Below are 230,686 nucleotides of genomic sequence, written 5' to 3'. Positions count from 1 at the left end.
ACCAGCGCTACTGACTCATCATAATACCGCTGAGGGAGTGTTTGGACAGCTGTGCGTCATGGAAGGGCAAGTGACTTACTACGGCTTTGCTGATGAAAATGCCACAGAAGCAGAAGTAGTGGTGGTGATTAATGCAGGCCAGTTTGCTACAAGCCCACCGCAGTACTGGCACCGTATTGAGATGAGCGATGATGCTCAGTTCAACATCAATTTCTGGTCGAACAAAGATAAGAGTGGGCAAGCGATGTTCCACGCTAAGCAGTAGTAAACCTTTTTAAGTGCTTTGACTGTTATGCTAATCGTCAAGTAAAGGGGTGTAGAAGGCGCAATAAACGAACTGAAATACTGGATCATTGAGACCGTGGAAAGAGAAATCACGAGTAATGATTTCAATTCTTTAGTAGCATGTTACGAAACATTTCAGTCAGGTGAACTAAGGGAAGCGTGCAATGGAAAAACAACGAGTAGCATTTATTGGTCTGGGTGTGATGGGATACCCAATGGCTGGTTACCTAAGTAAAGCGGGCTTTGAAACCAAAGTATACAACCGCACAAAAGCGAAAGCCGACAAATGGGCTGAAGAATACCAAGGCGTGGCTTGTGAAACACCACGTGAAGCGGCAGAAGGCTGTGACATTGTTTTTACCTGTGTGGGTAATGATGATGACGTTCGTAGCGTTGTTTACGGTGAAGAAGGCATTCTGGTTGGCTTGAAAGCGGATGCAGTGTTAGTGGACCACACAACGACTTCTGCAGACCTAGCGGTTGAGTTGGCTGAAGCGTGTGTTAAGTATGGTAATCACTTCATTGATGCGCCAGTTTCTGGTGGTCAAGCGGGCGCAGAAAATGGTGTTCTAACCATCATGTGTGGTGGTGAACAAAGCATTTTTGACCGTGTGTCTCCGGCGATGGATGTGTACGCGAAGCAGATGACGCTACTGGGTGAAAACGGTCAGGGTCAACGCTGTAAGATGGTAAACCAAATCTGTATTGGTGGCGTTTTACAAGGCCTGAGTGAAGCTTTGCTGCTGGCACAAAAATCAGGCTTGGACATTGCTCAAGTTGTAGAAACACTTAAGCATGGCGCTGCAGGTTCTTGGCAGATGGAAAACCGCGCAAATACGATGGCTGAAGACAAGTTCGATTTTGGCTTCGCTATTGATTGGATGCGCAAAGACTTAGGTTTCTGTCTGCAAGAAGCTGAGCGAGTGGGTCTAGAACTTCCACTGACTAAGAAAGTGGATGAGCAATACGCAGACCTTCAACGTGATGGTTTAGGTCGCATGGATACATCAGTACTGATCAAAGCGGTAGCTAAAAATCAGTAGTTGATGAATCAGTAATAGATAAACAGTTCTTTGGTATCAAAGAGCTTAAAGAAATCTAAGTTAATCATAATGAATCACCTTGAGCATGTTTTGTGACTTGTGATTAAGGATTAGTGATTTGAAATCAGGAGGTGCTGTAGAGTACCTCCTTTTTTCGTCTTTAAATCACACAGTGTAATGATTGCAGCGTTCGCTTACTTGTTTAAGCCTAGTGCAATTTCAAGACCTTTGCCGTACGCTTCGTCCGCTTCGTATGCGTGTTGAACGTGGCGCTGTTGGATGAACTCTGGCACACCGTCCATTGCGCGAGCTGTGTTATCGAACAGAGTTTGACGTTGCTCTTCGCTCATCAGACGGAATAGGTCACCCGCTTGGCTGAAGTAGTCTTCGTCTACACGATGATCGTAGTGATCAGCGTTGCCATTGATGCGTAGAGGTGGCTCAGAGTAATCTGGTTGCTCTGCCCATTCTTGTTTGTAGTTTGGCTCGTAACCCAGTGTTGAACCAAAGTTGCCATCAACGCGCATTGCGCCATCACGGTGGTAGCTGTGAACAGGGCAACGAGGTGCGTTCACTGGGATTTGATGATGGTTCACACCTAGACGGTAACGCTGAGCATCGCCGTAAGCGAACAGACGACCTTGTAGCATTTTATCTGGAGAGAAGCCGATACCAGGTACGACTGCAGCTGGGTTGAACGCTGATTGCTCAACTTCTGCGTAGAAGTTTTCTGGGTTACGGTTCAGTTCGAACTCGCCAACTGGGATCAGTGGGTAGTCTTTTTGAGACCATATACGTGTTAGGTCGAATGGGTTGAAGTTGACTTCATCCGCTTCTAGCTCAGGCATGATCTGTACGTACATCTTCCATTTAGGGAAGTCTTGACGCTCAATCGCTTCGTAAAGGTCACGGTGATGGCTTTCGCGGTCTTTACCTACGATTGCTTCTGCTTCTTGGTCAGTTAGGTTTTTGATGCCTTGCTGAGTTTTGAAGTGGAATTTCACCCAGTAACGCTCGTTTTCTGCGTTGATGAAGCTGAATGTGTGGCTACCAAAACCATGCATATGACGGTAAGAAGCGGGGATACCACGGTCACTCATTACGATAGTCACTTGGTGGAATGCTTCTGGTAGTGATGTCCAGAAATCCCAGTTGTTGGTAGAGCTACGCATGTTAGTGCGAGGGTCGCGTTTTACTGCGTGGTTTAGGTCTGGGAATTTTAGTGGGTCACGTAGGAAGAATACTGGTGTGTTGTTACCAACCAAGTCCCAGTTACCTTCTTCAGTGTAGAATTTTAGTGCGAAACCACGGATGTCACGTTCTGCGTCTGCTGCACCGCGCTCACCAGCTACGGTAGTGAAGCGAGCGAATAGTTCTGTTTTTTTGCCGATGTCAGAGAAGATCTTAGCGCGCGTGTACTTTGTGATGTCGTGCGTTACTGTGAACGTACCGTAAGCACCAGAACCTTTTGCGTGCATACGACGCTCAGGGATCACTTCGCGGTCAAAGTGTGCCAATTTTTCAAGGAACCAAACGTCTTGTAATAGTTGAGGGCCACGAGGACCTGCAGTCATAACGTTTTGGTTATGTGCGACAGGGCAACCTGCTGCTGTAGTCAATTTCTTGTTTGTCATTTTTCTTCCCCCTCCAGGGCTCAATACCTTAGAAACTGTAGAGGAGGTTATTACGGAAAAGCTGGGGGAGAAAACTGATATTGCTTATCAATTCAATAGATGGTGACTATGGTCGAAACTATATTAGAATCAGAAATTTACTACATTAGCTTGATTGACATAACAATCGACGTTCTCGAATGCGATTGACTGGGGGGAGCGCTATCCAGTTAGCGTGTCTGCGATGCTAGTAATATCGCCCCTTAAATGAAGTTTTACGTGTCATCAAAGGGGCGAAAGGGGGGAAGTAATTAAGAGTACTCCACTTCAAGTTGTTCAGCTTTTGCAAATGCTGGGTGTGTCGCGAGCTGTTTCCCATAACGTTCAATATTAGGGAAGTGATTAACTAAACCAAACTTTTGAACCAATTCGACAATGAAAGACATCATGATGTCAGCGCCAGTCAGACGCTCTTCTACTAGGTAAGTTTTGCCTTCTAAGGATTGCTCGAAGTAGCCTAGTACATTCATTGCTTCCTTGTCGGCATAGCCTGATAAAAACTGAGTTTCATTTGGCTCTTTGCTTACGAAGATTTTTAGCAGCATAGGTAAAATTGCGGAGCTTTCTGCAAAGTGCATCCATTGCAAATATTCTGTGTGTGCTTTTGTACCGCGCTCAGGAGCAAAGGCTCCGTCACTGTATTTCTCAATCAAATATTCGGTCATTGCACCTGACTCAATGATAATCTCGCCGTTATCTTCAAGAACAGGTGACTTTCCTAATGGGTGAACACTTTTTAGTTCTGGCGGTGCCATGAAGGTCACGGAATCACGGACATAGGGTACAATTTCGTAATTTACATCTAGCTCTTCAAGTAACCAAATGATGCGCTTTGAACGAGACTGATTGAGGTGGTGAAGTTTAATCATTTACATATCCCTTTTTATAATGGGTCGTTAATCTGTACTACAAGTTTGCCGAAATTCTTACCTTCCAACAGACCGATGAATGCTTCTGGCGCATTATCCAGTCCTTGTACTAGATGTTCGCGGTATTGGATCTTTCCTTCTGCCAACCATTGATTAATATCTTGCGCAAATTCACCGTAACGATGTCCGTAATCATCAAAAATGATGAAGCCCTGCACCTTGATTCGTTTGGTCAGGAGCTTACCCATTAGCAATGGAAGGTGGTCGGTACCTTCAGGCAGCTCTGTCGCGTTGTACTGAGAAATCAAACCACAAAGTGGGATACGCGCATTTGTATTCAGAAGTGGCATTACAGCCTCGAATACTTTGCCACCTACGTTTTCGAAGTAAACATCAATACCTTTGTCACAGGCATTTTTCAGTTGTTCTGCAAAGTCTTCAGCTTTGTGATCAATACACTCATCGAAGCCAAGCACCTCTTTAGCGTAACGGCATTTTTCTTCTCCGCCTGCTATACCAACAACTCGGCAACCTTTGATTTTACCAATTTGACCAACTGTTGCGCCTACAGGCCCCGTAGCAGCTGCTACCACGATGGTCTCCCCTGGTTTTGGCTGACCAATGTCGAGTAAACCCATGTACGCGGTAAATCCTGGCATACCTGCAACGCCTAACGCGTAAGAAGGGTTTTGCGGTTCTTTACCAAGTTTAATGACCATCTCACCAGTTGAGATAGCGTAGTCTTGCCAGCCAACAGTGTAGGCAAGAACCCATTCACCTGCTTCGTAATCTGGGTGGTTTGATGTTTCTACCTGACAAACTGTACCACCGACCATTACGTCATCAATTGCAACAGGGTCAGCGTATGATTCGGCATCACTCATGCGACCACGCATGTATGGATCTAGAGATAAATAAACCGTTCTCAATAGCATTTCACCCTCTTTCGGAGTCGGTTTCGTTACCTCTTCTAAACGAAAGTTTTCTTGTGTCGGTGCACCATGGGGACGTGACGCGAGTACGATTCTGCGATTTGTTGCGTTAGTCATATCTATCTCACTTGTTGATTAGACCGGTCGTCTAGTATTTGTTTCAAAATATCCCGCTTATTTAAAGCGGGAAGGTTTACTGTGTTAACACTGACGCTTTTTCTGACAGTGAAACGTGTGTAGGGTGTTCATTCTGCTTCCACGCCGCCCATTATGGGCAAGTGCGCGTATTCTGCAGTAAGTGTTGAGTATAGGTCAGACTTTGCGTCAATGCTGCCTGATCTTGATAAAGTTTGTTCAGCAAGCTAGCGCCATTCCAAAGGTAGTATATCTGCCTTGCTAATAACGCACTGTCACCATTGGGGATTGAGCCATCTTGAATGCCGATGTCAATGCAATCCGCTATCGCTTGAATGGTTTTGTCTGCTCCTTGGCGTAATGCCAAGCGCATTGACTCTGAGAGATCGGAGACTTCTGCACTTAACTTAACCAATAAACATTTGTTCGCATTACACACGTCGTCTTCTACTTTGACCATTTCTTCGAAATAGCTCATTAGGCGTTGGTAGCCACTCAGTTCAGTATTGGTAAAGCGTGCGTTTAAACGCTCAAAATACTTAGTAAAGTAGTCTTGAATCATCGCTTCACCAAATTGTTCTTTGGACTTGAAGTAATGATAAAACGAGCCTTTTGGCACTGCGGCCTTTTTTAATAGCTCTGAAAGACCAACACTCGTGAACCCTCGGTTTACGATCAACTCGTATCCGACGTCGAGAATATGTTGGCGTGTGTCATTCGTCTTTGCGTTCATGAAGTGTACTATAGAATGAATTAGACCAGTCGTCTAGCCTTTGTTGTGGGTTATTTAATCAGCTCATACTCAATAACAAATAGCGTGTCGGTATTTGGGTAGATTTCTCGAATTAACTGCTTGAGTTTTGGTAGTTCGATGGCTTCTTGTTCTGCATGAAACTCATTAATATCTTCAAAGTGAAGTGGTTCTACAGAACGTATCTTGATATCGCAGACTTTACGATTCGTTTCTAAGGTAAAAACTTCGACTTCTGTATTGGGAACGTAATGGCTTTCTGATTCATCTCGAATCGTTATCGTCTTTTTGCCTGACGTGATCAACGGGGTTAAGAATTCAAAAAAAGTTATCTTGGTTGGATGAGATGGCATGATGTACTCGTTAGTCTGGTTGTTTGGCGTAATTATATACCCAAATCCCCCAGAGATTCCTGTATTACTAGAACGATCGAGTGCGGATGAAGCGAATTAACTTGGCACTAAAGTAACCTGAGATTACGCCTATCCAGTTGGTGCTGAGATCATCAAAACTAAATGATCGATTTGGAATAAAAAGTTGGCTCATTTCTTCCATTGAAACGATAGCCAACAGCAGTAGCAAAAGACGAATCCCAAAAACGTCGGTTTTATTCGAGCTCACCAGAGAAGGGAACGTGAAGACCGATAAAAAGCCGATCAATAAACTGAAAGTAAAGTGAAGCGTACTTGATCCGCCTAAGTAGGTTTCCATTTGTAGGTAAGCAGTATGGTGTAGGTCAGAGCTTTTCCACAAAGAGAGTGAAGCGGTTAGCATCAGGACTAAAAAAAAGCTCGTGCGTGCCAGTATTAAAGCCATAATTAACCTATTGGAAAGAAGCCTAAGTAACGTTTTACAAAGTACAGTGCAGCTAAATTCTGGATAGCCATGCCAATTGCCATTGCCCACGCTGCACCAATCACCCCAAACATTTGGCAAAGCGTAACAAGTAGGCAGATGGACACCGTACCGGAGGAAATTGTAATGTATTTCATGGTTCTCTCATGACCGCTCATTAATAATAAAAACCCTACTGAACCAGTCGCAACATTGACTAACTGCCCCAGAGAAAGGACGACTAATAGTGGCGCCGCGGCGAGAAACTCCTCACCAAAAAACTTCATTACAAACTCGGGGAAGAGGGTGCAAATAATTACGGGTACAATCGCTAAACCAACATTGGCTCGGCACGCCAAGCGGCTCAGATTCTGCAGTTTGAGCATTTGACGCTCTTTGTAGAGAGAGGCAAACATCGGGGCGACCACAAAGTTAATGGTAATCAGCACGAAGCCAATCAGTAGTGATGTGCGTTGGGCTGCGGCTAACAAACCGATTTCCGCTGTTGAGATAAAAAAGCCCGCAATAACAAGGCTTCCCCATTGAAGAACATTCGTGAAGATACTGCCAACCCAGACTTGCTTGGCAGAAGAGACCATTTTTTTGTTTAGTACGAAAGCCGATGTTTGATATTGATCTGAGCCAAGCCAATTGGCACTAGATATGACCGCGACACCTATGCTCGCTAAAAGCAGTGCGGTCATTAGATTGTTGATATTTTGCTGACCGATATAGTCTAGGGCAAAGACAAAAATGACCATCAACATGCTTACCCCAAGCTGCAACGCAAACAGAGATGATACGACTTTTCTACATGCTTGAAGCACCCGACTGTTGGTTTGCGCAAGCACCAAGAAAGGTATGCAAAGCAAGCATAAAATAATCGCATACATTGGTGATTGAGTCTGGTTTAGCTGCTCTGGAAACAGATTAAACCCTGCCAACAAAACGCCTATGGCGAGCAAGCAAAATGCCATACTTCGATAAAGTGCGGTTTTATAGTTTTGGCTTTGTTCAAGCTTCTCTTTGTTATTAAAAGCGATCGCATTGTAACGAACTAACGAGACATCAAAACCTAGCTGAGAAACGATAGCGAGTAGCGAGACTAGGTTGAATAAAAAGAAAAATTGACCGGCCGTCGAAGCGTCACTGGTCTTCGATACAATCAGAGTCAGTAAAAAAGCAAATAGCGCACTCAACACACGCGTGATTGCGGTTTTTAATCCAGTAGATAACAAGCTTTTTTTACCGCTGGGCATCAACAGTAATTTTTGTTGAACAGTGTGAAACATAGGGGCATTTAACCGTAAATATTATTGAGTGCGAGGCGCTGTTTTTCTTCACTGAAGGCATCGTTTAATTCTGCTGTATATTGGCGAAAATCGATCTCTTCATAATGATTGACACAATGCGCGATCTGCTTGGCCATTTCTTCAGGTGTGAGCGCTAAAAACGGGTAGTTGAGATCTTTGGTTGCGCCGATGGTCCGAATAACCATAGGAAGATGTAACTTGGATGCTTCTAGAATGGTTAACGGCATCCCTTCCCATGCTGCAGTATGTAGATAAAGGTCTGAACCCTTGAGCTTTTCAACTACCTCATCGCGAGGCAGCATGCCCGTTACATCCACATTTTCAGTGCGTAATTTCTGTTCGAGTACGTGGTCACCGCCACCTATCCATGTGATCTCTATCGGGCGGTTAAGCGCATACCGATTAAGGAACTGCAATGTGCTGATAAGAAACTGAGGATCTTTTTGAGGCGCGACACGACCAAGTACAACGAGCTTCAGCGCTTCTTGCTTGTTTCGCTCTATACGATCTTCACTTTGATAAGACACGTAGTTGTTGAGCAGTTCGGCACGTTTCGCACCAATGCTAATGGCTAGGTCACATTCTCGTTGGCTACAGCCTGCAACCACATCAATTTTGCTCAGTTTTACTTTCTCTAGTGCTTTATAGATCTGGCGTGCAAGCTCTGAGATATCTTCACGTTCGAAGGCATAACAGTGCGGTGTGTAAACCAAGCGTGCCTTGCCAAGCTTTAGAAATCGGCCGAGAAATCCTGCTTTACTCGAGTGCAAATGAACGACGTCGGGACCAAGTGATGCAATCATGTGGTTTGCATCGCGAATAAATTGAAGCAAGCCGCCTTCTACCCACTTTGTCTGTACGAAAATGTGGTGGTTGTTCTCATTGGTCAAGTCGTTTTCTCGGGCTCTGGCTAGCAAGAAATGCTGATAAGGCTCGTCTCTGGATGAGTGAACATAACTATAGAGGGCGGTTTGAACGCCACCTCCAAATGCTTCTGTAACATGGAGCACTTTCTTCATGATGATTTTGTCCCTGGTGTTTGCATCCATTTGTGTTTAAAAGCATCACGCTCTTGCTCTGAATAAACGTGGCGATACAAGGGAAGATCGTACATATAGAACAGTTTTGAGAAGTCGTAGTGATTCTTAAAGTGTTGGTGGATATTGGAGTACCACTTGTTTTTCGCTTCGTTGCTGTTTTTCAGCACGAAGTCTTGCAACTCAAGAAACTCACCGATTTCTTTATCAAGAGAACTGAGCTGTTCGCATTTGATTAGCATGACGTTGGCCTGATCGTTCTGGAATGTGAAGAAAGGTTGAGTGTTGTCCAGCTCTTGGCGCATCACATCGATATTGAAATTACGCTTTAACTCGTTGTCGAACCAGTCCGCAAAATAGTTGAGATTGATATAGTTATCAAAGCAATGCTCGAGGTGCTGATACGTGACTTCCATATCTCGGTGAATTGCATCGTTCTTTTTGCCTTCGATAAATTGCAAATGGAGATCTTGAAAGAAGCGAGAAAAGACAGTTGCGATTGGATCGCGGACCAGCGTAACGATTTTAATCTGCTCGCGTTTTTGTAAGATACGTTTTCGCTGCTTGAGCACTAAGCGATAGAGTGCGCGGTTTCGGAAGTCGAAGAATTTACTCACGTCTTTTTTATTGTGATACATGTGAAATTCTTCGTGATCATCAAAGGTGTGGATGTGATAGCTCGGGATATTTTTCTCCCCTAGCGTGTGCTCAATTGATGAGGAGCCAACTTTGCCCATTTGGTAAACTAAAACAAAATTATCAGCTTGGAGTTCTCGGTTCTTTTCAAATTGTCGAGAGATTGAATACTTCATCTATCCTATCCTTGATTATTCATATTCGTGGTGATGGTTTACCGGAAAAGTATGAGCAATGGCCCTTGAGTCCTTGCTCATGCTGATCATGACGGGTAACAAGAGTATTAAAATTATGGTGGTGTTTACCGCAACGAAAAACACCATGATGAGGGCGTATATCGCAAGTAATAGGCTTTTTCTGTTTTCATTAAGACTACGGAAGCAAAAGCGAATAAAAAGAAAATAACCACCAAACAGCAGACCGATACCAAGCAATCCGTATTCAATTGCTGTATCTAACACAAAGTTGTGGGTGTAGATCGCAAGCTCATCATAATTAAAGTAACTGATCATAAAGTTGGGTAACATTTTCGCGCCGACACCTAACACTGGGTGTTGAAGTAAAATATCTAGCCCATTGGCAAGTAAAAGTTTTCTATGAAGATTCGATACCCAGCGGGCTTCACTTTGGTTGGCAAATAAGACGTCTTCTTGGGTTATTTCCAATGTGTCTGCTAGCGTTTCAAACCCAACGTAGAGTGTGGTTGTGACGGCAGTAAACACAATAAAGCTTAAGGCTAATAAAATCATCCACGTGTACGTTTCGCTGAGCGATTTTCTCATTAAGTTTTTTACGAGCAGTTGGTCAAAGAAGAAAAGCAGACAAAAACCAAGTAGCGCTTTTCTTTCTTGTGACAACATCAGTAATACTAAAGCTACGAGCATCAAAAGGTGGAAAGCGCGAATTTTATCTCGATAAAGGTACAGTAGTGAGCACAGTACACCGAACCCGTATTTACTTACCCCGAGTAACTTAAACCCGCTTTGATAGCCCTGAGCAAAGTGCCATAAGGCAACGAGCGTACAGATGAAAAACAACAGATACGTGAAATATACCATTACCCGTTCGTCATCAAACACGCCATAGGCGTACATTAGGCTCAGAAGGCACAAAATCGCTAACCATTGCACAGTTTCTATAACTAGCGGCATTAAAGGGACGCGATTTAGCAGACCATTTATGAACACATACCCAGTGAACAATACGAGGAACCCCATACAGGGATGCATGAGTTTTTCAGCTTTTCCTTCCAATACCACTAATGCAGTAAAACCAATAGACAAAAGGCTTGCGATGTCAGATGGGGCTAGCGCTATTCCTCCAGCACGAAACTTCATTGGAATAAAGAACAATACTAATAGGCATGCTGCAAGCAATGAGGCGCGATGGCTCGATGGCGCGGAACTATTTGTTGGCGCAAAGCTGCTGGTAGATTCCATAGTAACCTTCACGAAATTTATCGATGGTGTAGAGAGAGGCCCTATTGACTGAGTATTGACTTGCAGCGTCGTACCGCTCAACACTTTCACACAGCTGGAGGACTTTTTGGCTCAGTTCAGTGGCGTTACCAACTTGAAATAAATATTCGGCACGTCCGGTGACGTCATCCAAACCAGGTACGTCCGATGATAATACGGGTAAGCCTGCTGCCATGGCCTCAACCGCCGCCAAGCCAAAGCCTTCGACGTGCGACGATTGCACGTAAATATCCATGTCGTTCAAAAAGGCTGGAATGTCAGAAACTACGCCATGAAAGTGAACACGTTGCGCGACGTTGATTTTTGTTGCCAATTCTTGCAGTGACGATTTTTTTTCTCCATCTCCCGCAAGGTGGAGTTCGTATCGTCTTGGTAAATGGATAAGTGCTTGGATAAGCGTTTCATGATCTTTATGTTGGTGAAGTCGACCCACCATTCCAATCTTGATAACTGGTTTGTCGATTAGGTGGCTGGCGCATCTTGGCGTCATAGAAAACCTTTTTAAGTCAACGCCATTGTGCACCACGTGATATTTGTGTTGGTAACGAGGCATGAACTTCACCAGTTCATCTTGTACTTTTTCACTAATACTGACCGTCAAGTCGTGGCCCCAATATAAGACGTATTCCATGAACTTAAACAGCGGATAGTCACGTCGACGGTTATAAGAACAGTGCTCAGTCTGGATTCGTTTTTTACCTACCGCCAATAGCGCTAGGTAAATGGAAGGGTAGAGGTGCCCGTGAACGACATCCGGCCAACGCAGCAAAGAGAATTTCTCACTCAATGACAATGTGCGCCAGTTAAAACACTCTATACCTTGGGCAGATAGCATTGGTAAGTAATCATTTTCATCACACAAGACCAAAATTTTGATTTCGTATTCAGGCTTATGTTCTAAAACAAGGTCGACTAAGAACTTCTGAGCACCGCCGTTCTGAGAAAGATCATTAATAATATGTAGAATCTTTGTTTTCATGATTAATTGGTCAGATATTGCTGTTTAAGGTCGGTGATTTCTGCATTTGAGAAAAAGTGCTTCGTCAATTTAGAATTCAGCATTTCTTCAACGTACTCGGGTGTAGGTTGAAATTGCGTTTTGAATTCTTTCATTAGTGGCGAGTACCATTTGTTGTCTGATTGATTTTCATAAACAATATCCACGGGGTAACCTAAAAAGTCTTCAACTGCGGAGTTAGCCTTCGTTAGCTTGTCACTTCGAATGACCAACAGTGAGAAGTTATTGTTATGGTATGTTTGATAGCCTACTTCGTGATTAAAAGACTCGTTAAACACATCAATCCCTGTTAGTTGTTTGATCTCGTTGTCAAACCACTGCAGCGCATATTGATGATTCATGTGCTTATCAAATGCTTCTTGGAGTAATTGCGGTCGTTCGGTACGTATTGCGCTGTCATCCTTTAGATATTTGTCCGCCATCCAAAAAGGAAGTGCTTGAAAGAACATTGAGACATTTCGTCCGATCGGTTCACGCACCAGCGAGATAATTCGAACTTTTTTCTTGCGCTTTAACATATGGCTCATCGTTATACGCTTTAGTCGTCGCTTTAACGCATTGATCTGAGGCTTATGCAATTGCGCTCTAACGGGGGATATTTGTTTTTGCGCATCGACGGTCATAAGGTCGTGCAAGTGAATCGAGTCAGGAATGGAATGCTCTAATGCACTCGAACCTACTTTGCCCATTTGATAGATCAATACCGGCTGTTCTTGGCTTTTCAACGTTTGGTACCAAGATAGGTTTACGTTAGTAGGCGTATTTCTGGACATAAAGCGTCTCTCCTTCCTTGGCCTTGGCTTGTGTGATTAAGACGCCAAGAGATGGAACTGAGTGTTGTATTTGTTTAGATAACGCAAGGTTAACCAGTGATGATTTTGTCGATTCTGAGCGAATGACGGTAATCAGACCATTGGCATACTGACCAAGAATAAGTGCGTCACTCACTGACAGTAGTGGAGGTGTATCGATAATGATCCGGTCATACTTATTTTGAAAATGTTCGAGCAACTTTTTAAAGCGATCAGAAGCTAATAATTCCTGTGGGTTTGGCGGAATTAGGCCGGCCGGTAATACATCTAAGTTGGCTTCTTTTATATGTGTAACACAATCTTTGATTGGCGTGTCCATCGTCAGGATATGCGTTAAGCCAGGGCTTGATTCTGCAATACCGAATCGCTTTGCGATGGAAGGTCGACGTAAATCGCAGTCGATGATTAACACCTTTTCCATTTTTGAAAACGACACCGCCATATTGATACTGGTCGATGTTTTTCCTTCTTCTGGAATAGCAGAGGTAAAGGGCAATATCTTTTGCTTCGTGTTGGTTAATCTGAGCAGAAGCGAGGTTCTGACTGAGCGGCAAGCTTCACTAAATAGCTTTTCTTCATCATCTAAATACGCGGTATAACTGACGCCGTTTTTACGCAAATTGTGTTTTTTGACCATAGGAATCACACCTAAACACGTAACACCAAGTTTTTCCTGCACATCGGCTGTGCTTCGGATAACTTCTCGCATCGTTTCTAAGATGATGACCAGAGCGCAAGCAATGGCAAAGCCAAAAAAGGTGGCAATCAGTACCAGTTTGATTCGTTGTGGTGCCACCGGGAACAGAGGAATGATGGCTTTATCAGTAAAGCGAGCCGTGACATTCTTGTAGTCGCTGGTGGCGTTGGTCTCTTTCTCACGATTTAAGAACGCTTCATAGAGTGCCTTATTAGATTCAACCTCGCGTTTTAACTGTTCGTAACGCGCTTTTTGTGACCCTAACGATTGGAAGTCTGACTTTTTGTTATCGAGTTCTGCTCGAAGCATGTCCTCTTGCGCTTTTGCAGCAAGAAGGTCTTGTTGCTTACTGAAGGAAATGTCACGGATGAGTTGCTGGGTTCTTGATTGAATTTCAGCAAGCTGTGCTTTCGCCTGAATCATTCGATCATGTTTAGGTCCGTAGCGCTGTGCCAGTTCAGAGAGATTTTTGGCTGCCTGTGCTTCCGACAATTTTAGATCGCGGATTTGCGCTTGATTAGCGAATTCATCAATTGACAACAAGCTGTCTAAACTTTGCGAAGATTTACGTCGTAACAGTTGGATTAACGTCTGCGCTTCAATACGCTTATTAACAGCGATATTCAGCTTGCGAGTGAGTTCTTCTAGCTCATTTGCGTAAATTTCATCAATACCGTTTATATCGATCAACCCTTCTTTTAACAAGAATTCTTGCAGCGCTTGCTCCGAGTTACGTAATCGCTCCTCCAATTTTTGAGAGTTATTTGTCAACCAAGTAGCCGCATTTTGTGTAACGACCAATTTGGCTTCAAAATTTGCGTCAATATAGGCTTGGCCGACCGCGTTGGCGATTGTCGTAGCAAGCTTAGGATCGGTAGAACGAAAGCGAATTCTGACTAATTGGGTGTTACGTACTGGCTCAATATCGAGTTTACTTCTGAAAGCTTGAAGTGCCTGATAATAGGACTCTGAAAACTGCGCGGTTTCTTTTGGGCTTGGTGCCACATTCAGTAGGTCTTGAACAAAAGGAATCGACTTTATTTGGTCGATTTTTTTATTTAACCCCCCTGAGCTTGTGAATTCAGGTAATTGGGTAAGGTTCAGCTCTCTAATGACCTTATCTGCAATATGATTCGATTTTAAAATGGCGATTTGCGTTTGAAAGTACTCTTTTTTTGTCGTGTCGACGCCATATACTTCCTCGATTGAAAGGGCGCTTTTTTGCTCCTCTTGGATGAGTAGCGTAGCTGTAGCTTGGTATATCGATGCTTTGGAGTAGATATACCAAGTACAAGTTAATGAGAACAGAAGCGTGAATGCTGCGATGCTTAGCCAATTCTTTTTAATCGCTTTGAAGTGATGGCCAAAACGAATCAGTTCTACTTTGTTCATCTGGAGATTATTTGGATGAGTCCCGTTCATTTGATTCCCTGTCACTTAAAAGAAGCTCTGGTCAATAAATACAATGTCACCAGGTTCAACGTTGCGGTGCATACTGACCCCCTCCATCGTTTGACCTGTTTTATGCTTGGTGAGGTTAATGCCTTTGCGTGAGGCTCTGTCGGTCAAGCCACCTGCTAGAGCGATGGCCTTCTCTATGGTTAACCCTGGACGGTACTCGAATCCACCAGGTTTCCTGACTTCTCCATTAACGTAAAACAGACGAAAGTTATTGATGGTGACCATCACTTTTGGATTGATGAGATAATCGCCTTTTAAGCCCGTTTCTATTTCGTACTTGAGTTGTTTTGGTGTTTTTTTGATTGCTTTAATTCGGCCAAGGTAGGGGTAATCAAAGTAGCCATCTGACGTTATTAGAATATTTTTAATCGTAAGATCTTCTTCACCATAGACCTGCACGGAAATGGTATCGCCAGTATCGAGTAAGTAATCTTCCTCGTTTGAGTCAGCGTTGACCAAAGTGCTAAATAGCAACAACGCTACACTCATGAATTTGATGAATGCCTTCATTAATAATCCTTTTTACAGAGAAAACTGTGCGCTTAAAGTCCAAATATTTTGTTCGAAGCTATAACCCGATCGGCTAGAGTTTTTATCTTGGTATTGCCAATCGGCTTGCAGCAGTATCCAACGTTTGATCTGATAATCGATACCAAAAGATAGAGTGTACCGTTCGTCGTTTCTGGAGATTCCCGTGTAATCATCTTGTTGATAAACAGCACCTAAGCGAGTTGCAAGGTAACTATTCCAATCGTGCTTGAGGTTCAGTCGGTAACGAGTTTGTAGGTTGTAATCGCCATCTTGATCGGGGTTAACCGCCGCTTGAGTGGTTTTCACGCTGACTAGAGTTTGTTCTTGAGGCAACCATTCAAAGCCGATATCCCAACTAAAGCCTTTAAATGTCTCTCGTTGAGCGCTGTCAAAATCTTTGATTTGATAACCGAGTCGAGCGATGCCTTTGGTTTTTCCTGTGACTTCCCATTCGGCACCGGTGTAATAGAAACTGGTGTTGTTATCTTTCGATGGCTGCGCAGAATTTCGGTGCTGATACTCGGTTACGATTTGGTTTGTTCCGACTAACCAATAGGTTCTTGGCGTCGCTCTTAAATAGAACTCCAAATGTGCATTGGGAGCTCGAAAATCGTTGTATTTAGTTTTAGCGTTTGGGCGACCAGGCAAGCCGTCACGATAGTTTTGATAGGTTTTATCACTATAGCCTAAACCGAATTCGAGTCTGCCTTTGGCACCGTTAGATCCAAAGACATAATTGGTTTTTACATCGTTACGGTTGAACTCTATTGGTGAGTCGATTGCGCTACCATTACCTTCGGTAATATCTTCTCCTCGAACTTCATGCTGGGCGCGAAAACGGTAATCAACCACTAAACGATGACGATGATTAAATTCGAAAAAGTTGGAAAACTGAAAAGTGTGGTCGTCGAAGTCGTTGCGATCGTCAGATGAAAAGCCAGCTTTTAACTTATATAAAATATCTGCGCGATAGCGATTCCGTTCTATACGTGCTAGTAAGCTTGGTTCTATACCCCAAATATTGACTGACTCTACATTGCCGGATTTTTCCGCTTTATTGATGTTGTCATCTCCCTCGTAGAAAGTTTTTACGAGGGGAATCAACTCTATACCAGACTCGGTTTGGTAAGCCATCGGTTCTGCGAGCAAGTCAGTAGAAAACAGACTCAATGCTATTGCCATTGTCAGTTTCTTCATAATCTCAACCTTAGTAAGCGTTAGCACCAGTGAAGCCTTTGAAAACGGTCATAAAAATGATTTTGATGTCCATCCAAACCGACCAATGGTGGATGTAATCCAAATCAAACTCGACTCTCTTTTCCATTTTTTCTAAGGTGTCGGTTTCGCCGCGATAACCATTAATCTGCGCCCAGCCAGTAATGCCTGGTTTTACTTTGTGACGTAGCATGTAGCGATCCACGATCTGACGGTATTCTTCATTGTGTGCCACGGCATGAGGGCGTGGGCCGACAATAGACATGGTCCCTTGCAGTACATTGATAAATTGAGGTAGTTCGTCCAAAGAGGTGCGACGTAGAAATCCGCCAAAAGGCGTAATACGAGGATCGTTCTTTGTCGCCTGTTTCACGTTGGAACCTTGATCCATGGTTGTCATTGAACGGAACTTCCAGACTTCAATCTTGCGTCCATCAAGACCGTACCGATGTTGTTTAAAGATGATAGGGCCTTTAGACGTTGCCTTAATGCCAATCGCAATGACGAATAGAATAGGGGCGATTAAGACCAAAATAATGCTCGAAAACAAGATGTCTTCAAACCGTTTTACCCAAGAAGAAATTCCAGCAAAAGGTGTATCAAAGACACTTAGTGTTTGAACTTGGCCGATCTGCGCCCAACGAGAATGTAAAAGGTTATAAGTGAAGAAGTCGGGAATCAGATACGTATTTGCGGTGGTATCTGAGAATTGGTTAAGAAGTGACGCAATGCGCTCTTTTGCGTGCATTGGCATCGCGATATAGACGTAATCTACTTCCCCTTTTTTAGCTCGCTCAAGGGCGTGGTCAACAGCTCCTTTAATAGGATAATCAGAATTTGGCAATCTGTCGGAAGATCGTTCGTCGTAAAAGCCATCAAAAAGCACGCCGTGTTCTGTGTGGTTTTGAATTTCGTTAGCTAGGGTAATGCCGTGAGGAGTTTGGCCGATGATGATCGCAGTGCGAGTGTTGAATCCTTTTTTTCTCAAATAGGCTAATCCGGTACGGAATGTTACTCGCCATGCTAAGAGCAGAGCGGGCGTAATCGCAAACCACAGCGCTAAAATTGTGTTATCAAATAAGGTATGGACTTCAGAAAAATACAGCACAATAAAGATAAGTGCAGAAGTCACCGCCCAAGCAATACAGACAATAAACATCTGATCTTTAAACGAACTGGTTCGCCAAGAGCGATACAGATTGCCGCTTTCTGCCATAAATAGAAAGGAGATGCCTCCAACGAAAGCCAATATGACGTAATCTTTCCCCATCGCAGTATTCATGTCTTTGAACACTAAAAGCAGCATAAAAGAGACGATGACAGCAAGATCTGAGATGCGATATAAAAAAGCGAACTCCATCTCATGAGAGCGGATAAGTCCTTTTTGTTTCATGACTCAGTTTCCCTTCTGACACGCTACCGCCCTTGGGTGTCTTCCCCAATTGCCGTGTCGTGAACGTTATTAGTAGTTGGTGCACAGAGCATTCTGTTGAATGCTGCTGAGTTTTTTGTCACGTGTAATTTCGTTGATAAGTGTAAAAATTTGCGTTGTAGAGGTAAGTGGAAATAAGAATGATATTTAGCCCTTTGGCTAAGTTTGGCGGGTTAGGAAAAAGCTGGTACTTACTTATGAGGAATGAGGAAAAGTATTAAAAATGAAGTATCAGTACAAAGACAATGGTTTATGTGAGGGTAGAAGAAACGGGTGATTTGATTCGTTAACGATTAATGATTTAGTATCGAATTGCTGATATTTATTAAGATAAAAAATCCCTCTCAAGTGAGAGGGATTTTTTTGAGTAAGGACGAATGAACTATTCGACTTCTACGCCGTTTTCTTTGTATAGGCGGCGGCATGCGCGACCATCACTGTGGAACAGGTGACAACGATGAGCTGGAATACCGATCTCGATTTTATCGCCAGTGTCGACTGCAAGCGTGTCCGGCTGACGGAAAATAACGTCGGCGTCCGCACCTTCTAGGTTTAGGTATACTTGAGTTTCGTTACCTAGCTTCTCAACAATCATCACTTCACCGTGAATACTTGCATCAGCTTCAGAAGCGGATAATAGGTGCTCAGGGCGAATGCCTAAAGACATTCGGTCGCCGCGGTTAACTGTTGTACCATCCACCGGAATCCAGAAAGATACGCCGTTAGATAGTTGAACTTTGACGCGCTCTGCTTCTACTTCATCAATGAATACGCTCATGAAGTTCATTTTCGGAGAACCGATAAAGCCAGCTACAAAGCGGTTTTGTGGGTAATGGTAAAGCTCAAGCGGCTTACCAACTTGCGATACATAACCGCCGTCTAATACAACGATTTTATCTGCCATTGTCATCGCTTCTACCTGATCGTGCGTTACGTAGATCATGGTACAACCAAGTTGGCGCTGAAGTTTCGTGATTTGTGCACGCATGTTTACACGCAGTGCCGCATCCAAGTTTGATAGTGGCTCGTCTAGAAGGAATACATTTGGCTGCGATACCAATGTTCGGCCAATCGCCACACGTTGACGCTGTCCACCAGAAAGTGCTTTTGGTTGGCGCTCAAGCAAGTGGCCTAGTTGTAGGATTTCTGCTGCTTGTTCAACACGCTTGTCGATTTCTGCTTTGTCTGCTTTTGCTAGTTTCAAGCCAAATGACATGTTGTCATATAAGTTAAGGTGCGGGTAAAGAGCGTAAGACTGGAATACCATACCAACACCACGTTTGGATGGTTCGACGTCATTCATGCGCTGGTCACCAATATACAAATCACCTGAAGTAATGTCTTCAAGACCGGCAATACAACGTAAAAGGGTAGATTTACCACAACCTGATGGACCTACGAAAACAACAAATTCACCTTCGTTGATTGTTAGGTCTACGTTCTTAGAAATCAGTACGTCGCCATACGCTTTACAAACATTTTTTAACGTGACACTCGCCATGTAGCTCGTCCTCGATCAATTTTTTATTATTCACCGCTCATCATTATATGAATTATCTAGCGAGCAGTAACAGTAGGAATCGGTAAGTTCTTGCGGTTGGTAAGAAAAGTAGGGTAGCACTTCAATAAAATGTCCTGAATAGAAGTGCTACCCATCATAGCCAAGTACGAGTTTCTCTCCCCCACATTATTCGTATTGTCTCCCCCGTGAAATAATTACCACAAACAACACTAATAATGACATTCCACTCGTCTGGCAATGCAAAACCAGCAAATCTTTTTCCTAATACGTAGGCACTGCTGGGAAAGGGTTCTTACCATCCACTCTTGGATGACTGCAGTTTCTAAGATTGTGCGTAGTGCGACATCCTCCTAATAGAAATAATTGTAGGGGGAGTAGAAAGGGAGGAGTAAAAAAGGAGGAGGAAGAAAGCAGTTGGTCGGAAATCACATTATTGCACCACCTAAAGTTGAAACCGATCACAGGAACTATCCATTTTGTGATTTGAGTCTCTTACCCTTGGCGATTTAGATCACGAAAATACGTCATAATTGTAAGGGCGTAGGGATTAGGAGGATGAGACATATTGGATTATTTCAGATGATATGTGTCGAAATACGGCTGAACCTCAATGGACTAGCCCTACATCAAAAATATAAAAAGGATACGAACATGAAAAAGTTAAGCGCTGTAGCACTAGGTACTCTTGTTGCTTTGGGTTCTTTTGGTGCTAATGCTGCCATCGAAGAAGGACAACTTACTATCTGGATCAACGGTGATAAAGGCTACAACGGCCTTGCTGAAGTTGGTAAGAAATTTGAAGAAGACACAGGCATTAAAGTGACTGTGGCTCACCCAGATGGCCTTCAAGACAAATTCCCTCAAACTGCAGCGACTGGCGACGGTCCTGATATCGTATTCTGGGCTCACGACCGTTTCGGTGGTTACGCAGAAGCTGGCCTGCTAGCAGAAATTAAACCTTCTAAGAATATTCAAGAAGGTATCGTTGATTTCGCTTGGGATGCAGTACGTTACGACGGCAAATTGATCGGCTATCCAGTTGCGGTTGAGTCTCTATCTCTAATCTACAACAAAGACCTAGTTCCAAACCCACCAAAGTCTTGGGAAGAGGTTGCAGCATTAGATGCAAAACTTAAAAAAGACGGCAAGTCTGCAATCATGTGGAACCTAAAAGAACCGTACTTCACTTGGCCATTAATGGCAGCTGATGGCGGCTACGCGTTCAAATACACTTCTGAAGGTTACGATGTTAAAGACGCTGGTATCGCGAAAGAAGGCGTTAAAGACGCAATGAGCTTCGTAAAAGGCTTAGTTGATAAAGGCGTAATCTCTGCGGATATGGATTACTCAGTGTCTGAGTCTGCGTTCAACCAAGGCAAAACAGCGATGACGATCAACGGTCCATGGTCTTGGGGCAATATTGAGAAGTCTGGCGTTAACTACGGCGTGACTACGCTACCTAAGTTCCAAGGTCAATCTTCTAAGCCATTCGTTGGTGTTCTAACGGCTGGTATCAGCACTGCGTCTCCAAACAAAGATCTAGCAGTTGAGTTCATTGAGAACTACCTACTAACAAACGAAGGCCTACGTATGGTTAACAACGATAAGCCTCTAGGTGCGGTAGCACTTAACTCGTTCCAACGTGAGCTAGATTCAGATACTCGTATCGCAGCAACAATGGACAATGCGATGAACGGCGAAATCATGCCAAATATCCCTCAAATGAACGCATTCTGGGGTGCGGCTAAGAACGCAATCATCAACGTAGTTGACGGTCGTCAAACTGTCGATGCAGCTCTTGCAGATGCAGAAAAACAAATGACTAAATAATTAAGTAAGACCTTTTTAAGGAGGAGGCAACTCCTCCTTACTTTTCTATATTTATTCTATATTCGCTAGCAGGTTCCCTATGCAGTCAGTTCAAGGTACAAATGCTATGACAGCACCAGAAGCCAGCCTTCCGAGCAGCAAAAAAGTGTTCATGAAATGGTCACTTTTAGGCACAGTCGGCATCATCAATGGCTACGCAACAATCCTTATGTATTCTCGCGGTGAGATTGCGTTTGCACTACTTACGCTCATTCTTACCGCTTTAGCGTTGTTCATCTTTGGTAGTAAAAAGACGTACGCACACCGTTACATCTACCCTGGTATAGCAGGGATGATCCTTTTCATTCTTTTTCCTTTGGCGTACACCATAGGTTTGGCGTTTACCAACTATAGCGCGAAGAACCAACTCTCTTTTGATCGCGCTCAGAACGTACTTTTGGACCGAACTTACCAAAGTGGTGATAGCTACCCGTTCACTTTGTATAAAACGGAGCAAGGCCATCAACTTGTGGTTGAAAAAGATGGTGAGCTACTTGCAAGCCCGACTTTTCAGCTTGATAACCTTTCAGCATCGGAGTTTGATCTTTCACCAATTGAAGAAGTAACGGGTGAAAAAGAATCAATCAAGGCGATTGTTAAGAACCGCAGTGCGTTGAGCAGTGTCGATTTACATTTGCCAAGTGGTGATGATATCCGCATGAGTGGGCTGCGCAAATTTGCTGCAGTTGTACCTTTGTACACATTGCAAGAAGATGGTGAAACGCTTTACAACAACCGGACAGAAGAAACGCTACGCCCAAATATGGAAGTAGGTTACTACCAGCCTGTCGATGAAAACGGTCAATTTGTTGGCAGCACAGTGTCACCAGGTTTCGTGGTGAACATTGGTACCCACAACTTTGAGCGTGTTTGGAAAGATGATGGTATCAAAGAGCCGTTTATCAGTATCTTTATCTGGACCATTGTTTTCTCTGCGCTAACCGTATTGTTTACGCTTGTTATTGGTCTTGTCCTTGCCAGTGTGGTTCAGTGGGAAGCACTTAAAGGTCGCTCAGTTTACCGTTTGCTGCTAATCCTGCCTTATGCAGTTCCGGCGTTTATTTCTATCTTGATCTTTAAAGGTTTGTTTAACCAAAGCTTTGGTGAGATCAACATGTTGTTGGAAGGCTTGTTCGGCATTAGCCCGGCTTGGTTCTCTGATCCGTTCATGGCGAAAACCATGATCTTAATTGTTAACACTTGGCTTGGTTTCCCTTACATGATGATTTTGTGTATGGGCTTACTAAAAGCGATTCCAGACGATTTATATGAAGCATCAGCAATTGATGGTGCGAACTTTGTCACGAACTTCACACGTATCACACTACCAATGATGTTGAAACCGTTAACACCATTGTTGATCGCGAGTTTTGCATTTAACTTCAACAACTTCGTACTTATCCAGTTGTTGACTGGCGGTGGTCCAAACATGATTGGTACATCAGAGCCTGCGGGTTACACCGACCTGCTAGTAAGTTACACCTACCGAATCGCATTCGAAGGTGCTGGTGGTCAAGACTTCGGTCTAGCAAGTGCAGTAGCAACGCTTATCTTCCTATTGGTTGGCGCATTGGCACTTATCAACCTACGCGTAACTAAAGTAGCTCAGGACTAAGGAGAAATTACAATGGCAATGGTACAAGGTAAGTCATTAAAGTATCGTGTTTGGGCTACTCATATTGCAATGTGGGCATTCTTGGCACTGATTATTTTCCCTTTACTGATGATCATCGCGATTTCATTCCGTGAAGGTAACTTTGCAACGGGTAGCCTTATCCCAGACAACCCAACACTTGATCACTGGAAATTGGCATTAGGTTTCTCGGTGACTAATCCAGACGGTACAGTTACACCGCCACCATTCCCAGTAATGACATGGTTGTGGAACTCGGTAAAAGTGGGTGGTATTTCTGCAATCCTAATCGTGGCGCTATCAACCACATCGGCTTACGCGTTTGCTCGTATGAAGTTCAAAGGCAAGAACACCATTCTTAAAGCGATGATGATCTTCCAGATGTTCCCTGCGGTGTTGGCACTGGTTGCTCTGTACGCGTTGTTCGACAAACTGGGTCAGTACATTCCTTTCCTTGGTCTGAACACGCATGGCGGTCTGATCTTCGCTTACTTAGGTGGTATCGCACTGCACGTTTGGACCATTAAAGGCTACTTCGAAAGTATTGACTCGTCTCTAGAAGAAGCGGCGGCTCTTGATGGTGCTACACCATGGCAAGCATTCCGTTTGGTATTGCTGCCACTGTCTGTGCCAATCCTAGCGGTAGTCTTCATCTTGTCGTTCATCATGGTAATTGGTGAAGTTCCTGTAGCGTCACTACTGCTTTCTGATGTAGACTCGTACACACTTGCAGTGGGTATGCAGCAATACCTATATCCACAAAACTACTTGTGGGGTGACTTTGCCGCAGCTGCTGTACTTTCAGCAGTGCCAATCACTGCCGTATTCTTACTTGCGCAGCGCTGGTTGGTTGGTGGTCTAACCGCTGGTGGTGTGAAAGGATAATCTCTTGTGGTCTGAGATTGATAAGAATAACTAGAAAAGGGCGACCACATGGTCGCCCTTATACTTAGCACGGATATTACAATTTTGGTTTGGCCGCCGATCAGTAATATCTTGGCTTTTATTGGCGTTACGCATAGCTGGCTGTTAGCTTAGTTCCTTACGATTCAATCACTAACAGTTTTTGTAACCATAACCTGAGTTTAGACTCAGGTTTTTTTATGCCTGTTAAAGGCAATTTTGCAATAAGTAGATAGAGATTAGCGGCTTTGCAATGGATTACACAGGGCTTGAATAATGCCCTGCGTAGCACTTCACATAAATAACTAGAGCTTAGTAAAAAGCTAAATTGAGGTAGGGAAGGAAGAGATTAAAACTCTCGGCTGGAAGGTGCGCATCCAACGTATTGAAGCAGCGTGTACAAGCTTTCTTGCTGCAGTGCGACGCGACGAAATAGATTAGCAAAGGTAACGTCACCGCCAAAGCAAGTTTGAATGTAATGATTAATTTCTGTTTCGTTATACCCCTCGACGTACATGGTTCTCACCCACTGGTACTCGACCGCTTTTAAATTGGTCAACGTCTCTTCACTTAAGGTCGTTTCTTTTAGTCTCAAGATCCAAACTCTATCCAACTCTAAAATAATGGATGGATTTAAGCAAAGCTAGGTGAAGGATTTATGACAGAGAAGGGCGAGCGTGAAACAAATGGCAAAACCATGATGTTGCTCCACACTCTGGGTCTAGGTAACGTTGAGGTACTTAATAGCGTTCTTAACGGATGCCAGTTACTTGAGGTATTTAACGTGTGCTTCCATTTCTTCCCCAATCTCTTTACGCATGTTCATAAGACGGATAGCGGATTGCTCTAAGGCTTTGTCTTCATCTGACTCTGGAATCCATTTCGGTACATCGGTTGGTTTTCCGTTTTCATCTACAGCAACCATGATAACGATACAGTGAGTGGTGAGTCTGTTTTTCATTTGCTTTGGATCACTAGCTTGCACGTCAATCGCAATGTGCATTGAGCTTCGTCCGGTATAAATGACTTTCGCGCTAACTTCGACTAAGTTGCCGACATGAATCGGAGCAACAAACCGAATGCCGCCAGCATATGCGGTAATGCAATATTTACCACTCCACGCTGCAGAACAGGCGTACGCTGCCAAGTCGATCCATTTCATTACGGCGCCGCCGTGCACTTTTCCGCCAAAATTTACGTCGCTGGGTTCTGCTAAAAAGCGAAGGGTAATGTCTCTTTGACCACTGCTCATCTGTCTTTCCTTGATGGGTTATTGTTTTCCCAATTTAGCAGCAAGATGAATTTTCGGGAATAGCGAATGAAACAAAATTTTAACTTTTATTCGAACGCTGGAAGTGACAAGCCACAGCGTAGTTCTGTGGCTTGGGGTGTAGATGTTAATTGGCGGTAGAGGCAATCTCAGAATTGGATAATGGTTTTCTCTGTCTTACTTTTACTTGCGACAGGATAACGCCAGAGATGACTAACAACCCACCAATAATGTGGTAAGCGTAAATTTTCTCACCAATTAGTGTTGAAGCAAGTATGACGGAAACCACAGGCATTAGGTTCATGAACATAGCACTTGAATCAGCACCAATTGAATCAATCGCTTTGACCCACATCAGCGGCGCGAAAATGGAAGCAGCAATACCAGCATAAGCGATTAATGGTAGCGCGTCTTGGCTTGTTAACAGTTGCTCACTAGAGAGCCAAAGTGGTGTGAGCATCAAAACAGAAAAGAAGCCCTGCATGTAAACCAGAGTCAAACTACTGAATGGCATTTTCCAGCGTTTTAGCAGAACACAATAAGCCGCGTATACCATGGCAGCAACGAGCATTAAGCTGTCACCTTGCGTTAAGTCTTGATGTAAAAAGTAAGTGATATCACCGTGACCAAGCATAAATGCCAAGCCGCCGAGCGAAATGACACCACCGACGATACTTAACATTGATATAGATTTACCGAGCAATGGGACACTTAAAAACACACTGATCAAAGGAACTAAAGAGGTGATCAGGGCCATATTAGAGGCCGTTGTTGTTAAACCGGCATAGTATCCAAGTGACTGGTTGAGAACCATACCAAGTAACGCAAGAAACGCCAACTTAGCTAAGTAAGGTCGAATAATGTGTCGTTGTTTGATGATTGCAGGCAGGCAAAATGGCGTTAGGAGTACCATTGCGACAAACCAACGGTAGAAACTCATCGCACTTGGTTCAATGGCGCTCGCAGCCATCTTGTTCACAATTGAGTTACCACCCCAAATCATAACGGTGAAAAACGGAAGTAAATAAATCATGAGAACCCTATAGCACAATTATTGATGGCGCTAGTCTGGCAGGTCTTTATAATAAAAAGTATCTCTTAAAAGACATCGTAAGCGATAGGAAGACAATTTTGAAAAAGAGCGCCAGAAATCTTCACCCCTCCTTATCAATCGATCGTGCGCCATCAGATGTATTTATGAATTTCGAAGCGTTTCTCTCTAATACAGAAACACGAATTCATAGCCACCCTTGGGGGCAAGTGCAACTGATCAGCGGTGGGATTCTGGAGATGGATGCAGAAGACACAAGATTTCTAGCACCTCCACATCTTGCTATTTGGGTTCCCGCCGGAATTCGTCACACTAGCTACAACCGTAAGCCAATCGAATATTGTTCTTTGAATATTGCCCCTGAATTGACGGCGCATTTTCCAACTAAAACGAGCTTGATCAAAGTGACTCCAATCGTGTCATCTATTATTGAGGACTTTCGTCAGCGAGACATTAATGTGGCGCAAACTGATGAAGACAAGCGCTTGGTACAAGTGTTATTGGACCAGCTTGCAAAGCAAGAAGTCGAACATCACTTTTTACCGACTACCGACAATAAGTATCTTGAACCGATTTTAAAAGCAGTAGAAGAATCGCCGACGGATGAGATCAGTTTGGCGGAGTGGGCGGCAAAAGTGCATACCACAGAACGCACGTTAGCGAGACATTGCCAGAGTGAGTTGGGCATGAGCTTTACTGAGTGGCGCTTACGTGTGCGATATTTACATTCTATGGAGTTGCTGCGTAAAGGGCAGACTGTGAAAGAAGTCGCTCTGACGTTAGGTTATAACCAAGCTAGCCCTTTTATCGCGATGTTCAAGAAATACTCCGGCATGACACCGGAGCAATACAAGAATCGATTGTTATAGCTGAGCGATTATGTAATTCAAACCACCAACTACGGCTGCAACCTGTGCATCGTTACATTCTTCGTCGGTCACCATTGGGCTGTCTGGGTACACTTCCGTTGTCGTGCCGTAAACGCAATTTGTTACGCCGCCACATAGGCCCAGCTTTACCATTGGGTAGTTGATAACGCCAAACTGTACGACGGGTGAACCAATGATTTCGCCGTTTTCATCTGCTGGTGCAATGTGAGTCACTTTTGCAACTGACTCAATGACCGCTTTTTGGAAGTCAGGCTGAGGGTTTTCACTATCTCCCACCGTGTAAAAGCCATCTGGGATCATACCTTCAATGTACTCAATACCATCACGAGCAGCTAAGGCTGGACGGAACTCAGTTTCGTCAGAATCTGTCGTTTCATGTAGATCAATGTGCATTAACACATCGCCTAAAGTTGCAACTAGCTTTATGAGGTTAGCGGACTCTTCGGCAGGGCTATCCTTATAGAAAGAGCGGTTTGGATCAATCGCGTTTGGATTCCAGCGGTTGATCACCTCGTAACCCCAAGGGCTTACGCAGGGTGCAACGACAATATTGAAATGCTCTGCATAGCGCTCTGCTTCTGTTTCTACAAACTTTAATGCGCCATGTACACCGCTGGTTTCGTAACCGTGCACGCCGCCTGTGACCAACACAGCAGGTTTAGTTGAATCCCAATTGCGTGTTTTGATACAAAACAGAGGGAAGCGTGCCTCGTTGTATGAGAGCGCACCATATTGTTCAACATCAAAACGCTCGCGTAGGGCATCGATTTTACTGACGACTTCATCTTGGTAGCTACGTTTTACTTCTTGCGTTGCTAACCAAGCTTTACGTTCTTCTTCTTTCCAAGGTTGGCCAGGAGTACCGATCGGGTAAATGTATCCACTTTTCATCTATACTTTTTCTTTTGACTGCTGAAAGGTATCACAAGACTAGACCTGTCTTATCTTTACGGCAATATAAAACACCATTTGGGGTGGTATTCTTTGCAAAATCATCACTTTGATGAGTGATTCATTGGTGTTACATTTTGTTACTTACTCAATTTCATATAAGAGACAAAAAATGGCTGGAGCAAGTTTACTCACACTGTTGGACGATATTGCCACGGTGCTTGATGATGTCGCCTTAATGTCAAAAATGGCGGCAAAGAAAACCGCAGGTGTGTTGGGAGATGATCTAGCGTTAAACGCTCAACAAGTGTCTGGTGTTGCATCTGAGCGAGAGATTCCAGTGGTTTGGGCGGTTGCAAAAGGCTCATTCAAAAATAAATTGATTTTAGTTCCTTCAGCTTTACTTATTAGCGCGATTATTCCATGGCTTATTATGCCATTATTGCTAATTGGCGGCTTATTTCTCTGCTTTGAAGGGGCAGAGAAAGTACTTGAGAAAGTGTTTCCTCACTCGCATCCGCACGAAGAAAAAGAGGAGCTAGTTAATACTGGCGAGTCGATAGAAGAGTATGAAAAGCGTAAAGTTTCTGGTGCGATTCGAACAGACTTTATCCTTTCAGCAGAAATCATCGTGATTGCGTTAGGTACCGTGACAGGAGCCAGTCTTGTTACGCAAATTTTAGTTGTCAGTTTAATTGCAGTGATTATGACGGTTGGAGTTTATGGACTAGTCGCTGGGATTGTGAAGCTAGATGATTTAGGCCTTTACCTTGAAAGTCGCTCAAACGGTAAAGGTTGGGTGGCGAAAGTCGGAGGGGCCTTGGTCGCTTTTGCACCAAAGTTGATGAAGTTGTTAACCATTGTAGGAACTGCTGCGATGTTTTTGGTGGGTGGAGGAATTGTGGTGCACAACGTGCCAGCCATTCATCACTTTGTAGAGCCGATTATTATGAACTTTAGTGGTCATTCGGTTGCTACAGCCATTTTGCCTATTTTACTGAACGGTATTATTGGCTTTGTGGCGGGGTTGGTTGTGGTTGCGGTATGGACGATGGTTGAAAAGCTTCGTGGTCAATAATCACATCTAAAACATGAGACGATAATAACAAGGGTCATGACTTCTTTTTACAAAAAGCATGACCCTGTTTTATGGGTGAAACGTCAGTAAAGTACTTACTTCACTTTCCACTCGATCTGTTCATTTGCTCGAATAGGCACAACGATATCATTGCCAAATGGCATCGTTTCTGGCACATCCCAAGCGGATTTTTCTAACGTTACCGTATCTTTGTTACGTGCAATGCCGTAAAAATCAGGACCGTTGAAGCTTGCGAAAGCTTCCAAGTTTTCCAACTTGCCTTCTTTTTCGAAGACTTCTGCATAAAGCTCTAGCGCTGCGTGTGCAGTGTAAGAACCAGCACAACCGCAAGCCGATTCTTTTGCCCCTTTCGCATGTGGCGCTGAGTCTGTACCTAGGAAAAACTTCTTGCTACCACTAGTTGCTGCTTCGATCAGCGCTTGCTGGTGGGTTCCGCGCTTAAGAATTGGCAAACAGTAGAAATGAGGTTTAATACCACCCACAAGCATGTGGTTACGGTTGAAAAGAAGGTGGTGGGCAGTGATGGTAGCCGCTACGTTGTCTGAGGCGTTGCTAACGAAGTTTGCTGCGTCGGCGGTGGTGATATGTTCTAGTACGATTTTAAGATTAGGGAAGTCATTGACGATAGGAGCGAGGACAGTATCAAGGAATTCTTTCTCTCGGTCGAAGATATCAACATCGTGATGTGTTACTTCCCCATGAACCAAAAGTAACATTCCTACTTCTTCCATCGCTTCGAGAACGTGGTAAATGTTCTTCGCATTGGTCACACCGGAATCTGAGTTTGTGGTAGCGCCTGCAGGATAGAGCTTGGCAGCAACAATGTGTCCGGTTGCTTTAGCCTTACGTATTTCGTCTGGTGTCGTGTTATCTGTAAGGTAAAGCGCCATTAAAGGCTCAAACTGTTCGCCATGTTGCTCTTTGAGAATTCGGTCACGGTAGGCTAGGGCGAGCTCAGTTGTAGTAACAGGTGGGACGGTATTTGGCATAATCAGCGCACGGCCATTGTAGCGGCTGATGTCGCGAACGGTGTCTTTAAGAACTTCCCCATCGCGTAAGTGAACGTGCCAGTCGTCAGGACGAGTGATAGTCAGTGTTGTCATTAATTGCTCCCACCATTGAAAAGTTGTCTGATTGGAGCCTAAGCGCCGTATTTGCTTTTGAGCAAACGCTTGCGCTTAGGCGACAGGATGATAGAGGAATTGCCCTCATATTTCATCTCATTTTTCAATTTTATAAAGAGTGAGAGTGTAAGTGGTTACTTCATTGTTAACCAAAGCGCGTGGATCGTACCTGGTAGAAAGAAGAAACACGTCAATATTAGATTAATCAAAAAGTCTTTATTTAGACCTTTCTCCATAAACACCGCGACAGGCGGAAGAAAGATACATAACAAAATCAGAACCAGTTTTCTTGTATCCATAATTAAGCTCCAAATCGATAAATGGGAGTAGTGATAACTTGGGTGAATTATGTGTGTCGTATCACACTTTATCAAACGGTATTTGGTCAGAACGGTGTTAAAAAACGCGAATATTGAGTGTAGTAAATACTTGTCACTAAAACCAAATTTATAAGAATGTGGTTTCGAGAAAGTTGCAATGGATGAAGAGGCAGCAGACTCTGCAACTTAATGTGATTTGAGTATACAATACCGCAACAAATAAAAAACACCCGTAGGAAGAAGGCCATGTCGCAACCCGTTTTATCCCAAATTAATGTTTTTCCGGTTAAGTCAGTTGGCGGATTATCGCTGTCGTCCGTATGGGTTGAGAAGCAAGGATTGAGCTTCGATCGTCGCTTTATGATTGCGAAAGCTGATGGCTCGATGATCACTGCGCGAAAGTATCCGCAAATGGTAACCATTAAGTCTGCCTTATTGTCCGATGGAGTGGTGTTTAGTAGTTTGGGTATGGAGCCACTTAAAATCCGTTACCAAGATTTCAAAATGCAGGAGACACCTGCAACGGTTTGGAAAGATACATTTACTGCCTATACCACGACAGATGATGCAGATGACTGGTTTAGTCGTGTGTTGGGGCAGCGCGTTGAGTTGTTGTTTAGTGGTGAGCAATCGAATCGTGTCCGTGAAAAGCTAGGTCAAAACGTCAGTTTTGCTGATGGTTATCCGGTTTTAGTGATCAGTCAAGCTTCACTTGATGAGCTGAACCGAAGAAGTTCAGAGCTACACTCAATGGATCAGTTTCGTACTAACTTAGTTGTCTCTGATACTAAACCATTTGAAGAAGATTCATGGAAGCGCATACGAATCGGTGAGGTAGAGTTTGAGTCTCTCAAACCTTGCGAGCGCTGTATCCTGACTACGGTGAATACCCAAAGAGGCACATTCCGTGAGAGCAAAGAGCCGCTCAAAACCTTGCAACAGTTCCGTGCAAACGATCTCGGTGGTGTGTTCTTTGGCCAGAATCTTGTCGCGCGAAATGAAGGCATTATTCGTCAAGGCGATAAAGTTGAAGTATTGGAGTACAAAGAGCCGGAGTTTTACGCAGATAACTCGCCAGTGCGCATGAAGCTTACATGTGTTGAGCGTGAAGAAATTGCCCAAGACTTTGTGACCTTATGGTTAGAGCCAAACAAAGGTTCGTTGCCTAATTACTTGCCGGGACAACACCTGCCAATAGAGGTGAATATTGATGGTAAGAAAGTGGGTCGACGCTATACCTTATCATCCAGTCCTTCTCGCCCGGGTCGTTATGCTATTTCTGTAAAGCGTATCGCGGGTGGAAGAGTCTCTAACTCACTCTTAGACAACTTACAAGTCGGTGATGTTTTAGAGGCAGAACAACCTGACGGTCAGTTCCACCTTAAAACGCATGAAGCGCAGCCTCTGCTGTTACTCTCTGCGGGTAGCGGAGTAACGCCAATGTTATCAATGGTGCGTTACTTAGCGGATCACAATCAGTTGGATAACGTGGTTTTCTACCATCAATGTCGCACCGAGAATGATATTCCTTGTCGCTCAGAGTTGGAGCAGTTAAAGCGTGAGCACCCAGGGCTAGAAGTAAAAGTCTGTTTAACGCAACCTGCTGTTGATTGGTTTGGTTTGAAAGGGCGTTTAAGTTTGTCACACATTAAGCAAATCAAAGATGTTGAACAGCGGCAGGTGTTTGTGTGTGGCCCGGATGGCTTTATGGATAAAGCAAAAAGTCTTCTACTAAGAAAAGGGCTGCCAGAGGAAAACTACCATCAAGAAGCGTTTGGAGTTTCTTCTCTTACGTCAAAGCCAGAGAAGAGTCTCGCTATTGACTTTAATGGAACTAAATTCGTAGGCAACAACCAAAAAACGTTGTTAGATCAGCTCGAAGATGCTGGGAAGGTCATCAGCAATAGCTGTCGTGCAGGCTTATGTGGTGCCTGTAAAGTTCAGCTTACGTCGGGTCAAGTACATCATCCGGACGTGCCCGCGTTGACTGATGAGGAACGTGCAATGGGAACCGTATTGGCGTGTTGTGCTGTGCCAGAGACGGACGTAACAGTAACCAACTAGGCGAGAGCACCTTTTTCCTTCGACAAAAACTGTTCCTAGACAAGAAAACGCTGCTATTTTTAGCAGCGTTTTGAGTTTTAAAGAGCTGAAAATATCGCTTAGTCGTAAATCGTCGGGATTGGCTGGCGTTTGTGCTGCGTTGCTTTGTAAATCGCTACCAAACGGTCACTCACTTGCTGTGGAACGGGTTTGCCCTCTAAGAAATCGTCGATTTGCTCGTAAGTTAAGCTTAGGGCATCTTCATCTGCTTTTTGTGGAGCAAGCTCTTCTAAGTCTGCTGTTGGCACTTTCTTCACTAGTTGCTCAGGTGCACCCAATGTAGCAGCCACTTCACGAACTTGGCGTTTACTTAATCCGAACAATGGTGCCATGTCACAAGCGCCATCACCAAATTTAGTGTAGAAACCAGTGATGTTTTCTGCTGAGTGATCAGTACCAAGAACAAGGCCGCCTACGTAGCCCGCGATCTCGTATTGAGCAACCATGCGAGCACGCGCTTTTACATTGCCTTTTACGAAGTCGACTTTTGCTGCATCAGTTGGTAGAAGATCTGTGCCTTCTAATGCAACGTGAGAAGCCGAATGAAGCCCGTCAACACCTGCTTTGATGTTCACCGATACAGAATGGGTTGGCTGAATAAAAGACAGAGCGAGCTGAGCCTCATCTTCATCTTTTTGCTCCCCATAAGGCAGGCGAACTGCGATAAATTGGTAGCTATTGTTGCCCGCTTCTTCGTTCAGCTGGTCTACAGCCAACTGAGCTAAACGACCACATGTCGTTGAGTCAACGCCACCGCTGATGCCAAGGACAAGAGACTTACAGCCCGCTTCTTGCAATTTACGCTTAATAAAAGCGACACGGCGTTCAATTTCAAAATGCGGATCAATTGAAGGGAGTACGCGCATTTCGTCACGGATGGATTGTTCCATTTAGGGTTCCTTTTCCTGCAAATATTTCAGACTCTAAAGCACATTTGCTCAAATGGTGATAAACCATACAGTTGAGGCTCATTAAACGCGACTTTAGGGTCAAAAGCTGTAAAGATTAGTAGTATCATACCGAAATCATCAGATTAGAAAACTCTCTTCAACCAGGTAATCACCGGATATGAAAAAAATCGCCATTTTTGGTAGTGCATTTAACCCACCTAGTTTAGGGCATAAAAGTGTTATTGAGTCTTTGAGCCACTTTGATCTTGTGCTACTTGAGCCAAGCATTGCACACGCTTGGGGCAAGAACATGCTTGATTACCCAACTCGGTGCAAAATGGTTGACGCGTTCATCAAGGATATGGGGCTTTCTAATGTTCAGCGTTCTGATGCAGAGCAAGCTTTATACCAACCTGGACAAAGTGTGACGACCTATGCGTTGTTAGAAAAAATTCAAGAAATCTACCCAACTGCCGATATAACTTTTGTCATTGGTCCTGATAATTTCTTCAAATTTGCTAAATTTAGTAGAGCTGAAGAGATTACGGAACGTTGGACTGTTATGGCATGTCCTGAAAAAGTAAAAGTCAGAAGCACAGATATTCGCAAAGCACTGGCCGAGGGTGAAGAGATCGGTGCCTATACAACACCTTCCGTACGTGATTTATTACTTAGTAAAGGCTTATACAGAGAAACATTGTCTGGGAACTGAGAGGTCAGATTTTCATGGTCAGAGTCGTTTTATTTAGTGCATGTGCGCTGCTTGTGGTGACACAAGCTCATTCCGCGTGTAACTATTTTTCTGATCGTTCCGTGGTGTTTGAAGATAACACTCTTCCAATCTGTGAAGAAATTTTAGATTCCATCGGCGTGTTAAGTACTGAAGCATTGATTTGGTATGCAGCGGAAGCGAAGCTTGAAGGACCAACAGAAAACTATTGGGAGGAGTGGGCGATTAAGCCGGAAGAGACCCCACTTCTAACTCAAAACTTAGAAAAGAATTACTTTGGTCTTGGTTTTTGGATGCCGGAAGAGCTCCGAGACGAAGAGAGTAAAATGGATACAGAAGAGTGGCTTCGTAGTCACGGGTTGATGTTCAGCGTTGGTTTTGGTGATAAATCAGACGGACAGCCAAGAATGCGATTTGATTATCGTTGGCACGAATATTATGACGCTGACTGGATGATGCAGATAGAAGTACCTTTCTAGACATCTCAAGCAAATGAAAAAAGGGCGTACATTATCAATGTACGCCCTTTTTGTTTTAATCTACTTTCTGTGTCCGTAATGCTGAAGACGTAGCTTGTTGAAGAGCGAGTTATAGCGCTTCTCCAAAGACTAAAAAGCAAAGCTGTTCATATTCTTCGGTGTTACCAGCAAAAAGAGAGTCAACAATTTGCTCTTCCTTCTTCCCCGACAGTTTCATTTTTCTTGCTTCACGTAGTGTTAGTACCAAGCAAAGCTCTTTAGAAATATTCATGTCACAGCCAGGAGTCCATTGATTGATGGTTCTCGTTAACGTTGAGTGCGCTAGTTTAGGAGACAGCGTCAATACTTCATGTCTTACTACTGTCAGTAGATCGGTTTGCAGATCCGAGCGTTCGGCAGTTGTTGCTAGCTTCTCGACGAGCGCTTTTAGTAGCGGTGAAGGCTTCACAAAGCCCGCCTGTTGTGAGAACTCGTCATTTAAACGCACAGAAAAATCACAACGATATACACGAGAATTAGGTAAAAAGGTGAGGGAGCTCAAACATCCTTGAGGAATCCAAAAATATTGGCCTGGTTCAATGGCATACTCCTGCTTACCCAATTTAATGACGGCTAACCCTTCGATGACAGATAGTAGACTGTGCTTCAGTGCTTTTTTACGCGCAGCTACATCAAGAAAGGGGTATTTAGCGTCGTGAAATTCAATTGCGTAGTTCATTATGAGTACCAGTGTTTTTTGGCGCTAAGGGTAACGTTAAACCCATACGATTCCAACCTGCTGAGAGAATTTTTTAGCATGATAAATGGTGGCTTAACTGGTATGACCATGTTAAAAGTATGGGTTGAAATGCTGCTTGTCAGCAAAACTATGCGTAAAATGTGCCAGCTTTTTTTGATATGTAATGAACAATGACAGCCAATACCGATCCTTATATTGAAATTCGTCCTTACAACGACGAAGAAATTCCAGCAGCGCTGGATCGTCTAATCCAAGATGATGAATTTATCACTGCTATCCTAGAACATCGCTTTGCTAATAAAGCAGCGTGGTTCAAAACGCTAATGAGCCCGATCCTGCGCATCTACCTGAAAGCTAAGTGGAGCAAGCTTGATTCTGTCGAAGCAATTCAGATTGAAGTGAAGAAGTATCTGAAAGATACATTGAATAAGACAACGGATGGCGTCACTTTTTCTGGTTTGGATAAGCTGGATAAAAACACGTCATACCTATTCGTTTCTAACCACCGTGATATTGCGATGGACCCTGCGCTCGTAAACTATGGCTTGTACCAAAGTGGGCACCGTACAGTTCGTATAGCGATTGGCGATAACCTGCTGAAGAAGCCATGTGCGACAGAATTGATGCGACTCAATAAGAGCTTCATCGTTAAGCGCTCTGCTAAAGCGCCTAGAGAAATGATGAAAGCATTGGGACAACTGTCAAGCTATATCAAACATTCGCTTGATACTGGCAATTCAATTTGGATTGCCCAAAAGGAAGGCCGTGCTAAAGATGGAAACGACTTTACTGATCCTGCGATTTTAAAAATGTTCCATGTTGAAGGTCGTAAACAAAAGATCAGCTTTGGTGAGTACACGCGTTCTCTGAAAATCGTTCCTGTCTCGATTGCCTATGAAAATGATCCATGTGACATTGCCAAAGCAAAAGAGCTGTACGAAAAAGCAGAAAATGGCCGCTATGAAAAAGGCGAATTTGAAGATATCGAAAGCATCATTCAAGGTATCGTTGGCTATAAAGGCCGTGTACATGTTGCGTTTGGTGATGTGATTGAGCAAGAGTTTGAAACGCCGGAATCTCTTGCTGGTGAAATCGACCGCCAAATTCACAACAACTACAAGTTGTACCCAATCAACTTGTTAGCTGCTGGGCATGAAGATTCGAGCATCATTACGGAAGCGGTTAAGCGTCATCTCGCGGATAAGTTGGATCAGCTACCTGAAGGAGCAAGACCTTATTTGGTGGCGAGCTATGCTAATCCTGTGAATAACCAAGAGTAACTTTCGTCACTGAACTCGTTGATTCAGAATGCCTTAAAGCCTCGGTCTGCCGGGGCTTTTGTTTATCTGCTCTTTAAGGTGCGACGGCGCCACCAAGGGTTAAATTGCTGGGCCATTTTGTGATCCTGTTACCACCTAAATAGATATTCCCTTTCACCGTCATTGTGTCTGGAAATACTTTCAGCGCTGATCCTCCAATATAAAGATTACCATCAACCACCAATCCTTCAGGAAGATCAGAAATGGGAGTGCGAATAACACTTAGATCACCTTTTACTCGAAGTTTAGCTGGAAGCGCTTTTAGCGGTGTATCTGTCAGATTTAGGTAACCGCCTAGTTTGATGCCTTTAGGCCAGTTTTCGATCTTACTACCTAGTAGGTTTGCATAGCCTTTTATCTTTGTTCCTGAGCGAATAACTTTGAGTGCGCTGTTAGTTGCTTCCAGACTGCCTTCAACATCAAGCCCTTTAGGCAAGGTTTTGATAGGGGTTTGTGAGATGTTTAAGTTGCCCTTTACCACTAGGCCAGAGGGTAGTTGGGTGTAAGGCTTGTTTCTAAGATCAAGATTGCCGTAATTATCGATGTGACCAAACTTAGAATAGTAATCTAGCTCATATGCCAAAGGAGACGAGCAGAGCAGGATTGAAGTAAGGCATAGGGAAACAAAACGCATAGTCAAAGAGTTAGTTAAATACCGAGATCAACAGGTGCTTATCTTATACTTAAATAAACCTATTATGCATTTTTTGCTCACAGTTTTTGATTCATAACTTAAATATTCAAATTAGAGATACACGTTAAAAGTGTGCGCTTCTTTACTGCGCTAAGTAACTTCAAGCTTACTAAAATGAGATAAATTAAATGATTGAATGTGAAGCAGATTCAAGCGTAGAGGTGAGAAAAATATCAGTAGATATTTGAATAATATGAGATTCTTCCAAGAACTTCACAAGGGTCCTTGTTAGTATTATTGAGGTTTGAGGGAGATTTTCATGAAGTTAAAAAGTGTATCTATTTTTACCGCTGGTGTTTTTGCAGTACTGCTGTCGGGTTCCGTTTTTGCTAAATCATACAGTACACCAGAAAACAAAGCGCTAATAGTTGCTGACGGTAAGGTAGGTCAGCGTATCTGTTACTACGATGATAAAGCCTACACCGCAGGGGCCGTGATTAATGTTGAAGGCGTATTACTGATGTGTACCGCTGAGAACGATTTTGAAACCAATGGCTCGTTAAAGTGGGTCGTGTTCAAAAAAGACAAATAAACGCGCCGAAGTTGTCTGTTTCATTTAGAGCGGTTTAAGATTAAGAGATTGGAAAAATAAAAAGCGAGCATCATGCTCGCTTTTTTCATTAACGCGCGAGTGAGCGAGTTTTTAATTCAAAGATAAGTTTTTCAGCACTTACTTCAAATTTGAATCGAGCCGTCGCTTGGTTCGATTCTTCGGTTATTTCTGAAACATTGTATTCAACATCAACACATACTGATTTAGCGAGCTCGATGTATTTTTGTAGTTCAGACTCTAGCTCTGTTTTTGTCTGTGCGAAAACCGTTACGTCGGCAACTTCGTCACCTTCTTTGATGATAAAGCCTATCTCGCCAGCACAGCCGCAGGCCTCACATACTTGGTTTTTTTCTAATTCGACACTCATAACGAATCCTCTTGTAAATACTAAGGGTATTCTATCAGGTATTTGATCTGTATCTACAAAAATGACGACTTTTGCGTAAAAAAGGAACAGAATAGGCACTTGTTAAGTAAGGGTTAAAGATTGGATTACTAAATCATCAAGAACGTTAATGTGATATATATCAACATTTAAAATCAATTAACGAACATAGTGACGAGATTTTGCTCAGTCCAGTTGAACTAATGGTTAATTTATAAGACTATTTCTTGATTGATTATTTTTAATAATTATCATTCTTGGTCTTTGAATAGTTTCGATGAATAATTGGCGCAAGGTTTTGATGAGACTAACTTTTCGCCTTATTTTGAGTAGCATGTATTGACAAAAACATAACTGAAAATTACACATTACGCAGTGTAAAGACGTTATGGTTTGGAACTCGACATGATATTAAATAGTCGCAATACATATACCCAAAGCGCTTTCAAGTGCAGCGCTTAGCAACCTGATTTCTAGGTTTTCGCTAATCGAACCGCATCGGCGAGCAGGGTATAATGCTAAGAATGATTTCATTCTGGCCTCATTTAATAGTGAGTTAGATGGATTTACAAAGAGAAGAGCTTAAAATATGCCAAAGCGTAGTAAAGAAGATACCGAAATCACTATCCAAAAGATCATGGATGCCGTCATTGATCAGCTACTCAGATTAGGTTACGACAAAATGTCGTACACGACGCTAAGCCAGCAGACAGGTATATCGCGTACCGGTATTAGCCATCACTTCCCTAAGAAAACGGACTTCACCGCCGCACTGGATGGCCGTATCTTTAAAATGTTTATTGAACACTTAGAGTTTGATAAAGGATTAAATGCATTTTCACAAAGTTGGATTAAAGCGCTGGAAGATGCTGAATTCCTCGCGATTTTACGACTGCTATTCCATCACATTGTCACCGCTGAAAATGCGCAAGAATTTGCTGCTAATGGTATTGACCGCTTATACAAAATGGTTGAAAGCCAGTTTGGTGCGGGTGGTGACAAAGAGCTTGAGTGGTTGATTGGTCGATCATTGATCCAAATGAGCAAGTAATAGCCTTTAAAGCACCAAATTCTGCCACTATCAAAGCAAAGGCCCGCAACTCTCATATTGCGGGCCTTTGTCGTATCGAAGTGTTTTCGAGACGGCTTAGAGGAGATACGCTTTATGCTGCGGCATGCACTTGAGGGAAGTCTAGCGTCGGATGTTTTGTCACAATAGATCGATAGCCATAAACTTGCTCAATGCGCTCTGACGTTAGTGCATTCCATGGCGTGTCATCACAAACTAGTTTCCCGTTATGCAAGAGTACAAGGCGGTCTGCGTACTGAGAGGCTAGATTCAAGTCATGTAACACCACAACCACCGCTGCGTTTTGTGCTTTTGCCGTTTCACGAGCAATTTTTAACGTGTTGTGTTGATGGGCGAGATCCAACGCTGAGGTAGGTTCATCAAGCATTAAGATTCGTTTTTCGCCAGATTGATGTAGTTGTGTCATCACTCGTGCTAGATGCAGTCGTTGCTTTTCTCCACCAGATAAAGACGGGTACAGGCTTTCTGCTAAATGCAATACGTCGGTTTGTTCCATGTAATGTAAAGCCAGTTTAGTGGTTTCTTTATTGGACAGTGATAGCGGTATTGCCCCCAGCTCTACTACTTCTCTGGCTAGAAATGGGAAGGTTAAGGTGCTGTGCTGCGGGAGCATTGCAATATGTTTGGCGCTTTTTTCAGGCTCCCAATCATGCTTTTGTTTACCGAAGTAGGTGATGTGATGATTCGAAGAGATCTCACCGCATAGAAGCTTGAGCAAAGTACTTTTACCTGCGCCATTGGGGCCGAGTAGGGCGGTCACTTCACCAGCTCGGATATCAATGTTGATGTCATCGAGCACCACACGGTTGCCATACGTCATCGAAATGTTTTTCCCCGATAAAACGATCTGGTTCATTACAAAATCTTCCCTTTTTGCTGGAACAATAAGTAGATGAAAAAGGGCGCGCCAATCAATGCGGTCACGATTCCAACTGGTAATTCAGCTGGTGCCACTGCAACACGAGCAAACATATCTGCGGCAGTAAGAAGCAGTGCTCCCATTAAGGCAGATATTGGTAATAGCGTTCGATGGTCAGGCCCAGCGAGCATACGCCCTAAGTGAGGAATCACGAGCCCAATAAAGCCAATTGCACCACTGATGCTCACCGTAATACCAACACCCAGTGCAGAAAGTAAAATAAGCTGACGTTTGAGTTTTTGAACCGGAACTCCTAAGTGTCTTGCTTCTGATTCCCCTAACAACAGAGCATTCAGCGCCATCGACTTCTTCTGAAACCAGAGCAATAGGATGACGAGTGTTACAGCAGATAGAGCAATCCCTGACCAATTTGCACCAGCTAATGAGCCCATCGACCAAAGCGTCAAATCTCGCAGCATCTGATCATCTGCGATAAAGTTCATGTAGCCAATCGCAGCACCCGAGAGCGCACTGATGGCAACGCCGGCTAACAACATAATTGTAACTGAGGTACCAAACTTACTTGTGCCGAGTTTATAAACGAGAATAGTCGTTAGTGCACCGCCAAGGAAAGCAAAAAGAGGCAGAGCCGCTAAGTTCATTAGTTGCGGATAGTTTTGGCTAAATTCAGCAAATACAACAATAGCGAATGCACCACCAAGAGCAGCGCCAGCAGACACACCAATGATACCAGGCTCGGCTAATGGGTTACGGAACAAGCCCTGCATAATCACACCACAAATTGCTAAAATGGCGCCGATGAACATACACAAAATGGTGCGAGGCAATCGGATTTCGTTAATGACCAACTGAATGTGAGGAGCGAGATCAGAACTGCCTCCCGTTAGGCTACGCAAACTGTCAGCAAAGCTAATGTTCATTGGGCCAACGGTAATAGAGGCGATAGCAATAAATGCTAAAAATCCACTAAGCACTGATAACGTCGTTGAAAGGGGGATGCGTCTTAACAACATGTCATGTCTCTATGGGTAAAGCAGTGCATTCAAGCGTTTAGCTTCTGCAAGGCTTTTAAGACCCAAACCACCTACCAGAGCATGGCCATCAATCGTTATGATGTCTTTGTTCTTTCCAGCGGGTGTTGCAGCAAGAAGCGGCATTGCTTTTAAAATTGCATCGGCACCACCCAACGTTTCATAGCTGCGACCACTAACAAGAATCACGTCAGGCTGCATCTCTACCATCGCTTCTGTGGATAGAGGCTTGTAAGACGAGAGTTGTGTAGCGGCTGGGTTTTGTCCGCCGGCGAGTTGAATAATTGCATCGGGTGTCGTTTGTGAGCCCGCAACATTTGCAGGTCGCCCTTCATGGATCAGCAGAAAGAGCACTTTCTTTTTCTTCGCTTGATCAGGTTGGTTTGCATTGAGTGCTTGTACTTGCGCCTGGACATCTTGCTTTAAGCTTTCAGCTTGAGCCTTGCGATCCATAAGGTTCGCAATTTGATCAATACGTTGATAAAGGCCCTCGACATTTGCATCAGTATTAACAATTTCTACCTCTACGCCAGCCGATTTCAATTGGCTCAATGTTGTTTTCGGCCCCATCTCATCAGAACCAATGACTTTTGTCGGACGTAAGGCGAGCAACCCCTCCGCTGAAAGACGACGATGGTAGCCCACTTTAGGCAGTTCCATCCCTTTTGGTAATTGACTGGTGACGTCGATAGCAACCAAGCTATCTTTAGCTTCGAGTTCAAGCAAGAGTTCAGTGACGGCGCTGCCTGCGCTAACAACGCGCTCTGAGGATGGCGTTTCATTGGCAAAAAGTTGACTACTCGCAAGTAGGGAAATGGCTGCCGTGACAACAGCATGAATAGTGATGCGTGTGTTCTTCATTTTGAAAGGATCTCTATCTTACTTATTTTTATGATGGCTCTTCAGTGAGTAACTGAGTTGCTTGAATTCCGTTTTCTTGTAAAAAGCCGAGAAGTTGTACTAGCGACTGAATATTCGCGGTTTTTTCTGCTCCAATTACAATCGGTTTATCGCTTGACTTACTCTCTTCTAACAGCGCGAGGGTAAAGTTGTCCCAATCGATATATGTCTTGCCGTTAATAGCCCAGTAAGGCTCGTCTTTAAGAATATTTACCGTGATGGATTGCTTATCGACATCTGCAACAGCCTGAGATTCTGTGCTCGGTAAATTGACGTCTAATGAATCGAGTTTGACCGCTGCGGTTAACATCAGGAAAACCATGACGATAAAAATAATGTCTAACAGCGGTGTTAAATCGGGGGTTAAACCGTTACGACTATTTTCTTGTGGTGTTTTAATCATTGACTTGCGGCCTCAATCTTCCCAGAAGAGCGCAGTGTTACTTTTGAGTGGTCTGGCGAGACATGCTGTAACGATATACCTTCAAGCCATAAGTTGACGTAGTTTAAAGTGTGCTCAAGCTTGGCGATTACACGATCCGCCCACAAACCAATGATCTGCGCTCCTGAAATAGCAGGAAGTGCGATAATGAGACCCGCGGCAGTGGTGCGCATAGCAAGACCTAGGCCGTCAGCCAAATCATTCGGAGTGATATTCCCCGTTGAAACCGCGATGCCTTTGAACATGTCAATTAGGCCAAGTACCGTACCAAGCAAGCCAATTAAAGGACTGATGACACCAATCAGCGTCAGCAAACGAAGGCCGGAATGCAGCTGATGGCGTTTTTCTTGCAGCCAAATACCTGCGGCATCTTCTCTTAAAGATTTCGAGAAAGAATGATGAGCAAGCAACATCGCAACACCACGGTACAGAAGCGGCCTCTTATTCGACAACTCTTCAGCAAGTGCTTCAAGCTCGCTCCCATTTGTTGGGTCTAATCCTGTGAGCTTTTGGCGAATGGCTCGTTTTCCTACACCAAGGCTAATTAACACATGGAATAATCGCTCGGCGATGATCATCACGGTTAGAGCTGAGCAAATGATCAAAGGCCATGTCATCAGCCCAAATTGAGTTTGTAATTCTTGTAGTTGTTCCATTATCCATCCAACTTAAAACGAACAGGTACTTGTACTCGGTGAGCGACTTTTAGCCCACCTGAAATATGTGGTGTAAATTGCCACTGTTTGATCGCACGAAGTGCTGAGGCATCTAGCGACTCTGTGCCGGAAGACTCAATCAAAACCTGTTTAATCTGGTTACCATTCTCATCTAGCCATATCTCATACAAGGCTACACCTTCAATACCGCGTCTTTGTGCAGACCTTGGGTAACGGGGTTGTGTTGGTTGACTCACAAACGTTGGTTTGTCTACCAAGACAGGCTGAGACGTTGCCCCTTTGGATTGGCTCGCAGGTGCGGATTGTTGAGCTACCGTCTCTTTCTTCACTGGTTCCGTTTTTTTCTTTGGTTTCGCTTCGGGCTGAACCTTTTGCTTTGTTACGGTTTTGGTGGGCTCGACCGCTTTAGGTTTAGATTGTTTAACCGGTTCAGGTTTTTTCTCTACTACCTTCTTCTTAACAGCGTCTTTCTTGACGACCTGTTTTTTTACAATCTTCTTTTCTGGTTCAGGTTGGTCTTGAGGCTGCTGCTCTTTTAGTGGTGCTACATTTTCTGGTGTAGATTTTTCGACAGCTGGAGGAGCAGACACAAGATTTAGACTTACCGAACTTGCTGGGTTTCCAGCCGGCATCGCGAACACCTTTGTCTCTTGAGAAACAAAAAGAAGTGCGGCATGGATGGCAAGGGAAGCACCTCCTGCAATGACATATCTTTGTACGTTCACGGAATATCTCGGGAAACTATGAAAACTTGGGCAGATTATTACTTACAATGGAAATAAGATCAATTATCAATTGCATTATCATTACGCTCAAATTATGATTCTTGCAGAATTTTTAAGATCAGCTTCCATCCCTTACATGATGGGAGTTAAGCGAGTATATATGAGCGTCGATATCGATAAGCTTGATGAATCAGTGTTGGGCAGTGATAGTCCTGATCCATTGCGATTTGCTTTTGTTAAGAAGCATTCTGCACATGCCGGGGGAGCGAGCGTACCTGTGCCCTCGTCTCAACAACAGGCGATTTTTTCGAGTATTACGGCTAACTCAATTAAAGCGACCAATAAACGCTGTCTTTATATTCATGTTCCGTTTTGTCGCGTTCGTTGCACTTTTTGTAACTTCTTTCAAAATGCTGCAAGTCGCACACTGGTTGATGAGTACTTTGAAGCATTAATGCAGGAGCTTAGAGAGAAAGCGGCATTACCTTGGACACAAAATGGTATTTTTCACGCCGTATATATCGGGGGCGGAACGCCAACGGATTTATCTCCAGTACAGGTTCGTGTGTTAGGCCAGGCTATCCGAGACCACTTTCCTTTGGCTGCAGACTGCGAAATCACCTTAGAAGGTCGCATCAATCGTTTTTCTGATGAGTTGTATCAAGGCACTTTAGAGGGTGGGTTTAATCGTTTCTCTTTTGGTGTGCAAAGTTTTAATACACAAGTGCGCCGCAGCGCAAAACGTTTAGATGATAGGGAAGATGTCCTCAAACGAGTGAGCGAGATCGCCAAAGAAGACAAAATTCCGGTCATTATCGATTTACTCTATGGCTTACCTTATCAAACCAAAGAAGTGTTAGAGCAAGATTTAAATGATTTCCTCTCGACTGGCGCACACGGACTGGACTTGTATCAGTTAGTGGTTGGTGGGTCAGCTCCCATGCTCAACCTCGTAGAAAAGGGAAAAATCCCGCCACCTGCGACCACACCAGAAAAAGCGGGAATGTATGAGCTCGGTGTGAACTTTATGGCCAAACACCATATGAAGCAACTGAGTGTGAACCATTGGGCAATCGATAACCGCGAGCGTAGTTTATACAATAGTTTAGCCAAGACTTATGCAGAGGTATTGCCAATTGGCTGTGGTGCTGGAGGTAATATCGGTGGCTACGGGATGATGCAACACCGCACACTAGAGACCTATATTAAAGCGGTCAAAGAAGGTCAAAGCACCATCGCGATGATGATGAAGCAAAGCCCTCTAGAACCACTTTTTTCTGCACTCAAATCTGCGTTTGACCGTGGCATTGTTCAAGCAAATCAACTTCCATCATTTATGGGAGAGGACGCGTTCGGGTTTTTATTGCCTCTATTTAAAGTGTGGCAAGCGAAAGGCTTAGTACAACTACATGAACGTAGCGCAGTCCTTACTCTTGCAGGCAGCTTCTGGGCAGTGTCATTGGCTCAAAGTTGTATTCAGGTACTCACATCAGAGATGAACGAAACCGTACCGAAAGCATCCAATAATTAATGAAAACAAATTGAACAAAAACGGAAGACACAATGGAATCAATCAAGCAACAAGTTGAAGTATTACTAGAGCAAGAACCACAATTATTGCCAGCTGCGATGGCAGAGCGTCTTGGCATTTCCGAGTTTGAGGTTGTTGCGGCTCTACCTCAGGAAATGGTGGCTATTGCACCAGGAGAGCAAGCGCAAAGCATCTTAGAAAGTTTGGTTGGTTTTGGCCCGGTGACGACCATCGTCCACTCTTTTGGTTCTATCTTTGAAGTTAAAGCGCCGTTTCCAAAAGGAAAAGTGGCGCGTGGCTATTACAATTTAATGGGTAGAGAAGGTGAACTGCACGGCCACCTTAAATTAGATAACGTTAAAAATGTCGCATTAGTCAGTAAACCGTTTATGGGTAGAGAGAGTCACTATTTTGGTTTTTTCTCAGAGTGCGGAAGCAATATTTTCAAGGTTTATTTAGGCCGTAACGAAAAGCGCGAGTTGATTGAAGAGCAAGTCACCGCATTTCGTGCCCTACAAGCCGAATTAAAAAAGTAATCACAAACATAATCGAGGCTTAACTCGAATACTAATTAGTAAAGTCAGGTATCAATATGGATCAACAAGTTAAACAAGAGCGTTTGCAAGGTCGTTTAGGGCCAGAGATCAAAGAGTTCCGTCAGGAGCGTCGTACACTTCAGCTTGCAACTGTCGATGCAGAAGGTCGCCCGAATGTAAGCTACGCGCCTTATGTCCAAAACCAGGAAGGTTATTTCGTTCTCATTTCTAAAATCGCTCGTCATGCCCGTAACCTTTTAGAAAATCCAAATGTTTCATTGATGATGATCGAAGATGAAGAGTCTTCAAAGCAGCTGTTTGCTCGTAAGCGCTTAACTTTTGATGCGGTAGCAAATGTAGTTGAGCGAGACACAGAGATGTGGCAACAAGTTGTTGGACAAATGAAAGAGCGTTTTGGTGAGATTATTGATGGTCTAAGCCAGCTAGAGGATTTCGTTTTGTTCAACTTAAAGCCAGAATCGGGGCTATTTGTTAAAGGTTTTGGTCAGGCGTATCAAGTGTCTGGTGATGATTTAGTCGATTTTGTTCACCTTCAAGAAGGTCACAAGAAAGTCGAAAGTGCCTGATTGTAAACCGATCATATGAATGTCGATAATTTGGCATAATGAACGTTTAAAGGGAGTTAGGTTATACTGACTCCCTTTTTTATATTGGAACAAAAGCATGAAACCTGTAAGTAAGGAATTGAGCGAGATTTGCTATCCGTTTATTTACGAGGACAGTCCGGTTTGTGACTTTGAAATTACAGCAGATGAACTTTGTAGTCGTATTGGCCTTGTTCTCGCTATGGAGTTGGACGAGTTTAGCCGCGATATACTGACAAGAATGCAGCCTAATGTTTATCATCTAAATGGTTCGGTTCGCGGAAAATTAGCGATTACAGAGACGGAAGTTGAAGAGTTAAAGGCCGATTATGCTTTGCTCAAGCAACGCATTGATGGTGGCTTCAAAGGCTTTGTTCTACCCGGAGGGCACCCGGCAGCCAGTCAATTGCATTTGTGCCGTTGCCAAGCTAAAAAAACGGTACGAGCATTAGTTGCCGTTGAACATACAGGTAAGAAGCAGCCCGCACCTATTTTGTTTCGTTACGCGAACTTATTAGCGAATGTACTTTACAGCCTAGCTTCTTATATTAATCATACTCATCAAGTCAAAGAGACGGAATTCGTTTCTCGTAGTTACGCGATGCCAAAGAAGTGAGCTGAGAAATTAGCGGATGTGAGCATCAGGGGTAGGACAAGCACTGCATTATATTCTCAAATCAACTCGTCCAATAAGAGTTAAGAAGTCATAGCTTTGGCTTCTAGCTCTTTTGCTCCGCGAAGCATCGCTTCGATTAGTTCTCCTGCATTGAATTTCTCAAGTGCCTCATGCGCGCCAACTTGGTGAGCTCTGTCTACACAGATTTCGCTCGATAACGATGTATGTAAAATGCGGTATGAATGGTTCAGAGAGGAATTATTCTGAACTTCAAATGCTAATTCATAACCGTCTAATCCGGGCATTTCAATATCGCTGACCAGAATATCAATTGGGCGATGAGCCGCAGCGTCACTTTTCATCAGTTCCAATGCATCTAAACCATTTTTACAGATTTGATACCCAATATTGATGCTATCGAGTGCGTCACATAGCTGTTTACGAGCGATGGAAGAGTCATCCACCAATAGAATACTGAGTGCTTTTAGGCGTTCTCGCTCAATATCTGTCAGCATTGGGATCTTTGAATTCTCGTACTGCGGATAAATTTTGGAAAGTAGCAGTTCCACATCCAGCATTTGAACCGTTTTATCCTCGTAGCGAGTAATTCCAGTCACGAAAATATTTTTTCCAGCGCTCGGAGGTGGCGTTTCAATAGCTTTCCAATCGCACTCAATGATCTTCTCTATACTACGAACCATAAAAGCTACCACGGTTCGCAAGCAATCTGTCACGATCAAGTAGCAGCTTTTATATTCTTCTTCACTTATAGGACGAAAGCCAACAGCCGCTGACATATCGATCACTGGTACTGTTAAGTTACGTATCGTAACGGTTCCAATGACGTGATGATGCGAGTAAGGGATCTTCGTCGTTGGCATGTATGGGACGATTTCACGGACTTTTAGCGTACCGATAGCGAAACTCTGTTGCAGGGTGAGCTTAAACATCAACATGCCCTGAGACTGATTCGCTTTGCTAACGACTTTTACCATGAAAATAACCTTATAAATACCACCGAATTGTGTCTAATCTAATCTTATCAGACGAAGGCTTCAACCATCGGAGAGACAAATGTGAGCTTTTTAGACAATCTTTTAGAGACATAGTGATTAACTGAGCAAAACTTGTTTGTATTTTAAACTCATTATGTAGACGATTTTATATTCCTCGTGTATTTGGGCCTTTACCGCTGAGCTATTATTAAGAAATGTTTGGTCTGTTAAAAAGGATTGGGTACACTTGCGCGACCAGAATAGTGAGAGATAGATCAATGGCAAATACAGCAGCCGCATTACATATTCTTGTGAAGCACAAAGAGCAAGCGGAAGACATAATCAAGCAACTGAAAAAAGGCGCAAAGTTTCAGACATTAGCGAAGAAGTATTCAACTTGCCCGTCAGGCAAACGCGGTGGTGACCTTGGTGAATTCCGCCGTGGTCAAATGGTACCTCAATTCGACAAAGTGTGCTTTTCTGGCGAAGTGTTAACGCCGCATCTAGTTAAAACCAAGTTCGGTTGGCATGTTGTAAAGGTGCTTTACAGAACATAAGGCTTGGTATCGACCTAAACATTGTCAGATGAAACCCACAAGCATTAAATATCATCTGTACGGTCTCTTTTCACCAATCACTACCGTTATGACATGGCAGATACATTCTGATCTGCCATGCTCCACCAAACGCCAATCTTTCCAAACTAGAAACTCATTTATATGCAGTTAACTTGGCTTTTCTCATAAGTCGTTATTCTATTTCAAGCTTTGATATGAGGATACGTTTGCCGGTTGTATCAATTATCAATGCTATTCCTTGCTGGCGAACTTTGGTTCATGTTCGGGCGCCATTCGCATATGATAGCGACCTTATAAAAATTAATCCTGTTCATAATTTAAGATGTCCCTGACTCATAAAGACTATTTTAAAATCGCATTTCCTTTCATCGTTTCTACTGTTACCCAACCATTATTGGGGGCGGTGGACACCGCGGTGATCGGTAAACTCGGTGTGGCTGAGATGATTGGTGGTGTAGCGATAGGCACCGTCATCATGAATACCTTGTATTGGCTGTTTGGCTTTTTCCGCGTCAGTACGACTGGGCAAAGTGCAATAGCATTAGGTAAAAATAGCCCAGAGGATCAAGCGAGCAGCTTATTCCGTCCTTTCGTGCTTTCGCTTTGCCTTGGCTTGATTTTCATTGCGTTGCAGTCCGTGATTTGGATGGGGGCAGAGCTGATTATCTCCCCTGATGCAGTTGTGGCAGAAAACGCTAAGATTTACTTCGATATCATGATCTTTGGTGCGCCATTTGTACTGCTGAACTACACCGTGATTGGTTGGTTGATGGGGCAGGCGAAAGCCAAAGAAACCTTGTTCACGCAAGTGTTTGGTAACGTGCTGAACATCGTGCTGGATATCGTCTTTGTGTTGTACTTCGATATGGGGATTGCTGGCGTTGCGGTAGCGACACTTATCGCGCAAATCTCGACGTTTGTTATTGGTGCGGTGCTGGTGTTGAAAACCTGCCGCTTCCCGCTGTTTGATTACATTCAGACCGCAAAAATGACGCGTAAAGATCTCAAAGTTATCGCGTCTTCCAATATGGATCTGCTGCTTCGCACTGTGTGTCTATTGGTGTTCTTCAACATGATGGCGCGTGTAGGCTCTCAGCTTGGTTCTGATGTGCTTGCTGCGAACGCAATCTTGATGCAAGTGACCTTTATCGTCAGCTACATGTTCGATGGTGTGGCGAATGCGTCGAGCGTCTTCGCAGGTAAAGCAGTAGGGCAGAAGAATAAGACATTGCTTGATAACGTGATTAAGCTAAACACGCAATGGACCGCAGCGTTCGTTGTTGTCTTGACCTTGCTGCTAGTGCAGTTCAAACACCAAGTGGTGTCGTTATTTACCACTTTGCCAAATCTTGTTGAGCTGTATTTGGACATGAGCCCTTGGTTATTGGCATTCCCGTTGGTTGCTGGTTTTGGTCTTACGTTTTACGGCATCTTTATCGGTACAGGGACGACGCGACCAGTGCGTAACTCTACCTTTCTAACCATGGTGTTGTTCTTAGTGACTCAATTTATTGCGGTGCAATATTGGGGCAACCACGGTTTATGGCTGGCATTCACGTTGTTCTACGTTGGGCGCTTTGTCTTCTTGTTTCCATACCTCGGTCAAGTTAAACAAAAGTGTCTTTAATACACACTGTCACAAATGACCTAACTTAGATGTTCTTATCACAAGGGGGGGGAGCTATCTGCCCTTGTTGATAAATCTGAAAAAGGTGATGAAATAACCTTTCCGACTGGTTTCCTTGCTTTAACCCGCATGATATTATTTGTGATGTTATATTATTACATTTAGTTTGATGCCGTGATTTCTCGACCAATACTCTCCGTTAATAATCTCAGCCTTACAGACTCAGAACGCACACTCTTCAAAGACATTTCTTTTGAGCTGTTTCAAGGTGAAGTTCTTGCCATTATGGGACCTTCCGGCATTGGTAAATCCATGTTGTCGAAAGCCGTCGCAGGTTTTTTGCCGTCTGATATTTGGGTAGACGGAAGTATCCAGCTTAACAGCAGTGAGGTCGCACAAACTGCCATGCTGCAACGGAGTCAATCTCAGCGTCCTGCGGTCATTTTCCAAGATGCACTTAAAGCACTGAATCCATTGGCCTCTGTCGAGCAACAACTGTGTTTGGCATTGACGGGCAACAAAACACGTTTGTCTTCAGCAAACCGAGAAACGGTGACGACCTTGCTGTCTCAACTCGGATTTACGGATCCAAAAGCAGCATTAGCGCAGCATCCAAGCCAGCTATCTGGTGGTCAACGTCAGCGTATTTGTATTGCCATTGCGTTGCTTGGTAGTGCCAACTTGATCATTGCTGATGAGCCCACCAGTGCGCTCGATCCAATCACCGAAGCGGAGATCCTTGAGTTGTTCCGCAGCAGTGTTCAGCAACGCAACATCAGTGGTTTGTTGATCACGCACGACCTATCTGCGGCTTTGGCGTGTGACAAAGTCTTGGTGATTGCGGACAACACCATGGTGGCTTATGGCGCACCATGGCAAGCCATTCAGCAAAGTTCGCATCCTTTCTGCCAACAACTTGCGCAACTGCTGCCTTAACCTCATCTCTGGAGCCTATTTTGACTAAGCACAACTTGATCGGGCACACGCAGCCTAAATCGGCGGAAGTTCGCTTTGAGCAAGCCAGTGTTCACTATTACTCCAAACCAAGTTGGTTAGGGGGCAAGCCGTTTAAAGCGCTCGAACAATTGGATCTTGCCATTGATACACAGAACATTGCGATTGTTGGTCCTTCTGGTGCGGGTAAATCGACCTTGATTGAGCTTTTGTTCGGTCTTCGTAAACCCACATCTGGTGAAGTGTATGTGTGTGGTTATCCGCTATCGCGTAGCTCGGCTAAGCGGCGCCAAGAGTTATGTCAGCACATTCAGCTGATCCCGCAAGAGCCGCAGTCTAGCTTGAATCCGTACTACACCGTTCGCCAGATCTTACTGGAGCCTTTGAGCAACATTGGTTTAACGCAAGAACTTAACGAGAAGGTGGAAAAGGTCTTGGCGGATGTCGGTTTGGATCTCGCATTGTTAGATCGTAACCCGCAGCAATTATCAGTTGGGCAAGCGCAACGTGTGGCTATCGCCAGAGCTTTAATTGTTGAGCCTTGCGTGTTGGTTGCCGATGAGCCAACCAGCAGCCTAGATCCCGTCAGTCGTAAACAGATTCTCGACTTGTTGGCAGGCATTCAAAAGAGTCGTCAGATGCGCCTGATTTTGGTGACACACGACCTCGATGCGGCACAAACCCTATGCGATGAAATCCTGGTGTTAGACAAAGGACGCGTTGTCGAGCACGGCACAGCACAAAACGTGACAACTAACCCATCGCACTTGATCACGAGAGCCTTGATGAGCGCTCAACACAAAAGTAATGAATTCACAAAAACCATTGGAGAGGTTTCTTATGCACCTTAGTACTCCCAAGTTAGCTTTGTCGCTGGCTTTAAGCGCACTGCTGACGGGTTGTTTTGACTCTGGCGAAAGCAAGCCAGAAGCGGAAAAAGCAGCTGCACCGCAAGCAACGGAAATTCGCGTTGCCATGATGCAACCACCACGCACAGGTTTGTCGCCACTTTCAGATGACGCGTTCAAACTGTCACGTTGGAGCACAGCACAAACGCTAGTGAACCTTAGCGATCAGTCGGTAGCAGAGCCTATGCTGGCAACAGAGTGGGAACAAGTTGACCCGATGACGTGGCAATTTACGGTACGTAAGGGCGTGAAATTCCACGATGGTTCTGACCTTGATGCCAACGCGGTCGTGAACTCTCTACAAAAAGCATTAGATGCCGCACCAAAGCCACGCATTTTGGATGGTATCGAATGGCAAGTTCGCGCATTGGACGACTTCACTGTTGAAATCAAAACGACCTTTAACGATCCATTGTTGCCAAGCCGTCTATCTAGCCCACAGCTAGCGATCCTTTCTGGTGCTGCATATCAAAAAAACGGTCGTGTTGTGCCAATCAATGCGGGTACGGGTCCATTCGTTCTGACAGAAATCAACGGGACAACCAGCGCTAAATTAAAGCGTTTTGATGGTTACTGGGGTGAAAAAGCGAAAGTAGATAGCATTTTTGCGGAATACGTACCAAACGGTTTTGCTCGTGCTGCAGCGCTGCGTACCGGTGAGGCGGATGTCGTTGAAGCGGTTCCTGTATCGCAAATCGCGATGATGGAATCTTCACAGCTGCACGAAGTGGCAATGCCGCGTACCAACACGCTTTACCTAAACAACAAATCAGATGTGTTTAGCCAGTTCGGTTTGCGTAAAGCAGCGGCTCAAGCGGTTAACCGTGAGCAAATCATCAAAACGGTTTACGAGAACCACGCCGATTCAGCGAAAGGTTTGTTAGGTGCTGCATTGGCATGGGCTCAACCAATTCGTGATGCGAACCCTCGTATGGAAACCATGGAAATGCGCCACGCGAACGGTGAGAAGATCACCATTGGTACGTTTACCGACCGTGCTGAGTTGCCAGAAGTAGCGGTGCTATTAAAGCAACAACTTGAAGCGGCTGGCTTTGTGGTTGAACTAGACGTTCGTGAATACGCACAAATCGAAAACGATGCACTAGCAGGTAAGTTCGATGCGTTCTTGTTGTCACGTGCAACGGTGTTGGATTCTGGTGACCCAGTGGCGTACATGCAAAGTGACTTTAGCTGTAAAGGTTCTTACAACCTAGGTCAGTTCTGCTCTGAAGAAGTGGACGCAGCATTGAAACACGCTGATCGTCAGCCGTTGGGTGAGAAACGCCAACAAGCGATCATCGAAGCAGAAAGCAAAATCCTTGAGCAATACGCTGTGATTCCACTGCTTCACGAGCGTGTAATCCAAGGTGAGAGTGATCGCGTGAAGAATGCACAACGTGACCCACGTGAGCGTCGCCTGATCGACCAGTTTACTGAGGTGAACTAACTCGATGTCGTCTGTTGCCAACATGCGTTCTCGTTGGAGCGCTTGTATGCCTGAATGGTTTACGCGTTTTTTGTCGCGCTTCCTGTCACTCGGGGTAGTGGTTGTGCTGGTGGGTTTGATGCCGGATATTGCCGGTATCGACCCAAGCCAATCAATCCTCCGTGCTCGTGCGGGTGCTCAACAATTGCTGACGGCAGAAGCTCTGCAAGCAATTCGAGAAGATCTTCAACTTGACCGCAGCGCTGCTGAGCGATTGTGGGATTGGCTGACGCTTGCCATGCAAGGAGACTTAGGTGTCTCTTGGGTGAGCGGCGCATCCGTTATGGAGAGCGTTCAACAAACCGCAAAAACGTCGCTATTACTGATGCTTACAGCGTTAGGTATGGCATTTGTAATGTGTATGGCGAGCGTCCTTTACACTGTGCGTCGTTGGCAACAGAATCGTTTAGACAAACATCATGACACGCTCAGTTCGGTGTTGGTCTCACTGCCTGAATACGTGATTGCTTCGTTGCTGATCATGGTGTTTTCCATTTGGTTGGGCTGGTTCCCGCCTTATGGTTGGCAAGGCGTGCAAAACCTCTGGCTACCAAGTTTGGCAATGGCATTGCCTGCTGCTGGCTTGTTTGGGCGCTTGCTCAATGACAGCCTCAAGCGTGTACTAGATGAGCCTTGGGTGATCAGTTGGCTATCGGCGAACGTCAGTAAGTTTCAAATATTACGCTTTGCCTTGTGGCGTGCTGTTAGTAACTTGATTCCTCAAATCGCAATGACGGTGATTGGTTTGACCGGCGGCGCGGTTGCTGTGGAACAAGTGTTTTCCATTCCGGGCATCGGACGACTAATCTTAGGTGCAGCGAAGTCACAAGATCTGCCGATGCTGCAAGGTGGCTTGTTGGTGTTACTGGTGTTCTCGATGTTGATCAGCAGTGCGAGTATTTTATTGCAACGCTGGTTACTCGGACACAGTGTCACAAGTGGTAAGTTGATCAGTAGTCACAGCACGTTCCGTTTTACCCAAAGCACCACCAAACGCATCGTCAGCGCCACAATCTTTGCCTTGCTGATTGGTTGTGCGGGATGGGCCTTAATGCGCGATCCTTACACTATCCAATTTACCCGCCTTGAATCGCCAAGCTTAGCAGCACCGTTTGGTGCCGATGCGGTCGGGCGAGATCTGCTTGCTCGTGTTGGCGGCGGTATGATGTCGACAATCAAAATGGGCATCATCGCAACCTTCCTAAGTTTGGTGATTGGTTTGCTGCTCGGCTTTGTGACTCGTTATAGCCAAGGCTTAATTGAGATCACCAAAGGTGTGCCATACATCGTGGCGGGTCTGCTGATTGCTGGTCTAACGGGGATGAACCCAAACAGTGCCTTGATTGCGATTGTTATGGTGTCATGGGCACCATTAGCAGCGCACTGTGCAAGTTTGTTGATGGAAGCCAAAGCGCAGCCTTACACGCATCTTGCGCCCATTTGGGGAACCAGTCAGTGGCGAGTACTCCGTTACTACTTGTTGCCTTATGTGCTGCCGCCATTGATTCGCCACGCGTTTCTGCGTTTGCCTTACATTACGCTTAGCCTGACTTCTCTGAGTTTTATCGGACTTGGCGTTAAGCCGCCAGAACCTGAGTGGGGTTTATTGATTGCAGAGAATCTGCCTTACATTGAGCGCTCACCATTAGGTGTCTTGCTGCCAATCTCAGGCTTAGTTTTGATGGCAATTGCAGTGAATTTGATTTTTGATGACAAGTGACGAGCAGCGATAAAGCGAAGTGAGCGTCCATATCCAGATGTAATCAGTAATTTGGTAATTTAGAAAACAAAAGGATGTGTTTTCTGCCAGAAAGTACACAGCACGGTCTACGTATATTGGAAGCACCTATAAATTAACGAGTATAAAAGTTACGCGAACTCAGATGTTTAGGTAGTATTACTCTTTATACACACGTAATCCTTTATCCGTTAATTCTTGAGTGACCACTTCGGATAGGTTTCGATCGGTAATAATTCCGTCCAATTGCTCGATGTCTAATGCATGAAAGCTCGCTATCTGACCGTATTTAGTTGAGTCTGAGATCAGATAATTGGTTTGTGCCGCCTTGATGATTGCTTTTTTAACGAGAACTTTATTTTCATTAGGTGTTGATAAGCCTTTCAAGCTCCAAGATGAAGTCGAAATAAAGGCGATATCAATATTTAGCCCATTCAAGAACTCTGCGACTTTTCCACCAATGGTGGATTGGTTCTCGCGGTCAATTTTTCCCCCTGTGTGGTAAAGCTCACATTCACTGTGCGTCATAAGGAAAGCAGCAATAGAGAAGTCATTGGTGATCACTAAAAGATCATTACGATTTGCTATTTGATGGGCGATTTCTAGAGAGGTTGTTCCCGCATCCAAGTAAATCGTAGCGTCTTGACCAATTAACGTAGCCGCCAGCTTACCAATTTGAATCTTTTCATCCGCTTGTTGCTCGACCTTCGCATCATGGGAAAGTTCGGAATGTAGAGCTTGAGCGAGTTGCACTCCACCAGAAACAGAAACGACTTTACCTGAGGATTCAAGCTTCACGATATCACGACGAATGGTCATATGTGATACGCCAAGGTGGTCGGTTAAATCTGAAATGCTTAACACTTCTTGATGTGATAACAGGGATAATATGGTTCTTTGACGTTCTGCTGGGATCATAGTTTCACTTCTATATTCTTGTTTTTCAGTATCCTACCAATCTTTTCATTTGTTGTGAATATCTGTGAATTATGTTCTCAACGTTGTAAGAACAGCCTTCGCTTGTGTTAACTGCTCGGAATATCTCTGCCCATAAAGAGGTATATATCACGACATTGTTAATTTGTGTGAAAAAATGTGATTCAAAGCGAGGTCTTAGTATTAATCTTCACATATAATCACATCAACCAAACAAGAATTAACAAAGTTTAATAGACCAGAAGGCATTGTTTTTATGAGTGAAGTTCAATCTGTAGGTGTTATCGGTTTAGGCTCTATGGGAATGGGCGCCGCAAAGTCATGTGTGCGTGCAGGCCTAGATGTCTATGGTTTCGATTTAAATTATCAAGCGCTTGAAGAGTTAGGTTCATTCGGTGCAAAAGCTGTTTCTACAAATGCAGTTGAGTTTGCAGATAAGCTTGATTCGGTTCTAGTTCTTGTTGTGAACGCAGCTCAAGTTAACACGGTCTTGTTCAAAACCGGTCTTGCTACAGCGCTTAAGCCGAATACGCCAGTAATGGTTTCAGCAACCATCTCAGCAGAAGACGCAAAACAAATTGAAGCGAAATTGGCAGAACACAATCTTGTGATGCTTGATGCACCGGTATCTGGTGGTGCTGCAAAAGCAGAATTAGGTGAGATGACTATTATGGCGTCGGGAGCGCAAAGCACATTTGATGCACTTGAACCAGTACTCAACGCAACGGCAGCTAAAGTCTACAACATCGGTGAAGCGATTGGCCTAGGCGCAACTGTGAAGATTATCCACCAATTGCTAGCAGGTGTTCATATCGCAGCTGGTGCTGAAGCAATGGCATTAGCGGCACGTGCAAACATTCCTCTTGACCTGATGTACGACGTGGTGACGAATGCAGCGGGTAACTCTTGGATGTTTGAGAACCGCATGAAGCATGTAGTTGATGGTGACTACTCCCCTAAATCTATGGTCGACATCTTTGTGAAAGATTTAAACCTCGTATCGGACACAGCAAAAGATCTCAAATTTCCACTTCCTCTATCAAGCACAGCACTAAACATGTTTTTGAGTGCAAGCAATGCTGGTTTTGGGCAGGAGGACGACAGTGCCGTTATCAAGATTTTTGATGGTATTGAGCTTCCAGGTGTAGAAAACAAACAGAAATAAGCGCACGTAAAACGGAGAAAAAATGATGTTATTAGGCGTTATCGCAGACGACTTTACTGGCGCAACAGACATCGCAGGTTTTCTTGTAGAAAACGGCATGCGCACAGTTCAGCTTAACGGTATTCCAAAAGAAGAGATTGATGTAAACGCAGATGCGGTCGTGATCAGTCTTAAATCTCGCTCTTGTCCTGTAGATGAGGCAATCGAGGATTCAGTAGCAGCGCTTAAGTGGCTGCAAGCAAATGGCTGTCAGCAGTTTTACTTCAAGTACTGCTCAACGTTTGACAGCACAGCAGAAGGTAACATTGGTCCTGTAACGGATGCACTGCTTGCAGAGCTAGGTGAAGCGTTCACCATTGTATGCCCATCATTACCAGTGAATGGTCGCACAGTTTTCAACGGCCATCTATTTGTATTCCAAGACTTGCTAAGCGACTCAGGTATGCGTAATCACCCTGTGACACCAATGACTGATTCAAGCCTAGTTCGTATGATGGATGCTCAATCTCAAGGCAAATCTGGCCTGGTGAACTTCCAAATAATTGAACAAGGTCCAAAAGCGGTAATTGAGCGCTTTGAAGAGCTAAAAGTACAAGGCAACCGCTACGCAGTGGTTGATGCATTCAATGCAGAGCATCTCGTCACACTTGGCCAAGCAGCGAAGTCTCTAAAACTGGTAACTGGTGGTTCTGGTTTGGCTGCGGGTATTGCTAAGAACTGGATAGAGAACCTTGAAGATCAAAGTGATGCGAAGCAAGAGGGGAACCCTAAAAAGGCACCAACCGTTGTGTTATCTGGATCTTGTTCTGTCATGACCAACCAACAGGTCGCTGTTTACAAAGAAAAAGCGCCACACTTTGCTATTGATGTGAAGGCGTGTCTGACGGAAGAAGATTACTCAAATCAAGTGTTTGATTGGGTCATGACCAACATCGAAAGCGAGTTCGCACCACTGGTTTACGCAACCGCAGATGCAGCGGCGTTAAAAGCGATTCAACAAGAGTTTGGCGCGCATTCTTCAAGTCACGCGGTTGAACAATTCTTTAGCCAACTTGCAATCAAACTTCAGCAGCACGGTGTGAAAAATTTCATCGTTGCGGGTGGGGAAACCTCAGGGGTTGTAACCCAAAGCCTAGCCGTAAAAGGTTTTCATATCGGTCCTCAAATCGCACCAGGTGTACCTTGGGTGAAGTCACTTGAAGGCGAGCTTTCTTTGGCTCTGAAATCGGGCAACTTCGGCGATGAACACTTCTTTGCCAAAGCACAGTCGTTTTTTGAATAGGTGAGGTTGTGATGAATAAAGAATTGATGACAGAACAACAACTGCGAGAGCAAATGGTCACTATGGCGCGCTCTATGTTTGAACGTGGCTATGCGACTGGCGGCGCTGGCAACCTTTCTCTAAAACTGCCTAATGGACACTTTCTGGCAACGCCAACTGGTTCTTCGTTCGGCCGCTTGATTGCTGAAGAGCTTTCGGTTGTGGATATTGATGGCAACCATATCTCTGGTGAAAAGCCATCAAAAGAAGTGGCTTTTCATCTGGCGATTTATCGAAATAACTCAAAGTGTAATGCGATTGTGCATCTACATTCTACTTACTTGACGGCGCTTTCTTGTCTTGAAGGTTTAGATCGCGAGAATGCCATCAAAGCTTTCACACCTTACTTTGTAATGCGCATTGGCGAACTGCCAGTGATTCCGTACCTGCGCCCGGGCGACCCTCAGATTGCTGAAGAACTTGCGCAGCGGGCTAGTGACTACCGAGCTTTCCTCCTGGCGAACCATGGTCCAGTGATCACGGGTACGGACTTTGAAGATGCAGTGGATAACGCAGAAGAGCTAGAAGAGACAGCGAAGCTAGCGTTCATTCTTAAAGATAGCAACATCCGCTACTTAACGGATACTGAGATTCAAGACCTAAAAGGGAGAGGTAAGTAATGGCTAAATTCGCGGCAAATCTGACAATGTTATTCACAGAAGTTCCTTTTCTAGATCGTTTCGAAAAAGCACACCAAGCGGGCTTCAAAGCGGTGGAATACCTTTTCCCATACGCATTCGAAGCGCAAGAACTAGCAAGCAAGATACAGCAGTTTGGTTTTGAGCAAGCGTTATTCAACATGCCTCCAGGTGATTGGGATGCAGGTGAACGAGGTTTTGCAGCTATTCCGGGGCGTGAGGATGAATTTAAAACGAGCGTCGAGACTGCGTTGATGTACGCCAAGGCACTGAACTGTAAAAAGGTTCACGCTATGTCTGGCATTGTTGATTCACGCTTCACTCGTGATCAGCATATTGAAACCTTTATCTCAAACATTCGTTATGCAGCGGATAAGTTTGCCGAACATGGTGTTGAGCTGATGATTGAGCCACTCAACAATCGCGATGTACCGAACTACTTTGTTGCACATCAACGTGAAGCGGTTGAACTCATCAAACAAGTGGCTCGTCCAAACGTGAAATTGCAGCTCGATCTCTATCACGCACAAATTATGGACGGTGATCTGAGTACGTTGATTCGCGATGTGGCGCCATACACAGGCCATATTCAAATTGCTTCTGTGCCTGAAAGGCACGAACCATCGGAAGGCGAACTGAATTACCCACACCTATTCAATGTTTTGGATGACTCTGGTTACCAAGGCTGGATCGGTTGTGAATACAACCCAAGGCATAGCACGCAGCTGGGCCTTAGTTGGGTTAAACCATACCTATAACAATTTTAATTTCTATCCATAAATAACTTGAAACTAATTACAAAAACAAAGGGTCGTGACTATGAATATTATCATAACTGGAGGGGCGGGTTTTCTCGGAACCCTACTTGCCAAATCACTACTAAAAGAAAACAAAGCTGAAAGTATTACTATTGTCGACATTCAAAAGTCGCGCTTAGAGGGCATTGATGACCGAGTCGTTTCTTTAGTCATGGATATGACAAAACGAGAAAATATAGACCAAGTTATTACTGCCGAAACGACACACATTTTTCATTTAGCGGCAATTGTATCGAGCCATGCTGAGCAAGATTTTGATTTAGGCGTAGCTGTAAATCTGACGACCACACAGTTATTGCTTGAGCGTTGCCGTAAAGTAAACCCTAATATTCGTTTTACGTTTGCTTCATCTTTAGCTGTATTTGGTGGTGATCTTCCGGAAACGATTACACCAATAACAGCACTTCATCCTCAGTCATCCTACGGGACGCAAAAAGCTATAGGTGAGTTATTGGTGAACGACTATGCCCGTAAAGGCTTTGTTAAAGCTGTATCCGTACGTTTACCGACTATTTGTATTCGCCCTGGGAAACCAAACCTTGCCGCTAGCTCTTTCGTAAGCGGAATTATTCGTGAGCCTTTGAATGCTCAAGAATCAAATTGTCCTGTAGACCCTACGCTAAAACTTTGGATATCGAGCCCGTCTAGAGTGGTGGACAATATTCAATATGCAGGGCTAATGCCTTATGAGCAGTTAAATAATCTGTCCTATAGAACGCTTAATTTACCTGGTATTCAAACTACACCAGCTGAGATGATTCAAACAATGGACACTCTAATGGGTAAACAACTTTCTAATTATATTACCTATGAGCATGATGCGGGTATTGATCGTATTGTGAGTAGTTGGCCACAAAAAATTGATTGTACTAAAGAACTGGAGCTTGGATTTAAATCAGACAGTAATTTCAAGGATGTATTACAACAATTTATTTCTGTTAACAATATGGAGATTGTCTAATGTTACCAACCTCAGTAATTGGACTAATAGTAGCCGTATCAGTCCTTGTTTTTCTTGTATTACGTACAAAAGTACATGTGTTAATTGCGATGTTAATTGCGGCATGTATCGCAGGTATTATTGGTGGGTTAAGTGTTGACGACACGATTGCGACCGTTAGCAAAGGATTTGGTGGAACATTAGGCGGTATAGGGATTGTCATCGGTCTCGGCGTTATGATGGGGGCTATTTTAGAGGCTTCTGGAGCAGGAGAAAGTATTGCCTATAATTTTATAAAGTGGTTAGGAAAAAAGAAAGAAGAGGCCGCTCTTGCTGTAACTGGCTATATTGTTAGCATCCCAATCTTTGTGGATAGCGCGCTTATCATTCTTTATCCAATTGCGAAGTCTTTGTCAAAAACGTCCAATCGCTCGATTTTAACGCTTACGGTTGCTCTGGCGGGCGGCTTGGTCGTAGCGCATCACGCTATTCCGCCGACTCCAGGACCTTTGGGCGTTGCTGGTATCTTTGGTGTCGATCTTGCCAGCATGTTAGGTTTTGGTTTGATGATCGCAGCGCCTTGTGTCATGGGTATTGTTTGGTATGCAAGATGGTTAGAAAAGCAGTTTCCTGAATTCATTCCAACCGAACATTTCTCGAAGTCTAGTGAGCAACTGATTAATGATCACAAAGAGTACATTGCAAGTAAAGAAGCGAAAGACCTACCATCTTTAAGTAAATCTATCGCTCCAATTATTATCCCTATTTTACTTATACTTGCGAAATCAGTGATGGGTTTATTAGAGGGGACTTTCGGTTTCGAAGGGCTGACTGCAACAACATTTGGTCAATTTATCGCTTTTATCGGCAGCCCTACTATTGCACTATCAATAGCGACGTTACTAGCGGTTTACACATTGGGTAATAACCTTACCAAAGAAGAAGCGAATGAAAAGATGGAACAAGGAATCTCCACTTGTGGCATCATTTTGTTAGTAACAGGAGCTGGTGGCGCGTTAGGTGCCGTATTGCGTGAAACGGGTGCGGGCGCAGAGATTGCCAACCAAGTTGCAGGGCTTCCTATTTCTGCGGTTATGATTCCATTTATTATTGCGACGTTAGTTCGTATTATTCAGGGCTCTGGTACAGTCTCCATGATAACCGCTGCTTCTATATCTGCCCCAGTTTTAGTGAATATTCCTGACGTTAACCTTTTATTCGCAGCGACGGCAGCTACGATGGGATCTCTATTTGCTGGCTACTTTAATGACTCGCTATTCCATATTGTTAATCGATTAATGGGGGTGACTGAGGTTAAGAAACAACTCATTATTTGGACTATTCCAACAACAATTGCTTGGGCTATTGGTGGTTCATTAGTCATGATTCTTAACTTATTCTTCGGATCTCATGGTTCAATCTTTGATCCCGTGTTACCACTTGCTGTACTTTTGGGATGTGTCGCATTTACAAAATCTTACAGCGCTAAGCACGTCGAATTACAAGAGGTATAAAGGTTTATTTGTACTCTTCCATAAAGTAAAAGCCTATCACAACATGTATTTTTATCAGATGGTTTAGAGATTGTTAATAATATGAACGGCCCTATGTTTGGGCCGTTTTAGTTCTTATAAATAAACTATTTAACTCGAACCGATATAGGTTCCATTTTCAACTTAATCAATATGAAATGGAATTGTTATTTCCCGCTTAGTAAGCGATTACCTATAAAGGATCTATTCGAGTTTAACCCTAGTGACTTTACTCTAGCGAAGTAGGGTTACTTTATATAAGAGTCCAGTACTTTTAATACGACTTCCATATCTTTTTCACGTTGAGTTTTGTCTTCCTCAAGTACAACGTGCTCAATTAAGTGACCTTTAATTACTTCTCGCATCAAACCATTTACTGCTCCCCGAATAGCGGCAATCTGCTGCAACACATCTTGGCATTCATGCTCTTCTTCCAGCATTTTTTTAAGTCCATTCACCTGACCCTGTATTTTACTGACTCGAGTGTTGAGCTTCTTTTGATCTCTGGTTGTATGCGACATGTCTTATCTTCTTTAAGTTACGGGCCGAGTTATTCTAACTGATAATGTAGCACTCAATTTATACTGGGGGGTAGTATTTAATACTAGGGGGGAGTATAGTTTGCGATAAATTAGAATCAACAACAGAGAACAACAATGGATTTTGTCGCGTTACTACAACAAGGTAATGGGTGGTTCTTTATTCCCAGTGCCATTTTGCTTGGCGCTTTGCATGGTTTAGAACCTGGGCACTCTAAAACGATGATGGCGGCGTTCATTGTCGCTGTGAAAGGAACGGTCAAACAAGCCGTGATGCTGGGTTTAGCTGCCACACTTTCTCACACTGCAATTGTATGGTTAATCGCTGTTGGCGGGATGTATATTAGCCAGAAATTCACCGCTGAAGCGGCTGAACCATGGATGCAACTTATCTCTGGGGTCATTATCGTGACAACCGGCGTATGGATGTTTTGGCGGACATGGAGCGATGAGCGAGCTTGGAACAAAGCTCAGGATCATGCTCGCGATTGGACGACGCAAGTTGTGGATACAGGACATGGGCATGTTTCGCTTTCGATTACAGAGGAAGGGGAGCATCACCGTTTCCAGTTGCGAACACTCAGCGGTAAACCTTTAACTGCTGAAGGTATCAAGGTTTCGGTATCGAGTGATGGTTATCAACCTTCTGATATCTATCACTTTATAGAGCGTGATGGATACTTGGAATCGGCGTCTTGCATTGAAGTCTCTAATGGACTTTCTGTCACTTTGATCATCGGGCACCATGATCATACCCATGACTTTGATGTGCATTTCCGTCCTGGTTCTCATTTAGAAAGCGAAGATAAGGAATATCAAGATGCTCACGAGCGCGCTCACGCTTTAGACATTCAAAAGCGCTTTGAGAATCGAGACGTGACGAATGGGCAAATTCTGCTGTTTGGATTAACGGGCGGTTTGATTCCATGCCCTGCTGCGGTAACGGTTTTGCTTATCTGTTTGCAGCTTAAGGCAATGACTCTTGGTGCGACTTTAGTTGTGTCATTCAGTATTGGCTTAGCCTTGACTCTGGTTGCTGTTGGCGTTGTGGCAGCAGTGGGCGTGCAAAAAGCGACATCTAAATGGAGCGGTTTGAATGATGTTGCACGTCGAGCTCCCTACTTATCGGGCGTCTTGATCAGTGCAGTTGGTTTATACATGGGTATGCATGGATACATATCGCTGACGAGTTAAACTCTGTGGTAAAGATTCTTTTCCTTTCTTTTTGCATGGGTAATGGCTTCATGCCTTGGTTTGCATATTTTGCTGCCGATTCTTGATTGAGAATCACTCGATCTGACATCGCTGCCATATCTACAAACCAAGTCATTCTCGCTTCACCAAGCATCTCGGATTACAACCGCTGCAATTGTGGCTCTAATATCTGAACCTGAGATACTAAATGATAAAACGGGAGCACTGACCACAGCGCTCCCGACGGCAAAACGCTAATTAGAACTCTTTTCTTTAATGTTCGATACCAATTTGGTCGCATAGTTAAATTTAACTATGCAAACGTTTCCTTTTGCGTACTCGTCCCTTCGCCAAACCTCGTAGAAATGTGACGTTTTGAAGACTTTTTTTCCTTCTGTCTAAAGTAATCGGGAACCAAGCAGATACATAGTTATAAAGTTATGTCTTGCTCTGCCAAACAGACCCAAAATGCAGTTTGGTTGGTTTTGGAGAAGAAAGGCTTAGCGCTCGATTAATGAGCATCAATTGAATTGTATTGAGACAATTATAATGAAAAGAATCATCTTATTAGCAGTCTGCGCCATGTTTGGTATTGCTGTCGTGGCGAGTATGGCATCAACGTACCTAATTTCGAGTCAGAAAATCGATGACATCATCTTAAACAAATCCCAAGTTCAAGCTGAGTTTCTAGCGGGAAATGCGAGTTATATTTTGGAGAACTCAGCCAATCCAATGCAAGATTTACAATCGCTTGTTGAGGGGCTGAAACAACGTTCAGACGTGAGTTATGCCGTTGTAATTGACCGTAACGTAACGGCAGTAGCCCACAGTGATAAGCACAAGCTGAACAAAACCTATAACGATGAATATACTGTTGAAGGCGCGACGAGAGGTGTTCAACAGTACTCAAAGTGGTATGCCGATGTCCAGAAAGTATGGGTGTTTGACATCATGGCACCAATTTATGTGGATGGTCAGTTATACGGTACTTTTGATATTGGTATTCCTATTACCGAAGTGAGCCAAGCGACGAATGGAATTATTACTTACCAGTTGATCTCTATGGTGGCGATCTTCGTTATGTGTGTTTTGATTCTGTCACTTCTGCTAAATAAACTGATGAGACCGCTTTCTGCGCTTAAAGACGCTCTACAAGACATCTCAAAAGGAGACGGAGACTTAACCGTTCGTTTGCCAGCGAAAGGTAATGACGAAGTCGCGCAAATTTCTTCTGCTTTCAACGTTTTTGTTGGGAAAGTACATGAGATTATTACACAAGTTGTAAATACTGGTGTGGAGCTTAATAGTTCAGCTGTCGCTTTGCGTGGGCAATCTCAACAAGCGCTCACAAGAGGGCAAGAGCAGAACGAGCAAACCATGCTGGTTGTCACATCCATGAACGAAATGATTGCGACGGTCAATGAAATTGCCTCCAATGCTGCCGGAGCGGCAAATGCTGCGAGTGCAGCAAGTAATGAAGCGCAAGATGGCTACACGACGCTAGAAAGAACCAAAACGGCGATGACTAATCTTGAAAACGAGATGAACAGCACTTCCAACATTATCGTGAGTCTTGCTGAAAATACTCAGTCGATTGGTAGTATTCTAGAGGTGATTAGAGGTATTTCGGAGCAAACCAATCTATTGGCTCTCAATGCGGCTATCGAAGCGGCACGCGCTGGTGATGCCGGCCGAGGTTTTGCAGTAGTTGCTGATGAAGTTCGCAACCTAGCGACTAAAACGGCTCATTCTACCGATGAAATTGACAATATGATTCACCAGCTACAAACTGAAGCTCAAAGTGCGGTGAATTCAATGAGTAATAGTAAGACTCTTATTGAAGAAGGAACGGCAGAAACTGAGTTAGCTCGACAGGCTTTAGAAGCAATAGCTGCACAAGTGACGACTATTTCAGATATCAATACTCAAGTAGCAACCGCAACAGAACAGCAATCAACGGTAGCAAACGAAATTAATATGAACATGGATACCGTCAGCCACTCAGTGAAAAGTGCGCTAACAGCGAGTGAGCAACTAGAAGAATCAAGTCAACAACTCGCGGAGCTATCGCGAACACTCGATCGTCACGTAGGAGCGTTTAGAATCTAAACGCCAACTGACCCTCTTTAATAAAAGCCAGTAAATGTTAATTGCTGGCTTTTTTATTTGAGAAATCGAGTCTCAAATCGCTTAGCGGTGTTTGTCCTTTCTAGACGATAAAACAGAATACGATAAATTAGTTGAGTAAAGCTTAGCTAGGCGTTAAGTTTTGCGTTTTGCTTTAAATGTTCAACAAACATAGATATTTTCTTAGCTACATGTTTTCTAGACGAGTAAAAGGCGTAAAGCACTAAATCCTCAGGTTCGTACTCTAGAGTGACGATTTCTAGCTCACCATTTTTGATCTCATTTTGGCATGACTCAATTGGCAATATTGCGTATCCAAGCCCTGATAACGCGCCATATCTGGCGAGATGACCGCTGTTTACTTTGAATGAAGATTGCACAGTTTGAGTAATATGGCCCCCAACAGGGTTTCTGAATACCCATGGTGCACCATTTACTGCGGTAAGCGTCGTGATGCAGGGAACATGACTTAGATCCGTAATTTTGTAAGGGGTGGCGTATTTCTCAATTAGTTGAGGCGCGGCTAAAATGGCACTGGGCCAGCGTTTTATCTCTCTCGCCACCCAGTTACTGTCTGACAAAGTCCCTCTATGAAAACTCAAAATGACATCAAAGCTATCAATAACATCATCTTTAGGGTTTAGCGTTGTATCGCAAGACAAAGAGATTGACGGGTATTGCGTGCAAAAGGTGACAACCGCTTTGGCCAGTACAGGTGTGTCTGGCATAAGAATTCGCAGTTCCCCTGTTACCGTGTGTGAGTGGCGCGTTACCGTTTCTAGTGCGGCGTTGAGTTGCTCCAATAACGGACGAGTGCTGCTATAGAGCTCTTCTCCAGCCTCGGTAGGCGTCATTCGCCTTGTTGTTCTATTGAACAACCTAATGTTTAACTTTTCTTCAAGCAGGGCAATGTGTCGGCTGACATTTGATGTTGGTATATTCAAACACTCAGCGGCTCGCTTAAAGCTGTTGTTCTCATAAACACAGTGAAAACTTTTTAACCAGATTTGGTCAACGTTATCAAACATTTCATTATCCCATTTTATTGGATTATCAAGCCAGCATATCGCACTTTATCCCTGTACTAAGTTACATACAATTTTATTTACAAGTTTAAGCGAACAAACAACGAGATATCGCGCTAGAACGTAATCAATAGTGGTGAATTTATGAGCTGGTTAGAACGGTTATTTGAGAATAAAAATATAATAGGTTCGCGCAAAGCGTCTATCCCTGAGGGCGTTTGGACAAAGTGTCCTGAGTGTGAACAAATACTTTATCGTGCCGCGTTAAAAGAAAATTTGGAAGTATGCCCTAAATGCTCATATCACATGAGAATGGCTGCGCGTCAAAGGTTGATCTCTTTTCTGGACCATGGAACACAACAAGAGTTGGCAAGTGAGTTGGAGCCACAAGATATTTTGGGTTTTAAAGACTTAAAGCGATATAAAGAGCGAATTGCTTTAGCGCAGAAAACGACTGGAGAAAAAGATGCGTTGGTGGTGATGCAGGGCAAGTTATTGGGGCTGCCTGTTGTTGCGTGTGCATTCGAATTCTCTTTCATGGCAGGCTCGATGGGCGCAGTGGTTGGCGAGAAGTTTGTCCGAGCAATTGAAAGCGCAATTAATACAAAATCTGGGTTAGTATGTTTTTCCGCTTGCGGAGGGGCGCGCATGCAAGAGTCTTTGGTGGCACTAATGCAAATGTCAAAAACCAGCGCCGCGTTAAACCACTTATCTGAGCACAGATTACCCTATATCTCAGTATTGACGGACCAAACTTATGGTGGCGTCTCGGCGAGTTTAGCCATGTTAGGAGACATCAATATTGGTGAACCTAAAGCAAGTATTGGCTTTGCGGGAAGACGTGTCATTGAGCAAACGGTACGTGAAAAGTTACCAGACGAGTTTCAGCGAAGTGAATTTTTACTAGCGCATGGTGCGCTAGATATGATTGTCGATAGACGTGAAATGCGCGATCGCGTTGGCCGCTTACTGGCTAAGTTAACCAACGCGAGGGTGGTCTCAGAATAGGTTATATTAAAGTTAGACTTAGTACTTGCGTTTATTGAGCCGTAATCATTACAAACCGTTCATTTTGCCCCCATCTTGGTTCCGCATTCATTAGGCTGAGATCCAACGCCGTTTGGTATGGGTCAACAGCAAAATGGTCGCTTACTAACCCCCAGAGCATCCAGTTGATTGCGGTTTCATTCTCGGTAAGCTCTTCGAGTGGCGCTTGGAGGAAAAAGTACTCATCTTCGCCATCGTAACCGAGCCGATCATAGATAATGTTGCGTAGCTCTCGATCCAAATCATGTTGGAGGTTGATTGAGTCGTACAGTTGCTCTTCTGTTGGGCCATTCTCATGGTGATAAACATTGCGTTTTGACTCTTTGTGTAAAGTACCTGCGCCAGTTTCAATGCTTACTTTCTTTTGCGAGTGTTGCTCAAGAACTTGAATGATTTCATCCTCTAGTTGATCGAGTTTACTCAGCAAAACTTGATTGTTTATGTCACCAGCGGGGGAGGCCATCGTTTGGAAGGCTTTCACTCTCTCGTAGACTGCTTTCCCGTGAGGAAGGGCTGCAAAACACTGTTCTTGGAGCGCTTCATTGGCTTGCCAAATGCCCGAGTAGAGCTCGTAATCATGTGTATATGGTTGAAGCTCTTCAGTATCTTCCCCTAATAATTCTCGCCAGCGCTTTTGCCACTGTTCTTCTTTTGCGTGTTTTACACGCGCGTATTGCTTAACCCAGCGGTTACGAAGTTTTACCCCAAAAATGGCAAGTCCCCATGGAGCGAGCAAATAAAAATAATAGTGAGAAGAGTTATCCCAAAAGTAACCGTAAACGTAAACACCAAAAGCAAGCACCCAAGTTCCAATAGTACAAGCAATAACCCCGGACATTATTGATGATTGGCGCTTTGTTTCTCTTAATGTATTACCTTCAGCACATAACCAAAAAATGCCGCCAAAAACAAAGGCAAACGTTGTCATGAAGTAGGCAATCCCCGCTCCCAAAAATCCCCAAAGTGACATGTATTATCCCTAGCCAAATATCTGCTTTATTCACTCATCAATGACTGGAGGAGTAAATGTGTTTGATTTGGCGGAGAATTTACCATTAATGCCAACCTTTTGATATGCACTCTATGACTTATTGGGAATGAGTCACAAATAAAAATAGATGGTATCAAGCATCAAAATTTAATTTAGAACCTTTGATTGTCGTGAACTCTATCTGGAAGAGTTAAGGGGGGCGTTTAAGGGCAATTTTCCTCATAAAGTCGTTATTTAGAAAAAGGTAAATTAATGTTTTTATTGATAATTGTGAGTTTTTTGGGAATGGGATTGCTCCCATTTAATTAGAGTAAAAGACCTATTTTTGGGAGCGGTTTCATAAATTTTATGATACTGATTTCACTGTTTGAGCTGTAAAGAATATAAACCCCCACTCAATGTATGTTAATAATCAATGAGTGTTGTTATGTCTCATATCCGTTTTTTCCCGCGCCATCGTTTGGCGCTTGCTTGTATGCTAGCGAGTGTGTCTGGCTTCTCTTTTGCACAAAATCAGTGTGCTGTTGCTGATTTACAACAATCGCGAGATCTGGCTACTGCCGTTTCTGGTGCTGAGTATGATTGCTACCACGCTTGGTTTTCAGCACCTTCAGAAACGCTGAATGATATCTATAGTGAAGCGAGCCTAAGCCGTATCCAAGTCGCGCTGGATCAAGAAATCGCTCGCTATCGTGGTGAAGCAGATCAAGCTCGTATTCTAGAGAACCTAGGCGAATTTATTCGAGCGGCCTACTACGTTCGCTACAACGCTGGTACTGGTACACCCGAGTTTTCGCAAGCGTTGAGTCAGCGTTTTGCTCAGTCGACGAACCTATTCCTAAACAACCCTCATGCTTTGGATCAAGGTCGTGAACAAGTTGGTGCAATGAAGAGCCTGACTTTGATGGTTGATAACGTTAAGCAGTTGCCGCTGACCATGGATAGCATGATGGCCGCGTTGATGCACTTTAATCGTGAAACCGCGCAGGACACGCAATGGGTCGATGGTTTAAACAACTTGTTCCGCTCTATGGCAGGCCATGCGGCGAACGATGCGTTCTACCGATACATGGCAAACAATACACACCATATTGATACGTTGGTGAAATTCGCATCTGATAATGCTTGGGCATTAGATACGGATGCAAGCTTTATCGTTTTCAATGCATTACGTGAAACTGGTCGTTTGCTCGCGAGCCCAGATCAGGAGACCAAACGCAAAGCATTGGCAGTAATGCAACAGGTGATGCAGCGTTATCCACTGGGTAGTGAGCATGACAAACTATGGCTTGCTGCCGTTGAAATGATGAGCTACTACGCACCAGAAGGCCTAAATGGTCTGAATATTGAGCAAGCCAAGCAAGATTTAGCTGCACGTGTAATGCCAAATCGTTTTGAATGTCAGGGACCTGCCATTATTCGCTCTGAGGATCTGACCGATGCTCAAGCAGCGAAAGCGTGTGAAGTGCTAGCGGCAAAAGAAGCCGACTTCCATCGAGTTGCGAATACGGGTAATCAACCTGTCGCTGATGATTTGAATGATCGTGTTGAAGTGGCGGTATTCGCGAGTAACACTAGTTACGTTGATTACTCTTCATTCCTATTTGGTAATACAACGGACAACGGTGGTCAGTACCTAGAAGGTGACCCTTCAAAAGCGGACAATACTGCGCGTTTCGTCGCTTATCGCTACGCGAATGGTGAAGATCTCTCTATCTTGAACCTAGAACATGAATACACGCACTATTTAGATGCACGATTTAACCAATACGGTTCGTTCAGCGATAACTTGGCTCATGGTCATATTGTTTGGTGGCTAGAAGGTTTTGCTGAATACATGCATTACAAGCAAGGTTACCAAGCTGCGATTGAGCTGATTGCAGATGGTAAACTGAGCCTTTCCACTGTGTTTGATACCACGTACTCTCACGATACCAATCGTATCTATCGTTGGGGTTATCTAGCTGTTCGATTCATGTTAGAAAATCATCCACAAGACGTCGAAAGCTTGTTGGCATTGTCGCGCTCTGGCCAGTTCGAACAATGGGCACAGCAGGTGACGTCTTTAGGTCAACAATACGATGCTGAGTTTGAACGTTGGTTGGACACATTAAAAGTGGAACCTGAGCAACCTGATACAGACCCAGAAGAGCCAACAGAACCAACAAGCCCTGAAGCACAAGTGACTGAATTGACGGCGAACCAAAGCCTTCAGCTCAGTGGCGAAGCATACAGCGAAAAACTGTTCTACGTTGATGTTCCAGCCAACACCGTTAACTTCAATGTATCTATTGAGGGTGCGGGTGATGCGGATCTTTACATGAGCTACAACAAAGTCGCGCATTACTATGATTTCGAAATGAGTCATTATGCTGATGGCAGCAATGAAGAGATTGTGTTTGAACCAGAGCAAGATGGTTACGTTAAAGCGGGTCGTTACTACATCAGCTTAACTGGACGTGATAGCTATGACTCAGTGAATCTTGTGGCTGCGTTAGAAGTGGAAGCGCAAACACCGCCAACCCAAGTGCAAGATGATTTAGCACCTGTGGTATTAGAGTCTGGTGAAGCCAAAATGCTTACCGTTCACAAGCAGCGTTATGCAGCAGTTTATGTGCCTGAAGGTGTTGAAGAGGTTCGTGTATGGCTAACGGCTCACTCTCAAACTGGTAATGTCGATCTATACGCGAGTAGGGAGCATTGGCCTACAGTAGAGCAGCACGAGTATGCGTCCAACTATGCAGGCAGCAATGAATACCTTGCGATTCCTGTTACTGAAGCAGGGTACGTGCACTTCGCTCTTCAGGCTCCAGAGCAAGGCGATGACGTTGAAATGCTAGTGCACTTCAACTAAACAGGTTCGATTAACTAAAGTCGAGATAAAACGTCGCTGATACAGCGACGTTTTTGTTTATATCGGACACGATTATAAACAAACAGCGGCGAATGCTAGTTAATCGGCTGGTTTATCGAGTTATCAGTTGCCCTTTTTCTAAACGGCTTTAGGTTTGTATTGCAATTTACCGCGCACATAAACTTTTTTAGCGACGCGTTCTGTGACCTAGCTTCTGATTTGTGCTTCCCAAATGGATACAATATATATGCACCCCGTGCAATAAAGTGAAAAGGGAAAGACATGAAAACGCTTATTTATGAAACGTTGATTAGCCTTGCTAACCAAGAACCAGAACAACATGCAAGAATCCGACAAAATCTCTATGAACAGTTGGATCTGCCGTTCGATAAGCAGCTGGCTTTGTATTCTTGTGCCCTTGGTCCTGCAAGTTCAGGCAAGTTGGAGAGCAGTCAAGGCATTAACAACGCGGTAGATTGCGCGGTTAAACTGCTTGAAACTCCTGAGCGCTAATTCACTCGTTGTTTTAATCACGGCCCGAACCCCAAGGGCCGTTTTTAATTGCGGTTAAATTGATTTCAACGTCGTTATTACTCTGCTCTTTCCGCTAGCACTTCTTTGAATGCAAACATGCCGTTTAATGCCGCGGGAAAACCTGCGTAGACGGACATCTGCAAAATGATCTCTTTAATCTCATCCTCGCTACAGCCTACATTCAGCGCTGCATTTAAGTGCACTTTTAGTTGCGGCGCGCAATTCCCCATTGCCGTTAGCGCGGCGACGGTTGCGATTTCTCTCGATTTTAGGTCTAAGCCCGGGCGAGCATAAATATCGCCAAACGGATACTCAATGGTGTACTGAGCTAAATCTGGACAAATATCTTGTAAGGTTTCGATGACATTATGACCAGCGTCGCCATCAATTTGAGAGAGTAGTTCTAATCCTTTGTTAAAGCGTGATTGTTCCATCGGTATGTTCCTAGTGAATAAACGTAAACACACCTTAATCGTTAGAGTTAACTCTAAGTCAACGAACTTTTCCGCTTTTATACAAGGCAATTTTTTCTTCTAGAGCCGATAAGTGCTTTTTCTGTTGCTCAATGTGGCGTTTGAGGTTTTCTTGGTGTTGTTCTAACAGGGCTTGACGTTGTGGTACAGATTGAGAGCCGACTTCCCTTAATTTGGCATACTCTAGAATCTCTTCAAGTGGCATTGCAGTTTCTTTTAAACGCTTAACAAAGCTTATCCAGTTTAGATCTTTCGAACTATACATTCGATGTCCACTCGCGTTTCTATGGACATGTTTAAGTAAACCGATTTTTTCATAGTATCGAAGTGTATGAGCAGATAGCCCGACGAGGTCAGAAAATTCTTTGATATTCATTATTATCCTCCAAGGTAGAGCATACCCCATAGAGACAAGCTAAGTTTCGTATTTTGAAGTCATTTCGGGACAGATACAAACAGAAATCTTTAGTCTTTTAACGCTAGGTATGGTGATTTACTGGATTTTTGAAACGCGCCAAACGTGATCCATCTGCCAGTTTCGTTTTATTAACAATTGATTACTCAACGGGTTGGCTTGGCTATTTTTATCCTTTGGGCCTATTTTAGGGCGTACGTAGGTCTTATGTTGCATCTTTTTTGATTGATATTTTTGCTAAATAAAACAATGTCTTAGGTTTGTTCTGGGCTGTTTGGGGTGTATGTTGTGTGCCCGTTATTCACTCAGAACGATTTATCGCTGTGCAATGGATGAGTCGCTACGCCTTCGATTTCAGCCTTGAGTTAGTGCTAAAAGGGTGAGTGCCTCTGATGAATAGCTTTTATAATTTCGATTATTGAATTCACTCACAAAAAAATGCAAACAAGTAATCGTGAGTGGAAACGAGCAGGAGAACAACATGAGTGGCTCACAGGAAACACAATCATTCGGTGCAAACGTTATCTTACATGCGTTTGATTGGAAGTATGCTGACATTGCCCAACGAGCAAAAGAAATCCGCAAGCTTGGTTATGGCTCTGTGTTGGTTTCGCCACCAATGAAAAGCGCACACGATGAGCGCTGGTGGCAGCGTTATCAACCACAAGATTATCGTGTTATCGATAATGCCTTGGGTGATACCAAAGATTTTATTCATATGGTTCGTGAACTGGAGCAAGTTGGTGTGTGGGTTTATGCCGACGTAGTGTTTAACCATATGGCAAATGAGGCCCACCTTCGCAGAGACCTTCAGTACCCAAGACAAGAGGTCTTGGAGGAATACCAGAACAACAAGCAGAAATATCAGTCGCTAGCGTTGTTTGGCGATCTATCTCAACCACTTTTTGATGAAGAGGACTTTGTTGAAGCATTCGGCATTAAAGACTGGAAAGATAAGTGGCAGGTTCAAAATGGACGTATCACAGGTGGGCCAACCGACCCTGGCTTGCCAACTCTTCGTGTTTGTGACCATGTCGTTGAACAGCAGCGAGCGTACCTAACGGCGCTGAAAGCTATTGGTGTGAAAGGTTTTCGTATTGACGCTGCGAAACACATGACGTTAGAGCATCTTAAGCGTGTTTGGACAGACGACATCACGCGGGATGTGCATATATTTGGTGAAATTATTACCGATGGCGGTGCGACGGAAGAAGAGTATCAGCTGTTTCTTGAGCCGTATCTACAGGAAACTCGCCTAGGTGCGTACGATTTCCCTTTGTTCTCAACCATGTTTAAGGCGTTTGCTAAAAAGGGCAGCTTCAAGTCTCTGATTGATCCCTATTGTTTTGGTCAGGCTCTGTCCCCCGGTCGTGCGATTACATTTGCTATCACACATGATATTCCTAACAATGATGTCTTTCTTGATCTCATCATGGACGAGGAAAACGAATGGTTAGCTTATGCCTATATTCTAGGCCGAGATGGTGGTGTGCCGTTGATTTATACCGACTTAAACACCAGCGGTATTAAAGGTAAAAATGGTCAGCCAAGATGGCAAGGTGCATGGAGCGATCCGAGAATGGCAAAAATGATCCAGTTCCATAATATGACGCATGGCGAGCCGATGAGTGTTCTTGAAGGTAACGATGACATGCTCGTACTTAAGCGAGGTGACAAAGGTATTGTGGTGCTTAATAAATCACAGCGTCAACAGTCTTTGACATTAAAAATCGATGGTAATTGGGTTGATTTGATGACAGAACAAATCATTCCAACTGACGGTAAGTTAATCGTACCATCTAAGTCGTCAATGTTACTCGTCGCGAACTAGAAGATGTACACACCGAGGTTAGCAACTTCGGTGTGTATGTTTTTCATCGTCATTCACGTTCTGCTGAAGTTCAATAGAAACTCAAACTCTCTCGTTTTTGCTAGAAATTTATGAGCACTCGTTAACGCAACATTCTGCTTTTAAAAAACCAATTACGTCATCTAAGCACTGATACTCTGCAACACAAAAAAGGGTTCTACCCTCGCGGCGCTGGGTGAGAAGACCAGCTGAAGCAAGGCTCGAGATATGATGAGAGAGAGTGGATGCTGGAATGCCAAGCTTTTCTTGTACGCCGCCTACCGCGATACCTTTGTATCCCGCTTTGACGACTTCTTTGTAAATACTTAAACGAGTCGGATGCCCTAACTCTTTTAGTGCTTTAGCAACGGCTTCAAGCTCCATACTGACCTCTAAAGAATGACCACAGTAATTTTGTTTCGATAATAGGGAAAGTCTCGGTAAATGCCAACTATTACGATCTCAGAACAATTTAAATCAGATGAGATTCATGCTGGCTAATGCCTTCATGACAACAATTGTCTGTTCTAATGAGACAGATCAATCTTCATTATTATTTCACGCCACGTTCAAAATCCCTCGTCTACACTCAATGTTGAGTTGTCAGTTGGCAGACCAAGGAGGCGGCCATGATTGCGGTTCATAGAGATTATTGTTTGTCTAACAGTTCGGAGTTACATGCCCACGTTAAAGTCAATCCTGTCGGTAAATTAGAAGTTGAGATTGTTGAACTTCAAGAGCGCCACACCACAGAATTTGATGATTTGTCTTTTGAGAGTCGTGGGTGTGAAACTCGAATCTGTGGTAAAGAAGACACAACTCCGTGGCAGTTCAATCTTGCAGTTACTGATGCGTTAGAGCTTTCTCATTTAGTGGAAGAAGCAAACGAAGAGTATGAGATTTTAATGAATGATCTTATGTAATATCGAGAAGATCATTTTATCCTGCACGGCGTGTGGCTCTGTACTGAAAAAATAAAAACCTCCCAAGCGGGAGGTTTTTAATATGGAGTGCGTTATCGTTGGATAAGCTCTTCTCTTGGTGGTATTAGCTCTTGGACGTTATCTTCATTAAAGTCATCGGCGTAACCTTTAGGTGGCGGTGTCCAACCTCGTTCTGACCGCGATAGTTTGTCATGACGATCTTTTTGCATCTCTTCCGCCATTTTCTCCTCTAACTGAATAAACAGTTGTCGGAAATTGTTGTCATAGCGTTCACCTTCAGAATCATCTTCCCAAGCTTTGTAGAGTATTTCTGACTTACGTGCTTCAACACGCTTATATGTCGCCTTCTGTTGTTCAACAAAGAAGGGGTGAATGCCAAGTGCTTTCATTGTGTGACCGCCCATCTCCAATGCAGAATGGTAGGTCTCTGATTCAATAATATCAGCTCCCGCTTGACGCAAAAGATAGCCATGTCCACGGTCAAAGGCACGTGCAATCACTGTTACTTTTGGGTGCGTGTGCTTAACGTACTTCACCAGTTCTACACTCGATTCTTGGTTATCAATCGCCACAACCAACGCAGCGGCGTGCTCAATGCCGGCTGTATGTAGCATATCTGGTCGAGTCGCGTCGCCAAAATAGGCGCGAGTGCCAATCTGGCGCATGTTATCGACTTGGTCAGATTGATGGTCAAGTACCACGGTAGTCACGCCGTTTGATACCAATAGGCGATTCACTATTTGTCCAAAGCGGCCGATGCCGGCGATGATCACCGTGCCTGTTTCCTCAATCGTATCGCTTTCGCGTTCATTTGACTGGCTTTCAAAGCGCGGCAGAATCACTCTATCAAAAAGAATAAACAAACCTGGTGTCAGGAACATCGAAATCGCAACCACTAACGCAAGAGTTTGTGAGAGTTCAAATGGGATGACGTGGTTTTGCACTGAAAAGCTTAGAAGCACAAAGCCGAATTCACCTGCTTGAGCCAAGCTTAGGGTAAACAGCCAGCGGTTGCTGCCTTTCACCCTAAATATCAGTGCAAGAATAAACAGCACCAAGGCTTTCAAAACCATCACGCCAATGGTCAATGCCATGACCAACCAGAAATCACCAAAAAGGACCGAGAAGTTGATCCCTGCGCCAACGGTAATAAAGAACAGACCTAACAATAGGCCTTTAAATGGTTCGATATTGGATTCTAACTCGTGGCGGAATTCACTGTTCGCCAATACAACGCCAGCCAAGAAGGTTCCTAAGGCAGGAGATAAGCCCACTAAACTCATCAGTGCAGCGATACCAATGACAAGCATGAGTGCAGTTGCGGTAAAGATTTCTCGCAAACCAGAGCTAGCCACATAATTGAGCAGAGGTCGACTTAAAAAGTGTCCACCAACGACGACGATTGCAATCGATGCTGTGATTACGATGCCGTATGCCCAGCCTGGCAACCCCGCAACGAGGCTTAATTCTTCATGGTGCGCTGCGGCTGTTTGAGCCGCGGACTGTGCCTGTTCAATTAATTCAGGTAAGGCCAATAGAGGAATGAACGCCAACATTGGTATCACTGCAATATCTTGAAAAAGCAACACGGAGAAAGCGTTTTGTCCACCTTCCGTCTTCGTTAATCCTTTTTCGCTAAAAGTTTGCAAAACAATCGCAGTAGAAGAGAGGGCGAAGATCAAACCTATGGCTAAGGCTATGGTCCAAGGCTGGTCAAAGTACAAGGCAATACCCATAATCGCCGCGACGGTACCACCGACTTGCAGACCTCCTAAACCCATTAAGCGATTGCGCATCGCCCACAACATTTTGGGTTCGAGCTCTAAACCAACGAGAAACAGCATCATCACCACGCCAAACTCGGCAAAGTGCTGTATTGTTGTTGTTTCTTCACCGACTAAACCGATAATTGGGCCAATGACCACACCTGCGATGAGATAGCCTAAAACGGACCCAAGTCCCAAACGCTTAGCAAGTGGGACTGCAATTACAGCAGCAATCAAATATACGAAGGCTTGTAAGAATATCCCTGTCATGAAGCCTCCTTAATGAGCTCTGGCAATGCGCTGTTAAGCTTGATTAATGACGCCGCAGCTTCAACATCCAACCTATCTTCGACTAAAGCTGTTAGCAGGCTCTTGTACCGCTCAACATGACGAGGGATTCGCCCTTCTTCATCTGCTGTACGTGCGCCAAACATCGCGAGAGGGGCAATGTAGTTCATGCCTGTCAGTGCGGACATTTGTTCAATAGGCGCAAGCAGTTGACGAATCGTAAAGTGGTTGTAGCCCTCTGCCTTATAAGCTTCTTCTTTACCCCCTGCAGACAGCACACAAAGCATGGTCTTACCTTGCAGTGCTGTGCCACCTGTACCGTAAGCAAAGCCATATTCCAAAACCAGATCTTGCCACTCTTTTAAAATCGCAGGCGTTGAATACCAATATAGTGGGAATTGGAAAATCACCACGTCATGCTCACGTAAGCGTTGCTGCTCACGGTCGATATTAATATCGAAACGAGGGTATTCGCCATAGAGATCAACACATGTCACGCCTTCAATTTTTTGAGCTTCTTTGAAAAGTGGAGTATTCACTTCTGAACGATGCTGGGAAGGATGAGCAAAGAGAATGAGTACTTTTTTATTTGCCATAGGGATCCTTGCTATCTAAATAACCATGCCCAGTAGGAGCGCGGGTTGGTTAGAAAATGTAACTCATAAATGATCGCCAAGCTAGTTTGGTAAACTGTTTAAGCTGTTTCAATATCAATAAAAAACCACCAAATAAATTGGTGGTTTTGGGAAGCGTTACGTTTTACTAATCATGAATAGGGACGACTAGAATATCCACCGGTGACTTGTTAATTAAGTGTCTGGAGTAAGAAATAATCTTGCTCCAGAAATCTTGGTGGTGACCACAAATCAGAAGATCCACTTCTTGCTCTTTAATGGTGACCTCTAATTTATCAGCCAAGTCGCCAGTACCTACGAAGAAATGTTTAAGTGGGTAATCCATGTAATCACTAAATGTTTTTAAACATTCCATTGAATGCTCATTCAACGGCCTTTGATCCGGGTTTTCTTTAATGTCTACAAGCTCACGATAGATTTCTCCGTGTGTACCATCAATATGAATAAAGGAGATATCGGAGTCGAGATAGTTTGCCATTGATACCGCTCTGTCGATAAGCACGGTGCTTTCATCTGACAGTTCGAGTGCAACAAGGATATGTTTGTATTTCATAACCACGCCCTTATGTGGATTATCTTTACCCTAAGCATAGTATGGCTTGGATAAAAATTGTGTTGCTAAGATCTCGAAATTGTTCAAAGCTTTGTTGAAAAGTTAATGTGATATAACAACTTACTGTGAAACTTTCTTTTTGTTCACATTTGGTTAGAAAGCTTGCTTTTTGAACAAAAAAGCCGCTACACTCTGCGCATCATTTCTCTAGGAGATTACGCCAACATGAAGAACTAAACCTGTCATCCATATTTTTACTTATTTTTTGGATCTGCAGGGTTAGTAGGCGTAGCTCACTTTCCGATATTTCTTTGCAACAAGACGACTTTTTGATTTGACGTATATCGTCGAGCTTTACATAGAGCTTAATGCGTTTGTGCACGCGTTTTGTTGCAATTTCAAATCATAGCTACGGCTGTTGTCCCTGTCATACAGGAGGCAAATTATGCCAGTTTTACAAGCTTTTAATGTTAGCCATCAGTTTGATAATGGCGATACGCTATTCCAGTCTATTTCTTGTTCCATGACTAAACGACGTGTTGGTTTGGTTGGGCGTAATGGCATTGGCAAGTCGCTTTTGGCTTCCATTTTAGCGGGAGAAATTCAGCCTGCCAGCGGTGTTGTGACTGCTCCCTCTTCTTTCATGATGTATCGCCAGCAGCCGTCTGATCTGCTTTCAGGTCAGCAATCGATCGCCCAGTTTCTGGGCAAAGATGCGGTCTTGCATGCTTTAAAGCAGATTGAACAAGGTGATGTTTCTGAACATTGGTTCGAACTGGTTGGCGAGCAGTGGGATATTGAATTAAAACTCAAACAGCAGCTCGCTGCGATGGGCTTGCCGCAAGACCCTGATTTCTCTTGTGCTCGGCTCAGTGGTGGTCAGTTGGCGCGTTTGCAGTTATGGCAGTTATTTGAAAGCGAAACGGAGCTTTTGATTCTCGATGAACCATCCAATCACCTCGATACCGAGGCGAAACAATGGTTGATAGAGTCTATGACGCATTTCAGCGGCGCGATTTTACTCATCAGTCACGATCGTGAGCTGTTGCGAGAGATGGAGGAAATTTGGGAACTCTCGGGCCTAGGTTTACAGGCTTTTGGTGGAAATTACGATGTGTACGCCGAGAAAAAACGCACTGAACTGCAAGCGGTCGAGAGGCAGTTAGCGCAAGTCGATAAACAGAAAAAACGGTTAGCCGAGCAAGCCCAGAAAAATCGCGAAAAAGCAGACCAACGCGCCGCGCAAGGGAACAAACTGCGCAAAGACGGCAGTCAGCCCAAAATTTTGCTTGATGGAAAAAAGGATAGCGCGACCGCCAGCGCTTCAAATCGCAATAAGAATGAGCAACTCAGACAAGCGCATTTACAAGCCAAAGAACAGGCGTTGCAATCGCGACATGAGCAACTCAAGGCGCAAAAGCTTTATCTTACAGATAATCCGAACCGTTCGCGAAAAGTGTTGTCGATACAAGAAGGTATATTACCTTTTGGGAATTCTACGCCTATCACGTTGCAGATTTTTGCGAACGACAAAGTCCATCTCAAAGGGAGAAATGGCTGCGGAAAATCAACCTTGTTAAAGACGTTGCTTGGCGAGTTATCGTTGCAGAGTGGTGAGTTGCAAGTGAATACGCCTTTGTATTATCTCGACCAACATTTTGGTGCAGTGAATCCAAATCTTTCGTTACTTGAGAACGTAATGGAGAGCTGCCAAGAGATGACGGAAAGTGAAGCGAGGACCTTATTGGCCGGGATCGGTTTTCGTCGAGATGCTGTGTTTCGATTGGGGCGCCTACTGAGCGGTGGCGAGAAGATGAAGCTCGCGATGCTGATAGTTAGCCACCAAAATTCTCAGCCTTTGCTGCTGCTTGATGAACCAGATAACCATCTCGACCTCGAGTCAAAAATAATGCTTAGTCAGGCGTTAAATACATACAAAGGTGGATTTGTTCTGATCAGTCACGACCAAGATTTCGCTTCTGAGTCTGGGGTTTTGCGCCAAATCGAGCTGACTTAGACGAAAGAGAGTAAACGCCATCGTAGCTCTTCAGTATTGTTCCCAAGTTCTACACCGCCACTTACTAGTTTGTAGAACTGGAAGGAAATGAGGGAGTTAGGATGGCTTTCACAACTCGTTTAATGAAATTAGATTCATTTTGTCGATATATAGTAGAGTTCTGATGTATTGCACAAAAAGACAACAGAAAAATAAAAAGGAATTTCATGAAAAAGAATACCCTAGCACTCACAACGGCTCTCGTACTCGGAAGTGTGTTGTCTGTGGCGTATGCAAATGAAGCGGCGCAATCGTCGGTTGAACAGGTAACCCCGAAAACCATCACGTATCCAACTACACAAAAAGTGGATGTTGTCGATGACAACTTTGGTACAAAAGTGAGTGATCCTTATCGCTGGTTGGAAGACGATCTCAGCCCAGAAACCGCAGAATGGGTTAAGGCACAAAATGCAGTGACGTTTGATTATCTGTCGAAAATCCCTTACCGCGAGCAGATTGAAGAGCGCATTACTAAGCTCATGGATTACGAAAAGCAAAGCCAACCGTTCAAAGAGGGTAAGTTCACTTATTTCTACAAAAATGACGGGCTACAAAACCAAGATGTGCTTTATCGGAAGTTAGGTGATGGCGAAGCAGAAATTTTCCTCGATCCAAATACTTTTAGTGAAGATGGCACCACATCGTTAGCGGGAGTGAGCTTTTCACGTGATGGTTCTTTGGTTGCATACAGCATTTCGGAAGGCGGTAGCGATTGGCGCAAAGTCATTGTGTTAGACACAGAAACCAAAAAGCCCGTCGGCGAAACGCTGGTGGATATTAAGTTCAGTGGCATCAGTTGGCTCGGCAATCAAGGTTTCTATTACTCAAGTTATGACAAGCCAAAAGGGAGTGAACTTTCCGCGAAGACAGACCAACACAAGCTCTACTTTCATAAACTTGGAACGAAACAAAGTGAAGACCAATTAATTTTCGGTGGTGTAAAGGACGAAAAGTATCGCTACGTTGGGGGTCACACGTCGGAAGATGAACGCTACTTGTTTATCTCAGCCAGCGTATCGACGTCGGGTAACAAACTGTTCGTCAAAGACCTGAGTAAGCCAAATAGCCCGCTGAAAACCATTTTAGATAACACCAGTTCTGATACTTGGGTGATAGACAACCAAGGCACGAAACTGTACTTGGTTACGAACCTTAATGCGCCGAACAAACGCGTCGTGACGGTGGATGCGAGTCAGCCGCAGCCCAAAAACTGGAAAGATGTGATTCCTGAAACAAAGAACGTGTTACGTGTTTCTACCGCGGGTGGCAATTTGTTTGCGAGCTATATTGTTGATGCGATCTCGATGGTGAAGCAATACGACATGAACGGCAAACTCATCCGAGAAATCAAATTGCCTGATATTGGCAGCGCATACGGTTTCTCGGGGAAAAAAGAAGAAACCGAAGTCTACTATTCTTTCACCAACTACAAGATGCCAAGCACGACCTATCGTCTGAACATCAAAGACGGTGATAGCGAGGTGTACTACAAATCTAAAGCGCCATTTGATCCTGCTTTGTATGAATCTCGCCAGGTGTTTTACACCTCAAAAGACGGAACAAAAGTGCCGATGATCATCACCTATAAAAAAGGGACACCGATGGACGGCAGTGCACCAACCATCCTATATGGTTATGGCGGTTTCAACATTAGCCTCACGCCATCTTTTAGCCCGACACGTGCGGCTTGGTTAGAGCTTGGTGGTGTTTACGCGGTAGCGAACATTCGTGGTGGTGGGGAGTATGGTAAAGAGTGGCACAACGCTGGCATTCAAATGCAAAAGCAAAATGTGTTTGATGACTTTATTGCTGCGGCTGAATTCCTAATTGATGAAGAGGTAACGTCATCAAACAAGTTAGCCATTAACGGTGGATCGAATGGTGGCTTGTTAGTGGGGGCCGTTATGACGCAACGTCCAGAGCTGTTTAAAGTGGCGCTGCCAGCAGTCGGCGTACTGGATATGCTGCGTTACCATACTTTTACCGCAGGTGCTGGTTGGGCGTATGACTACGGCACGGCAGAGCAAAGTAAAGAGATGTTCCAATATCTGAAAAGTTATTCGCCGGTGCACAATGTAAAAGCAGGGGTGGAATACCCAGCAACATTGATTACAACCGGTGATCATGATGACCGTGTTGTTCCTGCTCACTCATACAAATTTGCTGCTGAGTTGCAATCGAAGCAAGCGGGTTCAAATCCGACCTTAATTCGCATCGAAACCAATGCAGGACATGGTGCAGGCACACCAACGCGTAAAATAATTGAGACAAATGCAGATATTTATAGTTTTGCACTGTTCAATATGGGAATAGAGAAACTGCAATAGTGCGAATTGTTTGCGTTTTAGTTATCGAAACGCATCGGCGCTTTATCGCTCGATAATAAAAGGGAATCACAGAGAGTGATTCCCTTTTTATTTATTATAGGCCTACTATTCTAATCTGATGCTAGGCTAATCAAACTAAGATTTTTTAAATTATTATAATGTTCTAATTAATCTGAAGAGTGTTGTACGATCGAAATGAAACATTGATCGCGATCAACTAAATCCATTGCACTCTCTATTTATATGGTAAAATTAATTAATCATTCGTTCTAATGATAATTGAATTTTCATAAGTTTTAATATTTCCTTCTTCATTGTTATTACCAAATTTCAAGTTATATAAGATATAAGTAGCGGTGATTGAACTTTTACGATGCTTTATTTTATTTTAATTAAAACGTCGAATGTTTCGTCATTATTGAATTTGCTTTGATAATTTATGTTATCCAAAGCGAGTTGTGTTGCTTGCTATTTATGATGACCTCATGACGTGAATAATTTTATAATCATTAAAATGGATACAGTTTTATGAATTTAGTGAAACCGTCTGTTGCCATTGTGGTTGCAACCCTACAACTCGCGTCTTCTGCCTATGCGCAGACAAACAATAACGAAGAACTTCAAGATATGTCTGACCCACTTGCGGTATACACCCAAGCTGGCTTTGGTATTACTGATAAAGGCGCGAACATCAAAATCGGTCAAACTTACCAATCTAGCCAGCCTGGTACCATGGCGATGAACATCATTGAAATGAAAGGCATTGGTGGTGAGCTATTTGGCATTCGCGACAATGACGATCCAATATATGCCAACGTTGATGACAGCATTGACTCTTTCCGACTACGTAATTTCCAAGTAGAAGTCGCAAAAGGTCTAGGCCGTCAATTAGATGTAAACTACGACGTTGATAACGATAAATTAGATGCATCTTATAGCTTTATTCAAGGTCTACCTAAGTTTGGTATGTTGCAGCTATTTCCTTTAGCTGGTGCGGGTGTCACTATTGCTAATGATTTTAGTGGTGATGACAAAGGTTATGAAATTCCAGGTACTTTCACTGTTGTGGGTATGTACTCAAAAATTGAATTAACCGATAAAATCTGGATTAACTACAACCCAATGTATATGCATACGTTGTCAGGGTCTAGTCAATATAAAGATACTTATTATGCGGGTGAAGATAATATCTTGACTCATGAGTTTGCGTTGTCTTATCAAATTAATCCTCGCGCAAATATTCGTTACTTTGCAAACTGGAATGAGCACGTTAATTTCGGTGATGGTGATCACCGCATCGAATTTAACTACCAATTCTAACTCCCTCGTTTATTTCCAGAATGGAAAGTGTGTTTATCCATATATTTAAATATTTAGGCCAAAGCACTTTCTACATAAAGTAGGTTTATCATGAAAGCCAAATATAAATTTGCGTTGGTATCTATTGCTATATCTTCTGCATTACTATCAGGATGCAAAACTGGCGATATCGTAACGAAAACAGCCCAAGCACCCTCTGTTGAAACCGTTACCCTAACCGAAACAAAAATCACTCCTTATCATAATTTTATCGGTCGAACTGAAGCGGTAAATGACGTTGATATTATGCCGCGAGTCGGTGGTGAATTAACCGCGATTCATTTTAAAGATGGCGATATGGTCGAAAAAGGCCAATTGTTGTTTGAAATCGACGACCGTCCTTACAAAGCGGCACTGGCGTATGCAAAAGCGTCGTTGCAAAAAGCAAAAGCGCAACTCGTTCAAACTACGCGTGATGCAGAACGTGTGAAGAAACTCATCAAAGATAAAAGCATCAGTGAGCAGCAATACGATGACGCCATTGCCGCGCAAGCCGCAGCGATTGCTTCGGTAGAAGAGGCGAAGGCGACGCTGGTTTCAGCAAGGCTCGATCTTGAATTTAGCTCTGTGCGTGCTCCTTTCTCTGGTCGCGTGGGTTTCAGCAACTTCCGAGTGGGTGACCGTATTTCGAAAATTCAACTCGTTCCTCTTGTTTCGATCACTCAAGTAGACCCAATTCGCTTTGGCTTTGATGTGGATGAGAAGCTCTACCGCCGCGTAAGAAGTGCGATTGATGTAGCTCATCGTAACGATGACAAACTGGATGTTGATTTAACACTGACGCTTTCAGACGGTTCATTGTATCCGCTTGATGGCAAGATCTACGCCGTTGGCAATAAGATCGATTTAGAAACAGGCTCAATTCGAGCAGAAGCACAATTCGATAATCCAACTTACGCGCTTATGCCGGGTGAATATGGCAACTTGACCATCAAGCTGCGCAACAAAACCATTGATGGTTTGCTTATCCCATCGGCGGCTGTTCAACAAGACCAAGTGGGTGACTACGTCATGGTGGTTGGTGATGATCACGTGGTGTCTCATCGTAACGTTGAACTCGGTCAGACCTACGGTGTGAAACGTGCTGTGCTGACTGGCTTGGCGGCTAACGAAAAAGTCATCGTCAATGGTCTACAAAAAGTGCGTCCGGGTGCAACGGTGAAAGACGTTGAACTACAGAGTGAACAAGGCTGAGTGAGTACTGATGTTAAGTAAATTTTTCATTCACCGGCCGAAGTTTGCTTTGGTGATCTCACTGGCGATGACATTGATGGGTATGATCGCCCTGAAAGTCTTGCCAATTTCTGAGTATCCTCAAATCTCTCCAACGGTAATTACGGTGAGCACCATGTATCCGGGTGCAAACGCGGACGTGGTTAAAAAGACCGTAGCACAACCGATAGAAGCCAAAGTCAACGGCGTTGAAGACATGATTTACATGTCTTCTGTGATTGGTAACGATGGCTCATACACATTGCGTATTTACTTCCGAGTGGGCGCAGATGGCGATATGGCGCAGGTTCGTGTGAACAACTTGGTGGCACAGGCGACGTCGTCTCTACCACAAGAAGTAAACCAAATCGGTGTGACGGTTAAGAAGAAATCTTCCGACATGCTGGGCGTTATCACACTGCGTTCTCCGAAACAGTCTTACGACAGTATCTACCTTTCTAACTACGCGGATCTCAATATCGTTGAGCGTCTAAAACGTATCGAAGGTATGAGTGACATTACGCTGCTGGGTAAGAAAGACTACTCAATGCGTATTTGGTTGAACCCAAATAAACTGGCTACCTTGAAGCTTTCTGCTAGCGATGTTATTGGCGCAATTAAAACGCAAAACATCCAAGTGGCGGCGGGTAAGATCGGTGGTATGCCAGCTCCGGGTGACCAGCAATATCAATATGTTTTGCAAACCAAAGGCCGCCTCACTTCTGCGGAAGAGTTCGAGAACATCATCATTCGTGCGAGCAAGAAAGGTTCTTTGATTCGCTTGAAAGATGTGGCTCGTGTCGAAGTTGGCGCACAAGGTTACGAAGCTGATGGTCGTATGAATAACGAACCAGCCGCCGTTCTGGCCTTGTACCAGTTGCCGACCGCGAACGCGCTAGACGTGATGGAACGCGTGAAAGAGGCCATGAAAGAGTACGAGAAATCGTTCCCAGATGATTTGGTCTATGACATCGCGTATGACTCTACCGAATACGTAGAGACATCGATTGATGAAGTGTATGAGACGCTGGTGATTGCGGTACTTCTTGTCACCTTCGTTGTGTACGTTTTCTTGCAGAACTGGCGAGCGACCATTATTCCAACCTTAGCGATTCCGGTTTCCATCATTGCGACTTTCGCAATCATGGGCGTGATGGGCATGACCATTAACACGATCTCGTTGTTTGGCTTGATCCTCGCCATCGGTATCGTGGTGGACGATGCGATCATCGTGGTAGAGAACGTGGAGCGGGTTATTCATGAAGAGCATTTAGACCCGATTCCGGCCACTATCCAAGCTATGAAAGAAGTGACGGGGCCAGTATTGGCAACAACGCTTATTTTGTTGGCGGTATTCGTACCGGTTGCGCTATTGCCGGGTATTTCTGGTCGAATGTTCAACCAGTTCGCGGTCACCATCTGTGTATCGGTGCTGATCTCTGCGATCAACGCATTGACGTTAACGCCAGCGCTTTGTGCGTTGATGTTGAAATCTACTCACTCGCAACCTATTGCGCCTTTGCGTGCGTTTAACCGAGGTTTTGAAGCAATAACGCGCAAATACCAAGGTTTAGTTGGCTTCTTGAGCCGTCGTATTGTGCTGAGTATCGGTGTTTATGGCGCGCTTATTGCGGTGCTGGCATTTGCGTTCATGACCGTACCTTCTTCTTTCGTACCGAACGAAGATAAAAGCGTGTTCATGGTCGAAATGCGTTTGCCAGACGCAGCAGCATTGCAGCGTACTGCACCATTAATGAAGAAGTACGTTGATGAGCTAAAACAGATGGAAGGTGTGGAGAACGTGGTTTCGGTTGCGGGCTTCTCGGTAATTAACATGGCGTCGATTCCAAACTCGGGCATGTTGATCATCAAACTGGATAACTGGAGCAAACGTAAAGACCCTGAGCTACACCAACGTGCGTTGATGAACAAAGTTAACCAAATGCTGAACTCAACGCCAGATGCCGCTTCGTTCGTTTTCGCGACGCCGGCAATCAAAGGCATGGGTGCGGTGGATGGTTTCAACCTTGTGCTGCAAGACAACTTGGGCCGTTCTCCACAAGAGTTGGCAAAAACAACCGCTGATTTTGTTGCCCAAATCAATCAACTGCCTGAAGTGGCGCGTGCGTTCTCGATTTTCCGTGCGAACATTCCGCAACGTTACATCGATATTGACCGCGATAAAGCGATTTCGATGGGCGTACCGTTGAATGAAATCTTCAGCACACTGCAAGCACAGTTGGGCGGTGCATACATTTCTGACTTCAACTTGTTTGGTCGTTCGTACCAAGTGAAAGTGCAAGCAGAAGAGCAATACCGTGACAACATCGACGACATCAACCATCTGTTTGTTCGTTCAAGCTATGGAAAAATGGTGTCACTGGCAACGCTAGTGAAAGTGAAGCCGATCTTCGGCCCGGATACCTTGTCGAACTACAACATGTTCAGTTCTGCAACCGTGAACGGTGCGCCAGCGCCAGGTTACAGCTCGGGTGATGTTGTAAAAGCCATTGAAAAACTGGCTGCAGAATCTTTGCCAAGTGGTTACTCGTACGAGTGGTCCGGCATGACTTACCAAGAGATGAAAGCAGGCAACATGGCACCAATCGCGTTCGCATTGTCTTTGCTGTTCACCTACTTGTTCTTGGTGGCTCAGTACGAAAGTTGGACCATTCCTGCTGCGGTAATGATGGCGGTTCCAGTCGCGATTCTCGGCGCAATGGGCACGCTACTGCTGGTGGGACAACCGTTCGATTTGTATGTGCAGATTGGTGTGGTCATCTTGATCGGTATGTCCGCCAAAGTGGCGATTCTTATCGTGGAATTTGCCAAAGTTCTGCGAGAAGAAAAGGGCTTATCCATCATTGATTCTGCCAAAGAAGCTGCTCGAATCCGTTTCCGTGCAGTACAGATGACCGCATTCGCCTTCATCTGGGGGGTATTCCCGTTGGTGATTGCATCGGGTGCCGGTGCGGCATCTCGTCACTCACTGGGCTTTGCAGTATTCGGCGGCATGATTCTCTCTACGTTTGTAGGCACGTTACTGACGCCAGTGTTCTTCGTGATGATGCAATCTCTGCGCGAGAAGTTTAAGCGAAAGAAACCCACTGAACTTGAGGTGAGCGAGCAATAACGCTGATTTCAACTGACTGACTCCACAACACCCCCACGCTGTGTGCGATTGGCCAATGCCTTTCATTGATATACAACCACCGTCGCAGCGTGGGTTCCCCTAACAATAATAGGTTTTAGCATGAAAAATCTTTCAAAAATCGTCGTAGCGAGCTCTCTACTGACGTGTGCTGCCGCGCAAGCGGGTGGGTTATACCTTTACGAAACTACAGCATCGGATATTGGTTTGGCATCCGCTGGTATGGCGGCTCGTGCGCAAGATGCCTCAGTAATGGCAGCAAACCCGGCTGGTCTGGCGAATGTTTCTGGTAAATCTTTCTCTGGTAACCTGATTGGCCTTTACGGTGACGCGCAACTAGACACGATGACTGGCGATGCGGGCAACGTGATTGGTTTTGTTCCTATGGCGTCGGCATTTTACAGCCAACAAGTGAACGACAAATGGACGCTGGGTATTGGTCTGTATGGCAATTACGGCCTTGGCCTTGAGTACGAAGGTCTTTTGAATAATCATTTAGATATTCCTACAGCAACGACGCAAGCCTTGACCATTCAACCTTCCGCTTCTTACCGCATCAATGATCACTGGTCTGTGGGTGCGGCGCTTGGCATTCAGTACGGTATGTATGAAGTGGAAACGAAGGGAGCCCTGAACTTCAATGACGAAGACCAAGACACACAGGTTAACGGCCGAGTAGGTGTGCTTTATGAAGCAACAGCAGGCACGCGTCTTGGGTTGTCTTACTCTTCTGAAACCGAATTTGAATTCGACAATAGCAACTCCATTGCTCCACAACAACTGATCTTCAGTGCTTACCATGAAGTGAATGATGACCTAGCGGTGATGTGGAACGTGAACTGGCAAGACTGGAGCGAATACACAACCACGCTGAACGTAGAGACACAAGACACTTACCAAATCGCATTGGGTACTCAGTACAAACTGAATGAAAAAATGATGTGGAATGCAGGTTTTGCATTCGATACCAGCATGTATGAAAGTCAATCAAACGGTGACATTACCGTTCCTACTGGCAAGGCGTACCGCATTGGTACAGGCATTGATTACAAATTGGATTCAGAAAACTCAATTGGTTTCGCGTTTGAAGCGATCTTGATGGAATCGTCAGAAACTCCACGCTTCCAAGCGGGCTTTGATGAGCCTGCGCTGTACTTCATGAGCATGAGCTACAACTGGAAAAACTAATCATTCCTAATCGCTAAAACGCCTTCCTTACAGGCCATTCTACCCTAACTACCTGCACTGGATGCTGTCATGCCATCTAAGGTAGTTAGGGCGCTTCTGTCACATCCAGTGAGTGATGATTCAAAAAGTATCTGCGCAGCTAAGTGCGGGTATTCAACATCTCAAAGGACTAAAAAATGAAAAATAAACTAGCGTTAGTGTGTACGACTTTGTTGGTCAGTACGCTGGCTCATGGTGCCGAGCATCGAGTAAAAGACAATAAAAACAAGTTGGCGGATGACCCAACAAAAGTCATCACGAAATTTGGCGCGTCTTACGCAAACAACTACGATTTTGATGATCAAAACATCTCATTCTCGGGCTCACTTGCGCTTGACCAAGCGCGCAAAATTAACCTGCGTATCAATGATGATGCGAGCGAGTGGCGTATTGGTGGCTCGTGGTTGTTTCCGGTCGGTATCGTGAACTTCAACTTCGGTAAAAATGAATACGTAAACGGCGCGGATCAAACCAACTACAGCGTTGGTACCTTTATGCCGCTAAGTTATTTCGGGATTGAGCCAGCAGGCTTCCAAATTTTCCCAATGGCAGGCTATACGTACAACACTGGTGATGTTCCTGTTTGTGACGGTGCAGAAAGTAGCCACTGTAGCGAGCCTAACTTTACGGGCACTCCAAGTGCAGAGAATGGCTTCAATATGATGAGCTCTTCAGGCAGCAGCGGTTACGTTGGTGCATTTGCGCTGAAATCGTTTACCAAAGAGCTGACGTTAATCAGCTTCGCAGCAGGCACTTACGGCTCAGAAAACAGTGAAGGAGAGAACTACAAAGGCTTCTTTGGTGGTATTGGTCTTGGTTACCTCGTGAGCAAACGCCACTCTTTTAACGTAATGACGTTTGTCATGGACAACAACACCTATTTGGATGAAGCAGACAAGCGCATCGTATTATCATATCAATATCAATTTGAATAAATAAAAACGCAGCCCAAATAGCTGCGTTTTTACTTTGATAGAATGAACTAGTGAATTGAGTTGTTTTCTTCGATCTTTTTCTGGTACTGGTGTTTTAATATATACATGCGCTTAACATCGCTGTAAGCGCCGTTAATAAAGTATTCTTCTACAAGGTGACCTTCTTCGATAAAGCCGCACTTTTTGTATAAGTGAATAGCGACTTCGTTATCCACTGCGACTAATAAGTAGATTTTACGTAGATTAAGAATTGAGAATGAGTAATCTAACGCACGATTAATCATCTCTGTCGCATAACCTCGGCCTTGATGCTCTGGGGCGATGATTATCTGAAATTCCGCGCTGCGGTGAATGTAGTTAATCTCGATCAGCTCAACTAAGCCAATTACGATGCCGTCTTCATCTTCGACGACAAAACGCCTTTCAGCGTCATCATGTATATGTTTTCGATAAAGTTCTTCGAGCTCGTCATAAGATTCGTAAGGCTCTTCGAACCAGTAGGCCATGATATTTCGGTTGTTATTCAGTTCATGAATAAAGCGCAAATCAGAACGCTCTAATGCACGCATTTTTAGGCCTTTCTTCATCATTTTTCTCCAATGAGGGCGGAGAATACCTCCGCACTTGATGCTAGAAAATATTACCGTATTTCACAAGAATCGCGCATCTTTTTTTGGAAAATATCCTGTGATTTTCAATGTGGAAACTTAGAGTTCACGACAAATATAAATTAATCTTTACGATAAAAAACTCGATTAGGTGCTTTGCCTAATATCGTATTAAATACCGCGCAACGACTTAGTGTCTTAATCTAAACAAACAAGGTATTCAATATGTTTTCAATCGGTGACGTAGTAGTAGCGACTAAAGGTATCGATCTTGGCGAAATGGTTGTTACAGGTTTAAGCAGTGGCGGTTTTTACACACATGTAAAAGCAGGCGAAAAAACACTAACTTACCCAGCTAAAGATCTTAAGAAAGCATAATTAAATTTGCTCATTCTTATTTTTAACTGGCTTAAAGTTCGTATTAGTTATTTTAAGCGGGTTAGAATCGATAAAAGGTAGCGCAATGAGTCGCTACCTTTTTTTATTTTTTCTACCTTTCTTCACCAATATGAAACTCAACGCGATTTCTTCCGGTTTCTTTTGCCTTGTAAAGTGCTAAGTCGGCGCGTTTAACTAATGGTTCAAATGAGTCGTCGAGACGACAGACTTGAGTGACCCCAATACTCGCGGTGAAGCTCATATCACAACCTGAATGTTGAACGGTCGTCGTTTCTAGTGCATTACGAATCGTTTCTAATGTTTCTAGAGCTTGCTGCGATGAGCGACTTCTTAATACGATGGCAAACTCTTCACCACCAACTCTGGCAAGTAAGTCACAATCAAGTAGATGACTTTTAATAGTATTAACTGCATGGATCAGTGATTTATCGCCTGCGTCATGACCAAATCGGTCATTGAGGCTTTTAAAATTGTCGAGATCTAAAATAGCAACATGGAAGTCAATGCCCTGGGTTCGGTATTCATTTAGGCGGCTTTCGATTTGTCGCATGAACTCTCTGCGGTTTGGAATACCTGTTAGATCATCCGTCGTGGCGAGGTGCTCCATTTTCATAATCTGTATATGAAGGGCAATGTTTAAAGCAATCCAATTAGCGATGCACTGAAGCTGTGCCGCTTGTTCGTTTGTGTAAATGTGCGTTTGATGATGCGCAACATTAAGCGTTCCTAGGCAGACTTTACCGTGCATTAAAGGCGCGTCCATACACGTACCCATACCATTGGATGCGAGCATCACACAATCGATCTCATCAGATTGCGTAACATCATCGCAGATCATCAGTTGTTGCTTTTTGAACACTCGGCCAACAAACGCTTGATGAATGGGCACTAAAAATTCAGCGGGAATCGCTTTACTACCAGAGAAAGAGTAGACCTTTAAATGATCATTGTTTTCATAAAGTGTGATACTCGCACGGTCAGAGTTAAATATGCGATTTATCCATTCTGCCACCGTATCAAGTACTTGCTGTAGTGTTTCCGATTGAGCTAAAAAGTGAACAAACCCTATCGGCATACATATAGGACTTTCCATGTTTTGCATCGATAAGTCATCAGGGTTAAAAGTTCTTTCAAGTCTCAATAGACATCTCCTTGGCAATGTTGCAAATACCAACAATAAATTACGTGAAGCTATTTTGTAGAAAATGTGCTTCTTGGTAAGAGTATGGTTTAATTATCGCCGTTTGTGTGCGTTTGGTTGCTTAATGTGGGCGTTAACTCACCCTAAATAAGTAAATCTTATACCTATTTATAAGTAAGTCATTACTCAATAAGTGGTGTTTTTAAGATGGAAGTACAGAATGAGCCCTTCTGGAAGAGAAGGGCTAGAAAAGGATACAAATGGGGTCAGGTGAGTAGAGACTTAATTGTCTTTGTACTTTTGTAAAATCAACTGACTTATCTGCGCAACGAGTTGGTCCCTAGCTTGAAGTGAGAGCTCGGTTTCTGTGACATAAATACTAATGTAAACAGGTCGATGATTTTCCTTCCATATAATCGCGTTAATGCCACGCGAACCATGACCTCCCGCACCAGAACGGTCTGCAATAGACCAACCTGTTGGTAATACAGAACGCATTAACGAGTCTGAAACTTTGTTGTCCTGCATCCAGATTTTTAATTGTACACGAGACTCATAAGACAACGTTTCGCCTTCGACCAAAGTTCGAAGAGTGTTTAGTATGGCGTTAGGTGTGGTTGTGTCGCGGCTGTCGCCTGGTGTGGCTTCGTTCAAGCGAGGTTCTATTCTGTCTAGGCGCGTTGCTTTATCTCCAATTGTTCGCAGAAACATTGTTACGGCCTTAGGGCCGCCAATTTCATTTAATACTAAGTTGGCTGCGGTATTATCACTCATTAACATAGCGGCTTCACACGCGTGCTCTATGCGTGTGTTTTGGCCTGCGAGCTTATCCATCACTGGAGACCATACAACGATACTGCGCTCATCGACTTTTGCGGTCGCATTTTTACTTAGCTTACCGCTGTCCATATCACTTAGCATTTTGGCACAAGCTAGGGTTTTGAATGTGCTCATGAGTGGGAAGCGTTCATCGCCACGGTAATCCCAACGCTCGTCTGCTTGGGTATCCCAAACTGACACCCCAATTCTGCTTGAGGTTTGTTGCTCGAGGAGAGAAATGTCCTCATTCAGTTGGGACGCGTAACTTAGGGTTGAGCAAACCATTAGCCCAGCCAACAAAAATAACTTTTTCATGGATCGTGTTCTTCAATTTTAGTTTTAGTTCGCACGGTAGCGATGTCACGTAAACTATAACGAGCCAATACTCTAAACACTGTTAAATCTATGTCTATTTTATGTAGGATTCTTTGCAATACGCTTAAACGGTCTCAATATGGGGAGAAGAGTGTTGCTATCAAGGCCTGTAGTTTGGCTTATATATTACGTCGGTGATTCGGTCACAGAAATATCTTAGCGAGAGACACTGGCTCAGAATTTCTTATCATGAGCTAACGAATAGTTTGATCCAGAGAAATAAAAGGAGCTGAATCATCAGCTCCTTTGTCTATTTGGATAATTACTTACAGTTCAATCTTTTTAACCATGCCCGATTCTGCATGGCCCGGAATGTTGCACGCGAACTCAACCTTGTTGTCACCGTGGAAGTGCCACAGTAATTGCTTCGCTTTACCTGGTTCCACCGTAACTGCGTTGCCTGAGTCATGCATGTGATCGCCGCTCATTGTCTTCATCATTTCACGATGTTCTAGCTGCTCTTTGGCAGAACCGATTGTGAACTCGTGGTTGATCTTACCTGTGTTCATCACAACAAATTGCACCACATCGTTTGGCTCAATTTTAACGTCTTTCTTGAACTTGATGGTCATGTCATCACCCAAGATCACGTGTACCACCTTGTCTGGCTTTGCCCCTTTTGCTGGCATACCAACTGCCGACATGCCCGGCATATCCATCATGTTTGAATGGTCCATTTTACTGTGGTCCATCTTCATGCTGCCGTGGTCCATATTTTCATGCTTCATATTGCTATGATCCATGTTCGTGTGATCCATGTTTGAATGATCCATTTGGGCAAACGCAGTCGTTGTTGTTAGGGCTAGAGCAAGAGTGATTAGTGTCTTTTTCATTTTTATATCCTTGTTTTAATTCATTAATAACTTGGTTGCTTCCCCCCAAACGAATTGATTGAGGGGAAGGTAGGGGTTAAGCCTTGTTGCCAGTGCGATCTGTGCTGTCGGCGTTTTCGATTTGGTTGCCAGTTTGCGTGCTTGTTTGGCTCGGAGTTGAGTTGTTTGGGCGCAACTCACGTTGTTTCCACAGCTTGAAGATGGCTGGAAGTACCAACAGCGTCAGCAGCAGTGCCGATGCCATACCGCCAATCATTGGTGCGGCGATGCGTTGCATTACTTCTGATCCTGTACCTTCGCCGTACATGATCGGAATCAGACCAATAATGACTGTCAGTACCGTCATCATTACTGGGCGAACACGCAGGCCTGCACCTTCACGAATGGCATCGGTTAAGTCTTTTGCCTCAAGCTTCTGTTGGCTCTCTTCCGCATCCAGCTTCTTGTAGTGCCATGCTTGGTTGAGGTAGACGAGCATGATGACCCCAATTTCAACCGCGACACCTGCTAGGGCAATAAAGCCGACCCCAACGGCAATCGAGAAGTTGTAGTTGAGGATATGCATGAGCCATAAACCACCGACCATAGCGAGCGGTAGAGTAAGCATGATGATCATCACTTCGCCAACGCGACGGAAGCTGAAGTAAAGCAGCAGCATAATGATGGCGATAGTGATTGGTACCACGACACTCAAGCGATCTTTCGCACGTTCCATGTATTCGTATTGACCAGACCAAGCCAGCGAGTAACCCGCAGGAAGTTCCAATTGATCAGCCACGACTTGCTGTGCTTCCACGACGTAAGAGCCAAGGTCACGACCATCGATGTCGACAAAGACCCAGCCGTTTGGACGTGCGTTTTCTGTCTTGATCATCGGAGGGCCGTCTTCGTAACGAATGTCCGCTACATCAGCCAGCGCAATACGGGCGCCATTTGGTGTCACCAAAGGTAGGTTTTGCAGTTTAACCACTGAATCACGGTAGTCTTGTGGGTAACGAACGTTGATTGGGTAACGCTCCAAGCCTTCGATGGTTTCACCCACATTCATACCGCCCACCGCAGTGGAGATCACTTGCTGAACGTCTTTGATGCTCAAGCCGTAACGCGCTGCGGCACGACGTTTAATGTCGATCGTGACATAACGACCACCTGCTACACGTTCCGCATAAACCGATGCCGTGCCTTGTACGCCATTAAGAATTGGCTCCAACTGAGAGCCAATCGTCTCAATCACTTTCAGATCGGGTCCGGCGATCTTAATGCCGATAGGGGTTTTGATGCCCGTTGCCAGCATGTCGATACGCGTTTTGATCGGCATTACCCAAGCGTTAGTAAGACCAGGGAACTGAACCAGCTTGTCGAACTCTTTGCGCAGTGACTCGGTTGTTACCCCTTCACGCCATTGGTCCCGTGGCTTCAACTGAATCACGGTTTCAATCATGGTGAGTGGCGCTGGATCGGTTGCGGTCTCAGCTCGGCCAATTTTGCCCCATACGGTTTTCACTTCTGGAACGGTTTTGATCAGCTTGTTGGTTTGTTGTAGAAGCTCGCGCGCTTTACCAATTGAGATACCCGGATAGGTCGTTGGCATGTACATCAAGTCGCCTTCATCCAGCGGCGGGATGAACTCGCTACCCAGTTTACTGGTTGGGTAGTAAGCCGATGCCATTAGACCTAATGCGATAACAATCATGGTCTTAGGGTATTTTAAGCTGGTGTTCAACAGCGGGCGGTACAGCGCGACCAAGCCGCGGTTAACCGGGTTTTTGTGTTCCGGTAACACCTTACCGCGAATGAAGTAGCCCATAAGAACAGGGACGAGTGTGATCGCCAAACCTGCTGCCGCTGCCATGGCGTAAGTCTTAGTGAACGCAAGCGGCGAGAACATCTTGCCTTCCTGACCTTCTAAGGCGAACACCGGTACGAAGCTAAGAGTAATGATCAGCAATGAGAAGAACAGCGGTGCGCCAACTTCTTCTGCGGCTTTGCCAATTACTTGCCAGCGGTTTTTGTCGGTCAGTGGCGTTCGTTCAATGTGCTTATGAACGTTTTCAATCATCACGATTGCACCATCCACCATGGCTCCGATGGCTATCGCAATACCGCCCAAGGACATGATGTTGGCGTTGATGCCTTGCCAATGCATCACGATAAACGCAGTGAGAATGCCAACCGGTAGGCTCAGAGCGATAACCAATGAAGAACGAATGTGGAACAGGAACAACGCACATACAATCGCAACGACGATGAACTCTTCTGCAAGCTTCTTCCATAGGTTTTCTACCGCTGAATCGATAAGGGTAGAGCGGTCGTAGGTTGCGACAATTTCCACGCCTTCTGGCAGGCTGCGTTGTAGGTCTGCTAGTTTGTCTTTGACTTTCGCAATCACTTCACTGGCGTTTTCACCAAAGCGCATCACGATAACGCCACCTACCGCTTCACCTTCGCCATTCAGCTCAGAGATACCACGGCGCATTTGTGGGCCAAGGTTAATGTCTGCGATGTCCCCTAGTAGCAACGGCGTGCCTTTCTCAGTGACTTTGAGAGGCAGTGACTTGATGTCTTCAATGCTGGTTAGGTAACCCGTAGTACGAACCATGTGCTCGGCTTCAGCCACTTCGATAACGGACGCGCCGGTTTCTTGGTTGCCGTTTTGGATTGCCATGTTCACTTGTTGCAAAGTGAGGTTGTACGCACGCAGCTTGGCAGGATCAATCTGCACTTGATACTGCTTCACCATACCGCCGACGGTAGCGACTTCAGAAACGCCATCAACGGTTTGCAATTCGTACTTCAAGAACCAGTCTTGCAGGCTGCGAAGATCCGCCAAATCATGCTTGCCGGTTTTGTCTTGTAATACGTAGCTGTAAACCCAGCCCACACCCGTTGCATCAGGACCTAGCGTTGGTTTTGCGTTCGGTGGCAGCTTTGGTGCTACTTGGCTTAAGTACTCCAACACGCGTGAACGTGCCCAGTACATGTCGGTATCATCGTTGAAAATGATATAAACGTAAGAGTCACCAAAGAAGGAGTAGCCACGAACTGTCTCAGCACCCGGCACGGCAAGCATGGCGGTGGTGAGTGGGTAAGTAACTTGATCCTCGACGACTTGAGGAGCCTGACCCGGATAGCTTGTCTTGATGATCACTTGCACATCAGAAAGATCCGGAATCGCATCAACAGGCGTATTCTTTACACTGTAAAGTCCGCCTAATATAAGGGCTAAGGTCGCGACCAACACTAGGAATCTGTTGCTCAGTGACCAACGAATAATAGCATTGATCATAATTAACCCTCGACGGCTGTTGTTGCAGGAACTAGCTGTTTAAGAACGTAGTCAGATCCTTGTTTTTCAACTAGAAACCGAACTTTCTGTCCTTCTTCAAAACCCGATAGATCAACGTCGTCACCCACAGAGAAGTTCATCTCGCCAGCATCCCAGTTCCATTCTGCAACCGGTAGGTGGTTTAAGGTGATCATGCCAAAATCAGCCATCAGCATGCTAATGTCACCAGTTAGCCAAACTTCTGCGGCAATGACGCTGTTGTCTGCCTTATAGTCGATGATTTGGTACTGACCGGACTCTGTCTTTTGCATTTCAAATTCGATAGCCTGACCTTTTTTCAAGTCACCCATTTCAACGCCATCTGCGAATGTGAAGTTCATTACCATGCCCGGCCAATCCCATTCTGGTACAGGTTGGTGGTTGATGGTCAGCATGCGGTGATCTTTCATCACATCCGTGATCTCACCTTTGGCCCATGCTGTTTCCGCCGCTGCTTCTACACCATTGATGCGAGACAGATCCGCCGACTGGCTTGATTCAGAGTCGAGCATGAAGTGAGATGACGTAACGATTTTGTCGCCTTGTTTAAGTCCTTGTAATACTTCGATTTGTTCGCCAGCTTCACGGCCAACTTCAATTCGAGCTGAGCGATATTTGCCTTCGCCCTCAGCCAGAACAACGCGAGTCATACCGCCAGAGCGAATAACAGATGATTTAGGAATCGTTAACACTGCGTCGTCAGTGACAGGCTGCAAGGCAATATTGGCGAACATGTTTGGCTTCAATGCGCCATCTGGATTAGGGAATTTAAGACGCACACGCAACGTACGTGTTTTCGGATCAAGGATTGGGTACACGTAATCTACGACACCTTGCCATTCATTGCCTGGAATCGCGTCAAGGGTCATCGTGGCTTGAGAGCCCGCTTTCATCCAGTGTGCTTGACGCTCAAAGACTTCTGCATCAACCCAAACATTGTCCAAAGGACCTGCACTGATCACCGCTTGAGCAGGGGACAAATAGCCACCTTCACGCACATTTAAGCTCGCGATAACGCCATCAGCAGGCGCTTTGATTTCAATGGTTTGCGATGCTTTACCTCTACGAGTAATGGATTTGATTTGAGCACGGTCAACCCCAAGCGTTACCAAGCGTTCGGTCGCGCCTTTTACAAGACCTTTGCGGCCAGTGCGGTACGCATTCAGCAATTCTTCTTGTGCTTTAACCAGTTCAGGAGAGTAGAGCGTGAAAAGCACATCGCCTTTCTTAACTTTCTCACCCACGGCATTGATGTAGAGCTTTTCTACCCAACCCGCCACACGAACGTTGGTTTGCCATAACAGACTTTCATCAAAGGCAATATAGCCAACCGTTTCGATGCGTGGTGATAGCTGTTGTAGTGTCGCGTTTGCGGTTTTGACCCCGAGGTTGTTTTCTACTGAAGGGTCAATAGTCACTGTACCCGGTGCGTCTTGTTCACCGGATAGGTCTTCTGCGTAAACCGGAATCAAATCCATGCCCATTGGGGATTTACCCGGCTTGTCGCGTTTGTAGTTCGGATCCATTGGGGCAACCCAGTAAAGCGGATCATTAGAGCTTGCAGCAGATGCGCCACCCATCGCACTCATGTCGTGAGCCGAGCCCGTAAGAAAATGATTAGCACCAAACCCTAAAGCACCACCAACAATCAGCGCGATGGTTGCAATCTTAAATGTTTTCATTGTTTTACCTTATTTTCCCCTTCACATTTGACGCTACAGCGTTGTTGCCTGCTCTCGTTCACCCAAATCACATAGCAGATCTATGCTCATGGGATTCTCTCGTTTGCCGCCTAGCTGTAGCCCCAACTGTCTTGGGGAATCACAAATTAATATGTCGAAATAGAGCGAGCTTCCGGTGAAGCCACTTGGTAGTCGAAACCACCGAGTAGGGTGGCTAAATTGCTGTTTGCGATGTTGAGATCGGTCAGTAGACGTTGTTGCTCTAATTGCAGAGCCAACTCGTCTGTGGTGGCAGAAATCACATCGTTAAACTGCGCTGTGTTGTTTTGATAACCCCGCTCAACGGCTTGAATGCGCGCTTTCGCTTGAGGTAATAAGGTGGATTGATAACGTTCTAAGCGTTGGGTTAAGTTGCCGCGATCAACCAGCAAAGTGTTCACCTTGGCATTCATCTGCGTTAGTAAGGTGTCCTTTTGTGATTGTGCCGCGCCAACTTGGTATTGAGCGGCCGCGAGATTGCGATCTTGGCGGTCACCCGTAAACAACGGAATGTCCATGGTGAGGTAAGCGCTGACCAAATCTGATGCTGGCTCACCCATCATGTTGTCGGCTTGGCGGTAGGCGTACATTACCTCGACGCCAAACTGCGGGTTGTAGGCTTGCTCAGCAATTTCCACCTGCGTTTTATTTGCAGAAATGCTGACGTCGGCCATCTTAACCATCGGGTGTTGGCTGAGTTGCTGATAATGCTTGGTGGAACCCTGACTGGCAGCAAGTTTGCTGTTCAGTGTGTCCCAATTAAGTTGATTGCTCGCGTGCAGAGCCTCTTCGTTTGCCAACCAGTCTGACCCCAACCATTCGGAGAGTTGAGAGATAAGACGACGTTGCATTTGTGCGTTGGCTTGCAGTTTCTCATCCAATTTACTGACTTGAAGTTGGGCGTTGAGCAGATCTTGCGCTTCACTCTTACCAATCGAATAGTTGGTTTGAATAAAGCTTTCCATCTCCTTCATCAACTTGCGATTCTCAAGCATGATTTGCTCAGCGCGTTGCTGGTAACCAAGCTCTAACCAAAGTTGAGTCATGCTGTTGGCTACCTCAAGCTCACGAGCATGCACTTGAAGCCCAAGGCCATCGGCTTGTTGGTTGGCTTTCTTCTGTTGCAAATCAAGCGTAGAGCCACGCTCAAACTGTTGCATTAAACCAACGGAGATGTTGGTCATTGGGTCTTCATCGAATTTGAAGCTGTCGACAGGCAAGCCACCAAAACCCACTTTCAGTTTTGGGTCCATCAAGGTTGCACTTGCGACGCCCGTTTCACGCATGGCAGCAGATTGCGCTGAGTATTGCTTACGATTGCCATCGTTACTCAAAGCGACGTTGATCAGTTGGGCAAGCTTGGTCGTTGAAGCTCGCTCACTTGATGCGGAATTTTGCGCTGCGTGCGTCTCTTTACCTGCGGCGTTAACCAAGGTTGGCGCAGCGACCAGAGCCACCATAAAAATAGGTGCAGCTAAGCGGTATGGTTTGATATCCATAATCTAAATCCAGTGTTCGCCGGATCGATGGAGGTGCTGATTTTATTGCGGGAACAGTAAAGCCTTGTTACCTCATCGTTCAGGCGCATTAAAACAACCTGCGATACACGCGCAGGGTCGAATGCTAGGACGGATTTAGGCTATAGGAGGTCGGTATAGGTCGCGGCTGACGTGTACGACTGGGGAAGCAACTTCAGGAGTAATAGTTGCGCGATAGACGACGGGCATTGGGCTATTGATAGGATTCGGTAGGGGGACGAAAACTATCGTACACGCGGCAGTACAGCAGGTATGAACCATGCCAGAGCCTCCACCACAGTTCATGCTGGTTTCTCTTGCATCGCCATCTTCGGACATAGAAGCGTCTGTCATGGAGACGTCCATCATGCCGGGCATACCGCAGTGTTCGCTGTCACTCATCATAGAAGGATGATGAGCCATGCCAGTAGACATCATTTGAATATTCATCAACGGCTCACTGTTCGCCACACTAGATACCAATAGTACTAGCGTCGTGAAGAGAGTTAACCAGATTGTATGCAGCGATTTTAAGTGCATACCTTTTCCCATGTGTTTGATGAAAATGATGAAAACCCTTCGATTCTAAAGGTTAACCTAAGGGTAAGGTCAATCATTTATTACTCTTATTATCAAAATAGTCCAACCCTTCAGTTTTCGCACTTTCGAGGGAGTAAAACGTTTGTTAAACACCGAGTGTTGAAAGTTAGCGAAAGAAGCCCTCGCTTTTTATGACACGTGAAAAATGTGGTTTATAAGTTTTACATCACACTAACTTGTCTTACAAATGATTATCCTTATAGAATGCATGGTTTTACTTGTGCAGATTTGGATTTGCTTTGCTGCGGGGGTTGCATGATAGAAATTGTCATCGATGGAAAATATAGAATTGTAGAAGAGGGTCTAACCCTTTTAGAAGCAGCAAAAGTGTGTGGGGTCGAGATCCCATCGCTGTGCGGAATGAACAAAAGTAATGAAAAAGTACCGTGTGACTTGTGTGTGGTTGAAGTCGAAAGCGGCGGTACTAAGCGTGCGTGTGAACTTGAAGTTTACCGCGGCCTTAATGTGGTCACGCAATCAGAACAATTAAGCGAGCACCGCAGAAAAGCACTTAACCGCATCATGACGGACCATTACGCCGATTGTGAAGCGCCATGTAAAACCGCGTGTCCTGTGGGCGTGGATATCCAATCGTACCTTTATCACATCGCACAGGACGATCATCAAAAAGCGATTGAAGTGATTAAGCGTACGCTTCCTATGCCGTTTTCGATTGGCCGCGTATGCCCAGCATTTTGTGAGAGCGAATGTCGCCGCTCGTTAGTCGATGAACCTATCGCAATTCGTCAGCTTAAACGTCATGCCGCGGATGCAGATCTGTCTGCGCATGAAGCCTATGTGCCAGAAAAGAAACCAAGCAAAGGTTTGAACATTGCCGTCGTCGGCAGTGGCCCTGGTGGTCTGACAGCTGGCTACTACCTATCGAACGAAGGCTACGACGTTACGGTCTTTGAATCCATGCCAAAAGCGGGTGGTTGGTTGCGTTATGGCATTCCAGAATACCGTTTACCAAAAGACATTCTCGATAAAGAAATCGAACTGATGTGCCGCAATGGCATGCAAGTTCACACCAATCAAAAGCTGGGGGTGGATTTCACGCTTTCTCAATTGAGCGAAGAATACGACGCAGTGTGTTTGGCTGTCGGCGCGTCTCAAGCGGTTGGAATGCACTACACAGGCAGTGACCTTGAAGGTTGCTACTTAGGCGTTGATTACCTCAAAGATTACGTTACCGAGCAAAACTACGTCACGGGTCAGAAAGTCGCGGTGATCGGTGGTGGTAACACGGCAATTGACTGTGCTCGTACTGCGCGTCGTGCTGGTGCAGACACCACGTTGATTTACCGTCGTACACGTGACGAAATGCCGGCAGAAGACTACGAGATTGTCGAAGCGGAACACGAAGGGGTGAAATTCCACTTCTTGACCAACCCTGCAGAAAACCTTGCCGATGAAACTGGACGCGTGAGTGCGATTCGCCTAGAGCGCATGGCATTGGGTGAGCCGGATGCATCTGGTCGTCGCAGCCCTAAACCAACCGGCGAGTTCTTCACCGAAGAGTTCGACACCGTGATTGCAGCAGTATCGCAAAAGCCAGACCTGAGCTTCCTCGAAGGTGAAGATTTGTCGATTCCGCTTACACGCTGGAACACCTCTGATGCAGATGAAAAGACCATGCACACCGGCACGGGCAACATCTTCAGTATTGGTGATTTCCGCCGTGGTCCTGCAACGGCAGTTGAAGCCGTGGGAGATGGCCGCGTTGCGGCAAAAGCCATTGATCTGTTTTTGAATGGCGATATGGCAGATATGCCAAAGGCGGCGTTTAACTCGCGTAAAGAGAAGAAGCTCTCTCAAGTCGACCCGCTTCACTTCGAGAACATCCAGAAAGTCGCTCGCTCTATCATGCCTGAACTGACTCCAGCACAACGCGAGCAAAGCTTCGCTGAAGTCGAGTTGGGCTTTGATAACGAAGAAGCGATGAAGGAAGCTGCACGCTGCCTTGAATGTGGCTGTCAGGCAAATACCGATTGTGCGCTGCGTGATTACTCCACCGAATATGAAGCCGAGCAAAGCTTTGACTTCTCCTTGCAGATTAAATCACACCAAGATTGGTTAGATCTTCGTGCGAAAGACTTGCGTCATAAGTACGAAGTTGACCGCAGTTCTGAGTTTATTGAGTTTGATGCTAACCGCTGTATTAGCTGTGGTCAGTGCATCCAAGCGTGCCGCGACAAAGCCGTACACGGTGTACTGAACTTCGTGTGCGATAAACAAGGTCGTCCGGCATTACGTCCTGATGATCGTCCACACTTTGGAAGTAATAAGAATGGCTTAACCCTAATGGGCGATTCGAACTGCGTACAATGTGGCGCGTGTGTTCAAGTGTGTCCAACGGGCGCGATGGTCGATAGTCGTGACCGTTCACAAGGTCGTACTGAAGATCTGAAAGCGGTCGACACCATTTGTACATACTGTGGTGTGGGCTGTAAGTTGACTATGTTCGTGGACGAGACAACCAACACGATTCGCTACGTGAAAGGCGGTGACTCGCCGGTGAACCAAGGCATGCTGTGTGTGAAAGGGCGCTTTGGTTTTGATTTCATTGGCAGTGAAGAGCGTCTTACCACGCCATTGATCCGTAAAGATGGTTGGTTGCAGCCTGCAAGCTGGGAAGAGGCGATTCAACTGATTGCGAACAAGTTCTCTGGCATCAAGCAAGATTTTGGCAGCAACGCATTAGCGGGTTTCTCTTCAGCAAAAACCACCAATGAAGACAACTACGCGTTCCAAAAATTTGTCCGTCGTGAACTGGGCACCAATAACGTCGATCACTGTGCGCGTTTGTGTCACGCATCGAGTGTAACCGGTCTTGAAGCGTCACTCGGTAGTGGTGCAATGACCAATGACATCCCAAGTATTAAGCACTCGGATGTGATCTTTATTATTGGCTCGGATACTACATCGGCGCACCCGATCATCGCTTCACACATCAAGCAAGCAATTCGTCACCATGGCGCACGTTTGATTGTGGCTGACCCGAAACGTGTCGATATGGCAGAGCATGCTGAGCTGTATATGGCGCACCGTCCGGGTACGGATGTGATGCTCCTTAACGGCGTCATGCAGCAGATCATCAAGAACGGTTGGTACGATCAAGAGTACATCGAAGAACGTGTCGACGGCTTTGATACCTTACTGCAAGAAGTGATGTCGCCAGCTTACAACCTCGATAAAGTGGAGTTGGTGACGGGCGTAAAAGCCGAAGACATTCAAGCAATGGCGCGCATGATCGGTACGGCAGATCGTACCGCTGTTTACTACTCGATGGGTATCACTCAGCATACGACTGGTCATGACAACGTGCGTTCTATCGCTAACCTGCAATTACTGTGTGGCAACATCGGTATTGAAGGTGGTGGTATTAACCCGCTACGTGGTCAATCTAACGTGCAAGGCGCGTGTGATATGGGTGCTTTGCCAAACAGCTTCCCAGGCTACCAAAAGGTATACAACCCAATTGTGCGTCAGAAGTTTGCGATTGAATGGAACGCACCAAATCTGCCTTCTGAGCAAGGTCTAACCCTGACAGAAATCATTGATGCGGCTTGCCATCGTGACGTCCGTGGTATGTACATTATGGGTGAGAACCCAGTGTTGAGTGACCCGAACCAAGCGCATGTGATTGAGGGCTTAGAAGCGCTCGATTTCTTAGTGGTTCAGGACATCTTCCTAACGGAGACTGCACAATACGCGGATGTGGTTCTGCCTTCTTGCTCGTTTGCAGAGAAAGCGGGTCACTTCACCAATACAGAACGTCGTGTACAGCGTGTGAATCCGGTTGTCATGGCGCCGGGTGAAGCGAAAGAAGATTGGTGGATTATCCAAGAGATCGCCAATGCCATGGGTAGTGATTGGGATTACCACTGCGTGTCTGATATCACCAATGAAATAGCACGAGTGACACCTCAATACGCGGGTCTTCGTTGGGATGCCATTACGCCAAACGGTGTGCAATGGCCGAGCAACAAGAACAACCCGGCAGGTACTCGCATCATGCACCAAACCCAGTTTACTCGTGGTAAAGGGCAGATGGTGGGTGTACCGTTCCGTTATGCGGCTGAGTTGCCAGATGAAGAGTACCCACTTGTGTTAACGACGGGTCGCGTACTTGAGCAGTTCCACACTGGCACCATGACGCGTAAGACCAAAGGGTTGGATAACCTTGCTGGCCCTCGCGCGATGGTGAGCGTGGAAGACGCAGAAGCGCTAGGCATCAGTAATGGTCAGCGTCTCACGGTGTCTACACGTCGCGGCAGCATTGAGATTGATGCCTTTGTGACTAAGCGTATTCAAAAAGGTGTGGTGTTCATTCCATTCCACTTTGTTGAATCGCCAGTCAACCGCCTAACGACAACGGCGACGGATCCGCATGCGAAGATCCCTGAGTTCAAGGTCGCTGCGGTTAAAGTGGAAGTGAGCGAAAAAACAACGCAGACAGAGTCTCTCGAAGATAGTTACCAACACGTTTAAATTCGGTGAGTCACATTGTTGTGGTCACTGACAATTTGAGCCTAGTTGATGGGCGGATAATCTAATCTTGATTTCCGCTCTCACTACATTCACTCGGATTGTCTTTTTCTTCCAACTCCTTTTACTTTTCTGTTATCACCGCGCTCCGGTTAGTTTTCCTTTCTTACTTCTTACTTCTTACTTCTTACTTCTTACTTCTTACTGTCTCTGTGGCGTATTTTTGTTCAAGCCCATGATGAGAGTGCAATAAAGTTTGTTGTTGAGCTTGTCATAGAATTGACTGTCTCTGACTGTCCCCTGTTATTTGGGCAAGTTCTATAACCTAAACTTTGCTCGCTTCCTATACTGAATTAACGAAGCAAGATTTTTATAACAACAAGAGGAAGCTTGTATGACAAGAACAACCTCATTTGCACTCGTTTTATTACTTATGTGCGCATACTTTGGTTACAACCGTTATTATGTATACCCCCAGCAGTTGGAAACACAGGCGAAGTCCATGCTAATACAAATGGCAAATCGCGAAGAGTGGGTCGATGTGTTTGAGATGATGAATCGCGTAGACGCGCACAAGGGCCATTTGGAACTTGTTGCTGACGTGACATCCTCTGATGGTCAGCGTGCGTACAGTGAAGGTATTATCACGTACACGGATCGCGAAGGCGTTGTCTGTAAACAGGTAGTGTTCAACTTTAAAATAAACTCTTTGAAAAACTACAATATTTCCGATTTACGAGATTGTTCCTACGGTGAGTACTATTAATATTGTCTGAGAGTTGAGCTCGATAGCGCAGTGTATGAATACAGAAACAAAAAATAGCCCTTCGTTGGGGCTATTTTTGTTTTTAAGGAATGAACGCAATATCGTGGAATTAGTCGAGTGATTTTTTGAAGCGAAATGAAGCGACAATAAGGCCGATAACGGTGAATCCAAGTAACCAAACTGTATCTCGCCATAGCTCCATTAGGTCTGCACCACGCAGCACAACACCACGAATAATGCGCATAAAGTGAGTGGCTGGTAGGGCTTCTGATATCCATTGTGCGGCGACGGGCATTCCTTCATAAGGGAACATAAATCCGGACAGAAGAATCGACGGCAAAAGAATAAACACCGTCATCTGCATGGCCTGAAGCTGTGTCGTCGCAATGGTGGATATCACCAAACCTAAGGTTAAACTCGCGGCGATAAACAGCAGCGTGCCAAACAGTATCTGACTAATGGCGCCGTTTATCGGTACACCAAATATCCAATGACCCAAGCCTAAAATGATAAACACCTGTATCAGACCAACAAAGATGTAGGGAATGATCTTCGCCACCATGAGTTCGATGGAGTGAATTGGCGTAGTAATCAGTAACTCCAAATTGCCGCGTTCCCGTTCTCGAACAATGGCCGCACTGGTGAACAAGATCATCGTCATGGTTAGAATTACGCCCAACAAACCGGGGACAATGTTCACCGCCGAGCGCCGACTCGGGTTGTAATACAGCGCAACTTCAAAGGTTTTGGTTGGGGCAGGGCGTATCTCAAAATCAAAATCCGTTAACGGCATGGTTTGTAGCGAGAGAATCGCAGAGCTGATCATGGTGTCTGAACCATCCACAATCCACTGGCCAAGCTCTCGCCCTTGCACCATACGTTGGGTTAGGTCGCTAGGTAGAATTAAAGCGGCTCGCACTAAACCGTCTTGAATGGCTTGCTCGGCTTCTGAAGCGGTAGCAAAAGTTTCTACCACATCGACCACTTGCGTGACTTTGACGGACTCGGTGATCACACGCCCAGCAGTACTGCCACTTTGATCGACGACGCCAACGGGAATATTGCGAATATCGGTATTAATGGCAAAGCCGAACAGCAAAAGCTGAATCAACGGGATCATCACGACCATGCCAAAGGTAATGCGGTCACGTGAAAGCTGACGGATCTCTTTGATCATTACCGCTTTCATACGGGCAATAGATTTCATCATTGGCGACCTTCTCCCGTAACACTGACAAACACATCTTCCAAGCTAGGACGAGCAATGTTCATCTCGCAGCCATCAAGCTCAGGAAAGGTCTGGGTTAACCATTCGATCGGTTCTTCGATGTGCTGGTGGATTAAAATGCGTAAACGAATGCCGAGCTGTGCGGCCGAGCGCACCTCTTCACGCTGAATGACTTTCTCTTTTAGCTCGCGTAAATTATCCGCTTTGACTTCGACGATGTTAACGCCCATTTGCGCCATGAGTTCTTCTGGCTCACCATCGGCGCGGATTTCGCCCGCTTCCATAATCGCCAGACGATGACAGCGTTCTGCTTCATCCATGTAGTGCGTAGTGACCAAAATCGTCGTGCCTTGGTCAGAGAGGTCAAACAACTGCTCCCAGAAATCGCGTCGGTTCTCTGGGTCAACCGCAGACGTGGGTTCATCAAGAAACAACAATTCTGGTTTGTGCATAGTGGCTGCGGCAAGAGACAAGCGTTGCTTCTGGCCGCCACTCATTCCGCCGACGCGCTGTTTACGCAGTTGGTCGAGACCGTAGGTGGCTAGTTGTTCTTCGATGCGAGCCTTTAGGGCCTTGGTTTCCATTCCAAAGATTTGTCCAATAAACTCAAGATTCTCTTGAACCGTCAGGTCATCATAGAGGGAGAACTTTTGTGTCATGTAGCCAATCTTGAGGCGCAGAAGCTCAGATTGTTTTGGGATCTCTAGCCCGAGTACATCGACATTGCCCTCACTTGGGCTAAGCAAGCCCGTCAACACACGAATGGTTGTCGATTTACCACAGCCGTTTGGGCCAAGAAAACCATAGATACTGCCTTTGGGCACATTAAGCGTGATGTTGTTGATGGCGGTGAAGTCACCAAACTTTTTCACCACATTTTCAGCTTGAATCGCGTATTCGGTCATTGGCTCACTCCACCAAATCCACTTGCGCAGGAATACCCGAAGGCAAAGATTGCGCTGAGTCTTGAAGGTCGACTTCTGCTAGGTACATCAAACGCGAGCGTTCTTCCTCGGTAAGCGCGAAATAAGGAGTGAATGAAGGCTCAGTCGCAACCCAACGAACGGTGCCGCTATATGGTTGCTCAACGCCATCTACATGCACGTTAACCGCTTTACCCGGCACAAAGTCGACTCGATAGTTAGCAGGAACATAAACACGGGCGTATGGGACGCGGCTCGCTTGAATTACGGCAACAATGCCATTCACCGGAACGCGTTCACCAAGGTTAAACGGTAGGTTATCTAACAAGCCATCTCGCGTGGCCGTGATGGTGAGTTCTGCCAGTTTCTGTTCTTGTAGTGCTACATCGGCTTTTGCAGCCATGAGTGCGGCTTTCGCTTGTTCAATATCTTCAGGACGAGAGCCAGCGGTCAGTTTGCTGAACTCTTCTTGTGAGGAGTCTAGCTCTGCACGGGCAGAATCTCTGGCTGCTAAAGCGGTGTCTTTTTCTGATTGGCTGATGAGTTTTTTACGAACTAACTCCGCTTTACGTTGGTAGTTCTTTTGCGCTTCAATCAATTGAGCTTCCGCTCTGGCAACGCGAGCTTGCGCTGCGGCAATGTCTTCTGGTCGCTCACCATTGGTCAATTTCAAAAGATAGGCGTCAGCCTTGGCTTGTTGGGCAACGGCGTGAGCTAAAACGGCTTCTTGGTTCTTTGTATCGAGCTGAACCAGCACTTCTCCTTCGGTGACTTGGCTGCCTTCCTTAATGGGTAGGGCACGAATTATCTCGCTAGAGGTGGCAGTAAAAGTTACGCGGTCACGCTCAAGCGTACCAAGGGCTTGCTGTCCATCATCTTTGGAACAGGCAGTTAAAAGAGTCAGGGCTAGGGTGCCAAGAATGATTCGCTTCATCATGCGACGCTTCCTCTAAGAAGGTGAGCTTGAACTCGTATCAAGCTATAGAAGAGTATGGGACTGCATTCAGTGTAACGTGAGTCAGTTTTGTCCGGCTAGGAAGTTAATTCCTTCAATATTCATCAATTGATTAATTATTGAAGCTGGCTTGATCCTGCGGAAGCCGTGCTTTACTTGGCTCTTTTAAGTTGATTACATGAATATCATTTAAACAAAAATCTTGCCTTTCATGTAGAGCACGCCGTCGCCAGATACTCTTACTTGTTCGCCAGTAACTTCACAGTGCAAAATGCCTCCGCGCTGAGAAGCTTGGTAAGCGACCAGTGATGTTTTGCCTAACGCTTCTGCCCAGAACGGTGCTAACCCAGCGTGAATCGAGCCAGTTACGGGGTCTTCGTCACCACCATTTGCAGGCCAAAAGTAACGAGATACAAAGTCTTGTTGATCGCCTTTTGCGGTAACGACCACATCGTAAGGAGCGAGTGTCTTGAGGTGCTCTGAACGGTATTGAACCTCAAGTACCTCCTGCTGGTTGCCGACCACCACGAAATACGCTTGAGGGCTAAGCAGTACGCGTTCCACATCGCAACTTAGGCCTTCAATCAATGCCGAGGGAATATCAGAAACGGCTTTTGGAGGACGAGCAGGGAACGTCATCTCGATCTTACCTTGCGCATTCTTCTCTACGGTGAGGGGCCCTACTTCCAGAGTATGAAATTCAATCGTGCCATTAATGCCAAACTCATCAAACAGAACTAACGAAGAGGCCAGTGTTGCGTGTCCACAGAAATCGATTTCAGTAATCGGAGAGAACCAACGAATCTCATATTGGTTTGCGCCAATGGACTTTAGGAAAGCCGTCTCTGATAAGTTGTTTTCTGTCGCGATATTTTGCATCAATTCTGGGGCTAGCCATTCCTCTAACGGTATCACCGCTGCTGAGTTGCCTTTGAATTGCGTATCGGTGAAGGCGTCCACCACGTAGATATCCAATTCCATTTTCCTTCCTTATTCCGTGAGCGATTAATTAGCATAAACCAAGTGCAATTAAGAGAGTAAGAAATTTGTGTTAGAATCTTAAAGTGTCAAAATTATAGATTATTTTGTGTTTTTTGATACTTACTGACAAGGATTCGGACTGCTGGGTATTTAGACTAGTGTTGAATTCATTGAAAGGAAGAAAAACATGAAAGCGATCTACAAGTCAGTTTTGGTATTGAGTGTTTTTGCGGTCGGTTCTGCCCATGCATTTGAACTCGTGAGTAGAGATATTCAAGAAGGCCACCCGATGGCGAAGACATTTGAATACTCTGGTTGGGGATGTGATGGCGGGAATCAATCACCACAATTGATGTGGAAAGAAGCTCCAAAGGGCACAAAAAGTTTTGCGATCACCGTGTATGACCCCGATGCACCAACAGGCAGTGGTTTTTGGCATTGGATAGCGTTTAATATTCCATCCACCGTTAGCGAGCTGCCTCGAGGCATTGATATGAACAAGTTAGGAGGCAAAGAATCTCGTATTGACTACGGCACAACGGGGTTCGGCGGCGCGTGTCCTCCAAAGAATGATGGGATGCATCGTTACCAGTTTACGGTGTGGGCATTGCCAACTGAAGAACTGAATTTGGATGAAAACACGCCACCAGCCATTGTAGGGTTTACTTTGAATAGTGTTGCTTTGGGTAAAGCGACATTAACCACGACTTACACGCGATAATTGAATATAAGGGGAGAGAATGGGTCATCAATATCAGGTTACGCTGTTTCGTGCGGAGCAGCAGCAGAAGCTTCGTAATGTCAGGATTCACTCCCCAAGCATTATTCAGATTGTTAAGGGGAGTAAACATCTTTTCTGGAAAGACGAAGTACTCGACATCCATCATCCAAATATCATGCTTTGTGAAGCAAATGCATCCCTAAATTTTGAAAATCTTCCTCTACAAGGGCGATTTCTTTCTCGAATGTTCAGTTTTCACTGTGTGCCTAGCGATGAAATGTTGGAGCTAAGCATGAGCAACGCATTAGGAAACTATGTACCCGTTGTTGAGACAGATAAAGCATTGCAAGCGACGTTAAATGCTTTGTTTTCGTTTGAGCGGGAAAGCTTAAGTGAAGCGACACAACGCTACTGGATTATGGGCCTATATCAGCAGCTAGCTGAGAGAGGGTTATTGCATCGGTTGTTCTCGAGTTCACATATCTCTTTTAGTCAGAAACTTAGTCGTTACTTATCGCGCTCTCCAGGGGAGGAGCATCCATTAGACATGGTCGCGGGGCACTTTGCTATGAGCCGAGCAACATTGATACGCAAACTGAAACAAGAAGGTACCCAGTATCGCGAAGTATTGGCAGAAGTGCGCTTAAATCACGCACTTTACTTGATGCAAAATGGCTCGTATAACGTTGCGCTGCTCGCACAGTTGTGTGGTTATCAGTCAGAGGGGCGTTTTAGCCAACGCTTTAAAAGTAAGTTCGGCCTAACGCCCAGCGAGTATATTAAAACGGTAGTGAGTTAATGTTTTACCGCTTTTGTATTTTTTGTGCTTTTTAGGTTAGCCATAATATTTGGCTTTCATTCGCAATGCTACATTCACCAAAGCAATCAATACAGGCACTTCGATCAGCGGGCCAATGACACCAGCAAAAGCTTGGTCTGAGTTTAGGCCAAACACCGCGATAGAAACCGCAATTGCCAATTCAAAGTTGTTGCCTGTTGCCGTGAAAGCAATTGACGCGTTTTTGTCGTAGTCGATGCCCATTTTCTTACCAACGAAGAAGCTGACAAAGAACATCAACACAAAGTAGATAGCCAGTGGAATTGCTACACGGAATACATCCATTGGCAGTTCAAGAATCATTTCACCTTTCAAGCTGAACATCAGTACGATGGTCGCAAGCAGGGCGATAAGCGTAATTGGTGAAATGCGTGGGATGAATACGTCGTTGTACCATTGTTCACCTTTCGCAGCGACCAGCCATTTGCGGCTTAGGAAGCCCGCTAGGAATGGGATACCAAGGTAAATAAGAACGCTTTCCGCGATGTCCATCATCGAGATATCAACTACGAAACCTTCGTAACCAAAGACTGGTGGCAACACAGTGATAAACAACCATGCCATCACACTGTAAGTCACGATTTGGAAAGCGCTGTTTAATGCAACTAGGGCTGCGCCGTATTCTTTGTTACCACCACCGATATCGTTCCATACCAATACCATCGCAATACAACGAGCAAGACCGATCAGAATGATACCAACCATGTAACCCGGATGATCACCTAGGAAAGTCAATGCAAGGATGAACATCAAAATAGGGCCGACAATCCAGTTCATGACCAAAGACAGCGTGATTGCTTTTTTATCTTTCGTCACTGTGCCTAGCAGGTTGTAGTTCACCTTTGCGAGTGGCGGGTACATCATCAAAATCAAACCAATCGCTAGCGGTACGTTTGTGCTACCAACTGACATTGACTCGTTCCACTCAGCAACTTGAGGGAATGCTGCGCCAATACCTACACCGATTGCCATTGCAACAAAAATCCACACCGTTAAGTAACGGTCCAAGAAGCTCATTTTGTCGCTGGCACTATTTAAAACTTGAGTAGTCATAGTGTTCTCTTATTCGTTTATCGTCGAAAGACGATAGTTAAAGGTATAGTTTATCTCTGCACGCCTGACCAGCGTGCAAAGGGAATTAATCAAATAACTTGGAAAATCCTAGATTGAACTGATCAAACGCGTCGCGTTGAATGCGGTAACACACCTTAGGTGGGTTTGGCTCGGCGCTGATAAAGCCTGCTTGCTTGAGAATACGCAAGTGCTCGGAAACAGTAGATTGCGCAAGACCCAGTTCAGAAACCAAATCACTGTTCAAACAACCGCCCATGGTATCGAGCGTGTGCAGGATATGCAGAATGCGCAAACGTGCTGGATGCGACAAAGCTTTTGCTTGCGCTGCGAGAGTTTGTTCTTTCTCGAGCTGTTGTTGCGTTGTCTGAAAAACAACTTCGCACGTGTCCTTGCACTTATCACTCATTCGCTGGCCTTAATAGTTAATCGTCGAATTGCGATAAAGTGTACGCCTGCTCTGTGGAAGATGCAACAACTCGATGAAAAAATTAATCGTAGAATAACGATGAATAAAAAATTGAAAAAATATATGTTTTAAAAACAGTTATATAATAAAAAATTACGTAGGTTACTAAAAGTTAACTAATTGCACTATATTTCTAGGTTACCATAATAAACCACATCCGACGCACAATGGTTACTGCGTCATCTTGTGAACTTATTTAAAGGTAATCCCATGAGCAACGTACTGATCATCAATGCACACGAACCATCACCATATTCAGAAGGTCGTCTAAATGCTTCTCTTGTCGACAAAGCACAGACGCTTCTGCAAGCAAAAGGCCATGAGGTTCGCGTTGTGACAATGCAAGATGAGATCAACGTAGATGAGCAACTCGCACACTTTGAGTGGGCTGATCGCGTGATCATCCAAAGCCCAATCAACTGGATGTCTGTGCCTTGGTCATTCAAAAAATACATGGACGACGTGTTTACTGCGGGTATGGGCGGCGCACTATGTGCATTCGATGGCCGTAGCGCAGAAGAACCAAAGAAAAACTATGGTACAGGCGGCACTCAAACCAACAGCAAATACATGCTGTCACTGACATTCAACGCGCCAGAAGAATCGTTTGATGATGAGAGCGAATACCTATTCCAAGGTAAAGGCGTGGACGATTTGATGTTCCACATGCACGCTAACTTCCGCTTCTTTGGTATGTCAGCACTGCCTACATTCGCTTGTTACGACGTGATGAAGAACGCAGATATCGAAAACGATTTTGTTCGTTTCGAAGCTCACATTAACGAAAACTTCTAATCCTTTTAGAAAGATAGTGCGAACTGAATGATGAATTGAGATGGACTGCTGCATGCGGTCCATTTTTATTTTCAGCCCTAAACCACCTACTTCAGTAGGTGGTTATCATCCGTTTCGGCTTTGCCTGTAAAACTACTCATGCTAAATGCGTCTTTGATTTTTCCAGAAGTCAAAGAGGACAAATAACATGAGTAGATACAATCAAGCTTCCCACGTATTTTGGCGTTGTCAATACCATATAGTGTGGACGCCAAAGTATCGATTTAGGATCTTGAAGAACAATATAGGTAAAGAAGTTTATCGATGTATTTATGTTTACTGTAATCAACTTGGATGTGAAGTCGTAGAGCTAAACGTACAAGTTGACCACGTACATTTAGTTGTAAAGGTCCCACCAAAGCTTTCGATATCCAAGTTGATGGGGGTATTGAAAGGCAAAATAGCCTTAAAGCTATTTAGCAAGTTTCCTCACCTTAGGAAGAACAGGCTTTGGGGTAATCACTTTTGGCAAAGAGGCTATTTTGTCGATAGTGTTGGAATCAATGAAGAAATAATACGCCGATATGTAAGACATCAAGAGAAGCAAGAGCGAGTAGAGCAGCAGCAATTGGCGCTGGACTAAACAAAGGCCCCCTTTTAGGGGGCTCACACAAAGCCACCTTCTTTAGAAGGTGGTAATTTACTTGTTTGCGGCGAGGTGACGTTTTTATTACTCTAAAGCACTAAATGTATCTAGCTTACTTTTCGTTACCTAGATTAGGTGCGTATCTTGAGGTGTATTGTGGAAAGCAGAATCAGTGTAGATAGCAAAGGTCGTAAGTCAGTGGCGAACGTATGTGCGGAGCCATGTGCTATCGAGAAAGGGATGCGTCTAATTGGTGGTAAATGGAAAGGTTCTCTGATTTATCATTTGAAAGACGGCCCAGTTCGTTTCAATGACTTAGCACGCATGCTAGGCGGTGCAAGTAAAAAGATGATCGACCAACGCCTTAAAGAGCTAGAAGCGGAAGGTATGGTGGTGCGCAAAGTGATCAGCGACCGCCCAATTGCCGTAAGCTATGAACTAACAGAGTTCGGCCGTACCGCACTTAAGATTCTTGATGATTTGCGAATTTGGTCTGAAAAGCATCAAATTGAGCTTCGTTAAGACCAAAGTAGTTAATCGCAAACGTTACTCTCTTTTGAAAGCTGATTAACAATACATCGCCGTTTTTACCCAAGTAACTTAGATGTGCTTCATTCAAATCGTAATTTGTTTCGTAAAACAACGTACTCTTTCGAGTCAGGCATATCGAGGCTACTTGAGCATAATCGTACTTTTTAAGTTTTTGATTTTTAGTTATTATTTATCATACTTAGTAAGTTGTAGAATAAATCACTCACTTCAGTTGAATTTAAAAAAGCACTATTTAATTCCAGCTTCTTTTCAAAATCGGAATATTTATCGAATTCCTCTTTCTCAACTAAACCTATTGGTGAGTTGTCGTTAACGTGGTTTTCATATTTTTTGATGGTATATAATTTAGACTTTTCGTCAAAATATTGAATTATCTTAATGTTAACGTCAGGTCTCTCCGTATTATACGTGATCGTAATTTTTTCATAATCTTTATTAATCGGAGTCGTAAGCCCTGTAGGGTAGATGATTTTAAACCCATTAATGTCATCCTTCTTCGTGCTTTTATAATGTTTTGAGTATGAAAAGTTTTCAATTGTACTTTTAGTGACGATAATTGATTCACCTTTCTTTAAACCGTATTCGGTACATTCATAATCGTCAACAACCGTAGAATTTCTTTTCTTTTCAATCAGGTAGGACATGCTTGCAGATGTCCCTCCGTGTTCCAGTTTTTGTTGGTTTACAGAACAATAGAAATGACCTTTGTCCACCGTCATTGCGTTGATTTGTTCCGGATTTGAAATGGTGGGATGTATATCTTTTGCTGGATCGTTGTCGCTTCCTCCTGAACCGCATCCAACTAATCCGATACAAACGGCCATATAAAGCAAAGAGATTTTATTCATACTGTATTTCTCAATTAAGATGTGTGATTGCAAATAACGATTAATTACATTTTTATAAAGTGAAATGTTTTTTATTTTAATTGAACGGTGTTTTATTGGTAATTTAATCGTTTGCTTTTATTTTGTCTCTTACGGTATCTATGTTTTCATTTATGGTATGAATTATTAGATTTGCACAATTGTGAGTTGCAATAGGATAATAATCGCTAGCCAACTACTTGTGTAGGTACCGTTATGATTTATATATCCGTTAAGTCTAAGTTTTTAGTCTTAATTTCATGTATTTATCGTGAAAGTGACTTAGAAGTAAATAACTAACGTTGTTTGAGGGGAGCCTGGGCTTCACTGATCTTGTTTTTCATCAAGGCGTTGTATAATGAACAAGGACTCTATTTCCAACTTGTTGATACATATCAGATCTCACGGATCTGATATGCATTCCAAGTTATTCTCACTAAGGCAAGAATCCTAGCTTATTTAAGGATAGAAAGTTTACTTGGGTGTAGAAGATATTAGTAATCCAATGTGCCACGGATAGGGTAGTTATTGTTTGGATCGCGAATCCATGCCAATCCGCGTGATAGCGCGCCAAGCTCAGGGCGAACAAACGGGTTGTTTGAAATATCCACCACGTGTAAGTCGCCGTGTTCATTCACCACAAACAGACCTGGTTCTGCGAAATTATGATCGGTTTCCTGTTCAGATCGAGGAATAGATACATACAAGCCTAGCGTTTTCATTTGTTCTTCGGTCAGGCCGTAAGCGATAGGGAAGCTGATTTCGAGTTTCTCTAGATGCCCCTCTAGCTGTGCTTTTGAATCGCCAGAAACGGCAAGAATATCGACGCCAGCATCAGCGAAAGCCTGTTTGTAACTCTCAAGCTCGTTGAGGTACTTAGTACAAAGAGGGCAGTGTTTACCACGATAAACGAATACTGCTCGCCAAGTCGCATCACCTTGCGGCTGACCCAACGTTACGCTTGAACCATCTAGCAAAGTGGCTTGAAGATGAGGGAAGCTGTCGCCCGCTTTAAGTTTCACTGAAGTTGCCATATTGACTCCCGAATTGGTGGTGTATATCCATGAATGCCCCTTTCTCAACAAAGCGATTGGGGGATGAGACTTCAATGTAAACTCTGTTTTTCGGTGTTTCAACTAGTTAACTTTTAGTAACCACAAAAACTGCAATGGAGCTTTAAGGTGTAATCTGACTTAGCTTAGGGTGATAAACTACTAGCTTACCTGTTACCTTCAAAACGAGTTAGGTTTAAAGGCAAACCTTCTCATAAAACAATGAGTTTAGAGCCTTAAGGAATGACGATAAGTTAGCGGTTATCATTGAATTAAATGTTGAAGTTGGAGAGGTGCGGAGGAATAGGCATTTAAATCTATTGATTTAGGTAAAGTGTTACACCTTATCTACGTGGAAGTTATACGATTGAAATTACCTTTAATTTTCGATGGAAAGGACAAAAACTAAGACTTTTGGCGATTTTGATGTTAAAAGCACATGCTTGACATGCATAATCACTAAATTATTAGAGTTTTAGTTCTTTCTGCAAGTTCCTAATATACATTTTTTATGTTTATTATTATATTAACTCTATTTTTTAAGTGATCTCTTCATTCTTTTTTATATTTGTGAAAGTAAATAATCACGATGAATGAAATTAATTAGCAACCGATAATAATGAATAAATTTAAAATAGAAATTAAAAATGGAACATTAAATATTGATTTATTTAAGCAGATGATGCCATTTGAGGATCTATTAGACTTCGCTTCAAGAGAGAACCCTAAAAGAGGTTTTTTATTTGTTTCTAAAGTTTTAGGAAAACATATTTCAGTAAAACCAAGTACGATGAGAGATACTTATGATTTACTTGTTTCGCAGATTAATAATGATCTAAGCAGTTTTGTGATTGGTATGGCTGAGACCGCGACGGGCTTTGGTGCTGGTGTTGCGGATAGTCTAGCTAGGGCACAAAGCAGAGAAGTTTACTATCAGCATACCACTCGTTACAAGTGCGACCTGCCAATCTGGTTTACGTTAGATGAAAATCATAGTCACGCTATTGATCATATTTTGTATCAACCAAAGATAGAACTATTAGAACCTATTTCTAATTGTCAGCGTCTTATACTCGTTGATGATGAGATTTCAACTGGTCGTACGCTAAAGTTACTCGGTGATAAGATTTTACCAAAGATGCGATTTGTGAAAGAGGTTGTAATAGTCTCATTAGTCAACTGGTTAAGCGAAGAAAATCGCGCTCAGTATGAAGAGTGGGATGTTACAGTTACTCATGTTTCATTAATTGATGGTCAGTTTGACTTTCAGGCAAAGCCTAACTTAAATCTTTCTCTCCCAGAAAAAGTTGATGGAGACCTTGTCAAAAAGCCTTGTAGGGATGATTTAGGGCGATTTGCTATGAAAATGCCATTCTGTGGTCATATACCTGTATTAGATATTACTTTTCCGAGAACTGTTATCGGAGATGGAGAGCACCTATATTTGCCTTTCCTAGCTGCGGAGCTAGCAGAGAGTCGAGGAGGAGATGTGATCTTTCAATCTACAACTCGTTCCCCGATTTTGGTGGGAAATGCAATTAATACGAAAGAAGCTTTTCAGGTGGATAGCCGAGATGTAGAGCATTACATTTATAACCTTCAAGAGAATGAGAGGCTACCAGTGCTCTTTTTAGAAGATGAATCACTTAGATCTGAGCACCAATTAGCCCAGCGTTTTCCTCCACTTGAGAGAGAGTAGTTATCATGCGTACTGTGCTTTTTACAGATATTGATGATTGTTTTATGGCAACTAAAAGGAAGTTTTCAGAAAGCGATAGCCTTTCTATAGCGTCATTAGATATTGACGGCCAAGCTCGTTCATTTATGTCAGAGAAACAGCGGACTCTTTTGGAGTTATTTATTGACACTAGATCTACAATTATTCCGGTAACTGGACGGAGTTATAACACGCTCAAAAGGGTTCAAGTAAGTTCATTATTTAAGTCGTGGATGGTCGTTTCTCATGGTGCTTTAATTATTGAACCTAACGGAAAGAAGTGCAACGCCTGGGTTGAGCATATTAAAAATAAATTTCCACTTGGATTATGGTCTGATAAATTGAATTTAATAAATGAAGAATTAAAAGAATTTATACTTTCTAAAGGGTTTAATGCACAAAGTTATATTGTTTCCGAGGATGATATTGATTGTTATGTTTGTGTAAAATGCACTGAAGGTATAGATTATGATTTTATATTCGATTCAATACTTTCACAAATCAGTATAGATTTAAATGATATAAAAATACATATTAATGGCCGAAATATGGCACTTTTGCCACCTTATACCCAGAAAAAATTAGCTGTTGATTATATAATACGTCAGCTAGATGAAAAGTCATTAATTTTAACCATGGGCGATAGCCTATCTGATATCCCATTTATGAAACTTTCTGATTTTGCTTTGATGCCCACTAAAAGCCAGATCGCAGATTCATTATCTTGGTAATAATATTATGAGCTTATCTATATCTCCAATAATCGGTAGTTATAATGAGAACGACTGTCAGTTCCTCTTAGAGGTTGTCAAGTGTCAGTTCTTTTCAATTAATGAAAAAGAAAATCTAATCCAGTCTGAAGGGGTTCATTACTCTGAATTATTGAACAAAGAATCAAAACCATCAATTAAATATCAAAGACTGTTCTTTGAATTTACCGATAAGTATAAAAACAAACTAGCAAAACACATTTTTTCTCTCGCTGAAAAGATTAATAATAATCAATTGGGAGATATCACTCTGGTTTCTTTAGCTAGAGCAGGAACACCAATTGGCGTTTTAATAAAGAGAGCGTTAGAGTATTATTTTAATAGAAAAGTTTGTCATTATAGTATTAGCATTATTCGGGATAGAGGTATTGATTCGGTTGCTCTTGATTACTTGTTGAAAATTAAAAGATATGATTCCTCTTCCTTAGTATTCATTGACGGCTGGACTGCAAAAGGAGTAATCACTAAGGAATTAAAGCGATCTATTTTCTCTTATAACAAAAGAAATAATACTGATATAAAACCGTACCTTTATGTTGTCAGTGATACAGGTGGGGTTGCCGATTATTGTGCCACGAAAGAAGACTATCCAATACCTTCGTCTATGTTGAATTCTACAGTATCAGGTTTGATTTCGCGAAGTTTATGGCAAGATCCTAAAAAACAAAAATTCCATGGCTGCGTAATCAATAATCACCTAAAAGAATTTGACTATTCCCACTGGTTTGTGGAAAAGATAGCAGAATGTTTTTTGAAAGAAAACTTTAAAGATGAACCTTTTGAGCAACATGAGACAATTGTCGATTTAGATAACACTAAAGATCAAATAAAAAGATTTATATCCTCATTGACCATTAAATATTCTATTAAAGATGTAAACTATATTAAGCCTGGGATAGCCGAAGCAACTAGAGTCATGCTAAGACGTGTTCCTTCTTTACTTATTGTTCGCTCAATAGACAGCAATAAAGTCAAACATTTATTAATGCTAGCAGATGAAAAAGGAGTCAAAGTAGAAGAAGAACCAACCTTGCTATTTGAAGCATGTGCACTTATTAAGCCACTTAATATAGAGGCAATAAAATGAACATCTCTAGCTACTTCTCTTTGGGAGCAACATTGTATACTCCGTGTAATCACCCGAATCTAAAAATGTTAATGAAAGAAGGATTGGGATCAAAGAGTATGGTTTTTTGTACTGAAGATGCCATTTCTGAAGGTGAATTGAATCAATCACTTAAGAATTTGAGTGTTGCGATCGATGGATTAGATAGTTCAAATACACAGTTCAAAAGGTTTATTCGTCCCAGAAGCCCAGAAGTTCTTGAAAATATATTGTATTTTAGAGGGATTGAAAAAATAGATGGTTTTGTTCTCCCTAAATATGATCTAAAAACAAATGAAGATTATCATAGAGTATTAAAATGTCACTCTATTAAGTTTAAACTAATGCCTACCTTAGAATCTCTTGATGTAATTGATGCGTTTAAATTACCAGAGATTAGAAGAAGTTTACAAAATATCTATGGAGATATAACTTGCCTTCGTATAGGAGGTAACGATTTATTCAATCTTCTGGGTATAAAACGTATGACAGGCCAAACAATTTATGAAACCCCCTTACGTTCGGTGATAGAGAATTTAATTATCGCTTTTAGGCCATACGGTTATGAGCTTTCTGCGCCTGTGTTTGATATGATCGATGACCATAAAACGTTGATAAGGGAACTTGCTATGGATGTTAACTATGGCCTTTTTGGAAAAACTGCTATTCATCCTCAACAAGTTAAAATAATTGAAGGTTTTTTTAAAAGTTATTCAAATACACATATTGTTCAAGCTGAGTCAGTTTTGGCAGATTCTTCCCCGGCAGTTTATAAAATGAATGGACAAATGATGGAAGTAGCATGCCACAGTAATTGGGCTAAACGAACTAAATTTTTGGCTAATTCATTTTAGACAACTTATGACCTCAAATTGATAATTATTATTGAGGAAGTTTTGATTTAATATCATAGTGCGAAAAGTAATGATAAAAACATTTCATCATAAAGATTTAGATCCAACTCATGTTAATGAACTTCCTGAAAATGAAGAAAAACATGAATTAGCTGTCAAGAAATTTAGCCATATAAAGTCTAATAGAAGTCTTGTATCCGAAGAGAGTTTTGAACACCTTCAGAGTGAAAAATATGGGAAAAACATAAAATATAATAATAAGAAAAAACCTTCAGTTTTATTTAGCAATAAAATAAAGTCAATTCAAAGTGACTTAGTTAATGTTGAAGAAGATTTTAAAATTGAAGTTGAAAAACTGTGTAGAAGAGAGTTTAAAAATGTCAATTTAAATAATGGAGACTATTTGGTTATAATTAACATTTACAATTCTATTATTTTCAATGATCCTATGTATCAAATAGAATTTGGAAATGTGGAGTCAAAAAAATTCCAACAATTACAAGGGTTTTTGTCCGATTATGCTAAGTTAAGTAAGGTAGATAAAATTTTAGGATTAGGACAGATCATTATTAAATTGGCAAAAAGTATAGATATTGATATTTTCAATCCACATAAGTTTGGTACGAAGCTATCTAAACTTTTTGGTAACCATAATCAAAAAATAAGAAAGATTAAGTATGACTTTGATTATGTAAGTGATAATATTGACGAAAGAATAAATCGAGTATTTGATAACCTAGCTGAAATGCGAACGCATCTCGAAAAGTTTCAGTATTGGTCTATAGAGTTACAAAGCTTGAATAAAAACCTTATATTCAAAATTTTAGCATTGATACTAAGGATGGATAAAGAAAAAAAATCAATTCAACAAGAAAGTATTAATCTTTCTGACTCTTTTAAAAAAAACGGATTTGATTCAATTAAAAGATGGGAAAGGAAAGTACAAACTTTGCTTTCTCTAAAACAATCTATAGATTTGACTTTCCCCCAAATAGAATTATATAGCTCTAATTTGTTAGGTAGCTTTGAACAGTTAGAAAAAATTAAAGTAGATATTATTCAAGTCTGGAAACAGCAATTTTTAACAGTTATTGCTATCGACGAATCAAACGATTCAATACTTTACTATGAGCTGAACGACATTCAGGAACAATTGATTCGAAATATAGAGGAGCTGCGATAAATGGTATTCCAACCGAAGACTTTTACATCCAAAAATGTTAATTCTAACAATATAGAAAATTCATCTAATACTAATGTTGTAAAAACAATAGAAAACTCACTAATAGTTGAAGGCACTACAGATATCTCTAAACTTCCGACGATTAAAGGACAAAATGTTAAAAGTATATACAGTTGTGTTGAAAAATCGATTGAAGTTTATCAAGCTGATCTGAACGAAGCGAACTTAAACCCGAGAGAAGCATTTCAACGTATAGTTACTCAACTTAATCAGATTGATATCTATTCGTCACGAGGTATTAGTACTCTCGGTCATGAGTCAGCTGAGAAAATAGCTGAATATTCTGACTCTATGTTGAATCAAGTTCGGACTAAAGATCTGGAAGAAATGGGAGAGAACCTAAATCAAGTTGTGGGCTTGGCTAAAGGAGTTGATTTAAGTGGGCTAATGGGGAAAGACAGCTTTTTTGGAAAGTTGATATCTAGATTCAAATATTCTAAAGAGGCTATTTTAGCTCAGTTTAACTCGGTAAGCACTCAGCTCGACAGGGTAGTAAAAGAGATTAATTCGCAGCAAGTGCGTCTCCAGGAGCGTTCTGTTCAGCTCGAAACTGTTTTTTCTCAAAACATAGCGCAGTATAAGGCGTTAACAGAAGCCATAATATACGGAGAATCAAGGCGTTTGCTCATAAAAGGTAAAGCAGAAGTCTTAGCAAAAGAGCTTGAAGATGAAAACTCTCCTTTAAAAGCGCAAGAATTAAGCGACTTACAGTCCTTTCACAATCGTATTGAAAAACGTGTTCACGACTTAAGGTCATTGCAAATGCTTGCGTTACAAACGGCTCCAATGATTCGGATGGTACAGACTAACAATATCACTTTGATTGAGAAGTTCGACAATATTAAGACATTAACGATCCCATCCTGGAAGAAGCAATTTACGCTTGCTATTTCTATGTTAGAGCAGAGAAAGTCGCTAGAACTTGCGGGCAAAATTGACAATGCTACAAATGACTTAATTAAGAGAAATGCAGATTTATTAAGACAAAATACGTTGCAAACAGCAAGAGCGAATCAACGTTCAGTTATAGATCTGGAAACACTGGAGCACGTGCAAAATACTCTGATTACCACATTGCAAGATGTTGTTTCCATTGAACAGGAGGGAGCTAGAAATCGCGAGATCGCTGATGAGAGAATGGTTAATATGAAAAAAGAATTATCTAAGCTATTAAAAAATAAGGAATAATCAATGTCGATTAATTTAGAAAAAGGTAATACAATAAACTTAACGAAAGCTGAGCCTGCGTTGCGTAAGTTGAGGCTTGGGCTTGGTTGGGATCTAATACCCACAGAACCACCAATTGACATTGATTGCTGTATATTTATTTGCTCTTACGATGCACAAGATCAGCCTAAACTTTTGTCTGATCAGCACTTTGTTTTTTACAATAATCTGGAGTGTCCCCAGGGAGCGGTGGTACACCATGGTGATAACCGCACCGGTGCGGGCGATGGTGATGATGAGGTCATCAACATAGATCTGCAATCAATTGACCTAAGAGCAGCTGAGTTATCTATTTTTGTTACGATTCATAACGATACACGTGGTTTTTCACATGTAAATACCAGCTACATTAGGCTTTACAATGACGTAACTGGGAGCTTGATTGCTGAGTACAAACTAGGTCAAGAGTTTGCAAACGAATCTGCTGTGCAAGTAGGTTCGTTAGTTAAAAGTGGTAACGAGTGGGAGTTCCATGCAGTTGGAGCTGGCTACCAACTAGGTCTCGGCGACATTGTGGCTGGTTATCAATAAGGTAAGATTATGTCTATTAATTTATCAAAGAACTCAACGATATCGCTTACTAAAGAAGTTGAAAAATTATCTAGTATTACTGTTGGTTTAGGTTGGGACGTAGCTAAATCGAAAGGTTTCCTTGCTTCTATTTTCGGTACCGCTTCAATTGACTTAGATGCATCCTGCCTATTGATTGATGAAAATTTAAATGTACTAGATTCTGTTTGGTACGCTCAGTTGAAATCAAAGTGTAAGTCTGTTATCCACCAAGGAGATAATTTGACAGGCAAAGGTGATGGTGACGATGAGAAAATTACTATTAACCTGACAAAGTTGCCTAATTCTGTTAAATACATTGCTGTTACAGTTAACAGTTTTAGAGGACAAACTTTCGATAAAGTCGAAAATGCTTTTTGCCGTATTTTGGATCAATCTTCAAATGAGATTTGTCGCTTCACTTTAAATGAGCAAGGGGGTCATACAGGAATTTATATTGGCCTTTTGACTTATAAAAATAAAGAGTGGAACTTTACTTCTAAAGGGGTTAACGCTAATGGAAGTAATGTGAATCAGATTGCAAGCACGGTTTTGCAACATATATATTAATTAGTTTATATGATATTTTACATTTAAAATAAACAAAGCCTAACTGTTAATTTTTGTTAGGCTTTTTTAATGGTGAATTATATTTGTTAATGCTATTTATAATGAAATGTCAAATTTAAATGATATTAAAAATTTAATATTACTTAACTTTTCTTACCAAATTCGTCTGTGCTGAGTAATTTGATGTAACTAAATAAATAAGTTGCGATTTGATAGGCTGCACTAGTTAATAACCATAACCATAACCATAACCATAACCATAACCATAACCATATGCGTAAACCTCGTTAGAAAACCACTAAATAATGCCTTCATTAACCGGGGCTCACCCACTTTTGGGGTTGATGAATAAACCATAAGCGAATAGAAGCAAAGCAAATCGAACAAGCGTACTATGTCTCGTCGGATCTGAGACCTAGCTATTACTACCGCACTGGTGGTAAAGGGCGTTTTCTCTATAGGGCATTAAGCTTTCATTTAAATCAACACTAGGAGCGCAATAGAGTATCTGGCGCAAGTTATATTTAGCCGTAGATACCAGCGCGTGCGAAATAGTCGAAGTAGCTCTGAGTTTATCTAAATAACCGGTGCCGAAGTATTGCCCCATTTACTTAGGTAGACACATTAAACGGTCCTAGAAGTATCAGATGATGGCACTTATGGCACTTATGGCACAAGAAAATACCATGATGTCATACGAATAAAGAAAGCAGTTCCTATCATTTAGCCAAGGGAAGGATCGGCCTTTTAGGAGCGTGGATACCTTCGTAATCTGGCTTTAGGATGTAAGACATTCTACGGTATATAAAGGAGGTCAAGAAAGAGCTCAGATGTGCACTCTCCGAAAAAGCTATGTATCGAGTAAAGCAGTTGCTGGGTTAGAAACTATAACTAAGAAACTACAACGCTCAAGTTGGTGAAACTTACACCATGATTAAAAGTGCTCAACAAGCTTAGAGGGTTTGGCATGCCTGAAGCTCAGTGTTTTATATCAAAATCACTTCTCTTTAGGCTGTTTAGCCTCTTGTAAGAATTTTGCAACAACGCTAATAGTGCATGAAATAATACTATTTCAAATAGTCAACTTTTAGTAACCTGCAATAAGGTATTGGAGTGCAAATGATGAAAAAGCAGAACTTAAGATACAACGAAGTGGGGGTGTAGTATCAGGAGCTAAGTTCTGCTTGAGGTTAGGCTATGACCACTGGAACATATCGTTAAGATAAACCAGAGTCATCACTTCTATTTTATTACTCGATTGAGCTAGGCGTTGCTGAAAAAAGTACGCCATCATTGGCTTCTTCATTTTTTCCTCCTTTAGCTGACGAGTAAATTATGTGTATAAAAGGGGATATAAAAAAGAGAGTGCTTTTGTTGGCTTTTTTCCTAATAACGTAAATATATGGGGCTTTAAAGCCGAATTTGGAGGTTAATTGTGGAAAAGGGGAACAGATAATTAGGAAGTTTTCTTATTTTATTACCGCCAACTTAAGTAAACTATTCCTATCCACAAACTTCACAGCTCTAAGGTTGATTCAGTGTCTGATCTCAATTTGTTTCGCTATTACCAACGATTACTCTCGTTTAGCGTTGGTGATGAAACAAAAACCACGTTACAGGACATTGCCGACATCATGTTCACTTCTTCTCGGCATGCTCGTAGCCTGCTAACGCAAATGCAGCAGAAGGCGTGGTTGAGCTGGCACCCGAAAGCTGGGCGGAACCAACGATCGACTCTTATTCTGAATATGGAGTTAGACGTATTAAAAGAGAGCTTGGCTCTTGAACGTATCAAGTTAGGTAAGTATGAAAAAGCACTGGCGATATTAGATGAAGACGAAATGGCATTTGGCCGTTTGTTAAAAACAACGTCTGGTGCTTCTGTTCAAGAAGGACAGCTAAATATTCAATTAACCTATAAGCGAATGTTTGAGCGCGTCGTTCCACATCAACTTCAGCGTAGCAGCGAACGTTTCTTATTAAGGCAAATCTATTGTTGCTTAGTTTCGAGTGATAACAATGGGAAAGTGCAACCAGAACTCGCACATCACTGGCGTTATGACGAAGACACCTACGAATGGACTTTCTACCTTCGTCCAGGTCTGACTTTTCATAATGGTAATTCCATTGATGCAGAAACAGTGGTTAGCTTGTTTGCAAAGTTGAGTTCACTACAGTACTACGAAAAAGAGTTGGCACATGTTGCTAACATTACTGCGCCAACGCCATTGAAAGTTGTTTTTAAGCTTAATCGAGCTGACTTGGGCTTTGCTGGACTTATTTCTGGAGTGAAATACGGCATTCAACCAGTAAGCCAAGTTAACGTAGCGAATAACAAGCTGGTGGTCGGAAGTGGCCCATTCTCTGTTGTCGAGCACAATGAAAGTCGTTTAAAACTGCAAGCATTTAATGGTTACTATGCATGTAGAGTTCTAACGGATTTGGTGACTATCTGGATTGTTAATGACGAGCAGATGGAGAACCCGTCATTGGCAGCAAATACGTTGCAAAGGGATACTTCGCCCGAGGAGGATTTGTGTGGACACTATATGTCGACGCAAAACCGAGAAAACTCATCGGCGAGCAAGCGTAGTCGAATAGAAGATGGTTGCTTATTCGCCTTATTTAATCAGCACGCTAAGCACAAACTCTCTTTAGCGCAGCGCCGTTATATTAGTGAGCTAATTCAACCTGAGCACTTGGCCGAAGTGATGCGCCGCGAGAATATTGTATTTGGGAGTATACCCGCTTACAACCTGCTACCAGGTTGGAAGCCAGTGCTCCGTCCGTTCAGTGAGCCGCTTAAGTTACCTAAACACATTACGATAGCCGGATATAACTATACCGCGTTGCGTCGCTGTGCGCGGGCTATTTCTAATCGTTTGGTAAGTGTTGGCAGTAAAGTAGAAATTGTTATGTATTCCTATCGTGAGCTGAACGAGAAAGCTAAGAATGGTGAGCTAAATGAGACGATGGTCGTGACGAACATAAACCTAGATGATAATCGTCATGCCTCAGCGTTCACGAACTTCTTCAGCAACGCTGTGCTATTCCACACTTTGGGAGAGAAGAACGCACAATGGTTAGATGAACAACTACAGAGAGTCAGATCTTTCGTTCCACTTGAGGACTACCTTAATGCATTGGAGCCAATTGCATCGACGTTGATCAGCGAATACTGGATTGCACCCATGTTCCACCATACACAAACTTTGCGTTTCCAAGGCGTTTTAGAAGACGTCGCTCTTACTAACTGGGGTTGGCCAGATATTCGCTCGGTGTGGTCGGCGGATTAACTGCTTTAGTTATTGAGCAAAGTGCTGCTTCACAAATTCAATGAAGGCTCTGGTTTTCGCCGATTGATAGATGAGCTGCGGATACACCAAGTAAACCGCGTTGTGCTGGTGGTCGGTTTCTTCCGATAGAACCTGCACTAGACGGCCGTGCTCAACGTCTTGTTCGACAAAGTAACTTGCTAACCGAGCAATGCCATTGCCAGACAGGGCTGATTCTTTGAGTAAGCGGTTTTCATTGCTTGAAAGCCAACCTTGGGTTTGAACTGTTCCTGTTTTTAACGGCCATTCTTTTTGATGCAACGTGGTTAAGCATTGATGGCTTTTTAAATCATCTAATGTCTCCGGCGTGCCTTGTTCTTGCAGATACTCAGTAGAGGCAACCAGCCAGTGGTGGTAATCCAAAAGATGATGCGCAATCATATTTTCGGGCGGCGTTCTTGTCGCTCGAAACGCAAAGTCGACGCTGGTTTCCGTCAGATTAAACGCTTGATAGCTAGAAAGGATCTCGAATTCTACGTTTGGATGTAGAGCGCGAAATGCCACACATAAATCATGCAGTACCGCTTCAGCAAACATCTTGGGAGCGGTAAGCCGAATCAGGCCGTCTATTTGCTCAGATTGCTGACTTAAACTCTTTTCCATTTCCATTACGCGTCGTTTGAGATCTTCCGCTTGCGCAAAGATCGATTCACCTTCTGCCGTCAATCTCACGCTGCGTGTGGTTCGAACAATCAAAGGCGTAGCGAGTTCCGATTCCAATCGCTTGATTTGTTCCGACAGGTAACTTTTAGAAATGCCAAGTTGCTCCGCTGCTCTAGAAAAATTGAGAGTTTGAGCCACTTCGGCAAACAGCATCAGTTTTTCGATTCTCTTGTAATCTGCCATCTTGATTGCTCGCTTTAATTGTTCGCTAGTGAGGATAATGAATTCGATTTTACGGTATTAAACTAATTTTTACGAACGGTAAGATGGTTCGAGTTAATTTCAGAAATTGAAAATGCAGAAATCGGAAAAGTGAGAATAACGATGAACAATCCAACGCTACCGCTCGCCAAAACCTTACCTAACGTTAGCCGCTTGGTCTTCGGCTGCATGGGACTTGGAGGGGAGTGGAATCGCAACCCATTAACCGCCCAAGATGAAAACCAAGCTTATGCCGCAGTAGAGGCAGCATTAGAGGTTGGCATCAATCTCTTTGATCATGCGGATATCTACAAATTCGGTAAGGCAGAAGAAGTGTTTGGGTGCATCTTAGCCAATGACTCAACCTTACGAGAGCGAATTTATCTGCAATCCAAGTGCGGCATCCGTCTAGGAGATGAGCAAGGTGTTAAGCAGTATGACTTCTCTGCCAAATGGGTGACGGCTTCTGTTGAGGGCATTCTTGAGCGCCTTGGCGTGGAAAACCTTGATGTTTTGATGCTGCATCGTCCTGATCCTCTGGTTGAATTTGAAGAACTGGGCACAGCGCTAAAAGCACTGAAACAAGCTGGCAAAGTTAACCACTTCGGTGTTTCTAACATGAACAGTGCTCAAATTGATCTTCTTCAACAAGCAACGGGCGAAGTTATTGTGGTGAACCAGTTGGAAATGAGCCTGGCTAAGTCTGACTTCATAAAGCAAGGCATGGGGCTTCCTTCGTCGGCATCTGACTACGTTGTAGGAACACTGGAACATGCCCGTAAGCACAATATCCAACTGCAAGCGTGGGGCAGTATGGCGCAAGGAAGATTCTCAGAGCGTGGCTTACATTCTGATGATCACAATACCAGACAGACGGCGGAGATGGTGATGGCGCTAGCAGCTGAATATGGCGTGCCGTCAGAGGCGATTGTTTTAGCCTTCCTAACGCGTCACCCAAACCAAATTCAACCTGTTATTGGTACTGCAAACCCACAACGTATTCGCGCTTGTGCTCAAGTAGAGAGCGTCACGCTATCACGCAGCCATTGGTATGGCTTGTTCGAGAAAACCCTTGGTCATGAGATTCCTTAGGAGAGAAAAATGAAATACGTACAAGTTCAAACTCTAATTCAAACGGCATTGGAAATTGCGACTGCTCGCAAGCAAAACATTGCGGTTGCCGTGGTTGATACACATGGAGAATTGCTCGGTTTTACCCGAATGGATGATGTGAGTGTGCAAGCAGGTTTATTGGCACAGAACAAAGCTTACACCTCGGCTAGAGACCGTCAGCCTAGCGGCAATCTGGGTGCTTGGGCTCGTGAGACGGGTAAGCAGTTGAGTTATTGGACTGACCCGAAGATCACAGGCTTTATGGGTGGTGTGCCTATAGAACAAGAGGGGAAAATCGTCGGTGCAATTGGCATTAGCGGTTTGGCTGAGCAAGATGATGAAGCACTTGCGATGGAAGTATTAAACGCGCGTTGAGTATAATGTTTATCAGTAGGTGTGATGCTTTGTCCAGCTTTGTACTCCAAGTTCACAGGCTTCGTCGAGTCACAAAGCTATCTAATAGCCTGAAGTAAGCAGAAGTTGAAATCGCGAACTATGATTAATTTATTTGAAAGCTTTGAGGCCTAAATATGTTTCATAAGGTATTCGTTTCGCTATTTTTTGTTCTCCTCTCAGGCTGTGGTACGAGTGACAGCGCGTTAAAAGAGAGCGGTTATGATGAAGCTTATATCCAAGGCTTTCATGACGGTCGGCATAGTGGTATGCAAGAGGCAGGGAATGATTTTGAACACTATGTTAAGGACGAAACAAGGTATCAAACCGACTCAGATTATCGACAAGGCTGGGATGCTGGTGAGGTAGAGGGTAACAAGTTACAAAAGCAGGCGACCGCGATAGGACAAGGCATGATTGATAATTCATATGAAGAACGTGATGTCTTTGATCCTGATAAAGTGGCGAAAGATGCAATAAAAGGCGTTGATACATCGGAATTGAAAAGCCTAGAGTAACGGACTGATATAAAGAATAAAACTCGTCATTTGACGAGTTTTTTTTGTCTAAACGGTTCATGTTTCAACGCTCAACAGGGCATTCATCGTTTGAGTATGAGTAATGTGGTTAATCACCTTTCTTGTTCTTTTGTTCAAGGATTAACGATAACAGGCGAACGAGCAGGGACTGAGCTTCCGGTGAGAGCAATCGCGCCACGGCCGTTAAGTCATTTGCTGTGACATGCTGAACATCACGTACATCTAAGGCAATATCTAGGTCAGTCAAATGAAGCGAACGCAATATGGCACGATATTGTGAGAGTTTAAGATCGGACTCTCCGCGCTCGATCCTTTGATATGTTTTTACGCTCATTCCAGCGATGTTTGCCATTTGCTCACGGGAGAGGCCATTCGATTTTCGTCTTGCGATCAGTGCTTGAATTATAGGGTCTACCTGCATGTGCTCTCCTGAAAGGACAGTTTTGACCTAAACGGAGCAAGAAGTGGACCAGTTTAACCACCACATATTTACCTGCTTTGCAATCAGTATAAAAATAACTGTCTTATAAAAACGTAAATATTTTAGTCAGTTATTAACTCAATGGAAAAGTATCAATCATACAAATCAATAGAAACGAAAGCTTCTATTCGCAAAATGCAACGCATTTTAGATCATTTATTTAGTGAAATTGATCAGCAACATCGTGAGACTAAAGAGAATGTTGTGACACTGATTCAACAGTCACAACAGCGATTGATGAACTACAAAGAGCTTTACCTTCACAAAGAATCGATAAGTGAAGTAGAGCTGCGGATGGCGCATGAAAATATGAGTGAGACTGAGAAGCAGGTCGCCGATATGGGTATTCCAGTGTTAACTTATATCATTGGCGCGCTAGATAAAGCGTATTAACACAGCCGTAAAGTCGGGCGATACAAGATTTATGGAATTTCGATCAATTGATGCCATCTAAAAGAAAGGATGCAAATGCTGGGGAACCACACCCAGCATTCGGACACTCATTTACCTATATTTTCGAACCGTAAATCAGTGTTTAGAGGTATGTGAACCGAACAGTGTCGGTACGCAGCGAATAATAGCGATATTGTCCGATCTAGGCTACGTCCTTGGAATCTAACACCTTCACTTAACCTGTAAATTAATCTGTACACCCAGCCAAATTGAGCCATTGAGCACGTTCTTCCTTCTCTTTAAGCGATAAAAGACTAATTAGTGACGAAAAAAACAACACATCTTAGGTAAAAGATAAGAGTTGTTAAAATATATCGCTATAAGATTGACCTTTTGCTTTTCAATCGTCCTGCTTATGCCTTACAATCTTTTCGAACCAAATCCATTCATAACGAATGGGGTTGATGAATTAAGATGAACAATTTTGCTTCGAACCCAAAGTTGCGCACATTTCATCAGCGATGACATCGCCAAAAATGACTCTCAAGTGTTCATGTGCAAATGATTAACCACCTTTTGTTGCATGTTTTCTTAGCCATACAGGGCTCTTGTAACATAGTGCTCTTGTAACCAAATTTTGACTAAGTCGGAGCGTTTTGTTGTGTGCTTTAGATAAAGCACAACTGGTGAGAAATTAACGGATTGAATTTAGAGGTATTAACCGTGAACCTAAAACTTGTCGGCAGCTCCCTGATCGTTGCAGGTACTGCTCTTGGCGCTGGTATGCTTGCTATACCAATGGTGCTTGCTCAATTTGGCCTCCTTTGGGGCACTCTTCTTATGTTGTTCATCTGGGCTGGAACGACTTATGCTGCGCTGCTCCTTCTTGAAGCCAGTTGTAAAGTAGGTGGTGGTGTGAGCATGAATGCAATTGCTCGCGAAACGCTTGGTAAAGGAGGCCAGTTGGTAACCAACAGCTTGCTTTACGCCCTGTTAGTTTGTCTATTAATGGCTTACATCATTGGTGCGGGTGATCTCGTACAAAAAGTAACAGCCTCAATTGGGCTTCCAACATCTACGATCTCAAGCCAAGTCGGTTTTACTCTTTTAGTTGGTATCATTGTTTCGGCAGGTACAGGGGTAGTAGATAAGCTGAATCGCGGTTTGTTCCTAGGCATGATCGTAGCGCTGATCCTGACACTTTTTGCGCTTGCACCAAGCGTCTCGTTTGAAGGACTTGATGAGGTTGTGAGCGACGATAAAATGGCACTTATCAAAACCAGTTCGGTGCTTTTCACCAGTTTCGGTTTTATGGTCGTGATCCCATCGCTTGTAACTTACAACAAAGAAGCGAGTAAAACACAGCTGCGTAATATGATTATCGTGGGCTCAACTATTCCGCTTGTTTGTTACCTATTATGGTTGTTAGCGGTTGTCGGCAATCTACCACCTCATGAGCTTGTTCAATACTCCAACGTAACAGAGTTGATCTCGGTACTAGGTCAGCAATACGAGGGCTTAGAGTTCATCCTATCCATGTTTACTGGTTTGGCACTACTAACGTCGTTCTTAGGTGTTGCAATGGCGCTATACGATCAAAATGCAGACCTACTGAAAGCAAGTAAGCCAGTGATTTTTGTTACTACTTTTGTGCTACCACTATTAGGTGCTGTATTTGCGCCAGAACACTTCCTAGCTATTCTCAGCTACGCGGGGATTATTCTTGTGTTTCTCGCGGTCTTTGTTCCATTATCAATGACCATGAAAGTGCGTCGAGTGCCGGTAGAAGATGACAATATTTATGAAGCTGGTGGCGGCGCAATGGGAATGAGCATGATCTTCCTATTCGGCTGTTTCTTGCTGTTTGCCCAAGCAGTATAAAATCACGCTAGCTTATTTAAAAACTGAGCCGCTCGTAGTCAAACGGGCGGCTTTTTTGTATTCATAGCCGAACCCAGGCCACTCGAAGTCATCAGCATTTGTGATGTTTGACGTTTCTCTGATAATCACGGTTAGCGCTGACTTTTTAGTAAAACTCCTTAGCGAAAGGCTGACATGTACAGTGATTCACCCTTCTATTATATCGATGTTGATATGAATAAGAGGCTCTGTTGTGTCAAAGCAATTATCTTTTGCCATGGTTGGCGTTATGTTGTCTTTAGGTGTGTTGAGTACAGAAGCGGTGGCTGACCCGAAGCATAAGCATGGACATCGGTACGATCACCATCATGCGCATCACCACCATCATAAACACAAGCGCAAGCACAAGCATAAACATAAACACAAACATCGTGACGTTATTTATGTGGAGACCCGACGACCAAGGCGCAGTTACTATTACCATGACCGAATTCCTCGGAATAGTACCTACATAAAGATTGGAGATTTCACTTATCTAAAAGTGGACGACCGCTATTATCGTCGTTCTAATGATCGCTATATCCATGTCGAGTTCAATTAAATTTGAAAGGACACATAGTCGGCGTTCTTGTAATGTTGAGCTTAATAGCACCAACATGGCACATGTAACATCGACCAATACTAGGGTAGAGGGTTAAAAACAAAAACAGCGAGCCGGTGCTCGCTGTTTTCGCTTAAATGAGTGTTAGACAGTAAATCTATTTAAGATTTGATCTTGTTTATGTACATCTTCTTGTTGCGCCTGCATCGCGTCGTTGGTTCGATTTGCCGATTCGGCGACTTGAGTCGATAGGTCTTTAATATTCACCGTATTGTTGTTGATCTCTTCAGCGACAAGGCTTTGCTCTTCCGCTGCTGAGGCAATTTGCAAGTTCATATCGGAAATACGCTGAATCGCGTCACGAATGCGTTGTAACGCACTATTTGCTAAACCCGCTTTTTCAACGGCCTCTATAGCACTACCTTTGCTTTGATGCATGGCATTTGCCACAGATGAAGCGCCAGATTGTAGTTGCTCAATCATAGTACGAATCTCTGTTGTCGACTCTTGAGTACGTTGTGCCAGTGTACGTACTTCATCTGCAACAACGGCGAAGCCTCGGCCAGATTCTCCCGCACGTGCAGCCTCGATTGCGGCATTCAACGCGAGTAAGTTTGTTTGGTCCGCAATATCGTTGATGACTTTTAGAATCGTTTCGATATTGGCGGTAGCAGATTCCAACACTTGTACTTCTTCGACTGCAAGGTCAATGCTATCGGAAAGCATGTTTATCGTTTGTGTCGATTCACCAACGATAGAAGACCCCTCAACCGTTGCTTGGTCGGCTTCTTTGGCTGCACTTGCCGCACCTTGCGCATTATTAGCAACCTCTGTCGCGGTGACAGACATCTCATGCATCGCGGTAGCAAGTTGTTCTAGCTCTTGCAGCTGAGTGTGAATTGCGCCTGCCGAGTCTTTTGCGCCCTCAGCGGTGATTTGAGTTCCGTTTAAAATTTGATCAGAAATACGTTTTGACTCAATGATTTGCTGTTGTAAGTTCTCCATGAACGTATTGAAGTTTGTGGCAAGCTCAGAAAACTCTTGGTCAGTATCTGTTTCGAGGCGTTGTGTAAGGTCGCCTTTCCCTGATGCTACATCTTTAATCGCATTGTTTAGCGTGTCCAAAGGACGCATGAGAGTGCGAATCAACAGAGTTAGGGCGATAATAGATGCAATCACGGCAATGATTGAATAAATAATAGCGTTGTTACGGAGCTCTCCTACGGCAGAATAGGCAACAGCTTCATCGATCACCGAACCTACGTACCAGTTCTCGCCAGGAATGTGAGTCAGGTTAACCATGTAGCGGTTGCCATCAATCTCAACATGTTGTGCTGATTGCGTAAGTTCGATTTGTGGGAGGTAGCTACCGACTTTCTCACCGTTGTATTTACTTTGAGGGTGAGCAATGGTTGTGCCATCAGCGGTGACCAGAAATAAGTAACCAGCATCAAACAGATTCACTTGGTTGACGAGATCAGAAAGGGTAGTTAATTCGAGGTCATAAAACATACCGGCTAAAAACTGGCCATTTTCTTTTACTGGCGTACCAACAGAGATGATAACGTTTTTCGAAGACGCATCGACGTACGGATCGGTTACGACCAAATCGCCTTTGCTCTTAGCTGCAATAAACCAAGGACGCTGACGTGGGTCGTAGTCTGGACCCGCATCCCAGCCGTCGTCATTTTCAATCACAAAGCCATTACTTTCATAACCAAAACCGATGGCAAGGAAGCTGCTTTTTGGCGTGGGTCTTTCAAGTATGTTTTGAACATAGCTATGTGAACTGGGGTCAAGCTCAATCACTTCAGTAATGGAGCGAGCGAGATCCTTCTTTGCATTCATTTCTGATTGCACAGTGTTACCAACACTGGTCAATATCTCGTTTACACTTGAGTCGATTTGCTCCTGAGTTTGGGAGCGGATGGTCATAACTTGTTGTGTCGACAATAACGACACGGTAATTAGCAGCAAAAATGAAGAGGCTGTGACAACCTTATGTCTGAATTTCATGAGCTTTCCTCTGATTCTCCCGGTTGGTTCCACTTTGCTTTCGCCTCTTTTAAACCGAGCGAATTGGGCGTAAAGAGAAACCTATTGTGTTTGGTTATATTTTTATCGACATCTTTGTCAAAAACATGAACTCATTTGTCGTCTTTTTTAACTAAATTTAAACAAACCGACAATTTACGTTAAAACTTGTGAGTGTGATCATGTTTGCGAGCTCAATTAATGAAATCGTCATAATGAAAAGAATTGCTTAACAAACAGTGGCATTAACTGGCTTTACAGGTGAGGTGATGAAAATTTTGTTGGTGCTGAAAGGTGTTTTGTTGAAGTTTTGTCTTTGTAAATTATGAGCTTTTTACTAAAAGCCTAATGTGGACGGAGTTTTAGGTATAAAAAAGGCCCCGACGATGCGGAGCCTTTGTTAATTGACGTCTCGATTTTAGAAAATAAGATGAGCAACGCCAGCAATCACAGGTAACGTGATTAACGTACGTAAAATGAAAATTACGAAGAGCTCTACAATGTTTACTGGAATTTTGCTGCCTAACAGTAGGGCACCTACTTCCGACATGTAGATAAGCTGAGTTACTGACATTGCTGCAATAACAAAACGTGTCATTTCGTTATCGATTGAGGCCGCTAAAATTGCTGGAATAAACATATCCGCAAAGCCAACAACGATTGTCTGTGATGCTGCAACAGCTTCAGGGACTTGCAGTAGCTCTAGGTATGGGATAAACGGTTGACCCAGAATTGCAAATACAGGTGTGTATTCTGCAATCACCAATGCAACGGTACCAAGACCCATCACTACAGGTAATACGCCAAATACCATGTCGACTGCGTTGTGTACGCCTTCTTTAAATACAGACTGAACCGATGTGACTTGACCAGCACGCTTAAGAGCTAGATCCATACCCCAAGAGAATGTGGTGTGGCCTTCTGGCACTGCATCTGCGTCTTTATCAGGGTTGCTGCCGTCAATGTAGCGATCTTTCTTCAGACTAAGCGGAGGCAGGCGAGGAATGACAATCGCAGCTACGATACCAGCTAGACAGATAGCGCCGTAGAAAGGCAAAAATAAGTGCTCTAGTTTTACCTGAGCGATAACAACTAAGCTAAACGTGATCGATACTGCTGAGAAAGTGGTCCCGACAACAGCCGCTTCACGCTGAGTATAGAACTTATTTTCGTATTGCTTGCTGGTTAGCAAGATACCAACACTTCCGTCGCCTAACCAAGATGCCATACAGTCAATTGCACTGCGGCCAGGTAGGTTGAATACCGGACGCATTATTTTACTGAGTAACGCACCAAATAGCTCCAGAAGACCGAAGTTCAAAAGAAGCGGAAGCAGTAAACCCGCGAAAATGAAAACGGCAAACAGAGTAGGTAGGAGACCAGTAAGAACAAGCCCGCCAGTGTTCTCTTCCCAAATTGCTTTTGGACCCACTTGGAAAAACGTCATTAACACGGCAGCGCCGCCGATTAAACGAACAACGAGCCAAAGTGGAGATGGGTTGAAGAGACCGTTTAAAAAACCATTACGTAAAATTGCAGCTGGCTTAAAAATTTTGCAAAGAACAGAAGCAACGGCCATGAAAGCGATGATACTGGTGACGATAGCAATCAAGGTATCGCCTAACACCGCTGGGATGACTTTTGCCATCACTGCAACGGGAATGGTTAGGCCGCCATCGTAAGAGATCGGAGCCATAAAGAGTAGAAGACCAATTAGGGAAGGGATGAAAAACATCCAAAAGTTGCCCTTAGGAGCTTCAGTAGCATTAGTGGTGTTATGCATAGTTGTCTCGTGTTACTACTAGTCAATACTTGCCATTTCCATGACATAAATATTCACTAAACATCCGTATTTAATCACAGTTTTGCGGAGGGTACCCGCAAACTGCATCCATTGCAATACTATTCATTAAATACATCTAGTTATTCAGCCGATTTGTCGGGTAATTGGTCAAATTACGTCTAAGTGTATGCGAATATGTTGCTTGTGTTAGAAAATTGTAGCACGAGAGGCGAATTGCGCAGTCAATTATGGGGCGCATTGTGACTGGAATAATAAAATGGTAAACAAATGTGATTTTGATCTGACTAACTTCTTAGCCAGAAATTCAGTTAGCCTTATCTATTCTAAGGTTTTTAGCAGTGTCAAAATGCCGTTCAGCGTTTCTTGTACCGTTGCAGTGTGAACCTATTGAGCCAAATCCGATTGAAGTATGTCGCTTCAATCGGATCGAAATTTTATGCTTTTTGTTGACGGCTAAGTATGTATAGGTAACTCCAGTAAATCAGAGCTGTAGAAAAAGCCAATATTGCTGGGAAAACCAGCGTATATAAACCATATACCGTAAATAGAGCCGCTCCCGCGACGCCGCCAAACAAAAAGCCAAAGAAAATGAATAGGAATAATTTTGCTTTACGTCGGTCAAATTGACGACCTCTCAAGCTCTCTCCAATCATAATCCCTAGATCGGTGATGATTCCGGTCATATGTGTGGTTCTGACTACTGCGCCGCTAAACGTGGTGATCATTGCGTTTTGTAATCCACATGCTGCTGATGCTAGATATTGGCCGTACAAATCCCCTTGCACCAAAAAGCCCAAGCTGAGTAAGAGCAAGCTCCCTTCTATGCACAGTGCAACACCATATCTTCGCCCTAGTTTTAACGCACTGCTTTCAATAAAAAAGCCGCTAAAGGCAGCGCCAATCAAAAAGCTAAATACGATGAAGAGCAGGTGAATGGAGCTATCCACACCTGTTAGCAAGCTGTTCCCTAGCTGAGTTACGGTTCCCGAAAGATGAGTTATCGCTTGGTGTTGAAAGCCGAGAAGACCAACGGCGTTGACGCAGCCCGCGAGAAGAGCTAGTAGAAACGCGCCATATTCCACCCAACGAGGAAGTCTGGAAATCACAATAAACCCCCACCAAATATTAGGAGCCGATTATAACGCTCACACCGAGTTACGAAACCCTTTACAGTAAAACTCGATTGATCATTCTCAAAAAAATCTCACTTATAGGGCGTTTGTCCGAGCCAAAGTAAATACGTGAACGAGGATTGCTCGCTAGCAGATGTGTTCCGTTGTGCATTCGAAACTCACCCACCCGTGTTTCATTTGTTCATAGACTGAAACGGTAGGTTGGTGGAACTCTTTATCGGTAAATAGACCGACGGGAATGATCATGATTTCTGGGTATGCAGCAACGAACAACCTCATTGTCGTGCCGCAGGATGGACAAAAGTCATACTGAACCTCACTGCCATCATCGCCAATTCGGGTATAGCTAGTGACTTCACCGTTTAAAGTGACATGCTCTTTTTCAAAGCGAGCTTGTACCCCAAAAACACTGCCAGTTCGTTTTTGGCATTCGAAGCAATGGCAGACAGACGTGTGGGTGGGCTCTCCCTTACAACGGATCTCAACTAAACCGCAGGCGCACTCGCATGTATGAATGGTTTTTGTCATCGTGATTACCTATTTGTCCCAATACACCAATAGACCTAGAGCACAGAGCTTGTGTCACTAGCTCGTTATGAGCTCTGGACTTGAAACTTTTTGGATACAATCAGTTTAGTTTAATTTTGAAACACTTGAAGAGGTGAAATCATTTGGGTATACAATGGTATACTCGCTTTTCGTTTATACCTTGAAACAAGGAAGTCTTCATGACTCACAAAAAAATCCTGCCGATACCACTTATTCTACTTATTCCAATCGTTTTATTAGTTGTGGTTGTGATCGCAGGTGTTTATCGTTTTAGTTTGTCTGATGACGAGATCATGGCTAAGTTTCCTCAAACAGAAGTAGAAACTAACGTTATTGTGCAAGAGACGCTTGGCATCACTGCACGTAACCCTTGGACGATCCAAGTCCCCGAGCAGGGTGCGGTCACTTTTCTTGATGAGTGGGATAAAGAAAACGGCTATTTGATAGGTGACTATGATGCAGGTGCGACAAAAGGTCAGGTACTTGTTCCAACTGCGTCGATTAGTCAGCGTGAGATTGAAGGTGTTTCATGGGTTGTTGCACCGATGATTGTAACGACACAAGGTAGCGGTTCGTTTAACTATGTTGGCTTGTTCAAGTTTGACCCCGTGCCGAGCCGAGTTGTCCTTTTCGACAGTATTTTTGTTGGTGACCGCGTGAAATTTACTCAGCTCGAATGGAAAAGTGATACAACTATCACGCTTTCATATTTAGCGCACGGTGACGATCAAGCAATGGCAGACACGCCAAATCAATTCAATTCATCCACATTACAGCGTGTAGGGAATAACTTACATATGCAACAGTGATGAATTTTTTTTGAGTTCTGTAAAAATTCAGTGTTTTCTGCGCTAGATCTCGAAATTTCCTAGTGATTTCTTATTCGGGAATGCATAAGCTATGAGCCTTGTTTGAAAGGAGATAGTAATTCCCGTGTCTACAAATGAAATTACAAGACGGTTGCCGAATCTGACAAGTCGTAGAGCGCTGCTGTTATACTCCTTGCCAGTTTTAGTTGCGATTGGTGTTTCTCACTCTCTCAAAGAGTCATCTTTAACCAAAACCATCGCATTGAACCTACCTGAATCTCAGGTCGTTGAAAAAATTCTTGATGCGACAACTGCCGAAGTTGTCACTCCCCCGAACTTCGAATATCAAATCCAAGCAGGTGACAACCTAAGCACTATTTTTAGTCAGCTCGGTTTCGGTTACAGCTCGTTAATGAAAGTAATGGAAACGGATTTGAACTACTTGGCACTTGATACACTTAAGCCGGGCAATACGCTCCGTTTCTGGCGTGATGATGCGACAGGCGAGTTAGCGAAAATGGAACTGCAATTTTCTATTGCAGATAAAGTGGTCTACAAGCTGAATAGTGATGGTAGCTATGACTTTACTGATATTTCCATTCCTGGCGTGTGGAGCCAAGAACCTTTAGTTGGCGTTATTCAAGGCAGTTTTTCTTCTTCTGCGAGTCGTTTAGGTTTAACGTCGGCGGAAGTGAGTCAAGTCGTAAGCTTACTCAAAGAACAACTTAACTTTGGACGTGATCTTCGTGCAGGTGATCGATTTGAAGTTGTTCGTCGCTCACAAAGCATCAATGGTGTACCAACAGGTAAGAACGAAATTGAGGCGATTAAGATTTATAATCGCGGCCGCGAGATCACCGCTTACCTTCATACTGATGGTCAATTCTACAATGCCAAAGGTGAAAGCTTACAGCGCGCATTCCAGCGTTACCCTGTAAGTAGTCGTTGGCGTATCAGTTCTGGCTTCAACCCTAATCGTTTACATCCAGTAACGGGGCGTGTTGCGCCGCACAACGGCACTGACTTTGCTGTACCAACCGGTACACCAGTCGTTTCTACTGGTGATGGTACAGTGATCATGACTCGTAAACACCCTTATGCGGGTAACTACGTGGTTGTTGAGCACGGCAGCAAATACAAAACCCGTTACTTACACCTAAGTAAGATTTTGGTGAAGAAAGGGCAAAAGGTTTCTCGAGGCCAGCGTATCGGTCTTTCTGGTAAAACAGGTCGAGTGACTGGGCCACACCTTCACTATGAGTTGATTGAATACGGCCGTCCAGTTAACGCTATGCGAGCAAATATCCCAATGGCGAGTTCTGTTCCTAAGAAAGAGATGGCTACTTTTGTCGCGAACAGAGATGAAATGGATAGACTATTACGCGATAAAGAGAAAGCAGTGCTGTAATAAAGTACTTCGCTCAAAAAACAAAAAGAGACTAAGCATAGCTTGGTCTCTTTTACTTTGTGCATTAACTAGATTTGAATTCTATGACAGCAGTCTGTTCAGTACGTTAGGCACTCCGCACTTCACGTTCATTTATCAGGTGTACGATTTCTTCAACACTGTGTGGACGAGAGTAAAAATAACCTTGGATGTAGTGGCAGCCCATTTCAATTAACTTTTGTAGTGCTCTATCGTCTTCTACGCCTTCGGCAATCAAATCCACATCAAGCAGCTCTGCCAATTGCGCTATCAAAAACACTACTTGTTCAGAGGTTGTATTTGAGAGCATGTTCTGCACAAAGGTAGCATCGATTTTGATGCTATCAATCGGATAATTGTGTATATAGTTCAAGCTTGAGTATCCCGTACCAAAATCATCCAGTGCGACTTTAAAACCCAAGTATCGCAACGAGTTAAGTACCATCTGTTCACGGCCACTTTGTGAGAGTAAGACGGTCTCGGTGAGCTCTATAACAAAGTCTTTTGCTTCGTGCTGATACTTTTCAACCATGTTGGTTAAGTGATTAATATAACGGTTGGAATCAACCAGCTCATACGCTGAGCAATTGATGGAGAGTTTGACTTTATAGCCTAGGTTCGCTTCGAGTTCTTGCTTTGCGATACACGCGAGTTCAATAATCCGTTCACCTAACTCGATAATCAGGCCTGATTGTTCGGCAGCTTCAATGAACTCCGCTGGAGAGATATTTCCATAGATATTGCTATTCCAACGAGTCAAAATTTCAAAGTAATTCCAGCGGTCGCTCGTGATATCGACGATCGGTTGAACCACTACATACAACTCATCGCTGTCTTGTATATCAGTACTTAGCTGGATTCGCATTGCCTCAATAAGCTGTGTCCTACGGTGGTATAAAGCACTAAGGTGTGTGTCGTAATGCTGAATCCGTGTATCGCGGTGTTTTTTACAATCTTTGAGAGCGAGACTGGCATTCAAAATCAGCTCATCGCTGTTCAACATATGTACTGGGGCACGCGCAATACCAATACTAACGGTGAAAGAAATCCGGTTAGATTTGTCGCTGTAGCCGCTTTCAATTTTGTCGAGTACTTCCTGACACACGGCGACAGGATCTTCGTCGTACGTGATGAAGGCGAATTCATCTCCTGCAACACGGAACGCATTGTTTGGCGACGACAAGCTCTGTTGAATGGCGTTAGCTGTGAACTTAATGATTTGGTCGCCGATATAGTTTCCGTTGATATCATTGATCGATTTGAAATTATCGATATCAAGATACGCCAAACTGAATGGGCGAGTCGCCTGCTGCGTTAATGTCTCCAAGGTATCAGCTAAACAGCTACGGTTGAGCAGTCCAGTTAGGTTATCATGCGATACCTCATAGCTAAGCTGATTAAGAAGCTTATCTGAACGTTCACTGACCCACTTTTCACGTAAGCTATGAATAATGACATTGGCATAAAATCGGTGGAAGTCGAGGATATCTTGCGCTTCTTTCGCGTGGATGCTTCGGGTAAAGGTAGACAGTAAAATTCCCAGAACTTCGCCATTTTGTGTCTTCAATGGCAGGCCAATGTAAGCTTGAATGCCATCTTCTTGAAACATCTGATCTTCAGGAAAACGCTTGTATACCTGGTCTTGATAGAAAATATGTTCGCCAATGTCTTTCGCCACTTTTTCACAGGGGGTGCCTGAAAGGTGGTAGCTTAGGTTGTCTGTAATTTTTCCATTGCTGGCGAAGGAAATGGTATGAGCCGAATGCTGAAGATGCGCAACTTCTACGACGCAAGTGCAATGGCTCTGCAAGTGTTGATGAATATCTAGCGTGACCCGGTTTAGCTGAGCCGTGCCGTTTAGCTTCAATATCTCATCAATTTTGTGGAAACTGATTTGTACCTGACCCATTGAGCATTTCACCTAGCGTTGTTATTAACATATCGTGTAAGACACGACGAATTATTATTTGATATGCATCAAATAAACTATCGGTTACTAAGGCAGATTTTTCAAATTTTGTGAACGAACAAATCATTATTTTCATGTTTTTATGCTTGAACCTTTTAAAGATTCAAGCATAAAAACGCTAAGCTAGGTGCGCTTCTCCTCTTCTAATCGTGATTTGAGATAATCGAGGAATAGCTTAGTCCGGGTATGCTGATAATCCAGCTTTGGATAGTAGGCATATACAATGGCTTTATCCGCTGTGATATCGGGCAGGATAGGGACTAACGCGCCGGATTTGAGATCATCTTTGATCATGACGTTGTTCGTCATCAAAATACCCATGCCTCTTTTGGCACCATGAAACAGCGCTTCTGGGTTGGTCGTGGCAAAGTTACCGGACAAGCTGATACGCTTACCTCGATTTGTTTTGATTTCTCGTGAGGGCTTTTCACCCCAAATCAGGACATTATGCTCTGTCAGATCCTCAACGCATTGCGGTGTTCCATATTTTTTTAGGTAACTAGGCGCGGCGTAAAACTGTGCTTTATGTTCGAAAAGCGCTGTGGCTTTGAAACTTAGAGAGTTCAGTTGCTCTAATTCCCGGCTAATAAACAGGTCTAAGCTTAGCTCTGGCAATTGGCCTGGTAGCGTTGTTGTTAATTGAAGTGTGATGTCTGGATATTTCTCAAGAAAATCATCAAGATAATGAACTAGAAATTTAGAACCAACGGCCAGCGTTGCCCCAATTTTTAATAGCCCTGCTGGTGATTGGTTGACTGAGCGAGTTTCATCTAATACCGATTGCCATGAATCAAGCTGACTTTTTGCTCGTTGATAAAACAGCGCACCAGCTTCAGTTTGGCTAATTGAGCGGGTCGTACGTTTGAGTAGTTGAACGCCAATTTTATCTTCTAGCCATTGAACTCGCTTACTGATAGCTGAGCTGGTGGTATTGAGTTTCCGCGCTGCTGCATTAAAGCTACCTTCTTCGACCACACGAATATAACTCTTCACGCTTTGAATCCAGTCCATTGTATCTCCTTGGGAATTAATTCCTTTCCAACTTAGCTGATTATCATCTTTGAGTATCAAATATACACTGTTTGCCATCAATCTGTCACAAAGTAGGAGGAACGTTTGCGTAAAACACCATTGTTATTAGCGATGATGATCATTGCCACAGGCCAAGTTGGCGTTAGTATTTATCTTCCTTCTTTGCCATTGATTGGTCATGACTTGAATTTGCCGCAAGATTCGATTCAGAATCTCGTCACGCTGTTTCTCGTTGGCTTCGGTATCTCTCAGCTTTTTTACGGCCCATTGTCTGATGCGATTGGTCGTCGGCCGGTGTTTATTCTGGGGCAAAGTGTATATCTAGTTGGTACGGTTATTTGCATCGCGTTTTCGGACAACATTGTTGCCCTTGAAGCGGGACGGTTACTGCAAGGCCTAGGAGCGGGCAGCGCTTCGGTACTTGGTCGGTCAGTACTGCGTGATAGTTATGACGGTATGCAATTAACCAAAGCGCTATCTTATATTTCAGTCACTGCTTCAGTGATGCCAATTATTGCTCCGCTGTTTGGTGGCTGGATTGCTTTTCACCTGAGTTGGCATGCTGTCTTCGTGTTTGTGCTGATTTACTTAATGGCAATTTTTACACTTGGTTTATTGGTGCTGCCAGAAACGCTGCCTTATCCGAAGAGAAAATTTAAAGTAGGCGAAGTAAGCGCGAACTATTTGCGTCTGTTAACGAATACACAAGTGATTGGTAGTGCGAGCTACAACTGGCTTAGTTATTTATCGGCTCTGGTTACGCTCTCCTTGTATCCATTTTTAATGCAACAAGAGTTAGGATTAACGGCGGCAGATTACGGCTCTTTAATGATCATACCATCAGTTGGTTTGCTGACGGGTAGCTTAGTGCTGAATTTGATCAACGCTCGTTACAAAGCTCAGCAAATCTTGCTGATGAGTTTCGCGATTGTTGCTATTGCTGGCTTCATGTTGTTGGTTACACCCTTCAGTGTATTTTCATTACTAGTGGCATTCACGTGTTTAAGTTTTGCTCAAGGAATGTCATTCCCGGTATCGATCAGTTTGCTACTTTCACCACATAAGCAACAGGCAGGCGCGGTTTCTGCGCTATCTGGTTCTATTCAAATGTGTTTAGCAGGTTTGTTTGGTGGGTACTTAGTAGACTCATGGGTTACGAATCAGCAGCAGCTTGGGGTGTTTTATTTGTTTATTGCGTTACTTTCTTGCTTTGTTCTTGTACTAAGCCAATTTCGTAAAGTGCCAGAAGGGACGGTTCAAGCAGAAACTTCCATCTGAATATACTTGCAACCAGAAGGTCGGCTTTCTAAAATGCGCAGCTAAATTAAGTCTGGCTTGTTGTGTATACTGAATGACTTGGTTTGAAAGGAAGAGGGCAAACCTTGATACTTCTCTCAAGCTTGGAATACATTTCTGCCCAATGGCTATCCGATCTCTAATCGTTAGGTGAAAGAATGCAACAAAACGAATTTGAAACACTGGTAAAAGAAATTACTCAGCAAGAAAGCATGCCAAAGGCACTTGAAATCTTGAAGGCGTGTGAGGAAGAAGAAGTTGCACAAGCGGCGCAATCCCTAACGGGTCAGTTTGGCCTTGCAGAAGTTGATGGTGAGAAACGTATTTACCATATTACCACTCAAGAAGATGAGTCCGGAGAAGAGCAAGAATACGTAGAGCACGTCATGAATGAAGGCGATCACTTGATCAAGTTTGCTGCGTGGTTCTTTGAAACATTCTTTGAAATCAAACAGAAAGATACGTACGTCGCAGCGGGAAAAACATACCAACAACCTAAGCGATAGACGCTCATTTCAAGAAATCCACGAAAATCAAACTGAAAGTTAATTACAAAATAAATGTGACTGGAGTCTTGTTTTTATCTAATTGTGGTGTAAAATTACAACATAGTTAAGTCAATACATTCAGGAGAAGGTCATGGGTAACGAACTTGGTGGTGCTTATATTGGCCAGATGATTGCAAAAGACGCGATGCACAAAGCGCTTTACGGTAAAGCGAAGAAGAAAAAAGCTTCTGTTTTTGCTCGTGTTATTAAAAAACTGGCGAAATAATTTAAAAAGCCCTGATTGAAAAATCAGGGCTTTTTGCTTTTCTCTGTTTTGTTGTTAGTAAGTAGCCAACATATTGCACAACATTGGCAAAACGCTACTCAAAGACTGATGACATTTAAATCTAGAATTACGCGGATTGGCTTGGTATCTCCACAACATTGTTAGGCACTTTATCTAGCCCCTTTGCTGATAACCACTTTTCTAAATCGTCAGCGCCTCCAATATATTTTCCATCTAACCAGATTTGCGGCACTGTTACCGGTGTTTTTTCGCCAATGATGGCTTTTACTTCAGGAATCATGCGGTATAAGGCGGCGCTGTCTTTAACTACATCATGGTACTCATACTGAACGCCAGCCTCGTCAAGTAATTGTTTGGCTTTGACACAGTAAGGGCAAGTTGCTTTACCATAAACAATGTTGCCTTTTAGCTCATCGCGTTTTACCCACTCAGCAATAACAGACTGTACAAGCACACCCCGATTCAATGCTTCTCCTTGGCTGATAACTTTCCCTTCGACAAGAAGAATGGGTGCATGCCAAGCACCAGCTTTTAATGGTTCCCACCAGTGCGATAACCAATCTTTTACTTCAAGTTCAACGGGCACATCGGCTAGTTCGTTTTCAAAAGTATCCTTTAAAATATCCTTGGTTAATGTACATTCACCACAAGGAATATTGACTTTGAATGGGCCCCAACTACCAGCCCAGCGATACAGTGTAATTTTGATTGGTTGACTCATATGGGTTCCTCATTTCCTTTCCTGAAAATATAGAACTTTTAAATTAGATTTTTCTTTCAACTAACTTTGTCTTTTTCGCTTCCCAATGCGTAATAAACGCAATAGATGCAATAATAATCGCAGCACCTAACCATAAACGACCAGGTGGCACCCAACCAAACACCAACCAACCAGCAACAACATTCAAAGGCAGTTTGGCGTGATCAAATGGTTGCACAAATGAGGCGTCTGCTACTGCATATGCTTTAACGATAGCCCATTGAGCGAGTGCTGTAAGTGCACCTGCGGCTAAAAGCACACCCCATATCGTCCACGTATCTGGCATAGTAAACGTCGGTATCGCTAACAAGATATTAAATGGCGTTATCAGCAGTAACAAATAGACGACCATGGTTGAAGGCGGATCGTTTACCGACATTTTTTTAACCATTAATGAATACGCTGCCCAGAAAAATGCGGCGCCAACAGGGAGCAGGGTCGCCCATGTAAATGAGTCTGCCCAAGGCTCAAGAATGATCATGGCACCAACAAACCCCGTCAATGTAGCGAGCCAGCGTGCAGTACCTACTTTTTCTTTGAGTAACAAGCCAGAACCAACTGTGGCAAATAATGGAGAGGTCATGAGAAGTGCAATGCCTTGCCAAATTGGAACTGGGTAAGCGAGAGCCCATAACCAAAGTTGAATCCCGATAACAGAGAGAAAAATGCGGAATGCATGCCAGCCAAAGTGTTGGGTTCTTAAAGAACGTCTAATCCCAAGTGTACGTAGGTAGGGCAGAATAACAAATAAGGCGATTGCATATTGGAATAACGCAAATGTGGTGGAGGAGACACCAAAGTTGATGCTAGCAATTTGGGCGAAGCTGTTCACTATGGCGAATGCCAAGCCAGCTGTTAGCATCCAGGACGCACCTTGAACAGGATGATGATTCAATTGAAAAATTCCAGTTTGATAGAGGTGGCGGGATCATACGTCCTATTGTTTTTCGCGCCAATAAAAAAATGCCTCCCAGAGGGAGGCGACATTACCAATTCAAAGGACGTGCCTGTTATAACAGGTACAAAGAACGAGAAGCACAAACGCTGCCATGCATTTGCATAAATAATATTGCAGAACACGTGCCAACTTTTATATATTTGATTTTAAATGGTTTTTTGGTTTTTCTATGTTGTCGATTAGATGAAACGCACTAACTTAGTGATCAATCGCATTAAAAGAGGGCAGAAGTAGGCGTCGTTACGGTCGTTTTTCATTGCTGAGCGATGCTTCGATAGTGTGAAAACTTATCGAGTTGTGTTGGGTTACATAAAAAATGGCCAGCAAAGGTGCTGGCCAAGTGGACTCGCTCTTAGGACAAGAGTGAATTAGAAATCGTAACGTACGCCTAGGCGCAGTGTATCTTCGCCTTCTGTTACTAAACCTGTTGTTGCATCTTTTGCTTCATCAAGTTGGTTGATGTAGTAAGACAGGTAAGTACGGAAGTTGCTGTTTAGTTTGTAGTAACCAACAAGCTCGATACCTTCAACGGTGTCGTACTTTGAACCGTTGTCTGGATCATTCTCTTGAGCTGTGTATAGAGCTGCAAGCGTCACTTTGCTTGCTACTTTGTAGCTTGCGACTAGCTCGTAAGCCGTAAAGTCTTCAGAGTCAGTCAGGGAACCTTGAGAATAAGTACCTGCTAGGTAAAGGTTGTCCATCGAGTAAGCGATACCACCTAGAATTTGATCTTCAGAGTTATCTTTATCTACATCGCCACCAGAGTATGCAAGACCAAAGTCGAGGCCCATTGGTAGTGAGTACATTCCAGAGATGCCGTATTTATCTTCGTTATCGCTAGAGTTTGCTTGGTAGGTTGCTTGAAGTTGTAGTGCATCAAACGCCCCACGGTATGCGAAAACGCTGTCTTGCTTATCAGAAGACGAATCAATAACTTGCTGAACACCAGAGAATTCAGTGATATCCGTCATGTCAGAGATGATGACTGCAGCCATGTCTTGACGACCTACAGAGAAAGCACCGATATCAGAGTCGACGCCTGCATACATGTAGCGGTTTTTGAATTCACTCTTGCCCGTTTTTTGTTCGGCTTCGTAAACACCGAAAGCAGAAAGGCCGTTGCCGATGTCTGTTTTACCTTTTAGGTTAAGACGAGCACGGCTTTTATCTTCCATAGAACCTTCAACTTCAGCACCGTCTGAACCGATGAAGTCACCACGAAACTCAACGCGGCCGCCAACTTTTAATTCAGTACCGTCGTTTTTGTATACAGTTGCTGCGAATGATGGTGCTGATACCAATGCTGTAAGAATTGCAGTAGTTAGTGCTGCCTTTTTCATTTTCTTATTACCCTAGTTGTAATCGATGGGCTTTCTTGCCCGATGTGTTGATGACGCTAAGGTAAATGCTGAAAATGAAAGATAGATTTCTGTTAAGTTATGATTTGATTGCACTTTTATTGCTGGCAAGAATAAGTGCCCCTTCTCATACCACTTATAAAAAGAAAGGTTTATCTTTTTTGAGGTTTTTTCCTCTCCGTTAAAGACTGTGTTTTTTTCAAAAAGTTCCTGAATTGCTTCTTGACCCTAAATGTAAGTACACATTTCAATTTGGCAGGGAAGTTTGGCCTAAAAATAGCGAATCATCAGCTATTTGTGAGCTAACTCTCTCTAAAGCATTTCTTATTGTAAGGTTTTTATTTCTCGATTTCTTAAAGGCTAAGTAAACGATTGCTTTTTAGGTTTTGTCTGAGATCTTTTCACTCGGTTGTCAGGAACTAATCAAATAAAGTGTCGGCAGTTGTTACACAAAGGTAAAAGTAATCTGGTGGAAACGATGCCTCGGATAGCCTTTGTATTCCTCTCTTTGTTCATCATTTCGTTTTTGCGAAAGTGAACCAAAGCCGGGTCTAAAACTGACTAACCAACTAATAAGTAATGGATTTAGAAATGAATAAAAAATTATTAGCAGCGGCAATCGCGGCAGCAACCTTCGGTACTCAAGCAGTTGCAGTGGAACTATATAATAACGATGGCACAACATTTTCGATGGGCGGCCACGTTTCTGTTAATTTAAATGGATCAGAGCAAGGTGACACGGATGTGGGTACTAACTCTCCTCGTATCAATATCTCTGCGACACAGGATTTGGGTAATGGCTTCACCGCAGATGCACGTGGTGAATGGGCGCTAAACTACTTAGACGGTGGTGAAGAGTCGTTTAAAACTCGTCTAGGTTACTTAGGTGTAACGCATGAGGTTTATGGTCGTGCAGTAGGTGGTACGCAATGGTCACCTTACTACGATGTCGCAGGTATTGCAGATATGCCAATCGCGTTTGCAAACGACTTCATCTATGACGATCATGGAAACCTTGGCACTGGCCGTGCGGATAAAATGCTTTCTTACCGTAATGCCATCGAGCTGGGTGAAGCGGGTGTGATCAACTTTGGTCTTGGTTGGCAGGGTGCAAACGATGATTACACGCGCAACGATGCTGGAGTTATAACTGGCGGTGCTAAATATGATGACCGTGTGCAAGCTGCGCTTTCTTACTCAATCATGGGCGCTAAAATCGGTTACTCTTACAATGGCGGCGATTTCCAGCACCCTGCATATGCAGGTAAGCACACGGCGGAATCACACGTTGTATCAGCATCTTACGGTGCGTACGGCCAAGGCCTATTCCTTGCTGCAGTTTATGGTTCAAACGAAAACATGAACTTCAGTGTAAAAGGTGACCGTTTAGAAGAAAGTGATGCGTACGAAGCGATCATCGCATACGCTCTAGCAAACAGCCTAAACTTGAGTGTTAACTATGAGATGGTGGAAGGTAAAGAGTTTAAGAGCTCTAAAACAGAAACTGCTCGTGAAGAAATGGCACTACAAGCAGAATACAACTTCACGCCTAAATTTGTTGGTTACGCGGGTTACCAATTTGACCTAAATGACGACAATGGTCGTGAAACTGATGACAAATGGGCGTTAGGTGCTCGTTACTACCTATAATAGGGTTTAGCGAGAACTATTATTCAAGCTCATTGATCTAAAGCCAGCCTCGTGCTGGCTTTTTTGTCTATTTGTTTTACAAATACTTTGCTGTTTCAATTAGATGATACAAAACTCAAAACGGGGTGAATGTCTTATTTTTCACACTAGAGGTTGCTATTTAGTGTCGTTAAGTCAATAGGTTAGATTATGATGGGATTTTTGTTTTGCAGGGAAGAATGATGAGTGTTATTCAAGTTGAAGAAAAGAAAGTAGAAGTGGGTAAAGTGCTTTGTGTTGGACGAAATTACGTTGAACATATTCATGAGCTTAATAATGCAATGCCTGAGCAAATGGTGGTATTTAATAAACCCGCAACTTCCGTATCAACAACTCTGCGTTCATTCCATCAAGAGCCCCTTCATTATGAGGCTGAAATCTGCTTTTTGGTCAAGGATGGACGTTATTCAGCGGTTGGTTTGGGATTGGATCTGACCAAGCGTGGTTTGCAATCCTCGCTTAAAAATCAGGGGTTGCCGTGGGAGCGAGCTAAGGCATTTGATGGCTCTGCTGTGTTTAGTCGGTTTGTCTCTTTGGATAACATTGATATCAATGACCTTAACCTTGAGCTCTTAATTAACTGTGTTCGTGTACAAAAAGGTCACGTTAACCAAATGCTCTATCCGCCGCTAACTATCCTGGATGAATTAACCAGTTACACAACACTTCAAGATGGCGATGTAGTGATGACTGGTACACCAAAGGGCGTTGGTGAGGTACATGAAGGTGACATCTTCCTTGGTCGATTAAAGTGTGGCGATGTCACCTTGTTGGAGATTGAGTGGTTGGCGGATTAAAGCCAAATTCGCAGAATGAGAAATACCACCATACTGATAACCGTCGTTAAAAGAACATTTTTAGTAAAATAAGCGATTAAAGAAGCCAGTACGGCAGCCAGTAAAAATGGGTTTTGCACATTGACGCTGAGCTCCCCATCGGGAATGAAAACGATAGGTGCCCAGATCGCAGTCAGTACTGCGGGGCTAGCGTAATTGAGTACTTTTTGAGTGCGCGTCCCTAATCGCAATGGCAGCTTGGGTTCTAAAAACAAGTAGCGGCTGGTGAAAACAAGTACCGTCATCAGTAAAATAGCCAACATGATCATTAGCGTTTCTCCTTTACTTGTTCCACAAAGTAACCAGTAAGCATGGCTAAAATGCTCGAAATCATCAAACTTCCCTCAATTTGATAATAGGTTAGGGCAACCGAGCTCACCAAAGCCACAAGAACACTCGCGAGCACCGCTGCATTTTTAATAGTCGGAACTACAATTGCGATAAAAGTTGCGGCCACAGCAAATTCCAAACCCATTTCGTTCAGTTCAGGGATTAGACTTCCCGCAATAATGCCCGTCAATGTCGCGACATTCCAAAACAGGTAAAAACTCAGACCAGCCCCAAGTGCATACCAGCGATTAAATTGTTTATCGGAATGGTGTCCTACAATCGCAAACAGCTCGTCAGTAAGTAAGAAGCCGAGTGATAATCGCCATTTTAGAGGGAGCGGTGCAATTTTACTGCGCATCGATACACTGTAGAGGAAGTGTCGAGAGGTGATAAAAAACGTTGTCAGTAACATGGTCACTAGACCTGCTCCCGTTTTAATCATTCCCATCGCGACGAGCTGTGCAGAACCTGCGAACAAAATGGCGGATAGTGCTTGTCCTTCCAAAGGGTGAAGCCCAGTATCAATTGCGAATGAGCCTGCGAGTAAGCCCCAAGGGAGCACTGCGATACTCAGAGGCATCATCGCAAGTGTACCTTGCCAAAATAGCGTGGCTTTTGATTCTTTTTGTAACGGCAAAGTGTGGTCCATAGTTTCTTCTTATTTATTCCTAAATCAGATTACCAAGATAGCTCGGTAGTCGCATAACGCCTTGTACAATATTGCTGCTTTAGCTGTGACGGACGTATTGGCCGGGAGTGACGCCCATGGCTTTTTTAAAGTGTCGATGCAGATGGCTCTGATCATGGAAGCCACATTCTTGTGCCACGTCTGAAATTTTTTGTCCCATTTTTAATAGCTTCTTCGCCATACGTAAACGTTGCTGAATTTGATAGGCATGAGGCGGAAAGCCAAATTGCTTTTGAAACTCTCTCAGCAGATGAAAAGGGCTTAATCCAGACAGTTTCGCGAGTTCTTCTAGTGAGACGTCCGTTTGTGGAAAGTCTTCCAAAAATTCTCTGACTAGCTGCACTTGTCGTTGAGCTCTGGTTGATTCTTTCAGTGGTGCCCGATGAGTGCTGTGTTTACTGGCTAGCTTGATCAACGTGCCGTAAACCAAAGTTTCTCTCAATAAACGGTTGTCTGATTTTTCTAGTGTTTCAAATACCAATCGTAACTGACTAGCCAGCTCAGGATCGTAAACCACAGGTTGAGGGAAATAGGGCAGAGCTACATTTGGTGAACCAAGCTCTTGTCCTAAAGTTTGAAACTGCTGAGGTACGGGGTACATTGCTTTGTATTCCCAGCCGCCTTCCGAGGCTGAATGCCCGTTGTGTACTTCATCTGCATTAACAAGGATGATGCTGTCCTGTGGCGCGATATGATTCCCGCCCGTCCTAAAAAATTGTTGTGCCCCTTTTTCGATGACACCAATAGTGTAACCTTCGTGGCTATGGCGTGAAAAATTCTGCTTCTCATACTTTGCATCGAGAAGCTCTAAACCTCCGAGCTCTTGAGCTATCTTGAAGGTAGCGATTTCCTTATTCTTTTCTTTCATCTTTATCCGGTCTGCTCAAGAAAATCATTTTAGAAGTGTAACGGATCCATCGTGCTTATTTTTGTACAAAATTGCTATTCGATTTTGATAAACAGGCGAATTGATTGCTATTTCTCATATGGGCAAACTATGATTTTTATTTTTTGAGTTATCTTGGCTATTTTGGGCTGGATGATGTCATTTTGTTGGTATAACATTCGCCGCCTTGTTGTAGAAAAGCGGTTCCATCATGATTGATTTATCTGTACTTCCTGTTTATCTCACCGCAGTAGTGGCTTTGTTGCTGTTACCAGGGCCCGATATGTTGCTGATAGCGAGCTCAAGTATGAGTTACGGTAAGAAGGTCGGTCTTTTTGCTAGCTTAGGCAATGCGACGTCTGGTGTTATTCTTACTTTGCTTGCTGCGATGGGCGTATCTACCCTGATTGCCATGAGCCCAATAGCCCTTAAAGTCCTTCATCTACTAGGTGGCGCTTACTTGTTAAAAATGGGTTGGGACTGCTTACGAGCTGAGGCATCTTCGGCTCCAGAGCTTGATGGTCAAAACAAAATGGCATCAACTTATTATCAACGTGCTTTGATGAGTAATTTGCTCAACCCTAAAGCCTTAGTCTTTTTTGTGATGTTTTTGCCGCAGTTTGTCTCAAGCAATATCACGGCATCTTCTGGTGAGCAGATGCTAGCGCTAGGGTTATTGTTGAACGTTCTTGGCTTGTCATTCAATTTATTACTTGTTGGGTTAGCAGGCACATTGGGCAAAGGGCTGCTCGAGAACGAAAAATTCCGCACGTATCAACATAAACTAATGGGGTTAGTGTTTGTTATTCTGGCGTTGTGGATGCTGAGTAGTTTCGCCTTGTAAAGTTATCATATTCCATCAGAAAGCCAGCAATTGCTGGCTTTTTGTTTTAGGATATTGGTGTTTCCTAAGGAGAGGGTATATGAAGCTTGAATTTTGTTTAAATCCAGATCAAACAGACCTTGATTTTGTTCGTGAAGGTATTCGATCTTATAACCGACTGCATTTACCTGAAGGGGAAGTGCATGCTGTAGGCTGTTTCGCAAAAGATGAGAATGGCAAGATCATGGGTGGCTTGACTGGCGAAATGTTTAAAAATACGGTATTTGTTGAGTTTTTGTGGGTAGACGCTGAAAGTCGAACCTCTGGTCTCGGTAGCCAATTAATGTCGATGCTAGAACAAAAAGTAAAGCCTCATGGGGTTACCCATGTTTATTTGGATACCTACAGCTTTCAAGCTCTTGAGTTCTATCTCAAATTGGGTTTTGAGAAAGTGGGGCAGTACTCAGGCTATCCTGCAGAGGGGATCCACAAGTACTTTCTACAAAAGGAAATTGTAGGCTAGGGAAAGCACGGGTTAGCTTGACTTGTTCTCGTTAAAATCAAAAAAAGAGGCGCGAATTTGCGCCTCTTGTTGTATCAAATATCTATGTTTCTCTTTGACTTACAAACTTTGCTGGTGCGCGTCGATAAGTTCGTTCATCTTCGCTTCTGCTGCTTGCTGTGCTTGTTCATAGCTCATATCCGCAGGGAAGAGGTTGATGACTTCGTAGTAACATTTTAGTTTTGGCTCAGTACCAGAAGGACGAACAATCACGCGTGATTGATCTTCTAGGTGATAAATCAATACGTCACTTGCCGGTAAGTCAATGGATTCTTCAGAGCCGTCGTCAAACATGCGAACCGATGTTTTTAGATCTTCGGTTACTGCAACTTTTTTACCAGCAATCTCTGTTGGTGGATTTGCTCGGAGTTTGTCGCCGATTGGTGGAGAGTTCGGGTCGAGAGCAATGCTGCGTTGCGCGTTGAAGTAGAAACCGTGCTCGCGGTACAGCTCTTCCAGTTTATCCCACAGTGTTTTACCTTGCGCTTTAAGCTTGCCTGTTAGCTGTGAAAACGCGACGATTGCAGATAAACCATCTTTATCCCACACCTTGTTACCCACGGTATAACCGAGCGCTTCCTCATAAGCAAACAAGAATGGGTTGGTTTCTGTCTCTTGTTCCATGGCAACGTTAGTAAGCCATTTAAAGCCAGTTAATGTTTGATAGTATTGTGCGCCATGCGCCTTAGCGATGCTGCTCAGCATTCTTGAGGATACGATGGTGTTGCCAACCAAAGCGTTAGGTTGCTGTTCCAACAAGTAATCGCCAAACAGTGAGCCCACCTGATCACCCGTTAGCATTTGATACTCGCCATCTGGGCGTTTAACTGCCACGGCAAAACGGTCCGCATCTGGGTCGTTCGCGCAAGCGATATCGGCATCTACGGACTTACCTAATGCCATCACCATATCCATTGCACCGGCTTCTTCAGGGTTTGGGAAGTTGACGGTTGGGAAGCTTCCATCAGGTTCGCGTTGTTCCTTAACACTTGCCACTTTTTGGAAGCCTGCGTCGGCAAGTAGCGTTTCCGCCATATTCGCGCCAACGCCATGCATTGCGGTGTAAGCAATAGATATATCGGTATTGTTGTCAGGAGTAAGCAGCGCGTTTTCATTCATTGTCTTACGGTAAGTTTGGTAGTAGTCGTCTTCCAACCAAACTAACAAACCGTGCTGTTTTGCATCATCGAGAGACATTAAAGGTAATGGCTTCGTTGTTGCGTCATCAATTTTCGCTGCGATTCCAGAGTCGTGTGGAGGAATAATCTGTGCGCCATTTTCCCAATATACTTTGAAGCCATTGTATTCTGGTGGATTGTGGCTGGCAGTAACAACAACAGCGGCCGCAGCATTCAATGTACGGACACCAAACGCAACAATTGGGGTTGCTGCAACGTCATACGTTAGGTAAACCTTGATACCAAGGGCCGTCAGTACGGATGCGGTATCATGCGCGAATTGTTTTGAATCGGGACGACCGTCGTAGCCAATAACGACACCACGACTCGCGGCATCTTTGACTTGCTCAAGCAAATAGTTCCCTAAACCAGTGGCGGTCTCTTGAATCACCAAGCGGTTCATTCGGTTTGGACCTGCGCCCACTTTGCCACGTAAGCCTGCAGTACCAAAGGCAAGGCGTGAGCCAAAGCGATCAGTAAGCTCTTGTTCATTGTTCGTATCGACGAGGTGTTGTAGCTCTTCACGAGTCTTAGGGTCAGGGTCTCGTTCTAGCCATTGCGTAATTAGTGCTGTCATATCAGTCATTCCTTAGTAGGGGGAGCCTACTTTCTTGGACACTTCGTTTGGTAAGTATCTCAATGTTTTCTTTTAAATCAATGTAAATGGTTCTCAATTACATTTCAAAGAGGGCAATCGATAAACCGAATTAATTTTTCTTATCCGAACAAAATTTAATCATATTTAATTTCTTGAAGAACCTTGGAACTATAACTAGCCTTTTAACATAAATATAACAAACCGTGTCGAAATCGTAGTTTTTGTGATTTTTCGTAAAGTTGTTCGATATTTGCATCGGGACGCAAGGAAGCTCGCGTAGGCGTAGCGGCTGAGCAGAGGAGAGATCTTTTGAAAAGATTAACGACTACTCTAGCCTTATCACTGAATGTGATTTTAATCACATTTTCCTCTTTTGGTTGGTCAAAGGAAAATGACTACAACATGACAAAAGGGGTCACAGAGATAAGTGGGCAAGTGTATGAATTACATATGCTGATTTTCTATATCTGCTGTGTAATTGCTTTGATTGTTTTTGGTGTGATGTTCTATTCCATCTTCCGTCATCGCAAGTCAAAAGGAGCAGTTGCCGCACATTTCCATGAAAGTACAAAAGTGGAAATTATTTGGACGGTCATACCCATCATCATTCTTGTCGCTATGGCGATTCCCGCAACAAAAACTCTAGTAGCAATGGAAGACACAAGCCAATCGGATATCACGGTCAAGATCACAGGCTCGCAATGGAAATGGCATTACAGCTATTTTGGCGAAGATGTTGAGTTTTTTAGTTTGCTTGCCACCAGCCAAAAACAAATTGATGGAATCGAAGCTAAAGGCGCACATTACTTACTGGAAGTAGACAACCCTTTGGTGTTGCCTGTGAATCGCAAAGTGCGTTTTTTGATGACTTCTGATGATGTCATTCACTCTTGGTGGGTACCAGACTTTGCCGTCAAGAAAGACACCATTCCAGGTTTTATCAATGAAGCATGGACAAGAATTGATGAGCCAGGCGTATATCGCGGTCAGTGTGCGGAGCTATGTGGTCGTGCACACGGATTTATGCCAGTGGTGGTGCATGCGATGGAAGAAGAAAAGTTCGATGAATGGCTAGCGAGTAAGAAGGAAGAACTCGCGCTTCAAAAAGCGGCGGCACAAGAAGCGCTCTCTCAAGACTTATCTATGGACGAATTGATGTCGCAAGGCGAATCGATATACACGGCGCGTTGCGCTGTGTGTCATCAGGCAAATGGTGAGGGGATTCCGGGTGCATTTCCCGCGATTAAAGGCAGTCCTATTGCAACCGGAGATGTTACAGAGCACATAGATATTATTGTCAACGGTCGCCCGGGCACCGCAATGCAGGCTTTTTCTAATCAGTTAAGTGACAAAGAAATTGGCGCGGTTATCACATATCAACGAAATGCATGGGGCAACGATACTGGCGATACAGTGCAAGCATCCGATGTGAATGCCTTTAAGGCACAAGGCAGTGCTAAGGAGGAAATATGAGTAAGCCAATAGATAAGGCAGTGAAGTCTGCGCCAGCAGAAGCCAGTGCGAACAGTACCATTGCGATCGATGATGGTCACGAGCATCATGCACCCCAGGGCATCACTCGTTGGTTGTATTCTACAAGCCATAAAGACATAGGCACCCTCTACCTTTGGTTTAGCTTTGCGATGTTTCTAACAGGTGGTGCGATGGCTATGATCATTCGTGCCGAACTGTTCCAGCCAGGGCTACAGCTAGTCGATCCGCAGTTTTTTAATCAAATGACCACGGTACACGGTTTAGTGATGGTATTTGGTGCGGTGATGCCAGCATTTACTGGTCTTGCTAACTGGATGATTCCGATGATGATCGGCGCTCCAGATATGGCGCTGCCGCGCATGAACAACTTGAGCTTTTGGATCTTACCTTTTGCATTTCTTATTTTGTTGAGCTCGTTGTTTTTACCTGGCGGCGGTCCTGATTTTGGTTGGACGTTTTATGCTCCGCTGTCCACGACTTATGGCCCGGATAGCACTGCGCTGTTTGTATTCTCTGTTCATATCATGGGTATCAGCTCCATTATGGGCGCGATCAACGTTATCGTGACGATCGTAAATATGCGAGCTCCGGGAATGACTTGGTTCAAGTTACCAATGTTTGTTTGGACTTGGCTAATCACCGCTTTCTTGTTGATCGCGGTTATGCCGGTACTAGCGGGTGCGGTGACCATGGTTCTTACTGACAAATATTTCGGGACTAGCTTCTTTGACGCAGCTGGTGGTGGTGACCCGGTAATGTTCCAACACATCTTTTGGTTCTTTGGTCACCCAGAAGTGTACATCATGATTTTACCGTCGTTTGGAATCATCTCCGCTATTCTGCCTGCTTTCAGTGGTAAGAAGCTGTTTGGTTATCATTCGATGGTTTACGCGACGTGCAGCATTGCATTGTTATCTTTCCTTGTGTGGGCGCACCACATGTTTACCACGGGGATGCCAGTTTTTGCTGAGCTCTTCTTTATGTATTGCACTATGCTGATTGCGGTACCAACGGGGGTTAAAGTCTTTAACTGGGTTGCCACCATGTGGCGTGGAGCTCTGACATTTGAAACGCCAATGTTGTTTGCCATTGCCTTTATTGTGCTTTTTACTATTGGCGGCTTCTCGGGACTGATGTTGGCGATTGTGCCGGCGGATTTCCAATATCATGACACTTACTTCGTGGTTGCCCATTTCCATTATGTGTTGGTATCTGGTGCGGTATTCTCGATCATGGCAGCGGCATACTACTGGCTACCTAAGTGGACGGGCAATATGTACGACCACAAGCTGAGTTTATGGCATTTCTGGTGCTCAATTATTTCCGTCAATGTCCTGTTTTTCCCAATGCACTTCCTAGGCTTAGCGGGCATGCCAAGACGCATACCGGATTACGCCATTCAGTTTGCTGATGTTAATCAAATAGTATCAATTGGTGGGTTTGCATTCGGGTTGTCACAACTGATCTTCTTGTGGTTGGTGATCAAGTGTATTCGTGGCGGGGAGAAGGCTTCTGCAAAACCGTGGGAACGTGCGGAAGGCTTAGAGTGGACAGTGCCAAGCCCTGCGCCACATCATACGTTTACTACACCGCCTAAGATTGACTAGCAAAGAGTGGGGTGAGTGACATGAAACCGAATCCATCAAACAAGAAGCTCACAGTGAAGTTGCTTTTGGCGACCCTGTTAATGTTTGGCTTCGGCTATGCACTAGTCCCACTTTATGACGTGATGTGCGACGCACTGGGAATCAATGGAAAGACAAGTGAAGTAGCCGCCATTCAACCGACAGGTATGCAACCGGACATGAGCCGAACTGTTCGCGTGGAGTTTATGGCGCATGTCAGCCCAGATATGCCTTGGGAGTTTAGACCCAAAGTGATTTCGATGGATGTTCACCCAGGTGAAGTCGTGCAAACCGAATACCTTGCATTTAATGAAAGCGGGCAGAAGTTGGTGGGGCAAGCCGTTCCTTCTGTTTCTCCCGGGACTGGAGCTGCTTACTTCAATAAGATTGAGTGTTTTTGTTTTAACCAGCAGCCTCTGGATGGTAAACAGCAAGCTCAAATGCCGTTGATTTTTTATATCGAACCGGACTTGCCGGAGTCTATACACACGTTAACGCTGTCTTACACACTCTATAAACTTCCCCCTCCTACAGGCTCTTAGCCACTCAGGGAGAGAGATACAGACCAAGGTTGGTCAGTAAGGAGAGAAATTATGAGTAACAAGCCAGGAACATATTATGTTCCCGCTCAAAGTAGCTGGCCGATCATCGGTGCATTTGCTCTGTTTTTGGTTGCTGTTGGCGCAGGCATGACCGTCCAGGGGACACAAAGTGGCGGTGCAGTGGGAACCATTGGTGGCATTGTGCTAGCGGTGGGCTTCTTGTTCTTGCTTTACATGTTGGCTGGTTGGTTTAGTAATGTGATTACTGAATCACTGAGTGGAAAATACAGCTCGCAAATTACTCGTTCTTTTCGCCAAGGAATGAGCTGGTTTATCTTTTCTGAAGTGATGTTTTTTGGTGCCTTTTTTGGTGCCTTGTTTTACGCCAGAATGATTTCTGTGCCTTGGTTAGGTGGGGCAGATAATAACTTCATGACCAACGAAGTCCTGTGGCCAACCTTCGAAGCGATGTGGCCACTCACACTGACACCGGGGGGAGAAACAACACAAGCTATGCCGTGGCAGGGCATACCCCTTACCAATACTATCTTGCTGCTATTGTCGTCTATTACGCTACATATGGCGCATATAAGCCTTGAACAAGACAAAAGAACGGCACTGATTGTTTGGTTAGAGATAACCATCGTACTTGCTGGCTTTTTCCTATATTACCAAGCGGTTGAGTATGTTCATGCTTATCAAGACATAGGGCTCACGTTGCAGTCCGGTATTTACGGTAACACGTTCTTCATGTTGACGGGGTTCCACGGTTTACACGTTTGTCTTGGGACTATCTTCTTGATCGTGCTGCTGTTCAGAATCGCTAAAGATCACTTTTCGCCAAAGAACCATTTTGCCTTTCAAGCGGGCAGCTGGTATTGGCATTTCGTGGATGTGGTTTGGTTATGTCTGTTTGTGTTTGTTTACGTACTTTAGGCGCAGTGTGAACTCTTGGTTCGACTAATAAGGGCGAGGGTTTGGTGCTAGCCAACCCGAGCTGAGCGCAATAAGCAAAAGGACGACCACCAAAGCGGAGAACATGACTCGACGTCCTAAGTAATGACTCATGGGTTTGTCTCTTTTTTCAGGATTATCTGGGTCTTCACGAACCATTTCGATAAGCGCTTTTGCGAGGTTGAAGATAATGAAAAGCAGCAAAAGGACAAGCGTCAGTTTGAATAGAAATACGGTGGACATGGCACCTCCGGTTTCATCATTGTTGTTATCAAGACAATTATGGCTATCGAAACGGTTTTGGGTTGCAGTTGGTTTAACTGTGGTTGTGTTTTCTCTTTTGGTCAAACTGGGTTTTTGGCAGTTTGAGAGAGGGCAAGAAAAACAAGCATTGGAACAAGCCATTCTCGCGCGTGCGGATAGTGCGTACCAAGCACTAAGCGTCGTTCTTGAAGACAACGACTGGCGAGAGGAAAGTATCCTCGGGAAAAAAGTGGAAGTTAATGTTGTTCCTCAGGCGTTTCCCGTAATTTTGTTAGACAACCAAACGCATCAAGGCAGTGTGGGATATTTAGCATTTCAGATTGTATTGACGAGCGATGAACCTAGTGCCTATGCGTTATTGGAGCTTGGTTTTGTCGAGGGAAAAGCAGATCGCTCAGTGTTACCAACGGTCACCAAACTCGATAATTCGATTTTCATCACAGGACGCCTGTACCGAAAATCTACTAATCCACTGAGCTCAGAGTTAATGCCGGAAGTTGGCGATGTTATTCGCGTGCAAAACCTAAACATCGCGCAATTGAATCAGCTACTGAATATTGAACTTATGCCCGCAGTCTTGCAGCCAGACAATTTAACTCGTTGGCCCTATGACTTTCCTTGGAATCCATTACCACTCAATAGTGCCAAACATTTTGGCTATTCGATTCAATGGTTTTCGATGGCAGGTGTTTTCTTAATACTGACTTTAATTGTTTTTGTTCGTTGGCAAAAAAAGTTGCGTCACATGGAGGTGAAGCATGACATCTAAAGTAACCAAAGGACGACTAATGTTGATTGCGCTGGTTTGTACGTTCGCGCTTCCCGCTGTCATTGCAAAAGTCATTCTCACACAAGGGTGGTATCAAAGCGGAGTGACCAATAGAGGCGAGTTAGTCGAACCATACACGACGTTAGAGCAACTTGGTCAAGAGTCACCTCTCAAAGACCATGGTTGGCAACTCGCTTATGTATTACCTAACGAATGCACTGAAGAGTGTAAACAGCAGCTTTACCTGCTTCAGCAAAGCCATGTTGCTTTAGGTAAGTATCAAGAGCGAGTAGTGCCAGTCGTTTGGCTGACTGAGCATTCAGATCCCATAGAAGTATCGATGTTAGCGATGCAAATGAATGAATTGGTTACCGCAAAAGTGAAACCTGGGCAAATGTTGATCGTTGATCCTCTTGGGCAACTGGTGATGTCTTACTCGCCGAAACCAAATGAGGACTTAGTCCTATTGAATAAAGGTATGTTGGCGGACTTACGCAAGCTCTTAAAACTGTCACGAGTCGGTTAGAGGAAGTGCATATGAAATTAATTCAGTTGGTTAGATTCAGTTTGCTGCTAACTCTCGTGGTGATCATGTTAGGGGCATATACTCGCCTTTCAGATGCAGGGTTAGGTTGCCCGGATTGGCCTGGTTGTTATGGGCACTTTTCTGTGCCGCATCAAGAAGAAGACGTCATACGTGCTAACCTGAACTTCCCCGAGCGGGCAGTAGAGCATGAGAAAGCATGGCTTGAGATGATTCATCGCTATTTTGCAGGAACGTTAGGTTTAGTCATTTTTGCGATGGCTGCAATATCAGTAAGGTCTGAGCGTGTAAATTCAATCATTCCGATGTTGCTAAGCGTATTGGTGATTGGGCAGGCACTTTTGGGAATGTGGACAGTTACTCTTAAATTAATGCCCGTCATCGTGATGCTTCACTTGCTCGGTGGTTTTGTTTTATTGGCGTTACAGGCGATTTTTTACTGCCAATTAAAAGCGCAAAACAATCTCTATTTCTCTCCATCTTCTAGCTCTCTGAGAGGCTTTTCATTGTTGGTTTTTCTGGTTGTTTTGGTGCAAGTGCTCCTTGGAGGATGGACTTCGTCAAATTATGCTGCGCTGATGTGTACCACACTGCCGATTTGTGAGGGAGACTGGATGAGCCATCTCTCATGGAAAGAAGCGTTTTCTTTCTGGCAAACTGGATTCGAGAATTATGAATTTGGTGTCTTGGAGTATCCGGCAAGAATGACTATACACGTCACTCATCGTATAGGTGCTATTGTTACCGCCACCGTGGTATTGGCTTATAGTATTGGGCTTATGAGGCAAGATTCTCATCATTCACAGAGAATCGGAGGGTGGTTGTTATTCACTCTGGTGTGCCAAATTATGATGGGTGTAAGCAACGTAGTATTTCAACTTCCTATCTATGTCGCGGTGGCGCACAACCTTGGTGCCGCTGTTATGTTGAGTCTCGTTTGTGTTAGCCAGTTTTACTTGTGGCAGGGTAAAACGGCTTGGAATTACACCGCGAAAGGAGTTCGCTATGAGTAAAGAAATCGCGCTGTCGTTAAATGGGCGAAAGCGACTAAGTTCCGTTTATTTGAAGTTAACGAAACCTAAAGTGGTGGCGTTAATGTTGGTGACGGCAGTAGTAGGTATGAGCTTAGCCCCGGTTGATGATTTCCCCTGGTTGCAGGCGGTAGTTGGCCTAACGGGGATTGGTCTGATGGCAGGGTCTGCGGCAGCGTTTAATCATCTAATTGACCGCCGAATTGATGCGAGAATGGCACGTACACACAAACGACCATTGCCATCGGGTGAGACTAAACCATCATCGGTGATAGCCTTCGCTACAGTTTTAGGTGTCTTAGGGTTTGTACTTCTATATGCGATGGTCAACCCGCTGACGGCATGGTTGACTTTGATGAGTTTGCTCGGCTATGCGATGGTATACACAATGTACCTCAAACGTGCTACGCCCCAAAATATCGTCATTGCAGGGATTGCCGGTGCGATGCCGCCTCTTCTCGGTTGGACTGCTGTAACAGGGCAATTACATGCGAATGCTTGGCTGCTCGTGATGATCATTTTTATCTGGACGCCACCACATTTTTGGGCTCTGGCTATTCATCGTGTCGAGGATTACCGCAAGGTAGATATTCCCATGCTGCCAGTGACACACGGCATTGAGTACACCAAAACTTCTATTCTGTTGTATACGGTGCTATTGACTTTGGTTTGTGTCCTACCGGTTTTGGTTGGTATGGTCGGCGTGGTGTATCTTTTTGCCTCGCTACTACTCAATGTTGGCTTTATGTACCATGCATGGAAGCTAAAATATGCACCAGAGCCAAATACCGCGATGGAGACGTTTAAATTCTCTATCTATCATCTTTTGGCGTTGTTCATTGCATTGCTTTCGGATCACTATATTGGTTTTTAACCTTTCTTAAAACAGAAAACGCCGCGTGGTTCGCGGCGTTTTTGGTTTTGATACTTTGGCTTTAAGACAAAGCTTTCTAGATTTATTGAATTTCTAGTAGTTCAACATCAAAGATCAAAACACTTGCTGGTGGAATTGGGCCAGAGCCACTCTTACCATAGCCAAGCGTGCTTGGTACGAAAAGGCGGATTTTCTCACCTTCTACCATGTATTGTAGACCTTCTTGCCAGCCTTTAATGACTTGGTTAAGACCAAATGAAATAGGCTCACCACGATTAACAGAGCTATCGAATACCGTGCCATCAATCAAGGTGCCGTGGTAGTGTACTTTTACTTTACTTGTTGCCGTTGGGTGAACCTCACCTTCGCCTTTTTCAAGAACCATGTATTGAAGGCCACTTTCTGTTGTGATGACGCCTTCTTTTTTCGCATTTTCTAGTAAGAATGCTTGGCCTTTGGCAAAGTTTTCATCTGCTACTTTATGGTTTGTCCAAGTACGGTAAATGAAAAAGCCCGCCAAAATAAAAATAATAAGAGGAAACAAAAATTTAGACACGTAATCTCCTTGTCTATTTAGGTTGTTTTAGCAAAAAGTTGATGGTTTCTGCCATGGCTTCAACGCTGTCATGACCACCAGTAATCACTTGATATTTTCCGTTTACGATAAAGGCTGGAACGGAGTTAATTTGGCCGCGAGTCGTGATCGCTTCTGCCTTAGTGATGTACTCAAACAGCGTTTTTTGCTGTGCTTCATCTAAATGGTAAGGGCTGATAAGGTTGCGAGACTCAAAGGCTTTCTCTACGGCGATTTGGCGTTCCTCAGCCGTTGCATCGGCACCCATTTGCACAGCAGTAAAAAGATCCGCCATAAACGCTTTATCTGGTGTTGATTCAAGCTGCATTACGGCAGTATAGAAGATGATGGCGCTCACTTGTGCACTTTCATTGAACGTTACATGCATTTTTTCAACGCTTTGATCGGTCAATGATTCAATTTGAGGGACAAACTCTTCCATTGAGCGGCAGTGGCCACAAGTTAAAGAGAATGCTTCAGTCAGGGGAGCTAAATCATATTCTTCAAGGGATACTGGCAAAACTTCGTATTGTTTGCCTTGCTGAGGCTGACTCTTGCCGCTATCGCATGCCGACAAAGCCATTACGGCAACAACAACAGCAAAGCCTTTCGATATGGTTTTTAACATAGTAGTGCTCTAAATGAGAAATTTGCGTTAGTTTATCGGTTAACGATAGTGACTAAAACCATTAAATAACAATAAAGTGAGACCATTGGTAACAGACTTTGCCTGACGTATGGACTGTAAGGGTAGGGTATTTTAGTGTTGCTTTTTATTTGAGAGATGATTTTGCATTGACTCCAGTGGCATGAACGCTGCATAGACAAACCAATCGGTGGACAAAAGCGCTAAAGATTCGGCGTGTTTTGTCGACACAATGAACAAGAGTTTTTCTACGTTGGTAATGGTATGAAGCATTGGTTTTTAATTGTTTGTGGCATTCTGGCCGGGTGCAGCAGCCTCGATCAAGATATGGTCCCTGGTGGGAACATTTTAGATACAGCTCCTAAATCAAACACTGAGCTGAGACACCCAGAGTGGGGATACCCGAGCGCATCCAATGTGGCTTCTTCCCCTCGTTCATATCAAACGGCGAGGGCGTCAGTAAAAAAGTCGCAAAACGTGACCTCTCTGGAAATGTTCCTGAGCAGGCATAACATTCCTCACGAGACGCTCAGTGGTGGTCACCTGATGATACGTTTGAAAGAGCAAGTGCATTTTCAAACGGGTTCTGCACGGTTATCTGCTCAATCTCAAGACTGGATTCGAAACATTGGTCACTATCTGGCTGGAAGAACTGATGTTGATGTCGTGATTGATGGTCATGCGGATAGCACAGGAGCTGAAAGCTTCAATGACACGCTATCTGAAAAGCGAGCTCGTGAAGTAGAAAAACAACTATTGGCGACGAGTATTCCACGTCAACGAGTGTTTTCTAGAGGCTTCGGAGAGTATGTACCGAAGTGCAGCAATGCGACAGCGAGTGGTAAAGCTTGCAATCGGCGCGTAGAGCTAACATTGATCGTGGATGAATAACGCAGACGTTAGGCGGTAATCTTCGTTGTGTTGTTCTCGCATACCCGTTATTTGCTTAGTGGAGTTTAAGTTCGGAGTTGAGCAAGAAGACTGAATAAGGAAAGCTCGCACGGCAACATTTAGCTAGAAAAAATAGAAAAGAGGCACCGTTAGGTGCCTCTTTTACATCCGCCAATGTTCATAGGGGGAACTTAGGCAAATTCTTTTTCAACGTAAGCGACGATGTCAGATGACTCGTATAACCACTGTGTCTCGCCATCTTTTTCGATACGAAGACAAGGGACTTTAACTCGCCCACCACCTTGCTCTAGTTCAGCTCGATGAGTCGGGTTATTTTTTGCATCACGTAGCTCAATGTTCACCGATTGACGCTTCATTGCACGGCGGACCTTTACACAAAAAGGGCAGGCTTCAAATTGGTAAAGTGCGTATTGTTTCGCTTTTTCATCAATACGTTGCTGTTCTTCTGCGGTGCGCTTAATACCACGAGGTGAGAACACCGCGTTCAGCAATAAGATAACCTTGCCTAAAATCCAACGGATAAACTTCATAATGATCCCTTGATGTTCATTGGGTAATTGTCCTTTAAGAATGCAATCATGATGCTTGTTGCACTGGACGTGAAGTCTATCAGTTGTTTGAAATGGATAAAACCATGTATTTTATGCGGAAAATAGACGTTTAAACCAACCCCAAAAGCCACTTGCTGAAGCCGGACGGGCTTCTTTACCTTGATAAAAACTTTGCATGAGTTCGGTTCTAAATGCATCAACGTCCATGCGTTTCATGACAAGTTCGTGCTGCAATGTATTTTGAGTCTGCTCGGCATGATCGTGCGCCAAGCTGAAATCCATATTTAAATAGCCTTGCGTGTATAACCAAAGGTGGGTGACTAAGATTAGGTCTTCAGCAGATTGGTTAGTAAACTTATCCGCGTGCTCATTACCCAAGGAGTCAGTCAGAACTTGCTGCATACGCTGGGTAGAGTGAGCATGTTGCTCGTAGTTAGCACTTGCTTCAATATGTGATTTGGTCAAAAGGCCAAGCAGGTGAAGAGTAGGTGCTGTTGTGGGTTTGTTCTCACAAACTTTTGTAAATAGTTGTGACTGTTCTTTTAACCAACGCCGCTTTGCTGCTTTATGTTCTTTAACAAAGGGGATTTCTTCAAATCCCATCTCTTGACTCAGTTCACTAAGAGACGTCATGGTTTTTTAGTTCCTTCACCGTTACTTCGATATGTTGATCATTGATATCAACAAAAATTGAGCTGCCAGTAATCATAACAGAAAGGCTAGTACCTCGGTCAAGATGCTGACAAATCAAGTCGATAGCGTCATAGTCAAAGCTCTCTACGTTGACGGGAAGCATTGAGAACTTTCCTGACATTTTGTCCCACCAGACAGCCGCTTTGGTGTTATAAGTGTAAACTTTTACATGCTTTGCGAGGCGAGAAGCTTTCTTAATTCTGTCTGGTTCTGGTTCGCCAATTTCAATCCAGTGAGTAATGCTTTGATCATCGCCAACATGCCATAAATCAGGCTCTTCAATCGTAGAGAGTCCTTTTGTAAACTCCAGATTGCTTTGAGCATTTAAACAGTAAGCTAGAATGCGAGCCAACATTCGTTGCGGCTTTTCAGAAGGATGAAGGGCGATAGTTAGATTTTTAGAATCGTAATAGTCATTATTCATATCGGAAATGGCGATACGAAATTTGTAAATGGTTGGTTTAAGAGCCATAGATTTATATCGTTTTGTTGGCAAAATAAGTTTTAGGCAAAAAAATAGCCAGCTTTAAAAGCTGGCTATCGTATCAAATTCTTTAAGAATTAAAGTACTTTGATTTGCTCTGCTTGAGGGCCTTTTTGACCTTGAGAGATAACAAATTCTACTTTCTGGCCTTCAACTAGAGTACGGAAGCCGTCACCAGTGATTGCAGAGAAGTGAGCAAATACGTCAGGACCGTTTTCTTGTTGAATGAAACCGAAGCCTTTAGTTTCGTTGAACCACTTAACTGTGCCAGTAGCTGTGTTAGACATGTCTATTTCCTAAATATCTAAATAATGTAATCTTTCGCCTCAACGGCGCTTATAGCGTGGAAAAATAAATTGCTATTGCGTACCACAGGACGACGGGTTACAAGTAATCCAACGAAATGTGAAAACAAAGAACTTTCTTTCTAGCCGTGTTTGAGTCTAGGTTAATTCCACGAAGAGTCAACATATATTAGTGCTTTATGGACAAATATTTGTATTTAGTCACTATTTAACCAGCATGTTTTTGATTAAATTTCAAATAAATGACGGTGATGTGAAGTTTTTTAGCATAAAATTCAACTAAATCTATAAATTTGACTTATTTATATAATTATTGTCCAATCTGGTTCGACCATTAAGGAGGATTTATGGCAAAGCGTAAAATCAGTCCTCAACCGAGTGGCTCACAACATGAGACCGACTTCGGCAGAGGTGAAATCAAAGACAACGCGTTAAAAGCGGTTGTTACCAGTCAGCTGTTCCAAACACGAGTCGTTAAAGCGAAAAAAGGTAAAGGTAGCTTCAGCCGTAAAATGAAGCATAGAGGCAAAGAGCCCTATTCAAAGTTCTCCCCAAGGTGGATTTTGAATAGGGCTTTTTTGTTGGTACTAGGTGTTTGCAAAACTGATGATATTCAATTTTTAGTACCAGATAAGTTTTCCTAATTTATCATGTACTGCTTCAACTGCTTCAACTGCTTCAACTGCTTCAACTGCTTCAACTGCTTCAACTGCTTCAACTGCTTCAACTGCTTCAACTGCTTCAGCGAACTAGGCGTTGAAAGTACCAATTAAGTACTAAAACTTACTAAGTTAGATTCATATCAATAAGCGTCACTTCCTGTCTTATGCAACTCTACTATATCTTTAGTCTAATCAAACAGCCGAGATTATGGTTTAAAAAGACTGGTGAGAAGTAGGTATGTCATCGACGAGTTATGGTACTTATGGTTGCAAATGTAAAAAAGCGTGTGCTTCTTTATTACTACTGTGGCTGTCCATTTGTCCGATGGCGCATGCACACAAGTCAGAGTCTCATTCTTTAATTGTTGCTAACTCCAAAGCGTGGAAGCCGTTCTCTTACCTTAGCCCAGATGGTGAACCTAAAGGTATTTTAATCGACTTTTGGAAAGAGTACGCGGCGAACAACCAAATCGACGTTCAGTTTCTCCTTTTGGATTGGGATGCTTCTTTACAAGCCGTAAAAGAGGGTAAGGCTGACTTTCACGGAGGACTTGTCTACTCGCCCGAAAGAGCGAAGTATATGGACTTTGGCGCAGTCATAATGCCTATCCAAACCAAACTGTACGTAAATAAAGATGTACTTTCGGTTGATATCAGGAGTGTTTTAACTGGCGAAATGACGCTGCCAATTGGCGTTGTTAAAGGAAGTTACGAGTCTGAGTTTGTTCAGACGAATTATCCGAATGCACCTATCGCAGAATACATTAACAATGATTCGATGATACAAGCCGCCGTCGATAAAAAGGTGCTGTACTTTGTTGCAGACCTGCAAGTTGCTAACTTTTATATGGCAACCACGCCGGGAGCGGGTATGTTTGTCCCGACAATTAGCTTATATAGTAAAGATCTTCGGATTGCAGCAGGAATGCACAGTGCAACTTCCATTTTAGAGGTATCAAGAGCGTTTGAAAAAGTCATCGATACGGATCGTGAGCGGATCCTCACCCGTTGGAGTGTGGTGAAAACGGTTTATCCACTTTATCTTTTCCCTATTGCTATTTTCATTATGGCGGTTGCAACGCTTTATCATATTTTTGCCCTCAAACGTATGGTTGCTCTTCGGACAAGGCAGTTAACGATTGCCAATCAGCAATTGCTAGAGATGACGTTGACGGATTCTCTCACAAAGCTATACAACCGTAGACACCTGATTGAGCAATTGGCGCTACTGAATCATTTGAAGCGAAACTTAACGGTGATGGTGTTTGATATTGATGATTTTAAATCAATCAATGATCGATATGGCCACCTTGCTGGAGACCGAGCAATAGTTGCCATCGCAGAAGCCGCTAAGTCGATGACTGATGACCGAATGACATTGGCGAGAATTGGAGGAGAAGAGTTCGCACTCGTTACGTCTTCTCTGTCAGAGCGAGAAGCGCTCAATTTTGCCAATATGCTTTGTAAAGCCGTTTACGATCAGCCTGTTATACTGGGCGGACAAGCAATTCATTTGAGTATCAGTTTGGGCTGTGCTTACTATCCTGAGTTTACCCACATCGTGAGCTTGCAAGATGCTGACGAGTTGATGTATCAAGGTAAGTCTGAAGGAAAGAATCGTGCAGTTTTCCAAGTTATAACAGACTGTCAGCTTCAACCTGCGCTTCGTCAAGTGAATTAGGTCTCGCTAATTCAACTGATACTTCAAACCATCCTCAAGCCTCAAAGGTTTAGTCAGAGTAACGTGGTAAGCGTTGACGATTACGTTGCGTTGTTTTCTTTGAGGCCAATTTGCGTACAAATATTCGCACTTTCATATATATAACCCCCCACCTGCTCACGTTTTTATCATAGAAGCAGTAATTGTTTTAAAGTGATAAGCGATTTCTTGGTAAAGATCAGAACCCCTGTCTACACTCAGTGTAAAGTAATGCATATAAAGCATGATGCATACGGTGTTGTACAAAAACAATTAAAGAAGATAAGAAATAAGTTGGCTTGAGAAGGACGGGGAATGAACAACGAATGCTTTGCTAGGTTCCGAGCTGTCACGGATGAACTGTCAATGAAAGAATCGTTGTCAGTTGGGAAAGACCCTTATGCTCACTATCTCAAAGATATTGTGGGGATTGATTTGTTGTCTCGTGAAGAGGAGTTGCATTACGCCAAACTTAATCGAGCTGGTGATGAAGAAGCGCGCGAAATGTTGATTGAGTCTAATCTTCGACTTGTTGTGAAAATCGCAAAAGGCTACCTCAAACGGCCAGGCAATAACTTTACTCTGCTCGATTTAATAGAAGAAGGTAACATTGGTTTGATAAAAGCGGTCGATAAGTTCGATCCTGAGCCAGGCTACCGTTTTTCTACTTATGCGGTATGGTGGATTCGCGAGAATATAGAAGCGGCATTAATGAACAATGGCCGCACGGTACGTTTACCTGCTCATGTGTGCAAAGAGATAAATAGCCTGGCTTTAAAAAAGCTCGATGCGTCAAAAAGTGAGAGCAAGGAGTTGTCTATTTCTGAACTCTCACGCTGCTCAGGGGTGAAAGCAGAGCGTATAGATGAACTTGTTGCTCTTAGTGGTTTTATTGATGTATCGACCACTGCGGACCTTCATCGTGTTCCATTTGTTCTTGAACTGTGTGAAAGTGAGTATACGCCAGATCCACAACAAGACTGTGAAAACCAGTGCTTTACTCAAGCTATTGAAAATATTATTAAAACCTTGCCAACTAAGTTGCAGAAAGTCTTAATCCATCGATTCGGATTATTTGACCAGAGAGTGAAAACCTTGTCGGAAATAGGCCTGTTATTAAACGTATCTAACGAGCGTGTTCGTCAGATGCAGATAGAGGCGGTTGAACGCGTGCAGAAACGTCTCCGATTCGATGGTTGGGTTTAAGATTTTTAGCCCCTTATCCTAGCTGATTAATTTACTGGCTTGCTACTCTGTTCTTCCGTAAGTAACAGCAGCTCAAGCTGTGCTTTAGCTGCTGCCTCCAATCTCCATACACTCAATAATCGGTTAAGTGCTGCGCGATAAGTACGACTTTTGAGTAAAAAAGCGAGCGTACTTGTGTAGTTGTTTACGACTTGCGCTTGTGTCTCGACCAAAGCAGTTTTGTTTTCGATGTCGATGTGTTGAAGGTTAAAGTCAGGAAGAAACGCACACTCATACCATACCTCTACAATTTCACGAATTTCGAGTTCTTCTTCAGGCACGTCGAAGTCTTGTAACTGGTAGTTTTCTGGTATCGTTGATAAATAAACCACATCCAATTTGTCTGCAACAAATGTATACATCGGATTCCTTAGTGTACGCGCTTACAGAGTAAATAGTCTCATCGTTTACATTTTTGTCAATGACCGTGCTCAAGTATGAATGATGAACCACACCACATTCCGAACTTAACTTAGACTTTTTAAGTACTTATCGGTTAACCCGAAATACTTCAGGTTGCCATCTGGCTCCAAGACTAAGCTCATATTGGATGTAGAGATCATGCCCGGATCATTCGTTGAGAAAATAACGGTCTTATTGAGTAGTTTGTCGCTAAATAACCGCTTGAAGTAGTGGGAGTTTTCTTGCTCTGCACCATTAAATGGCTCGTCAATGATAATCAAAGATTGTTCGCAGTTGCCTAGCCCTAATGCGAGCCGCAGTCTTTGTTGAATACCATTTGGTAAACTTTTACAGATATCAACGCTCAATTGAGTCTCCAGGCCTTGTGGCAACCATGTATCGAGCTCAAAGAAACTCACCATTTCACGCATTTTTTCTGTTGGGATTAACCCATTATGCAAGATGAAGTTAGTCTCCAAGGAGCCTTCAAAAATATGCAGGTTAAACGGGATGTAGTTAATCGAGGTTCGATAGCGGTAACTGTTGAACTGTTTGATGTTATAACCGTCCACCGAAACTGAGCCTTGATAGCGTTCCTCTAGCCCAGCGATAATAGAAATGAGCGTCGTTTTACCGCAACCTGTTGGTCCACAAATCACAACCTTTGCGCCCGGTGGAATTTTAAAACCAAGATTAGTTAAGCCTGTTGCCGCACCACTATAACGATGGCTCACACCAGAGCCGACGATACTACCTTGAAAGAGGCGAATAGGGGGGCTTTTCTCTAACGTTAGCTTATCGTCATTCATCGCCATAAGGTTGTTGATTTGCGCAGAAGACGCCTTAATGGATTGGAACTTAGAAATAGAGTTGTAGATACCCATAATAGGCCCCAACGCCTTCCAGACTAAAATTACGGTAGCAAGCATTGCACCTGCATCGGAGGTGCCGTCCATCACGCCGATAACGGCCGCGACGATACTTGCGGTACCAATAACCTGAATCAAACTTCCGCCTGCTGCCTGAACCCTGCTATTAGTCACTGAAACATGTTCTGCATCGTTGGTGCTTTGTAAATGCGATGCGCTAAAGCGGGACTGGATAACACGCAACAATGGCAAGCCTTGGATGGTTTTTATACCACGAAGAATCTCATTCCATTGGTAAGAAACCATGGCGTTGGCGCGAGAGCTCTTGGACGTGGCTTGCGAGTAGATGTAACGAGAATAAACACAGAACACCAACATCAGAATCAACCCCGCCATAACGACTAGCGCTGCGGTACCAGACATAAGAGCAATGGCAATAATGAATACGATAACAAACGGCATGTCGAAGTAGCTTAATGTTGACTCTGCGGTTACCAAACGGCGGAACGTGTCGATGTCTTTCAAACGCGCTAACTGAGAAGAGACACCTGCGGTGGATGTCATCGAATACGGAAGCCACAACAGTTTGGATATCACGTTTTGAGAAATATGCACCGCCAAATCCTTCCCTGATGTGGCGATGATGTTGACCCGCATTTTCTTGAAAAAGTATTCCGAGAACCCGACAATCACAGCAAATAACGTGAGCCAATAAAGCGTGGCTTGCGAGCTAGAGGTTAAGGCGAAGTTGTACACACTCATAATAAAAAAGGGCTGGAGTGCGCCGAGAATGCTGACCACGAAGCTGAGAATAATCAGGCTTTTGAGTTCATTGTTGTAGCGATAAAACGCGTATTTAATCCAGTTGCTGCGGTCTTGAGATTCAGGTGGTGGCTCTCGGAACAAGCGCGAGTATTCGCTGATAGAGACCAACAAGCATGGCTTTTTGTAGAGCGGGTATTCAATGGTGTTGTTATTGGTGTAATCAAACAGGATCAGCTTGCCGTCTTTGGTGCCCAAGAAAATCGCAGTGAGGTTTTCTATCTCGATAAAACAAGGATGAGGGTGCCCCTCGATGTGCTCCAACGTTTTTAATTTGGTGACGTCACAACGGTAACCAAGGCGCTCAATCGTGGCAATAAAACTGTCACTGTCTTTTGGTTTAGGGATAAAAGCGTCGCTGAGGATAGAAGGTGTGCCTTCCCATTCAAGCGCAATGAGGGTGTAAGCTAAACCACGAATTAAAGGTGACTGATTGTATCGTTCATCATAACTGCGTGCCTCAAAGTCCAACAAGCGCTGAGGGACATTATTAAAATCAACCAAAATACTCATTGGTCACCTCCGGTAAGTTTGACGCGTTTGAGGCGATGATTGAGCTTGTCCATCTTATTGCTGACGATGATGAGGATTTTGTCGTTGGCGCGATAGGCGGTACTGGTCAAAACCAATCGAGCAAAGTCGTCGTCATAAACACAGTCGATGTCGTCGAAGATCAACACTCGTTTGTTTGCAAGCAAGGCGCGCACTAGCAGCAAGGCATAAGCGACTTGGCGCGAGAATGGATTGCGTAAATGTCCTTTAAGCTCGGTGTAAAAACCAGCAGGAAGGGCATCGATTTGTGCTTTGATGTTCATGGTTTCGCAAAGCGCAAATGCGGTGTTGTTTAAGCTCGGGCGGAAACAAGTTAGGTTGTCGATGATGGTGCCTTCGACGAATGAACTGGTTTTGTCGACCATAAGCACGCTATTACGCCAGACGTTGTAGTTGACGTCATCGAGTGGTGTCTCGTTGATCTTAATGTCCAGTTTGTTGTCGGTGTTTTGCCGCGTAATGCAATTGGCAAGATGGGTTTTGCCTGCGCCGCTTTTCCCCGTCAGCAAGTAAGCCTGACCGCGTTCAAACTCGATGCGTTGTTTTTCCGAATACTTCACCGAGATGCGCTCGACTTCTGTCGTGTCATTTTGTTGTTCTACAGATGCAGCAAGTTCAAGCAGCTCGGCGATACGTTGAATATGAAGCTTGTTCAACTCCCAGCGGCTCACCGTGCGCATTACTTGCTGGTATGGCGCGAAGTAGCGGTTGGTAAGCATGATGATAGCAGCCATGATGCCTTGGCTAGATTGCATGTTGATAACTGCCGTTGCCAAAACCACCACCACACAAGCTATGGAGAGCTGTTGTATGAGCGACAAGATAAGGCTGAAGTTCGATTCGATTTGCTCATATTTGATGTTCTCGACTTCACGTTCTTCCACCATTTGTGTCATGAGGCTCTCAACGCGATATTCCATATTGCGCGCTTTGATATCGAGTGGGCTAGAGATGATCTCGATGATTTTAGAAGTAGTTAAGCCTTCGATGTCGGATTTGTTTTCTAAGCTGTTGATTTTCTGCTTAGATAGGCTCAGTGCGAACACCGCCAAAATGATGGAGGCGAGCAAGATGGTCACTCCCGCCCAAATGTTGATCACACCGATAATCAGAATGGTCAGTATGCTGACGGCAAGGTTGATCAATGCCCGTACAGATTCTCCGCCAAAGAAGGATTTAATCTCTGGAATGTTGGCAATACGTTCTAAGTATTCACCGGGTTCTAGGCGACGAAACTTCGATATCTCAGCCAAACAGATGGATTGAAACACCTTGTTGGTTAAGTTGGTTTCGAATTGCTTCATGATCACCGACGAAATCTTCTCTTCCTGATTCTTTAAGTGATAGTCGAGGAAGATAGTGATCAAGATAATGGCAAACAGAAGAAACAGCGTGTCTTTGGCTTGGTTAGGTAAAACTCGGTCAAAAATAATCAGTATCGAAAAGGGCAGCACTAAACCAAACAGCGTCGAGATGACCGTGGAGAAAGTCAGGTAACACTTGTCAGCAAAGTTAATCTTTTGGGAAAAATGCTCAGTTTGCATTGCGACCTCCTTTCTTAATCGATGGTTTGGAGAGAAGGTGTTTTGGAACTAAGTCTTGATTGCTTCTGCCTTCGATATCGCTCATCAATTGCATGATGCTTTCGATGGATTGCACCGACAGCATGCCTTTGATTTGCTCAAGATTGATCGATTCAATGATGTAGTCATAACGCGCGCTCTCGTAATCACGTAGCGCGCTAAACAGTTTACTTTCCGCGGCCAGTAAGTCGGTAATGGTTCGCGTGCCAAGTTGGTAGGCGCGTTGAATGCCTTTGTAGGAAGCGTAGTTGGCACGAATGATGTTCTCGTAACTGCTGATGGCGCGGGAGAAGTCATTAATGTTGAGTACCGAGGTGTTAACGCTATTACGCGTCGTGAACAACGAATCTTGGTACAGCAGCTCGGTTCGCTCGATAGCAGTCGACGATTTTTGATAACCGTAGTAATCCGAACCGCCGGAGAAAATCGGCACATTCAAGTTCAAACCGACGCTGGTGGAATTACTGTCCCCTGTTGCGGTTGGGTCGGTTCGGTCATAGTTGTTCGCATCGTCGTAACGGTAACTGGCAGAGAGCGATACGGTCGGCACAAAGTTTGAACCGCTTTCTTTCAAGCCTCTTCGGCTGCGCTCGACGGTTTTCTTCGCAACCAATAAGTCGTTATTGAGCTTCAAAGCTTGTTCAAGAATCTCACGTTGTTCGGATTCGCTGATTTCCTCCAAGGGAACACTTTCGTAGATGTCTTGTGATGGGGTGACTGGGTATTGAACTTGAATCTCTAAACCGTTCAAAATTACGCGCCGGTCTTTCTCTAAGGTTCTTAAGCGATTGGCAATGCCTTCTTTCTGGGCAATTACCTCATACAACTCGCTCGCCGCAGTGTTGCCAAGTTCCACGTTGCGACGCATTTGGCGCTCACGTGTTTCAGACGATTTAAGCTCAACTTTGGTGGCTTTGATTTGCGCGTTGTTTTTCAGGTACTCGAAATATTGCGTCGCGATTTCAGAAATAGTGCTCTGGATTTTGTTCTCGTGTTTGATTTCTTCAATGTTGAAATCAAGCTTCGCGGTGCCGTATTTGAAGATGTCGCCAAGGTTAAACACCGATTGAGATAAAGACACGCTGTAGCTGTTTGAGTTGTAGCTAGAACGCATATCCGGTGTTCCCGTTAATATGGTCTCGTTTTCATTCCATGTTGTATCAGCGGCACCGTTTAAAGAAGGCAGGAACTTAGAACGGCTAATGTCGATGTTGTATTCGTTTTCTTCCACGCCTTTGTCACTAGCGCGCAGAGATAAATTGTTTTCCAAGCCGAGTTTGACCGCCTCAAGCAAGGTGGTCGCCATTGCCGAAGGAGCATTGCTCAATGTAAGCGCTGCCAATACGCAGCTAGTTAAGTTTCTGTACCGCCACATACTTGTTGATCACCTTGATGATTTCGTCGTTTTTATAAGGTTTGCTGATCACGTAATCCATTCCAGCTTCGATACAAGCTTGGTGTTCATTACTGCTGGTCAATGCTGTCGCGCCTATGATGGTGCAAGGGTTTTGTCCGCTCTCTTGTTCGTATTGTCGAATGCGTTTGGTTGCTTCAATACCGCCCATGCCAGGCATGATGCAGTCCATAAAAATGATGTCCGAGCGCTGATTCATGAAGTGCTGAACAGCGTCTGCGCCATCGCCAACGGTGTCGGCTTCGTATTCTTGCTTGCTCAAAATACGTTTGAGTAGAATCTGTTGAACACGGTCATCTTCCACAATCAGGAATGAGCTGTTCTCCATCTGATCTTCTGAGGCTTCCGCTTCCATGATTGCTAAAAGATTGGGGATAAACTCATACGGAATCGCAGGGGAGTTCAGAATCTTGTCGACAAAGGTATGGCTCTCTTGCGCTTGCTGAGTGCTAGTGACCGAGAGCAGCAACTTGGTGTTCGGGTGATTGCGCAGTTGCGATTTCACCGTTTTGCTCAGTGAGGGCAGCTTGTTTGGCTCGAACGTGTCGGTCAGCATGATGGCATCGTATTCGCCAAAGGTTTTTGCCGCAGAGAAGAGTTCGTTCGGCGTTCGAATTGGCGTAATCTCTAAGCCCAAGTTGACTAACATTTTGCTCATCACATCAATGCGCAGCTGAGAGTTGGCACACAGTAATAGGCGCTTATTGTCGAAGCGAGTTTTCTCGGTGTGGAAGCTTTTGGCTTTCAAATCGAGCTGAATTTGAAAACGTTCCTGATTGCCCGATTGATACCAATGGCTCTCGTAATAGCCATAATCTTTCAACACGCTTTTCGCCAAATCGTCTTTGGTTGCAGTGTGCTGTTTATGGTCGCTCCAGTGTAGGGTATTGAGCTTGGCAAGCGGCACATCCAGCGTGGTTAAGAAGTTTAGATTGATGGTCAGGCGGGTATTTTCAATGTCTGACGCCGCACCTGATTCAATGGTGACAAACAGTTTCTTGTCGGCTTTGAGTTGGATGGCATTTGATAGCTGAAGGAACAACACCCAGAATAAGCTGGTGGATTGTCCTTCAACACGGTTTGGTAAGTTATCTGAGATAAAGCAGTCTAGCTCACCTTCATTTCGCTGCACTTTGGAACTGATGTGAATCATCAATTCAGACAGTACATTCAGCAGTGAAAACTCTTTCGATTTGCTCTCGGTCCCTTGTGAAATGAGTCGGTTGTAGTTCTCTGCCAATTCAGACAGGGTATTGGCAGCCGAGGTTATATCTTGCGCCATCAACACGCCGCTCTCATCGGTCTCTTGAACGAGATATTGCACGCCGCCGTTAATGGTGTTGGTGATGCCACGAATCTCGTAACCAATCAGAGCATAGAGCTGCTTGTAGAGATCGTTATTGCGTTTTTGTTCTTCGAGTTTGCTGAAAATCAGTTTTAGGTGAGAGTAGATCTGACGCTGCTTCGGATTGATGCTCACTTCATTCAGCAACTCTTCCAACCTTTGTAAATCCAGTTGTTTGAGCTCTTGATAAAGCTCATCGAATTCTTGGTCAATGTCACGCTCATTCGAGCTGGATTTTTTCAGCTTAAGGATTGCCACCAAGTTCGATAGCACTGCGATACCAACCAGTACGACAACGACCACAAACAACCAAATGAAGAACTCGTTTTTCTCCATCATTAGGTCGCTCGCATGGTTGTTAAATATGGTCCGGTAGTTGTCGTCCATTTGTAGGTAGTTATTGGTGAGCGAGAGATACAGTGCCAACACATCGTCGCGTGTTTTTTGGCTGTCTGAGAAGCGATTGATTGCCAGTTCAAGCTGCGTGTATTCGGTCGCGCCCACCAAGCTAAACTCGGTTTTGTTGAGTGACGCGAGCGACTTAAATTGGTCAATTTCGTCTTTCAGAACCTCAAAATCAAGCTCTGTTGTACTGCAATAACGTGCGCTTAAACAGCGTTGAAGTGTTTGAATATCAAACTCGATAGTTTGGTTGAGCTGTTGAGCTTGAACCAAAAGAGGCGCGTTTTGCACTTTCTCGACTGAATCCACTTTGTCCCAAGAGATATACAAATAAAAGGCGAGGGCAGCCAGCATCAAGCTGAAAGCAATGCTTAGGCGCATAACAGGAACGGAAATATTGTAAGAAGGCTTGCTACTCATCCATCACCTCTCATCGAATGCGTCTTCGATAGCCGACATAACCGGCTTCGCTGCGTATTCGATAACCCGGCGTGAACCTGTTTTCACGTCTGCGGTAAACTCCATATAAGGGGACAGCTTGTATTGTGTACCTCCGCGCTCTAGATAGTTTTGACTGATTTGGATTTCCGCGAGGTAGAATTCAGCGTCTTCTTCTTCATAAGAAGAACGGCTGATCGATGCAATTCGACCTTCCAAAAATCCGTATTTGGCAAAGTTGTAGGTATCCATCTTCACTTTGACCGCTTGTCCGATTTCTACAAAACCCATGTCTTTACGCGGGATCTTCGCCTCTCCATGAAGGGCGTTATTGATCGGTGCAATGTCCGCGATGCTTTCACCTGGCGGTATCACAGCGGAGCGGAAGTTGAAGTGCACTTTATCTACTACACCGTCAATAGGGGCGTAAACCACGAGGCGATCCACTTTATCTGAGTGTTGAGGACGTAATATACGTTTCAACTTTAAGTCCTTGTTTGCTTGAATGATTTGTGCTTGATACTCGGCATTACGATTCTCCACCAAGTCTCGGTACTGCTTCTCTAGTTTGTCGAGTTGGAAGCGCTCATTCATGACCGACTCATCAAGGTTTTCAATCTCACGCACCATGTTTGACTCTTGAACCTGCATATTCAGAACATCGACGTAAGACGCCATTTCCTCTTTGTACAAGGTGTTCTTAATATTGAGCTGCTTGCGTATCAAGGAGAGCTGGTTCTCGGAGCTTTTACGGCGCTTGAGCATTGAATCAATAAGCGAATTCTTATGTTGGATATCGTGAGTAATCAACTCTTCATTGGAACGGTTTTTAGAAAATTCTTGCTGCCAGGTATTCATGTTGACTTGCACTAATTCTGGGTACTTTTCGATGTAGGCAGAAAAATCGGGTTCCACCATATCGCGCAGGCTTTCGTAACGAATCTTGTCTAGCTCAAGCTGAATGATCTCTGTGTTTACCGTATCAAGTTGAGTGTTTCTATCCAGAGAGCGAAGGCGTGCAATAGGCTGACCTTCGTAAACTACTTCGCCTTTGCGCACTAGCATTTCTTCTAGAATACCGCCTTCAAGGTGTTGCACTTTTTCGATGTCAGATTCGAGCAATAGCTCACCGCGCACCGACACCACAATGTCGATACGAGCCTGAGATGCCACGGCGATAGCCACCATGGAAAGCAAAAAGATAACCAGCAAGGTTTTGTGTACGCTGGTCATTGCACTGGCTAGCACGATTGTATCGTCTGTTGTTACCTTCGAAGCTTCGTTGTTCGAAACGAGCGCCTTTTTGAGGTGATGTTCTATTTGCTTATTACTCATGAGCCACCCCTACGATTCACTACCTGTGCGGCTATCGATTGAATTTTCGATTTTTAACAGCTGGCTAATTTGTTTGTTTACGTTGTTAAGCTCGGTTTTAACGTCCTCGATCAATTCATTAGGAGCAGGGAAATGGTGTTTGTTTAAGTGTTCAATCTTTGCCAATTTTGGTGGTAAGTCGTCATCACATAACAAGACGAGAATGGTCTTTAGTCTTTTTGAATAACATCTGAGTGCTTCAAAACGGTTTTGTTTATGCAGCATCTCAATATCAATCCCTGCGTCACTGAAATCTTGGTAAAAATCGCCTAATAGCAATTGCAGCCCTTTATGGCTGTTGTCGACTGAGCGCAACAGATTTGTCATATTTATCATTATCCCACCGCACTAATTGCTTTAATGACAACAAGTAAGGATATTTATACTGGGTTTTCAAATTTTTTTGTTTTTATGGAACTCGAAAGGTATGAAAAAAGTTGTATAAAAAAGTTGGTTTCTAAAAATGGTGTCCTTTACTGCCTCTAAATACGATCAGTTAGCTAAAAGCAACGGAGGCTGTAATGGCAGGCGACACTAATCAAGAAAAAGACAATGAAAAGCTTAACGATGCGGTAGAGCAAACAGAAACGAAGGATACGGGGACAAAAGAAGAAAAACAGCAGTCGACCGTCTCTTCGACTGTAGCGACCGGTGCTGAAAGTGCAGATGCTGTTGATGAAGCCAATCGTGCGATGGAAGAAAATCCTAGTGGCGCGGGTACGGAAGAAGAAGCAGTGAGCTCGGGTGGCGCAGTTCAAGAAGAGGATACTGAAAGTAGCAGCGACTCTGACGCTACACAATCCAATGTTGTTGATAGTGTAGCTTCTAGCGGAGAATCAGGTGATCAGGCTCTGGGCAGCGGTGGTTCGGATTCTGGGGCGGGTGCCCAAGCGGTCGGTGGTGGTGATGCCTCTGGCTCTGAAGGTGGTTCGGACGCAGAAGGCAATGAAGCGCAAGGACAAGCGGTACAAACTTCATCTGCGCCAAGTGCTTCTTCAGACTCTGAAGGTTCTCAAGGTGGTGACGAGCTAGATTCAGAAACCACTGAAGAGAGCTTCGCGGTGGATGTACAAGACACCAGCGAAGAAACCACGACGCAAGTAGAAGACGATTTCGACTCCGAAACTACGAGCGAGACGTTCCAAATTAAAGTCGAAGGTGAAAATGACGCGCCAGAAGTAGGGCAAGATCTGGCATACATCATGGATGAAGATGGCACTATTACCTTCACTCAAGAACAACTTCTCGGGTACGCGAGTGATGTTGATGGCGATGATCTTGCCGCATTCAACGTGCAAGTGGGTGCTAATGCATCGGTTGTGGATAATGGTGATGGCACTTATACCGTCACACCTGATACTGATTTTAATGGTGAACTCGACTTAACGTTTGATATCAGTGATGGTCAAGAAACCGTTTCAAGTTCTATCGATTTAACCGTTCGTCCAATCAATGACGCACCAGTGCCTGAAGATAAAACCTTTGAGGTGGAAGAGGACGGAACTCTGATCTTCACCGATGCTGACCTGCTTGCTGGCGCAACGGATATTGAAGGCGACAGCCTAACAGTTGAAGGCGTGAGTTACGATGGTGGCGACGGCATCCTGACCGACAACGGCAATGGGACTTATACTTTTGCGCCAAATGAAAACTTCAATGGTGATGTGAACTTCAGCTTTGATGTGTCCGATGGCACAGATACGGTTTCTGCCAACATTGATGTAAGTGTCACGCCTGTCGATGACGCACCAGTATCTGGCAATCTTGCTTACTCAGTGGATGAAGATGGCTCGATTCGTCTGAGCCAAGAGCAGTTGTTGTCGCAAGCTTCTGATGTGGAAGGCGATGCACTGACGGCTTCTAACCTTTCGGTAGATGGCAACGCGACGGTGACTCAAAACGAAGATGGCAGCTTCACCATCACGCCGGACGCAGATTTCAACGGTGATATCGACATCAGCTTCGATATCTCAGATGGCACGAACACCGTTCAAGCAACCGCTGATCTAACCGTTAACCCAATCAACGATTTGCCGGTTCCTCAAGACCAGCAGTTCAGCGTGGAAGAAGATGGCACGCTGATCTTTACGGACGCAGACCTGCTTACTGGCGCAACGGATATTGAAGGCGATAACCTAACAGTTGAGGGCGTAAGCTACGACGGTGGTGACGGCATCCTGACCGACAACGGTAATGGGACTTACACTTTTGCGCCAAATGAAAACTTCAATGGTGATGTGAACTTCAGCTTTGATGTGTCCGACGGCACAGATACGGTTTCTGCCAACATTGATGTAAGCGTCACACCTGTCGATGATGCGCCAGTGTCTGGCAATCTTGCTTACTCGGTGGACGAAGATGGCTCGATTCGTTTGAGCCAAGAACAGTTGTTGTCGCAAGCTTCCGATGTGGAAGGCGATGCACTGACGGCGTCTAACCTTTCGGTAGATGGCAACGCGACGGTGACTCAAAATGACGATGGCAGCTTCACCATCACGCCGGACGCAGATTTCAATGGTGATATCGACATCAGCTTCGATATCTCAGATGGCACGAATACCGTTCAAGCAACCGCTGACCTAACCGTTAATCCAATCAACGATCTGCCTGTTCCTCAAGACCAACAATTCAGTGTGGAAGAGGACGGCACGCTGCAATTTACTGATGCGGATCTACTTGCTGGTGCGACCGACATTGAAGGCGATGACCTTTCTGTAACGGGAATCAGCTACGAAGGCACCGACGGCGTTCTAACTGACAATGGCGATGGCACATATAGCTTTGCGCCAAATGAGAACTTCAACGGTGATGTAAACTTCAGCTTCGACGTATCTGATGGCACAGATACGGTTTCAGCGAATGTGGATGTGAGCGTCACGCCGGTGAATGATCCTCCTGTGGCAGGTTCAACGTCTTACACGGTTCACGAAGACAACTCTATTACCATTTCTGACGCGCAACTGTTGGCAAATTCTTCGGATTTAGAAGGGGATATCTCGATAGATAGCGTGAGCTACTCTGGCAGCGATGGTGTGTTGCAAGTCAATGGTGACGGTACGTACACCTTCTCTCCAAATGAAAACTTTAATGGTGAAGTGACGCTTGATGTCGTTGTCGCTGATGAAGAAGGCGCAACGGATGTCACCACTGCTGGCATTACAGTGCTGGAAGTGAACGATCCACCAGTCGCAGGACCAACTTCTTACACTATTGATGAAGATTCAGTTCTGACCTTCAGTGAGTCACAAGTGCTGTTGAATGCCTCTGATGTGGAAGGCGATGTAGAGCTAGTAGGCATTAGCTACGATGGTCCGGATGGCATTTTCACCGTTAACGATGATGGCACGTGCAGCTTCGCGCCAAACGAGAACTTTAACGGACAAGTTCAACTTGATGTGACCATTCGAGATGAAGATGGAGCAGAAGTTGATACCGTCATCAATGTGAATGTATTGCCAATCAATGATGCGCCAGTATCGGGTGATTTGGCTTACAGCGTTGATGAAGACGGTGCGATTACACTCAGCCAAGAGCAGCTTCTTTCTCAAGCGTCTGATATTGAGGGCGATGGTCTGACTGCTAGTGATTTGACGGTGGATGGAAACGCAACCGTTACAGCGAACGATGATGGCAGCTTCACGATTACACCAGATGCGGACTTTAATGGTGACATTGATATCCAATTCAACATTACGGACGGCACAGACACTATCCAAGCAACGGCGGATCTAACGGTTAATCCAGTTAACGATCTTCCTGTTCCTCAAGACCAGCAGTTCAGTGTTGAAGAAGATGGCACGCTGCAGTTTACCGACGCGGACCTACTTGCTGGCGCGACCGACATCGATGGCGACAACTTAACGGTTGATGGCATTAGCTACACAGGCAGCGATGGTGTACTGACTGACCACGGTGATGGTACTTACACCTTTGCACCAAATGAAAACTTTAACGGAGACGTCAGCTTTAGCTTTGGTGTTTCTGACGGCACTGAGACCGTACCAGCGAACGTGGACGTGAGCGTCACTCCAGTGAACGATCCTCCGGTTGCGGGTTCAACGTCTTACACGGTTGATGAAGACAACGCAATTACCATTTCTGACGAGCAGCTTCTGGCTAACTCTTCGGATGTGGAAGGCGCAGTGTCCATCGATAGCGTGACCTATTCAGGCACCGATGGCGTATTCCAAGATAACGGTGATGGCACTTACACCTTCATGCCGAATGAGAACTTCAGCGGTGATATTAGCCTTGATGTGATTGTGGCGGATGAGCAAGGAGCGATTGACGAAACGACCGCAGGCATTACGGTCATTGAAGTGAATGACCCTCCAGTTGCCGGTCCGACGTCTTACACGATTGATGAAGATTCAGTACTGACATTCAGTGAGTCACAAATTCTTGCCAACGCATCTGATATCGAGGGCGATGTAGAGCTTGTTGGCATCAGCTATGAAGGCTCGGATGGTATCTTTACCGTCAATGGCGATGGTACTTGTAGCTTTGCGCCAAACGAGAACTTCAATGGTCAAGTTCAGTTGGATGTGACCATTCAAGATGAGAATGGGGCAACCGTTGATACGCACATCAATGTCGACGTATTGCCAATCAACGATCCTCCAGTATCGGGCGATTTGGCTTACACCATCAACGAAGACAGCTCAATTACGCTAAGCCAAGAGCAGTTGCTTGCCAAAGCGGGCGATATTGATAGCGAGAACCTTGAAGCCATCAATCTATCGACAGATGACAACGCGACAATTCAATACAACGATGATGGCAGTTACACCATCACACCGGATGAAAACTACAACGGCGACCTAGATCTGACCTTCGATATCATTGATAACGATGGTGGCTCGGTACAAGTTGGTCTGGATATTACGGTTAATCCTGTGAATGACTTGCCACAAGGGCAAGGTCAACAGTTCACGGTAGAAGAAGATGGCACCTTGCTGTTCACGGATGCAGACCTATTGGAAGGCGCATCGGATATTGACGGCGATGATCTGTCTATCGAAAATGTTCTCTACACAGGTGCGGACGGCGTGCTTACCGATAATGGTGATGGCACTTACAGCTTCGCGCCGAATGAGAACTTCAACGGTGATGTTCAGTTCACATTCGATGTGTCTGACGGCACAGGTTCAACACCAGCATTCATTGATGTCAGCGTGACACCAGTGAACGATCCGCCGGTTGCAGGTTCTACGTCTTACACGGTTCAAGAAGACGGTCAAATCACCATCAGTGACGAGCAGTTGTTAGCCAACTCTTCTGATGTGGAAGGCGATGTAGCCTTGGCGAATGTTAGCTACTCTGGTAACGACGGTAGCTTCGTGGACAATGGCGACGGCACATATACCTTCACGCCAAATGAGAACTTTGACGGTAACATTTCGCTCGACGTTACGGTTATCGACCAAGATGGCGCAACGGATACAACAACCGCAGGCATCGATGTTATCGCGGTGAACGACGCACCTGAAACATCAGGCATTCAAGCTGAAGTGGATGAAGATAACGCCATCACCATCACGCAAGAGCAGTTGCTTGCGAATGCGACAGACATTGAAGGTGATGACCTTGTTGCCAGCAATCTGCAAACCAATGACCCAGATGCGACGATCGTAGCCAACGATGATGGTTCATTCACGATTACGCATACGGAAAACTTCAATGGTGAGTTGGACTTCACTTACAACATCAGCGATGGCGAAAATGATGTTCTGACCACGTTGGATCTGACCGTTAATCCTGTCAACGATGCGCCAGAAGCGGGCGACGAGATCTTTATTCAAGCGGAAGAAGACCAAACAGTGGGTGTTTCTCTGCGTGAAGAGCCTGCGTTACGTCTCGACCAAGCCCCTGAAAACGGCATCATTGAAGCGAATCTAAATGACGAATGGGTACAGCTAGAAGTCGGGCAGGAGGTTCCTGCAGATACGGAAGTGCGCTTCATTCCAAATGATGATGCATTGGCAAACGGCACGCATACAAGTCAAATTGGTACCTTTGATGACAATGCGAGCCTTGATGATTGGGGTACTGCTGTTGACCCTTACACACGTGAGTTTGTTGATGGTGATTTGAAAGTTACCGTTCAAAGTAATGATGACCCACTCGGTGCGTGGAATGGTAAAACACACATCGGTCACGGTATTGGCGATACTGACCGCCAAGGCTTGAGCGGTGATGAAAAACTGACTGTGACCGTTGAAGGCCAAGACATCAACGAAATCAGCTTCCACCTAGATGGTCTAGGCGGCTGGTTTATGGAAGAGTCTCGCCACTTTACCGAAGTCGAAATTCGCGCATTCAACTCTGATGGTGACTTGATCGACTCGATGACTTACCACAAAGAAGATCGTGGTAGCTATGAGACGGATTACACCCTAACGGTGAACGAGCCGGTGTCTTACTTTGAGCTAGGTACGATTCAAGGTAACGGTACATACGTGGTTCAAAACATGACGGTTTCGCAAACTTGTCATGATGAAGCGGTGTTCACATCTATTGGCGTGGACGGCACGGAAATCACGGAAACGGTAGAACTGAATATCCGAGAAGGTGACAGTGAAATCGAACTGACTGCTGATCTGCCAAATGTGACCATCGATACCGAAGGTTCTACGCAGTTTGCCTCTGTGGTTATCACAGAAGAACAGCTTTTAGCACAAGCGAGTGATATCGATAGCGATGTTCTTGATATTCAAAACCTGGAGCTGGTGGGGGATAACGCGGAGCACGCTACGTTAACCGACAACGGCGATGGTACATGGACAGTCACACCAGATGAGAACTTCTACGGTGAGATTGAGCTTGGCTACCAAGTTACGGATGGTGAACTCACCGACGACAACATCATCAACATCAACTTCGAAGCAGTAAACGATGCGCCAATCGTTTCTGGTCCGATTGTGTTGTCGACTGATGAGGATGTGGGCATTACGTTTAGCGCGGATGATTTGCTTGCCAATGCAAGTGATGTGGAAGGCGATGCGCTGTCTATCTCTGATATCTCTTACAGCGGTGACAACGGTGAGCTTGTCGACAATGGCGACGGCACTTACACCTTTATGCCGAATGAAAACTTCAATGGTGAAGTCGACATCGATTACAAAGTCTTCGATGGCACCGATGAAGTCGATACCCATCTAGATCTGACCGTTATTCCAGTCAACGATGTGCCAGTCCCTGGTGCACCGCTACATACTCAAATGCTAGAAAACGGCACCATCATCATCGAAGCAAAAGACCTGTTATCAGGTGCGACCGATGTGGATGGCGACATTCTGCATATTGAGAATCTGCTGCTTGTTGACCAGTCACAAGGTACGTTGACAGACAACGGCGACAACACCTTTACCTTCGAGCCAACTTCGAACTTCTACGGTGAAGTGAACTTGACCTTCGACATCAGCGATGGTCAAGCAAGTGCACCAAGCACTGCGAAGATCGATGTTGAGATCGTCAACGAAGGTCCAGAGGTTAGCGGTCCAGTTGATGCGGTCGTTGATGAAGATGGCTCAATTACCATCACTCAAGAAGACTTGTTAGCGAACGCGACGGACGTGGATGGTGACAACCTTGAAGCGGTGAACCTATCGACCAACGATCCTAATGCAACTATCGTTGAGAACGCTGATGGTAGCTTCACGATTACACCGAGCGAAAACTTCTTTGGTGAAATCGAATTTACTTATGACGTAACTGACGCGATTGAAACCGTCGCTGCGGATCTAAACCTCACCGTTAACCCAGTGAACGACCTGCCAGATGTGCCTGATTTGTCCTTCACCACAGAAGACGGTGAAGCCATCACGATTACTGAAGCAGAGTTGCTGGCTCAAGCGACGGACATCGAAGGCGATGACTTATCTGTTGTGAACGTGACGAGCTTAAGCGATACGGTTCAAGTAACAGACAATGGCGATGGCACTTACACGTTAACGCCAGAGCAGGGCTTCTTTGGTAATGTTGACCTCACGTTTGATGTGAGCGATGGTACCGATGTGGTGGCGGCAAACATCGACTTGAAAGTTGAGTTCGTCAACGACGCACCAGAAGCAGCGCCAATCGTGGCAGACGTGGACGAGGATGGCTCTATTCTCGTGACACAAGAAATGCTGCTTGAAAACGCCAGCGATCAAGATGGTGATGACCTATACGCAACGGCACTAGAAACCAATGATCCGAATGCCTCTATCGTGGATAACGGTGACGGCACCTTTACCGTTACGCCTTCACAACACTTCAATGGAGACATCGAGTTTACTTATGAAGTGAGCGATGGTGAATTGAGTGTTGCCAATGAAATGACATTGACGGTGAACCCAGTCAATGACATTCCAATTGTTGCGCCTGGCATGTACCACATTGAAGAGGATGGCAGCATCCTGTTCACGCAAGAAGATCTGCTAAGTGGTGCGATTGATATTGATGGTGATGACCTCACCGTTACCAGCATTAACTACTCGGGTGATGAAGGTACTGTAACTGACAACGGTGACGGTACATTTAGCTTCGTACCAGAAGAGCACTTCAGTGGTGACTTGCAGTTCAGCTTTACGGTTTCTGACGGTACTGATGAAGTTGAGCAAGACATTAATGTCCATATCGAAGCCGTGGCAGATGCGCCAGACCTAGTCATCACTGATGGCGATGGTCGAAACGTGGATGACCAAGCGATCTTGGTTGAGCCAGGCGGTATTGTTGAAGTGAACATCGCCGCAGCATTGGTTGACCAAGACTTGTCAGAAACGCTGACTGTGACCGTTGATGGCGTTCCAGAAGGTTCGGTGATCAGCTACGACAACGAAGGGGTACTTAACGATCAAGACAACGGTATCACCAGTTTCAACGATACTGAAATCACGGTTACGTTTGAAGGTGAAACCGCGGGTTACCAAAACACAGCGGGTTACTACAAAGTCGATGAAGACGGCAATATCACTGGCGTTGAAGTGGTGTACGAAAACGCCTCTCAAGTTGGCGGAGGCGGTGACCTCATTCCGGGACAAGATCAGTTCAGCTTCCAAATCTCGGAAGGGGAAAGCTTCAACCTATTCTTGATTCCTAACGGTCATAACTTCAATGACTTTGCGTCCATGCAAGATGGCCAGTATGAGTTCCGTGCGGCAGATGGCTCTCCTGCGAACATGGATACGGTCGACCCACAACTCGTGTTTGTGGGTGCTGATGGTTCTGAAACCGTGATTCAAAGCCAATTTGGTGATGCAGTCTTCCATGGCGGCACAAGCTCAGAGCTCAACCAAGATGGCATTGAACATACTCGAACTACTGTGAACGAAGACGGTGAACTGGTTTACGGCTTTGAAGATCTCTACGGTGGCGGCGATGCCGATTATAGTGACTTCAACTTCACCATTGATGTAGGTGAAGTGAACAGCCAGATCTACAGCGGTGAAGTAACAGTCGGTCCAGATGGTTCTGTAACGCTTCCAACCACAGCAATTGAACAAGAGCTACAGATTCAATTGCCAGAAGACTTTAACCAACAGCTAGAAATCAATGTAACGGCAACGGCAACAGAGCTATCAAATAATGATTCTGAAACCGTTTCTCAAACCATCTACGTCAATGCAACGGGTGCTCACATTGAACATACGCCTGAAGCATTGCCTGTTTCTGCTGTGGTTGAAGAAGATGGTTCAATCCTAATCACGCAAGAAGATTTGCTCGCTAATGCGCGTGACTTGGATGGAGACCAACTGACAGCACTGAACTTGGCAACGGATGATGAAAACATCACCATCACAGACAATGGTGACGGTACTTACACCTTAACACCAGATGCGGACTTTAATGGTGATATCACCTTTACGTTCGATGTGTCTGACGGCGATGATGTTGTCTCAACCAACCTTGAGTTATTGGTGTCACCAGTTAACGATGCGCCTGAACCACAAGATCAAGCGTTCACCATTGGTGAAGATGGTGTGCTGACCTTTACTGATGCGGATCTCCTAACAGGCGCTACCGATATTGAAGGGGATGACTTATCTGTTGAGGGCGTCACTTACACAGGCGCAGACGGTGTTCTTACTGACAATGGTGATGGCACCTACAGCTTCGCACCAAACGAGAACTTCAATGGCGACGTGAATTTCACTTTCGATGTTTCCGATGGCACGGATACCGTGACGGCAAATATCGATGTAACAGTGACGCCAGAGAACGATCCACCGGTTGCAGGCAGCACGGCTTACACCGTTCATGAAGACAATTCGATTACCATTAGTAACGAACAGCTGTTGGCTAACTCGTCTGATATAGAAGGCGAAGTGGCGATTGATAGCGTGAGCTACAGCGGTAACGATGGCGTGCTGGAAATCAACGGTGATGGTACGTACACCTTCTCACCAAACGAAAATTTCAGCGGCGAGGTGAGCCTAGATGTTGTCGTTGTCGATGAAGATGGTGCAACGGACTCGACCACTGCAGGCATTACTGTGATTGAGGTAAATGACCCACCAATCGCAGGTCCTACCGCATACACTATCGATGAAGACCAAGTTCTAACCTTTAGTGAATCTCAAGTGCTACTGAATGCTTCGGATGTTGAAGGGGATGTTGAGCTAGTAGGCATCAGCTACGACGGTCCAGATGGTATCTTCTCAGTAAACGGTGATGGCACTTGTAGCTTCGCACCGAATGAAAACTTCAACGGTCAAGTGCAGTTGGATGTGACCATTCGCGATGAAGACGGCGCAGAGGTTGATACTTACATCACAGTCGATGTCTTACCAATCAATGACGCACCAGTATCGGGTAACTTGGCGTACAGTGTTGACGAAGACAACTCAATCACACTGAGCCAAGAGCAGCTTCTTGCTCAAGCATCGGATGTAGAAGGCGACGCGCTAACCGCATCTAATCTAGTGGTTGACGGTGATGCAACGGTTACGGCAAACGACGATGGTAGCTTCACTATCACGCCAGATGCGAACTTTAATGGCGACATTGATATCACGTTCGATATCAACGACGGCAGCGACACTATTGTTGCAACGGCGGACCTAACCGTTAACCCAGTTAATGATTTGCCGCAGCCACAAAATCAAGCGTTCACCATTGGTGAAGATGGTGTGTTGACCTTCACTGATCAAGACCTGTTGGATGGTGCAACGGACATCGATGGCGATGATCTATCGGTAGAAGGTGTCACTTACACAGGCGCGGACGGTGTCCTAACTGACAATGGCGATGGTACATATAGCTTCGCACCGAATGAGAACTTCAATGGTGATGTGAACTTCACCTTCGATGTTTCCGATGGCACGGATACCGTGACTGCGAATATCGATGTGACAGTCACACCAGAGAACGATCCACCAGTGGCAGGTAGCACATCTTACACAGTGCATGAAGACAACTCGATCACCATTAGTAACGAACAGCTGTTGGCTAACTCGTCTGATATAGAAGGCGAAGTGGCGATTGATAGCGTGAGCTACAGCGGCACAGATGGTGTGTTCCAAGACAATGGTGACGGTACGTACACCTTCTCGCCAAACGAGAACTTCAATGGCGAAGTGAGCCTAGATGTTGTCGTGGTCGATGAAGACGGTGCGACGGATTCAACTACCGCAGGTATTACAGTACTTGAGGTGAACGATCCACCAATTGCAGGCGCGACTAGCTACTCAGTGAACGAAGACGAAGTCATCACCATTAGCTCTGAGCAGTTATTGGCGAACGCTTCTGACGTTGAAGGTGAAGTTGCGATTGATAGCGTGAGCTACAGCGGCTCCGACGGTATCTTTACCGATAACGGTGACGGCACATTCAGCTTCGCACCAAACGCCAACTTTGATGGCGATGTTAGCCTAGATGTTGTGGTTGTTGATGAAGACGGTGCAACTGCGGCAACTAACGCAAACATCGATGTATTGCCAATCAACGATGCGCCAGTATCGGGCAACTTGGCTTACAGTGTCGATGAAGACAATTCGATTACGCTAAGCCAAGAGCAGCTTCTTGCTCAAGCATCGGATGTAGAAGGCGACGCGCTAACCGCGACTAACCTAATGGTTGACGGTGATGCAACGGTTACGGCAAATGATGATGGCAGCTTTACCATTACGCCTGATGCGAACTTCAATGGTGACATTGATATCACGTTCGACATCAACGACGGCACCGACACTATTGTTGCAACGGCTGACCTAACGGTTAATCCAGTTAACGACCTACCACAGCCAGAAGATCAAGCGTTCACCATTGGTGAAGATGGCGTCTTGCTGTTCACTGATGAAGATCTGCTTGATGGCGCAACGGATATCGATGGCGATGACCTTTCGGTTGAAGGTGTGAGCTACACAGGTGCTGATGGTGTCCTAACCGACAATGGTGATGGCACTTACAGCTTCGCGCCAAACGAAAACTTCAATGGCGACGTGAACTTTACCTTCGATATTTCTGATGGCACGGAGACCGTGACCGCAAACATTGACGTAAGCGTGACGCCAGAGAACGATCCACCGGTGGCAGGTAGCACGTCTTACACGGTGCATGAAGACAATTCGATCACCATCAGTAACGAGCAGTTATTGGCTAACTCATCTGACGTCGAAGGAGATGTCGCGGTTGATAGCGTCAGCTACAGCGGCGCAGATGGCGTGTTCCAAGACAATGGTGACGGTACTTACACCTTCTCGCCAAACGAGAACTTCAATGGTGAAGTCAGCCTTGACGTTGTGGTTGTCGATGAAGACGGTGCGACGGATTCAACCACCGCAGGTATTACGGTACTTGAGGTGAACGATCCGCCAATTGCCGGCGCGACCAGCTACTCAGTGAACGAAGACGAAGTCATCACCATTAGCTCTGAGCAGCTATTGGCGAATGCTTCTGATGTTGAAGGTGAGGTGGCGATTGATAGCGTCAGCTACAGCGGCTCCGACGGTATCTTTACTGACAACGGCGATGGCACATTCAGCTTCGCACCAAACGAAAACTTCAACGGTGATGTCAGCCTAGATGTTGTCGTGACCGATGAAGATGGCGCAACTGCGACAACCAACGCGAACATTGATGTATTGCCAGTCAATGATGCTCCGGTATCAGGTGATTTGGCTTACAGCGTGGATGAAGATGGTTCTATCACTCTCAGCCAAGAGCAACTTCTTGCACAAGCAGGCGACGTGGATGGTGATGACCTAACTGCATCCAACCTGACTGTTGACGGCAATGCGACCGTTGTTGCAAACGATGACGGCAGCTTCACAATCACACCGGATGCAGACTTCAATGGCGACATTGATCTGAGCTTCGACATTACGGACGGCGATGCAACCATTCAAGCGACTGCCGATCTGACTGTGAACCCAGTGAATGACTTGCCAACGGTTGGTCAGCCACAGTTCGTCACGCAAGAAGACACCAGCTTCACCTTTACCGAAGAGCAACTGCTGCAAAATGCAGGTGATATCGATGGTGATAACCTAACCGCAGAAAACGTTGCTTCTGACAGCGGTACTTTGGTTGATAACGGTGACGGCACGTACACCTTCGCACCGAATGAAAACTTCGATGGCAACGTGAACGTAACGTTTGATGTCAACGATGGCACCGCAACCGTACCAGCAGAAGCGAACATTGATGTTCAATCTGTTGTTGATATGCCAGAGCTTTCGATTGCTTCGGACTTGGTGATTGCGTCTGATAACTTCGAGTCTGGCTCGAACGGTTGGAACGCGAACACTGAAAGCTCTCAAGGCTTCGAAACGGGCGACATGCTGGGTCGTATTGGTGGCACTGGCGGTGATGAAGCGGTCAGCAAAACCTACGAGATCCCAAGTGATGTTAATGAAGTGAATATATCGTTTAGCTTCTACGAAATCGATTCTTGGGATGGCGAGTCGTTCCAAATCTTTGTGGGCGGTGAACAGCTAACCACCTTGGAAAACTCCGCGTTCCGTACTCAAGATGGTACGACAACGCTTTACGACTCAGATGGTAATGAAGTGGGTGAAGTGATCCACGGAGCCTCTCAACGTGAAGGCTTCAGTGGTTGGAATGACCAAGCTCACCAAATCAACCTAACGGTTCCTGTCGAGGATGGTGAATTGCAACTGGGCTTCGGCTCAACCTTGAATCAAGACGTTTGGGATGAATCGTTCGGTATCGACAACATCGAAATCACGGTAGCGGATGCGGATTACCAAATCATTGGTACCGAAGATACACCTGTGCCGCTTGATATCGATGCAGCATTGACCGATACCGATGGCTCAGAAAACCTCGCTATCTTGATTGAAGATGTGCCAGAAGGCAGCGCATTATCAGCGGGTGTTGATAATGGCGACGGCACTTGGTCACTACAACCAGGCGAGCTAGAAGGACTAGAGTTTATCCCTTCTGCGGACTTCAACGGCGATGTGACGCTAACCGTGAATGCAACCTCTACAGATGTTGATACCGGAACCACAGCGACAGCGACGCAAGATGTGACGATTCATATCTCGCCAACCAATGATGCACCAGAAGTGACGGGTGATATCACTGCGGTAACTGCCGAAGACAACAGCATTACGCTAACTCAAGAGCAGTTACTTGAGCATGCCGTTGATATCGATGGTGACGACCTAAGCGCAATCAACCTGAGCACCAATGATGAAAATGCAACGGTTGAAATGAACGAGGATGGCAGCTTCACCATTACTCCGAGCGAGAACTTCTACGGTGACATTGAGTTTAGTTACGATGTCACGGATGGCGAAGAAGTGGTTGCGGCTGGTCTCGACTTAACGGTAACGCCAGTCAATGATGCGCCAGAGCCACAAGATCAAGCGTTCACCGTGGGTGAGGACGGTCTTCTTACCTTCACCGATGCTGACTTGTTAACAGGCGCGACGGATGTAGAAGGTGACAACCTAACAGTTGAAGGAGTGACTTACACAGGTGCAGACGGTGTTCTCACCGACAATGGCGATGGCACGTACAGCTTCGCACCAAACGAGAACTTCAATGGCGACGTGAACTTCACTTTCGATGTTTCCGATGGCACGGATACCGTGACGGCAAATATCGATGTAACAGTTACGCCAGAGAACGATCCACCAGTTGCGGGCAGCACGTCTTACACAGTACATGAAGACAACTCGATCACCATTAGTGATGAGCAACTACTGGCTAATTCGTCTGATATCGAGGGTGATGTTGCGATCAGTAGCGTGAGTTACAGCGGTAACGACGGTGTGCTAGAAATTAATGGCGATGGTACTTACACCTTCTCACCAAACGAAAACTTTACAGGCGATGTTAGCCTAGATGTTGTCGTGGTTGACGAGGACGGCGCGGTTGATACAACAACAGCGGGTATTACCGTTCTTGAGGTGAATGATCCACCAATCGCAGGCACAACCAGTTACACCATTGATGAAGATGAAGTTATCACCATCAGTGCAGAACAGTTGTTGGCAAACTCTTCCGATATTGAAGGTGAGGTAGCACTAGATAGCGTGAGCTACAGTGGCAGCGAAGGTATCTTTACCGACAATGGTGATGGTACGTTCAGCTTTGCACCAAACCAAAACTTCAATGGTGAAGTGAATCTTGATGTTGTAGTCGTGGACGAAGATGGTGCGACCGCTTCGACGACGGCAAACATTGATGTTCTGCCAATCAATGATGCTCCAGTATCGGGTGACTTGGCTTACAGTGTCGACGAAGACAACTCAATCACGCTAAGCCAAGAACAATTGTTGGCACAAGCAACGGATGTAGAAGGTGATGCACTAACCGCTTCTAACCTAGTGGTTGACGGTGATGCGACGGTTACGGCTAATGATGATGGTAGCTTTACCATTACGCCTGACGCGAACTTCAATGGCGACATTGATATCACGTTCGATATCAACGATGGCAGCGATACTATCGTTGCAACGGCTGACCTAACGGTTAACCCAGTTAATGACTTACCGCAGCCAGAAGATCAAGCGTTCACCATTGGTGAAGATGGCGTGTTGACCTTTACTGATCAAGACCTGTTGGATGGTGCAACCGATATCGATGGCGATGACCTATCGGTAGAAGGTGTCACATACACTGGCGCGGACGGTGTTCTTACTGACAATGGCGATGGCACATACAGCTTCGCACCGAACGAAAACTTCAATGGCGACGTAAACTTTACCTTCGATGTTTCCGATGGCACAGATACCGTGACGGCGAATATCGATGTAAGCGTGACGCCTGAGAACGATCCACCGGTGGCAGGTAGCACGTCTTACACCGTACACGAAGACAACTCAATCACCATCAGCGATGAGCAATTACTAGCGAATTCGTCAGATATTGAAGGCGATGTTTCGGTTGATAGCGTGAGTTACAGTGGCAACGATGGCGTCTTCCAAGACAATGGCGATGGTACGTACACCTTCTCTCCAAACGAGAACTTCAATGGCGAGGTCAGCCTAGACGTTGTAGTTGTCGATGAAGAGGGTGCGACAGACTCAACCACTGCGGGTATTACCGTTCTTGAGGTGAACGATCCACCAATCGCAGGTGCGACAAGTTACTCTGTCAATGAAGACGAAGTCATTATCTTCACGGAAGAGCAACTGCTAGCGCAATCAAGCGATGTGGAAGGTGACGTGAGCCTAAAAAGCGTCTCTTACAGTGGTAGCGATGGCATTCTAACGGCGAATGACGATGGCACTTATAGCTTCGCGCCAAATGAAAACTTCAATGGTGGCGTAAGCCTAGACGTAGTAGTGGCTGATGAAGACGGTGCAACTGCGACAACCAACGCGAACATCGATGTATTGCCAGTCAACGATGCTCCGGTATCTGGCGACTTGGCTTACAGTGTCGATGAAGACGGTTCAATCACATTGAGTCAAGAGCAGTTACTGGCTCAAGCGGGTGACGTAGACAGCGATAATCTAGAAGCAGTGAACTTAACCGCGGTAGCCAATGCAACCGTTGTTGAGAACCAAGATGGTAGCTTTACGATTACGCCTGATGCGAACTTCAATGGCGATATCGACCTAAGCTTCGACTTGATTGATAACGATGGTGCGAGCGTGGAAGTGGGCGTCGACCTAACGGTGAACCCAATTAACGATGCGCCGCAATCAACGCCAGTGAATATTGCTGGCACCGAAGATACCACCATTCTTATCACGCAGGACATGTTGCTTGCTAATGCAACAGACATCGACAACACCTACGACGAACTGTCTGCTGTCGACCTAGTGATTGATGAGCAATACGGTGACTTGCTAGACAACAGTGATGGCACTTGGTCATTCACTCCGGCTGAGAACTTCAATGGTGATGTGCCAATGTCGTTCGGTGTCAGCGATGGTGATTTAGTTACGCCGGTTGAAGGCAATTTAAACGTCGAAGCGGTTAACGATGCACCAGATGCGCCAACCATCCAGATGCAAGGCGAAGAAGATGTGGTCATGGTGATTGACCCTGCTTACATCGCTGATCAAGTTACGGATCTTGATGGTGACGAAATCAGCGTAGAAAGCATCACGGTTCGTGCTCCTGCAAACGCGACATTAACCCAGCAGCCAGATGGTATGTACCACTTGGTAACCACTCAAGACTTCAATGGTTTGGTGGAACTGGGCTACACCGCGACGGATGGTGAAGAAGTGGTTGAAGGCTCGTTGAATGTGGATGTCATTCCAGTCAACGATGCTCCATTCAATGTGGGTAATGCCTTTATGGCAACCGACGAGGATGGCGCATTCACCTTCGACGCTGGCGACCTGATGAACTTGTTCGGCGATATCGACACTGAAAACCTAGTCGTATCACGCATTATCACCGCAGAAGGTGAAGATGGTGGTGAGGTAACGGACAACGGTGACGGTACTTGGACATTCACACCGACTGGCGATTTTGCAGGGGTTTCTGACTTGCAAGTTGTGGTAAGTGACGGTGAGTTTGAGACGGTACTTGATGTACCAGTGTTTGTTCGCCCTGTTGCGGATGGCGCGGTCATCACAACCGACCATGATGGTCCGTTAGTCTTCGGTGAGGACGAAACGGGTCACCTAGGCTTGAATGTCGGTCTAATCGACGATTCAGAAACGCTAAGTAACCTAGTGATGACTGGTTTCCCTGTTGGCTTCGAAGTTACGGATGGTGTGAACACCATTACCATTACGGAACCGGGTCAATACATCGACTTGAACGAGTGGGATATCTCAGACCTGCAAATGACGCCTCCGGCTGACTTTAATGGCGAGTTCTTCGTAACCGTGACCGCAACAACGGTGGATTATGGTGACGAGCCAGAAGAGTTCGAAGATGGCATCGATTCAGGTGACTTCGAAACCCTAGCGGGTGAGCCCGTTATCCTAACCGCTGATGACCTAATCGGATTGGCAGAAAACGTAGACGCTGACGCGGGTGATGAAGTGAAATTTGTTCACCTAGCTGATCGCAGCCAAGGTGAGATAGTCGATAACGGTGATGGCACATGGACATTCAATCCAGCACCAGGCTTTACTGGTGAAGCGGATATCGCTTACGTGATTGATAAAGACGGTGTGCTTCATGATGAGCAAACAGGCGTGGTCGTGAAAGAAGACGCACCACAAGAGAATGCTTCTCCAGAAATCGACAGCATTTCTACAACAGAAATGACAGCGGATGGCACCTTGTCGTTCACCAATGATGACATGCTATCGACCTTGAGCGATGCAGAAGGCGACAGCTTGAGCATTGAGTCAGTGAGCCTAATGGAAGGTCAAGGTGTGATAGAGACCGATAACCAAGGTAACTACCAATTCACACCAGCAGAAGGCTACACCGGAGATGTTCAAGTTGGCTTCATTGCAACTGACGGTGAAAACCGCATTGAGAGCTTCTTCAATGTCGACATCCAAGGTGAAGGTGAAACCACAACCAGCGAAGGCTACGCACTGGCTGATGATGGTTCACTAACACTAACGGAAGCGCAGTTGATTGATGAGCTTGGCATTAGCCCTTCTGCAGAAGTGTTGGATGTCGCCGATGCAAACGATGCTGGTTTCTTTGCGAAATCAGGTGATGAAGAGTGGACATACTGGCCGAACGATGACTTCGATGGCAATTTGGCTATGGATGTTCAGGTCAACGACAACGGTGAAGTATCGACTCAGAATCTGAGCATCCAAGTTGCGGACGATTCAGCGCAAAGCGACGAGCCACAAATCCAAACTGCTCAAGCATCATCAGAGCAGCAAGTCGGCGAAGCGCAACAGCCTGAAGAGCAAGCAGCAAACGGTGCAGACAGTGAAGAGGAGAGCGCAGCTGATGTGACTGCAGCACCAGGCGATACCATTTCTATCTCGGTTCCAGATGAGGTCAGTGGTAACGAATCGGTGGATTATGCAGAAATGTCCGGTCTACCTGATGGTGCATCAGTAAGCAACGCACTGGATAATGGCGATGGCAGCTTCACATTAAGTGGCAACCTGAACCAACCAGTATCGGTTGACCTACCAGAAGGTTACGAAGGTACGAGCGAAATCCAATTCCAAGGTTACGATGAATTGGGCAGCGCAGTAGAAGGTGCGAGTGGCACAGTTGAAGTTGAAGTCGATGATCAATACACCATGCAAGGTTCTGCTCAAGATCAGCAACCAGACATGGCGGGTATGGAATCTGGCGGCAGCGACTGGACAAGTGCGGGAGGTCAAAATCAAGGTGTCGACTTCACGGATGACTCTGGCAGCTTCGACTCGGATACTCAAACGGGTACTGACCAAGGCAACGATTTCGATCAAAGCTCAATGTAACCAGTCCTAGACAAGGGCAGTGTCATTGCTGCCCGAACCAAAGCCATGCAGAGCCTACTTTGCATGGCTTTTTTGTTGGGCTTCTTTCTATGAGCTGTAGAAAAAAACTTGGAAATTGAAAAAAGTATTCTTAGCTAGTTTATACCCAAGTAACCTCGAGATGTTAGGTTCAGCGAGAATGGCTTGGTTTGTAGACGCGGCGGCGATTTAAAGGTCTAGTGGGTCTAAATCAAGAATCGACAACAAAGTATACAAACCAAGACAGCTCGCCCTTCGGGAGCGTGTCATTGACTCGGTTTCTGTGTCAAACAACTTGGAAAGAGCTGACTATTACGCTGCGTTGTTTTCCTTGACCCCGAATCAATGACAACGCTCTGAATCTTGCATCTTGAAGTCACTTGGGTATAAGAGTCATTTACAAGGAGGAGCGACATGTACCGTTATGTCAGTTCGCCAAAAGCATCGAAGTACATAGTGCCACCACCACAGCATCGAGAGTTGTCGAGTATCGATGTGCCGGAGTCAGAACTAGAAATGCGTGAAATTCTGAACAATTGGTTTGCCGATGGATTGGCGCCCATCATTCAGAATGAAGACAATTACATCTCTGCTAATGAGCAACAGCGCTTTGAGCAGCTCAGCCGCACGGTGGGCGTGCTATTGCGTAATAAAGATTACTACTTTGCCACCAAGCGGATTCTTTCATTGTGGGAGCAAGACTGCTTAGAAACGACTTACGTTAATTATCTGATTTTACGTAGTGAGCGCATACCATACTTCGAATAAGTCCCATTTATCGGCTTAAAATAGTGGTTTACATGGTTTTCTTGGTAACTTTTGATACTTGTATTTAACATTTTTGTAAACATCGTTATATTTAAGGCTCATCGTTGTCAGGAGTTTATGGATGAACCTTACGATATCAGGGAAGTTGCAGCTCAGTTTTGTGCTGCTAGCCGTACTTTTTATGGCATCAGCGGTATTCACGTATCGCAACGTCACCACCGTAGAGCAATACGCCTCTTCGTTACTTAAATCCGATTTACCGACCGTCGACACCAGTCGCGGTATCCAACAGTCCGTTCAAGCGTCGCTGTCTTCTATTCGAGCCTACATGTTGCTAGGTGGCGATGAAGAGGCGAGTGCACGTCTGAGTGAGGACGTGCGCAATATCATGGCATCTACAGACGAGTCGCTTCCAACGTTGCAGGCTTTGATCTCTGAACAGGATTTTCAAGCGATTCAAACCCAGTGGGATGCGGTAAAAGTCTCTCTAAACAAGTTGATTGAGCTCAGTCACAGTGATGAGAACTTACCCGCGCATAACCTCTTTATTAACGAAGCGGCACCCATTGCCGAAGTGGCACTTGATCAGCTTCAAAGCTTAATCAATGAAGAGTCAGGAAACCCATTTGGTGGAGACAGAAAGCGTCTGTTTAAAGTTTACGCCGACAGTTATACCTCCCTCGCCAATGCACTGTCTGCTCTGCGAGATTTCCTGTTGTACGGGCAGCAAGATCATCTGGACAAATACCACGACTTGATTAAGTACCACAATCAGTCTGTGGCGGAAATCGACAGTAAACTCGACAGACTGACTGATAACGACCAATCACTGTGGTCACTGTTTAAGGAAATGCAGCAACTGTACTTTCCTTTAGCAGAGCAGGTAATTGCATTGCGTCAGTCGCCAGAATGGAACGAATCAAACTTGCTGATGGCGAATGAACTGTTGCCAGCAGCGGATGCCCTAGACCAAAGTTTAGAAACGATCGTATTAGCTCAGCAAAGTCGTGCAGATCAAAGCGGACAGGGTATTAATCAGTCGATCAAGAACGTACTGACCACTATGTTGATTGCAGCGGCATTAGTTTTGTTTGCCGCTGTAGCGATTTCAAAATACATGGGCAATACCATTGGTCGCCGAGTGAAAAACTTATCGGAGCGTGCAAAGACGATCGCTTCAGGGGACGTTTCTCAGCCTCCGTTAACTGTTGTTGGGAAAGATGAATTGGCAGACCTTACCGATTCGATTAACCGCATGAACCAATCGTTAGCGAGCATCGTGGCAGGGGTGAGTGAGAAAGCGCACCAAGTGGATACCAGCATGGGGGCTTTATTGGAATCGGCGCAAGTCACTTCATCGAATGTTGAACAGCAACAGACCAGCATTGTTGAAATGGGAAGCCAATTGGATGAAATCGCTTTAGCCGCGCGTAACACTCTAGATCAAGCCAATCAATCGGTGCAGAAGCTTTCTGATTCAAAAGGCGAGATTGAACAAGGTCGCGATGCACTAGAGCAAAACAAAGTCACCATGGAAAGCTTACATGGCAGCATTGAAACCGCGAGCACGCAAGTGACGCAGTTAAGCAAAGAGAGCGAAGCCATTGGTCGAGTGACGGAAGTGATTGAAGGTTTGGCAGAGCAAACTAACTTACTGGCATTGAATGCCGCGATAGAAGCAGCGCGCGCAGGTGACCAAGGGCGAGGCTTTGCGGTTGTGGCGGACGAAGTGCGTATGTTAGCGACTCGCACTACTCAATCGACGACGGAAATCAACGGCATTATCAACGCGATTCAACGCTCGACCAATTCGGTGGTTGAGGAGATTGAACACAGCCAATCACTTGCGGAGCAGGGCGCTGAGCACATTGAAAAAGCGGTAACTCGTTTGCTTGTCACGACCGAGCAAATTGGTTCTTTGAATGAACAAATGGCAGAACTTGCGGCAGCGGCAGAGCAGCAATCTCATGCGACCAATTCGATCACTGGATTGATGTCTGGTATTACTCAATCAGTGGATGAGGTTTCGAATAACAGCCAACGCGCATCAGAGACATCATTGCAAGTAAAAGAGCAAGTTACCGAGCTGAATCAACAGATGGCAACTTTTAAAACGGCGTAGATAAGATTTACGTCTGTTCATCTACTTTTGAACGCTAACCAAATAGTAAAAAAGCCCCAACCCTTTTTACACAAAAAGGGTTGGGGCTTTTTGTTGGATGATACGCCGATATTCGTCTACTTGCTCATTGGATTTGGCTATTTAAATCATAGCTAAAACCAAATTCTCTTCGCCGAGCCGGAGTCGTAATATGACTCCATCGGCAGCAAATACTGCAAAAGAATTTTTAAACTTTATACCAATCCCGGTAAGAGAATCGTTCGTTACTACGATTGGTATCATCCTTCTAGGAGCAAGATTATGAACAAACAAGTAAGCCTAATTGGTCTAGACAGCGAACAATCAGCACAACTAGCTCAACAGCTCAATCAACTGCTAGCGCATTACCAAGTGTTGTACATGAACTCTCGCGGTTACCACTGGAACATTAAAGGTGCGCAATTCTTCGAACTGCACGTAAAATTTGAAGAGATTTACACTGATCTACAAACAAAAATCGATGAGCTTGCAGAGCGTATTCTAACTTTGGGTCACACGCCAGCGCACGCATTCAGCAACTACTTGGAAGCAAGTGAAATTAAAGAACATCAAAACGCGACTTCTGGTGAGGAGTGTGTACAAGGCCTAGTTCAAGGCTTTAGCGTTCTACTTCTAAAACAGCGTGAGATTCTACAAAACGCGGGTGAAGCAGATGACGAAGGTACAGCGGCATTGATGGGTGACTACATCCGTGAGCAAGAAAAATTAATGTGGATGCTTAACGCTTACCTACAAGGCTAAGCAGCGCATCACCCAAGCAATCCTTGGGAACGCATGAAACAATCTGGAATAAGTCATAAGGGGCACGTTGGTGCCCCTTTTTTTTGTGTGCGTGTTTTATGTGTGTGCTTTATTTGCGTGGTAAGGATTCGAAACGGCTCAATAAATCGCTGAGTTCATTAAGCGCCAACGAGGCTGAGTCATTGAAAGTTTCTTGACTACCATGATGCACAAGACAAGAGGGCATCTGCGCGTTATACGCTGCCTGCAAGTCGTAAAGGTAATCGCCGACATAAAGCACTTCGTCCGGCATCAAACGCCACTCTTTCGCTAATACCTGCAGAGACAAAGGGTCTGGCTTGGGCGGGAAGCATTCACGAGTGATGACTCGTTCCACTGAGATTTGGTTGTGTTCTAGTTTGCGCTGCGTGGCGATTTGGCAGTTGCGCGTCACGATAGCGGTTTTGATTTCATTTTGATGCAAGTGGGCGAGCAATTCATGGCAGCCAATCATTGGAGCAGACTGCTCAGCATCAGAAATCTCGTAATCAAATATCACGTTATGAGCGTGCTCTCGATGATGAGGATGCTCAAGTGCGTCGACAAAATCCAATAGATCTTCACTTTGCGGACAACCTAGCTGTTGTCGCAATTCTCCGAAGTTCATATCAGAACTCACCAAGGTGTTGTCTAAATCAAACACCACGGCTTTAATTTTATCGAGCTGTAAAGGGAATGGAATCATAATGACCTCGTACAACTTAACCGAACTATCGTTTTAAAAAACAAAAGGTTATTGTTAAGTTTAGATTCTTCTGCTTAGATTGTACGAAAATAAATCACTAGTACGTCACAAATCAAATAGTCTTAATGATTTTAGTGTTTGATTACCTTTCCTCAAGACGAAATATTTTGCCGCTGTCGGTAGAAAAATAGATATAACCATCGGGGCTGATGGTTATATCTCTTATTCGCTCACCAAGATTCTCCATTAATCTTTTTGATTCGGTAAGGTTGCCATTATCAATAGAAACCACGTTGATGTGCGCCAGTTTCAATGCGCCTGCGAGGATTTTTCCGTCCAATTCTGGGTATTTATCACCACGGTACAAAATCATATTACTGGGCGCGATAGAAGGGACGTATACCAGCTTGGGATCTTCCATTCCCGGTAACGACTTAGCTTCCCCAACGTCCAACGGCCCCCAATATTCTTTACCATGAGAGACTTTAGCCCAGCCGTAGTTCGCGCCTTTCTTGATTAGATTAATTTCATCGCCGCCGCGTGGTCCATGTTCAATAGACCACAGCTGTTTTGTTGCTTCGTCGTAAAACATACCTTGTGGGTTGCGGTGCCCGTAACTCCATATCTCAGGACGAGCTTCGGAAGGTTTGAATGGGTTGTCTTGCGGAACCGAACCATCAAGGTTAAGGCGCACAATACTACCAGCATGGGTTTGACTGTCTTGCCCATTATCACGTTCGCCACGGTCACCGATTGAGAAGTAAACTTTATCGTCTACAAATGAAATTCGACTGCCGTAGTGACGCCCTGTGTCGGTGATGGCATCAGCAACAAAGAGATCGTTCCAACCCACAAGTTGATTGTTTTGCAATTGCGCCGTCGCTAACGCCACCGTATTGCCTTTACTTGTGCGCTTGCTGTAGGTAAAGAAGAGTTGCGGGTTTTGCGTATCGGCATTCGGTGCGAGCGCAACATCCAATAAGCCGGCTTGTCCACTGGTGTTCACATCGGGGACGTTAAACAGCTTTTGAGGTTTGCCTGTGGTGATATCCAGCAACGAAACCGTACCGTTCTTTTGATTGACGATAACGCGTTGATTATCTAAGAACTCGATCCCCCAAGGGATCTGAAATCCACTCGCCACTTCGTTGGCGCGGTATTCGGCAGTGTTGGCAGAAAAGGATAAACAAGCGAGTAGGGTAGCAGCAATCGTTCTCATGGTTCCTTCCAATATGAATCGTGTTAATACTTAAAAGCTAACACTAAAAGACTATGTTTGGCAGAGATTCACTTGTATATGAATGTAAAAAATCCCCGATACGAGATCGGGGATTGAATTAAGGCTAGAGAATTGTTTATGTAGCGAGATTACATCGCTTCTTCGAAGATCTTAGAGATTTCTTCGTGAGTTGCTTGTTTAGGGTTAGTGAAACCACAAGCGTCTTTCAGTGCGTTGTCTGCTAGTGTTGGGATGTCTTCTAGTTTCGCACCAAGCTCTTTAATACCTGCTGGGATACCCACATCTTTCGCTAGAGTAACGATAGCGTCGATTGCTGCCGCTGCACCTTCTTCAGCAGACATGCCTTCTACGTTTACGCCCATTGCTTTTGCTACGTCACGTAGACGCTCAGGACATACTTGCGCGTTGTAACGCTGTACGTGAGGTAGAAGAATCGCGTTACAAACACCGTGTGGAAGGTCGTAGAAACCACCTAGCTGGTGTGCCATTGCGTGTACGTAACCTAGAGAAGCGTTGTTGAACGCCATACCCGCCATGAACTGTGCGTATGCCATTTGTTCACGAGCTTCTAGATCTTCACCGTTTTTCACTGCTGTGCGTAGGTAAGCTTGGATAAGCTCAATCGCTTTGATTGCTACTGCATCAGTGATTGGTGTTGCCGCGATAGATACGTAAGCTTCAATCGCGTGAGTTAGGGCATCCATACCTGTTGCCGCAGTTAGCGAAGCAGGTTTAGCGAGCATTAGCTCTGGATCGTTTACCGAGATAAGCGGTGTTGTGTGCTTATCAACGATAGCCATCTTAATGTGACGCTCTTCGTCAGTGATGATGCAGAAACGCGTCATTTCAGATGCAGTACCCGCCGTCGTGTTGATCGCGATAAGTGGCATCATTGGTTTTGCAGATTGGTCTACGCCTTCGTAATCTGCGATTTTGCCGCCGTTAGAAGCAACAAGCGCGATACCTTTCGCACAGTCGTGTGGTGAACCGCCGCCTAGAGAGATAACGAAGTCACATTCGTTATCAGTAAGAAGTGCTAAGCCGTCGTTAACGTTGCTGATAGTTGGATTTGGTTGAGTGCCATCAAACACAACGGTTGCTACATCGCGCTCAGTGAGAAGGTCTTGAACTTGTTTGACTACACCGATTTGGTTAAGGATCTTATCCGTAACGATCAAACCTTTTTTAAAGCCTTGAGATTGGATGCTGTCTGCTGCGTCTTTCAAACAACCAGCGCCCATTAGGTTTACCGTAGGGATAAAAAATGCACTTGTCATATTGGATAGCTCCGTCGTTATTTTTAATAATCTTTCTTAATTTGCCATTTACTGTCGCACATTCGTTTCCAGATTGAAGTTGATCTAAAGCAAGTTTACCCACTTAGAGGTACTTGCAAGAGAAAAACTGTGACAGTGATCTTGTTGCACTGCGTATAAGTGCAACACTGATATAAAGTAGAACAAATATGAAACTATGGACGCAAACGATTGGCAGAAATTGACTTCTGACGCGGATATATCTCTAAATTCGACTAAAGTATAAAAAATTCCCATTAATAACTTAATTATCAATGGGGATAGGGAAGTGTTTTATAAGCTAACTACTAATAATTAAGCTATTTTAATCAGTTTTGATACTAACTTTTCGATACCTGAAGCCGCTTGAGAGATATTCTCTGCCAACATGTAAGCAGGGGTTGAAAGTACGAGGTGTTTTTCATCAAAAACGATGTCTTCGACAGGGCACGTGGTGTGTTCACCGCCCATTTGATTAAATGCTATTGAGACTGCCTCATCGTTGCCTACCGTTCCTTTCACGCCTTGCTCATAAATCATCGGAATAATGACAGGAGAAATACACAGATAGCCAGCTGGTTTTTTCGCATTAGCAAACGCGCGACAAGCTTGAGCTACGTGTGTGTTAATGGAGCACTCTGCACCTGAAACGGCGAAGTCGGTTAAGTTTTTCGCGGCACCAAACCCACCTGGAAGCAGTAGGGCATCGTATTCATCGACGTTAAGTTTGGCGACATCGTCAATATTTCCGCGTGCAATACGAGCTGATTCGATCAATACGTTACGTGTTTCATCCATTTCGTCACCAGTTAGGTGATTGATGACGTGGAGTTGGTCAATGTTAGGTGCAAAGCAGTGCCAAGTTGCACCTGCCTTCTCGATGGCGTAGAGCGCCAACACTGCTTCGTGGATCTCAGAACCGTCGTAAACGCCTGAACCACTTAAAATGACTGCGACTTTTTTCATGTTTGGATTCCTTTACTCTGAACGTTCCTTAGATTGCTCTTCGCTATCTAGACCATGCGTTTCCGAATGTGTTTTAACGTTTTCACTCTCGTTGTCATCTTCATCATAGTAGCGCACAACAAAGGGTGTAAGCATAACACTAGAGGGCAGAAAATGTTTCATATCGACTCCAACGGCTTAATAGAATGATTTTTATACTGATTTTTATAAAACAGTACGTTGAACCTGATCATTTTTGAGTTAAGCTGACGTTTCCTTTGGCATTCGTGAGTGGTAGGTCACATGAAATCAGTGCAATTTCGTTTCACACTTTATGGTTGTATCGCGATTCTCTCTTGGAGTTGTCTGCTTGGCATCGCGAGGTTGGTTACGGAGAGTTTAGGTCCTGTAGGCGGGGCAGCCATGTTGTACTCTCTTAGCTCTGTTTTCCTTCTTATCGTGGTCGGTATTCCAAAGTTGTCTTACTTTTCTCCCAAGTATCTTGCGCTTGGTGGTGCGATGTTCGTCTGTTATGAAATATTTCTCGCTCTATCTTTGGGATATTCCAACTCGCGCGCGCAGGCAATTGAGGTGTCGATTGTCAATTACCTTTGGCCCGCACTGACGGTTTTATTTGCGGTCCTTGGCAGCAATAAAAAAACAAACTGGTTGCTTTATCCCGCAGTTACGCTGGCGTTTGTTGGGGTTGCTTGGACTGTGAGCGGTGAGAATGGCTTATCCATAACTCAGATCATGTCCAATGTTAGTAGTAACCCTCTGGTGTATTTTATGGCTTTCGCTGGCGCGGTTATATGGGCTTTTTATTGCAACTTAACCCAAAGGCAGCAATCTAAACATAATGCGATTACCCTGTTTTTTATTGCAACAGCTGTTTCGCTTTGGGTCAAATACGCGTTTACGGATGAGCCACCAATGACATTCAGTTGGGAAGCGATGGGGTACTTAGTGGCCTCTGCGGCTTTAATGGCTGGTGGTTATGGTTTATGGAATATCGCGATCGTTGGCGGCAATATGGTTTTTCTCGCCACCTTGTCTTACTTCACACCCATTTTTTCCGCTTTATTTTCTTCCATTATTCTTGGCGTAACTCTGAGCCATAGCTTTTGGCAGGGCGTTGTGATGGTAACGGTGGGCTCGCTGATGTGTTGGTTAGTCACCAAAGAGAAGCGCGAAGCGGCTGGGTAAGTTACCAACGAGATCAGAGAATTTAAGTGAGCAACGAACAGATCTCCCTTGCGAGCTGTATTCGAATACGAAGAAACTAAATCGAAAAAATTAAAAAAGCTCCCGAGATTGGGAGCTTTTTATTGAGTTTTAACGGCTCTTTGGTGGCACTCTAATAAGCGACGTTCAAGTGTAGTTGAAGCTTGAATCTGTGCTTCGACAGTCGCTTGATAAGCTGCTTACGAGTGTGCTCTAGTGTATCAAGCTCCAATGTGTCGTCATCAATATGTACGTCCACATTTACTCGTAGCTCTTGGCCCACCTTCGTTACGCCAGCCAGTTTCAATTGATGCTCAGTTACTTTTTCAATCTCAAGAACATCTTTGCCAACGCTCTGACACAGCTCTTTGCTTGGTGCCATCATTAGTAGTTCACGTAAGGCACCTACTAGCATATCGAACGGTACTTTGAGGAAGTAAAAGCCCATTAAAACCATCATCATGGGGTCGGCATATACCGCATACTCAGAGAATGGCGTTAGTGAAACAGCCCAAGCCGAGATAAATCCTACGGTCACCGCCACACTCAACAAAGTATCCATTTGCCACTGTTTTTTCTCCGCTTCAATCAAGCCTGATGAGAAGCGGCGGCTGCGTTTCGCCATAAACCACCAAGCGTAACCACAACCGATAACATTCACGATGCCGAATAAGGTCGCAATAGAAGCATCGACCTCGCGACCTCCAGACATCAATGCTGATATCGCAGAGTAGAGAGAGAAGCTTACAACCACTAAAATGACGGCTGCTTTTATCGCAATAACGATTGGTTCTAAGACCGCTTTTCCAAATGGGAATACAGATTTTGAAGGCTTGTTAATATAGTAAGAAGCGGCCAGTGACAATAAAGTTAACAGTAAGCTGACCAAAGAGTAAACACCGTCAAACACGATGACAATTGATCCTACAAGCAAGCCAAGTACCATACCACCAGCAGCGAACCCAGATGCCAAAAGGGCTGAAATGGTTAGAATACGGTTTTCGTTTTTGCTTGTCCTGTCACACATAAAAGATGCCTTTGAATTTTAATACCTTACTATTCTTCGCTCATAAGGTAATTTAGGCAACCACAAAGTGACCAGTAACTAATCTAAAAAATTGCGTTTTTATTTATATTCCTATAAAACAATGGCTTACTGTTATTTTTTGGTGTCAGTAAAATTGACGCTCACTGATAAAATGTTTAGAAGTCAAATAAATACTCGCTCAATTTATCTGCTAACCACGTCATTGCTGGATGCTCAGTATGGCCGTTAGGTGAAAACATACAGTAGTCTTCTTGCGTCAATCCGTATGTGTGTTTGATAACGGCGAGCTTCTGCTGACGAAGGTAATGGCGGATTAATGGTTCTGGAAGCACGCCCCAAGCGTCTTCTTCTAAGATGGTGTTCAGCATGTAGTCAAAACTCGAAAAACCAATATATCGAGTCGAGAAAGGTTGCAGTTCAGGGTTGTCTTTCTCATTTAGGTACACCATTAGTGCTTGCATCTGACTACGTAGATCTTCGTCTGAGACACGGCGCATCTTACTTAGGCGGTGTTCTACACTGCATACTGACATCATACGTATCTTGCCTAATGGGTTATATACGATACGGGGATCGTCTACTCGCTCATAATCAACGCCGAAAGCAAAATCTACTTGGTGGGTACTGACCAAGTTGGCTAAGTCGCCACTGGATGCCAAGATTAAGTTGAAGGTTGTTGAAGGAAAGCGGTTATTCAATGTATGAGATAATTCTTGCCAGAGATCATCAGGTAAGGAGTCGTCACGTGCTACCCAAACTTCCGCGTTAAACCCTTCCGAGATTTGAGCGCAGGTCTTTCTGACCCGTTGTGCGATGATAAGTAGGTGTTCGCAATCTTTGTAAATGGCTTTCCCAGCTTCAGAGAGGGTGAGCTGGTTGCCAGTTCGGTTAAACAATTCAACGTCGAGATCTTTCTCTAATGCCTTAATCGACATACTGAGTTTGGTACGATTGCAGTCGAGTTGCCTTGCCGCTTCAGAAACAGAACCACACTCAGCGATGGTGCAGAAGGCTTCTACTTGAGTTAAGTTCATGATTTGACACAACCAATAAATGAATTCAAATAATTTGGGTATTATGCAGATGCGCTCCCAAAGCCATGAAAGATTATCGAAAAAAACGCGAATCCGCCAGATAAGTCTATGGTCTTTTAACGGTTTTGCGGTAATCTATGTGGGTTACAAAAAGTGAACATGGAGGCCACGATGGCACAAGATTGGGACGGCTTAGCAAAAAACTGGGAATCAAATCCAGCAACAGAGCAATTTGCGCAGTCGGTGTTTGAGCAGTTACAACAGCTAACTCAGCTTGATGGCATTAAAGTACTAGATTTTGGATGCGGAACAGGGCAGTTAAGTCAACGATTGTCACCGATGGTTAAAGACATCGTAGCATTAGACGCATCGGAAGCCATGATTGAGGAACTCGATAAAAAAGAGCTCGTCAACGTAGAACCTGTGGTAGATGCATTATCTCGCGGCTTGGTTGCTCAGCACCCTGCGTTTCGTGGACAGTTCGACTTGGTGGTTGCATCATCAGTTTTAGCGTTCGTGGAAGACTTAGACGCGTCATTAACGATTCTCGCATTCTCTACTTAACCACGGCGGCTATTTTGTTCATTTTGATTGGATTGCAGAATGTGAACAAGACGGTTTTACCCTTGCGAAGTCTGAGCGTGCACTGAAAGAAGCAGGCTTTACTGAAGTTGAATCGCAACACGTTTTTGACATTGTATCTGACGGTAAAACAATGTCGGTATTAATGGGGCTTGGTCGCCGCTAATACTGCTGAATAAAGAACACAAAATGACAAAAGCGAGCTAACAAGCTCGCTTTTTTCTTATCTGCTGAGGGTATATGTAACTTCACTTGCTCTAAACAAGTCGTCGTGGTGCAGGCAAGGACATACTCGAACAACTAAGTCTTCGGAGGTTATTTTGAGACGACTATCCTGCGTATCTCCTCCAGCACTTCAGGGTTGGCTATTGCGCCGAAATTTTCGACGCTTCGGTTGTTAACGACTTGCTTAACGGCTAACTCGACCAGCTTTCCTGAGCGTGTCTTAGGTATATCGCTTATTGCGTAAATCGCACTAGGTACATGCCTTGGAGAACATGCAGACTTTAGCTGTGCTTTGATGGAAGCGATCATCTCGTCATTGAGCTCTACCCCTTTGACTAATTGGACAAACAGCCATATTTGTTCGTTGCGATCGACTTCTTTTCCTACTGCGATCGAATCTAGAATACCGTCTATACAGTTCACTTGCTGATAGATTTCGGCCGTGCCGATTCTTACGCCACCGGGATTCAACGTGGTATCACTTCGACCATAAAACATGTATCCCCCAACGCTGGTCTGTTCAACATCATCGCCGTGGTGCCAAATATTGTCGAATTTATCCCAATAAGCGCGATGATATCTCTCACCGGTGTCGTTCCAAAAGCCAGCAGGGAAGTTGGGTAATGAATTGGCACAAACCAACTCGCCGCGCTCTCCCATTACGCTATTACCTTGTTGGTTAAAGACTCGGACATCGACCCCTAACCCTGCTGATTGGCACTCTCCCCGATAAACGGGAGAAATAGGGTTGCCTAATACAAAGCAGCCACAAATGTCTGTTCCGCCAGAAATCGAGGCGAGGTGTACATCTTCTTTAATGTGCTGATAGACATAATCAAACTGTTCTGGATACAGAACAGAGCCCGTTGAGCAAATGGTTTTCAGACTTGGAAATGCATCACTTTTCTGCGGAGAAAAAGATGCTTTTTCCAGCGCCTCTAGGTATTTTGCTGAGGTTCCAAACAGCGTCACTTCGGCTCGTTCTGCGAGGTCCCAGAGCACATCATGAGTGGGGTAAACAGGGCTACCATCAAAAATCACCAAACATGCACCGCTCGCGAGTGAAGAAACGTGCCAGTTCCACATCATCCAGCCGCAGGTTGTGTAGTAAAACACTCGGTCGTTCGGTTGAATATCGCAATGCAGTTGATGCTCTTTCAAGTGATTAAGCACCGTTCCGCCGACGGAATGAACGATGCATTTCGGTTTGCCAGTTGTGCCTGAAGAATAGAGCACAAATAGCGGATCGTTAAAATTCACACGAGTAAAAGTCAGCGCTTCGGGGGTGTATTGATTCAGGACGTTTTGCCAATCTTGGGTGCAGACATCGCATTCAAAAATGTGTGGTTTAAGGTAGCTAATTTGGCAAACTTGTTTAAGACCATCAAGATGATCCGCAATATGCTGGTTTTTCTCAGACATATCGAAAGTTTTGCCATTGAATGTATAGCCATCACAAGTAAACAGGATTTTGGGTTTCACTTGACCAAAGCGCTCCAAAACGCTTTCGACGCCAAAATCAGGTGAGGTGGAAGTCCAGGTCGCCCCCAAACTACTGGTTGCTAGCATGGCTACCACCGTTTGAGGTAGGTGAGGTAAATAACCAGCGACGACATCACCTTGCTTAATTCCACATTCTTTCAACCATTGCTGCACAGTCGAAACTTCTTCGCACAATTGTTTCCAGGTGTAGGTCTGTTTTTCTTCACGTTCATTTTCAAACCAAATCGCGAGATCATCGGGTTGGTGACACGCGTAGGTTAGCAAATTTTCGGCGTAGTTAATTTGCGCGTTTGGGAACCATTTTATATCCCTATTTTCAACAGGTTGCTGCCAGCGACTTTCTGCTCGCTCTTTTATGGTCTCTCCCTGAGTGCCAATGACGTCGCAGAATAGCCAAACTTCCTGCCAAAATTTTTCTACATGATCGAGTGACCATTGATGCAGATCAGAGAAGCTTTCAAGGGTATTTCCTTGTCGATTAATGTGTTCAATAAACTGTGTAATGTTGGCTTCTTCGATACGACTTTCGCTCGGTTGCCATACTTTGCTGCTCTCGCGCATAGGTCCCTCTATAACAAAGTGATAACAGGTTTTAGTTTGAGAGGAATACACGATAAAGTCAAACAAGCCAGATATTATATCGTGTCATAAAAATCATGCAGTTACGATGAGTTGTAAACAATATGTTACATCGGGATGATGCTGAGAAAATCGCGCAGGGATTGGAAGCTCTTAAGACTACAGATAGGCTTAATGTAAAGGATTTGTTAATGGAGATGAGCCATGACCCAGTATCGTTCTAAACCCGTAAACCAGGAAGGCAGGGTTGAATGGAGCCGTGAAGAAGACGCCATTTGGCGAGATTTGGTAACACGACAAATGGGTGTGATCCAAAACAGAGCTTGTGAGGCTTATTTACACGGTTTGACGCTGCTTGATTTACCTCAAGACCGCGTTCCTCAGTTGCCAGAAATTAATCGTGTCTTGATGGAGACAACAGGTTGGCAAGTGGAGCCCGTTCCCGCGCTTATTGATTTCGACCGATTTTTTAATCTACTCGGTAATAAGCGCTTTCCAGTCGCCACATTCTTGCGTACAAGAGATGAGTTCGATTACTTACAGGAGCCAGATTTCTTCCACGAAATATTTGGTCATTGCGCGATGTTAACCAACCCAGACTTTGCTGCATTTACCGAGCATTATGGTCAACTAGGGCAAGCCGCTACCCCAAAACAAAGAGCCTATCTCGCTCGCCTCTACTGGTTTACCGTAGAGTTTGGCTTGGTGAAAGAAGGGGACAAAACCAAAATTTACGGTGGTGGTATTCTCTCATCTCCTGGCGAAACCCTCTACGCATTAGAGAGTGATGCAGCAATTCGCGACCCATTTGAATTACAAACAGTGCTGAGAACGCCTTATCGTATCGACATCATGCAACCGAAGTATTACGTGATTGATGACTTTTCTCAGCTCTTTAAAATCAGTCAGTTAAATTTATTGAAACAAGCCGATCTAGCGATTGAAGCTGGACTGCTTCCTCCACTTTTTGAACCAAAGGAACCTGCTCATGTTGAATGAACAAAAATGCGAAGCTTGTAGTATCGATGCCATTGCACTAAGCAAAGAAGAACAACAATCTCTGCTGCTGCAATTGTCTGATTGGCAGATCATTGAAAGAGAAGACATACCTCAACTAGAAAAGGTGTATAAATTTAAGAACTTCAAACAAGCATGGGCTTTCAGTAACAAAATCGCGGAACTGGCAGAAGATGAGTTCCACCATCCTTCTATTTTGTTGGAGTGGGGTAAGGTTACCGTAACGTGGTGGAGTCACTCTATCAAAGGTCTGCATAAAAACGATTTTATCTGCGCATCAAAGTGTGACGCGCTAGCATCGGCAGAGTAGGACATTACCTCATACAAAAAACGCCCGGCTTACGTCGGGCGTTTTGGTTCTAAATGACTTTTACATTACTTTATAGATTGATTCGGAAGACGGATGTCGTGCCCGATACCTCATTGCCAACGACGATAAAATGACCACCGTTACGGGTAAAGTAATTAATGGACTCTGGACCTAAATCGCCTGCTTTTGGATTGTATGTGTCGTTCATGCATTCGCCATCTTCGACTTCTGTACATACTGGCTGATTGTAATCACGGCGGTTTACGTAATGCATAAACTGCGCTTGTTTCGGGTCTGTGATGTCATAAATCATGATACCGCCTTGACGCTCCAAGCCGATAAACGTGTAATGACGACCGTTAATTTGTGCTACTTCAATCGCCTCTGGCTCAATACCTTTATCATCACTTCGGTCATCCCCACTACTATTGTTATCGTTGGTGCTGTTGAAGTTCTTGCCTTCATTCAGCAGCGCGATAGTCGCGAAATCGTCACCACTATCGAAGACCAACTTGCCGTTTTCATCCCAAATCGAGAATGAACGCGCGCCAAATGATTGAACATTCTCTTGTGCAGAAAGCGTTTGTTCCGGCTTAATCACTTTTAAACGCGCGAGTTGTTTGTTGTCTTTTAGTGCCTCTGCCAATGGGTGTTCTGCTGCCACTTTCAGCTTCTTACCGCGCACTTCATCAATATGGCTTAAACAGGTTCCTTGCTCAGATGTATATTCATCTGTACCGAGGTAATCGTCTTCATCCCACATAAAGCCAGCTTTGTCGCACAGTTCTTGAGTGGTTTTGAATCCGTACTCACGCCCGTCGCCTTCATTTGCCGATACGATGTAAGTACTCCCATTCACTGAGTAGCTGTCGATGGTGTCAGGCATAAATAAGCCAACCAGTTGTGGGTAGCTTTTCAAGTTCCCAATGATTTTGTCTTTGTTGGATGCATCGAGTTTAGCGCCCGACCAAGACTTCTCACCTAAGCCAACAATTTTTTCTACCGATTTGCTCTCTGGATTGACGATTGCCATGGCGTTATTTTCTTGTAGCGCGACATAGATTTTACCGTTATCTGCAAAAGTGAGGTATTCAGGCTCTAGATCTTGTGCGACGGTGGCGTTTGGCCCCGAAATACGCACATTCATTGGGAGCTCTGCTTTTCGTGAACCATCAAATTCGTTAAAGCCAATTTGTGTCACTTCTGCTTGAGTAACACCAAGGCTCAGATCGATCAAAGTGATACTACCTTCAGGGTCAATGCTGTAATCGCTGTTTGGTTCTCCTTCATTAGCGGTTGCGATGTATCGGCCATCTTTTGAGAAGCCAACCATGTCTGGCAATGCGCCTGTTGGGAAAGTCGTGACTAATGACAAATCGCCGGAGCGGTACAAGCCAACAATACCATTCGCTTGTTTATTACTGTTTTCAATCGCAACTGCTACCAAACCATTGAATACAGCGACACTGTTTGCTGCGCCAATTTCAATGCCCGCTGCTTCGCCAGCGCTGTTGAGATCAATGAATGCGCTTTGCGTTGGTACGCCGTTGTCATCCATAGACATTACATCGATACGTTTTGCTTGAGCATTCACCACATAGAGCTTATCTGTACAGGCGTCATAACTGACGATTTCAGCTGCCGATGTGTCGAATGGAGCATCAGCAACGGATGTCCCGATAAACGTTAACCCTTGAATTGAAGTTTCCCCAGCAACGGGCGCAGTGGTAGGTTTGCATTGTGTAGCGAATGAAGCCACGGTATCTTCGGGTTGTGATGAACACGCGATGGCAAGTGATGACAATGCGAGTGCACCGATTGCCTTTAAAGGGGTGATCATGATATCTCCTTATCAATCCGATAGGTTGTCAATCAGCATGGGTTTTATGCTGCTGTCCATTTCCGCAACTGGAATGATAGAGCGCTGAATGACGTGTGATTTGGTAAGGCTCTGAATATATGTATGATTGATGACTCTTATATTGGCTTTTTATGAAACTAATGTGTCATCAATATGATGAGGTAGGGATAGAGGAATAATGGAATTAAAATCGTTTTTAGATTTATTGGCAGCGTCACCAGAGCAGGTCGAATTTGAAGCAACGATGGCGGTGATCGAAGATAACTATACGTTTGAGCCAACCGCTTTTGTAAATGGTGAGACACAAAACAATGCAGGCGAGAACAACGGTTCGTGTAAGATCTTCGCTTTCGGTTTGCTAAACAACCTAGACAAAGAAGCGACGCTAGCCTGCTTTGGCCGTTTTTATCGTGAAGATGTATTGCAGCATCCAGAGAACAGCGATCACCAGAATATTCGTAATTTTATGGTGACAGGGTGGGAAGGCATTAAGTTTGAAGCGTCCGCTTTAACCGCTAAATAAACACCAGTCAGAAAACGATGTTCAGTAAGCCAGTCGTATTACGCGACTGGCTTTTTTTCTAGACATTTTCGGCACAAACACAGCTGGTTGGCGCTTGGCTTGGGTAAATCACGGGTTTCAATAGTAAAGCACCAGCATGTCTCTTTGCCTGCGGCGATATCACAATGGGCTTGAGTCCCGCATTCAGGACAACTGTGTGTTGAATCTTCTCCTGCGATTTGTTCGATAATCGCATCTCGTTGGAGATCGGTTTTGTCTTTCCATTGGATGATTTCATCCATCGTTCGGTGACAACCAGAGCATATTCCGGCGTTATTTTTACATGCTGCTCGACAAGGTGACTTCATTGCTTTCTCGTTCTCATTTTTTATGCCGCGTACTCTAGCATAAAGCGAGTCAAGGCCGCCAAAAATAAACGTGACTGCGATTTGCTGGTGAGGAGGGAGAACCAGTGTTACCCTTGGACGAGTTACCTTAACTCTCTGTCACTTATGTTAGAAAAAGAAAACCTCATTAAACTCGCTAGAATGCAAATGCCATTTGGGAAATATGCAGGGCGAGTGTTGATCGACCTGCCTGAAGAATACTTACTGTGGTTTGATAAAAAGGGCTGGCCAAGCGGCGAGCTAGGGGATTTGCTCAAGCTATGTTTAGCGCTCAAAATTGAAGGCTTAGATAGTGTCGTGAAGCCTTTGAAGCGTATGTAACTAGCCACAGAAACTCCCACTCTTGATGAAAAGACTTATTATGAATTTTGATATCGATGCACTGAAACACCACCAATTGGTCGAAGATGGTAAATTAGAGGGATGTTACATTCATCAGCCAGCTCAAGGTAGCCAGCAAGATGACAAAGCTGTTTTGGCAGAGCGCCAAGCGTTGGAAAAGTTGGGATATAAGGTAATACAGGTTAAAGCTAAAGGCGGGACAACAACGTTTGCCGAGGCGATGCAAAAGCTAGCGAAGGAAACTGGTCACCTGCCTAAGGAGTAAGTGAGTGTAACCTGCCACAGCCTTACAAGTTCTCCCACCAGACTATTTTTTCATTCAAAAGAGCCAGACCGTTAGGCTGACTCTTTTTGGGCCATTCAGTCCTAGCACTGTATCCTTTTGGTGTGTGTACCAATTAGATTATACCGTTTACAATTGAGAACGCTTATTTAGAGAAATAAGTATCCACGCAAATGTACATGCTTTATCAGTGATTTAACTATAGGAAATCTAGAGAAAGGATTAAAGAGTAGATTCTTCAGGATCTGCGTATAAAATAGAATCAAGAGCCCAATCGGATAAATCATAAGAGAAGGACTCTGTACCATGAAGCATTCCCCACATTGAGTTAATATTTCTTATATCCCAATTGCTTATGTCCTGATTAAAAGATTTGGCTCCGTAGAACATAATATAAGTACTATTCACTCCAGTAACATCCCAGTTGGAGATGTCTTGATTAAAATTCTCTGCTTGATAAAACATACCTTTCATGTAGTGCACAGAACCCGTGTTCCAAGATGAGATATCTCCATTAAATTTACTCGCTCCATGAAACATATACGACATATATCGTACACTAGTTGTATCCCATTCTGATAAGTCTTGGTTGAATTTTCTCGCCAGATAAAACATGTAGGACATATTTTCAACATTACTTACATCCCAGAGATTTATGCTATGATCGAATGATACAGCATTAGCAAACATACCTTCCATAGTCTTGACTTTGCTTACATTCCAGCTTGAGATATCCTGATCGAAAGACTTTGCCTTAGCAAACATTCCATTCATATCCTCAACCTTGCCAACGTTCCAGTTTGAAATATCTTGGTTAAAAGAGCTAGCACCACCGAACATAGTTCTCATATTGGTCACATTGGAGACATTCCATTTTGATAGGTCTTGATTAAAAGAGTCTGCTTTCCAAAACATTCCCGCCATGTTGGTTACATTACTAACATCCCAATTAGAAATATCCTGGTTAAAGGAATGCATTTCATAAAAAAGCTTACTCATATCTGTTATTTCAGAAGTATCAACGTTTGATATATCCTCCTTGAAGTAGAGCATCGCCTTAATATCATCGACAGTAACCTTCATTGGAAGAAATTTGGGTCTATGCTCATCCGTCAGCGCTGAAGTCATTTCATCATCATCGTAATTGAAAGTCATATAGTTGGCCACATTCAAGACATTCCAAGCACTCAAGTCCTGATTAAAGGTCCTAGCCGCAAAGAACATGGCTGTCATATCCGTCACATTACTAACATTCCACCCCGATATGTTCTGGTTGAAAGAATGAGTATGGCTAAACATATTGGTCATATTGGTAACGTTACTAACATCCCATCCAGAGATATCCTGATTAAACGCTTTAGCATCATGAAACATATAGGACATGTTAGTAACGTTACTAACATCCCATCTAGAGATATCTTGGTTAAATGTATGCCTATGAGCAAAAAGTCTACTCATATCTTTAATTTTAGAAACATCTACCTGAGTTACATCTCTACCTGCTTTGATCATTTCAACCAATTCTTGCCGCATAAGCGGATGTGTTGGGGTAGCTTCTTTTTCGCAGCCTGCCAGTAAAAATAATCCTATCAAAAGAATTGGCTGTAACTTCTGCATTATCTTCCCTTATTCAATAAAACTTAACCTGTTGTATATTATGTCTATTCTACTATAAAAAACAGACGAAGCTTTCCATATACAAGGTGCCCCTCTAAATTTTAGTTGACCACTACAACACAACTGTTCAGCATATGTTTTATTTTTAAACTCCATATCAGCAATGGCTAACATACTTACAGTATCTGTTTATATTAGCCTCAATGTTGTTTCTAATGACTTATCCCCAATCATCAAATGAATGATTGGTACGTTCACGTCATTATGTTCCAGTCATACTGCAAAAGTGCTTCTACCGATTAGTATGCTAGGATGCTCACCATCTTTTAACCGCAAAGAATTTTGTTAACTGTCCATTCTTCTTCACAATATCACGAACTTGGATGCGGTATATCTCTAGTGTTGTCATTCCACTATCCAAGAATAACCTCATTAGACAAGCATTTAGCTCTGGTATTTAGGTAATGACCTTGAAGAGTCAAGCTTTGCCTTTATCCTCGGTGAGCGTGGGTAGTGCCATGTGTGTTATTTCCTGTTTTACATCAAGAAACACACACGCTAGCAGTGGCAAGCTAAGAAATCAGTGATCTAGATATTGGTGTGATTGGCTTTAAGGGAAAACTGAATGATTGTCATTGCTCATTCATTTGCAATGAATAAAAATTTTTTATAGGCCAAAATTAAGTAACGTCAGGCGGAGCATGTGAACTAAAACGCTTTTGTCCAGAAATTTTACCGTGGGCAACTTCTAACGCAAAAGTGCCCCAAAACTCGCTAGACCAAACACTCTAGAAGATCTGTGTCGTTCATTTTACCCTACGAAAAGTTATCCGATAGAATGTAACCCAACACTATTGAGCCTTCATTGTGCCTGTTTGGTCTGTCAAATTGTCTATTTAACTGGTTAAATCATCAGGTAATCTTTTTGAGGATGATAAATAACTGAAAATATTGTTATTATCCTTTTTATTTATCAGTAAAACCGACTCCCATGAGATATGAATCCGCTCCGTAGCCCAAAAAGAAAGACAAGAAACAACTAGAGAACGAGTAGCTCGCCAACGTCGAGAGCGCAGGAAGAGGGAAGAGTTGAGGTATACCGCGAGCGATGAAAAGCGAAGGACAGAAATTAGAGAGAGGGTTCTTAGAGATAGACAAGAGGCTGGATTAGGTCAAATCTCTCAAGGTTTAAAAACGCCTCAAATTCTGAGCGATTCTACCGGGCAACAGTGTTCACTTGAAGATGAAATGGCTAAAAATCATCAACATATACTTATTACTGATTTAGAAGATGCGCACAAGATATTGCATAACGTTTGGCTCGATTCTGGTTGCGAGTATTAATGCAGCAAAATCATGGTTCAACCACACAGAGCCGATGTTTGACGCCGCGTCTATTGCTAAGCAATTCGGGGATATGAACATTAAGGCGGATCTTGTTGAGAGCAGAGGAAAAATCATTGTCGCATTCAATGGGACAGATCAGAACGGGAAAGCACTCAAACATGCGTTTGTGAATGGCGCTCGTATCAACATGAACCGAAAAAATACTCGCTTAACTCATTTAAAGCAATGCAACCGGGTTTTAGCCCGAAATCTAGGGTTGCAAACTTTAAAGGTGCAGGAGCTTTAACGTTTGTTGTATCGGCGAGTATTGCTGCCAGTGACCTAGTGTTTAAAGATGATTACCACCTAGTGTATTGGTTTGGGAATGTTCGCTCTGACATGTTCAAATTTATACTCCAGAGCGCACATGGTGAGGCCGCGTTGTTTGCTGCTGCTTTCTTAGGTCAACCAATAATTATATGTGCAATTGCTGTAACAGCGACAAAACTTATTTAAGGACATGGACTGCATGGAATCCAAAAACGAGTCTAATCGACGCCCTCTTGCAGTGCGTAAAATCTCAGTTATTAAACGAATTGCTATTTGGCTGAGCCAAAAAAACATTACCCCTAACCAAATCTCACTGATGAGCATCCTCTTTGCCGCTATTGGCCTTGCTTTTGCAGCTAGTTATCGCTTCTGGCCTACGCCAATTTGGTTAGTGCTGTTCGCTCTGATGGTTCAAATGCGGTTATTGTGCAATCTATTTGACGGAATGGTCGCTGTAGAAGGTGGGAAGAAAACTCCTGCTGGTGAGTTGTTTAACGATGTTCCAGACCGTATTGCCGATCCGCTGTTGATTATCGCTGCTGGTTTCGTTGCTCATTCAGCATTTTCTATGCCTCTAGCTTGGATTGCGGCACTATTAGCGGTACTCTCAGCTTACATTCGCGTTTTGGGTGTTAGCATGGACTGCTCGGCCGACTTTCGAGGACCAATGGCTAAGCAGCATCGAATGGCCCTACTCACAGTAACTCTTTTAGTAATGGCGATTAACCATTGGTTTACGTTATCACTTGGCATTTATTTGATGGACATATCGCTTGCAATCATGGTAATTGGCTGTGCTGTAACTTGTTGGCGTCGTTTGGTATGTATTTTTAATGCTAAAAAAGAACTCGCTAACTTATTATTGAACCATGAAAAAAATCATCAGGCCAAGCATTCTAAGTCTCTAACAGCCAACGAGACAATCGATAAGGCGGTAGGTGAAACTAACCATGATTAATATCCCTACGCATTCGTTATACATGATGGCCGCCATCACACTCGTACTAGTGATTGGCACTTTGGTTTACCTGTATTTGTCACGCCATAATCTTAATAAGGATTACCACGAGCTTAAACTTCGCATTCGTTCTTGGTGGTGGATGATCGGAATCGTCTTTGTTGTGCTCTATCTGCCCACTCAATACACGCTGATTTCTGTCGCCTTTTTGAGTTTTATGGCGCTGAAAGAGTTTCTCTCTGTAGTACCAACGCGCATGACAGATCGACGTGTGATCTTCTGGGCTTACCTTTCGATCCCGTTTCAATACTACTGGTTATCAATCGGTTGGTATGGCATGTATATCATCTTTATTCCTGTCTTCACCTTCCTCTATCTTCCAATGGTCGCGGTGCTGATTGGTGATACCAAAGGTTTCATTCGCTCAGCAGGTATCATTCACTGGGCGCTAATGCTGACGGTATTTTGTGTTAGTCATATGGCATATTTATTGGTATTGCCCAGCAAGAATCCAGAGACCGGTTCAATGGGAATGCTACTGTTCTTATTGGTATTCACTCAGTTTAGTGATGTTTGTCAATACGTATGGGGTAAGAGCTTCGGTAAACACAAAATCGTACCGAAAGTCAGTCCAAACAAAACATGGGAAGGCTTTATTGGTGGTGCGGCAACCATCATCATCACTAGCTATTTTGTGGCACCTTACCTGACACCATTAACTTCAGTTCAAGGTTTAGTTGCAGGGATGATTATCGCCTTGAGTGGCTTTATTGGCGATTTGGTAATTTCATCGGTTAAACGTGACTTACAAATTAAGGATACCAGCCAGTTTATCCCCGGCCATGGCGGCATTTTAGATCGTATTGATAGCCTGATGTTCACCGCCCCCTTATTCTTCCACTATATTTATTACCTCTACTACTAAGAAGACGATATGAAAATTTTAAAAGTTTTGTTCGTCTTGCTGTTTGTGAAACCACTGGTGTTTGTTGGTTTGGGGCTCAACATCATTAATCGGCAAAATCTGCCAAGCAATGGTCCTATGGTGGTCGCGGCTAACCACAATAGTCATCTCGATACTTTGGTATTACTGGCACTCTTTCCTATCAGTATGGTACATAAGGTGCGTCCTGTGGCAGCAGCCGATTACTTTCTCAAAAACAAAGTATCAGCATGGTTATCACTCAATATTTTGGGCATTATTCCCATCCATCGTTCACC

The 230,686-nt window shown here is 44.3% G+C and carries 200 protein-coding genes and 3 pseudogenes (2 of these 203 only partly in view); 103 read left to right on the top strand and 100 right to left on the bottom strand.

Translation table 11 applies throughout. The annotated features are described in order from the left end of the window. On the top strand, positions 1–265 hold the 3' portion of the coding sequence (locus tag UQW94_RS03910; protein WP_225496357.1) for a DUF1971 domain-containing protein. Its footprint begins 74 nt before the window's first position; 265 of the gene's 339 nt are visible here — the last part of the coding sequence; its start codon lies off the left edge, out of view; it ends in the stop codon at positions 263–265. A gap of 184 nt (positions 266–449) precedes the next feature. Continuing rightward, on the top strand, positions 450–1,328 hold the full coding sequence (locus tag UQW94_RS03905; RefSeq protein ID WP_017821261.1) for an NAD(P)-dependent oxidoreductase: 879 nt from the start codon (positions 450–452) through the stop codon (positions 1,326–1,328). Positions 1,329–1,522: 194 nt separating this feature from the next. Here UQW94_RS03905 and UQW94_RS03900 read toward each other — a convergent pair whose 3' ends face one another. The 17 genes from UQW94_RS03900 to malK form a co-directional block, all read right to left on the bottom strand. Further along, complete coding sequence (locus UQW94_RS03900) at positions 1,523–2,962, bottom strand: catalase (RefSeq protein ID WP_205391386.1); 1,440 nt, start codon at positions 2,960–2,962, stop codon at positions 1,523–1,525. A 290-nt stretch (positions 2,963–3,252) separates the two neighbouring features. Beyond that, the gene (locus tag UQW94_RS03895; RefSeq protein WP_222711954.1) at positions 3,253–3,870 is read right to left on the bottom strand and encodes a glutathione S-transferase family protein; all 618 of its coding nucleotides are present in this window, start codon (positions 3,868–3,870) and stop codon (positions 3,253–3,255) included. A 14-nt stretch (positions 3,871–3,884) separates the two neighbouring features. Continuing rightward, the gene (locus UQW94_RS03890; RefSeq protein ID WP_005375239.1) at positions 3,885–4,919 is read right to left on the bottom strand and encodes an NADP-dependent oxidoreductase; all 1,035 of its coding nucleotides are present in this window, start codon (positions 4,917–4,919) and stop codon (positions 3,885–3,887) included. Positions 4,920–5,070: 151 nt separating this feature from the next. Next, complete coding sequence (locus tag UQW94_RS03885; protein WP_005385858.1) at positions 5,071–5,670, bottom strand: TetR/AcrR family transcriptional regulator; 600 nt, start codon at positions 5,668–5,670, stop codon at positions 5,071–5,073. 50 nt (positions 5,671–5,720) lie between these two features. Beyond that, on the bottom strand, positions 5,721–6,041 hold the full coding sequence (yqfB, locus tag UQW94_RS03880; protein WP_206953498.1) for a N(4)-acetylcytidine aminohydrolase: 321 nt from the start codon (positions 6,039–6,041) through the stop codon (positions 5,721–5,723). Between the two features lie 67 nt (positions 6,042–6,108). Continuing rightward, entirely contained in the window at positions 6,109–6,504 is a 396-nt protein-coding gene (locus tag UQW94_RS03875) for a VanZ family protein (RefSeq protein WP_213903453.1), read from the bottom strand. Between the two features lie 2 nt (positions 6,505–6,506). Next, the gene (locus tag UQW94_RS03870; protein ID WP_258469939.1) at positions 6,507–7,814 is read right to left on the bottom strand and encodes an oligosaccharide flippase family protein; all 1,308 of its coding nucleotides are present in this window, start codon (positions 7,812–7,814) and stop codon (positions 6,507–6,509) included. Positions 7,815–7,822: 8 nt separating this feature from the next. Next, complete coding sequence (locus tag UQW94_RS03865; RefSeq protein ID WP_005385852.1) at positions 7,823–8,854, bottom strand: glycosyltransferase family 4 protein; 1,032 nt, start codon at positions 8,852–8,854, stop codon at positions 7,823–7,825. Beyond that, positions 8,851–9,684 (bottom strand): putative capsular polysaccharide synthesis family protein, encoded by an 834-nt coding sequence (locus tag UQW94_RS03860; RefSeq protein WP_005375258.1) that lies wholly within the window; start codon positions 9,682–9,684, stop codon positions 8,851–8,853. Before UQW94_RS03860 ends, UQW94_RS03865 begins: the two co-directional genes overlap by 4 nt. A 15-nt stretch (positions 9,685–9,699) precedes the next feature. Beyond that, entirely contained in the window at positions 9,700–10,947 is a 1,248-nt protein-coding gene (locus tag UQW94_RS03855) for an O-antigen ligase family protein (RefSeq protein ID WP_322142012.1), read from the bottom strand. Beyond that, positions 10,913–11,965, bottom strand: a complete 1,053-nt coding sequence (locus UQW94_RS03850; RefSeq protein ID WP_322142011.1) for a glycosyltransferase — start codon at positions 11,963–11,965, stop codon at positions 10,913–10,915. Before UQW94_RS03850 ends, UQW94_RS03855 begins: the two co-directional genes overlap by 35 nt. 2 nt (positions 11,966–11,967) lie before the next feature. Beyond that, a complete protein-coding gene (locus UQW94_RS03845) occupies positions 11,968–12,777 on the bottom strand; it encodes a putative capsular polysaccharide synthesis family protein (protein ID WP_267923520.1) in 810 nt (269 codons plus the stop codon). Then, on the bottom strand, positions 12,755–14,935 hold the full coding sequence (locus UQW94_RS03840) for a GumC family protein (protein WP_322142010.1): 2,181 nt from the start codon (positions 14,933–14,935) through the stop codon (positions 12,755–12,757). The genes UQW94_RS03845 and UQW94_RS03840 overlap by 23 nt, the downstream gene beginning before the upstream one ends. Before the next feature lie 15 nt (positions 14,936–14,950). Then, positions 14,951–15,484, bottom strand: coding sequence for a polysaccharide biosynthesis/export family protein (locus tag UQW94_RS03835; protein WP_005375265.1), 534 nt, complete (start codon positions 15,482–15,484; stop codon positions 14,951–14,953). A gap of 12 nt (positions 15,485–15,496) precedes the next feature. Then, a complete protein-coding gene (locus tag UQW94_RS03830) occupies positions 15,497–16,702 on the bottom strand; it encodes an outer membrane beta-barrel protein (RefSeq protein WP_158173201.1) in 1,206 nt (401 codons plus the stop codon). A 10-nt stretch (positions 16,703–16,712) separates the two neighbouring features. Further along, the gene (locus UQW94_RS03825) at positions 16,713–18,113 is read right to left on the bottom strand and encodes an undecaprenyl-phosphate glucose phosphotransferase (protein WP_322142009.1); all 1,401 of its coding nucleotides are present in this window, start codon (positions 18,111–18,113) and stop codon (positions 16,713–16,715) included. A 421-nt stretch (positions 18,114–18,534) separates the two neighbouring features. After that, positions 18,535–19,653, bottom strand: a complete 1,119-nt coding sequence (gene malK, locus UQW94_RS03820; protein WP_005375271.1) for a maltose/maltodextrin ABC transporter ATP-binding protein MalK — start codon at positions 19,651–19,653, stop codon at positions 18,535–18,537. A gap of 672 nt (positions 19,654–20,325) precedes the next feature. Here malK and malE point away from each other — a divergent pair. From malE to malG, 3 genes are all read left to right on the top strand, one after another. Next, on the top strand, positions 20,326–21,504 hold the full coding sequence (malE, locus tag UQW94_RS03815) for a maltose/maltodextrin ABC transporter substrate-binding protein MalE (RefSeq protein ID WP_064369667.1): 1,179 nt from the start codon (positions 20,326–20,328) through the stop codon (positions 21,502–21,504). 79 nt (positions 21,505–21,583) lie between these two features. Next, a complete protein-coding gene (gene malF, locus UQW94_RS03810) occupies positions 21,584–23,158 on the top strand; it encodes a maltose ABC transporter permease MalF (RefSeq protein ID WP_005375273.1) in 1,575 nt (524 codons plus the stop codon). A 12-nt stretch (positions 23,159–23,170) separates the two neighbouring features. Continuing rightward, complete coding sequence (gene malG, locus UQW94_RS03805; RefSeq protein ID WP_005375275.1) at positions 23,171–24,061, top strand: maltose ABC transporter permease MalG; 891 nt, start codon at positions 23,171–23,173, stop codon at positions 24,059–24,061. A 367-nt stretch (positions 24,062–24,428) separates the two neighbouring features. On the opposite strand, the gene UQW94_RS03800 is transcribed toward malG, so the two are convergent. The 3 genes from UQW94_RS03800 to UQW94_RS03790 all read right to left on the bottom strand — a co-directional run bounded on the left by UQW94_RS03800 (position 24,429) and on the right by UQW94_RS03790 (position 26,382). Beyond that, on the bottom strand, positions 24,429–24,674 hold the full coding sequence (locus UQW94_RS03800) for a hypothetical protein (RefSeq protein WP_005375277.1): 246 nt from the start codon (positions 24,672–24,674) through the stop codon (positions 24,429–24,431). Positions 24,675–24,845: 171 nt separating this feature from the next. Then, positions 24,846–25,331, bottom strand: coding sequence for an acyl-CoA thioesterase (locus UQW94_RS03795; RefSeq protein WP_005375279.1), 486 nt, complete (start codon positions 25,329–25,331; stop codon positions 24,846–24,848). A gap of 145 nt (positions 25,332–25,476) precedes the next feature. Continuing rightward, the gene (locus tag UQW94_RS03790) at positions 25,477–26,382 is read right to left on the bottom strand and encodes a DMT family transporter (protein ID WP_322142008.1); all 906 of its coding nucleotides are present in this window, start codon (positions 26,380–26,382) and stop codon (positions 25,477–25,479) included. 98 nt (positions 26,383–26,480) lie between these two features. On the opposite strand from UQW94_RS03790, the gene UQW94_RS03785 reads away from it, so the two are divergent. Further along, entirely contained in the window at positions 26,481–27,269 is a 789-nt protein-coding gene (locus UQW94_RS03785) for an AraC family transcriptional regulator (RefSeq protein WP_005385013.1), read from the top strand. Here the strand turns inward: UQW94_RS03785 and UQW94_RS03780 are convergent. Next, the gene (locus tag UQW94_RS03780; protein ID WP_182016444.1) at positions 27,264–28,181 is read right to left on the bottom strand and encodes a M14 family metallocarboxypeptidase; all 918 of its coding nucleotides are present in this window, start codon (positions 28,179–28,181) and stop codon (positions 27,264–27,266) included. The genes UQW94_RS03785 and UQW94_RS03780 overlap by 6 nt on opposite strands. Positions 28,182–28,353: 172 nt before the next feature. Between UQW94_RS03780 and UQW94_RS03775 the strand changes: the two genes are divergently transcribed. Continuing rightward, the gene (locus UQW94_RS03775) at positions 28,354–29,259 is read left to right on the top strand and encodes a DUF808 domain-containing protein (protein ID WP_017821242.1); all 906 of its coding nucleotides are present in this window, start codon (positions 28,354–28,356) and stop codon (positions 29,257–29,259) included. A gap of 95 nt (positions 29,260–29,354) precedes the next feature. Here the strand turns inward: UQW94_RS03775 and pyrC are convergent, their stop codons facing one another. Both pyrC and UQW94_RS03765 read right to left on the bottom strand, forming a co-directional pair. After that, the gene (gene pyrC / locus UQW94_RS03770; protein ID WP_085569333.1) at positions 29,355–30,383 is read right to left on the bottom strand and encodes a dihydroorotase; all 1,029 of its coding nucleotides are present in this window, start codon (positions 30,381–30,383) and stop codon (positions 29,355–29,357) included. Between the two features lie 155 nt (positions 30,384–30,538). Beyond that, positions 30,539–30,703: a YqaE/Pmp3 family membrane protein gene (locus UQW94_RS03765; protein ID WP_005375297.1), complete on the bottom strand. Its 165-nt coding sequence runs from the start codon at positions 30,701–30,703 to the stop codon at positions 30,539–30,541. Positions 30,704–30,970: 267 nt separating this feature from the next. Between UQW94_RS03765 and UQW94_RS03760 the strand changes: the two genes are divergently transcribed. Further along, the gene (locus UQW94_RS03760) at positions 30,971–32,788 is read left to right on the top strand and encodes a hybrid-cluster NAD(P)-dependent oxidoreductase (protein ID WP_322142007.1); all 1,818 of its coding nucleotides are present in this window, start codon (positions 30,971–30,973) and stop codon (positions 32,786–32,788) included. Positions 32,789–32,886: 98 nt separating this feature from the next. On the opposite strand, the gene nadE is transcribed toward UQW94_RS03760, so the two are convergent. After that, positions 32,887–33,717 (bottom strand): ammonia-dependent NAD(+) synthetase, encoded by an 831-nt coding sequence (gene nadE, locus UQW94_RS03755; protein ID WP_005375299.1) that lies wholly within the window; start codon positions 33,715–33,717, stop codon positions 32,887–32,889. Positions 33,718–33,895: 178 nt separating this feature from the next. Here nadE and UQW94_RS03750 point away from each other — a divergent pair, with 178 nt between their 5' ends. Next, entirely contained in the window at positions 33,896–34,429 is a 534-nt protein-coding gene (locus UQW94_RS03750; protein WP_005375300.1) for a nicotinate-nicotinamide nucleotide adenylyltransferase, read from the top strand. 14 nt (positions 34,430–34,443) lie between these two features. After that, positions 34,444–34,926, top strand: coding sequence for a hypothetical protein (locus UQW94_RS03745; RefSeq protein ID WP_005375301.1), 483 nt, complete (start codon positions 34,444–34,446; stop codon positions 34,924–34,926). Positions 34,927–35,035: 109 nt separating this feature from the next. Here UQW94_RS03745 and UQW94_RS03740 read toward each other — a convergent pair whose 3' ends face one another. After that, positions 35,036–35,644: a hypothetical protein gene (locus UQW94_RS03740; RefSeq protein ID WP_064369671.1), complete on the bottom strand. Its 609-nt coding sequence runs from the start codon at positions 35,642–35,644 to the stop codon at positions 35,036–35,038. A gap of 191 nt (positions 35,645–35,835) precedes the next feature. Between UQW94_RS03740 and UQW94_RS03735 the strand changes: the two genes are divergently transcribed. Then, the gene (locus tag UQW94_RS03735; RefSeq protein ID WP_005385027.1) at positions 35,836–36,945 is read left to right on the top strand and encodes a 1-acyl-sn-glycerol-3-phosphate acyltransferase; all 1,110 of its coding nucleotides are present in this window, start codon (positions 35,836–35,838) and stop codon (positions 36,943–36,945) included. A gap of 73 nt (positions 36,946–37,018) precedes the next feature. Here the strand turns inward: UQW94_RS03735 and UQW94_RS03730 are convergent, their stop codons facing one another. After that, positions 37,019–37,618 carry a hypothetical protein gene (locus tag UQW94_RS03730; RefSeq protein ID WP_005375305.1) on the bottom strand — a complete coding sequence of 200 codons (600 nt, stop codon included), beginning with the start codon at positions 37,616–37,618 and terminating at the stop codon, positions 37,019–37,021. Between the two features lie 319 nt (positions 37,619–37,937). Between UQW94_RS03730 and UQW94_RS03725 the strand changes: the two genes are divergently transcribed. Then, the gene (locus tag UQW94_RS03725; protein ID WP_064369672.1) at positions 37,938–38,210 is read left to right on the top strand and encodes a YnjH family protein; all 273 of its coding nucleotides are present in this window, start codon (positions 37,938–37,940) and stop codon (positions 38,208–38,210) included. An 88-nt stretch (positions 38,211–38,298) separates the two neighbouring features. Here the strand turns inward: UQW94_RS03725 and UQW94_RS03720 are convergent, their stop codons facing one another. Continuing rightward, a complete protein-coding gene (locus UQW94_RS03720) occupies positions 38,299–38,598 on the bottom strand; it encodes a YfcZ/YiiS family protein (RefSeq protein WP_042521564.1) in 300 nt (99 codons plus the stop codon). A 607-nt stretch (positions 38,599–39,205) separates the two neighbouring features. Between UQW94_RS03720 and UQW94_RS03715 the strand changes: the two genes are divergently transcribed. Further along, positions 39,206–39,667 carry a TetR/AcrR family transcriptional regulator gene (locus UQW94_RS03715; protein ID WP_005385033.1) on the top strand — a complete coding sequence of 154 codons (462 nt, stop codon included), beginning with the start codon at positions 39,206–39,208 and terminating at the stop codon, positions 39,665–39,667. 112 nt (positions 39,668–39,779) lie between these two features. Here UQW94_RS03715 and UQW94_RS03710 read toward each other — a convergent pair whose 3' ends face one another. The 6 genes from UQW94_RS03710 to UQW94_RS03685 are packed head-to-tail and all read right to left on the bottom strand — an operon-like array spanning position 39,780 to position 44,361. Further along, positions 39,780–40,562, bottom strand: a complete 783-nt coding sequence (locus UQW94_RS03710) for a heme ABC transporter ATP-binding protein (protein ID WP_005385036.1) — start codon at positions 40,560–40,562, stop codon at positions 39,780–39,782. Next, positions 40,562–41,599, bottom strand: coding sequence for an iron ABC transporter permease (locus tag UQW94_RS03705; RefSeq protein ID WP_322142006.1), 1,038 nt, complete (start codon positions 41,597–41,599; stop codon positions 40,562–40,564). The genes UQW94_RS03710 and UQW94_RS03705 overlap by 1 nt, the downstream gene beginning before the upstream one ends. 9 nt (positions 41,600–41,608) lie before the next feature. After that, complete coding sequence (locus tag UQW94_RS03700; RefSeq protein WP_213987592.1) at positions 41,609–42,478, bottom strand: heme/hemin ABC transporter substrate-binding protein; 870 nt, start codon at positions 42,476–42,478, stop codon at positions 41,609–41,611. A 28-nt stretch (positions 42,479–42,506) separates the two neighbouring features. After that, positions 42,507–42,920 (bottom strand): ExbD/TolR family protein, encoded by a 414-nt coding sequence (locus UQW94_RS03695; RefSeq protein ID WP_005375322.1) that lies wholly within the window; start codon positions 42,918–42,920, stop codon positions 42,507–42,509. After that, positions 42,917–43,615: a MotA/TolQ/ExbB proton channel family protein gene (locus UQW94_RS03690; RefSeq protein ID WP_017821236.1), complete on the bottom strand. Its 699-nt coding sequence runs from the start codon at positions 43,613–43,615 to the stop codon at positions 42,917–42,919. Before UQW94_RS03690 ends, UQW94_RS03695 begins: the two co-directional genes overlap by 4 nt. Next, a complete protein-coding gene (locus tag UQW94_RS03685) occupies positions 43,615–44,361 on the bottom strand; it encodes an energy transducer TonB (RefSeq protein ID WP_053303818.1) in 747 nt (248 codons plus the stop codon). The genes UQW94_RS03690 and UQW94_RS03685 overlap by 1 nt, the downstream gene beginning before the upstream one ends. Before the next feature lie 160 nt (positions 44,362–44,521). On the opposite strand from UQW94_RS03685, the gene hutW reads away from it, so the two are divergent. From hutW to UQW94_RS03665, 4 genes are all read left to right on the top strand, one after another. After that, positions 44,522–45,892: a heme anaerobic degradation radical SAM methyltransferase ChuW/HutW gene (gene hutW, locus UQW94_RS03680; RefSeq protein WP_136976506.1), complete on the top strand. Its 1,371-nt coding sequence runs from the start codon at positions 44,522–44,524 to the stop codon at positions 45,890–45,892. A gap of 32 nt (positions 45,893–45,924) precedes the next feature. Further along, entirely contained in the window at positions 45,925–46,428 is a 504-nt protein-coding gene (hutX, locus tag UQW94_RS03675; RefSeq protein ID WP_005385051.1) for a heme utilization cystosolic carrier protein HutX, read from the top strand. A gap of 56 nt (positions 46,429–46,484) precedes the next feature. Further along, positions 46,485–47,015 carry a heme utilization protein HutZ gene (gene hutZ, locus UQW94_RS03670; protein WP_005375331.1) on the top strand — a complete coding sequence of 177 codons (531 nt, stop codon included), beginning with the start codon at positions 46,485–46,487 and terminating at the stop codon, positions 47,013–47,015. 97 nt (positions 47,016–47,112) lie between these two features. Continuing rightward, complete coding sequence (locus UQW94_RS03665) at positions 47,113–47,649, top strand: ATP:cob(I)alamin adenosyltransferase (protein WP_033906781.1); 537 nt, start codon at positions 47,113–47,115, stop codon at positions 47,647–47,649. Positions 47,650–47,729: 80 nt separating this feature from the next. Here UQW94_RS03665 and UQW94_RS03660 read toward each other — a convergent pair whose 3' ends face one another. Continuing rightward, the gene (locus UQW94_RS03660; RefSeq protein WP_239932411.1) at positions 47,730–48,644 is read right to left on the bottom strand and encodes a chemotaxis protein; all 915 of its coding nucleotides are present in this window, start codon (positions 48,642–48,644) and stop codon (positions 47,730–47,732) included. Between the two features lie 215 nt (positions 48,645–48,859). On the opposite strand from UQW94_RS03660, the gene ppiC reads away from it, so the two are divergent. From ppiC to UQW94_RS03630, 6 genes are all read left to right on the top strand, one after another. Beyond that, positions 48,860–49,201, top strand: coding sequence for a peptidylprolyl isomerase PpiC (gene ppiC / locus UQW94_RS03655; RefSeq protein ID WP_080276970.1), 342 nt, complete (start codon positions 48,860–48,862; stop codon positions 49,199–49,201). Positions 49,202–49,544: 343 nt separating this feature from the next. Next, a complete protein-coding gene (locus UQW94_RS03650; protein WP_322142005.1) occupies positions 49,545–50,849 on the top strand; it encodes an MATE family efflux transporter in 1,305 nt (434 codons plus the stop codon). 174 nt (positions 50,850–51,023) lie between these two features. Beyond that, positions 51,024–51,785, top strand: coding sequence for an ATP-binding cassette domain-containing protein (locus UQW94_RS03645; protein WP_213885192.1), 762 nt, complete (start codon positions 51,024–51,026; stop codon positions 51,783–51,785). Between the two features lie 20 nt (positions 51,786–51,805). Next, positions 51,806–52,654, top strand: coding sequence for an ABC transporter ATP-binding protein (locus tag UQW94_RS03640; RefSeq protein ID WP_225473240.1), 849 nt, complete (start codon positions 51,806–51,808; stop codon positions 52,652–52,654). Continuing rightward, a complete protein-coding gene (locus UQW94_RS03635; protein WP_322142004.1) occupies positions 52,644–54,158 on the top strand; it encodes an ABC transporter substrate-binding protein in 1,515 nt (504 codons plus the stop codon). Before UQW94_RS03640 ends, UQW94_RS03635 begins: the two co-directional genes overlap by 11 nt. A 4-nt stretch (positions 54,159–54,162) precedes the next feature. Beyond that, positions 54,163–55,917 carry an ABC transporter permease subunit gene (locus UQW94_RS03630; protein ID WP_373921544.1) on the top strand — a complete coding sequence of 585 codons (1,755 nt, stop codon included), beginning with the start codon at positions 54,163–54,165 and terminating at the stop codon, positions 55,915–55,917. 177 nt (positions 55,918–56,094) lie between these two features. On the opposite strand, the gene UQW94_RS03625 is transcribed toward UQW94_RS03630, so the two are convergent. Continuing rightward, complete coding sequence (locus tag UQW94_RS03625) at positions 56,095–56,853, bottom strand: DeoR/GlpR family DNA-binding transcription regulator (RefSeq protein WP_005375354.1); 759 nt, start codon at positions 56,851–56,853, stop codon at positions 56,095–56,097. Between the two features lie 274 nt (positions 56,854–57,127). Here UQW94_RS03625 and ltnD point away from each other — a divergent pair, with 274 nt between their 5' ends. The 6 genes from ltnD to UQW94_RS03595 all read left to right on the top strand — a co-directional run bounded on the left by ltnD (position 57,128) and on the right by UQW94_RS03595 (position 63,267). Beyond that, entirely contained in the window at positions 57,128–58,036 is a 909-nt protein-coding gene (ltnD, locus tag UQW94_RS03620; RefSeq protein WP_322142003.1) for an L-threonate dehydrogenase, read from the top strand. A 25-nt stretch (positions 58,037–58,061) separates the two neighbouring features. Continuing rightward, positions 58,062–59,318, top strand: coding sequence for a 3-oxo-tetronate kinase (gene otnK / locus UQW94_RS03615; RefSeq protein WP_213968462.1), 1,257 nt, complete (start codon positions 58,062–58,064; stop codon positions 59,316–59,318). A gap of 11 nt (positions 59,319–59,329) precedes the next feature. Then, positions 59,330–59,977, top strand: coding sequence for an aldolase (locus UQW94_RS03610; protein WP_005385078.1), 648 nt, complete (start codon positions 59,330–59,332; stop codon positions 59,975–59,977). Next, positions 59,977–60,753: a 2-oxo-tetronate isomerase gene (gene otnI / locus UQW94_RS03605; protein ID WP_005375365.1), complete on the top strand. Its 777-nt coding sequence runs from the start codon at positions 59,977–59,979 to the stop codon at positions 60,751–60,753. Before UQW94_RS03610 ends, otnI begins: the two co-directional genes overlap by 1 nt. A gap of 61 nt (positions 60,754–60,814) precedes the next feature. Further along, positions 60,815–61,774: a D-erythronate dehydrogenase gene (gene denD / locus UQW94_RS03600; protein ID WP_005375367.1), complete on the top strand. Its 960-nt coding sequence runs from the start codon at positions 60,815–60,817 to the stop codon at positions 61,772–61,774. Next, entirely contained in the window at positions 61,774–63,267 is a 1,494-nt protein-coding gene (locus UQW94_RS03595) for a GntP family permease (RefSeq protein WP_005375369.1), read from the top strand. Before denD ends, UQW94_RS03595 begins: the two co-directional genes overlap by 1 nt. 266 nt (positions 63,268–63,533) lie before the next feature. Here UQW94_RS03595 and rcnR read toward each other — a convergent pair whose 3' ends face one another. Beyond that, positions 63,534–63,806, bottom strand: a complete 273-nt coding sequence (gene rcnR / locus UQW94_RS03590) for a Ni(II)/Co(II)-binding transcriptional repressor RcnR (RefSeq protein ID WP_031780939.1) — start codon at positions 63,804–63,806, stop codon at positions 63,534–63,536. Between the two features lie 135 nt (positions 63,807–63,941). Between rcnR and UQW94_RS03585 the strand changes: the two genes are divergently transcribed. Both UQW94_RS03585 and UQW94_RS03580 read left to right on the top strand, forming a co-directional pair. Beyond that, positions 63,942–65,018 (top strand): nickel/cobalt efflux protein RcnA, encoded by a 1,077-nt coding sequence (locus UQW94_RS03585; RefSeq protein WP_005385086.1) that lies wholly within the window; start codon positions 63,942–63,944, stop codon positions 65,016–65,018. Between the two features lie 549 nt (positions 65,019–65,567). Next, positions 65,568–67,127 (top strand): methyl-accepting chemotaxis protein, encoded by a 1,560-nt coding sequence (locus tag UQW94_RS03580; RefSeq protein ID WP_017635256.1) that lies wholly within the window; start codon positions 65,568–65,570, stop codon positions 67,125–67,127. A gap of 146 nt (positions 67,128–67,273) precedes the next feature. Here the strand turns inward: UQW94_RS03580 and UQW94_RS03575 are convergent, their stop codons facing one another. Beyond that, positions 67,274–68,173 carry a LysR family transcriptional regulator gene (locus UQW94_RS03575; protein WP_005385088.1) on the bottom strand — a complete coding sequence of 300 codons (900 nt, stop codon included), beginning with the start codon at positions 68,171–68,173 and terminating at the stop codon, positions 67,274–67,276. A gap of 141 nt (positions 68,174–68,314) precedes the next feature. Between UQW94_RS03575 and accD the strand changes: the two genes are divergently transcribed. Continuing rightward, positions 68,315–69,178, top strand: coding sequence for an acetyl-CoA carboxylase, carboxyltransferase subunit beta (accD, locus tag UQW94_RS03570; RefSeq protein WP_005385089.1), 864 nt, complete (start codon positions 68,315–68,317; stop codon positions 69,176–69,178). A 31-nt stretch (positions 69,179–69,209) separates the two neighbouring features. Here the strand turns inward: accD and UQW94_RS03565 are convergent, their stop codons facing one another. Beyond that, the gene (locus UQW94_RS03565) at positions 69,210–70,187 is read right to left on the bottom strand and encodes a hypothetical protein (RefSeq protein WP_005385090.1); all 978 of its coding nucleotides are present in this window, start codon (positions 70,185–70,187) and stop codon (positions 69,210–69,212) included. Positions 70,188–70,635: 448 nt separating this feature from the next. Here UQW94_RS03565 and UQW94_RS03560 point away from each other — a divergent pair, with 448 nt between their 5' ends. Beyond that, positions 70,636–73,062 (top strand): M9 family metallopeptidase, encoded by a 2,427-nt coding sequence (locus UQW94_RS03560; RefSeq protein ID WP_085569320.1) that lies wholly within the window; start codon positions 70,636–70,638, stop codon positions 73,060–73,062. Positions 73,063–73,344: 282 nt separating this feature from the next. Next, entirely contained in the window at positions 73,345–73,575 is a 231-nt protein-coding gene (locus UQW94_RS03555; protein ID WP_005375384.1) for a PAS factor family protein, read from the top strand. 77 nt (positions 73,576–73,652) lie between these two features. Here UQW94_RS03555 and UQW94_RS03550 read toward each other — a convergent pair whose 3' ends face one another. Both UQW94_RS03550 and UQW94_RS03545 read right to left on the bottom strand, forming a co-directional pair. Next, positions 73,653–74,030 carry a carboxymuconolactone decarboxylase family protein gene (locus UQW94_RS03550; protein ID WP_005375385.1) on the bottom strand — a complete coding sequence of 126 codons (378 nt, stop codon included), beginning with the start codon at positions 74,028–74,030 and terminating at the stop codon, positions 73,653–73,655. 58 nt (positions 74,031–74,088) lie between these two features. Further along, the gene (locus tag UQW94_RS03545; RefSeq protein WP_005375386.1) at positions 74,089–74,445 is read right to left on the bottom strand and encodes a MerR family transcriptional regulator; all 357 of its coding nucleotides are present in this window, start codon (positions 74,443–74,445) and stop codon (positions 74,089–74,091) included. A 520-nt stretch (positions 74,446–74,965) separates the two neighbouring features. Here UQW94_RS03545 and UQW94_RS03540 point away from each other — a divergent pair. Beyond that, complete coding sequence (locus tag UQW94_RS03540; RefSeq protein ID WP_053350526.1) at positions 74,966–76,315, top strand: alpha-amylase family protein; 1,350 nt, start codon at positions 74,966–74,968, stop codon at positions 76,313–76,315. A 108-nt stretch (positions 76,316–76,423) separates the two neighbouring features. Here the strand turns inward: UQW94_RS03540 and UQW94_RS03535 are convergent, their stop codons facing one another. Beyond that, positions 76,424–76,717 (bottom strand): ArsR/SmtB family transcription factor, encoded by a 294-nt coding sequence (locus UQW94_RS03535; protein WP_005375388.1) that lies wholly within the window; start codon positions 76,715–76,717, stop codon positions 76,424–76,426. 245 nt (positions 76,718–76,962) lie between these two features. Between UQW94_RS03535 and UQW94_RS03530 the strand changes: the two genes are divergently transcribed. Further along, complete coding sequence (locus UQW94_RS03530) at positions 76,963–77,256, top strand: hypothetical protein (protein WP_005375389.1); 294 nt, start codon at positions 76,963–76,965, stop codon at positions 77,254–77,256. 92 nt (positions 77,257–77,348) lie between these two features. Here UQW94_RS03530 and UQW94_RS03525 read toward each other — a convergent pair whose 3' ends face one another. The 3 genes from UQW94_RS03525 to UQW94_RS03515 all read right to left on the bottom strand — a co-directional run bounded on the left by UQW94_RS03525 (position 77,349) and on the right by UQW94_RS03515 (position 80,519). Further along, positions 77,349–79,313 (bottom strand): monovalent cation:proton antiporter-2 (CPA2) family protein, encoded by a 1,965-nt coding sequence (locus tag UQW94_RS03525; protein WP_225496343.1) that lies wholly within the window; start codon positions 79,311–79,313, stop codon positions 77,349–77,351. Further along, a complete protein-coding gene (locus tag UQW94_RS03520; RefSeq protein WP_206953534.1) occupies positions 79,310–79,927 on the bottom strand; it encodes an NAD(P)H-dependent oxidoreductase in 618 nt (205 codons plus the stop codon). The genes UQW94_RS03525 and UQW94_RS03520 overlap by 4 nt, the downstream gene beginning before the upstream one ends. Before the next feature lie 166 nt (positions 79,928–80,093). Continuing rightward, on the bottom strand, positions 80,094–80,519 hold the full coding sequence (locus UQW94_RS03515; protein ID WP_005375398.1) for a universal stress protein: 426 nt from the start codon (positions 80,517–80,519) through the stop codon (positions 80,094–80,096). A gap of 445 nt (positions 80,520–80,964) precedes the next feature. Between UQW94_RS03515 and UQW94_RS03510 the strand changes: the two genes are divergently transcribed. From UQW94_RS03510 to UQW94_RS03480, 7 genes are all read left to right on the top strand, one after another. Beyond that, positions 80,965–82,536 carry an ATP-binding cassette domain-containing protein gene (locus UQW94_RS03510; protein ID WP_213873886.1) on the top strand — a complete coding sequence of 524 codons (1,572 nt, stop codon included), beginning with the start codon at positions 80,965–80,967 and terminating at the stop codon, positions 82,534–82,536. 206 nt (positions 82,537–82,742) lie between these two features. Next, complete coding sequence (locus UQW94_RS03505; RefSeq protein ID WP_322142002.1) at positions 82,743–84,902, top strand: prolyl oligopeptidase family serine peptidase; 2,160 nt, start codon at positions 82,743–82,745, stop codon at positions 84,900–84,902. Between the two features lie 528 nt (positions 84,903–85,430). Beyond that, on the top strand, positions 85,431–86,222 hold the full coding sequence (locus UQW94_RS03500) for a hypothetical protein (protein ID WP_322142001.1): 792 nt from the start codon (positions 85,431–85,433) through the stop codon (positions 86,220–86,222). A gap of 90 nt (positions 86,223–86,312) precedes the next feature. Then, a complete protein-coding gene (gene vmeP, locus UQW94_RS03495) occupies positions 86,313–87,455 on the top strand; it encodes an efflux RND transporter periplasmic adaptor subunit VmeP (RefSeq protein ID WP_322142000.1) in 1,143 nt (380 codons plus the stop codon). 10 nt (positions 87,456–87,465) lie between these two features. Then, entirely contained in the window at positions 87,466–90,606 is a 3,141-nt protein-coding gene (gene vmeQ, locus UQW94_RS03490; protein ID WP_322141999.1) for an efflux RND transporter permease subunit VmeQ, read from the top strand. Between the two features lie 120 nt (positions 90,607–90,726). Beyond that, positions 90,727–91,812 carry an OmpP1/FadL family transporter gene (locus UQW94_RS03485; RefSeq protein WP_213915538.1) on the top strand — a complete coding sequence of 362 codons (1,086 nt, stop codon included), beginning with the start codon at positions 90,727–90,729 and terminating at the stop codon, positions 91,810–91,812. A gap of 176 nt (positions 91,813–91,988) precedes the next feature. After that, on the top strand, positions 91,989–92,786 hold the full coding sequence (locus UQW94_RS03480; RefSeq protein ID WP_213901292.1) for a hypothetical protein: 798 nt from the start codon (positions 91,989–91,991) through the stop codon (positions 92,784–92,786). A 47-nt stretch (positions 92,787–92,833) separates the two neighbouring features. Here UQW94_RS03480 and speG read toward each other — a convergent pair whose 3' ends face one another. Then, positions 92,834–93,373 (bottom strand): spermidine N1-acetyltransferase, encoded by a 540-nt coding sequence (gene speG, locus UQW94_RS03475; RefSeq protein WP_005375417.1) that lies wholly within the window; start codon positions 93,371–93,373, stop codon positions 92,834–92,836. A 246-nt stretch (positions 93,374–93,619) separates the two neighbouring features. Here speG and UQW94_RS03470 point away from each other — a divergent pair, with 246 nt between their 5' ends. Further along, positions 93,620–93,772, top strand: a complete 153-nt coding sequence (locus UQW94_RS03470) for a hypothetical protein (RefSeq protein ID WP_005375418.1) — start codon at positions 93,620–93,622, stop codon at positions 93,770–93,772. Positions 93,773–93,884: 112 nt separating this feature from the next. Here the strand turns inward: UQW94_RS03470 and UQW94_RS03465 are convergent, their stop codons facing one another. The 7 genes from UQW94_RS03465 to UQW94_RS03435 all read right to left on the bottom strand — a co-directional run bounded on the left by UQW94_RS03465 (position 93,885) and on the right by UQW94_RS03435 (position 104,064). Further along, positions 93,885–94,934: a sensor domain-containing diguanylate cyclase gene (locus UQW94_RS03465; protein ID WP_256901008.1), complete on the bottom strand. Its 1,050-nt coding sequence runs from the start codon at positions 94,932–94,934 to the stop codon at positions 93,885–93,887. Positions 94,935–95,216: 282 nt separating this feature from the next. Continuing rightward, the gene (locus tag UQW94_RS03460) at positions 95,217–96,068 is read right to left on the bottom strand and encodes a carbenicillin-hydrolyzing class A beta-lactamase CARB-42 (protein ID WP_005375420.1); all 852 of its coding nucleotides are present in this window, start codon (positions 96,066–96,068) and stop codon (positions 95,217–95,219) included. A 326-nt stretch (positions 96,069–96,394) separates the two neighbouring features. Next, positions 96,395–96,961 carry a copper-resistant cuproprotein CopI gene (gene copI, locus UQW94_RS03455; protein ID WP_256901007.1) on the bottom strand — a complete coding sequence of 189 codons (567 nt, stop codon included), beginning with the start codon at positions 96,959–96,961 and terminating at the stop codon, positions 96,395–96,397. Positions 96,962–97,037: 76 nt separating this feature from the next. Further along, entirely contained in the window at positions 97,038–100,247 is a 3,210-nt protein-coding gene (locus UQW94_RS03450) for an efflux RND transporter permease subunit (protein ID WP_322141998.1), read from the bottom strand. A gap of 2 nt (positions 100,248–100,249) precedes the next feature. Continuing rightward, positions 100,250–101,968 (bottom strand): efflux RND transporter periplasmic adaptor subunit, encoded by a 1,719-nt coding sequence (locus UQW94_RS03445; protein ID WP_322141997.1) that lies wholly within the window; start codon positions 101,966–101,968, stop codon positions 100,250–100,252. A gap of 146 nt (positions 101,969–102,114) precedes the next feature. Then, positions 102,115–103,506, bottom strand: a complete 1,392-nt coding sequence (locus UQW94_RS03440; RefSeq protein ID WP_104029242.1) for a TolC family protein — start codon at positions 103,504–103,506, stop codon at positions 102,115–102,117. A 135-nt stretch (positions 103,507–103,641) separates the two neighbouring features. Beyond that, entirely contained in the window at positions 103,642–104,064 is a 423-nt protein-coding gene (locus UQW94_RS03435) for a hypothetical protein (protein WP_017635236.1), read from the bottom strand. 315 nt (positions 104,065–104,379) lie between these two features. Here UQW94_RS03435 and fdhF point away from each other — a divergent pair, with 315 nt between their 5' ends. Both fdhF and UQW94_RS03425 read left to right on the top strand, forming a co-directional pair. Further along, positions 104,380–108,618 (top strand): formate dehydrogenase subunit alpha, encoded by a 4,239-nt coding sequence (fdhF, locus tag UQW94_RS03430; RefSeq protein ID WP_322141996.1) that lies wholly within the window; start codon positions 104,380–104,382, stop codon positions 108,616–108,618. Positions 108,619–109,009: 391 nt separating this feature from the next. Continuing rightward, positions 109,010–109,381, top strand: coding sequence for a hypothetical protein (locus tag UQW94_RS03425; protein ID WP_005375433.1), 372 nt, complete (start codon positions 109,010–109,012; stop codon positions 109,379–109,381). 109 nt (positions 109,382–109,490) lie between these two features. On the opposite strand, the gene UQW94_RS03420 is transcribed toward UQW94_RS03425, so the two are convergent. From UQW94_RS03420 to UQW94_RS03405, 4 genes are all read right to left on the bottom strand, one after another. Next, complete coding sequence (locus UQW94_RS03420; RefSeq protein WP_017635233.1) at positions 109,491–110,588, bottom strand: ABC transporter permease; 1,098 nt, start codon at positions 110,586–110,588, stop codon at positions 109,491–109,493. Next, positions 110,588–111,514, bottom strand: a complete 927-nt coding sequence (locus UQW94_RS03415; protein ID WP_225473260.1) for an ABC transporter ATP-binding protein — start codon at positions 111,512–111,514, stop codon at positions 110,588–110,590. Before UQW94_RS03415 ends, UQW94_RS03420 begins: the two co-directional genes overlap by 1 nt. Positions 111,515–111,518: 4 nt before the next feature. Then, complete coding sequence (locus UQW94_RS03410) at positions 111,519–112,469, bottom strand: HlyD family secretion protein (RefSeq protein ID WP_416153098.1); 951 nt, start codon at positions 112,467–112,469, stop codon at positions 111,519–111,521. A gap of 207 nt (positions 112,470–112,676) precedes the next feature. Continuing rightward, positions 112,677–113,468: a PhzF family phenazine biosynthesis protein gene (locus UQW94_RS03405; protein WP_206958957.1), complete on the bottom strand. Its 792-nt coding sequence runs from the start codon at positions 113,466–113,468 to the stop codon at positions 112,677–112,679. 187 nt (positions 113,469–113,655) lie between these two features. On the opposite strand from UQW94_RS03405, the gene UQW94_RS03400 reads away from it, so the two are divergent. Then, entirely contained in the window at positions 113,656–114,189 is a 534-nt protein-coding gene (locus UQW94_RS03400) for a YbhB/YbcL family Raf kinase inhibitor-like protein (RefSeq protein ID WP_017635230.1), read from the top strand. 19 nt (positions 114,190–114,208) lie between these two features. Then, positions 114,209–114,988: a helix-turn-helix domain-containing protein gene (locus UQW94_RS03395; RefSeq protein ID WP_203345638.1), complete on the top strand. Its 780-nt coding sequence runs from the start codon at positions 114,209–114,211 to the stop codon at positions 114,986–114,988. Positions 114,989–115,024: 36 nt separating this feature from the next. Here the strand turns inward: UQW94_RS03395 and arsB are convergent, their stop codons facing one another. Both arsB and UQW94_RS03385 read right to left on the bottom strand, forming a co-directional pair. Further along, positions 115,025–116,080 carry an ACR3 family arsenite efflux transporter gene (gene arsB, locus UQW94_RS03390; RefSeq protein WP_005385145.1) on the bottom strand — a complete coding sequence of 352 codons (1,056 nt, stop codon included), beginning with the start codon at positions 116,078–116,080 and terminating at the stop codon, positions 115,025–115,027. Between the two features lie 85 nt (positions 116,081–116,165). Then, the gene (locus UQW94_RS03385) at positions 116,166–116,507 is read right to left on the bottom strand and encodes an ArsR/SmtB family transcription factor (protein ID WP_005375451.1); all 342 of its coding nucleotides are present in this window, start codon (positions 116,505–116,507) and stop codon (positions 116,166–116,168) included. A gap of 270 nt (positions 116,508–116,777) precedes the next feature. Between UQW94_RS03385 and UQW94_RS03380 the strand changes: the two genes are divergently transcribed. The 3 genes from UQW94_RS03380 (at position 116,778) to UQW94_RS03370 (ending at position 118,509) form a co-directional block, all read left to right on the top strand. Continuing rightward, positions 116,778–117,362: an NAD(P)H-dependent oxidoreductase gene (locus tag UQW94_RS03380; RefSeq protein ID WP_017635228.1), complete on the top strand. Its 585-nt coding sequence runs from the start codon at positions 116,778–116,780 to the stop codon at positions 117,360–117,362. Positions 117,363–117,549: 187 nt separating this feature from the next. Then, entirely contained in the window at positions 117,550–117,984 is a 435-nt protein-coding gene (gene tnpA / locus UQW94_RS03375) for an IS200/IS605 family transposase (RefSeq protein WP_017633711.1), read from the top strand. A 159-nt stretch (positions 117,985–118,143) separates the two neighbouring features. After that, positions 118,144–118,509, top strand: coding sequence for a winged helix-turn-helix transcriptional regulator (locus UQW94_RS03370; protein ID WP_005375456.1), 366 nt, complete (start codon positions 118,144–118,146; stop codon positions 118,507–118,509). Positions 118,510–118,697: 188 nt separating this feature from the next. Here UQW94_RS03370 and UQW94_RS03365 read toward each other — a convergent pair whose 3' ends face one another. Both UQW94_RS03365 and UQW94_RS03360 read right to left on the bottom strand, forming a co-directional pair. After that, positions 118,698–119,387, bottom strand: a complete 690-nt coding sequence (locus UQW94_RS03365; protein WP_053350501.1) for a hypothetical protein — start codon at positions 119,385–119,387, stop codon at positions 118,698–118,700. Positions 119,388–119,899: 512 nt separating this feature from the next. Then, positions 119,900–120,439, bottom strand: a complete 540-nt coding sequence (locus UQW94_RS03360) for a redoxin domain-containing protein (RefSeq protein WP_205391411.1) — start codon at positions 120,437–120,439, stop codon at positions 119,900–119,902. 637 nt (positions 120,440–121,076) lie between these two features. On the opposite strand from UQW94_RS03360, the gene UQW94_RS03355 reads away from it, so the two are divergent. The 10 genes and pseudogenes from UQW94_RS03355 (at position 121,077) to UQW94_RS03310 (ending at position 131,788) form a co-directional block, all read left to right on the top strand. Continuing rightward, complete coding sequence (locus UQW94_RS03355) at positions 121,077–122,156, top strand: phosphoribosyltransferase domain-containing protein (RefSeq protein ID WP_225473264.1); 1,080 nt, start codon at positions 121,077–121,079, stop codon at positions 122,154–122,156. 5 nt (positions 122,157–122,161) lie between these two features. Continuing rightward, entirely contained in the window at positions 122,162–122,905 is a 744-nt protein-coding gene (locus UQW94_RS03350) for an HAD family hydrolase (RefSeq protein ID WP_053303784.1), read from the top strand. Positions 122,906–122,912: 7 nt separating this feature from the next. Then, complete coding sequence (locus UQW94_RS03345) at positions 122,913–124,031, top strand: cysteine protease StiP family protein (RefSeq protein WP_053303783.1); 1,119 nt, start codon at positions 122,913–122,915, stop codon at positions 124,029–124,031. Continuing rightward, positions 124,028–124,903, top strand: coding sequence for an HpcH/HpaI aldolase/citrate lyase family protein (locus tag UQW94_RS03340; RefSeq protein WP_225473266.1), 876 nt, complete (start codon positions 124,028–124,030; stop codon positions 124,901–124,903). Before UQW94_RS03345 ends, UQW94_RS03340 begins: the two co-directional genes overlap by 4 nt. Before the next feature lie 70 nt (positions 124,904–124,973). Continuing rightward, positions 124,974–126,086 carry a hypothetical protein gene (locus tag UQW94_RS03335; protein WP_225473267.1) on the top strand — a complete coding sequence of 371 codons (1,113 nt, stop codon included), beginning with the start codon at positions 124,974–124,976 and terminating at the stop codon, positions 126,084–126,086. Further along, the gene (locus UQW94_RS03330; RefSeq protein WP_225473268.1) at positions 126,087–127,334 is read left to right on the top strand and encodes a toxic anion resistance protein; all 1,248 of its coding nucleotides are present in this window, start codon (positions 126,087–126,089) and stop codon (positions 127,332–127,334) included. It begins immediately after the preceding gene. Positions 127,335–127,337: 3 nt separating this feature from the next. Then, on the top strand, positions 127,338–127,904 hold the full coding sequence (locus UQW94_RS03325; protein ID WP_225473270.1) for a TerD family protein: 567 nt from the start codon (positions 127,338–127,340) through the stop codon (positions 127,902–127,904). Between the two features lie 9 nt (positions 127,905–127,913). Next, positions 127,914–128,492 (top strand): TerD family protein, encoded by a 579-nt coding sequence (locus UQW94_RS03320; protein ID WP_225473271.1) that lies wholly within the window; start codon positions 127,914–127,916, stop codon positions 128,490–128,492. 506 nt (positions 128,493–128,998) lie between these two features. Then, a pseudogene (locus UQW94_RS03315) lies at positions 128,999–129,522 on the top strand (IS5/IS1182 family transposase); the annotation flags it as partial. Between the two features lie 508 nt (positions 129,523–130,030). Continuing rightward, positions 130,031–131,788, top strand: coding sequence for an SgrR family transcriptional regulator (locus tag UQW94_RS03310; protein WP_171345473.1), 1,758 nt, complete (start codon positions 130,031–130,033; stop codon positions 131,786–131,788). 9 nt (positions 131,789–131,797) lie between these two features. Here UQW94_RS03310 and UQW94_RS03305 read toward each other — a convergent pair whose 3' ends face one another. Next, the gene (locus UQW94_RS03305) at positions 131,798–132,673 is read right to left on the bottom strand and encodes a LysR family transcriptional regulator (protein ID WP_322141995.1); all 876 of its coding nucleotides are present in this window, start codon (positions 132,671–132,673) and stop codon (positions 131,798–131,800) included. A 141-nt stretch (positions 132,674–132,814) separates the two neighbouring features. On the opposite strand from UQW94_RS03305, the gene UQW94_RS03300 reads away from it, so the two are divergent. The 3 genes from UQW94_RS03300 to UQW94_RS03290 all read left to right on the top strand — a co-directional run bounded on the left by UQW94_RS03300 (position 132,815) and on the right by UQW94_RS03290 (position 134,715). Beyond that, on the top strand, positions 132,815–133,783 hold the full coding sequence (locus UQW94_RS03300; protein WP_213961754.1) for an aldo/keto reductase: 969 nt from the start codon (positions 132,815–132,817) through the stop codon (positions 133,781–133,783). A 9-nt stretch (positions 133,784–133,792) separates the two neighbouring features. Next, positions 133,793–134,179, top strand: coding sequence for a GlcG/HbpS family heme-binding protein (locus UQW94_RS03295; RefSeq protein ID WP_064354585.1), 387 nt, complete (start codon positions 133,793–133,795; stop codon positions 134,177–134,179). 155 nt (positions 134,180–134,334) lie between these two features. After that, complete coding sequence (locus UQW94_RS03290; RefSeq protein ID WP_322141994.1) at positions 134,335–134,715, top strand: hypothetical protein; 381 nt, start codon at positions 134,335–134,337, stop codon at positions 134,713–134,715. Positions 134,716–134,824: 109 nt separating this feature from the next. Here the strand turns inward: UQW94_RS03290 and UQW94_RS03285 are convergent, their stop codons facing one another. After that, positions 134,825–135,157 (bottom strand): helix-turn-helix transcriptional regulator, encoded by a 333-nt coding sequence (locus tag UQW94_RS03285; RefSeq protein ID WP_005375470.1) that lies wholly within the window; start codon positions 135,155–135,157, stop codon positions 134,825–134,827. Positions 135,158–135,298: 141 nt separating this feature from the next. Here UQW94_RS03285 and UQW94_RS03280 point away from each other — a divergent pair, with 141 nt between their 5' ends. From UQW94_RS03280 to UQW94_RS03270, 3 genes are all read left to right on the top strand, one after another. Continuing rightward, entirely contained in the window at positions 135,299–135,610 is a 312-nt protein-coding gene (locus UQW94_RS03280; protein ID WP_005375472.1) for a hypothetical protein, read from the top strand. Between the two features lie 723 nt (positions 135,611–136,333). After that, positions 136,334–137,491 (top strand): amino acid permease, encoded by a 1,158-nt coding sequence (locus UQW94_RS03275; RefSeq protein WP_005375474.1) that lies wholly within the window; start codon positions 136,334–136,336, stop codon positions 137,489–137,491. Between the two features lie 232 nt (positions 137,492–137,723). Next, on the top strand, positions 137,724–138,071 hold the full coding sequence (locus tag UQW94_RS03270; protein WP_017821612.1) for a hypothetical protein: 348 nt from the start codon (positions 137,724–137,726) through the stop codon (positions 138,069–138,071). Positions 138,072–138,215: 144 nt separating this feature from the next. On the opposite strand, the gene UQW94_RS03265 is transcribed toward UQW94_RS03270, so the two are convergent. The 4 genes from UQW94_RS03265 to UQW94_RS03250 all read right to left on the bottom strand — a co-directional run bounded on the left by UQW94_RS03265 (position 138,216) and on the right by UQW94_RS03250 (position 143,570). Continuing rightward, positions 138,216–140,087: a methyl-accepting chemotaxis protein gene (locus UQW94_RS03265; RefSeq protein ID WP_017821611.1), complete on the bottom strand. Its 1,872-nt coding sequence runs from the start codon at positions 140,085–140,087 to the stop codon at positions 138,216–138,218. 436 nt (positions 140,088–140,523) lie between these two features. Further along, the gene (locus UQW94_RS03260; protein WP_005385171.1) at positions 140,524–141,888 is read right to left on the bottom strand and encodes a YjiH family protein; all 1,365 of its coding nucleotides are present in this window, start codon (positions 141,886–141,888) and stop codon (positions 140,524–140,526) included. Positions 141,889–142,343: 455 nt separating this feature from the next. Beyond that, complete coding sequence (locus UQW94_RS03255) at positions 142,344–143,015, bottom strand: YoaK family protein (RefSeq protein WP_005375484.1); 672 nt, start codon at positions 143,013–143,015, stop codon at positions 142,344–142,346. A 153-nt stretch (positions 143,016–143,168) separates the two neighbouring features. Next, positions 143,169–143,570: a GFA family protein gene (locus UQW94_RS03250; RefSeq protein ID WP_025768472.1), complete on the bottom strand. Its 402-nt coding sequence runs from the start codon at positions 143,568–143,570 to the stop codon at positions 143,169–143,171. Between the two features lie 200 nt (positions 143,571–143,770). Here UQW94_RS03250 and UQW94_RS03245 point away from each other — a divergent pair, with 200 nt between their 5' ends. Continuing rightward, complete coding sequence (locus UQW94_RS03245) at positions 143,771–144,400, top strand: hypothetical protein (protein ID WP_322141993.1); 630 nt, start codon at positions 143,771–143,773, stop codon at positions 144,398–144,400. Between the two features lie 124 nt (positions 144,401–144,524). Further along, a complete protein-coding gene (locus UQW94_RS03240) occupies positions 144,525–145,808 on the top strand; it encodes a peptidoglycan DD-metalloendopeptidase family protein (protein WP_025768471.1) in 1,284 nt (427 codons plus the stop codon). A 106-nt stretch (positions 145,809–145,914) separates the two neighbouring features. Here the strand turns inward: UQW94_RS03240 and UQW94_RS03235 are convergent, their stop codons facing one another. Together UQW94_RS03235 and UQW94_RS03230 are read right to left on the bottom strand one after the other, a co-directional pair. Continuing rightward, the gene (locus UQW94_RS03235; RefSeq protein WP_005375494.1) at positions 145,915–147,735 is read right to left on the bottom strand and encodes a putative bifunctional diguanylate cyclase/phosphodiesterase; all 1,821 of its coding nucleotides are present in this window, start codon (positions 147,733–147,735) and stop codon (positions 145,915–145,917) included. Positions 147,736–147,918: 183 nt separating this feature from the next. Then, entirely contained in the window at positions 147,919–148,806 is an 888-nt protein-coding gene (locus tag UQW94_RS03230; protein WP_005385181.1) for a LysR family transcriptional regulator, read from the bottom strand. A gap of 105 nt (positions 148,807–148,911) precedes the next feature. Between UQW94_RS03230 and UQW94_RS03225 the strand changes: the two genes are divergently transcribed. The 3 genes from UQW94_RS03225 (at position 148,912) to UQW94_RS03215 (ending at position 150,897) form a co-directional block, all read left to right on the top strand. Then, positions 148,912–150,105 carry a multidrug effflux MFS transporter gene (locus UQW94_RS03225; RefSeq protein ID WP_322141992.1) on the top strand — a complete coding sequence of 398 codons (1,194 nt, stop codon included), beginning with the start codon at positions 148,912–148,914 and terminating at the stop codon, positions 150,103–150,105. Between the two features lie 176 nt (positions 150,106–150,281). Beyond that, positions 150,282–150,629, top strand: a complete 348-nt coding sequence (locus UQW94_RS03220) for a hypothetical protein (RefSeq protein ID WP_005375501.1) — start codon at positions 150,282–150,284, stop codon at positions 150,627–150,629. A gap of 133 nt (positions 150,630–150,762) precedes the next feature. Further along, positions 150,763–150,897, top strand: a complete 135-nt coding sequence (locus UQW94_RS03215) for a hypothetical protein (protein WP_017635854.1) — start codon at positions 150,763–150,765, stop codon at positions 150,895–150,897. A gap of 127 nt (positions 150,898–151,024) precedes the next feature. On the opposite strand, the gene UQW94_RS03210 is transcribed toward UQW94_RS03215, so the two are convergent. From UQW94_RS03210 to UQW94_RS03200, 3 genes are all read right to left on the bottom strand, one after another. Beyond that, entirely contained in the window at positions 151,025–151,639 is a 615-nt protein-coding gene (locus UQW94_RS03210; RefSeq protein ID WP_005385185.1) for a glutaredoxin domain-containing protein, read from the bottom strand. 43 nt (positions 151,640–151,682) lie between these two features. Further along, positions 151,683–152,540 carry a DMT family transporter gene (locus tag UQW94_RS03205; RefSeq protein ID WP_005375542.1) on the bottom strand — a complete coding sequence of 286 codons (858 nt, stop codon included), beginning with the start codon at positions 152,538–152,540 and terminating at the stop codon, positions 151,683–151,685. Positions 152,541–153,004: 464 nt separating this feature from the next. Beyond that, positions 153,005–153,976 carry a porin gene (locus UQW94_RS03200; RefSeq protein ID WP_005375535.1) on the bottom strand — a complete coding sequence of 324 codons (972 nt, stop codon included), beginning with the start codon at positions 153,974–153,976 and terminating at the stop codon, positions 153,005–153,007. 609 nt (positions 153,977–154,585) lie between these two features. Here UQW94_RS03200 and UQW94_RS03195 point away from each other — a divergent pair. Both UQW94_RS03195 and UQW94_RS03190 read left to right on the top strand, forming a co-directional pair. Further along, positions 154,586–155,644 carry a porin gene (locus tag UQW94_RS03195; RefSeq protein ID WP_171344125.1) on the top strand — a complete coding sequence of 353 codons (1,059 nt, stop codon included), beginning with the start codon at positions 154,586–154,588 and terminating at the stop codon, positions 155,642–155,644. A gap of 221 nt (positions 155,645–155,865) precedes the next feature. Further along, positions 155,866–156,480: a fumarylacetoacetate hydrolase family protein gene (locus tag UQW94_RS03190; RefSeq protein ID WP_322141991.1), complete on the top strand. Its 615-nt coding sequence runs from the start codon at positions 155,866–155,868 to the stop codon at positions 156,478–156,480. Here UQW94_RS03190 and UQW94_RS03185 read toward each other — a convergent pair. The 3 genes from UQW94_RS03185 to UQW94_RS03175 all read right to left on the bottom strand — a co-directional run bounded on the left by UQW94_RS03185 (position 156,477) and on the right by UQW94_RS03175 (position 158,405). Beyond that, positions 156,477–156,788 carry an AzlD domain-containing protein gene (locus UQW94_RS03185; RefSeq protein WP_042521501.1) on the bottom strand — a complete coding sequence of 104 codons (312 nt, stop codon included), beginning with the start codon at positions 156,786–156,788 and terminating at the stop codon, positions 156,477–156,479. The two genes, UQW94_RS03190 and UQW94_RS03185, sit on opposite strands and share 4 nt — an antisense overlap. Then, positions 156,788–157,498 (bottom strand): AzlC family ABC transporter permease, encoded by a 711-nt coding sequence (locus UQW94_RS03180; protein ID WP_054578691.1) that lies wholly within the window; start codon positions 157,496–157,498, stop codon positions 156,788–156,790. The genes UQW94_RS03185 and UQW94_RS03180 overlap by 1 nt, the downstream gene beginning before the upstream one ends. A gap of 79 nt (positions 157,499–157,577) precedes the next feature. Continuing rightward, the gene (locus UQW94_RS03175) at positions 157,578–158,405 is read right to left on the bottom strand and encodes an AraC family transcriptional regulator (RefSeq protein ID WP_005385198.1); all 828 of its coding nucleotides are present in this window, start codon (positions 158,403–158,405) and stop codon (positions 157,578–157,580) included. Positions 158,406–158,634: 229 nt separating this feature from the next. On the opposite strand from UQW94_RS03175, the gene UQW94_RS03170 reads away from it, so the two are divergent. Both UQW94_RS03170 and UQW94_RS03165 read left to right on the top strand, forming a co-directional pair. Beyond that, positions 158,635–159,267 carry a LysE family translocator gene (locus UQW94_RS03170; protein WP_005375522.1) on the top strand — a complete coding sequence of 211 codons (633 nt, stop codon included), beginning with the start codon at positions 158,635–158,637 and terminating at the stop codon, positions 159,265–159,267. Positions 159,268–159,346: 79 nt separating this feature from the next. Beyond that, on the top strand, positions 159,347–159,769 hold the full coding sequence (locus UQW94_RS03165; protein WP_005375519.1) for a GNAT family N-acetyltransferase: 423 nt from the start codon (positions 159,347–159,349) through the stop codon (positions 159,767–159,769). Positions 159,770–159,868: 99 nt separating this feature from the next. Here UQW94_RS03165 and UQW94_RS03160 read toward each other — a convergent pair whose 3' ends face one another. Further along, positions 159,869–161,563: a phospho-sugar mutase gene (locus UQW94_RS03160; protein WP_025768465.1), complete on the bottom strand. Its 1,695-nt coding sequence runs from the start codon at positions 161,561–161,563 to the stop codon at positions 159,869–159,871. A 330-nt stretch (positions 161,564–161,893) separates the two neighbouring features. Between UQW94_RS03160 and coxB the strand changes: the two genes are divergently transcribed. The 4 genes from coxB to UQW94_RS03140 are packed head-to-tail and all read left to right on the top strand — an operon-like array spanning position 161,894 to position 166,181. Then, positions 161,894–163,057, top strand: coding sequence for a cytochrome c oxidase subunit II (gene coxB, locus UQW94_RS03155; RefSeq protein WP_005385208.1), 1,164 nt, complete (start codon positions 161,894–161,896; stop codon positions 163,055–163,057). Then, positions 163,054–164,685, top strand: a complete 1,632-nt coding sequence (ctaD, locus tag UQW94_RS03150; protein WP_005375510.1) for a cytochrome c oxidase subunit I — start codon at positions 163,054–163,056, stop codon at positions 164,683–164,685. Before coxB ends, ctaD begins: the two co-directional genes overlap by 4 nt. 20 nt (positions 164,686–164,705) lie before the next feature. Next, positions 164,706–165,245, top strand: coding sequence for a cytochrome c oxidase assembly protein (locus tag UQW94_RS03145; RefSeq protein ID WP_005385211.1), 540 nt, complete (start codon positions 164,706–164,708; stop codon positions 165,243–165,245). A gap of 51 nt (positions 165,246–165,296) precedes the next feature. Next, positions 165,297–166,181, top strand: a complete 885-nt coding sequence (locus UQW94_RS03140) for a cytochrome c oxidase subunit 3 (protein WP_005375506.1) — start codon at positions 165,297–165,299, stop codon at positions 166,179–166,181. A gap of 24 nt (positions 166,182–166,205) precedes the next feature. On the opposite strand, the gene UQW94_RS03135 is transcribed toward UQW94_RS03140, so the two are convergent. After that, the gene (locus tag UQW94_RS03135) at positions 166,206–166,442 is read right to left on the bottom strand and encodes a DUF2909 domain-containing protein (RefSeq protein WP_005375504.1); all 237 of its coding nucleotides are present in this window, start codon (positions 166,440–166,442) and stop codon (positions 166,206–166,208) included. Here UQW94_RS03135 and UQW94_RS03130 point away from each other — a divergent pair. Genes UQW94_RS03130 through cyoE form a run of 4 tightly spaced genes read left to right on the top strand, consistent with a single transcriptional unit; the run spans position 166,441 to position 169,681 of the window. Further along, positions 166,441–167,232, top strand: coding sequence for an SURF1 family protein (locus UQW94_RS03130; RefSeq protein ID WP_186585627.1), 792 nt, complete (start codon positions 166,441–166,443; stop codon positions 167,230–167,232). The two genes, UQW94_RS03135 and UQW94_RS03130, sit on opposite strands and share 2 nt — an antisense overlap. Continuing rightward, on the top strand, positions 167,222–167,758 hold the full coding sequence (locus UQW94_RS03125) for a cytochrome oxidase biogenesis cluster protein (RefSeq protein ID WP_322141990.1): 537 nt from the start codon (positions 167,222–167,224) through the stop codon (positions 167,756–167,758). The genes UQW94_RS03130 and UQW94_RS03125 overlap by 11 nt, the downstream gene beginning before the upstream one ends. Positions 167,759–167,769: 11 nt before the next feature. After that, complete coding sequence (locus UQW94_RS03120) at positions 167,770–168,789, top strand: COX15/CtaA family protein (protein ID WP_203345649.1); 1,020 nt, start codon at positions 167,770–167,772, stop codon at positions 168,787–168,789. Further along, on the top strand, positions 168,782–169,681 hold the full coding sequence (cyoE, locus tag UQW94_RS03115) for a heme o synthase (protein WP_005375639.1): 900 nt from the start codon (positions 168,782–168,784) through the stop codon (positions 169,679–169,681). Before UQW94_RS03120 ends, cyoE begins: the two co-directional genes overlap by 8 nt. An 82-nt stretch (positions 169,682–169,763) precedes the next feature. Here cyoE and UQW94_RS03110 read toward each other — a convergent pair whose 3' ends face one another. Then, positions 169,764–170,237, bottom strand: coding sequence for an FKBP-type peptidyl-prolyl cis-trans isomerase (locus UQW94_RS03110; protein WP_005375638.1), 474 nt, complete (start codon positions 170,235–170,237; stop codon positions 169,764–169,766). Positions 170,238–170,250: 13 nt separating this feature from the next. Then, entirely contained in the window at positions 170,251–170,883 is a 633-nt protein-coding gene (locus tag UQW94_RS03105; RefSeq protein ID WP_005375635.1) for a thiol:disulfide interchange protein DsbA/DsbL, read from the bottom strand. A 282-nt stretch (positions 170,884–171,165) separates the two neighbouring features. Between UQW94_RS03105 and UQW94_RS03100 the strand changes: the two genes are divergently transcribed. Further along, a complete protein-coding gene (locus tag UQW94_RS03100; RefSeq protein ID WP_025768460.1) occupies positions 171,166–171,792 on the top strand; it encodes an OmpA family protein in 627 nt (208 codons plus the stop codon). Positions 171,793–171,983: 191 nt separating this feature from the next. Here the strand turns inward: UQW94_RS03100 and UQW94_RS03095 are convergent, their stop codons facing one another. From UQW94_RS03095 to UQW94_RS03080, 4 genes are all read right to left on the bottom strand, one after another. Further along, positions 171,984–172,343, bottom strand: a complete 360-nt coding sequence (locus tag UQW94_RS03095; RefSeq protein WP_005375631.1) for a glutaredoxin family protein — start codon at positions 172,341–172,343, stop codon at positions 171,984–171,986. Positions 172,344–172,454: 111 nt separating this feature from the next. Continuing rightward, positions 172,455–172,997 carry a hypothetical protein gene (locus tag UQW94_RS03090; RefSeq protein ID WP_017635869.1) on the bottom strand — a complete coding sequence of 181 codons (543 nt, stop codon included), beginning with the start codon at positions 172,995–172,997 and terminating at the stop codon, positions 172,455–172,457. Next, positions 172,984–173,529 (bottom strand): YaeQ family protein, encoded by a 546-nt coding sequence (locus UQW94_RS03085; RefSeq protein ID WP_005375627.1) that lies wholly within the window; start codon positions 173,527–173,529, stop codon positions 172,984–172,986. The genes UQW94_RS03090 and UQW94_RS03085 overlap by 14 nt, the downstream gene beginning before the upstream one ends. A gap of 89 nt (positions 173,530–173,618) precedes the next feature. Further along, positions 173,619–173,828, bottom strand: a complete 210-nt coding sequence (locus UQW94_RS03080; protein ID WP_005375625.1) for a cold-shock protein — start codon at positions 173,826–173,828, stop codon at positions 173,619–173,621. A gap of 365 nt (positions 173,829–174,193) precedes the next feature. On the opposite strand from UQW94_RS03080, the gene UQW94_RS03075 reads away from it, so the two are divergent. The 3 genes from UQW94_RS03075 (at position 174,194) to UQW94_RS03065 (ending at position 177,413) form a co-directional block, all read left to right on the top strand. Continuing rightward, positions 174,194–174,490 (top strand): alternative ribosome-rescue factor A, encoded by a 297-nt coding sequence (locus UQW94_RS03075; protein WP_017635870.1) that lies wholly within the window; start codon positions 174,194–174,196, stop codon positions 174,488–174,490. Positions 174,491–174,746: 256 nt separating this feature from the next. After that, entirely contained in the window at positions 174,747–176,189 is a 1,443-nt protein-coding gene (locus UQW94_RS03070) for a diguanylate cyclase domain-containing protein (protein WP_017635871.1), read from the top strand. A gap of 333 nt (positions 176,190–176,522) precedes the next feature. Beyond that, a complete protein-coding gene (locus UQW94_RS03065; RefSeq protein WP_017635872.1) occupies positions 176,523–177,413 on the top strand; it encodes a sigma-70 family RNA polymerase sigma factor in 891 nt (296 codons plus the stop codon). A 26-nt stretch (positions 177,414–177,439) separates the two neighbouring features. Here the strand turns inward: UQW94_RS03065 and UQW94_RS03060 are convergent, their stop codons facing one another. The 7 genes from UQW94_RS03060 to UQW94_RS03030 form a co-directional block, all read right to left on the bottom strand. Beyond that, entirely contained in the window at positions 177,440–177,814 is a 375-nt protein-coding gene (locus UQW94_RS03060) for a hypothetical protein (protein WP_005375619.1), read from the bottom strand. Positions 177,815–177,919: 105 nt separating this feature from the next. Beyond that, on the bottom strand, positions 177,920–180,058 hold the full coding sequence (locus UQW94_RS03055) for an ATP-binding cassette domain-containing protein (RefSeq protein ID WP_262638902.1): 2,139 nt from the start codon (positions 180,056–180,058) through the stop codon (positions 177,920–177,922). After that, positions 180,055–181,641, bottom strand: a complete 1,587-nt coding sequence (locus tag UQW94_RS03050) for an ABC transporter transmembrane domain-containing protein (RefSeq protein ID WP_322141989.1) — start codon at positions 181,639–181,641, stop codon at positions 180,055–180,057. Before UQW94_RS03050 ends, UQW94_RS03055 begins: the two co-directional genes overlap by 4 nt. Then, a complete protein-coding gene (locus UQW94_RS03045) occupies positions 181,631–183,055 on the bottom strand; it encodes a TolC family protein (RefSeq protein WP_322141988.1) in 1,425 nt (474 codons plus the stop codon). The genes UQW94_RS03050 and UQW94_RS03045 overlap by 11 nt, the downstream gene beginning before the upstream one ends. Further along, positions 183,030–185,261 carry a response regulator gene (locus tag UQW94_RS03040; RefSeq protein WP_054577120.1) on the bottom strand — a complete coding sequence of 744 codons (2,232 nt, stop codon included), beginning with the start codon at positions 185,259–185,261 and terminating at the stop codon, positions 183,030–183,032. The genes UQW94_RS03045 and UQW94_RS03040 overlap by 26 nt, the downstream gene beginning before the upstream one ends. A 3-nt stretch (positions 185,262–185,264) precedes the next feature. Further along, complete coding sequence (locus UQW94_RS03035) at positions 185,265–186,614, bottom strand: HlyD family type I secretion periplasmic adaptor subunit (RefSeq protein WP_005375593.1); 1,350 nt, start codon at positions 186,612–186,614, stop codon at positions 185,265–185,267. 9 nt (positions 186,615–186,623) lie between these two features. Continuing rightward, positions 186,624–186,992, bottom strand: a complete 369-nt coding sequence (locus tag UQW94_RS03030) for a hypothetical protein (RefSeq protein WP_025998718.1) — start codon at positions 186,990–186,992, stop codon at positions 186,624–186,626. Between the two features lie 182 nt (positions 186,993–187,174). Here UQW94_RS03030 and UQW94_RS03025 point away from each other — a divergent pair, with 182 nt between their 5' ends. From UQW94_RS03025 to UQW94_RS03010, 4 genes are all read left to right on the top strand, one after another. Further along, the gene (locus UQW94_RS03025; protein WP_322141987.1) at positions 187,175–206,425 is read left to right on the top strand and encodes a tandem-95 repeat protein; all 19,251 of its coding nucleotides are present in this window, start codon (positions 187,175–187,177) and stop codon (positions 206,423–206,425) included. 432 nt (positions 206,426–206,857) lie between these two features. Next, the gene (locus UQW94_RS03020) at positions 206,858–207,211 is read left to right on the top strand and encodes a hypothetical protein (RefSeq protein ID WP_005375589.1); all 354 of its coding nucleotides are present in this window, start codon (positions 206,858–206,860) and stop codon (positions 207,209–207,211) included. Between the two features lie 121 nt (positions 207,212–207,332). Then, complete coding sequence (locus UQW94_RS03015; protein ID WP_151515434.1) at positions 207,333–209,333, top strand: HAMP domain-containing methyl-accepting chemotaxis protein; 2,001 nt, start codon at positions 207,333–207,335, stop codon at positions 209,331–209,333. A gap of 300 nt (positions 209,334–209,633) precedes the next feature. Then, positions 209,634–210,113, top strand: coding sequence for a Dps family protein (locus UQW94_RS03010; RefSeq protein WP_005388254.1), 480 nt, complete (start codon positions 209,634–209,636; stop codon positions 210,111–210,113). 109 nt (positions 210,114–210,222) lie between these two features. On the opposite strand, the gene UQW94_RS03005 is transcribed toward UQW94_RS03010, so the two are convergent. The 5 genes from UQW94_RS03005 to UQW94_RS02985 form a co-directional block, all read right to left on the bottom strand. Beyond that, positions 210,223–210,837, bottom strand: a complete 615-nt coding sequence (locus UQW94_RS03005) for an HAD family hydrolase (RefSeq protein WP_226084052.1) — start codon at positions 210,835–210,837, stop codon at positions 210,223–210,225. Positions 210,838–210,979: 142 nt separating this feature from the next. Continuing rightward, on the bottom strand, positions 210,980–212,056 hold the full coding sequence (locus tag UQW94_RS03000; RefSeq protein ID WP_005375583.1) for a PQQ-dependent sugar dehydrogenase: 1,077 nt from the start codon (positions 212,054–212,056) through the stop codon (positions 210,980–210,982). Between the two features lie 149 nt (positions 212,057–212,205). After that, positions 212,206–213,354 (bottom strand): L-threonine dehydrogenase, encoded by a 1,149-nt coding sequence (yiaY, locus tag UQW94_RS02995; RefSeq protein ID WP_005388247.1) that lies wholly within the window; start codon positions 213,352–213,354, stop codon positions 212,206–212,208. A gap of 333 nt (positions 213,355–213,687) precedes the next feature. Continuing rightward, a complete protein-coding gene (gene elbB / locus UQW94_RS02990; protein WP_017634378.1) occupies positions 213,688–214,338 on the bottom strand; it encodes an isoprenoid biosynthesis glyoxalase ElbB in 651 nt (216 codons plus the stop codon). Positions 214,339–214,350: 12 nt separating this feature from the next. Beyond that, positions 214,351–214,500, bottom strand: coding sequence for a hypothetical protein (locus tag UQW94_RS02985; RefSeq protein WP_017634379.1), 150 nt, complete (start codon positions 214,498–214,500; stop codon positions 214,351–214,353). A 120-nt stretch (positions 214,501–214,620) separates the two neighbouring features. Between UQW94_RS02985 and yddG the strand changes: the two genes are divergently transcribed. Further along, positions 214,621–215,523, top strand: a complete 903-nt coding sequence (gene yddG, locus UQW94_RS02980; protein WP_005389394.1) for an aromatic amino acid DMT transporter YddG — start codon at positions 214,621–214,623, stop codon at positions 215,521–215,523. A gap of 151 nt (positions 215,524–215,674) precedes the next feature. On the opposite strand, the gene UQW94_RS02975 is transcribed toward yddG, so the two are convergent. Together UQW94_RS02975 and UQW94_RS02970 are read right to left on the bottom strand one after the other, a co-directional pair. Next, entirely contained in the window at positions 215,675–216,568 is an 894-nt protein-coding gene (locus UQW94_RS02975; RefSeq protein ID WP_053303754.1) for a cation diffusion facilitator family transporter, read from the bottom strand. Between the two features lie 176 nt (positions 216,569–216,744). Further along, positions 216,745–217,623 (bottom strand): LysR family transcriptional regulator, encoded by an 879-nt coding sequence (locus UQW94_RS02970; protein ID WP_005375568.1) that lies wholly within the window; start codon positions 217,621–217,623, stop codon positions 216,745–216,747. A gap of 108 nt (positions 217,624–217,731) precedes the next feature. On the opposite strand from UQW94_RS02970, the pseudogene UQW94_RS02965 reads away from it, so the two are divergent. Continuing rightward, positions 217,732–218,371 (top strand): annotated as a pseudogene (locus UQW94_RS02965) (class I SAM-dependent DNA methyltransferase). 149 nt (positions 218,372–218,520) lie between these two features. Here the strand turns inward: UQW94_RS02965 and UQW94_RS02960 are convergent. Continuing rightward, positions 218,521–220,494, bottom strand: a complete 1,974-nt coding sequence (locus tag UQW94_RS02960; protein WP_322141986.1) for an acetoacetate--CoA ligase — start codon at positions 220,492–220,494, stop codon at positions 218,521–218,523. A 222-nt stretch (positions 220,495–220,716) separates the two neighbouring features. Between UQW94_RS02960 and phhA the strand changes: the two genes are divergently transcribed. Both phhA and UQW94_RS02950 read left to right on the top strand, forming a co-directional pair. Beyond that, complete coding sequence (gene phhA, locus UQW94_RS02955) at positions 220,717–221,511, top strand: phenylalanine 4-monooxygenase (RefSeq protein ID WP_005375564.1); 795 nt, start codon at positions 220,717–220,719, stop codon at positions 221,509–221,511. Further along, positions 221,501–221,839: a 4a-hydroxytetrahydrobiopterin dehydratase gene (locus tag UQW94_RS02950; RefSeq protein WP_005375563.1), complete on the top strand. Its 339-nt coding sequence runs from the start codon at positions 221,501–221,503 to the stop codon at positions 221,837–221,839. The genes phhA and UQW94_RS02950 overlap by 11 nt, the downstream gene beginning before the upstream one ends. A 70-nt stretch (positions 221,840–221,909) precedes the next feature. On the opposite strand, the gene UQW94_RS02945 is transcribed toward UQW94_RS02950, so the two are convergent. After that, complete coding sequence (locus tag UQW94_RS02945; protein WP_318133080.1) at positions 221,910–223,679, bottom strand: choice-of-anchor I family protein; 1,770 nt, start codon at positions 223,677–223,679, stop codon at positions 221,910–221,912. A gap of 199 nt (positions 223,680–223,878) precedes the next feature. On the opposite strand from UQW94_RS02945, the gene UQW94_RS02940 reads away from it, so the two are divergent. Continuing rightward, positions 223,879–224,223: a HopJ type III effector protein gene (locus UQW94_RS02940; protein ID WP_005375560.1), complete on the top strand. Its 345-nt coding sequence runs from the start codon at positions 223,879–223,881 to the stop codon at positions 224,221–224,223. Between the two features lie 38 nt (positions 224,224–224,261). On the opposite strand, the gene UQW94_RS02935 is transcribed toward UQW94_RS02940, so the two are convergent. After that, entirely contained in the window at positions 224,262–224,570 is a 309-nt protein-coding gene (locus UQW94_RS02935; protein WP_080276966.1) for a cysteine-rich CWC family protein, read from the bottom strand. A 144-nt stretch (positions 224,571–224,714) separates the two neighbouring features. Here UQW94_RS02935 and UQW94_RS02930 point away from each other — a divergent pair, with 144 nt between their 5' ends. Together UQW94_RS02930 and UQW94_RS02925 are read left to right on the top strand one after the other, a co-directional pair. Further along, complete coding sequence (locus UQW94_RS02930; RefSeq protein WP_005375557.1) at positions 224,715–224,930, top strand: DUF3820 family protein; 216 nt, start codon at positions 224,715–224,717, stop codon at positions 224,928–224,930. A gap of 40 nt (positions 224,931–224,970) precedes the next feature. Continuing rightward, on the top strand, positions 224,971–225,216 hold the full coding sequence (locus UQW94_RS02925; protein ID WP_017821096.1) for a hypothetical protein: 246 nt from the start codon (positions 224,971–224,973) through the stop codon (positions 225,214–225,216). Positions 225,217–225,456: 240 nt separating this feature from the next. Here the strand turns inward: UQW94_RS02925 and UQW94_RS02920 are convergent, their stop codons facing one another. Beyond that, positions 225,457–226,851 (bottom strand): BspA family leucine-rich repeat surface protein, encoded by a 1,395-nt coding sequence (locus UQW94_RS02920; protein WP_053303747.1) that lies wholly within the window; start codon positions 226,849–226,851, stop codon positions 225,457–225,459. Between the two features lie 991 nt (positions 226,852–227,842). On the opposite strand from UQW94_RS02920, the pseudogene UQW94_RS02915 reads away from it, so the two are divergent. From UQW94_RS02915 to UQW94_RS02900, 4 genes and pseudogenes are all read left to right on the top strand, one after another. Next, positions 227,843–228,693: pseudogene (locus UQW94_RS02915) on the top strand (hypothetical protein). A gap of 4 nt (positions 228,694–228,697) precedes the next feature. Further along, positions 228,698–229,465, top strand: coding sequence for a CDP-alcohol phosphatidyltransferase family protein (locus UQW94_RS02910; RefSeq protein WP_080996661.1), 768 nt, complete (start codon positions 228,698–228,700; stop codon positions 229,463–229,465). Beyond that, positions 229,458–230,390, top strand: coding sequence for a phosphatidate cytidylyltransferase (locus UQW94_RS02905; RefSeq protein WP_017635765.1), 933 nt, complete (start codon positions 229,458–229,460; stop codon positions 230,388–230,390). The genes UQW94_RS02910 and UQW94_RS02905 overlap by 8 nt, the downstream gene beginning before the upstream one ends. 9 nt (positions 230,391–230,399) lie before the next feature. Further along, positions 230,400–230,686, top strand: the start of a protein-coding gene (locus UQW94_RS02900) for a lysophospholipid acyltransferase family protein (RefSeq protein ID WP_225473279.1). 358 nt of this gene lie beyond the right edge of the window; only the first 287 of its 645 coding nucleotides appear in the window; it begins with the start codon at positions 230,400–230,402; its stop codon lies beyond the right edge, outside the window.

The sequence above is a fragment of the Vibrio sp. PBL-C16 genome (assembly GCF_034321865.1).
Taxonomy (GTDB): domain Bacteria; phylum Pseudomonadota; class Gammaproteobacteria; order Enterobacterales; family Vibrionaceae; genus Vibrio; species Vibrio alginolyticus.
Note: the sequence above shows the minus strand (reverse complement) of the source record. Positions and strands in the feature narration are given on the sequence as shown.

Bases quoted from the DNA above. Each gene is read 5' to 3' on its own strand.
- UQW94_RS03870 (WP_258469939.1), bottom strand. From the start codon at position 7,814: ATGTTTCACACTGTTCAACAAAAATTACTGTTGATGCCCAGCGGTAAA.
- UQW94_RS03250 (WP_025768472.1), bottom strand. From the start codon at position 143,570: ATGACAAAAACCATTCATACATGCGAGTGCGCCTGCGGTTTAGTTGAG.
- UQW94_RS03700 (WP_213987592.1), bottom strand. From the start codon at position 42,478: ATGAAGAACACACGCATCACTATTCATGCTGTTGTCACGGCAGCCATT.
- UQW94_RS03145 (WP_005385211.1), top strand. From the start codon at position 164,706: ATGAAACCGAATCCATCAAACAAGAAGCTCACAGTGAAGTTGCTTTTG.
- UQW94_RS03380 (WP_017635228.1), top strand. From the start codon at position 116,778: ATGAGCAACGTACTGATCATCAATGCACACGAACCATCACCATATTCA.
- UQW94_RS03470 (WP_005375418.1), top strand. From the start codon at position 93,620: ATGTTTTCAATCGGTGACGTAGTAGTAGCGACTAAAGGTATCGATCTT.
- UQW94_RS03445 (WP_322141997.1), bottom strand. From the start codon at position 101,968: ATGAAAACATTTAAGATTGCAACCATCGCGCTGATTGTTGGTGGTGCT.
- UQW94_RS03075 (WP_017635870.1), top strand. From the start codon at position 174,194: ATGGCAAAGCGTAAAATCAGTCCTCAACCGAGTGGCTCACAACATGAG.
- UQW94_RS03650 (WP_322142005.1), top strand. From the start codon at position 49,545: ATGTCCCTGACTCATAAAGACTATTTTAAAATCGCATTTCCTTTCATC.
- phhA (WP_005375564.1), top strand. From the start codon at position 220,717: ATGACCCAGTATCGTTCTAAACCCGTAAACCAGGAAGGCAGGGTTGAA.
- UQW94_RS03860 (WP_005375258.1), bottom strand. From the start codon at position 9,684: ATGAAGTATTCAATCTCTCGACAATTTGAAAAGAACCGAGAACTCCAA.
- UQW94_RS03020 (WP_005375589.1), top strand. From the start codon at position 206,858: ATGTACCGTTATGTCAGTTCGCCAAAAGCATCGAAGTACATAGTGCCA.
- UQW94_RS03720 (WP_042521564.1), bottom strand. From the start codon at position 38,598: ATGAGTGTCGAATTAGAAAAAAACCAAGTATGTGAGGCCTGCGGCTGT.
- vmeQ (WP_322141999.1), top strand. From the start codon at position 87,466: ATGTTAAGTAAATTTTTCATTCACCGGCCGAAGTTTGCTTTGGTGATC.
- UQW94_RS03760 (WP_322142007.1), top strand. From the start codon at position 30,971: ATGTCGCAACCCGTTTTATCCCAAATTAATGTTTTTCCGGTTAAGTCA.
- UQW94_RS03105 (WP_005375635.1), bottom strand. From the start codon at position 170,883: ATGTTAAAAACCATATCGAAAGGCTTTGCTGTTGTTGTTGCCGTAATG.
- UQW94_RS03885 (WP_005385858.1), bottom strand. From the start codon at position 5,670: ATGAACGCAAAGACGAATGACACACGCCAACATATTCTCGACGTCGGA.
- UQW94_RS03385 (WP_005375451.1), bottom strand. From the start codon at position 116,507: ATGAGTGATAAGTGCAAGGACACGTGCGAAGTTGTTTTTCAGACAACG.
- UQW94_RS03905 (WP_017821261.1), top strand. From the start codon at position 450: ATGGAAAAACAACGAGTAGCATTTATTGGTCTGGGTGTGATGGGATAC.
- hutX (WP_005385051.1), top strand. From the start codon at position 45,925: ATGGAATCAATCAAGCAACAAGTTGAAGTATTACTAGAGCAAGAACCA.
- UQW94_RS03745 (WP_005375301.1), top strand. From the start codon at position 34,444: ATGGTCAGAGTCGTTTTATTTAGTGCATGTGCGCTGCTTGTGGTGACA.
- UQW94_RS03795 (WP_005375279.1), bottom strand. From the start codon at position 25,331: ATGAGCAGTGGTCAAAGAGACATTACCCTTCGCTTTTTAGCAGAACCC.
- UQW94_RS03665 (WP_033906781.1), top strand. From the start codon at position 47,113: ATGAAACCTGTAAGTAAGGAATTGAGCGAGATTTGCTATCCGTTTATT.
- UQW94_RS03625 (WP_005375354.1), bottom strand. From the start codon at position 56,853: ATGATCCCAGCAGAACGTCAAAGAACCATATTATCCCTGTTATCACAT.
- UQW94_RS03180 (WP_054578691.1), bottom strand. From the start codon at position 157,498: ATGGACCACACTTTGCCGTTACAAAAAGAATCAAAAGCCACGCTATTT.
- nadE (WP_005375299.1), bottom strand. From the start codon at position 33,717: ATGGAACAATCCATCCGTGACGAAATGCGCGTACTCCCTTCAATTGAT.
- UQW94_RS03480 (WP_213901292.1), top strand. From the start codon at position 91,989: ATGAAAAATAAACTAGCGTTAGTGTGTACGACTTTGTTGGTCAGTACG.
- UQW94_RS03355 (WP_225473264.1), top strand. From the start codon at position 121,077: ATGAATAAATTTAAAATAGAAATTAAAAATGGAACATTAAATATTGAT.
- cyoE (WP_005375639.1), top strand. From the start codon at position 168,782: ATGAGTAAAGAAATCGCGCTGTCGTTAAATGGGCGAAAGCGACTAAGT.
- UQW94_RS03730 (WP_005375305.1), bottom strand. From the start codon at position 37,618: ATGCGTTTTGTTTCCCTATGCCTTACTTCAATCCTGCTCTGCTCGTCT.
- UQW94_RS03835 (WP_005375265.1), bottom strand. From the start codon at position 15,484: ATGAAGGCATTCATCAAATTCATGAGTGTAGCGTTGTTGCTATTTAGC.
- UQW94_RS03025 (WP_322141987.1), top strand. From the start codon at position 187,175: ATGGCAGGCGACACTAATCAAGAAAAAGACAATGAAAAGCTTAACGAT.
- arsB (WP_005385145.1), bottom strand. From the start codon at position 116,080: ATGACTACTCAAGTTTTAAATAGTGCCAGCGACAAAATGAGCTTCTTG.
- UQW94_RS02920 (WP_053303747.1), bottom strand. From the start codon at position 226,851: ATGCAGAAGTTACAGCCAATTCTTTTGATAGGATTATTTTTACTGGCA.
- UQW94_RS02950 (WP_005375563.1), top strand. From the start codon at position 221,501: ATGTTGAATGAACAAAAATGCGAAGCTTGTAGTATCGATGCCATTGCA.
- UQW94_RS03515 (WP_005375398.1), bottom strand. From the start codon at position 80,519: ATGAAATACAAACATATCCTTGTTGCACTCGAACTGTCAGATGAAAGC.
- pyrC (WP_085569333.1), bottom strand. From the start codon at position 30,383: ATGACAACACTGACTATCACTCGTCCTGACGACTGGCACGTTCACTTA.
- UQW94_RS03435 (WP_017635236.1), bottom strand. From the start codon at position 104,064: ATGCACTTAAAATCGCTGCATACAATCTGGTTAACTCTCTTCACGACG.
- UQW94_RS03060 (WP_005375619.1), bottom strand. From the start codon at position 177,814: ATGTATACATTTGTTGCAGACAAATTGGATGTGGTTTATTTATCAACG.
- UQW94_RS03260 (WP_005385171.1), bottom strand. From the start codon at position 141,888: ATGCATAACACCACTAATGCTACTGAAGCTCCTAAGGGCAACTTTTGG.
- UQW94_RS03560 (WP_085569320.1), top strand. From the start codon at position 70,636: ATGTCTCATATCCGTTTTTTCCCGCGCCATCGTTTGGCGCTTGCTTGT.
- accD (WP_005385089.1), top strand. From the start codon at position 68,315: ATGAGCTGGTTAGAACGGTTATTTGAGAATAAAAATATAATAGGTTCG.
- UQW94_RS03040 (WP_054577120.1), bottom strand. From the start codon at position 185,261: ATGAGTAGCAAGCCTTCTTACAATATTTCCGTTCCTGTTATGCGCCTA.
- UQW94_RS03080 (WP_005375625.1), bottom strand. From the start codon at position 173,828: ATGTCTAACACAGCTACTGGCACAGTTAAGTGGTTCAACGAAACTAAA.
- UQW94_RS03545 (WP_005375386.1), bottom strand. From the start codon at position 74,445: ATGAATATCAAAGAATTTTCTGACCTCGTCGGGCTATCTGCTCATACA.
- UQW94_RS03415 (WP_225473260.1), bottom strand. From the start codon at position 111,514: ATGACCGAATACGCGATTCAAGCTGAAAATGTGGTGAAAAAGTTTGGT.
- UQW94_RS03345 (WP_053303783.1), top strand. From the start codon at position 122,913: ATGAGCTTATCTATATCTCCAATAATCGGTAGTTATAATGAGAACGAC.
- fdhF (WP_322141996.1), top strand. From the start codon at position 104,380: ATGATAGAAATTGTCATCGATGGAAAATATAGAATTGTAGAAGAGGGT.
- UQW94_RS03120 (WP_203345649.1), top strand. From the start codon at position 167,770: ATGAAATTAATTCAGTTGGTTAGATTCAGTTTGCTGCTAACTCTCGTG.
- UQW94_RS03420 (WP_017635233.1), bottom strand. From the start codon at position 110,588: ATGAAATCTATTGCCCGTATGAAAGCGGTAATGATCAAAGAGATCCGT.
- UQW94_RS03890 (WP_005375239.1), bottom strand. From the start codon at position 4,919: ATGACTAACGCAACAAATCGCAGAATCGTACTCGCGTCACGTCCCCAT.
- UQW94_RS03830 (WP_158173201.1), bottom strand. From the start codon at position 16,702: ATGAAGAAACTGACAATGGCAATAGCATTGAGTCTGTTTTCTACTGAC.
- UQW94_RS03015 (WP_151515434.1), top strand. From the start codon at position 207,333: ATGAACCTTACGATATCAGGGAAGTTGCAGCTCAGTTTTGTGCTGCTA.
- UQW94_RS03710 (WP_005385036.1), bottom strand. From the start codon at position 40,562: ATGAACCAGATCGTTTTATCGGGGAAAAACATTTCGATGACGTATGGC.
- UQW94_RS03450 (WP_322141998.1), bottom strand. From the start codon at position 100,247: ATGATCAATGCTATTATTCGTTGGTCACTGAGCAACAGATTCCTAGTG.
- UQW94_RS03125 (WP_322141990.1), top strand. From the start codon at position 167,222: ATGACATCTAAAGTAACCAAAGGACGACTAATGTTGATTGCGCTGGTT.
- UQW94_RS03195 (WP_171344125.1), top strand. From the start codon at position 154,586: ATGAATAAAAAATTATTAGCAGCGGCAATCGCGGCAGCAACCTTCGGT.
- UQW94_RS03725 (WP_064369672.1), top strand. From the start codon at position 37,938: ATGAAGTTAAAAAGTGTATCTATTTTTACCGCTGGTGTTTTTGCAGTA.
- UQW94_RS02910 (WP_080996661.1), top strand. From the start codon at position 228,698: ATGGACTGCATGGAATCCAAAAACGAGTCTAATCGACGCCCTCTTGCA.
- UQW94_RS03610 (WP_005385078.1), top strand. From the start codon at position 59,330: ATGAATAAAGAATTGATGACAGAACAACAACTGCGAGAGCAAATGGTC.
- UQW94_RS03215 (WP_017635854.1), top strand. From the start codon at position 150,763: ATGGGTAACGAACTTGGTGGTGCTTATATTGGCCAGATGATTGCAAAA.
- UQW94_RS03585 (WP_005385086.1), top strand. From the start codon at position 63,942: ATGGATTTTGTCGCGTTACTACAACAAGGTAATGGGTGGTTCTTTATT.
- UQW94_RS03360 (WP_205391411.1), bottom strand. From the start codon at position 120,439: ATGGCAACTTCAGTGAAACTTAAAGCGGGCGACAGCTTCCCTCATCTT.
- UQW94_RS03245 (WP_322141993.1), top strand. From the start codon at position 143,771: ATGACTCACAAAAAAATCCTGCCGATACCACTTATTCTACTTATTCCA.
- UQW94_RS02935 (WP_080276966.1), bottom strand. From the start codon at position 224,570: ATGAAGTCACCTTGTCGAGCAGCATGTAAAAATAACGCCGGAATATGC.
- UQW94_RS03500 (WP_322142001.1), top strand. From the start codon at position 85,431: ATGAATTTAGTGAAACCGTCTGTTGCCATTGTGGTTGCAACCCTACAA.
- UQW94_RS03630 (WP_373921544.1), top strand. From the start codon at position 54,163: ATGTCGTCTGTTGCCAACATGCGTTCTCGTTGGAGCGCTTGTATGCCT.
- UQW94_RS03035 (WP_005375593.1), bottom strand. From the start codon at position 186,614: ATGAGTAATAAGCAAATAGAACATCACCTCAAAAAGGCGCTCGTTTCG.
- UQW94_RS03320 (WP_225473271.1), top strand. From the start codon at position 127,914: ATGTCTATTAATTTATCAAAGAACTCAACGATATCGCTTACTAAAGAA.
- ctaD (WP_005375510.1), top strand. From the start codon at position 163,054: ATGAGTAAGCCAATAGATAAGGCAGTGAAGTCTGCGCCAGCAGAAGCC.
- UQW94_RS03530 (WP_005375389.1), top strand. From the start codon at position 76,963: ATGATTGCGGTTCATAGAGATTATTGTTTGTCTAACAGTTCGGAGTTA.
- UQW94_RS03285 (WP_005375470.1), bottom strand. From the start codon at position 135,157: ATGCAGGTAGACCCTATAATTCAAGCACTGATCGCAAGACGAAAATCG.
- UQW94_RS03595 (WP_005375369.1), top strand. From the start codon at position 61,774: ATGTTACCAACCTCAGTAATTGGACTAATAGTAGCCGTATCAGTCCTT.
- elbB (WP_017634378.1), bottom strand. From the start codon at position 214,338: ATGAAAAAAGTCGCAGTCATTTTAAGTGGTTCAGGCGTTTACGACGGT.
- UQW94_RS03280 (WP_005375472.1), top strand. From the start codon at position 135,299: ATGGAAAAGTATCAATCATACAAATCAATAGAAACGAAAGCTTCTATT.
- UQW94_RS03425 (WP_005375433.1), top strand. From the start codon at position 109,010: ATGACAAGAACAACCTCATTTGCACTCGTTTTATTACTTATGTGCGCA.
- UQW94_RS03295 (WP_064354585.1), top strand. From the start codon at position 133,793: ATGAAATACGTACAAGTTCAAACTCTAATTCAAACGGCATTGGAAATT.
- UQW94_RS03365 (WP_053350501.1), bottom strand. From the start codon at position 119,387: ATGAATAAAATCTCTTTGCTTTATATGGCCGTTTGTATCGGATTAGTT.
- UQW94_RS03565 (WP_005385090.1), bottom strand. From the start codon at position 70,187: ATGTCACTTTGGGGATTTTTGGGAGCGGGGATTGCCTACTTCATGACA.
- UQW94_RS03140 (WP_005375506.1), top strand. From the start codon at position 165,297: ATGAGTAACAAGCCAGGAACATATTATGTTCCCGCTCAAAGTAGCTGG.
- yqfB (WP_206953498.1), bottom strand. From the start codon at position 6,041: ATGCCATCTCATCCAACCAAGATAACTTTTTTTGAATTCTTAACCCCG.
- UQW94_RS03340 (WP_225473266.1), top strand. From the start codon at position 124,028: ATGAACATCTCTAGCTACTTCTCTTTGGGAGCAACATTGTATACTCCG.
- UQW94_RS02925 (WP_017821096.1), top strand. From the start codon at position 224,971: ATGAATTTTGATATCGATGCACTGAAACACCACCAATTGGTCGAAGAT.
- UQW94_RS03550 (WP_005375385.1), bottom strand. From the start codon at position 74,030: ATGGAACAATCACGCTTTAACAAAGGATTAGAACTACTCTCTCAAATT.
- denD (WP_005375367.1), top strand. From the start codon at position 60,815: ATGAATATTATCATAACTGGAGGGGCGGGTTTTCTCGGAACCCTACTT.
- UQW94_RS02960 (WP_322141986.1), bottom strand. From the start codon at position 220,494: ATGCGCGAGAGCAGCAAAGTATGGCAACCGAGCGAAAGTCGTATCGAA.
- UQW94_RS03525 (WP_225496343.1), bottom strand. From the start codon at position 79,313: ATGACAGGGATATTCTTACAAGCCTTCGTATATTTGATTGCTGCTGTA.
- copI (WP_256901007.1), bottom strand. From the start codon at position 96,961: ATGAAAAAGACACTAATCACTCTTGCTCTAGCCCTAACAACAACGACT.
- ltnD (WP_322142003.1), top strand. From the start codon at position 57,128: ATGAGTGAAGTTCAATCTGTAGGTGTTATCGGTTTAGGCTCTATGGGA.
- UQW94_RS03790 (WP_322142008.1), bottom strand. From the start codon at position 26,382: ATGATTTATTTACTTCCGTTTTTCACCGTTATGATTTGGGGTGGTAAC.
- UQW94_RS02985 (WP_017634379.1), bottom strand. From the start codon at position 214,500: ATGAAACATTTTCTGCCCTCTAGTGTTATGCTTACACCCTTTGTTGTG.
- UQW94_RS02970 (WP_005375568.1), bottom strand. From the start codon at position 217,623: ATGAACTTAACTCAAGTAGAAGCCTTCTGCACCATCGCTGAGTGTGGT.
- UQW94_RS03160 (WP_025768465.1), bottom strand. From the start codon at position 161,563: ATGACAGCACTAATTACGCAATGGCTAGAACGAGACCCTGACCCTAAG.
- UQW94_RS02940 (WP_005375560.1), top strand. From the start codon at position 223,879: ATGGAATTAAAATCGTTTTTAGATTTATTGGCAGCGTCACCAGAGCAG.
- UQW94_RS03050 (WP_322141989.1), bottom strand. From the start codon at position 181,641: ATGCAAACTGAGCATTTTTCCCAAAAGATTAACTTTGCTGACAAGTGT.
- UQW94_RS03695 (WP_005375322.1), bottom strand. From the start codon at position 42,920: ATGATTAAAACACCACAAGAAAATAGTCGTAACGGTTTAACCCCCGAT.
- speG (WP_005375417.1), bottom strand. From the start codon at position 93,373: ATGAAGAAAGGCCTAAAAATGCGTGCATTAGAGCGTTCTGATTTGCGC.
- UQW94_RS03045 (WP_322141988.1), bottom strand. From the start codon at position 183,055: ATGTGGCGGTACAGAAACTTAACTAGCTGCGTATTGGCAGCGCTTACA.
- UQW94_RS03085 (WP_005375627.1), bottom strand. From the start codon at position 173,529: ATGGCTCTTAAACCAACCATTTACAAATTTCGTATCGCCATTTCCGAT.
- yddG (WP_005389394.1), top strand. From the start codon at position 214,621: ATGAAATCAGTGCAATTTCGTTTCACACTTTATGGTTGTATCGCGATT.
- hutZ (WP_005375331.1), top strand. From the start codon at position 46,485: ATGGATCAACAAGTTAAACAAGAGCGTTTGCAAGGTCGTTTAGGGCCA.
- UQW94_RS03175 (WP_005385198.1), bottom strand. From the start codon at position 158,405: ATGAAAGAAAAGAATAAGGAAATCGCTACCTTCAAGATAGCTCAAGAG.
- malF (WP_005375273.1), top strand. From the start codon at position 21,584: ATGCAGTCAGTTCAAGGTACAAATGCTATGACAGCACCAGAAGCCAGC.
- UQW94_RS03230 (WP_005385181.1), bottom strand. From the start codon at position 148,806: ATGGACTGGATTCAAAGCGTGAAGAGTTATATTCGTGTGGTCGAAGAA.
- UQW94_RS03095 (WP_005375631.1), bottom strand. From the start codon at position 172,343: ATGAAGTTTATCCGTTGGATTTTAGGCAAGGTTATCTTATTGCTGAAC.
- UQW94_RS03070 (WP_017635871.1), top strand. From the start codon at position 174,747: ATGTCATCGACGAGTTATGGTACTTATGGTTGCAAATGTAAAAAAGCG.
- UQW94_RS03750 (WP_005375300.1), top strand. From the start codon at position 33,896: ATGAAAAAAATCGCCATTTTTGGTAGTGCATTTAACCCACCTAGTTTA.
- UQW94_RS03705 (WP_322142006.1), bottom strand. From the start codon at position 41,599: ATGTTGTTAAGACGCATCCCCCTTTCAACGACGTTATCAGTGCTTAGT.
- malE (WP_064369667.1), top strand. From the start codon at position 20,326: ATGAAAAAGTTAAGCGCTGTAGCACTAGGTACTCTTGTTGCTTTGGGT.
- UQW94_RS03090 (WP_017635869.1), bottom strand. From the start codon at position 172,997: ATGACGTCTCTTAGTGAACTGAGTCAAGAGATGGGATTTGAAGAAATC.
- UQW94_RS03335 (WP_225473267.1), top strand. From the start codon at position 124,974: ATGATAAAAACATTTCATCATAAAGATTTAGATCCAACTCATGTTAAT.
- rcnR (WP_031780939.1), bottom strand. From the start codon at position 63,806: ATGTCGCATACAACCAGAGATCAAAAGAAGCTCAACACTCGAGTCAGT.
- UQW94_RS03895 (WP_222711954.1), bottom strand. From the start codon at position 3,870: ATGATTAAACTTCACCACCTCAATCAGTCTCGTTCAAAGCGCATCATT.
- UQW94_RS03135 (WP_005375504.1), bottom strand. From the start codon at position 166,442: ATGTCCACCGTATTTCTATTCAAACTGACGCTTGTCCTTTTGCTGCTT.
- UQW94_RS03350 (WP_053303784.1), top strand. From the start codon at position 122,162: ATGCGTACTGTGCTTTTTACAGATATTGATGATTGTTTTATGGCAACT.
- UQW94_RS03055 (WP_262638902.1), bottom strand. From the start codon at position 180,058: ATGAGTATTTTGGTTGATTTTAATAATGTCCCTCAGCGCTTGTTGGAC.
- UQW94_RS03330 (WP_225473268.1), top strand. From the start codon at position 126,087: ATGGTATTCCAACCGAAGACTTTTACATCCAAAAATGTTAATTCTAAC.
- UQW94_RS03290 (WP_322141994.1), top strand. From the start codon at position 134,335: ATGTTTCATAAGGTATTCGTTTCGCTATTTTTTGTTCTCCTCTCAGGC.
- UQW94_RS03200 (WP_005375535.1), bottom strand. From the start codon at position 153,976: ATGAAAAAGGCAGCACTAACTACTGCAATTCTTACAGCATTGGTATCA.
- UQW94_RS03635 (WP_322142004.1), top strand. From the start codon at position 52,644: ATGCACCTTAGTACTCCCAAGTTAGCTTTGTCGCTGGCTTTAAGCGCA.
- UQW94_RS03845 (WP_267923520.1), bottom strand. From the start codon at position 12,777: ATGTCCAGAAATACGCCTACTAACGTAAACCTATCTTGGTACCAAACG.
- UQW94_RS03205 (WP_005375542.1), bottom strand. From the start codon at position 152,540: ATGCTAACAGCTGGCTTGGCATTCGCCATAGTGAACAGCTTCGCCCAA.
- UQW94_RS03165 (WP_005375519.1), top strand. From the start codon at position 159,347: ATGAAGCTTGAATTTTGTTTAAATCCAGATCAAACAGACCTTGATTTT.
- hutW (WP_136976506.1), top strand. From the start codon at position 44,522: ATGAGCGTCGATATCGATAAGCTTGATGAATCAGTGTTGGGCAGTGAT.
- UQW94_RS03875 (WP_213903453.1), bottom strand. From the start codon at position 6,504: ATGGCTTTAATACTGGCACGCACGAGCTTTTTTTTAGTCCTGATGCTA.
- UQW94_RS03210 (WP_005385185.1), bottom strand. From the start codon at position 151,639: ATGAGTCAACCAATCAAAATTACACTGTATCGCTGGGCTGGTAGTTGG.
- UQW94_RS03715 (WP_005385033.1), top strand. From the start codon at position 39,206: ATGCCAAAGCGTAGTAAAGAAGATACCGAAATCACTATCCAAAAGATC.
- UQW94_RS03010 (WP_005388254.1), top strand. From the start codon at position 209,634: ATGAACAAACAAGTAAGCCTAATTGGTCTAGACAGCGAACAATCAGCA.
- UQW94_RS03865 (WP_005385852.1), bottom strand. From the start codon at position 8,854: ATGAAGAAAGTGCTCCATGTTACAGAAGCATTTGGAGGTGGCGTTCAA.
- otnI (WP_005375365.1), top strand. From the start codon at position 59,977: ATGGCTAAATTCGCGGCAAATCTGACAATGTTATTCACAGAAGTTCCT.
- UQW94_RS03395 (WP_203345638.1), top strand. From the start codon at position 114,209: ATGGGTCATCAATATCAGGTTACGCTGTTTCGTGCGGAGCAGCAGCAG.
- UQW94_RS02945 (WP_318133080.1), bottom strand. From the start codon at position 223,679: ATGATCACCCCTTTAAAGGCAATCGGTGCACTCGCATTGTCATCACTT.
- UQW94_RS03190 (WP_322141991.1), top strand. From the start codon at position 155,866: ATGAGTGTTATTCAAGTTGAAGAAAAGAAAGTAGAAGTGGGTAAAGTG.
- UQW94_RS03300 (WP_213961754.1), top strand. From the start codon at position 132,815: ATGAACAATCCAACGCTACCGCTCGCCAAAACCTTACCTAACGTTAGC.
- malK (WP_005375271.1), bottom strand. From the start codon at position 19,653: ATGGCGAGTGTCACGTTAAAAAATGTTTGTAAAGCGTATGGCGACGTA.
- UQW94_RS03825 (WP_322142009.1), bottom strand. From the start codon at position 18,113: ATGAAACAAAAAGGACTTATCCGCTCTCATGAGATGGAGTTCGCTTTT.
- UQW94_RS02905 (WP_017635765.1), top strand. From the start codon at position 229,458: ATGATTAATATCCCTACGCATTCGTTATACATGATGGCCGCCATCACA.
- UQW94_RS03505 (WP_322142002.1), top strand. From the start codon at position 82,743: ATGAAAAAGAATACCCTAGCACTCACAACGGCTCTCGTACTCGGAAGT.
- UQW94_RS03235 (WP_005375494.1), bottom strand. From the start codon at position 147,735: ATGGGTCAGGTACAAATCAGTTTCCACAAAATTGATGAGATATTGAAG.
- UQW94_RS03780 (WP_182016444.1), bottom strand. From the start codon at position 28,181: ATGAAAAGTGGATACATTTACCCGATCGGTACTCCTGGCCAACCTTGG.
- UQW94_RS03325 (WP_225473270.1), top strand. From the start codon at position 127,338: ATGTCGATTAATTTAGAAAAAGGTAATACAATAAACTTAACGAAAGCT.
- UQW94_RS03900 (WP_205391386.1), bottom strand. From the start codon at position 2,962: ATGACAAACAAGAAATTGACTACAGCAGCAGGTTGCCCTGTCGCACAT.
- UQW94_RS03410 (WP_416153098.1), bottom strand. From the start codon at position 112,469: ATGATGAAGCGAATCATTCTTGGCACCCTAGCCCTGACTCTTTTAACT.
- UQW94_RS03840 (WP_322142010.1), bottom strand. From the start codon at position 14,935: ATGAACGGGACTCATCCAAATAATCTCCAGATGAACAAAGTAGAACTG.
- yiaY (WP_005388247.1), bottom strand. From the start codon at position 213,354: ATGACAAGTGCATTTTTTATCCCTACGGTAAACCTAATGGGCGCTGGT.
- vmeP (WP_322142000.1), top strand. From the start codon at position 86,313: ATGAAAGCCAAATATAAATTTGCGTTGGTATCTATTGCTATATCTTCT.
- UQW94_RS03485 (WP_213915538.1), top strand. From the start codon at position 90,727: ATGAAAAATCTTTCAAAAATCGTCGTAGCGAGCTCTCTACTGACGTGT.
- UQW94_RS03510 (WP_213873886.1), top strand. From the start codon at position 80,965: ATGCCAGTTTTACAAGCTTTTAATGTTAGCCATCAGTTTGATAATGGC.
- UQW94_RS03185 (WP_042521501.1), bottom strand. From the start codon at position 156,788: ATGATCATGTTGGCTATTTTACTGATGACGGTACTTGTTTTCACCAGC.
- UQW94_RS03660 (WP_239932411.1), bottom strand. From the start codon at position 48,644: ATGGTAAAAGTCGTTAGCAAAGCGAATCAGTCTCAGGGCATGTTGATG.
- UQW94_RS03100 (WP_025768460.1), top strand. From the start codon at position 171,166: ATGAAGCATTGGTTTTTAATTGTTTGTGGCATTCTGGCCGGGTGCAGC.
- UQW94_RS03735 (WP_005385027.1), top strand. From the start codon at position 35,836: ATGACAGCCAATACCGATCCTTATATTGAAATTCGTCCTTACAACGAC.
- UQW94_RS03540 (WP_053350526.1), top strand. From the start codon at position 74,966: ATGAGTGGCTCACAGGAAACACAATCATTCGGTGCAAACGTTATCTTA.
- tnpA (WP_017633711.1), top strand. From the start codon at position 117,550: ATGAGTAGATACAATCAAGCTTCCCACGTATTTTGGCGTTGTCAATAC.
- ppiC (WP_080276970.1), top strand. From the start codon at position 48,860: ATGTTTGGTCTGTTAAAAAGGATTGGGTACACTTGCGCGACCAGAATA.
- UQW94_RS03265 (WP_017821611.1), bottom strand. From the start codon at position 140,087: ATGAAATTCAGACATAAGGTTGTCACAGCCTCTTCATTTTTGCTGCTA.
- UQW94_RS03000 (WP_005375583.1), bottom strand. From the start codon at position 212,056: ATGAGAACGATTGCTGCTACCCTACTCGCTTGTTTATCCTTTTCTGCC.
- UQW94_RS03305 (WP_322141995.1), bottom strand. From the start codon at position 132,673: ATGGCAGATTACAAGAGAATCGAAAAACTGATGCTGTTTGCCGAAGTG.
- UQW94_RS03170 (WP_005375522.1), top strand. From the start codon at position 158,635: ATGATTGATTTATCTGTACTTCCTGTTTATCTCACCGCAGTAGTGGCT.
- UQW94_RS03520 (WP_206953534.1), bottom strand. From the start codon at position 79,927: ATGGCAAATAAAAAAGTACTCATTCTCTTTGCTCATCCTTCCCAGCAT.
- UQW94_RS03580 (WP_017635256.1), top strand. From the start codon at position 65,568: ATGAAAAGAATCATCTTATTAGCAGTCTGCGCCATGTTTGGTATTGCT.
- otnK (WP_213968462.1), top strand. From the start codon at position 58,062: ATGTTATTAGGCGTTATCGCAGACGACTTTACTGGCGCAACAGACATC.
- UQW94_RS02930 (WP_005375557.1), top strand. From the start codon at position 224,715: ATGTTAGAAAAAGAAAACCTCATTAAACTCGCTAGAATGCAAATGCCA.
- UQW94_RS03005 (WP_226084052.1), bottom strand. From the start codon at position 210,837: ATGATTCCATTCCCTTTACAGCTCGATAAAATTAAAGCCGTGGTGTTT.
- UQW94_RS03690 (WP_017821236.1), bottom strand. From the start codon at position 43,615: ATGGAACAACTACAAGAATTACAAACTCAATTTGGGCTGATGACATGG.
- UQW94_RS03850 (WP_322142011.1), bottom strand. From the start codon at position 11,965: ATGAAAACAAAGATTCTACATATTATTAATGATCTTTCTCAGAACGGC.
- UQW94_RS03400 (WP_017635230.1), top strand. From the start codon at position 113,656: ATGAAAGCGATCTACAAGTCAGTTTTGGTATTGAGTGTTTTTGCGGTC.
- UQW94_RS03460 (WP_005375420.1), bottom strand. From the start codon at position 96,068: ATGAAAAAGTTATTTTTGTTGGCTGGGCTAATGGTTTGCTCAACCCTA.
- UQW94_RS02975 (WP_053303754.1), bottom strand. From the start codon at position 216,568: ATGTGTGACAGGACAAGCAAAAACGAAAACCGTATTCTAACCATTTCA.
- UQW94_RS03555 (WP_005375384.1), top strand. From the start codon at position 73,345: ATGAAAACGCTTATTTATGAAACGTTGATTAGCCTTGCTAACCAAGAA.
- UQW94_RS03775 (WP_017821242.1), top strand. From the start codon at position 28,354: ATGGCTGGAGCAAGTTTACTCACACTGTTGGACGATATTGCCACGGTG.
- UQW94_RS03740 (WP_064369671.1), bottom strand. From the start codon at position 35,644: ATGAACTACGCAATTGAATTTCACGACGCTAAATACCCCTTTCTTGAT.
- UQW94_RS03535 (WP_005375388.1), bottom strand. From the start codon at position 76,717: ATGGAGCTTGAAGCCGTTGCTAAAGCACTAAAAGAGTTAGGGCATCCG.
- UQW94_RS03220 (WP_005375501.1), top strand. From the start codon at position 150,282: ATGCAACAAAACGAATTTGAAACACTGGTAAAAGAAATTACTCAGCAA.
- UQW94_RS03575 (WP_005385088.1), bottom strand. From the start codon at position 68,173: ATGTTTGATAACGTTGACCAAATCTGGTTAAAAAGTTTTCACTGTGTT.
- malG (WP_005375275.1), top strand. From the start codon at position 23,171: ATGGCAATGGTACAAGGTAAGTCATTAAAGTATCGTGTTTGGGCTACT.
- UQW94_RS03130 (WP_186585627.1), top strand. From the start codon at position 166,441: ATGGCACCTCCGGTTTCATCATTGTTGTTATCAAGACAATTATGGCTA.
- UQW94_RS03405 (WP_206958957.1), bottom strand. From the start codon at position 113,468: ATGGAATTGGATATCTACGTGGTGGACGCCTTCACCGATACGCAATTC.
- UQW94_RS03440 (WP_104029242.1), bottom strand. From the start codon at position 103,506: ATGGATATCAAACCATACCGCTTAGCTGCACCTATTTTTATGGTGGCT.
- UQW94_RS03765 (WP_005375297.1), bottom strand. From the start codon at position 30,703: ATGGATACAAGAAAACTGGTTCTGATTTTGTTATGTATCTTTCTTCCG.
- UQW94_RS03065 (WP_017635872.1), top strand. From the start codon at position 176,523: ATGAACAACGAATGCTTTGCTAGGTTCCGAGCTGTCACGGATGAACTG.
- UQW94_RS03855 (WP_322142012.1), bottom strand. From the start codon at position 10,947: ATGGAATCTACCAGCAGCTTTGCGCCAACAAATAGTTCCGCGCCATCG.